This is a genomic window from Geobacillus thermocatenulatus, assembly GCF_002217655.1.
GTDB classification, from domain to species: domain Bacteria; phylum Bacillota; class Bacilli; order Bacillales; family Anoxybacillaceae; genus Geobacillus; species Geobacillus thermocatenulatus.
Genome location: NZ_NEWK01000001.1, coordinates 1,555,761 through 1,722,151 on the forward strand (window position 1 = coordinate 1,555,761; position 166,391 = coordinate 1,722,151).

Here is a 166,391-nt window from a genome sequence, read left to right on the forward strand (position 1 = left end):
CACGAAAGCCATACTTCCCTTGGTGAAAAAACGCGGAAGCTGAGCCCCAGCAAACCGATGCCCACCGCAACAAGCGCCCAGAGAATCCATTGTTCCATGATCGCCCCCTGGATGCGAATGATGTCGATTTTTCTTAGTATGGGATGAGGGAGGGGGGAGTATGTGAATTTTTTCGTGTTTTCATTTTACGACAGCGCAATAGGCCTTAGAAATGATGGTCTCCTGTATGTTCTGTCCTATGAAAAAAAAGCGGAATCTTGTAAAATAGTAGTATAGTTTTGTAAATGGAGGAATGAACATGCCAATATACAACAAACTCGTCCGCGACCGCATCCCCACCATTATTGAACAATCAGGAAAAACGTTCACCGCCCGCATACTTGACGATAAAGAGTACCGAAAAGAACTGCAGAAAAAAGCGTTTGAGGAGCTGGAGGAATACGTCCAAGCAGAAACGGACGGGGCGGCTCTTGAAGAGCTCGCAGATGTGTTGGAAATTATTCATGTTTTGGCTGAATGCCATGGCGCTTCGATCGGACAGGTGGAACAAATCCGCGCCAAAAAGGCAGAGAAGCGCGGCGGTTTTCGGGAGAAAATTTTCTTAATTGAGGTTCACGATGAGTAAGGTGAAATTGATTTCCAACCGCCTCCTTGACAAGCTGCAGGAACAGATGAGCCGCTCGTCGACGATATACATACTGACATCGTTTGCCATGAAGTCCGGCGTTCACCTGTTGAAGGACAGTTTGCGGGCAGCTGCAGAGCGGGGGGCGGATATCAAAATTTGCGTTGGTGATTACTTGTTTGTCACCCAGCCAGAGGCGCTGCGTGGGCTCATATCTGTTCATCCAGACATTGAAGTTCGCTTGTATCGGAGCAAGGGCATATCCTTTCATCCGAAAGCGTACCTGTTTGAAGATGCAGAAGGCGGCTACTTCATTGTCGGTTCTTCCAACTTGTCCCGTTCAGCGCTCACTGACGGTGTCGAGTGGAACCTTGGATTGGATAAGAGCGTTGATGAGGATGTATTTGCCGAAGCGATGGAGCAGTTTTTAAAGCTGTTTTACGCCCCGGAAACCGTGCCGATCAATCGAGAAACGGTTGCTGACTATGAAAACGAGTATCAAAGCTGCCATCAGCGGCACCCCAATTTGGCCCGCATATGGGCGGAGACTGAGGAAATTGAGCTGATGCTTCCGACGGAAACGGAGAAGAAGCAAGAGAAGGAGATGACGGACAAGACCGATGTTGTCCATGAAGCGGCGGCGCCATACGGAATGATCCAGCCGCGCTTTGCCCAAGTTGAGGCGTTGGAGCGGCTGGAAGCAGCCTATGAAGAAGGATATGACAAAGCGATGGTGGTCATGGCGACCGGGCTCGGGAAAACATACTTGGCCGCCTTTTTTGCCCGCCGCTTTTCGCGGGTGCTGTTTATCGCCCATCGTGAGGAAATTCTCCGTCAAGCGAAGCGCTCGTTTGAACGCGTGATTCCTGATCGGACAGCAGGACTGTACGATGGCAACCAAAAAGACAGAGATGCCGACATGGTATTTGCCTCGATCTTTACGCTGAGCATGAAAAAACATTTGCATTCGTTTCGTCCCGATGCATTTGACTTGATCATTGTCGACGAGTTCCATCATGCGGCGGCCCGCTCGTACGACCGCGTTCTTCGATATTTTCAGCCGAAATTTCTTCTTGGCATCACCGCTACCCCGGATCGGAGCGACAACAAAGACGTATACGCCCTTTGCGACGGCAATGTCGCGTATCGCATCGATTTTATCCAAGCGGTGCAGCGTGGGTGGCTGGCCCCCTTTCATTATTATGGGGTTTACGACGATACCGACTATTCGCAAGTCAAATGGCTCGGCAACCGGTACGATGAAGAAGAATTGCTTCAAGCGCAGCTTCGCGAGGAGATGGCAGAGAAGATTTTGCGAGCGTGGGAGAAGTATAAGAAAACAAGGGCGCTTGTTTTTTGTTCATCGATCAGGCAAGCTGATTTCCTGTCCGAATATTTCCAACGCCGCGGATACCGGACGGCCAGCCTTCATTCAAAGCAGACGGCCATTTCGCGCCAGCAGGCCATTGCCATGTTGGAGCGCCGTGAATTGGACGCTATTTTCACCGTGGACTTGTTCAATGAAGGAGTGGACATTCCTTCCGTTGATACGCTCTTATTTGTAAGGCCGACGGAATCCTTAACTGTCTTTACCCAGCAAGTCGGGCGCGGGCTACGGCTGTATGAAGGGAAAGACTACTGCGTCATTATCGACTTAATCGGAAACTACCGCAATGCGGATGTCAAACTGCGTCTGTTTGATACGCGGCGAGAGGAAACAAAGAAAACGGCGCGGGAACCCGTTGTGCCAACCGTTCCAGAAACGTGCGAACTGCATCTCGATATACAAGCCATCCATCTTCTCGAGGAGATGCAGAAAAAACGCCAGCCGCGCAAAGAACGGTTGCTTGCTGATTATCGGGAGCTGAAACAGGAGCTTGGCAGACGGCCGACGTATTTGGAGTTGCATCTTCATGGCCGAAGTGAAGCAGCGGAGTACAAACAAGAGTTCGGATCTTATGTCGGCTTTTTATATTGGGCGGGGGAGTTGTCAGAGCTGGAAAAGGAAGTGTTCCTAAAATACGAACCGTGGCTTGTTGAAGTGGAGCGCACGGTGATGTCGAAAAGCTACAAAATGGTGGTCCTAAAAGCTATGCTGGAGCGCGGGTCATCGGGCTGGCATGAGCCAATTACCCCGCAACAAGCGGCGGCGTTCTTTCACCGGTACTTAACGGAAAAAGAATATCGGAAGCGCATTGATTTTTCCGATGGGGAAACAGAACGCCTTTGGCAGTACGACGAGGAAAAGGTGAGCAAACTGATCGCCCGCATGCCAATGACGAAATGGAGCGGCAGTTCAAGGGGGCTGATTTCCTTTGAAAACAACGTGTTTGCGCTCCAGTTTTCCATTGCGCGCGAACACGAAGAAATATTGTACAACTGGACAAAAGAGATTTGCGAGTATCGGTTGCATGTGTATTTTGAGAAAAAGGAAGGCTTGATGAACTAGGAGGTCGGTGATTTAGTACAAAATACTGCCAGCTCCACATGTTTCTCAATTAGAGAAAAACGGTGGAATCAGCCTTCTTTTTTGGCGAAATACCGTTGATTTGCTCGTGACAGCAGGTTTGTCACCGTCCTTCTAGAAGTGCTGCAATTCCTTAATCCAAAAACTCTGAGGCGGTTAGAAATACTTTGATCGATCGTTTCACATCAAATAAATTTAGAAGTCGGAAGAGAAGAAACAAATTTATTTTTCCAAAAGACAAATTCCGACAACATTTTTAGTCAAAATACGGTAATATGTAAGTCAAAAGGAGGTGCGTCATGAGGCTTACTTGTTCATTCAAAGTGGAAAGAATGCCTGTTTCATACCGCATGATGTTGGTGTCGGTGATAAAAGAAGCATTACGAGTGTCGGATGAGCAATATTATGAGCGTTTATACAACAGTTCTTCAATGAAACCATTTTCATTTTCTACATATTTAAGAAATTTTCGATTTGCCGGCCAAGAGGTTTATTTAGATGGAATAACAATGACTGTTAGTTCACCTGATCATGAGTTTCTCTTGCACTTATACAACGGTTTGCAACAAAAGCAAGTATTTTCATACAAGCACTATCAGCTTGTGAAAGAAAAAATCCGCATGCTACCGGAGAAAACGATCACAGATTCTATCGTGGTGTTTCGCACCCTTTCTCCGATGTTGATTGAAGATAAAAACCAGAAGCCGGTCAGTCCAGATGCTCCTGATTATGAGGAGCACGTGAATTATTTAGCAGATCTGATTTTGCGGCAGTATCGGGGAAATGGGCTATTGTCGCCCTTGATTGTGCGGCCGTTGCGATGGCGCAAGGTGGTTGTGAAGGAGACGAATCATGAATTTGAGGCAACGCATGGGGGCGGCGACGTTTTATATTTTACAGCCTACCAAACTCTCTTTTCGCTAACTGGTCATCCAACCGATTTGCAACTGCTGTATCAGCTCGGGTTGTCGAAACGGCGCAATCAAGGATTTGGCTTGCTTGAGGTAGAGGAGGTGCGGGGATGAAGCTCGAACTCCGCATGGGCGAGTGGATGGTGACAATGGGGCTTGTCGGGCTGTACCGTGTTTTCGAATACGGGCTGGAAAATCGTTTGATTGATCAGCAGTACAAAAACAGCATCCGAATCGTTCCACAGGGGCTTGAGTTGGAGACAGGCGTACTTCCACTATTACCGCGAGCATATTTTCATTATTTGCTCGACGAATACAGTACGGCAAAGCGAACTAGAGAGAGATTGCTTTCCTACCTTGGACAGGCCAAAAAGGAAAATTTGTTTTCAACGGCTCTGGCCAATATAAAAAAGACGATTACGGATACGGGGAAGAAAATTCAACAGTATTTCCCCAATGAGCAGGTCGATCCATTGCTTGAAACAATCAAGTCGATCAAAAAACCGGAACAAATCGAGCAATTGGAGCAATGTATTGCGGAATTCCAACAACTACTTTCCAAAGCAGACATTAATGAGAAGCTGACATTAAATTATTTTAAAGCGGCTGTTCTCAAATCTTTCTTTGGACAAGTATCGTTCTTAAATGTTTCGAAAAATCATTTGGATTTGGAAGGGCATATCGAACAATTTCAAGCCGATTATATTGTTCCGGTGCAACGCGATCTTCAATTGGAACAAATCTTGCGCTCTGCTTCTGCAGAGAAAGACGTTCTTCATTTTTTGGATGAGCATGTTGAATATGAGCCGTTTAAAGCGTTGAAGAGAGCGTGGAAAAAGAAGCCTTTGCCACAAATACAAGAAGAACTGAAATCCGTGTATGAATGTATGCTTTTCCCTGGCCGCATTGCTTTTTATAATTTCGAAGAAATGATTTTTTCCCCGATTGGGATAACAAGTAAGGCTTTTAATTTCAATTGGGACTTGCAGGACAAGCAACCGAAACCGATTTCATCTTTGGCGAAACTTGTGTTGTTTTTTGCGCCTGCTGGTGCGGCCATTTACTTGAAGAAAGAAGGACTTCAAGACCAAACCGAGTATCGCATGTACGCAGGCTTTGTCCAATCCGATGCGCCATTCCCGGAGATTTTACAGAAAAACAACCATCTGAAGCAGATGAAGCAGCAAAAAGATCCGTTTGACCGCATCGTCAGCAAGCTCGTCCAAAGTGTAACGAAAGAAGCAAGCTATGTGATCGACCATCTATTTTTCTTAGAATTTTCTTCTGACTATGACAGCAAAAAAACGCATTTGCACTATTACCATCTTCCATTGTATTTAGCCCGTTATTTTGTCGAATATCCAGGAAAGTTGGATTACGTCCACTATGACTATCGTGAACAATTCATCCAAGACGTGTTGCGTGGAGCGGATCCTGCTCGAGTCATTTATCAATATTTGCGTGATTGTATTGAAAATGGACGTTCCCACATCGGCCCTTACATCGCTATTCGCGAACGCAGCCGAATTATGCAGTTGAAAAGGGGAGGAAAAGAGATGGAAAAAACAGACAAAAGGGTATATGCCCTATATCGGTGCGGCCAAGAGATTCGAAAGGCATTGGAACAGGCTGGAAGCCCAAAAACGACCGACCGTTATTCTGCGAGCCCGAGTAAAAAAATTAGCGCCATTGCCTATCGGTTGTTAAACGCAGCGAAAGCGGGGGATCGGAAAAGCTTCTTGGATACGTTGTTCCGGCTTCATATGTCAGCGGATCAGCCCATTTCTCCGCTTTTCTTAAATGCGCTGCATGAGCGGGATTTGGATTTCCCCGCTGTAGCCAACGCCTTTATTGCTGGGTTGCTGTCTCAAGAAGGACAAGGAGAACAAGAGGAGCATTCCCGTTAGGAGCTTTTCCGGGGACTTGATCAAAAAAAGCCCTCTTGGTATGATGCAGGGGTGTCAAACAACACCTACCATCATGCCAAGGAGGACTTCAGATGAATTGTACACAAAACCTCATAAGGAATGATGAGCGATGGTAAAAAAAGGATTGCCATCGCTTGTTGTGTTGGCTCAAAAAATATTTTAAAAAAATGAATAAAAAATCCTTTGTTTCTGCACTGCTGGGGTGCGAAATGTGAGGTTTAATCTGAACGGAGAGGGATTTAAATGACGATATTTTAGCTGAGATGCTCGGCTGGGAAGTCGTTTAATCTGAACGGAGAGGGATTTAAATGCTATCGAAAAGCACCGAAAAAATGAGCAACGCCCAAAAGTTTAATCTGAACGGAGAGGGATTTAAATTAAACACAACTATTGTCTATCCTACACAAACATGATCGTTTAATCTGAACGGAGAGGGATTTAAATCATGTCTGTCTTGGAAGAAAACAGCGCTGCGTTCGTTTAATCTGAACGGAGAGGGATTTAAATATGAAGAAACAAAAGAACTTATACAAGCAGGAAATTATAGTTTAATCTGAACGGAGAGGGATTTAAATATGAAGAAACAAAAGAACTTATACAAGCAGGAAATTATAGTTTAATCTGAACGGAGAGGGATTTAAATTTCAGCTTTTTGGAATGAGTTTAATTCGTTGAATGTGTTTAATCTGAACGGAGAGGGATTTAAATGTCACTAGCGTAAACGGAAAAACAGGCGCTATCACAGTTTAATCTGAACGGAGAGGGATTTAAATTTCTCATAACGATCGCAATATCGATTCCTTTTTCCTTCGTTTAATCTGAACGGAGAGGGATTTAAATCCATCCTGACGACATCACAGAGGTTGTCGTCGATAGTTTAATCTGAACGGAGAGGGATTTAAATCAAGATATAGTTTAGATGGGCGCCCGTACGAATTTTCGTTTAATCTGAACGGAGAGGGATTTAAATCTTCAGATGGCGTTGGTGCAGTTGAATAGAAATGCAGAGTTTAATCTGAACGGAGAGGGATTTAAATTGTATTGTGACGCCTATGCTAACTATGTTAAGTGCGTTTAATCTGAACGGAGAGGGATTTAAATATCCAGAAGGGATTGAAAATATTCGCGCCAAGCTCAGTTTAATCTGAACGGAGAGGGATTTAAATGACCGTTTCTTCAGCCAGCTTTTGAAGAAAACAAAGGTTTAATCTGAACGGAGAGGGATTTAAATGGACGTCGCGAAATCGGGATCACTTCAGCAGTATTGTTTAATCTGAACGGAGAGGGATTTAAATTTCTCCTTTGCGTCTCGATGGCACCGTTGTTCCTCCGTTTAATCTGAACGGAGAGGGATTTAAATAGAAGGGCGAGCGTCCCTCGAGGATGATGCCGACAAGGTTTAATCTGAACGGAGAGGGATTTAAATTGTAATACCACTCCTTCACAACAATGCTCGTAATTCGTTTAATCTGAACGGAGAGGGATTTAAATATTAAGCTGCTTATAGGTACATTTAGCGCAGATGCGTTTAATCTGAACGGAGAGGGATTTAAATATTCATAAAGTCGGTTTGTAACTATTACGAAGAGAAAAGTTTAATCTGAACGGAGAGGGATTTAAATTTCGCAAAGCTCTATGACTTTCTCTAGCTTCTCGTTTGTTTAATCTGAACGGAGAGGGATTTAAATTGACAAACGCGTGAACGTTCTTTCTCTTCTCCTCTAAGTTTAATCTGAACGGAGAGGGATTTAAATGATGAAACCGCCAAAAACGTTTTTAAAGGACACTTTTGTTTAATCTGAACGGAGAGGGATTTAAATTGAACTAGACCGGCTTTCATAATCGAAAGGCAGTCATTGTTTAATCTGAACGGAGAGGGATTTAAACATGGGACATCGTACATATGACACATTATCCGATCTGTTTAATCTGAACGGAGAGGGATTTAAACAGTTCATTCGCTATGAAACAAAGACTTTTAACATGCGCGTTTAATCTGAACGGAGAGGGATTTAAACACAATTTGATTGCCTTGTACAATAACACCTTTAGCGTTTAATCTGAACGGAGAGGGATTTAAACAGCGACACGGCCAATGACATTTGAGGAGCATATGGGTTTAATCTGAACGGAGAGGGATTTAAACGGACATGCAATACACGTTCAAGTATGCGGCGCCGATTGGTTTAATCTGAACGGAGAGGGATTTAAACACATGATTCTCGCAAAACCGGGTTTGGTGGGAATAGTTTAATCTGAACGGAGAGGGATTTAAACAGACTTCGCACGCTCTACCGTTGCATCCGGCGCGAGTTTAATCTGAACGGAGAGGGATTTAAACTGGGTTGCCTCTCGCTATGACACAATGAGGATCTTGTTTAATCTGAACGGAGAGGGATTTAAACTTGTTACGAAACGAGGTATTCCGTATTTTTGCGACTAGTTTAATCTGAACGGAGAGGGATTTAAACTGGTCGCGATCAACTAAACGATAACCGGGCGGAATCGTTTAATCTGAACGGAGAGGGATTTAAACTGCTCTCTAAATGGGGTATCCTCTCGATCGAAATGCAAGTTTAATCTGAACGGAGAGGGATTTAAACAGGCTGTTGCGGTCAAGAACAGATGGCCGGGAGTAGTTTAATCTGAACGGAGAGGGATTTAAACATAAAAACTAACTCTCTTTCAGTTCTTAACATTTACGTTTAATCTGAACGGAGAGGGATTTAAACAAAGAAGCACATCATCTAACGTAATGACACGATTGGGTTTAATCTGAACGGAGAGGGATTTAAACAATGCTCATATGGCTATTCTAGCGTACACCGGATCAGTTTAATCTGAACGGAGAGGGATTTAAACACAGATAGTGATGCGAATGAATTCGCGAAAGCAAAGTTTAATCTGAACGGAGAGGGATTTAAACTCGAATGGGTTACGAGGGATTTTTTCGAGTTTTACCGTTTAATCTGAACGGAGAGGGATTTAAACTCATGCATCCAATCCCGAGAATTAAACATAATACCGTTTAATCTGAACGGAGAGGGATTTAAACAGTCCTCCCAACTTGCGTTCATATCGATTTCTTGCGTTTAATCTGAACGGAGAGGGATTTAAATCATATACTGTAGATGAGCAAATTCGCTAACATAAATTGACAATCAAACAAAAAAGGAGACATGAACCGGACTCCTTGGTTAGAATAGATGTGCTACCAACTACCCACAAGGAGGTTCATGTCCCATGAATAGATTAGCACATCACCAAGGAATCGACAAGTTTTTCTTCACTTTGGGGTTGACGCTGCAACTTTCCAAACCGGTCTTGAAGCATCTCGTTCACATTGTCGATGCCTTGACCACCAAGGGATTTTCGGGAACGTTGACCGATGTCCATCACTGCAAAACCACAAGTATCCGGCATGCATGGGGAGGATCTCATACAACTCCCGCTCGGAGTGATCAAACAAATACGAGAGCAGCATCAGGCGAAGCAGCCGTTCCGGATCCGCCGCCGGGCGACCCGTTTTTTTCCGTGTACAGGGGAGCCACCCAATCGTGAATGACGGAAACGTCAACCGTTTCGTTGATTTGGCGCAAGATATGATGTGGGGGAACTAGGTCCTCCATGTCGATGACTTAAAACAGACGAGGCTGAGTCGAAGGGTTTTTGGGGCTTTCATGATCCGCTCACACTCCATTCCAACCATTTTTCTTCCTTTTTCGACATAAGCCCCCTAAATCCCTGCCTCAGGGTGTACTTTTTTCACCGGCCTTCTAGAACTTTGGCAATGCCTCTACTGCATCTGCCAAATCACTATAACTGTCCTTTAAGTACCGTGATGTGGTGGTGATATGACTGTGTCCAGCCAGACGTCGCACTTTTTCGATGTCGTTGTTAGTTGCCTTCAACATCCACTTACAAAACGTATGACGAAACATGTGCGGCGTCAGCTTCTTACCCGAAGGGCTGTAGCTCTCAACCATCCGCTGAATGCCGCGCACGGAAAATTTCGGCGAGCGCTGGCTATAAAAGACGTATGGTGATTCGGCCACATGCGGTTTCTTTTTCGCCATTTCCGCGCGAAACTTAAGCCAATCCTCGAGTTCTGCCAACAAGATATTCGAGATCGGCACCGTTCTTACCTTCATCCCTTTTCCCACAATTCGAATTCGTTTCATCTCTAAATCTAAGTCCGTTAATTTTAAATTGGATAACTCTTCCACTCGCAATCCCGCATAGGTAAGCAAATACACCACCGCACGATCCCGGCGATATTTCTCCTCAGGATCGACTCCTCGGCTTTGAACTGGTTTTTTCCGCATCCGATGCAATAAGTCCTCGAATTCTTCTTCCGTCAGCCACATGATTTTTTCGTTATCTTCATCGGCTGATTTTAAATCCTGGATATCTTTCATTGGGTTCTGTTCAATCTTATGGTGTTCCACCGCCCACGCATAGAAGCTTCGCAACGAATTCAGACGGCGATTGATCGTGGACGCACCCTAGGTCTGTAAGATATCCACAAAACTGAAAAAGGATGTAAGGGATTTTGTCGAAAAATATTTTTTGGACACCCCTGAGAGGCCGAAAAGCCTTGATAGATCAACATTTCTAGAGGGAGGTTGTATCATGACGAAAACGGTCACGATGACGATTGTCTTTCAAGCGGGATCGCTAAACTATGGAGAGGGCATTGCGAATATTTCCGAATTGAAAAAGTTTCATCGCGGCAATGGAGAGGCGTACACATACGCATCGCGGCAAAGTTTGCGCTACGATATCGTGCGTTTAGGAAATGAACTGTTTGGCTGGAACTTAAATACCGTTGATAAAGCGAGCGGGGTTGTTCAGTTCAAAAAAGATGTCACCATCGAAGATTCCGTTGAAATGGATTTATTCGGGTACTTAAAAACGGATAAAAGCTCGCAAAAACGCGCTGCTGTCGTGCGTTTAAGCCATGCTGTTTCCCTTGAACCGTATAAAAGCGATTTGGAATTTTTGAATAACATGGGGCTAGCCAGCCGAATTGGGGCTGATCCGAATTTGGCTCAGATCGAGCAGCACCAAAGCTTCTATTGTTACACCATCACGATAGACTTGCATCGCATTGGCGTCGATGGGGAGGTCGAGCTGTCCAATCAGGAAAAAGCGAAACGCGTCCAGCAATTGCTTGATATTGTGAAATTGCTGAATCGGAATATTCGTGGCCGTCGCGAAAACTTGTCCCCGCTATTTGTCATCGGCGGAGTATACGATGTAGCGAATCCGTTTTTCCTTGGGAAAATTCGCCTAGCTTCTTCGCCGCGAGGGTGGGAAATTGATCTTGCCCCGATCGAGGACACCATGGCGCAAACATTCGCAGGCAAGCCAGTTGCAGACGGGACGCGCATCGGGTTAGTAAGCGGCATATTTGCGAATGAAGATGAATTTGCACAACGATTTGCAGAGAAGACTGGATCAGTGGAGCAGTTTTTCCGCCATATTGCTGAACAAGTTCAAACATATTATGGTGAATGATAATGAAGGCGTTGCGTTTAAAACTATTTCAAGAGACAGCGTGCTATAAAAAGCCGTTCGCTTCAAAGGTGGCGGAAACATATCCGCTTCCGCCTTATTCTACGGTTAAAGGAATGATTCACGCGTTGCTTCGCGCGGATCGTTTCATCCCCATGCGCCTAAGCGTCCAAGGGGAGTATGAGGCGAAACTGCTCGACTATCAGCGGCATTACTTTTTTAAAAAACGAGATGTCGCTGCTTTTCCGCTGATCCTTGACGGGATTCAGGATGAGTTGTTTTCGTACGATGCCAAAGAAATCACGACAATGCCCATTTATACACATTTGTTGTACCGAGTTGATTTGCTGATTCACGTTGAGGCAGAAAAAGAAGTTCTTGAACGGATAATTCAAGCCATCGAAACTGGCGAAAACCATTATAGTTTAGGCAGATGGGAAGATTTGGTCCGAATTGATGAATATAAAATCGTTCAGGTAGATGAATTGGATGAAGAGAAAGATTTGCGCTATTACGCTTACATTCCTCATCATTTGCTCGATATAGACATAAAGCATATCCCATATGAGCTCCCTTGGAAATACGAAGTCGTGAATGGAGTGAGAAAATGGGAGAAAGTCAGCGTGGGATACGTTCGAAAAGGGACGACAGCTCCAGAGGGAGCATGTATTGATGAAGATGGGGAGCTTGTATTTTTCCATTTGTAGAAATAGGAGGAAATCAAACGGTCATGTTTTATGCAAAGTCCGAAACGAGAGAGACGATCCGTGAACATACGGATCGTCTTCTTGATAATTGGCGATTGCTAAAGGACAGTTATGGAGACCGATTGATTCGTGTCAATGAACGAATGTGGGAATTGCTTCGATTAGCGATCGAGTATCATGACATCGGGAAAGCGAACACGGTGTTTCAAAACAAAATCCGCCGGGCCATTCACGAAGAACTGTTGGAAACTGATTGCGACGCCAATGTACCGCATAACTATCTGTCTGTCGGACTTGTTCCATTTGAGCAATTGAATTTGACGAAAGAAGAAATGCGGCTGTTAACTCATGCCATCGGCTACCATCATGAGCGGGATAAACGGCCTGATAAAGAAGCGATCCGTGATATTTTAGAAAATGATCTACAAAAGCAAAGAGAGGATATTGCCCATCATATGCGACTGCCTTTGGCTGAAAAGGTATCGTTTCGATTTGTGGATCGGTTGCTAAAACGGTATACCATTCATGACGGGGAGTCATTTTGGGATTATGTATTGTTAAAGGGTCTCTTGCAACGGATTGACCATGCGGCCTCAGCGCACCTTCCCGTCGAATCGGACGTTCATCAAGATGTTGGCGTCTATGTGCGACGGTATATGGAGAATAAGTTGTTTCATCTCAACGATTTACAGCGTTTTACAGAAGGTCACACCCATAAAAATGTGATTGTGATAGCACAAACAGGCATGGGAAAAACAGAATCTGCCTTATTGTGGATCGATCGGGATAAGGCATTCTTCACCTTGCCTCTTCGCGTCAGCATCAACGCTATTTATGAACGAGTTCGCCGCCAAATGGGGTACGATGCCGCAGGTCTTTTGCATTCTACAAGCGCTTTCTATTTGGTGGAACGGGGGGAAGAAAACTGGGAGGCGATTAAGCAACAATCGCAGCAATTGTCTATGAAGCTGCTTTTCACAACCGTTGACCAAATTTTAAAGTTTCCTTTTTATTATCGAGGATTTGAAAAAGAATTGGCAAGCATGGCAAACGCCAAAGTGGTGATCGATGAAATCCAAGCGTATGATCCAAAAATTGCTGCGATGTTGATTAAGTCATTAGAAATGATTAAAAAAGTAGGCGGTCGATTCATGATTATGACAGCCACATTGCCAACTTTATATTTGGATGAACTCAAGCGCCGAAGTATTATCGATGAAGAAGACACCGTTTTCGGCGAATTTATTGACAGCCAAAATCACCGTCACCGTATTCAGCTCCATGATGAAGAAATAACAGAAGGAATAGAGGACTTTGTCAAAATGGCGCGTTCATCCCAAGTGTTAGTCATTGTGAATACGGTTCGTCGGGCGATGGAATTGTACGAACGATTATCCGAAATGGGCAGCGATGTACCTGTTCATTTGCTGCATTCACAATTTACGCAAGAAGATCGTCAATGGCTCGAGCGGCAAATTCAAGAGTTCAATGAAGCAAAGGTGAATGGGATATGGGTTACAACCCAGCTTGTCGAAGCAAGCATTGATATTGATTTCGACTATTTATTCACAGAAATGTCTCCACTGGATAGTCTGTTTCAACGTCTTGGGCGCTGTTATCGAAGAAGAGTGGTTGAAGGGGAACAATGCAACATCCATATTTTTACACAAAACGTTTCTGGGGTTCCATCCGTATATGATGGACATCTCGTGTGTGAAAGCACGGAGTTGTTGAGGCCTTTTGACAGACAAATTCTCGATGAAAGAACAAAAATTGAGTTGGTTGGCAAGTTGTATGAACGTGAGAGATTGAAAGGAACTTCGTTTTTGCAGGAGTTCGAAGATGCGTTAGCTATGTTTGACCATTTAGATCCGTATGAAATGAGCAAGAAAGAGGCGCAGCGGAAACTGCGTGACATTCAGACCGTTCCCATCATTCCACGGCGAATTTACGACGAAATCGCCGATGTCATCGATGAATGCCGTCGTTGCCGAGACTGGCAAAAGCGGATTCGTTTGCGCATGGAGATCGAAAAGAAGACGATCAGCGTCCACCGTTTTCTTGCGGAGAAATTTGTCTCAGAACGATTGCCCAAACCGTTTGACCATATATACATTGCCGATGTTGAGTACGATTTTGATCGCGAAGTGGGGAGAGGGATTCAGTTTGATACACCACTGTCAGCATTTTACTAAGGAGAGTGCAGTGAATGGCGAGCGGTGTTCAAATCCATTATTACAAAGTGTGCAAGCGGAAATTATGGTTGTTTTCCAAAGGAATTGGAATGGAAGAAGAGCACGAACGAGTGATCGAAGGAAAGATTCTGCACGAACGGGCGTATCCACGCTTGGATGAGAGAGAAATTTTGATTGATGACACGTTTAAGCTGGATGCATTAGAGGAAGAGTACGTTCGTGAGATCAAAATCTCTAGCAAAATGGCCGAAGCGGACCGTTTTCAAATGTTGTACTATCTTTACGAACTGAAAAAACGAGGCATTCATAAAAAAGGATTGATCAGCTATACGAAGGAAAGAAAGACGGAGGAAGTGATATTAACAGAAGAAGACGAGCGAAAGGTGGAAAAGGCTTTAAAAGACATCTATCAAATTTTGCAACTTCCCTCTCCCCCACCTCTTGAAAAACTATCATATTGCTCGAAGTGTGCATATTACGAATTTTGTTATGCACTGGAAGGTGACGAATGATGTTGAAAGATCATTATATCTTTTCGAACGGGCGACTCAAGCGAAAGGACAATACGATTTATTTTTTAGATGAAAAAGAAAACAAGAGATCGCTTCCTGTACATCAAATCGAAAATTTATATGTATTTGGGGAAGTGGACTTCAACTCCGCTTTGCTTAATTTGTTAAGCCAGCATGAGGTCCATTTGCATATTTTCAACTATTATGGGTTTTATGCAGGAACGTTCTGTCCACGAAACAGGAAAGTGTCTGGTTTTACTGTTGTGCAACAGAGTGCCCATTATCTCGATAAAGGAAAACGGCTGTATATAGCAAAAATGTTTTTGGAAAGCGCTGTGCATCATATGTTGCGGAATATTCGCAGACATAAAGAAAAGACCGAAGTCTATATCCATCAAATCGAAGAAGAGGCAAAAAAATTGGACACCGTGAGTACCGTTCAAGAGTTAATGGGAATTGAAGGACGGATTCGCCAACATTATTATCAATCCTTTAACGAGATTTTGAAGCAAGACTTTACGTTTGAAAAGCGGACAAAGCAACCTCCGCGCGACCCACTGAATGCCTTGATATCATTCGGGAATTCCTTATGTTATACAACTGTTTTGGGGGAAATTTACAAGACGCCGCTTGATCCCACGGTTAGTTTTTTGCATGAACCGTCGACAAGACGATTTTCGTTAAGTTTGGATTTAGCTGAAATCTTTAAGCCATTGATCGTCGATCCGGTTATTATCGCCTCCATTAACAATCGGATCATTACCAACAAACATTTTGATGATATCGATGGAATGGTGTTTTTAAATGAGGAAGGAAAGAAAAAGTTTATTATGGAGTGGGAGAATAAATTGGCCACATCCATTCAACATCGGAAGCTGAAAAGAAAAGTGAGTTATCGGCATTTTATACGATTGGAATGCTATAAGTTGATTAAACATTTGATCGGGGATGAACGATATAAACCGTTGAAAGCGTGGTGGTGAACCATGTTTGTTATCATTACGTATGACGTAGCGGAGAAGCGGGTCAACAAAGTTTGCAAAAAATTAAAGGAATATCTCACTTGGACGCAAAATAGCGTATTTGAAGGGGAGATTTCGAAAAGTCTGCTGATGAAGTGCATGTATGAATTAGAGATGATCATCGATAAACAAGAAGACTCCATTTACTTATACGAAGTAGAAAACCCGAAGAATATAAAAAAGCGGGTATTTGGTCAGGAAAAGAATTTTGATGAGTTGTTCCTCTAAGCTTTAAGAATTTGCAGTGAACCGCATTTTAGAGGATGAATGGGAGAAATCTTGATTTATCAAGGGCAGTGCTTCATTATTTGCGTAACATTAAAAACACGATTATCACTTTACTGCAAAATACGGTATAATTGATGCGTAGGCATTAGCGTGAATTGCTTGCTACATCAATAAATATTATTTTGTAACTGATAGGGTTTAATCTGAACGGAGAGGGATTTAAATTACTGCTTCAGTTGTCACTGAATCGCGTTTTACCAGTCGGTTTAATCTGAACGGAGAGGGATTTAAATGCAAACAGGTTGATGTTGATTTTTGGCAGCGCACGTTTAATCTGAACGGAGAGGGATTTAAATATCGACCACCACACCCACTATTGACCGCCCCCTAAGTTTAATCTGAACGGAGAGGGATTTAAATGGATACCGTCTTGAGGCTTTATCTCGTGGTGTCACTTAGTTTAATCTGAACGGAGAGGGATTTAAATGGCGGTGAGCCGTTGAACAATCCTGATGATTTGTTGTTTAATCTGAACGGAGAGGGATTTAAATTGGAAATAAAGTATTTTGACACTGATGCCTTTTTCGTTTAATCTGAACGGAGAGGGATTTAAATAGGTTGCCGCGAGTTTGAGCAGTACACGAAAAAGGAGTTTAATCTGAACGGAGAGGGATTTAAATGATATGCAAGACGTATCAGCAACCCAACAATATCAGCGTTTAATCTGAACGGAGAGGGATTTAAATCAAGTTCGGTTTCGACTTTATTTTTGTCGCTCAGTCGTTTAATCTGAACGGAGAGGGATTTAAATTGTCATCATTGACGAGGCTGGCATCATGTTTAATAGTCGTTTAATCTGAACGGAGAGGGATTTAAATAGCGATGAGCGATCACAAAGATGCCGGCTGGATCAAGTTTAATCTGAACGGAGAGGGATTTAAATATTCAACCCCAACTCAAGCGCATGATACGACTTACCGTTTAATCTGAACGGAGAGGGATTTAAATGATAGTCCGTTTCAGACACAAGATTTCAATGAGACTCTTGTTTAATCTGAACGGAGAGGGATTTAAATACATCTTTCCGCCTCTCCCGTGAGACACTTGATATGTGTTTAATCTGAACGGAGAGGGATTTAAATCAGCCGCCTGTGCGCGGAGCTGGGCGATTTTGTTGGTTTAATCTGAACGGAGAGGGATTTAAATATTTTTTTTCCAGTTCACTTAGGGGGGATGCATCTTGGTTTAATCTGAACGGAGAGGGATTTAAATGTGTAAACTTAAGCGGAACAGTCATGCCGGCAATATGAGTTTAATCTGAACGGAGAGGGATTTAAATTTTTTTGAATTGTAATAAATTCAACGTATATGCTGTGTTTAATCTGAACGGAGAGGGATTTAAATGAAACAATCCTAACGACAGGCGCCGCAAAAGCAGGTTTAATCTGAACGGAGAGGGATTTAAATTCAGTATTATGTGTTTGAGGAGCAGTTCGCCGAAAGGTTTAATCTGAACGGAGAGGGATTTAAATTGAAAGTCGATGTTGCTGAATTGGAGAAAAAATTGGCGTTTAACTCACATTTCGCACCCTCCCGACGAAAATCGGGAGGATTTTTTCATCCCGATGTCGAATAGGTCCTTGGTACACAAGGAAAGCAAAGGAGTTTCCACACCATGGACGTTCGAATTCATGCTATTTATTTTTATGATCAAAGAGATGTATGAAAGGGGAATGAGTATTTCCGATATTGCGAGGGAATTGGGGATCGATCGGAAAACCGTCCGAAAATATATTCACTCCCCCAATCCTCCTTCCAAATCCAAGCGAAAACCAAGAAAAAGCAAGTTAGATCCATTTAAGCCGTATCTTCAAAAACGGATGTTAGAAGATGGGGTGTTTAATAGCGAAAAGTTGTTTTTTGAAATTCGACAACAGGGCTATACGGGAGGAAAGACGATTTTAAAAGACTATATGAAACCTTTCCGAGAGACGGCGAAAAAGAAATACACCGTTCGTTATGAAACGCTTCCTGGCGAACAAATGCAAGTCGATTGGAAAGAAGTTGGGGAGGTCGTGATCGAAGGGAGAAAAGTCAAGTTATCGCTATTTGTGGCTGTGTTAGGCTATTCGCGGATGAAATACGCGGTATTTACGGTCAGCCAGGATCAGGAACACTTAATGGAATGCCTGATTCAGAGTTTCAAGTACTTTGGTGGGGTTCCGAAGAAGGTGTTATTTGACAATATGAAGACCGTTACAGACGGGCGAGAACAAGGAGTGGTGAAATGGAATCAACGATTTTCCGAATTTGCGAGTTACTACGGATTTATTCCAAAAGTATGCCGGCCCTACCGAGCCCAAACAAAGGGAAAAGTCGAACGAGCCATTCAGTATATTATGGATCACTTCTATGTAGGAACATCGTTTGAAAGCATCGAAGAATTAAATTTCCTTTTACATCGTTGGCTCGATCAAGTGGCAAATCGGAAGCCAAACGCCACTACCGGTATTTCTCCGCAAGAGCGTTGGGCCGAGGAGTCACTCAAGCCTCTTCCGTTGAACGATTACGATACGAGCTATCTTTCCTATCGGAAGGTGCATTGGGATGGCAGTTTCTCCTACAAAGGGGAACAATGGCTCTTATCGGCGGAGTATGCGGGCAAAGAAATTCTGGTGAAGGAGCGATTAAATGGAGATATTCAATTGTACTTTCGAGGGGAGGAGATTTCTCACGTGGACCAACAGAAAAAAGTGATTTCATTCGCCGAAAAAATAAAAAAGAAACAGACAGAAAGGGCAGCCGCCATTTCGCCTGTTTCGGTGGAAGTGGATACTCGTCCATTGTCCGTTTATGACGCATTCCTGCGAGGGGAAAGCTCATGAAAGAACGAATACACGAGTATTGCCACCAACTCCATTTGCCTGTCATGGCGGAGCGATGGTCCGCCATGACAGAATACGCCTCTACTCATAATATATCATATTCAGAGTTTTTATTCCGCTTATTAGAGGCAGAAATCGTCGAAAAACAGGCACGATCGATCCAAACGCTCATCAAGCTGTCCAAACTGCCGTATCGCAAGACGATCGATACGTTTGATTTTACCGCGCAGCCTTCGGTGGATGAGCGCCGGATTCGAGAGCTGCTGACCTTGTCGTTTATTGATCGAAAGGAGAATATTCTTTTTCTCGGTCCGCCGGGGATTGGGAAGACACATCTGGCCATTTCGATTGGAATGGAGGCGATCGCAAGAGGATATAAAACGTATTTTATTACCGCTCACGATTTGGTCAATCAGTTAAGAAGAGCCGACCAGGAAGGAAAGTTGGAGAAAAAGCTTCGTGTCTTTGTGAAGCCAACCGTTCTCATTATTGATGAAATGGGGTATCTAAAACTGGACCCAAACAGCGCTCATTACTTATTTCAAGTGATCGCTCGTCGGTACGAGCATGCCCCGATTATCCTCACCTCCAACAAAAGCTTCGGGGAATGGGGAGAAATCGTGGGAGACTCGGTGTTGGCGACAGCGATGTTAGATCGATGACTGCATCATTCCATCATTTTCAACCTAAAGGGGGAAAGCTATCGATTACGGGAAAAGAGGCTCCAACAAGAAAAACAGAAGGATCAGTGAAAGGTCCTTCTGGGGAATTTTAAACCGGCGATTTTGGGGAAAAAATAATCGGCCTTGACACTCACATTCGTCTCTTACGTTCGGCCACGATGCATGAGTCCGGATCTCTACGATCCGAACTAACAAGAGGGCCAGCCAACTGAGCAGCACATGCGCCCGGATGCGGTCTTCCAAACGATGATACATGGGACGCAGCTCAAGTGTCGATTTCAACGTCCGAAAGGCCTGCTCGATATCCACCAGCTGCTGATACCCGATGGCGACATCTTCCGCAGACAAGGTATCGTCGGATGTTCGAATGAGATATTTGCCGTCATACTTTTCCGCTTCACGAACCGCCTGCTTGTCGATGCGAATCGTTCCATCCTTCAATTGACGCAAGTATTTTCCGTAGGACGGATGGGAACGCAGCCGGCAGGTGGCCTTATGATGAGCTTCATTAGGGAGTTGGCGAAGCCCCTCCAACTCCTCTTTCAGCGATTCGAGCAGCGTTTCCCGTTCCTTGCGTTGGCGTTCGGCTTCGCTGGGATTGTACACGAGAACATAGCGTTGACGGGCTTCTCCGTCGCCGACGATGATTTCTTTGATATGCAAGTTCTCGCGAACTTGTTGGTAGCGCCCACGGCGGCTCAACGCCTCTTCGACGGCGGCTTTGCCAGATCGCATTTTTTCGCCGACAATGTAGTGTCCCCCGGCCTGTTGCAAGATTCGCAAATTCTCTTCAGAGGAAAAGCCGCGGTCCATGACGCTGATCACACGTCCAAGCTTCCAGCCAATCAAGTCTTGTTTCACCTGTTTGATGACCGTCATGTCCATGGTATTGCCAGGCCATACCCAAGCGCGAATCGGGATTCCTTCCCGGGTGACAGCCAGTCCAATGACGATTTGAACCAAATCAGGACGCTTATCTTTGGAAAAACCCTGCTTTCGAAGCGATTCTCCTTCCGGTGTTTCCGAGGGATCCACTTCGAAGTACGACGAAGTCGTATCAAAGTAAATCAAATCGACTTCCAGGTTCAATAAATCGGCCACGGCATGGAACACTTGGCGTTCCAATTCCGGCTGCACAGCCAACAGCTCATCCATCGCCCGGTATAACTGGTGGCTGGCGACTTGGGGAAGATGAGGGATATGCACGTCTTTCTCCACCCAATCCTCCATCGCCAACTTGCTTGACGGATGAAGGGCACGATTCGCCACCATGGCAAAAATGAGCCGTTCCAACGGAATCTGATGATGTCGGGAGGCAAACAAGGAGTGGAGAATCTCTCCCAATCCCAGTTGTCTCCAGAGCTGATCCAAAAGCCAAGCGCCTCGACTGCGGAACGCTCTCTCCGCGATCCAGCCGTCCTCTTCCCCCGGTCTAGAACCTTAAGTCTTGAGCTGGCAAGCCTATGTATTTTTTCTTGCACTTCTCTGCATTTTTTGCTTGCAAAAAACATACGTTTAATCTGAACGGAGAGGGATTTAAATTGATCAAGTGTTTTATATCATTGATCGGGCGGTGATGGTTTAATCTGAACGGAGAGGGATTTAAATTGCTGTCGCGGCTTGTGTCGTACTAGTGCTTGTAACGTTTAATCTGAACGGAGAGGGATTTAAAGGGCGCTCAATGTGTTCCGTATGGAGCTGTTGGGAGCGTTTGATCTGAACGGAGAGGGATTACAAGGCCGCTTGTTTGCAGCGGCCTTAGTTGAGCACTCCAATGAGCGCATCCTTGGTATCACAGTGAGGCGCTAACTAATCGCCACTCCTGCACTCGCATATCCCGTGACGGAAGCGGCAATCGAAAGGCCGGAAGTGGTGGTGAAAAACGCCATGAGCAGCCGGTCGCCAGCATTGACAGGCACGTTTAATCCTGTGACGATGCCGCTGGCGTTTTGGGCTAGGGAGATGGGAAAGGTGATTGATGGCGTTAATGTAATGAGCGTGCCTGGAATAGGCGAAAATACGTTGCTGGACGGAGAAGTGGCGATATACAATTGGGCGCGGATCGTAGCCGTTCCTAAAAGCGCTGTGCCCGCTGTGGCGGAAAAATTCGCTGCGATAGCAGTAATGATCCCTGAACGCGGGATGGTAAAGGAAAAATTCGATATCCCGCCAAGGTTTATGGTTCCTCCCACTAAACTGATGCTTGAAGCAGCATTTCCAAATCCGATCAAACTTGCGGTGTCGGCCAGCCCAGCTATAGTGGCGGTCAAGACAACCGTTGTTCCAGAAGCGAATGGAATGATGGCTCCTGCTCCAGCCGGTCCTGTCGGTCCCGTGGGTCCTGTGGGTCCTTGAGGTCCGATGGGTCCCGTGGGTCCGGTTGGCCCAGTGGGTCCTTGAGGTCCTGTGGGTCCGGTCGGTCCTGTAGGTCCTGTAGGTCCTTGAGGTCCGATGGGTCCCGTAGGCCCAGTTGGCCCCGTGGGTCCTGTGGGTCCTTGAGGTCCGATGGGCCCCGTGGGTCCTGTGGGTCCTTGAGGTCCGATGGGTCCCGTGGGTCCAGTCGGTCCCGTGGGTCCGGTTGGCCCAGTGGGTCCTTGAGGTCCGATGGGTCCTGTAGGCCCGGTTGGCCCCGTGGGTCCTGTGGGTCCTTGAGGTCCGATGGGTCCTGTAGGCCCGGTCGGCCCCGTGGGTCCAGTCGGTCCCGTGGGTCCCGTCGGCCCCGTCGGTCCGGTATAGATTTTTACAATCGGCGGCCATGTTCCGCATAAAGGGGAAAGACATTTTACTCGAATAGGACGTCGGTCAGACAAGCGGCATAACCTCCTTTCATCACGATTCATCGGTTTGGTGGAACGTGCTTTCGGCGGCGAGAATGGATTGCAGCAAACATTCGTTGTGCAAAACCGCGGGATGATGAGGAACGTATTGTTTGGCTTTTTCGTTATGTTGGTATGCTAACTCGTACTCGCCCATGTAAAAGTAACATACACAAAGCTGCAAGTGGGGAAGCCAAGTCCAGCAAGCATGATGAACAAATCCCCAGCTGTCGGAAGGCATTGTGAGTTGAGTGGCTAAATGGTACCAAAAGGCGGCAAGACGATATTGCTTGCGCTGAAGAAAGTAATAGCCCAGCCGGCAGCAGCATTCAGCCCGAGGGGTATCGTATTCGAACGATCGGAACGCATATCGCAATGCCTGTTCTTCATCACCGAGTGCATCAAAACAGTCCGCTACCTTTCCGCAGGCGGCGATGCAATCTTCCACCCATCCTTGTTTGGTCTGCAAAAACCGTTCATAATACTGAATGGCCCGCTCGTATTGTTGATGGTCGAACAGTTCGTTGGCGAAGTAAAACAGATCTCTTGGGGAAAATTCTTTTCCTTGTGCCAACTGTTTCTCATAGATTTGCAAATTTCGATCTGAAGCGCAGCGGTTGGGTTGATGAATAATGGTAATATCGCTGTTGAGAATCGTTCCCCATACTTCTAGATATTCATGAACCACCCCATGCCATCGGAAGCCGTTGGATCGTTTGACGAGGCGGTTTCGGCGGACGCTCGAGATCGTCTTTCCATATTCATCTTGGGCAAGGCTGTAAATCATGGTGACGGAGTCGATGTCAGAAGAAAGGGTGCGCTTCAATGTGAGAAATTTGGTCTGCTCTTCTGCTGGCAGGATGTCGTCTGCGTCCAGCCAAAAAATATAGTCCATGGTGGCGTGGGAAAAGGAGAAGTTTCGCGCCGCCGAGAAATCATCGCTCCAAGGAAAGTCGATGACTCGTGCGGTGTAGGAGCGGGCGATTTCTTTCGTGCGATCCGTTGATCCTGTATCTACAATCACGATTTCGTCTACGAGATGTCGGATGCTGTCCAAACAGCGGACAAGGACGTCTTCTTCATTTTTGACGATCATGCAAAGACTGATGGTGATCAATTTCCTTGCACCTTCCTTTCGACCATGTTGCTGTTTCACTATATGCATCATGCGGGAACGTGCTTATGCCAATGCCGCATGGCGCTGTGAAAATCGAGGAAAAAGGGCGGAGTGAAGGAAATCCCTTCATCCCCGGAATCAATGGGGGATGAAGGGGGTTATTTGCTTCGCGGTTGACCTTAGTTGTGAATGAGCGCCCTGCTGTAAGGCGGTGCTCCCGCAATCCTCTCGCTTTGAAACGCCAGCCTCAATCGGGAGGGGTTACACCGCTTCAACAGGAATAAATTCCCATTTATTTACATCAAATAATCCTTGGTCGGTCAGCTTGAGCTCTGGGATGACCGGCAAGGCGAGGAAGGACAATGTGATGAATGGGTTGAACGAGCCATTGGCGCCGATGGCTTTAAGGGCTTTGTCAATCTGCTTCAATCCGCTCAGCACCTCGGTATAGTCTTTTCTTGTCATTAAACCGCCGATCTCAAGCGGCAGGCTGGCAAGCACCGCTCCGTCTTTGATGACCGCCAAGCCGCCGTGCTGCCGGCGGAGCTGTTCGATGGCGGCGGCGAGGTCGCGATCGTTTGTTCCGGCGGCGATGATATGGTGTGAGTCGTGCGCGATCGAAGAAGCGATGGCGCCTGCCTTGAATCCGAAGCCGCGGACGATGCCAAGGCCGATGCCGAGGCCGCGATGGCGTTCGACGACAATAAGCTTCAGCAAATCCCGCTCGATCGAGGGGCAGAAAGCTCCTTCCTGGACATCAACGTCCGTGATGAGGTGGTTCGTATGCAAATGGTTCGGGATGATCTCGATGACATGGGCTTTCGTTCCTCTTTTCATCGGGATGCGAAGATCGGTTTCGTCCACTGCTTGGCAACGGATGGAGTGAAGCAATGGCTGTTCAAGGCTTTCTGCCGATCGTTCGGCTGGAAACACCGTCTGTCCATGTTGGGCCACCAGTCTTCCCGCTTTGAAGACGTGGGTGATGTTCAATGTTTCCAAATCGTCAACGAACAAAAAGTCGGCGTCATATCCTGGAGCGACAGCGCCTTTTGTCGGCAAACGGTAGCACTCTGCGGCGTTCAGCGTGGCCATTTGGATGGCCAGGAGCGGGTCGAGGCCGGCCTGAATGGCGAGCCGCACGTTATGATCGACGCTGCCTTCAAACCATAAGTCATCAAGATGTTTGTCATCCGTGCAAAAGAGAAAGCGGCGCGCGTTGTGCTCATGGATGGCGGGGAGAAGTTTTTTGAGGTCTTTGGCGACTGAGCCTTGGCGAATGAGCACGTACATGCCGCGGCGAACGCGTTCCAGCGCTTCGTCGGGAGTGACGCATTCATGGTCCGTATGGATGCGGGCGCTTCGGTAGACGTTGACGGCATCAGCGTCAAGCCCCGCCAAATGGCCGTCGATCAGGCGGTTGGCGTTGGCAGCGAGCGCCAGTTTGTCAAGCATCGATGGATGTTGTTCCCGTAATGATGGATAGTCCATCACTTCCGCCAATCCGAGCACTCGCTCATCGTTGAAAAACGGTGCCAGTTCCGCGGCGGATAAGACGGCTCCGGCATGTTCAAACGAGGCGGCCGGCACGCACGACGGCAGCATCATATACACATCGAGTGGCGTCCGTTTTGCCTCATCGAGCATAAACTGGATGCCGCACACACCGGCGACATTGGCGATTTCATGCGGATCGGCGATGACGGTCGTCACGCCGTGCGGAAGAACGACGCGGGCGAATTCGCTCGGAGGAACCATGGATGATTCAATATGCACGTGTCCGTCGATCAGTCCCGGACAAATGTAGCGGCCCTCGGCGTCGATCGTTTTCTCTCCTTCATAGCGCCCGATGCCGACGATCATTCCTTCCGCAATGGCGAGGTCTCCTTCGATGATTTCGCGCGTGAACACGTTGACGATTTTCCCATTTTGGATGACGAGATCGGCTTTTGTTTGTTTGGCGGCGGCGGCGATTTGGTTGTGCAATGTCGAATGCATGCAGTGATTCTCCTCTCTTTATGATGTGAATCGAGATGCCAGTGGAAATTGGCTTTATTGTAATGGGCTTGACGGAAGATGTCAATCGCTTTGGTGCTGATTTTGACACACCCCCTTTACAACGTAACAGTGTTATGTTACATTTATGATTGTGAGGGGGTGATGCCACGATGGAACCAGAACTCATCTCAAAAAAAGAACTGCTCGAGCTGACCGGCATTTCGTACGGCCAGCTGTACCGCTGGAAGCGGAAAAAGCTCATTCCGGAAGAATGGTTTATTCGCAAATCGACATTCACTGGGCAAGAGACGTTTTTTCCGAAAGAGAAAATCTTGGCGCGCATTGAGAAAATCAAAGAGCTGAAAGATGAGCTGTCGCTCGATGAACTCGCGGGTGTGTTTGCGCCGAATCCGGCGGCGGTCGTTTTGACGAGAGAGGAAATTGTAAAACGTCACATTGTTTCGGATTTGGTGCTGCAATGGTTGGATGATGAATGGGGAGGCCGCCAAGATGTGTCCTTTGCCGAGCTCCTGTCCCTTTACATCGTTGACCGGCTTCTTCGTTCCGGTGAGATCAGCATAGAAGAAGGAAAAAACATATGGAGGATGTTTGGGAGCCATTATCCAAAATTGCAAGGGAAGTCATGCGAGCTTGTCGTTTTGCGCAAAATGGGGGTCACGGTTTCCTTTCTTGTGGAAGGGACAGCAGCTTTGCATGTGGAAGAAGGGGCGAAGCTCATTGCGCGGCTGCACGTGCCAACGTATATTGAAGAGTTGAAACTGGCCATTTCGGAGGGATAAAAGGATGGAGCGTCGAGATTTGGTCATTGCCGGGACGGGTCATGCGTCCGGCGGGCTGTACAATTTGGTGAAATTGTCGGGAAATGGGAAGCTGTACGGCGACATCGACTGCCTCGAGCTGCAGGTGCAAGGAAACGCGGCCGTGGAAGGAAGCGTGAAAGCCAACACGGTCCATATTGCCGGGAAAGGAAACGTAGCAGGCGGGGTGGAGTGTGAGTGGATGAAAGTGAGCGGGAGTATAAGAATTGAAGAAAATGTGCAATGCCAAGAGGCGACCGTTCGCGGCCGCGGGGAGGCGAAAGGCTCATGGGCCGCGGAGGTGGTTCGCGTCCATGGCGAGCTCAATATCGGCGGTGATTGTTCGGCTGAGCGGATGGAGGTGGAAGGGCATTTTGCGGTCGGCGGGCTGCTGAACGCGGACTATCTCGAAGTGAAGCTGTTGGGCCCGAGCCGCGTAAAGGAGATCGGCGGGGAGACGATCGTCGTCAAGCGGCAAGGAAGTTCGCTGTTCAAAAAATGGTTTTTTCCAGCGGAGTTGACCGCCGATGTCATTGAAGGGGATTCCGTCCATCTCGAACATACGAGCGCGAAAATGGTGCGCGGCAATCGCGTCGTGATCGGGCCAGGGTGCGAGATCGAGCGAGTCGAATACCGAGAAAAGTTGGAATGCGATGAAGAGGCGAAAATCGGCACGATCGAGAAAGGGTGAAAACGATGGCGGAGAGAAACTTGACGATTCATGGATCGGCGCTTTCTGGAGGCGGTGTGTTCCATTACGTCACGATTCGCGGCGATGCGATGATTCGGGGCGACATCGAGTGCGACCGCTTGAAAGTGTTTGGCGCAGCGGACATGAAAGGAGCAGTTGCGGCCCGCACGTTTCGCCTATTTGGCCAAGCGAACGTGGACGGTCCCGTACAGGCGGAGAAAATGGGGGTGTTCGGGGAAGTGGACATCCGCGGACACGCCCGCCTTGGGCATCTTCAGCTGCGCGGGATGGCGCAAGTCGAGGGGGGCCTCGAAGCCGATGCCATCCGCGGTTACGGCGAGCTGTCGGTGTCGGGAAGCTGCGAAGCAGAGAGCGTTGCGTTGACCGGAGTCGTGCACATTGGACAGACGTTGAATGCGGAGCAGGTGGAACTGTCGCTCTGTTTTGCCGACAGCTCGGTCAAGGAAATCGGGGGGCGGACGATTCGCATTAAACAGGGAAAAACATGGAAGGCTGTTCATTGGTTGACGCGTCTTTCTCCATTGACCGCTGTGTTAGTGGCGGACACGATTGAAGGGGATGACATTTATTTGGAACATACAAAAGCCGCGGTCGTCAGGGGGGATCGGGTGACAATCGGTCCGGGCTGCGAGATTGGGCTTGTGGAATATCGGATGGCGTTTGCCCAAGATGAGCAGGCTGCGGTAAAAGAAAAAAGACAAAGGTAGAAGGAGACGGGACGATGGGGAACAAAGAAACGAAAACAGGGTTAGTGGTCATTGCATTGTTGCTCGGCATTTTTGTCGCTTCCATGGACAATACGATTGTGGCGACCGCCATGGCGACGATCGTCGCGGATCTAGGCGGGCTCAAGCAGTTTGTTTGGGTGACGTCAGCGTATATGGTGGCCGAGATGGCCGGGATGCCGATTTTTGGGAAACTGTCCGATATGTACGGGAGGAAGCGATTTTTCTTATTTGGCATCATAGTGTTTTTGCTTGGTTCGATTTTATGCGGCATGGCGCAAACGATCGTCCAGCTCAGCATCTTCCGTGCCATTCAAGGCATCGGCGGCGGGGCGCTTGTGCCGATTGCGTTTACGATTATGTTTGATATTTTTCCACCCGAGAAGCGCGGGAAGATGGGCGGACTGTTTGGAGCGGTGTTTGGCCTGTCCAGCATTTTCGGTCCGTTGCTTGGGGCGTACATCACCGATTATTTAAACTGGCGCTGGGTGTTTTACATTAACATTCCGCTCGGGATTGTCGCGTTTTTGTTGCTGTGGATGTATTATCGCGAATCGCCAAGGCATGCGAAACAAAGCATTGACTGGCTCGGCGTCATGACGCTCGTGCCGGCGATCGTCTGCCTCATGTTTGCGTTGGAGCTTGGCGGCCAGAAGTATGACTGGGACTCGGCCGTGATCATTGGGCTGTTTTCCGCGTTCGCGTTGTTGTTTCTCGCGTTTTTGTATGTGGAAACGAAGGCGCAAGAGCCGATCGTGTCATACCGTATGTTCCGCGAGCGACTGTTTGCGTCAACGACCTTGGTCGCCTTTTTCTCCGGCGCAACGTTTGTTGTCGCCACTGTGTACATCCCAATTTTCATCCAAGGGGTGACGGGCGGTTCGGCGACGAATTCCGGGCTCATCTTGTTGCCGATGATGCTTTCGACGACGGTATCGGCCCAGCTCGGCGGCTTTTTGGCTGGGAAAACGAGCTACCGCAACGTGATGTTCGGGTTTATGCTCTTGTTTGCGGCCGGGATCGGGCTGCTTGGCACGATTGATGAACAGACCACGCGGCTTGTCGTGACGTTGTACATGATCATTGTCGGATTAGGGGTGGGCGCTTCGTTTTCCGTCCTCGGCATGGCGGCGATCCATCATTTTTCCGAAGCGGAGCGGGGCGCGGCCAGCTCGACGAATTCGTTTGTCCGGTCGCTTGGCATGACCGTCGGCATTACGGTGTTTGGCATCATTCAGCGCAACTTGTTTACGGATCAATTGGCTGAGCAGTTTCACGGCATGGCGCAAGGCGCGTTTGGAAGCAGTGTTCACGACCCGCGTGCGATGTTGTCGCCAGAAACGCGGGCGCACATCCCGGCTCCGGTGCTCGATCGGTTGACGGAAGCGCTGGCTTCTTCGATCGCCGATACGTTTTTATGGGCGCTCATTCCCGCGGCGCTCACGATCGTTTGCGTGCTTTTGATGTCCAATGATCGGCTCGCCTCGTGGACGGGTGCGCGGGAACGAGCAAGTGAGAAATAAAAGGGGCATGATTGGAAGAAAAATAGAGTCCATGCAGCGGACGGGTGCTCATCATGCGGTTAGGGTGAGCCGTCCGCTTGTGGTTTATGCCGGGCTTTTGGCGAGATGTTGCCATTTCAGTTCTAATTGCTTAAACAGCGTTATTACATCTGCTGGACGTTGAAAGTGATAACGAATCGGGCGCCTCGCCAATAGCGGCAAGGTGTTTTTTGTGTGAAGATTGACAATGAATCAGCTGAGGGCTAATATACCTGTATGGGTAGTCAGATCGCATTGGTTTCGATCATTCTAAGCATGAAAATCCGCTATTGGTTGTCAGTGTTGTTGCATCGGTGGATGTGATCGAAAAAATAGTGGAACCGATGAGTGATGATTGGATCATCGATCATAAAAGAGACGATCCGGCAAGTTCGTGAAAAGGGGGAAAAGGTGGATGAAGGAAGAAAGACCAAAACAGACAGAGGACTCCAAATATATTCAGCAGCACTTAGCCAATGAACGGACGTTTCTCGCTTGGATTCGCACCTCGATTGCCATTATTGGAATTGCGTTTTTAATGATCAATTTGCATGAAAAATCAACAAGCAACGCATTGTCCACGGCTATTGTCCAATTGATCGGAGCATTGGCGGTGGTCATCTCCCTCTGCACGATTGTGTTTTCCACTATTAGTTATGTCATGAAGACGAAACAAATTAATGAACAAACGTTCCGGCCATCGCGTTCGCTCATTTGGTTTTTGGCTTCTTTGCTGTTGCTGATTACCGGGTTGTTTGGCTATTATTTCTTCACTTTGCTTTAATCGACTCGATCGGTCGCCCGGATTTGGCTGGGAAAGCGCAAGACTGGGGCGATGATCTGCGGGAGACGCTTTACCGACGTTACAAACAGCTTGCAGATGATTTGATTGTATTGCCGGCGCACTATATGGGGCCGAAGGAAATGAATGAGGGCGGCAGTGTCGCCGAACGGCTCGGTGTGCTTTATAAACGGAACCACGGTTTGAATATCTCAGATGATGAGGAGTTTCGCCGCACTGTCACCGAAAACTTACCGCCGCAGCCGAATGCTTACAAGGAAATTCGGCAGACCAACATGGGGAAATTGCATCCGACGGAAGAGGAACAACGGGAGATGGAAATCGGTCCAAACCGTTGCGCCGTTCGGTAGGGAAGAGGAGCCGGCGTTTTCCAATGCCAGCTTTTTTCCTCTCTTTACGAGTATAATGAAATTGAAGTGAGGAATAGGAGGGAAAAGGATGACAGGGCATCGTTTTCATTACGAACATGCTGAACGATTATTGGATCTGAAGCGCAAGGAATGGATCGACCCGCAACGGGTCATTTCGGTGTTGTCTGTGAAACCGGATGACACGGTCGTCGATTTCGGCTCGGGGAATGGTTATTTCACGATTCCTCTCGCGCAGGCGACAAACGGAAAAGTGTATGCGGTCGATGTGCAGCCGGAGATGATCCAGTTATTAAAAAAACGGGCGCAGCAGTTTGCGATCACCAACATTGAATATCAGGTGGCGGATGTCGCCTCGACCGCCTTGCCTTCTCATTCAGTGGACAAAGGAATCATGGCGTTCGTCTTTCATGAAGTGGAACGAAAAGAAGCCGCCCTTGACGAAATTCGCCGCGTGATGAAGCCAAACGGGCAGTTTCTGTTGATCGAATGGGAAGCGATGGAAAGCGAAATGGGGCCGCCGCTCCATGAGCGGATTCCGTCGGATGAGCTGTTTTCCTATGTGAAGCAAAAGGCGGGCAACGTGGAATGGGTCCATTTTCATCCAGCTGTCTATGGTCTGTTGATTCGGTCTGTTGATTCGCTGGGAATAACGAACGGGTGGGGAAAATCTTTTTTGTTGCTATTATACCATATAGGGTATATAATGATCGTGCATATGGCGAATGGAGGGGGGTGAACCGTTGATTGTCATCAGTTTGGTATTCCTTCTTATTCTTTTGGGTGCGGCGTTGTATCTACGCTACTATCCTATCAAACATATCCCATGCGTTCCGGTAGAAGAGATGCCGGACGGCTTGCTTCTTGTCGACTTGCGCGATTATAATGAAAGCAACGGCTCCATATTTGGCCAAGCGTTGCATATTCCGGTGGCGTATTTGAAACGGCATGCGCGGGATATTCCGCGAAAGCCGCTTCATATCATTGCCCAGGATGCCATCGAAAAAAACGTCGGCATCCGGCTGTTGCGCCGCTATGGCTATGAGGTGAAAAGCTATTCGATCACGGCTTGTGATTGTCAAGAAAGGGGGCGAACGAGCCGATGGAATATAACAAAGAGATCAAAAACCGCTTAAAACGGATTGAAGGACAAATTAAAGGCGTCCTTGGCATGATGGAACAAGGAAAAGACTGCAAGAGCGTCGTTTCCCAGCTGTCGGCGGCGCGCAATGCCATTGACCGCGCCATTGCGGTGATCGTCAGCACCAATTTGGAACATTGTCTTCGTGAAAGCATGGAAAAAGGGGAAAGCACAGACCATTTTGTCAAAGAAGCAGTGGAACTGCTTGTGAAAAGCCGTTAATGCGTTGCTCAACAAAAAGGTGTTGACAACGTTCTTTTTCTTGTAGTAATATACCCATAGGGGTAATGGTAATAAAACATATGATGTCAAGGAGGTTATCAAAATGAACGCAACGAAAGTATTGGATGCAAAAGGATTGGCTTGCCCGATGCCGGTGGTGAGAGCGAAAAAAGCGATGGACGAATTGCAATCAGGTCAAGTGCTCGAGGTGCACACGACCGATAAAGGGGCGAAAAACGATTTGCCGGCATGGGCGAAAGCAAGCGGCCATACGATGCTTGATATAAAAGAAGACAATGGTGTATTGATGTTCTGGATCCAAAAAGGATAATGTGTGCACATTTTTATACCCATATAGGTATAAAAGAAAGGAGGCAGCCAGATGACACAGTCGAAGAAAAAGACGACGATCATCTTGTTCAGCGGCGACTATGACAAGGCGATGGCGGCTTACATCATCGCCAACGGCGCCGCTGCCTACGACCATGACGTGACGATCTTTCATACGTTCTGGGGGCTGAACGCTTTGCGGAAAGAGGCGCCGGTTCCGGTGCAAAAAGGGTTTCTTGAAAAGATGTTCGCGAAAATGATGCCGCGCGGCGCGGACCGCATGGGGCTGTCGCGCATGAATTTTGCCGGCATCGGCCCGAAGTTGATCAAAAAGGTGATCAAAAAGCATAACGCCATGCCGCTTCCGCAGTTGATCGAGATGGCGAAGGAGCAAGGCGTGAAACTCGTCGCTTGCCAAATGACAGTCGATTTGCTTGGGCTGAAGCCGGAGGAATTGATCGACGGCGTTGAGTTTGCTGGTGTCGCTGCGTATTTGGCTGATGCGTCGGAAGGGAACGTAAACTTATTTATTTAACGAGGGAATCATATGTCGCAAACCATCATCAACATCATCCTGTTTGTTTTGCTTGTTTGGTTTTTTGCCAGCCGCTTCATCCCGCCGAAAGGGGTGCGGATGATCACAACAGCGGAATTGAAACGCCGGTTGAAAGAGCCTGGAGTGCAATATATTGATGTGCGCACCCCGATGGAGTTTCGTTCTTACCATCTGCCAGGGTTTCGGAACATTCCGCTTCACGAATTGACAGCACGCGTTCACGAACTATCGAAAGAAAAAGAAGTGATTGTCATTTGCCAAAGCGGGATGCGAAGCCAAAAAGCGAGCAAACTATTAAAGAAAATGGGATTTGAACATGTCACGAATGTCCGAGGAGGCCTAAACGCTTGGCAGTAGAGGAGGATGAGGATGAAAACAATCACACCGAAAGAGGTAGAAGAACGGCTTCGCGCTGGAGAATCGCTTCATATCATCGATGTGCGCGAGCCGGAGGAAGTCGCTGCAGGCAAAATTCCCGGAGCGGTCAATATTCCGCTCGGTTTGATCGAGTTTCGCATGCATGAATTGGACAAAAACGAGGAATATATTCTCGTCTGCCGTTCCGGCGGGCGGAGCGGCCGTGCGGCGGAGTTTCTTGACAGCCGCGGTTACCGCGTCCTCAACATGACAGGGGGCATGCTGGCCTGGGAAGGGCCGATCGAATAAACCATCAAGGAGGGAATCTGCCAATGATTAAAGTCGATATGACTGTAGACGCGAAAGGATTGTCCTGCCCGATGCCGATCGTTCGAACGAAAAAGGCGATCAATGAATTGCAACCGGGTCAAGTGCTGGAAGTGCAGGCGACGGATAAGGGATCCAAAGCCGATATCAAAGCATGGGCGGAAAGCACAGGGCATCAATATTTAGGAACGATTGAAGAAAATGGGGTTTTGAAACATTATATCCGCAAGTCAGCGGAAAATGAAACACGCAAAGAAACGACATTCCCTCATGTCGTATCGAATGAAGAATTGCAAGAAAAACTTCACGATCCTGATTCGTTTGTCTTGGATGTCCGCGAACCGGCGGAGTATGCGTTCGGCCATATCCCGGGCGCCGTTTCGATTCCGCTTGGGGAGCTTGAAAATCGGATGGCCGAGCTTCCGAAAGACAAAACGATTTACGTCGTGTGCCGCACAGGGACGCGGAGCGATTTGGCCGCGCAAAAGCTGGCCGAAAAAGGATTTGACCGTGTGCGCAACGTCATTCCAGGCATGTCGCAATGGAACGGGCCGCTTGATTCCGCTCAATCGTAATGAGCGGCCTTTTTCAACAATCAAATATACATTAGGGGGTATGTTGATATGGTGAAAGAAATGACCGTGCAACAAATGACGGAAAAGGTGTTCAACAAAGAATCGTTGTTCATCTTGGACGTCCGCAACGAAAGCGATTTTCGCGATTGGAAAATCGAAGGGGAAAACTTTGACTATTTGAACGTGCCGTATTTTGAATTGATTGATGGGGTTGACTCGATTGTCGACCGTCTTCCGAAAGACAAAGACATCGTCGTGGTGTGCGCGAAGGGCGGATCGGCGGCGTTTGTCGCCGAACAGCTGACGGAAGCCGGGTTTGACAACGTTTATATGCTCGCTGGCGGGATGCAGGCGTGGAGTGAGCATCTCCATCAAGCCAACGTATACGAAGATGATCTGTTGAAAATTTACCAATTCATCCGCGTCGGCAAAGGATGCCTGTCGTATATGGTCATCTCCGGAAGCGAAGCGCTTGTCGTCGATCCGTTGCGGTTTATCGATGTGTACGAACAAGTGGCCCAACAAGAAGGGGTGAAGATCACACATATCGTGGACTCGCACTTGCATGCCGACCATCTTTCCGGCGGCAAGGCGCTGGCCGAGCGGACCGGCGCGGCGTACTACTTGATGAAAAGCGAGGGAGCGGTGTTTGATTTTAAGCCGCTTGAGCAACATGACACGATCGACTTCGAAAACGTTCATTTGGAAGTGTTGGCCGTGAAAACGCCAGGCCATACGCCAGGCAGCGTCTCGTTCTTTGTCAACGGCAAATGGCTGTTCTCGGGTGACACGATTTTTGTCGGCGGTCTCGGGCGGCCGGACCTTGGCGGCAAAGTGGCCGAATGGGCCGTAGATTTGTATGACACCGTGTACGAAAAAGTCGCGGCCATGGCGGATGATGTGATCGTCTTGCCGGCTCACTACGCGAACTTAGATGAAGAAATCAATGCGGAGGGGTATGTCGGCGATACGTTAGGCCGCATCCGCGCCCGCAATGAGATGATGCAAAACAAACCGAAAGACGAATTCATCGACCTCGTCATCCAAAGCGCCAAGACGGAAACCCCGCCGAACTTTGAAGACATTGTCGCCATCAACCGCGGGCTCAAAACCGTTGATATCGAAACACAACGGGAGCTTGAGATCGGCCCGAACCGCTGCGCGCTGCATCATGCCCATGTCTAAAAAAAGCGGCACAGATTGACAGGGGGCGGGGGCGTGCCTCGTCCCTTTTGAAACGAAAAGGGAGGAATGATCGATGGATGTTTCGCTCGCGTTTCTCATTGTCATCTTTTTCATCGGTTTTGTCGGTTCGTTTATTTCTGGGATGGTGGGGATCGGCGGGTCGATTATTAAATATCCGATGCTGCTGTATCTTCCGCCGTTGTTTGGGCTGGCGGCGTTCAGCGCCCATGAAGTGTCGGGGATCAGTGCGGTGCAAGTGTTTTTCGCCACGATCGGCGGCGTGTGGGCGTATCGAAAAAGCGGTTACTTGAATAAATCGCTCATTTTGTATATGGGGATAAGCATTTTGGTCGGCAGTTTTGTCGGCGGTTACGGCTCGAAGCTGATGAGTGAGGGAACGATTAACGTCGTTTACGGCATCTTGGCGGCATTGGCGGCGATCATGATGTTTGTGCCGAAAAAAGGGATCGATGACATTCCGCTTGACCAAGTGACGTTCAACAAAGGGGTGGCGGCTGCGTTGGCGCTCCTCATCGGCGTCGGGTCCGGCATCGTCGGGGCGGCGGGGGCGTTTTTGCTTGTGCCGGTCATGCTCGTTGTCCTGAAAATCCCGACGCGAATGACGATCGCCACGTCTTTGGCCATTACGTTCATTTCCTCCATTGGCTCTACGTTCGGGAAAATCGCCACCGGCCAAGTCGATTACATCCCGGCGCTCATCATGGTCGTCGCGAGCTTGCTTGCCTCTCCGCTAGGGGCGAAAGCGGGGCAAAAACTAAACACGAAAGTGCTGCAAGTCATCCTTGCCGTGTTGATTTTGGCGACGGCGGTGAAAATTTGGGTGGATATTTTATGAGTGGATCGATGGAAAGACGATGAACGACGGAAAACGATATGTGTGAAGGCGAAAACGGATCATGTTTCGCCTTTTGTTTTCTACAGATCCATTTGGACATGATAAACAGTGAGAAAATCTTCACGAAGGGAAGAATGAGCAATGTTCCATTACACGGTTGACGTGCCAACAGGCATGGACGAAACGATCGAGCGTTTGGAAGAGAACTTGAAACAAGAAGGGTTTGGCGTGCTCTGGCGGTTCAGCGTGACCGAGAAGCTGCAAGAAAAGGGGCTTGATTTTTCCACGCCGATGGTCATTTTCGAAGTGTGCAACCCGCAAGAAGCGGCGCGGGTGTTAAATGAAAACTTGTTGGTCGGTTACTTTTTGCCGTGCAAACTCGTTGTCTATCAAGAGAACGGCACAACGAAAATCGGCATGCCGAAGCCGACAATGCTTGTTGGCATGGTGAACGAGCCGGCGTTGAAGGAAATCGCGGAAGATATTGAGAAAAGGTTGGTCGCTTGCATTGACCAATGCCGTCAGTGAAAAGGAAAAAGGTGTCCCACATGACGGGGCACCTTTTGGTTGTGCACATATACACGGAAACGCAGGTTTGCCGAAAGAAAAGCGCTCTTTTCCCCTCTTCGCCGCTATTTGATCCACATAGGAGGCGGACGGCCGCAAAGCCAATCCTTTCTACAAATTCTCTTGCCCTGCCGCTTTTTTTGCTTTTGCCCGTTTTTTGGCTGCGCGCGGCTGTTTTTCCGTTTCCAGCTCGCGATGCACAATCCGGTCGGGGTTGAGCCCGTTGCCGAGCGTGCCGTACACATGGCCTTGCTTCGGCTCGATGAGCTCGTTCAGCTCGTAATAGACGCGCGGCGTTTTCCAAAGGGCGGCCAACGCTTTTCCCATCGGCATTTCGTGGTAGCGGTCCGGCCACATTCGTTTAATGTGTGTTTTGACGAGCGGATAGTACTTCGAGCTCATCGCCGGAAAGAGATGGTGCTCGGTGTGGTAGGAGAAGTTGAAGTGGAGCACATCGATCCACTTCGGCACCGTGACGGACAAGCTGTTGGCCAACGGATCGTTGACCGACACTAACGGATTGAGACGGTGGTTGGTTGAGATATAGCTCATGACGATCGTGTTGGCGACAAGCAGCGGAAGCAAAAAGGCGAACAGCCATTTTTCCCAGCCGACCAGCCATAACAGCCCGAGCCATGACGCCCAAGGCAGGAAAAACTGAAACAGGACGATCGCGCGGTTCTTCCGGCGAAAGTCGTGGAAAAAGTAAAACAGCATCCGCACCGAATGAAGGGTAAACATCACGGACAAGGAACTAAACGCGAAAAACGCGCGAATCGGAAACGGGATGCGGTATACCCAAGAAAGCAGGCGGCTTTTCGCTAATTTCTCCATGCTTGGCCACGCGTCCGGATCTTTTTCTTCGTGCTGGGTATGCACATGGTGGCTGGCGTTATGCCATTTTCTCCACAACTTCGGACCGGTGCAGAGCGGCCAAAACGCGATTGCGCCGAGAAGATCGCGGAGCCAAGGTGTACGGACGACGGTGCCGTGCAAAATTTCATGTCCTAAAAATCCTAGTGCGGCAAAGCTGAAACCAAGCACAACCGAGATAAGGAGGTTCCATACAGGATGGAGATGAAAAAGGGACACGGCGAGGATGCCGGCAATGACGAGCCCTACATAAGCCAGACCTCCAAACAAGCGGGACTTCACAGGTTGAAACGCTTTTTTCGGCAAATGCGGGGCTATTTTCGCCGCATACCAGCCGAACGGGTGAAAATCATTCATTTAGTGATCTCCTTTCCAATCACTCTCCGTTTGACAAGCAGCGGCGAAGCTATTCACACACTCTTGGTCGCAACGAAGACCTTATTTCATGAGGTGATCCCAAAAGCTGTCCTCTATGCCGAAATGATGTGGAAGGGCGAGAAAAGCTCTAGGTCCTATAAAAGTCATCATAACATCTTTTGGATCGTCCTGTCTATAGGCTTGATGGAAAACTGCCAAAATTGAGTATGGCGGCAATGTTTCGAGAAGAACAGGCTAGACGCTTGAGACGGCGGCTGGCTAAAACATCATGATCAATGTCCCGATGGTAATGAGCAGCACCCCGATCACCACTTTCGCGGACAGCGGTTCGCCGAGAAACATCGCCGCAAACAAAATCGTCAGCACCAAGCTTGATTTGTCAATGGCGGTGACGCGCGAGACATCGCCGATTTGGATTGCTTTGTAGAAACAAAGCCACGACAATCCGGTTGCTGCTCCTGAGAGGCAGAGAAACACCCAGCTTTTCGTTGAGATCGCTTTGACGCCTTGATGAGCCCCTGTCATCCAGACGATCATCCATGCGAGCACGAGCACGACAGCGGTGCGAATGGCGGTCGCGACATGGGAATTGACGTTTTCAATGCCAATTTTGGCCAGAACCGATGTCAGCGCCGCAAACACTGCCGCCAGCAAAGCATACACGATCCACATATCGATCCCTTCGCTTTCGTTGAGAATGTTTCTCATCTATTATACTACGAGAAAGGAGAATATTTCACCATTTTTCCATTCGTTTGTTATAATGGAGGACAAGCAGACAGGAGAGGAAGTGGAGAATGATCTATCAGTTGAAAGTGCAGTTGAAACATACGAGGCCGCCGGTTTGGCGTCGGTTGCTTGTGCCGGGGGAGATGACGTTCGCCGAGCTGCATCGCGTGTTGCAAGCCGCGTTCGGCTGGATGGACCAACATTTGCATACGTTTTACATGACAAAGGTCGGCGGAACGGCGCGGCTGCGCATTGAAATCGGCAACGAAGCAGCCGGGTGGGACGGCGCCGATTATGATGAGCGGGAGGAAACGATCGGGCAATGGTTTGTCGAAGAAGGTGACCGCGCCCAATACGTGTATGATTTTGGTGATATGTGGGAGCATGAGATCGTCTTGGAAAAAATCGTCGATCCGCTTCCTGGCGCGTTGTATCCGTGCTGCATCAAGGCCGTGCGAGCGGGTTTGAAAGAGGATAGCTGGGGAGAAGTGCAAGCCATAGAGGAAGAGATGAGCACAGCGGAGCTGACGGCGAACGTGAATGTGGCGCTCGCCCCGTTTCAACGAAAAGTAGTGAAGGAAGAAGGTGAGGCGAAAAAAACGAAACGAGCCGCAAGCAAAGGCAGAGTCGAAGAAGTGGAACAGGATGTATGGAAAACGCTGTTCGATCAAGCACTCGCCTACAGGGACTTGGCCCCGTGGACATGGATGGACGATGATCAAATTTTTGCCGTGGTGACTCCTGATGGGGAATCGTTGTATTGTACGGTGATCGGAGCGCTTGGCCAGGAGTACGGCCTTGTCATTTACATCGGTGAGGAAGGGTATGCATGCTTGCAAGATATTTTATCTGGAACGTTGCATCCAAAAGACGCTGTGTTTAAAGAGCGCGCATTGCTCGTGTCGTTTGCGCCCCGAAACGACTTGGAAAGAGACGATAAAGCGATGTTGCGGAAGTATCACATTCCTGTGAGTGGAAAACAGCTGTTGCCGATGTTCCGCAGTTTTGCCCCTGGATATTATCCATGGTTTCTTTCGGAACAGGAAGCGGCATGGGCGGCTATGGCATTGGAACAAGCGGTCGTTGTCGCCGAGAGGCTGCGCGGTGGCGAGTTGTCCCTAGCTTTGTCCGCTCGCGGCAACCGATTGTTTGCCCGGATTGCCGAACGGAGAGAAGACGGGCTTCATTGGCGCGACGGCTGGGTGTCGCGCCCGAAGGCAAAGAAAAAGGAAACACCGGTGCTTGAAATCGGAACGGACGAGTTGGAAAAGGTCAAGGCGCTCGATCGCGCCCCGCTGTTTGCGGAGTTTTCGATCGCTTATGTGAACAAGCCGATTCAGGAGCGACGCTGGGAGCGCCCGTATTTTCCGCTGCTGGTGCTGGCTGCCGATGCAGCGAGCGGAGTCATTTTGCATCACCAAGTGTTTCGCGGCCAGCTGGAGGCGAAGACGCTGCAACAAAGTTTTCTCGCATTTGCCCGCGCGCTCGGGCGTGTACCGAGCCATGTGCGCGTCACGAAGGAACAAGGTCCGTTGCTGGCCCCGCTTTTGCGCGAGTTGGGTGTGAATATGAGCACAGGTCCAACCCCTCGTTCCGATGAAGTGAGGGAATTGTTTGAACAGTTTGCAATCTAACAGTTTGGTGATTTAGTAGAAAACACTGTTAGTTCCGATTGTTTCTCAATTAGGAAACCTTGCGAAATCAGTCTTCTTTTTTGGTGAAATGCGGCTGATTTGCTCGTGGACACTGTTTTTCACCGGCCTTCTAAGAAAGAAGCCGACAGTGATGCCGAACAGGAGAAAGAGATGCAGAACCAAAACAGATGGAGGCAGGCGCTGACGTGCGGAGAGAAGAGTGCGGGAATTTCCAGCTTTCCACTAGCCCCTGCTTCTGCCAGGATTCCGTTTTTCTAAGAGCGCTTTGCACGACGCAGAAAGAGGGATGAACATGTTGATTGCACTTGATATGGACGGAACGCTATTAAACGGGGAAGGAAAAATCAGTGAACGCAACCGGGCGGCCATCACCGCGGCGCAGGCGCAAGGCCACATCGTCGCCGTCGTGACAGGGAGGGCGCGCAAAGACGCGCTCGCCCCGCTTCGTGAGGCGGGGATTGTCTGTCCGATCGCCAGCTTAAACGGCGCGGTCGTTTCGCTCGAAGACGGCACGGTCATCAGCGAGGCGCCGCTCGAGCGGGAAATCGTCCGTCCGGCGCTTGAGTGGGTGCGCGAACAGTCGGATTTGTATTGCGAGACGTACACGGGCGATGCGGTGTATGTCGGGCTCCACAACCGCGCCCAATGGGAAGCGCTCGCTTCCGAGATGGCCAATGCGGCGCCAGAGGTGAAGTGGCTCGTGAACAAGCAGTTCCAGCAGGCGCGGGTGACGTATGTCGACGACATCCGCACAGTGTGGGACGACCCGCAGCTTACGTTATACAAACTGCTCATTTTTGCCCTTGATCGCAAGCGTCTTCGCGATGCGGCCTCCCTTTTTGCGGCGCTCCGTGACGTCACGGTCACCTCGTCGCACCCGCACAATATTGAGATGAACAACGAACGGGCGACGAAAGGAGAGGCGCTCAGACAGCTCGCCGCCCATTACGGCATCGATCTGCGCGACACAGTCGCCTTTGGCGACAGCCATAACGATTTGTCGATGTTTAAGGTCGCAGGCTATCGCGTGGCGATGGACAATGCCGAGCCGGAGCTGAAAGCCAACTGCGACATGGTGACGTCCTCCCACGAAGAAGATGGGGTGGCGGCGGGGCTTGAGCGGGTGCTTGCGAAACGGGTGTAGCGGCACCCGTTTTTTTTCGATTGGACGTTCACGGCATCGCTTTGGATGTAGAGAGGCTCAGGCTTCCGGTGCTTGCCCCGTCTGCTGAAACGTGAATGCGTGACGTGCTGTCGGCGGGTAGGTGAATCGTTTTCACAGCTTCTTGATCTGTTGTTTGCTGACAAAGCGTAATATCATAATCTCATAGTATGACAACGAAAGGGGAGAACAATGACGGGCGATCGCATTCAAGACTGGATTGGAATGTGTCGGGTGCCGGTGTACACAGCGACGGTGGTGCTGTATGTTGTCGCGCGGTTTGTCGAGACGGCCCCCGTTCACTATGCTATGGGAGCTGCAGCGCTGTCGGCGTTTATTGTGTCCGCGTTTTTCGCCCGCGGGGTGTACCAGGTGTCGGGAGCTCTGTTTTTTGCATTTGGTGTTGGATTGTTTTTGTTCTATGGCGATGCATGGCCGACGTTTGTCCTGCATTTTGAACGGGTGTTGGGGCTGTTGGCGCTGTTTTTTGTGTTGCCGTTTATGAATACGCTCATTCGCGTCGGGCGGTATGACCAAAGTTTAAGCGAATGGCTGAAGCGGAACGTCGGGGGCGTTTCGTCGTTGTACCGCCGCAGTTTCAGCGTTTGTCATTTGCTTGGGTTGTTTTTGAACATTGCCACGATTCCGCTTCTTGTTCGTTCGCTGCGCACCGCGCTGCGAAATGTAGGAGGACGGAAGGCCGAGTCGTTTTATGTTCGGAATTTGCTGCGGGCGTATGCGCTTTGTTTGACGTGGAGCCCGATGGAGGTGATGGTCAGCACGACGATTGATTTCACCGGTGTGCACTATTATGAAGTGGTGCTGTTTTTGTTGCTTCTGGCTTTTACGATGGCGATGATCGATTGGAGAACGGCTGCTGTTGCGTACCGTGGCATTCCGTTGGAAACCGGTGCAGAAACGAATGGGAACATGGCGGTTTCGGTCGGACAAAAAGCCGCCCAGCTGCTGCTGGTGCTCGTCGTGTTTACGGTGCTCGTGTCGCTCGTTCAGCGTTGGCTCGGCAAAGGATTTTTGTTTTCGATCGTCTTATTGCTTGTCCCGTTTTGCTTCGGGTGGGCGTTGCTTGTGCGCCGGGTGAAGCGGTATGCGACGGTGGCGCTCTGCCATTGGAAAGAGCGGACAGAGGGATTGGGAAACTACTTTTTCATGTTTTTAGGAGCCGGGTTGTTTGTTGAGATGCTGTCCCGGTCTCCGCTGCTCGCTGGGCTTGGGAACTGGTTTCGCGTCGGGGCGGATCATTCCGTCTGGCTGTATGCGATGATTGCTGCTTATTTTTTCATGACGTCGCTTGTCGGGTTTCATCCGCTGGTGAGCTTGACGTTGCTCATGCCGCTGCTTGAGCCGGTGCGGCTGCTTGTTCCGGCGGTGCCGTTGTCGATCGTGCTCATTTGCTGCAGTTTGGCGACGGTCATGTACAGCCCGTACAATATTTCTGTTTCCTTGCTGGCGGAGGAGCTGGGTGACAATCCATATCGGATCGGCAGGAGGAATGTTCCGTTTGCGCTCGGTTATATGGCCGTGGGAATCGGCATTGCGCTGTTGGCGGAGCGGCTGTTTTTCGGCTGATATCTATGGCGTTGTGGGGTCGTTTCCTTCTTTTTTTCAAAGAAAGAAGATTTTTAGGTTGACAGCGTTTTCATTGGAACGATATAATGAGGTTGAATCGATTGAATTGTTTGTCATTTCTATTTTTTAGATCGATCTAATAAATAGGCGGTGCCCAGTTGGTGCGCTCGGGATCGTCCGCTTAAATGGAAACAAAGAAGATTTGTTCTGCAGATTTTTAGATCGATCTCATTTTCATTCTTTTGTTTTAGATCGATCTACTAAAATTCCATTCTTTTAGATCGATCTACAAAGAGCGGCAAAGGGGGATCGACTCGGATGAAACAGCGAAGTGCGCTCGATATGTACGCCGATGGAGGGGCGTGGTGGGAGACGTCGATCAGCGACGTCCGCAAAAACGAAATTCTCATCCGCGGTTATCCGATTGAAGAACTGATTGGCAACGTCTCGTATACGCAAATGCTTTACCTTTTATTATGCGGGGAGATATTGAGCGAGAAAAAGGCGAAGTTATGGGAAAGCGTTCTTGTCGCCGGGGCGGATCACGGCCCGCGCGCGCCGTCGATTGCAGCGGCCCGCATGGCGGCGACATGCGGCATTTCGTTCAACTCGTGCGTGGCGACAGGCATCAACGTGCTTGGCGATGTGCATGGAGGAGCGGTGGAGAAGGCGATGGCGCTGTTTTATGAGACAAACGAGCAAATCGAAGCGCGCGGCGGGGAAGGCGCGATGGCCGATGTGATCGGCGAGCGGTTTGAACAGTTTCGCCGTGAAGGGCGGAAGCTGCCGGGATTTGGCCATCAGCTTCATGATGACGACCCGCGCGTCAGACGGCTGTATGCATTGGCGGGCGAGCTTGTGGAAGAAGGGGAGATCAGCGGGCGGTATTTAGCGATTGCCGAAGCGTATCGCTCCCATTTGGAGAAGGCGAAAGGGAAGCGGATGACGATGAACATCGACGGGGTGGCGGCGGCGATCCAGTGCGAGCTCGGCGTGCCGGCAGCAGCGGCGAAAGGCGTGTTCGCCCTGTCGCGCGGGATGGGCATTGTCGCCCATGCGTTTGAAGAATGGCAAAACGGTGTGCTGATCAAAGGACCGTGCCCGAACCGCGATGATTTAGTCCGCTATACCGGACCAGCCAAACGTCATTTGGAAAAGTAGGTGATCAAGATGAGAAAAGCACAGCTGTATATTAACGGGACATGGATCGAAGAACCGCGTGCGGCGGAGCTGGTGAAAAACCCGTATACCGGGGAAGTGATCGGCGAACAGCAGCTGGCAACGCCGGAAGATGTGGACAGGGCGCTCGCCTGTGCGTTTGACGCAAAAAAAGAGATCGCGAGAATTCCGGCCTATGAGCGGGCGCGCATCTTAAAAAGGGCGTCGATGCTGCTGGAGGAGCGGAAAGAAACGTTTGCCCGCTGGATTTCGGAAGAGCTTGGAAAGCCGTTGAAAAACACGTTGGATGAAGTGTCCCGCTCCATTGAAACGCTTGAGCAGTCAGCTGAAGAAGCGAAACGGCTGTTTGGGGAAACGATCCCGGGCGACGCCTCGGCGCGCGGGACGAAAGCGGTGGCAGTGACGTTTCGCGTGCCGGTCGGCGTCGTGGCGGCGATTACGCCGTTCAACGCCCCGCTGAACTTGATTTGCCATAAGGTCGGACCGGCGTTTGCGGCGGGCAACGCCGTTGTGTTGAAACCGGCGCCGCAGACGCCGCTGATTGCGGCAGAGCTGTTGAAGCTGCTGCTGGAGGCCGGTCTTCCGCCGCGCGCCATCAACATGGTGCTTGGCGGCGCCGAGGTCGGGCAGCAAATCGTCAAAGACGACCGCGTCAACGTCATTTCATTTACCGGCGGCGTCGTGGCAAGCCGCAACATCTGCGCCCTGGCCGGCATGAAAAAAGTGCTGCTGGAGCTTGGCGGCAATGCGGCGACGATCGTCCATGAAGACGCCGATTTAAAACGGGCGGCCGCGCTGTGCGCGAAAACCGGCTACAGCAACTCCGGGCAAAGCTGCATTTCCGTTCAGCGCATTTACGTGCATGAGTCGGTCGTTGGACCGTTCACCGAGTTGCTCAAACAGGAAGTGGAAGCGTTGAAAGTCGGCGACCCGTTGCTGGCGGATACAGATGTCGGATGCATGGTCGATGAGCGAGCGGCGGATCGGGTGATGAGCTGGATTGATGAAGCCATCGCTTCTGGCGCGACGCTGGTGTGCGGCGGAAAACGGCGCGGGGCGACGGTGGAGCCGACGGTGCTCTTCAACCCGCCGAAGCGAAGCAAAGTCGTTTGTGAAGAAGTGTTCGGCCCGGTCGTCAGTGTCATCCCGTACCGGACGATTGACGAAGCGATCGCAGAGACGAATGATTCTGCCTTTGGCCTGCAGGCTGGGCTGTTTACGAACCGGATGGACATCGTCTATCAAGTGGTTGAGGCGCTTGATGTCGGCGGGGTCGTTGTGAACGGCACATCCAACTTCCGGTTGGATCACTGGCCGTATGGCGGTGTGAAAAACAGCGGCATCGGCCGCGAAGGCCCGCGGTATGCGATTGAGGAAATGACGGAAATGAAGATGATCGTATGGCAGTTTCCACAGTGATGATAGGTGGTGGCAACATGTTAGCGCTTTATGTGGCAAAGCCGAATGAATTAGAACTGCGGCGCCTCGATGCCGTCCGTTCCCCTGAGGGGGATGAGGTGAAAATCAAACTCGTCTATGGAGGCATTTGCGGTTCGGATCTCGGGGTGTTGAAAGGAAAACTTCCGCACGCGAACTATCCCGTTCGCGCCGGGCATGAGTTAGTCGGCGTCATTGTCGAAAAGGGCGAACAAGCCGCCTACGACATCGGGACACGGGTCGTTGTGCTGCCGAACACGTATTGCGGCGCGTGCGACTTGTGCCAAAAAGGGTTGACGAACATCTGCCGGCATAAACAATCGCTTGGCATCAACACGGACGGCGGGTTTTCGCATGAATTCGTCATCTCGTCCAAGTACGTGCTTCCTGTTCCGGATGACCTTTCCGATGAAAAAGCGGTGCTCGTCGAACCGTTCGCCGTTGTCGTGCATGCCTTGAGCAAAGCGCGGATCGAACCCACCATGCGCGTAGCGGTCATCGGCTGCGGAAATGAAGGGATGATGGCGGCCGTCCTCGCCCGCCATTTCGGAGCGGACGTGACGGCGGTCGATGTGAATCCGTTGAAGCTTGAGACGGTGAAAGCGATGGCCGACATCCGTACGCTTGCGCCCGCTGCACTGTCGGGGGAAACGTTCGATGTCGTGATCGAGGCGGCAGGAACGCGTGAGGCAGTGGAGCAGGCGGTCGAGCTTGTCGCCCCAGGCGGCCATCTTATCTTGATTGGATTAGCGAACGAAGCGACGTTCCCAGTGGTACGTCTCGTCCGCAATGAAGTAACCGTACATGGCTCGATCATTTACCGTTTTCCGGATGATTATTTGCAGGCCATTCATTATTTGCGGACAATGCCGCATCCGATTGAACGGGTCATTTCCCGCATTTTCCCCGTCTGCGACTATGAGCAGGCGTATGAATTGGCGTCATCCGGCAATGCGGGCAAAGTCGTGCTAAGCTTTCGAGAGGGGGAAGAACAATGAAAAAACAAGTGGCTGAACAACTCGTGCGGTATTTAGAAGACCGCGGCGTCACGCATATTTTTGGGCTTTGCGGCCATACGAACATTGCGGTGTTGGCAGCGCTTGAGCATAGCTCGATCAAGTTCGTCAACGTCCGCCACGAACAAATCGCCGCGCATATGGCTGACGGCTATGCGCGGGCGAAAAAGGAAACGGCTGTCGTTCTCTGCCACGTTGGTCCGGGGCTGACGAACGCGGCGACAGGCGTCGCCAATGCGGCGCTCGACTCCATTCCGATGGTCGTCATCGCCGGCGATGTGCCGAGCCATTATTATGGAAAGCATCCGCATCAAGAGATCAACTTGCACGCCGATGCGTCGCAGTATGAAATTTATCGTCCGTTTGTGAAGCGGGCATGGCGAGTTGATCGGCCGGACTTGTTCCCAGAGATTTTAGAAAAAGCATTCCAGCTGGCGGAGAGCGGTCGCCCAGGGCCGGTGCTTGTCTCTGTGCCGATGGACATTTTCTCCAAAGAAGTGGATGTAGCGCTGTTTGAAAAGCAAAAGCGGCATACGAAAACGTTGCACAAGCCGTCGATTGACGATGAAACGGCGAAACGGATCATTGAGAAGCTGATGCAGGCGGAACGTCCGCTTGTGTACGTCGGCGGCGGGATTATGCTGGCGGATGCAGCGGAAGAATTGAAAACGTTTGTCGAACATTTCGACCTCCCTGTTGCGCACACGCTGATGGGAAAAGGGGCGTTGCCGGATGATCATCCGCTGGTGCTTGGGATGAGCGGATTCTGGGGGACGAAATTTGTCAATGACATGTGCCGCAGCGCCGATGTCATTTTGGCGTTGGGAACGAGATTTTCCGAAGCCGATTGCAGTTCGTGGGAGCCGGAGTACACGTTCAACATTCCGGAAACGAAGCTCATTCATATTGATATCGATCCGAATGAAATCGGGCGCAACTACCCGACGGAACTCGGCGTCGTCGCTGACGTCAAGCAGGCGCTGACCGTGTTGAACCGTGTGGCGAAACAAACCGTGCCGCAAGGGCGGACAGACGAGGCGCTGAAAGAACGGATTGCGCATTATAAAGAGGAATTCCGGCAACAAAACGCACAGCATATTCACGATGACAGCTATCCAATGCGTCCGGAACGCATTTTGCATGAAGTGCGGGAAGTGCTGCCGAAAGATGCGATCATCACGACCGATGTCGGCTGGAACAAAAACGGGGTCGGCCAACAGTTTCCCGCGTATGGCGCAGGGACGATTTTGACGCCGGGCGGCTATGCGACGATGGGCTTTGGCGCTCCGGCCGCGCTCGGGGCGAAAATCGCCTGCCCGAACCGCGTCGTCGTGTCGCTCGTCGGCGATGGCGGATTCGGCCAAAACCCGGCGGTGCTGGCGACCGCCGCCGAGGAAAACATCGCCGTTGTGTGGGTCATCATGAACAACTACGCTTTTGGCACGATCGCCGGGCTCGAGAAAGCGCATTTTGGCACGACGCACGGGACGGTGTTCCAAAAGGACGGCAAGCCATATTCGCCAGATTATGCGGCCATTGCCCGGGCCTACGGAGTAGAAGGGGTGAAAATCCGCTCGGCGGAGGAGTTTAAACCAACGCTCGAACGGGCCATTCAAGCGAACAAACCGTTTGTCATCGATGTGGAAATGATCAACGTTCCGACGCCGACGTCCGGACACTGGAATATTATGGACATCTATTCCCCGGGCAAACGCGTTCACCATGTTGCGGTGGAAAGGTAAGGGGAGTTTAAGATCGGGAGGGGAGACAGGACATGGCGAGAACGTTTTCCTTGGCCCATTTGACGGTGCTCGGCTGCCCGCCGCCGGAGATGGCGCGCATCGCTGCCCGGACAGGGTATGATTACGTCAGTTTCCGGATCATCTACATGGGGCTTCCGGGCGAGCCGAACTATGCGTTGGCGGAAAATCCGCAGCTGTTGCGGGAGACGAAAGCGGCGCTGCGGGACACCGGCGTCAAGCTGCTCGACATCGAACTGGCCCGCATTGATGCCGATACGGATCCCAAACGGTATGAACCCGCTTTGGAAGTGGCGGCTGAGCTCGGCGGCCGCCACGTCTTAAGCAGCGTTTGGACGACCGACCGCAGCGCTTACATCGAGCGGTTTGCCGAGCTGTGCGAACTGGCGAAACCATACGGATTGACAGTCGATTTGGAGTATGTGCCGATTGCGGCAGTGACGAATTTGGCTGGGGTCATCGATGTGTTAAAGACGGTAAAGAAAGACAATGCTGGCGTTATGATTGATTTGCACCATTTCCACCGCGCCGGCGATTCGCCGGAAGCGTTGGAGGCCGTGCCGCGGGAGTGGTTCCATTTTCTCCATCTTTGCGACGCGCCGGGTGAAATTCCGGCGTCAAAAGAAGAGATGACAAGAATTCTCCGCGAAGAGCGGCTGTATGTCGGCGAAGGCGGGATTGATATTGCCGGCATTGTCCGCCGCATTCCAGAAGTTCCATGTTCGATTGAGCTGCCGAACATCAAGCGTGTCAAGGAGCTCGGCTACGAAGAACATGCGCGCCGCTGCCTGCAGTCGGCCAAAGACTATTTTGCCCGTCATATTGCAACGCAAAGCGATCGATCGGCGTGACTAGTCAACAGAGAAATATGGCAGCGCTTCCGATACGGGAGGCTGCCATACAGATATTCTTAATTATCGGAAAATTTTATATATTAATTCCGTTGTTAGAAAGAAATGGCTTGCTCATTTGGTTGTTTCCCGCATGACCGGACGTTGTCGCGAGAGAACAGAATGGCGTGCGGCCAAACGGGAATGCGGGTTCAACATACAACACGATGCCAGCCGGTTGATCCGTTCGGCTGCATCAATTATTGCACTATGGAGGAAAGAAGGGGGAAAACGGAATGAAAAAGATGTTGGTGTTGTTGTTTGCCTGCCTGTTAGTGCTTGCGGGGTGCTCATCGAAATCCGAGCCGCAAGGGGGCGGCGCGGCGAAGAAAACCGAACCGAAAGTAATGAAAATGGCCGTTGCGACATCGAAGGATCGTTCGCTGACGAAAGGATTGTACAAATTTGCGGAAATTGTGGAAAAAGAAACAAACGGCTCGATCAAAGTGGAAGTGTATCCGGATGGACAGCTCGGGGGAGACGTGGCCGTGTTTGAAGCGCTGAAGATGGGTACGATTCAAGGATCGACGATGTCGACCGGTCCGATCGCTTCATTCGCTCCACGCATCGGGGTGCTAGATTTGCCGTTTTTATTCAAAGATCGAGAAACCGCTTACAAAGTGCTGGATGGGAAAATCGGTCAAGACTTGCTCAACGATTTGCCGTCTGTCGGCGTGATCGGCTTGAACTATTGGGAAAACGGCTTCCGCCATTTGACGAACAATAAGCGGGAAGTCAAAAGCGTCGACGACATTAAAGGGTTGAAAATTCGCACGTTGGAAAACGATCTTCATATTGATTTGTGGAAAGAGTTGGGCGCCACACCGGTGCCGATGGCATTCACGGAGTTGTTCACCGCTTTAGAGCAGCACGTGGTCGACGGCCAAGAAAACCCGGTCGGGAATGTGGCGATCAATAAGTTTTACGAAGTGCAAAAATATTTGACGAAAACCGGCCACGTCTACAACGCAAGTCCGTTGCTCATCAGCAAAAAGTTTTGGGACACGTTGACGGACAAGGAAAAAGACATCATCAAAAAAGCCGCGGAAGAAGCGAGAGACTATCAGCGCAAGCTCAACCAAGAAGAAGATGAGAAAATGTTCGACTATTTGAAACAGCAAGGCATGGTCATTACCGAACTCTCTCCGGAGGAGAAGCAAAAATTTGTCGAAAAAGTGCAGCCCATCTATCAAAAATACGCGCCGAAATTCGGCCAAGATCTCGTGAACGAATTGGTTAACGCAGGAAAATAACCGAATGGCAAAGCCGGCTCTTAAGGGGAGTCCACCCCTTAAGAGTTCTTCCATTCTTGCAGACTTGGAGGGGACAGCGATGAAAAGGATCGGAGCCGTTCTGGAGAAGGCGCTGAACGCCTTAATGGCGTTCTGTCTCGCGTTTATGTCCATTCTTGTATTCGGCAACGTCGTGCTCCGCTATGCATTTAACTCCGGCATCACGTGGTCGGAAGAAATGTCGCGCTTTCTGTTCATTTGGATGTCGTTTTTAGGCGCGGTCGGTGCTTTGAAAGACCATGACCATCTAGGCGTCGATACATTGGTGCGGAAGCTGCCGACCGGCGCCAAGCGCGTCGTGTTTGTCATCAGCAATGCGATCGTGCTGTATGTTCTCTATTTGCTTTTGGATGGAAGCTGGAAGATGACGATGAGCGGCTTGGAAAGCAAAGCCCCGGCCACCGGGCTGCCGATGGCGTTCATCTACGGAACCGGGCTTGTCGTGAGCATCGGGATGGGCCTCATCATTTTGTGCCATTTGTATCAGGCGCTGTTTCGCCCCGGGGCGATTGAGGAGCTGACGAGAATGAAAGAATCGGAAGAAGAAATCATGACGGCCGCTCCCGTCGAGCACGAAGCGGCAGAATGGGCGCACGGGCGAACGCAAGGCGCCGCTGGAGGTGAGCGGTAAATGGCGTTGGTCGTTTTTATCGGGTCGCTGTTAGGGGTCATGGCGCTCGGATAAATAGCATGAATTCGAACGTCCATGGTGTGGAAACTCCTTTGCTTTCCTTGTGTACCAAGGACCTATTCGACATCGGGATGAAAAAATCCTCCCGATTTTCGTCGGGAGGGTGCGAAATGTGAGATATATCGTCTTTTTAGAAAGGAAAAGCTGTTAAAAGGAACATTCCAAAAGACTGCTGGCAAGAAGGATATTACGTATGACCTAAAGAATGAGTACAAAATAAAGTGGAAAGAAATAAAGGGAACTGAAGAATATTTTATAGCCAAAGTTGAGCGGAGCTAATATATTCTGTTTGTTCTTTCTCCCTCGGGCAGTTTATAAAGGATTTAGGTGTAAAAAACGTGTCATTGGTAAGCGATGATAATAGAGAGAACCTTCAACAAAAAAGAGCCAGCTCTTTTATTTTTTCACGAAAGACAAGGGTTTTCGATGTTGTCGTTTTTGTTGTACATAAGCTTTGACTTCATCCGAAAGTGTGGCATTCAGATGGAGTTCTTTTGCAATGACATGTAGCATCTTCGCCACATCTTCTACCCGATGACGGTCAAGATCAGGGAGTAAACGAGAAACGGTTTGTTTGGCAACCTCTGATTCCAAAAGTGGAACAACGCTCCCGACTTTACGAGCCACTTCTAACGAAAGCTCTGCCGTTTTTTGACGATAACTCGTTCCTCCGTTTAGATGAAATTCCCATTCTTTTTGCAACTCATGAAGGAAGTCTGCGAAAGATACTACATGTTCTTTTCCCATTACTTCATCCATTCTAAATGCCTCCTTTCCTTCAGATTGTTCATCTTTATCTTATTATATACCCTTTTCTTTAGGCTCTAACATAACTACGGATAACTTTTACTGTTATTTCATTCGTCGATGTACCAATTTGTTTTGGCGTGGTTGTCTGTTAAATGTTGATTTTTGATGAATATTGTTGGGAAGTGCGTGATGTTATATGGTATTGATAAATATTGCGGAAAAGAGAAAAAAATGCAATAGAGCTTAATCCATAGCGATTAAAAGAAATGTTTAACCACTATAGTGGTTAGAAGAAATGTTTAAGCAGTAATTTGCTAAATCAGGCTACCATTTTCTATGGTATTATTTTCTAAAAAGAAAGATGGAGGGGTTGAGGATGAGAGAAGCAGAGTTTAGAAATTTCTTAATTAACGACAGTAATATTAAAAGCAAAGTGAAAGCTGTTAATTCAAGAGTGGCAAAAGCTCTTAAGGTGGAAAGAGAGTTCAACATCAATTTAGACGATGTTGTAAAAAATGATGAAGCTATGTACAATTTGTTGCTTCAAATTCAAGAGAAGCTCAATGATAAGCAATGCCATAACGCTTATCAAAATGCGGTACGAAAATATTATTTGTTTGTTAATGGGAAAGAATTTCCTAGATTAAATCAATGTTAAAAGACAAGAAATATTTATTTACAAACATGTTAAATAGAATTCTTAAATATAAAGTCTTATTGTGCAGTTATCCCCATAACGATAAGGCAAAACAAAAACCTCTCCGTTATGGGGAGGTTAAGATCTTTTTTTATCACTTATTTTTACGTTGAATTTTGATCAACCAGAATAACCACACGAAGTCAAAGGTGAACAAAAAAGAGCTTCATTATGAAGCCCTCTTGAGTTATTCCATTCATCGTTCAAGAAATCTCTCCATTTCTTTTTCACTGAGTTCCTGGGGGATAACTCTTTTTTGTTTACAGTAGTCATATAATGCTCGGACTTTCACTTTTGGTTCTTTTGAAGAACGTGGAACAGCGTACACACCGTCTGGAAATGCATCATCAAGTTGTTTTATGTCATTTATCAACATTTTTTCACTCACCTTTTTTAACATTATAACCTTTTTCTGTAGGAAGTGAAACATCTATTCAATTTTTAGACTAACATCAGTAGTATGCAATAATTGTTCATTCGAAAAATTCTGTACCTGTTCTCTTGAAGAAGAACTTGAAGAAGAAAAAGGATCAAAGGGGACATGGGCAATATGACTTTGGAAATGTGTGGAGTTTTACATCAGATATCCTTTTTATTGAGCGAAGGGGCTAGATAATGCCACCATACTTAGGTTGCGGCATTAGGAGGTAAGGCATGAACACTATTTGGATGATCTTCATCGTAGATCACGACAGAGATTTTCCGAATTTCTTTCCTATCGCTGCTTATTCATCACAAGAAAAAGCACTCAATAAGTTGGAATCACTACCGAAAAATCATAATTATCAGTTGTTCAGGATTCCAATCGATGATTTTTTTGGGGTGATTACTAACAATAGGGAAATATGTAGTGGAATGGGCAATCTTTATCATGAACATTTCCACTATCTTGATGGCGATAGTTAAAAATATCCATGTAAAAAACTATTCGGATTAATAATACAGGAGGAAATCGTATGGAGAAAAGCTATTTTGGAGTTCATGACGTAGATGATAAGGGAAATAAAATTATAATCACATGTGAAGGTGTAGATGATCAACAGTTAGCACATTTTGGTGGTTTAGATTTGCATGTGAAAGCGGTCAAGACGCTAATTCGTAATACCAACGGAACAGACTTTGCTCGTAAAGCAGGAGATTTCTTTATCGAAGACAAGGTAATCGCTTTGTACTTGAATGAAATTGGTCGACTCATTAGAAACTTTTCTGATGAAAGAGAATGGTTAAAAGACTACTCCAATATGGAATTGGTTCAAAATTTTTTGGAACATTGGCAAGATAATAGCGAGATTGTAGAACTTGTGAATGCAGACAATCAAGCAATGGAAAATGCGAGCAAGGAATTCAAGAGAGAAGAAGATGAAATTTGGGAGAATATAATAAGCGAGCTGCGTTCCGAGAAAAAATAGAGTAAATAGGGAATAGGATTTAGCTTCTCCCTATTCCTTACGAAAAAAGCTGGTAAAGGTATTGGGGAGGGTGCAAAGGAAGGATAAAGGTTACTAAGGATCAATTTTTTCAATTGTTTTTTGCTATTTTATTATTTTTTTGCACTAGTCTTAGAAAAAAGAAAATTAACTATTGACATATTCTAGTTCTTATGTTATTTTATAACTGGATTTTGAATTTTATATATTTTAATGTTTTGTTTTAGTATTTTTGGTTTTTGCTATTTTGGATTATTTTCCTTTGTAGTAAATTCAGCATACAAGAATAGGGCTGAATTACTCAGAGGTGCATGTTTACTTAGGTCTGTTTAGTTTACTTAGTAGTTTCACCAAGGGGGGAGTATACCCTTTTGGTGGTATGGACCTATAGCATGCACCTCGTCGAGTAGTTCAGCCCTTTTGTTTTGTATTGTTCCTTGAAAACTAAATAACTCTCCCTTTTGTTTCATCGTACTTACTTCTGTTTACATAGGGAGTGGCAAGATGACTTTTGCATTGGTTGTCTTGTCTAATCTCCTAAAACACATTTTTGAAATGGAGGGAAACAAAATGAATCAAGGACAATTATCTAAGAAAATAAGTAATTTTAAATGTTATAACTCACATTTCGCAACCTCCCGAGCAGAATCGGGAGGATTTTTTGAGGGGGATGCCGAATAAATCCTTGATACACCGAGAAAGCAAAGGAGTTTCGGCATCATGACCATTCGGATTCAGGCGATTTATCTCACATTTCGCAACCTCCCGAGCAGAATCGGGAGGATTTTTTGAGGGGGATGCCGAATAAATCCTTGATACACCGAGAAAGCAAAGGAGTTTCGGCATCATGACCATTCGGATTCAGGCGATTTATGAAAGTTCTTATCTTCATATAATCAGTGCCATCACCAAACAGCTCGGCCTCCATCAGCTGATTGACCGGATGGTTCCGGTCGATCCCCAATGCCAAACCCGGCCGAGCGATATCGTCCTCCTGTTGTTGCTGGATATTTTTAGCGGCCGGCAAGCTCTGGTTCATCTGGAAGGGTGGGCGCATGAAATGGATCTCCCGAAGTTGATTCGTGAAGGCGTTCAGCCTTCGCAGTTCAACGATGATGCGATAGCCCGCCATTTGGATCGCCTCTATGATGCGGGGATCCATTCCATTGTGTCGGAGTGCTTGCTTCAAATTTACCAAAAAGAACGCATCCCTCTTCGGGTGTTCCATGCGGATACGACCAGCTTTTCTCTTTACGGGGCGTATGAATCCGCCTCTTCGAAGACATTGAACATTACCTACGGCTACAGTCGGGATGGCCGCTCTACCGAGAAACAAATCCAATTCGGACTGGTCGGCAATGAAGAGGGGCTCCCCCTCTACGCCGATGTGCATGATGGCAACTTGTCCGATAAAACATGGAATCCATCGGTTCTTTCCCGCGTTCATGAACAACTCCAGCGAGCGAAGATCGAGGGGGAGTGGGTGTATGTTGCGGATTCCGCCGCGATGACGGCCGATACCCTGCGCGAGGCCAAGGCCGCCCAGGCGTTGGTGATTACACGGGGGCCGAATTCGCTCCGAATGGTGAAGGAAGCGCTGGCCCAGGCCGACTCCGATCAGGCTGTCTGGAGCGAGCCCTTCTCCTTGGCCGAAAAGAAAGGGACGTCTTACCGGGTGTGGGAGACTTCCGCCTCTTATCACGGTGACCCGGTTCGTTTGATCGTCGTCGAATCGGAGGCCTTAGACCAACGAAAAGAACGCACCTTCCAAAAGAAACGGATGAAAGAAGCGGAGCTTCTTCAAAACGAACAAGAACGCTGGTCCCGCCATCCGTTTTCCTGCCGGGAGGATGCTGAAAAGGCCTTGTCCTCTTTCCAGAAGTCCCTGCGTTTGGAGTTTCATCGGGTTCAAGCCGTCATCGAAGAAACGGTTCGTCCGAAAAAACGCCGTGGACGCCCGAAAAAAGGTGTCGAGCCGGAGACAGAAACGCTTTACACGATCCGTCTAGACGCGGGATTCGATCAAGAGGCATGGGAAAAGGCCCGGCGAAGAGCCTCCCGTTTCGTCCTCGTCACCACGGTGCCGACGGAATGGAACGGCCGGCTCATGGACGGAAAAGAAATCTTGGCGCTGTACAAAGGACAAATTTCGGTGGAAATGAATTTCTCTTTCTTAAAAGATCCATTCTTTACGGATGAAATTGATGTGAAAAAGCCGGAACGCGTGGCAGTACTCGGCTATCTGTTTCTTCTCGCGTTGGCCATTTACCGCATCTTTCAACGGCGGGTTCGCCAGTTCGTTACTCCTGAGCGTCCATTAAAGGGCGCTGGGGGGCGCAAACTGACTCGTCCGACCGGCCAGGCGATCTTCCAGTTGTTTGCGTACGTCAAAGTGGTGGTACTGGAGCTGCCTGATGGGCAACAGCAGCGATCATTGGGTAAACCACTGACGTACGAACAGCGAAGGATCCTGCAGGGACTCGGGATGGACGAAGGGATTTACGTCTAAACGCGATAAGGAACGACGAGCGATGGTAAAAAAAGGATTGCCATCGCTTATCGTGTTGGGCCGGAAATTATTTTTGAAAAGTAAATAAAAAATCCTTTATCTTGGGATGGTCTGGATGCGAAATGTGAGCAAACAAGCGCAACTCTTTACGGCTCTAGGGCTGGAGCCTCCTCCGAAGATCCTAGGCATCCATCCTCGCGCCTAGATACACGCCCGAAGTGTGCCCAAATGTCTCTCGTCCCTTTTGCATCAAGGGCGAGAGGCATTTTGTTTGCCTAGTGACTGTCGAACTCGGGTGCCTCAGGTCGAGTGTTTGCCTCCAGCTTCCTTCAGATTCCACCTCGCGGTGGACACCCTTGCCTTCAGCTAACGGTAGGCGCTCGCCAGCCCCCGTTCGGGACTTTCACCCTATAGCATCGCACCCATGCCGGGCGTACAAACAAAAAATTCTCTGCCACTCGGCAGGGATTTTTTTGTTTTTAATGCAAAAAAGCCCTCTCATTCGAGAGGGGTTCAGTTTGTCGACAAAGCCGACAAGCTGAACCTTCTATGATATTTTGTTGTATTACACCCTTTCTTCATATTTTGAAATTAGATATTCATCGTTTCCAACTAGTCCTAGCTTAAACGCTTTATTGACAATTTCAGCTATCTCTGTTGAGAAAAAGACATTTGTACCGTACTTCAATTTGTCTTCAAGTATTTGTTTATGGTATTTTGAAGTTTCTCTAGATAAATTTTTGTTAACAACTTTATCCTCTTCAAGCGCTTTTTGAAACTCTATGAAATCCATAGATTTATTTTGGCCTTCTCTCCCTCCAAAGGGCTCACCGTTTCGAATATGATTTCTAAACTTAGCTCCTAAAGTTAATTGTGTATAAGCGGCAAATGCAGCTTTATTGATATTCATAATCCTCCTCCTCCTCTGCTTTTACTCTACATTTATATAAAGATTATCGTAAAAAGTATTATTAGGTGGATAATAGTCTCTTGCAGATACAGTAAATTGTCCACTTTCTACTTTATCTAGTGGTATTTCATAATATTTAATCCATCCAATAACCATTCCGCTTGAATCTGTTACTGGTTCTCTCATATCAATAATTTCTTTTGCAATACTTGTTATGTCTTGTCCCTTATTAATTATATACTGTAGATGAGCAAATTCGCTAACATAAATTGACAATCAAACAAAAAAGGAGACATGAACCGGACTCCTTGGTTAGAATAGATGTGCTACCAACTACCCACAAGGAGGTTCATGTCCCATGACGCACCCTAGGTCTGTAAGATATCCACAAAACTGAAAAAGGATGTAAGGGATTTTGTCGAAAAATATTTTTTGGACACCCCTGAGAGGCCGAAAAGCCTTGATAGATCAACATTTCTAGAGGGAGGTAGGTAGTGGTTATGTCATCCATTGACAAGCAACAAATCGCTGCCAGCGTTCCCCAGCGCGGCTTTTTCGGCCATCCGAAAGGGTTGTTTACGCTCTTTTTCACGGAATTTTGGGAACGCTTTTCGTATTACGGCATGCGCGCCATTTTAGTGTATTACATGTATTATGAAGTATCGAAAGGCGGGCTCGGGCTTGATGAGCATCTGGCGCTCGCGATTATGTCGATTTATGGGGCGCTGGTGTACATGTCCGGAATCATTGGCGGTTGGCTTGCTGACCGGGTGTTTGGCACGTCGCGCGCGGTCTTTTACGGCGGCCTTCTCATTATGGCCGGCCATATCGCCTTGGCGATTCCAGGCGGGGTGGCGGCGCTGTTTGTGTCCATGGCGCTCATTGTCTTGGGAACTGGGTTGTTAAAACCGAACGTTTCGAGCATTGTCGGCGATATGTACAAGCCTGGCGATGACCGCCGCGACGCCGGATTCAGCATTTTTTACATGGGCATTAACCTCGGCGCCTTTTTAGCTCCGCTTGTTGTCGGCACCGCAGGGATGAAGTATAACTTCCACCTCGGCTTCGGGCTTGCGGCCGTCGGGATGTTTCTCGGGCTTGTCGTATTTGTGGCGACAAGAAAGAAAAATTTGGGGTTGGCCGGTACGTATGTGCCGAATCCATTGACGCCAGCGGAAAAGAAGAAAGCGATTTCGATCATGGTTGCAGGAGCGGTCGTGATGGCCGTGCTGCTAGCCATCTTGATTCCGAACGGTTGGTTCACTGTGGAAACGTTTATTTCCCTTGTCGGCATCTTAGGAATCATCATCCCAATCATCTATTTTGTCGTCATGTACCGCAGCCCGAAAACAACGGCTGAAGAGCGGTCGCGCGTGATCGCTTACATTCCGTTGTTCGTCGCTTCAGCGATGTTTTGGGCCATTCAAGAACAAGGGTCGACCATTTTGGCAAACTATGCGGACAAGCGGACACAGTTGGATGTCGCCGGCATTCACCTTTCACCGGCTTGGTTCCAATCGCTGAACCCGCTGTTTATCATCCTCTTAGCGCCGGTGTTCGCCTGGATGTGGGTGAAGCTCGGCAAACGGCAGCCGACGATCCCGCAAAAATTCGCGCTCGGCTTGTTGTTCGCCGGCCTGTCGTTCATCGTCATCCTCGTTCCGGGTCATTTGAGCGACGGAGGGCTTGTCCATCCGATTTGGCTCGTGTTGAGCTACTTCATCGTCGTGCTTGGCGAGCTTTGTCTGTCGCCGGTCGGCCTGTCAGCGACGACGAAACTTGCGCCTGCGGCCTTCTCGGCGCAAACGATGAGCCTCTGGTTTCTATCGAACGCCGCCGCGCAAGCGATCAACGCCCAGCTTGTGCGCTTCTATACGCCGGAAAACGAAACGGCCTATTTCGGCACGATCGGCGGGGCGGCGATTGTGTTAAGCGTCATCTTGTTTTCGCTCGCGCCGAGCATTCAGCGGCTGATGAAGGGCGTTCGTTAATATCGCGCTGACTTTTGTATCAACAGAGAAAACAGATGATCAAAAAGGTTGTAAACTTGTGATAGGATGCTCTGCATTGGCAGGGCGTCTTTTTTTTATTCAAAAAATATTTACATAAATCAAAAAATAAGTTCAGATGGTGTTTACAAAAATGGATTACGATGGAATAGACAAGAGGAAAGGGGGAGAGAAGCGGATGGCGTTTCTTGAGCTGGTCGAGGTGACGAAATCGTATGGTGGGAAAAAGAGCGCGGTCGAGAATGTGAATGCCGCGATTGAATCAGGAGAATTTTTTGTTCTTGTCGGCCCATCGGGATGCGGCAAAAGCACAATTTTGCGGCTGATCGCTGGCCTTGAGCCGCTGACGTCAGGATATGTGTTGATCGACGGGCAAGTGGCGAATGATTGGCCTCCTCATGCCCGCCGGTTATCGATGGTCTTTCAAAACTACGCGCTATATCCGCATTTAACGGTGGAGCAAAATATGCGGATTGCCTTGCAGGCGCAAAAGATCCCGAAAGAAGAACAAGTGAAACGTTGCATGGAAGCAGCGGAACTGCTCGGGCTGACCGATGTATTGCATAGGAAGCCGCGGGAATTGTCAGGGGGGCAGCGTCAGCGCGTCGCCTTAGGACGGGCGATCGTCGCACAAACCCCGCTTTGTCTAATGGATGAGCCGCTCTCCAATTTAGATGCCAAACTGCGGGCAAAAATGAGGAGCGAGCTTCGCCGTTTGCAGCGTCAGCTCGGCATGACCGTTATTTATGTCACGCACGATCAGACGGAAGCGATGACCATGGCTGACCGGATGATGATTTTGCATGACGGCCGTCCGCAACAAATCGGCAGTCCGCTTGATGTATACAATAGCCCAGATAACACGTTTGTCGCTTCATTTATTGGAACACCGCCGATGAATTTGGCGGAAGCGCATGTGCTGGACCATTCCCTCTTATTGCAAAACGAACGGCCCATCCGCCTCATGCGCCGTTCTTTGCCGAAGGCTGAACGGGTGATCGTCGGATTACGGCCGGAACATATTGAGCCGGCGGAATTAGGAGGAGAATCTATGGCTGTCAAAGTCAGCCATATCGAGTGGCTTGGCAATGAAACATTGGTGACGTTTGAGTTGGCGAAAAATCTTTATTGGACGGCACGATGGAACGGACAATGGCGTATCCGTTTGGGAGAAGTGGTGCCGTTGGCGTTTGATGAGCAGGCTCTTCTTTTTTTCGATGAGCGTGGAAAGCGGATCGGGACGCCGTCCATCAAGCGGGAGGAGGTGCGAATTCGCCAATGAATGAGCGCATTTCACCATTTTCCCCTCCAACGCCATGGTCGGTCCGAACGAAGCGGACGGCGCGGCAGGCTGCAATGAAATCGTGGCTGGAAGGGATGGTGTATCTTGTTCCTTCGCTCCTGCTGTTTGGTGTGTTTCTCTTTTACCCGTTGGGGAGGACGATGTATTTAAGCGTGTTTCACACCGATTATCAAGGGCAGCCGACGGAATTTGCGGGTTTGGCGCATTTTGTTGCCCTGCTTCAAGATGCATCGTTTTGGCATAGTTTGAAGGCGACGATTCTGTTTGCGGTGCTCACTGTTCCGACAACGGTCGTCATTTCGTTCGGTTTAGCGTTGCTCGTTCATGAAAGACGAAAAGGAATGGGGATCTTTCGGACGATTTTTGCTTCTACGATGGGGATGAGCGTGGGAGTCGCTTCGGTGATTTGGATGTTTATGTACAATCCGGCAATCGGGATCATCAATCGGTTGTTGTCTGCGATCGGCGGGAGTCCTGTTTCATGGCTTCTTGATCCAGACACAGCATTGTATGCCGTGGCGGCGGCGACGATCTGGATGAATATCGGGCTGACCTTTTTATTGTTGCTAGCCGGCCTGCAAAACATCGATCCATCCTTGTACGAAAGCGCACGCATCACTGGAATGAGCTATTGGCGGCAGCTGTGGACAGTGACTGTGCCGTTGTTGTCGCCGACGTTGTTTTTTGTCACGACGGTCTCGCTTATTCAAGCGCTGCAGACGTTCGGACAAATTGACTTTTTAACGAAAGGCGGGCCGGTGGAGGCCACGAATGTGTTCGTTTACGCAATTTACCGGGAAGCGTTCGTCAACTATCAGTTTGGTTCCGCGAGCGCACAAGCCATTGTCCTTTTTCTCATCATCGCCCTCGTCACGTTTTTGCAGTTTCGGTTTGCCGAGAGGAAGGTGCATTACCAATGAGAACAGCGCGGGCAACGGCTCACTATGTGTTGTTATGCCTATGCTCGGTTGTCATCTTGTTTCCAGTGGCTTATGCTCTTCTGATGAGTTTGATGGATGGAGCCGCTATTTTGTCAGGACGCCTATGGCCTGAGAATTGGACATTGGTCAATTATGAGGCAGCGTTTCAACAGGCGCCGCTTGGGAGATATTTATGGAACAGCTTTTTTGTGGCTTTCATGATTACATTGGGGCGCCTCATCGTGTCAAGTCTCGCCGCTTTCGCTTTTGTGTTTCTCCGCTTTCCGGGTCGGGATCGGTGGTTTTACATTTGCATTGCCACCATGCTCGTTCCATGGGAAGCGACTGTGATCCCAAACTTTTTGACAATCCAAGCGCTTGGCTGGACAAACCGTTACGTAGGGCTCATCGTGCCGTTTTGGGCCATGGCGTTTGGCATCTTTTTATTGCGGCAGCAGTTTAAGCAAATTCCGCACGAGCTGTATGAGGAGGCGCAGTTGTCCGGCATCGGGAATTTCCGCTTTTTTTGCCGCGTCGTGTTGCCGCTTTCAAAAACGAGTTTGGTGACACTGGCTGTTTACAGCTTTTTGGACGCTTGGAATATGTATTTATGGCCGCTGCTCGTTACAAACGATGATCGCGTCCGCACCGTGCAGATCGGGCTCAAGCAGCTGCAGACGCAAGAGATCGCCAGCAGCTGGGGCGTCGTCATGGCAGCGGCGGTTATCGCGATGCTTCCGACTTTGTTGCTGTTGTTTGCCGGACAGAAGCAATTGCGCAAAGGGCTTATGCAAGGAGCGATTCAATAGTGGGGAGGAGAAACAAGATGAGAAAGGTTTTGGCCAGTTTCTTAACCTTGATGTTTATTGGGCTTGCCGCGGGATGCTCAAATGAAGATGCGAGCAAAGCGGCGGGAGGCAAAACAGAAGTAGTGTTTTGGCATTCGATGAGCGGGGATTTGGAGCCGGTACTGAATGACATTGTCGCTGATTTTAACCAAACCCATCCAGAGATTGAGGTGAAGCCGGTGTTTCAAGGCACCTATGAAGAGGCGCTGACGAAATGGAATGCGGTAGCCGGGACAAAAGACGCGCCGACGATCATGCAGACGTTTGAAGTCGGGACAAAGCATATGATCGACAGCGGAAAGGTCGTCCCGGTGCAGACATGGATCGATAAAGACAAGTATGATGTTTCGCAATGGGAGAAAAATATTGTCAATTATTATACCGTGAACGGGCGGATTTACTCGATGCCATTTAACTCATCCACCCCTGTGCTCATTTATAATAAAGATGCGTTCCGCGAAGCCGGGCTTGATCCGGAAAAACCGCCTCTCACCTATAGCGAGTTGAAGGAAGCGGCGAAAAAGCTGACAAAGAAAAAAGGAAAAGAAACCGAACGGTACGGATTCTCGATTTTGAACTACGGCTGGTTTTTCGAAGAAATGGTGGCCGTGCAAGGCGGGTTATACGTGAACAATAACAATGGCCGGAGCGGTGATGCGACAAAAGCGGTATTCAATGGAGATGAGGGGAAACGTGTATTTGAGCTGATCCGCGACATGTACCGAGACGGCACGTTTTACAACGTCGGTCAAAATTGGGATGACATGCGCGCCGCCTTCCAAGCAGGAAAAATCGCCATGTATTTGGATTCGTCCGCTGGCGTAAAAACATTGATTGACAACTCGCCGTTTGAGGTCGGCGTTTCGTATTTGCCTGTCCCGGATGGCGTGGAACGCCAAGGCGTCATTATCGGCGGCGCTTCGCTCTGGATGGTGAAAGGAAGCAGTGAAGAGGAACAAAAAGCGGCATGGGAGTTCATGAAATACTTGACGACCGCTCCCGTCCAAGCCAAGTGGCATGTCCGCACAGGATATTTTGCCATCAATCCAGCTGCGTACGATGAGCCGCTCGTCAAAGATGAATGGGCGAAATACCCGCAATTAAAAGTGACGGTGGACCAGCTGCATGAAACAAAATCAACCCCTGCCACCCAAGGGGCGCTCATCACCGTCTTCCCTGAATCTCGGCAACATGTCGTGAAAGCGATGGAACGGTTGTATGAAGGAATCGACCCGCAAGAAGCGCTCGATCAGGCGGCCGAAGAAACGAACCGGGCGTTGCAGGGGGCCGGAAACTGACCCTACTGACCGGACAAGCGTCCTGGTGGAGCTGCCGAATGGGCAAATCCAATGATCGTTCGGTACACCGCTCACCCTCCTGATCAGCGAAGGGTTCTGCAGGGATCGGGCATAGATGGGAGCATTTACGTGTAATGTCATACGGAACGATTAGCGATGGCAAAAAAAAGATTGCCATCGCTAATCGTGTTGATCGGAAAGTTATTCTAATTTTTTAAACTGTAGGGTGCGAAATGTGAGTTGTATCGATTTTATTTTTTAAATACTGTAGTTGAGCAATTTTTGTTACAATAATTACTACTTAAAAAAGACCAACATGGTATCCCTTATGCCACATGAAGCTTTGGCAAATCGTATCATCAATCGAAAGGAAAAGGGGCTGCTTCTTCCGTTTGGTTAGGCGTTCGACCCGACAAAGGATCCACGCTTGAAGCTTCTCAAGCAGCCTTTCCTCGTTCCAAGGGCTTTTCGTGAAAAAGTGACGGAACGTCGTTCGATGATCCGGATGAAAGCTCCAGTGATGAATGTCAGTCAATGTTCCTGAGAATCCCTTGGTGGTCAAGGCATCGCCGATAGGAATGGAGATGCTTGATGACCGGTTTGGAAAGCTGCAACGTCAACCCCAACGTGGAGAAAAACTTGTGGATTCCTTGGTGATGTGCGAATTGATTCATGAGACATGAACCTCCTTGTGGGTAGTTGGTAGCTCATCTATTTTACTCAAGGAATCCGGTTCATGTCTCCTTGATGAAAAGTCGCTAACGTCGTTTTCTTTTATCGTGTCAACGGTTTGCGGCTATTTTAAAGATGTTTTGTCACAGATTTAGGGAATATATTGAAGAATATCAAAGCGCCAAAATCATCGGGTTTTTTGTGATACATCGGTGACTATGTTGTTGACAATGGTGTTGTTATTTTTTGTCGTTGCTCCGTTTGCCGGAAAATCGTTTATCGAGAAAGAGTTAAGCGGTGGTGTCAATTGTTGCAGGGGGCAGACGAGTGGCAGTGATGGGGGCGTTTGCTAACGGCATTTTGATTTCCTTCCTGCCGTCATTGTTGCTTCCGGTACTTGGTTTGCTTGGGTTTGAAGGAATGACAATGACGTTTGGGGATTAAAATCTTGGAATCGTGAGGGATCTTGTTGGAATATTTGATGAAGTGGTTTTTCTAATGGAAATAGAGTGTTTAGAACCGGGCATGGAGATAGAGTATATTTTAAAAAATATTGACAAATAAATTTATTATGAATATACTGATTATTAGAAATTTGTTTTGGTCTATGCTTACATGTTCATAAGTGGTAAGGCAAAGGTGCCTACATATGCAGAGAATATCCTCTGTATATAGGCACCTTTTTTGTTTCGGGGAGGTGGAAATATTGTGATTGGAGAACCAATTAGGGCGAAAGTGTTAGCTAGTCGAATCATCTCAAATGTTGATCCTGGTTTAGCAATTAAATTAAATTTAGCAACCCATATTCGAAGTCTTGCTTTAGTTACATTAACAATTGATGATGTTGGATATACGGCCTTAGATGAAGCTACCAAAAAAGCAGCGGTCGAAGTAGTATATGCCAAATCCTTCTATGCTGGCTCTGCTCATGCATCGGGGCCTCTCTCTGGAGAGTTTATCGGGATTTTGGGGGCGGAAAATCCTTCTGACGTAAAGAGTGGATTGGAAGCAGTGTTTGAGGTGATTGAAAATGGCCCTTGCTTTTATTCATTAAATGAGGAAGGCAACCATGCATATTATGCTTGTACAATATCGAGAACAGGCAGTTACTTATCAAAGATTGCTGGGATTCAACAAGGTGAGCCGTTAGCTTATTTAATAGCGCCCCCCCTTGAAGCAATGTACGGATTAGATGCGGCACTAAAGGCCTCTGATGTGAAAATTTGTGAACTGTATGCCCCTCCGACTGAAACAAATTTTGGAGGAGGATTATTAACTGGAAGTCAATCTGCATGTACAGCAGCAGCTCGTGCTTTTGCGGAAGCAGTACAGGATATTGCACGGCACCCTCATAAATCTTTTTAGAAAAAGGGATGATGACGGGGCATGACGATGAAAAAATATGCACTTGGTATGATTGAAACAATAGGGTTGACTTCGTTAATTGCAGCGGCTGATGAAGCTGCAAAAGCAGCTGATATCCAGATAATTACATATCATAAACCCGATGCAGGAATTGTGACAGTTTATTTTATTGGGGATGTAGCATCTGTGAGAGAAGCTGTTTCAGCAGGAGTCAAGAAGGCGAAACAGATTGGAGAGTATCGTACCTCTCATGTCATTCCACGCCCTAGTAGTAATGTAATTAATGAACTGGTTAATAAGGGGAGAAAAAAGAGCGAAACAAGGAAAAAAAGTCGAGCTAGAGATAGTAAAAGTATTGATGTAGCACAAGTAGCTAATATGTATACTGCTCAGGGAGGTGAGACACTCAATGATGATGGCAGACTTTGATTTATTATCGGTTCAGGAAGCAAGGAATCTTCTCTATAAAGCTAGGGAAGCACAGAAAAAATTGACAGAATCGTCTCAGGAACAGATTGATCGAATTGTGGAACGTATGGCTTTAGAAGCAGAAAAACAGGCGGGTTTTTTAGCCCGAATGGCCGCGGAAGAAACCGGATTCGGCAATGAAACAGATAAAACGATAAAAAATATTTTTGCGGCAAAAGAGGTTTATGTTGCTATTAAAGATATGAAAACGGTCGGAATTATCAGTACTGATAAAAATAAACAAGTTTGGGAAATAGCAGAGCCTGTTGGTGTGATCGCAGGAGTGATTCCTTCGACGAATCCGACATCCACCATCATCTTTAAATCTCTTATTGCGGTAAAATCACGAAATGCGATTGTTTTCAGTCCTCATCCTTCAGCGCTCAAGTGTTCGCTAGAAGCTGCAAAGATTATGGCAAAAGCTGCAAAAGAGGCTGGAGCACCGGAAAATATTATTCAGTGTATGGAATATCCATCTTTACCGGGAACGAGGGAACTAATGTCGCATAAATTGACGGATGTCATCCTTGCAACCGGCGGTCCCGCGATGGTGAAAGCAGCTTATAGTTCTGGCAAGCCTGCCTATGGGGTAGGGCCAGGAAATGTTCCTGTGTACGTTCACACAAGCGCCGATTTGGATCAGGCGGCGCGGCATATCATTGAAAGCAAATCGTTTGATTATGGCACCATTTGTGCTTCAGAACAAGCTGTTGTTGTAGAAAGAGAAATCAAACAGGATTTTATCGATAAGCTCAAAAAATATGGTGCGTATCTATTGTCAGAAATAGAAAAAGAAAGAATCGAATCAATCCTCCTCACTGGCGGAACCTTAAACCCGAAAATTGTAGGAAAATCACCTCAAGCAATCGGTAAGATGGCAGGGTTATTTTTTCCTGCAGAGATCAAAGTGCTAATAGGGGAAGAAAAAGAGATTGGAAAACATATTCCTTTTTCGATTGAAAAACTTTCTCCGATTTTAGCCTTGTATACAGTAGATGGTTGGGAGGAAGGATGCGATGTTTGCATTAAATTATTAGAGGCAGGAGGATTAGGACATACATTTGGGATCCATTGTCAAGATCAAGCAGTAATCAAAGCATTTGCTTTAAAGCAACCAGCTTCAAGAATTGTGGTGAACTCTGGAACGGCATTTGGAGGGATAGGAGCAACAACAGGAATTTTTCCATCTTTGACACTTGGATGTGGCTCTTATGGAAACAATATTACATCTGATAACATCGGACCACAGCACTTGATAAATATAAAACGAGTAGCATTTGGCATAAAGGGGATGATGATCAAGACTACCAAGAGTGGAACTTTGCAGCCAGCCAAAACGGCGGATGCTTCTGAAACGGAAAAAAACATTTCCGTAGATCGAGGCGGGAATGTAACAGTCAGCAGAGAAGAGATTGCAGAGATTGTTAAGAGAATACTGTCGGAAATGAAAATCTAACATCATAAAACTTTGGGGAGGTTATTCAACATGGCGAGAGAATATTCGGCGCTTGGGATGATTGAAACAAAAGGGTTAGTTGGAGCCATTGAAGCGGCAGATGCAATGGTGAAGGCTGCAGATGTAAAGTTAATTGGGAAAGTGCAAGTGGGCGGCGGATTGGTAACAGTTTTAGTAAGAGGAGATGTTGGTGCGGTAAAGGCAGCAACAGACGCGGGTGCTGCAGCGGCAGAAAAGGTTGGAGAATTGATCTCTGTTCATGTGATTCCGCGTCCCCATGCAGATATCGAACTTCTTCTTCCAAAAGCGGGAGAGTAGGTTAGAAGTCAATGGCGGTAATTACGGAAACGTATTTAAGATCGGAAATGTTAAAAGGAACGTTATCAAATCCTTATTTCATTTCGCATCAACATCGACTAACGCCCGCTGCCCAAGACTTTTTGCGTGATCGAGGAATAAAAATTGAGGTAATGGGCAGCAACTCCATTCGAACTATCGCTAAATCAAAGGAATTGAGGATTCCAGTAGGAGTTTCTAATCGACATGTTCATCTCTCGCACCATGAGGTGGAAGTCTTATTTGGAAAAGGATACGAATTAACGCCGTACCGTTCACTCTCACAGCCAGGACAGTTTGCTGCGGAGGAAACCGTGACTCTTGTTGGGCCTAAAGGCGTTCTGTCGAAAGTGAGGATCTTAGGTCCTGCTCGAGAACTGACTCAAGTAGAGATTTCGCGCACTGATGGATTTACTCTTGGAATCCATCCACCCGTCCGTCTGTCTGGCTCGATTGAAGGGACGCCTGGTATTACACTTGTTGGAAAAGCTGGTTCTATAACAATTTCACAAGGTGTTATTGTTGCAAAAAGTCATGTTCATATGTCTCCAAACGATGCAAAGGAGTTCAATGTGAAAGACGGCGATCGACTTATTGTTCAAGCCATATCAGATCGATCGATTATTTTTCCAGAAGTCGTTGTTCGAGTAAACGAGAGATTTACCCTTGATTTCCATATTGATACCGATGAGGCAAATGCGGCGAACTTAAAGACAGGGGATTTTGTAAAAGTAATCGGGAGAAATGGCGAACCTTTTAGCGTAAATGCTTAGAGGTGATGAAATGGAGCATAATACGAATTTAGAGTTGAAAGTATTAGTCGAAACAATTGTGCGTGACCTTTTGGAAAAAGCTAATAGTGCTCAAAAGGTGCACAAAAAGGTATTATTCATCTTTTGTGATAGTTCAGCCCACGAATTATTTACAGATCAGCTAATCCAACTTGATAATACAGAAATTGGATACGATCTTTTATTCTTAGATGGGGAGACGTCCGCATGGCTTGGCCTTCATCAAATTGAGTCGACAGGGTCCACGAAGGTGATTGCGGCGGACGAATTGGCTCCTGCTCCTTTAGAACTTCCGAAAGAATATGAGGCAGTAGTAATTCCGGAAATTGACTTAGATAATGCAGCAAGGATAGCGCTTGGGCTCAAAGGCTCGGTTAAAGCGGAGATTGTGTTTTCTGCATTAACTTTGGGGAAGCCAGTCATCATTGGTGAGGATGTGCCGGGGATTAAGCGTGCTGATCGAAGAACATTAAAAAAATTATCCTTGCCGCCCGCTTACCAAAAACTTTTCATTCAATATAAAGAAGATTTAAAAAACATGGGAGTGATCCTTACAAAACAAGAACGAATATACGAAGCAATTTTAGAAAAGTTGAGCGGTTCTCCAACACATTCATCAGAGAGTGAGGACAAAGGAAAAAGATTTGAAGGAAACGTAGTAACAGCAGACTGGGTACATTACTATTTAGAGGAAAATGATTCATTGATAGTCAATAAGAAAGTATTAATTACACCGCAAGCAAAAGACCTATTAAATGAAAAGAGGATTGATGTCAAATTTGTATAGGAGTGATCCTCTTGTTTCTTGGGAAAGTGGTGGGGAGTGTTTGGGCAACGCAAAAAGAGGTCGGAATGGAACATTTAAAACTTTTGTTAGTTCAGCCCATCCACGCCGATGGAACGGATGCAGGCACACAAGTTATATGTGCTGATCGTATAGGTGCGGGACAAGGTGAGACGGTCATTGTTTCAAGGGGAAGCTCTGCTCGAATATTAATCAGTAAGGACTCTCCTGTTGATGCAGTTGTTGTAGGAATTGTCGATTCTTTCGAATACTGCAAAGAATAAGGAGAAAGATATGGAGAGAAAAGAGCGGATTATTCAAGAGTATGTGCCTGGAAAACAATTGAATCTAGCTCATATTATTGCCAATCCTGATGAATCGTTATATACACGCCTTGGCATAAATGAGGCGGGAGCTATTGGAATTTTAACGGTGACTCCAACCGAGACCGCCATTATTGCTGCGGATATCGCGACAAAATCGGCCGATGTAGAGATCGGTTATTTAGATCGTTTTACAGGTTCAGTCGTTATTACCGGCAATGTTTCTGATGTGGAAACAGCGATACAAAACATAAAGGAGTTTTTTGTTAAAACTTTAAAATTCTCAACTGCGGAGATTACAAGGTCATGAACAAAGGAAAAGTACTTGTTATTGGTCCGGTGGGATCTGGAAAGTCTACGCTGACGAAAAGACTTCTTGGCATGGAAGATGTTCCAGTCAAGAAGACACAATCGTTGGAATATACAAACTGGATTATCGACTCCCCTGGGGAATATAGTCAAAATCCAATGTATTATCGTACATTAATGGCGACAGCGTTGGAGGCAAAAGTTTTATTAATTGTTCAAGATGCTACACGAAGGGATTGTGCTTTACCCCCGAACTTTGCATCTGGATTTCCTCTTAATCCTATTGGAGTCATAACAAAAATAGATCATCCTAACGCAGATATCGAGACAGCTACCCGATTTTTAAGAACTGTACTGCCTGTAGGAGATATTTATTTGACTTCTTCTGTTACTCTTGTGGGAATAAAGGAATTAAAAGATCGAATTTTGTCGTACCTTTAGTAAATGTTGTCTAGAAAGTTTTGTTTACCAATTGTTAAAAAAATGAAAAAATAAAGATAACTAAACAGAAGAGAAGGGGAGTTGTAGAAACTTGATTCTCGAGGTATCTGCGTTGGCTTCTTTTTTAAGAAAAGAGGATATCAAAATTATAGAAGAGCTGTCCAAGTATTTGCAGTTATTTTCTGATCTATCACAATCAGATGTGTTTATTGATTGCTTGTTACCGGGGGGAGAAGAAGCGATCGTTGTCGCTGAAGCTCATCCAATGACAGGTAAATCACTCTATAGAGAACCAGTTGTTGGGAAAATTGCTTATAAGGAAAACGAGCCTGGGGTATTCTTTTGCTTTAAAACCGGCAGACCTGTTATCGGATCAAGAGGGGTTTCTCAGGAAAATGTAAACATGCAGCAAAATGTAATGCCCATCGTAAATGAATTTGGAAAGATAATAGGTGTATTAATCATGGAGCAAGACATTACTGAAAAAATACAACAGGAGAAAAATGTAGAGTTGTTAATGGAAACAACAGAGCAATTAAGTGAAACGCTTTATCACATAGCAATGTCAGAAGTTGCAATTCCAGACTTGATGCATGAAGGGTTGCTATTATTTGATTGCGATTATCAAATTATGTTTGCCAATGATCGAGCAAAAGAGATGTTTGAAGCAAATGGACACTTATTAGTTGGCAAGAAAGTGGATTCACTACCTTTTGGTTCCATGATTAAAGAAGGGCTTAATATACAAAAAGGAATGTTTTTTCATGAATTCGAACTAGGAGAGCATTTTCTTCAATTAAAAGCTGTTTCGATTCAACGAAATAACCGAACAGTAGGAGGGGTGCTTCTTTTGAGGGATTTATCAGAATTGAAAGAAAAAGAAAAGCAATTAATGATTAAATCAGCTGTTATTAGAGAAATTCACCACCGTGTTAAAAACAATTTGCAAACGATTGCCAGTTTGTTGCGATTACAAATGAGGCGAATAGACTCCCAGGAAGTTGAAAAAGTTTTTCGAGAAATCATCAATCGAATTACGAGCATCTCAATTATTCATGAAGTTCTTTCATTGGAAGGAACGGATATGATTGAATGCAAAGAAGTGATTGAATTGGTGTCGAATGCCATTATTTCATCTATGAAACAATCAGAACAAAAGATTACAATTCAAGTAGAAGGATGTTCTCTTTATTTACCTTCTCAAAAGGCTAGTTCTTTAGCTCTTGTCATTAATGAATTGGTACAAAACGCCATTAACCATGCGTTTATCAATCTTGATGAGGGAGTTATCCGAATTGAGTTGAAAAAACAAAATCAAATTGTAAGCCTTGCAGTAACAGATGACGGTGTAGGGGTTGATGTTGAAAAAGTACAGCAAAAAGGACGGCTAGGGCTTCAAATATGTCAAACGCTCATTTCGGAAGATTTAGGAGGAATTTTAGAGTTTGAAAATAATCACCCTGGGACCAAAGTGACCGTTACTTTTCCGCTTCCCAAGGAGGGCCTAGTGACATGAGTACATTGAAACTTATTGTTGTAGATGATGATCCAATCACTCGCATGGATATCAAGGAAATGCTCATGCAGGCGGGATATGAGGTGGTGGGGGAAGGGAGAAATGGAGAGGAGGCCATTGATTTAGTATATCAGTTCAAACCGGATATTGTTATTATGGATATTAAAATGCCAAAAATGGATGGGATAAAGGCAACTAGAATAATCAGAAAATTCAATCTATGTGCTATTGTTTTACTAACTGCTTATAGTCAACGTGAGCTTGTAAATGATGCAAAAGAGGCAGGAGTAACCGGTTATTTAGTAAAGCCTGTTTCAGAAGAGGATTTAATTCCAGCCATTGAGATTGCGAAAAGCCAACAGGAGCAGTTCCGCTTGTTAGAAAGAGATATCCAACTATTAAAAAGGTCAATAGAGGAACGAAAAATAATCGAGAAGGCAAAAGGCAAGCTAATGAAACGATTTTCTTGTTCAGAAGAAAAAGCATATGAATGGATGAGAAAAAAGAGCATGGAACACCGTATTTCCATGTTTAAATTGGCAGAAAAAATTCTCGAAAAATATGAGAATTCGATGACGAATAAATGATATGTAATCATTTCCTGAGGTGTGATTATAGTGGAAGGTAAAACAATTATTAGTGTAGGGATTGATATCGGAACAAGTACGACAAAATTTGTTGTCAGTCATTTAAAATATGCAAAAGTATCCAACCATTTTTCGTTGCCTCGTTATGAAATTGTTGAAAGAAACGTTGTGTATGAGAGTCCGATGTACTCAACACCGCTAAAAGGAAAACGGGATGAAATTGATTTGGAAACCCTTGTAGGATGGCTTGAAGATCAATATCAAAAAGCAGGGGTCGACATACGTGATGTAAAATCTGGAGCTGTTATTATAACAGGCGAAACGGCGACGAAAAAAAATGCGGAGAGCATCTTGCATTATTTGGCTGAAAAATCGGGGGATTTTGTAGTTGCCATAGCTGGCGCCAGTTTGGAAGCACTACTTGCAGGCAAAGGATCGGGTGCTTTTTCGAGATCTAAAGAAGTAAAAGGAATCATTGCTAACCTTGATATAGGGGGAGGAACAGCGAATGTTGTTCTTTTTCAGAGAGGGAAAGTATTAGGTACTATTACCTATCATGTTGGTGGGAGACTAATCGAATTAAGTCAGAATGGAGAAATTACATTTATATCTCCATCTATTCAATCTTGGTTGGATTCAAAAAATTATCGACTGTATATAAACCAAAAAATTAGTTTTACAGAAATCCAGCAAATTGTCCAGCAAATGTGCAATGATATGTTAGATTCGTTAACTGGTCAGCAACCGATTCGATCGGATGATTCACTAATTCACAGTACGAGCTTTCAAGTGATTCCGCCTATCGATGAAGTGATGATTTCGGGAGGGATCGGTCGGTTGCTTGAGGAAGAAGCACCTAAAACAATCTATGATACAGCTATCTATGGAGATGTTGGTCCGCTTCTTGCTCATGAAGTAGTAAAAGCAATTGAAAAGTGTTCATTAAAACTAATCAAAGCAACGCAAACATCTCGTGCAACCGTAATCGGAGCCGGGATGCAAAGTACAGAAATTAGCGGGGCTACTATACATGTTGCTTCATCGCGTCTCCCTATTCGTAATTTACCCATTATGATGATTGAGCTAGATCATCACCAGATAAACAATAGAGATTATGTGTATAAGCAAATCAAACAAGCCATGATGGATTGGAAGCAATACATCCAAGAAGATCAAGAACTTCCTTTTGCGATTTGTATGAAGGGAATTTTTCATTGCTCTTATTCTGTATTAAAAGAAATAGCCAAGATATTGTTTTTACTTTATGAAAAGAATTTCCCCAATCATTCGATTATAGTTGTCATTTGTGAAGACGATATTGCGAAAGCGTTTGGACAATTGCTAGTACTTCAATCGAAAAATAAAGTAGATATTATTTCAATTGATCAAGTTATAGTTGAACAAGGTGATTACATTGACATAGGGGAAACAATCAATCAAAGTATGGTCCCTGTAGTAGTCAAAACATTAGCTTTTACGAAGAGTTAGGAGGTGATTCTATTTGAAAACAACGATCACTCTAATGGGGAAAACGTATCAATTTAAAGGTTTAAAGGAAATTATGGCAAAAGCAAATGAAGAAAAATCTGGCGACCAGCTGGCAGGCATTCATGCCCAAGATGCACAAGAACGCATTGCAGCGAGACATGTTTTATCAGACCTAACCCTTGCTGATATTCGAAACAACCCTCTTTTGCCGCCCGAGGAAGATGAAGTGTCGCGTGTCATCGAGGAAGGAGTTAATGAAAAAATTTATGCATCCATTCGAAATTGGACAGTTGCGGAACTTCGTGAGTACCTTTTGTCCCCGAACGTCACGAACAATGAAATCTCTCATATCCGTAGAGGGTTAACAAGCGAAATGATCGCGGCTGTAACAAAGATTATGACAAACTTAGATTTGATACAAGCTGCATCAAAAATTACGGTAGAAACGCGTTGCAACACAACAATCGGCCAAAAGGGGCGATTGGCGGGAAGAGCGCAGCCCAATCACCCGAATGATCATTTACAAGGAATCAAGGCAGCCATTTTCGAAGCTTTGAGTTATGGTGTTGGAGATGCTGTTATTGGAATTAATCCTGTAATCGATACAGCAGATAGTGTAAAAGCCATTTTAAATATGACAAAAGAATTGATGGAGAAATGGGGTATTCCTACACAAAACTGTGTTTTAGCGCATGTCACGACGCAGATGCGAGCAATCAAACAAGGAGGAACAGCAGATTTATTGTTCCAAAGCTTGGCCGGTACAGAACTGGGAAACAAAGCATTTGGCATTAGTGTGGAATTGCTAGATGAAGCAAATGAATTAATCTTAAAAGAGGGGACGGCCGCTGGTCCAAATGTATGGTATTTCGAAACAGGACAGGGGTCAGAACTATCCGCAGATGCCCACCATGGTATAGATCAATTAACATTAGAAGCTAGGTGCTATGGGCTGGCGAAACGATATAATCCGTTTATGGTAAATACGGTAGTGGGCTTTATTGGTCCGGAGTATTTATACAACAGTAAGCAAGTTATTCGCGCGGGACTTGAGGATCACTTTATGGGGAAACTTCATGGTTTGCCGATGGGAGTAGATGTTTGTTACACCAATCATATGAAAGCAGACCAAAATGACATGGAAAACTTAGCCGTTCTGCTCGTTGCAGCAGGTGTGAACTTTTTGATTGGGGTGGCGATGGCAGATGACTGTATGCTAAATTATCAATCTCTTAGTTTCCATGATATTGCTACATTAAGGGAGTTGCTCCATATGCGGCCCGCTCCGGAGTTCGAGCGATGGTTAGAAAAAATGGGAATTATGGAGAACGGAAAGTTAACATCAATGGCTGGTGATCCCACTTTATTTTTATAAAGTTCTGAAGGCGGGTGATTTGCGAAAATGAATCAAGTGGATATTCAACGAATTGTTGAGAAAGTGATGGTGGAATTAGAGACTAGAGTATCTCGACAATTAAAAGAAAACATTGATGAAAAAGAATGTGAAAAAAAGTTTCATTATACGACGTTTGATTGGTTAACCTCCGTTCCAAATCCGAAATTTCCTGAAGGAATTGACGAATTGCGAAAAGTCACGCCCGCGCGTATAGGGGTATGGAGAACAGGAACACGCCCGTTGACTAAAACGATTTTAAAATTACAACTTGATCATGCCGCTGCCGTTGACGCTGTGAGTGGAGAAGTTCTTGATAGTTTACTTGAAGAATTTGGTTTATTTACGGTCGAGACTTGTTATGAAAACAAAGAAGTTTATTTAAAGAGACCAGACAAAGGACGCGTTCTTACGGAAGAAGCAGTCAAAACCATTCAAGAAAAATGTGTGAAAAAACCTCAAGTACAAATTGTTGTTTCTGATGGATTAAGTGCAAGTGCGATTGAAGCAAATCTTAGAGATATTTATCCAGCATTGTTGGATTCATTAAAGGTAAACGGGTTAACACAAGGAACTCCTTTTTTTGTTAAAGGTGGAAGAGTAGCATGTATGGATCATATCGGTGAAATTTTGCAACCAGAAGTACTCGTTCTTTTGATTGGAGAGAGACCGGGCCTTGTTTCTGCCAATTCCATGAGTGCGTATATGTGCTATAGACCGAGAAAAGGAACAGTAGAGTCAGACAGAACTGTGGTTTCCAATATTCATTCAGGAGGCACACCTCCCGTTGAAGCCGGTGCCTATATTGGTACGGTTTTAAGAAAAATGATTGAGCAAAAAGCTAGTGGGGTGCGTCTAGAGCTATAGTAATCATTTGAAGGGGGAAGGATAGCATGGCCAACAATACGAATAACCATTTGCATAAAGAGTTAAAACCCATTCATTTATGGGGTATTGCAGTCGGAATGGTGATTTCAGGTCAGTATTTCGGGTGGAATTACGGATTTGAGCAAGGTGGAACGATAGGATTAGCGATTGCTGCGATTATTGTGACTGTTTTTTATACGACTTTTATATTTAGCTATTCAGAGCTTTCTACATCTATTCCCCATGCTGGAGGGCCATCGGCCTATGCAAGAAAAGCAATGGGCCCTTATATGGGGTTTATGACGGGGTTAGCATGTTTACTTGAATTTGTTTTTGCTCCACCGGCCATTGCTGTAGCAACAGGAGCCTATATTAACTTTTTATTTCCAAGTATTAATGCTGTGTATGCTACAGTAGCCGTTTTTTTATTCTTTATTTTCATTAATCTTATAGGAGTAAAAGGGGCTGCGATCATTGAACTGGTAGCTACGGTTTTAGCCTTGATTGGCTTAGGCGTTTACTATGTTGCTGGACTGCCTCATGTAAATGGCTCAGCCATATTTAGCAACATGTCAGCTTTTAAAGGTTGGACAGGAATATTTGCCTCTATTCCTTTTGCTATTTGGTTTTTCCTTGCTATTGAGGGGGGAGCGATGGCAGCAGAAGAGGTGCGTAATCCCAAAAAGGATATACCAAAAGGATTTATTTCGGGAATCTTGACATTAGCAGTTGCAACCGTTCTTACGTTGCTTGTAACAGCCGGGCTTGGTGGAGGAGAAGGAAAACCTGCTGATTATCCGCTTCCTCAAGCTCTAGCCAGTGTTTATGGTGAAGAACATATTTTGCCTAAAACAGTCGCTATCATTGGTTTGTTTGGATTGATTGCAAGCTTACATGGCATAATTATTGGCTACTCTAGACAAACGTTTGCATTAGCCAGAGCAGGGTACCTCCCTGGATTTTTAGCTAGCTTATCGAAAAGAGGGGTTCCACATTGGGGATTAATTGTACCTGGCATCATAGGAGTAGCTAGTGCCGGTTCTGCCAGCTTTGCCAATGCATTGATCATTTTATCTGTATTTGGTGCGATTACGATGTATTGTTTGAGTCTCATATCGCTCTTTATATTAAGAAAAAAGGAACCGCATATGGAGCGACCGTTCAAGGTGAGTTACCCAGTTGTTCCAGGAATCGCACTCTTTTTAGGGATTGTTTCGTTCTTTTGCGTACTGAAGTACAGTGTGTTAACTACTAATTTGCCGTTTTTTGGAATCGAAATCCCATTAATCGCTATCATTTTGTTCGTATTTGGCCTGGGCAGCGCTTATTACTTTTTAATAGGTTCGAAGAAAATTCGCCCAATATCCGAAGAATTTGTATCGATCGAAGATATCGCTTCTAGCCAAAAAAATGCATCGTTGTAATTTATTGCGGGAGGGAAGATGAATGGTGGTTCGACTAGAGCGAAAAGGAAGATTTTGTACGATTATTCTTAGTCGGCCGGAAGTGAGGAACGCGGTTGACCGCGAAACAGCTGAGCAGTTGGCACATGCTTTCCGAACCTTCGAGCAAGATGATGATTTATATGTTGCGGTGCTATGGGGGGAAGGAGGGAATTTTTGTGCAGGAGCCGATTTGAAAGCGCTTTCTGAGGGAGATGAACAAAGAGTTAACCGTTTAAACATAGACATGAGCCAAGATGGCCCAATGGGGCCGACAAGAATGAGATTAGGAAAACCAGTTATTGCTGCAGTAGCGGGATAAGCGGTGGCAGGAGGCCTAGAGCTTGCCTGTTGGTGTGATTTACGTGTTGTCGAGGAAGATGCGGTGTTTGGAGTTTTTTGCCGGCGTTTCGGCGTCCCTCTCATCGATGGGGGCACTCAGCGCCTTTCACGCCTAATCGGTATGAGCAGAGCTTTAGACTTAATTTTAACGGGACGCCCGGTAGGGGCAGAAGAAGCGTTAATGATTGGTTTAGCGAATCGTGTTGTCCCTACTGGCCAAGCAAGAATAGAAGCGGAGAAGTTGGCAGAACAAATAGCGAGTTTTCCGCAAATTTGTTTACGCAGTGATCGGCAAGCTGTTTACGAAGGAATAGGTTTGGACTTGCAAAAGGCAATGGAGTTGGAATTCCAATTGGGCATGAAAGTGATCCAAAGTGGTGAAACGAGACAAGGCGCCCAGCGTTTTTGTGAGGGAGAAGGAAGACACGGGCGATTCTAATTGTTTTTGCCAGACAAAATAACGATGAAAAAAGGGGTTTATGATATGCATGCACGCGAATTAATTCAAAGAGGCGCAAAATATTATGCGAATCATATAGTTACCCGTGGTGCTAGTTGAACGCTAGCGCTCAAATGGCAGCCTATTGCTTTTGAAACTTGGACCGACCTGCAGGAACATGAAAGTGCTCTTGCATGGGGATTCTCCTTTCCAATGTTTGATTGTACTTTCATTTTAAGGGGATTCTCATGCAAGGGCTATTTTTATGCTTGTTTGAGTTTATCTAGCGCCACGGGTTTTACACATTTTGGAGTTCGGGTATTTTCAGGATGCAAACAATTTGAAACGTTAATGTTTACGCTCTGTTATGGAACTAGCTGGTATTTTACCGACTGTTGGGTGATTGAGCAACATCACTTCCGGACTTATCCGTGGATTCAGGAAGTGGTTGGTTGTTCGGTCTTCTGTTACGCCTTGGCTTGCCTCCGGCAGTTAGGAAAAGTGGACAACACGCTTTAGGATCAACAATATGTTAAACCTTCCAGTTGCATTTATATATAGAAGGTTAAACGTTGTATCGGCCGTGTTACTCCACCTTCTTCAGCAAATACATCTCCTCCTCCACTTTCGCGATGCGGCCAAGTTGATAATCAAGCCGTTGATGAATGAGGGAGATGTCTTTTTTTGTCGCCATTTGCTCGCGGAGTCGGGAAAGATCGTCTTTTGTGGCCATCTGCTCGCGAATGGCGGCCATGTCTCCGCGGAGGTTGGCGATTTCATGGCGCATGCCGTCTTGGATGCTGCGCTGTTCGAGTTGATTGTCGCGGATCGCTTTGATCATGTCCGTGTTTTCTTTCATCTGCTCCTTCAGCCAGCGCAGCTCTTCTTCCTGCTTGTCCATCCGTTGCTCCAGTTTGTCCATCCGCTGTTCAAACGTATCCATCCGTTGTTCCAGTTTGTCCATTCGTTGTTCCAGTTGACCCAATTTTTGCTTCACCGTTTGCATGTCTTGCTTCAGGACGGACATGTCATCGACAAGTCCTTGAACAAGTGTGGTTAACTGCCGCAACAGCTCTTCCATGAAGAAACCTCCTTATCGAGAGGGGATTTTGCTTGGGGCGTTTCAATCATGAAACGTGAGGAGTCCGAGATGTGGAAATAGAGGGGGCGCCTGCAAGCTCATTATATCATGGCTTGGCTAGGCCATCACTCCTAAATTGAGGGGGAAGGAAAGGGATAAATAGGGTGTGTGTTGAATATGTGTTTAGCAGAAGTTTTGGCAGTTTGAAGAAAATAGATGGATAGGAGAGGGAGCATGAACGGATGGATGAAGGGGAAAAATGCGGCGCTTCTGTGTATGGCGTCCGTCTTTTTATTTTCCTGCAACAATGCGGCTGATCGCGGCGCCGAGGAAGTGCTGGCGGCGCCAAATGAACCGGCGGGGCAAACCATCGAGCATCCACCGCTGCCGGGTCCTGTCGACAAAGCGGCGCTGGCGCTCGCTGCAACGAAACAAGCGGCGCCGAAACCGAGCGAGGTGCGCATCGTCGTGAGCGCGGCAGGAGATGTGACGCTCGGGCGCGATGAAAATTATGGCTATGCGTATTCGTTTGATGAAGAAGCAAAGAAGCACGGCTTGCGCTATTTTACGAAATACATTGAGCCGATCTTCAAAAAGGACGATTTTACGACCGTCAATTTGGAAACGACGCTGACAACCTCGACGCGCAAGGCAAGCAAGACATTTCGTTTCCGCGGCCACCCGAGCTATGCGAAAATTTTGACCTACGCCGGCATTGATGCGGTGAATCTGGCCAATAATCATACATACGATTATTTGCAAAAAGGGTATAACGATACGATCGCCAATCTAAAAAAAGAAAAGATCGGTTATTTCGGCCGGACGCTTCGGCTGATGAAAACTGTCAAGGGCATTCAAATTGGAACGCTCGGCTATGAAGGCTGGAGCAATACAAGCACATTGCGCAAACAAATTGCTGGTGACATTCGCGCCTTGCGGAACCAAGGAGCCGATCTCGTCCTCGTTCATTTTCATTGGGGAGTCGAACGAAGCTATGTGCCAAACAGCACCCAAAAGGCGTTCGGGCGCTTTGCGATTGACAGCGGCGCTGATTTGGTCGTCGGCCATCATCCGCACGTCATTCAAGGGATTGAGGAGTATAAAGGGAAGTTCATCGTCTACAGCCTCGGCAATTTTATGTTCGGCGGAAACAAAAACCCGAGCGACAAAGATACGTTTGTTTTCCAGCAGGTGTTTTCTTTTCAAAACGGCAAGCGGACGGCCAAAAAAGAAATCCGCGTCATCCCATTTCGCATTTCATCGGTGACGACAAGGAACAATTATCAGCCGATGCCGTTAGCCGGAGGGGAAGCAGCCCGAGTGAAACGGAAAATTGTCTCGCTGTCGGCGAAAATCAAAAAGCCGACTTGGACCGCGTACGAGGTCAAATGAAAAAGGGAGGGTGTCTCGAAAGGGCGGGACACCTTTTCTTATTGATGACACTATGTTGTATTTGTCGAAAAAGGCTGGCGGTTTGATGAAAAAGCAACCCAAAACCGGCTTTTCTGCTAGCAAACGCCCTGTTTCAACGAAACCAATCATTTTTCGCCGCTCTTCTAAGGAAAACACCTTTTTGGGCTATCCCTTCGCCTGTTTTAGGCTTTACGGAACGATGGATGCGCATGCTCTTCTGCTTTTATCTTTTTGGCAGCAAGCCTTCGTGCGTTAACGTTTTCCATGTATGACTTCCCCTTAACAACGTATATTAACCGTTGAAACGGAAGCCGTTAGGCGAAGGAGGTGTGTGTTGAATGAATCGTCTGTTTCAATGGTTTCGCATCCAGCGCAACCACCGTTTCTGGAATTCATGGTTGGCGCTTACCGGACGGCGGAGAAACAATGGCGCCATCTGGACGTTTGTCAGCTTAGGGGTAGGTGCGGCGGCCGCCGCGATGGTTGGCGCTAGAAGGAGATCGGGCATAGGGTGGATGACGGCAGGACCGATGCAAAATATGATCCGCGGCCTAAACCGCTGGATGGGGCGGCGAATGGGCACGACGCGTGTTGCTCCGGCGGAGTTTGCCGAAGAAATGGCTCCTTGGCGGCGAGACGGCCAAGGGAATCAGTAACGGTTTTTATTCTTTTTGCGGGCTGGCAGTGCGGCGCTTAACAGCTTGTTCCTTGCCGCATGCGGCCCGCCTTGTGTTTTGATCATGCGTCATTGCTTTTGGAAAAAGCAAAGGGGTAAGCGCCAGTTTGTAAACTGCGTGGTAAAAAGAAGGGGAAGGGCGGCCGGCGCTCTGTTTTTTTTGCGGCAGTCATTGGCATTTTCTCTTGAAAAACAAGGAAATTTGCACCATAATAAAAGAAAATTCGAAATATAAAGATATTGGAGTCTGTTGGCGAGCAGCTTGAACGGTAGTCGTCGATTGAGGGAAAGAATCAAGGGAGAGGGGAAAGAGATGGCGCATGTCAACATTGAAGCGGTGGGGGATGGGGTATATCGTGTTCCGATTCCTGTCCCCTTCCCAATGAAATATGTGTATTGTTATGTATGCCGTGAAGCGGATGGTTGGAGTATAGTGGATGTTGGGTTCCGCTATATTGACGCGATTTCTGCTTGGGAAGCTGTCTTCCAACGACTAGGAATCAAGCCGCGGCACGTTCGCGCCATTTACATCACGCATTTTCATCCTGACCATTTTGGCTTGGCCGGTTGGATGCAACAGCAGACGGGGGCGCCTGTCTGGATCAGTGAGCCCGATTATGCGATGGCGGAACGGGTTTGGGGAGAAGAGAGTGTCCAGACAGGAGAGGTGGCGGCTCTGTTTCGCCGCCATGGCGTCCCAGACGGCCTTGTGGCGGACATCGAAGAGAGTATGGAGAAGTTGTCGCTCCGCGTTAGTCCGTTTCCTGTGTTAACGGTACTGGCTGACGATGAAATTGTGCTCGGCCAACGGCGGTGGACCGTCATTCCGGTTCCGGGGCATAGCGATGGGCTGGTCAGTTTTTATCAGCCAGAGTCACGCCAGCTGCTTGTCTCTGATCATGTGCTTGACCGCATTACCCCAAACATCGGGGTATGGCCGGGCGCCCATCCGAATCCGCTCGAGCAATATTTTGTTTCGCTGCGCAATGTGGAGGCTCTCCATGTGGAGGTGGCTTTGCCTGCTCATGGCGCTGTCATCCGTCAATTTCGCGAGCGGATCCGTGATATTTTCCGCCATCACGAGCACCGGTTGAAAAAAATGAAAGCGTTGACAGAAAAGGGGCGCACCGCTTATGACATCGCTGATCTTGTGTTCGGCCATAAGCCGTTGACGGCGCATCAATGGCGGTTTGCGGTGGCGGAAACGTTGGCGCATTTGGAGTATTTAGTATCCATTGGCCAAGTACAAAAAGATGAGCGGAACGGCGTGTTCGTATATGAATCATGATTGTCCTCTGCTATACGCGGAAAAGTCTCATGGGCAACGTTTTGCCCTTCACCCGGCCATGAAAATGACTGCTCAAGGCGCATGCATTTTCACGGAAAACAGCTGAAATTTTTGCATGTTGAGACAATTCGGTTTTGTGCTTCTCTTTGCACGGCCACGGTGTATAATAGAAAAAGGTAGGACCAGGAAATGCGAACGCGCCCTTGAAGGCTCGATGTGGAGATGAAACCGATGTGGCAAACGATCAATCACATGCTGGAAAAGGTGCTGCCGGTGCTTACGCCGGCGAGCGTGGCGGTCGGCGTATGGCTGTCGGATGAATTGCGCGGTTATGCGGTGCTTGTTCCGTGGCTGTTTGCGTTTATGACGTTCAGCGGCAGTTTGCGGCTGCGGTTGGCTGATTTGAAAGAGGTGCTTATTCACCCCGGTCCGATCGCGACGGCGCTATGTTTGCTTCACCTCGTCATTCCGCTTTGGGCGTTTGGGCTTGGGCATCTATTTTTTGGCGGCGACCGGTTGACGGTGATCGGCTTTGTGCTGGCCGCAGCCATTCCGACCGGAGTGACGAGCTTCATCTGGGTGTCGATCGGACGGGGAAACTTGGCGTTGGCGCTGTCCGTCATTTTGATTGATACGTTTTTGTCGCCGGCTGTTGTGCCGCTGACGTTGCTGCTGTTTGCGGGAAGCGCGGTTGAGATCGATGTTTGGCAGATGATGCTCGGGTTGTTTTTTATGATCATTTTGCCGTCGCTAGGCGGCATGTTCGTGAGCGAACGGCTGTCCAATCAGGTAAATGAACGGCTTGCCATGGTATTGTCGCCGTTTTCCAAATTGGCGCTTGTCCTTGTTGTCATGATCAATAGCGCGGTTGTCGCTCCGTATTTTGGTCATGCTGACGCCCGCTTGGTTTTCATGGCGTTTCTCGTCTTCGTAATTGCGGGCTCCGGTTATTTCCTTTCTTGGATGGCGGCCCGCTGGCTGAAATTTGCCCCGCCGGACATCATTGCGTTGACGTTTACCGGCGGCATGCGCAACATCAGCGCCGGCGCGGTGCTGGCGATCACTTACTTTCCGCCGCCGGTGAGCGTGCCGGTTGTGCTTGGCATGCTGTTTCAGCAAGTGCTCGCGTCTATGTACCATCGCCTGCTGGACAAAACATATCATTTGTCGTCGGGCAGTCAGGCGCCGTTTGCCGGCAGCGCTCGATAGACAGCGGGAGGCGGGCAGCGGCGTCCGGCGAGGGAGCGGAGGGCCAAGGCGAAGGAGCGAAGAGCCAAAAAGATTGCTCATCCGGGATCGGACGGGCATGGGCAACAAGCCAAAGAAAGGCGTGGCCGGCGCCATCATTTCGCGGATGGGCGATGGATCTGCTGCGGTGGAGGGACGGGGCTGAGCCGGGTTAGCGGCTTGGCGCATGTTCCCGTTCCGGTGAACGGATGAGGTGGCGGCGAAGAGGAAGGTTGAGTTCGACAATTCCTTCCACGACGAGCCGGGCGATTTCCTTCGCCCCTCGCTGGTGAAAGTGGGTGTTGTCGCTGATGCCGTCCGGGTAATTGGGGTGTTCGCCCGGTGCGAGCCATAAAAACCACCGTTTCGTCCGCTCCGGACCGAGCTGTTCAAACCGCTGTTTGCTTTTCGCCGTCAAATCGATAACCGGCACATGTTCTTGTTTCGCCAGCGCTTTCATGGCGGCAGGATAAAGTCCGTGGGAATCGAGCGCCTGCCCGTCGGCGGAAAAGCGCCGCCGCTCGACCGGGGTGATGAGGACAGGAGTCGCCCCTTTGGCGCGGGCGCCGTCAATATACTGTTTCAAATATGTCTGATAGGTGGTGAACGGATCGGTGTGGCGCTCCGGGTCGTTCACCTTTTCATCGTTATGGCCAAACTGGATGAACAAGTAATCCCCTTTTTTCATCTCATGCAACAGGCGGGCCAACCGCCCCTCCTCGACAAAACTTTTCGCGCTGCGGCCGGAAGCGGCCATATTTTTCACCATGACGTTGTCATCAAACCAATCGTCGAGCATTTCACCCCATCCGGCCCGAGGAGCGCGGGAGCGGGGGGCGGCGGCAACGGTCGAATCGCCTGCCAAGTAGATCGTCATGACGGCCCGTCCGCCCGTTTTGGATGCTTTCCCGTCCGTGTCCGGTTGGGCGATGAGGGCAGCGCTGGCGGCGATGACAGCCAAGCAAAGGAATGCGGCTTTTTTTCTTCTCAATCGGATTCCTCCTATCCGACAGCTGCTCGTCTTTTCGGTTTGTTCCCCGTTATCGTTGCTCGCCGCCATTGCCTTTATGCGCCATTCGTGCTAGTCAACCGTTTGGAATCGGCGGTAGAATTCCCATATTATTGAAAGAAAAAGACCGTAACCGGCAACTGAATACCAATGGCTCCATTCAGCCGTGTGGGTGAACAAACCGTACGTCTCGGCTGTGGCCTCCAATGCGGCCGCCAATGCCGCCAATGCAGCGATGAGCCCAATGCGCCCAAGGCGGCTAAGCCGCTCCATGAGGGCAAGAAAGAAGACGGCGCCGAGCGGAAGAACGACGGCCGTAAAGAAAATATCGATCGAAAAGACAGAAGGAAAGGGCCGTTTCGGGAACGCATACAGCCCTTTTCCCGCCAAATACAAATCCAAATACGTCCCCGTCCAAGACGCAAGCAGCGCTGAAGCCACGTAGGCGCGACGGCGGCTAGCGCGCATGAAAGAAGGCGTGTTTGGCGATGATCGCCAGCTCCATTTTTTCGAGCGTTTCACAATAGGCATCCACAATCTCTCCATTCGTCGGTCGTTCCGGTTTTACAAGATAGCCGACAACGTGCGGGTCGGTAAACCAATCGCCGGGTTCGGCTGCTTCATGGACGACGTTTTTCCACGCGTGACGAAGCTGTGGGCTGTACAGGCGCGGGGCGCCGGGAACGATTCGGCAATCGCGGATGCGGCGGCGGTACGGCTCCCGTGGGAACGATTCGCATACGTCGTTAAACAGCTGCGGCCAATAGTCTTTGCGCGAGCCGGTGTGCGGATGGCGCACCGCCCAGCGCACAGCGTTTTCCAATGTTTCTTCATCGTCAAACAAAATCGAGTACAACCGTTTGCCAAGCAAAATGCGTTCATGGAGCGACTCAAACTCGTGGAGTGTTTGGCCGATCAAGGCGGTGCCGCCCTGGCCATCGCCATGCGGAAATAAAATATGGTTGAAGTGAAGCAACTCTTGCAATTTAAATTCGAGGGTCCGAAAGACGGTTTGCCGGAACACAGGATGTTGGATGACCCGCTGTTCTAAGTAGCTTTGTTCATTAATAACCAAGGCGATCGCCAGTGTATACGGATCGCCGCGGTTCCAAAAATGGCGCCATACCGTTTCCATAAACGTTGAGACGCCAAGCCACGGCAATAAATAAAATAACGGCTCCCCCCGCTTTTTGCTTTCCTCATACAACAAAAACTGTGGATAAATGTCTTGAAAAATGAGCCAATTGCCGCGCTCCAAAAAGGCGAAAAACGACTGCCGCTCGCCTTCCGAGAGCAGCCTCATGAGCAGTTCCCCTTTTAAGTCGGTCATATTCCAGCCGCCGTTGCGCGACACCATATGCCCTAAAAACGCCCAGTGGATTTCGCGATGGCGCAAGTAAAACGCAAGGTAAGCCGCTGTCCGGGTGACATTGTTTTCGTTTTGTTCCGCCGTCATCGCCTGGATGCGGCGGATGAGCTGCTGCTCTTTGGCCGTCAGATCGCGTTCTGATATCGTTGTTGCTTCTTTCTTTCTCTTTTTCTTCAGCTCCCGATAAAGATCAACGAGAGAAAGGGGAAGAGACGAGGTTTTTGATTTTCGGCAACGCATGATGAATCCCCCTCTTGGCGCATCGCGGGTTTGCGAATCGAATAAATATGGAAAGAAGCAGATTTTCGAAAAAGAAAGGCGATGAATAGTGGCGGATGAACGAAGCGCGCTCATCGATGTGCTCAAACGGTCGCAAAGCGCCGACGGATCGTGGCGGTTTCCGTTTGAAACCGGCATTTCGACAGACGCCTATATGATCATTTTATTGCGGACGCTCGGAATACATGATGAACCGTTGATTCAAGCGCTCGTCGAGCGGATCGAAAGCCGACAGGAAGCGAACGGGGCGTGGAAGTTGTTTGCCGATGAAGGCGATGGCAACGTGACGGCGACAGTTGAGGCGTATTATGCCTTGCTTTACTCTGGATATCGAAAAAAAACCGACTCGCACATGCAAAAGGCAAAAATGCGCATTTTGGAAATGGGCGGTTTAGAACGCGTCCACTTGTTTACGAAAGTGATGCTCGCATTGACCGGACAGTACCCGTGGCCAAGACGGTTTCCGTTGCCGCTTGCCTTTTTCCTTCTCCCCCCGTCGTTTCCGCTCAATATGTATGACCTTTCCGTGTACGGAAGAGCGAACATCGTTCCGCTTCTCGTCGCCGCGGAGCGACGGTACAGCCGGAGGACGGCGAAAAGCCCAGACTTGTCCGATTTGGTTGTTCCCCGCAACGACTGGCGGCTGCCTGAAAGCCGATCGCTATGGTCGTACATCAAGCGATCTCTCATCGGACTTCCGAACCAGCTGCATCATGCCGCCGAACAGCGCGCCGTCCGTTATATGTTTGATCATATTGAGCCGGACGGAACGTTGTACAGCTATTTCAGCTCGACGTTTTTGCTGATTTTTGCGCTGCTGGCGCTCGGCTATCCGGCAGACGATCTGCATATCGTCCGGGCTGTTCGCGGTTTGCGCTCACTGCGGACCGAAATTGATGGGCATACGCATATGCAATATACCACCGCTTCCGTTTGGAACACGGCGTTGGCGAGCTATGCACTGCAAGAAGCAGGCGTGCCCTTGATGGACCGGACGATTGAAAAAGCGAACCGCTATTTGTTGTCGCGCCAGCACATTCGCTACGGCGACTGGTCGGTGCACAATCCGCACAGCCTGCCGGGCGGCTGGGGATTTTCTGATGTGAATACGATGAATCCGGACGTCGACGATACGACGGCCGCGTTGCGCGCCATCCGCCGGACGGCAGCGAAAGAGACGGCGTTTCGCCATGCATGGGATCGGGCGAACCAATGGCTGTTTTCGATGCAAAACGATGACGGCGGGTTTGCGGCGTTTGAAAAGAATGTCGGCAAACGGTTTTGGCGGTATTTGCCGATCGAAGGGGCGGAATTTTTGTTGATGGATCCATCCACCGCCGATTTGACCGGACGGACGCTTGAATATTTCGGAACGTTCGTTGGATTAACAAAAGACCACCCCGCCGTCGCCCGCGCCGTCGACTGGCTGCTTGACCATCAGGAAGCCGACGGTTCGTGGTATGGGCGCTGGGGGATTTACTATGTATACGGCACATGGGCGGCGGTGACGGGGCTTTCGGCTGTCGGCGTCCCGGCCGATCACCCGGCGATGCAAAAAGCTGTTCATTGGCTTTTAAGCATCCAAAATGCTGATGGCGGCTGGGGTGAATCGTGCAAAAGCGACGGAGCCAAGACGTATGTGACGCTTGGCGCCAGCACGCCGGTCCATACCGCCTGGGCGCTTGATGCACTGATCGCTGCCGCCGAACGACCAACCGCGGAAATGAAAGCCGGCTTTCGCACCTTATTCCGCTTGCTTCATCATCCGAACTGGACGGCTTCCTATCCAGTCGGGCAAGGAATGGCCGGCGCCTTTTACATCCATTACCATGGCTACCGCTACATTTTTCCGCTGTTGGCGCTCGCCCATTACGAGCAAAAGTTCGGGCCGTTTGTGGATTAGCCAACCATCCGTACGAGGCCGTGATGGAACGCTGCCATGCCAGAGTGCAGCCACTTTCCATTGTCGGCGGGAAACGAAATGCGTCGGCACAAACATGCGCTTTTCTCTTTCTCTCACAGAAAAACCCGACAATTGCCGGGATTGAATCAGTTGGTTGATATATATAGAATATTCAGGTAATTATGAACAAAAAGACTCCGTTTATGTGAGGGGAGGAGAAGGATAGGATGATGAAAGGCTGCCGGGTGATGGTTGTGTTGCTTGGATTATGGTTTGTGTTCGGCCTGTCGGTCCCGGGAGGGCGGACGGAAGCGGCATCCCCACGCGCCAATGATGCACCCATCGTGCTTCTCCATGGGTTTACAGGATGGGGGCGAGAGGAAATGCTTGGATTCAAATATTGGGGCGGCGTGCGTGGCGATATCGAACAATGGCTGAACGACAACGGATATCGTACGTATACGCTGGCGGTCGGACCGCTCTCGAGCAACTGGGACCGGGCGTGTGAAGCGTACGCCCAGCTTGTCGGCGGAACGGTCGATTATGGCGCGGCCCATGCGGCGAAGCACGGCCATGCGCGGTTTGGCCGCACGTATCCGGGCTTGCTGCCGGAATTGAAAAGAGGCGGCCGCGTCCATATCATCGCTCATAGCCAAGGAGGACAGACGGCCCGCATGCTTGTGTCTCTCCTAGAGAACGGAAGCCAAGAAGAGCGGGAGTACGCCAAGGCGCATAACGTGTCGTTGTCGCCGTTGTTTGAAGGCGGACATCATTTTGTGTTGAGTGTGACAACCATTGCCACTCCTCATGACGGGACGACACTTGTCAATATGGTCGATTTCACTGATCGCTTCTTTGACCTGCAAAAAGCGGTGTTGAAAGCGGCGGCTGTCGCCAGCAATGTGCCGTACACGAGTCAAGTATACGATTTTAAGCTCGACCAATGGGGGCTGCGCCGCCAGCCGGGTGAATCGTTCGACCATTATTTTGAACGGCTCAAACGATCCCCTGTTTGGACGTCGACGGATACTGCCCGCTACGATTTATCCATTCCCGGAGCTGAGAAGTTGAATCAATGGGTGCAAGCCAGCCCGAATACGTATTATTTGAGCTTTTCCACCGAACGGACGCACCGCGGAGCGCTCACCGGCAACTATTATCCCGAACTCGGAATGAATGCATTCAGCGCGGTCGTATGCGCCCCGTTTCTCGGCTCGTACCGCAATGAGGCGCTCGGCATTGACGACCGCTGGCTGGAGAACGATGGCATCGTCAACACGGTTTCGATGAACGGTCCAAAGCGTGGATCAAGCGATCGGATCGTGCCGTATGACGGGACGTTGAAAAAAGGAGTTTGGAATGATATGGGGACGTACAACGTCGACCATTTGGAAGTGATCGGCGTTGACCCGAATCCGTCATTTGATATCCGCGCCTTTTATTTGCGACTTGCCGAGCAGTTGGCGAGTTTGCGGCCTTAATGAAGGGATGATCAGCCAAACGGGCAAAAAGCCATCTCTGTCAGATGGCTCTTTTTTTGTGGAGCAAGCACCTGAGTTGTATGACGGCCGCGGATGTCCGATGGTATAATAAGGGTAAAGCAAGCGGATGGGGGAATGGACGTGAAGCCAACCGAGCGGCAAAAGGAACGGTATACGTATCAAGATTATGTCAAGTGGGATGGACGGTGGGAGCTGATCAACGGCGTACCTTACAACATGGCACCGGCCCCTTCATTTGTCCACCAGTCGATTGTCGGTGAATTGTATGTCGCTTTGCGAGCGTTTTTTCGCGAAAAAGGATGTGCGGTTGTCATGGCACCGTTTGATGTGCGGTTCGATGAACAGGCCGACTATGAACAAGCCAAGCATGTCGTGCAGCCAGACATCTCGGTCATTTGCGATCAAAGCAAAATCGGCAGCCGAGGCTGCGATGGTCCGCCTGACTTGGTGGTGGAAGTGCTTTCGCCGAGCACTGCGCTGAAAGATCGGAACGAAAAATATAAGCTGTACGAACAGTTTGACGTCAAGGAATATTGGATCGTCGACCCGCTGCATCGGACGGTGGAAGTGTACGGCCGCGGTGAGAAAGGGTATGAGAAGCGGAGCGTCTTTGGCGAAGGCGATGTGCTCGTCTCGTTTTTGTTCGCTGATTGGACGGTTTCGCTGGCTGGCATATTTCAAAATATAGAGGGTGAGGGATAACGATGCGGTTAGCGGAAGAGGAAGTGCAAGCGATGCTTGAAAAAGCGGACGGCTGGAAGCTGACGGATGAACGATGGATTGCGAAAAAATACCGCTTTCAAGACTACTTGCAGGGAATTGAGTTTGTTCGGCGAATCGCCGCGATTTCGGAAGACGCCAACCACCACCCGTTCATTTCGATCGACTACAAGCTGATTACGGTGAAACTGTCCTCATGGCGGGCGAAAGGGCTGACGAAGCTCGATTTTGACTTGGCGAAGCAGTATGATGAGGTGTACGAACAGATGAAGCAGGGGGGAGGGGAATGATGGAACATCGCACAGCACTCATCACCGGCGCAGCGCGTGGAATCGGCTATGAAGTGGCGAAAACGCTGGCGGAACATGGCGCAAACGTGGTGCTCGTTGATTTGCGTCAGGAAGAAGTCGAGCAAGCTGCTCGTTCGCTTTGGGAGTTGGGCTATGAAGCGGTTGGCGTGAAATGTGATGTGACGGTTGAACAAGAGGTGAAGCAAGCGATCAACGAGGCCGTCAACCGTTGGGGGCGCCTTGATGTTGTCGTGAACAACGCCGGATTGCAACATGTGGCGAACATCGAGGATTTCCCGACGGAAAAGTTTGAGCAGCTCATCCGCGTCATGCTTGTCGGCCCGTTTTTGGCCATCAAACATGCGTTTCCCGTTATGAAACAACAGCGCTACGGCCGCATCATCAACATGGCGTCGATCAACGGGCTCGTTGGGTTTGCCGGCAAAGCGGCGTACAACAGCGCGAAGCACGGGGTGATTGGCTTAACGAAAGTGGCAGCGTTAGAAGGGGCGCCATACGGCATTACGGTGAACGCCCTTTGCCCGGGCTATGTCGATACCGAACTTGTCCGCGGCCAGCTCGCCGATTTGGCAGCGACCCGCAACGTGCCGCTTGAGAAGGTGCTTGAGGAAGTGATTTACCCGCTTGTGCCGCAACGGCGGCTGCTGTCAGTGGAAGAAGTCGCCCATTATGTCCTCTTTTTGGCGGGCGAACAAGCCAAAGGCATCACCGGCCAGGCGGTCGTGATCGATGGCGGGTATACGGCGCAGTAAACTCCCTCCCTTCGCCTTGCTTGAAGCGGGAGCCTTCCTTTCGGGATGATGATCAAACGCCCCCGGCATTTTTAGCGACGGGGGCGTTTCGCTTCGAACGCTCAGCTCAAGGCAAATTCAAAGCTCGCGAGGATTTTGACTTCTTTCCCGACGAGGAATCCGCCGGTTTCGAGCGCGACGTTCCATACCAATCCGTAGTCTTCGCGGTTGATTGTTCCTTCGACGTCAAAGCCGACCGAGATGCCGCCGGTGAGCGGGTTTTTCACTTGGCCGTTGTATTCGACTTTGAACGTTTCCGTTCTCGTCACGCCGCGGATCGTCAGCTTCCCGGTCACTTCATATTCCGTGTCGGACAGCTTGCGCACGGATTCACTGACAAACGTAATGGTTGGATAGTTCTCGACATCGAAAAAGTCGGCCGAGCGGAGATGGTTGTCGCGGTCGGCGTTTTTCGTGTCGATCGAGGCGGCATCGATCGTCGCTTTCACGTTCAGCGACTCGAGTTCGTTGATGTCGCCTTCGACCTCAACGTCAAAGTTGGTGAATTCCCCTTTCGCTTTGGAGATCATCATATGTCTTACTTGGAAGGCGACAGAGCTGTGCGCTTTGTCGAGTTGGAATGTTGTCATCGCTTTTCCTCCTCTTTGCGATTCATATTCACACCATTATCATAACAAATACATATCTTGAATTCAAATATTTTATGTTAAAGATTTTTTGGTGTGGAGAATAGGGAACTGTCCATGATAAGATGAAAGAAAAATGGTGCGCGGAAAGGGAGAAACAAGATGAATGAACTCGGCCTTTTAGCTAAAATCAAACAGCAAATGGAACGGTTTTCACCGGCGGAAAAAAAGGTAGCCGCCTACATTCTCGACCATGCCGAACTCGTGCCGAATATGACGACGAAGGATTTGGCCCAGGCGGCTGACACAAGCGAAGCGAGTGTCGTTCGTTTTTGCAAGGCGGCCGTCCGTTTTGCCTCATTCGTTGCTACTGAAGAGAAGAGCAGTTGGCCTGACGACGGAAAACATTTGACCTGTTTCTCAAGGGGACATCATCATAATTTAGAAGGCTGGCGATTGAACAAGAAGCGGAGCGTCGTCCCTCGTTTCGAGTTGAGAACCTTTTATAAAACCTTGCTCTTCTTCGCATTCGCGCAACCGCCGGCTTATATATTATATAAAGAAGCAGCTATTTTATGGCCTTTTAGACCCGCTTCAGCTCAAAGAAGAAAGCCGTTAAAAACTTCCGCACATTCATGCGGCATTCCGTCTCCATTTGGCCGCGTTCGAGTTCGTTCATCCGCCGGCGGATGTCGCCGAAATCAAACAGCCTCGGTGCGAAATGCTCGAACGTCGGGTTCGTGTAGTCGGTCAGGCCGAGGGAAGCGAGGTGGGTGAACGCCTGCAGGACGAGGCGGCGGATGCGCTGTTCCATCGCCCGCGCTTCCTTGGCAGTTTCGCCAGGGGGGAGGCCGTATTCCCGCTCGACGAGTTCGGCGTACAGCTCTTTCAGCGGCGGCAGTTCGCGCACAGGCTGGCCTTTTGCTTCCTGTTCTGCCAACCAGCGCACCACGAGAAGCACGTCCGCGCTGCCCGCTTCTCCAGCGACCCCGAGAAGAAGGAGAAGCTGTTCGGCCTGCTGTTCCATGACGGACGGCTTGGAAACGGCGGTGTCGGCCGTTTGCGGCTCAAGCCCTTTGAGCACTTGACGGATCGACTCAAGCGAGCGGACGGCGGAGAGATGATCGGCGACGCGCTTGAGTACAGACAGCACTTCATAACGGTTGATCGGTTTTTGAATGTATGTGTCAATGCCGTGCAAATAGGCTTGGCCGATCATTTCTTTGTTTTCCACTTGCGAGATCATGATGAATGTCCCCCGAAATCCTTCTTGCCGCAGCGCTTTCATCGTTTGAATTCCATCACGCCCCGGCATTAACAAGTCAATGAGCACCACATCCACGTGAAGCAAGTCGGCCGCGCGGACGTTCAGCCCGTCTTCCGCACAGCCGACCACCTCGCCGAGCCCGGATTCATGAATCAATTTTTCAAGCATCTTTCTGACAACAGGGTCATCTTCGATTAGAAAAAAACGAAGCGCCATCTTCCTGTTCTCTCCCTTCCTTGACTTGCCTATATGACGGCATTCCCTTGCCGGTCGGCCTCGCGATCGGAGGGTATTTCGGCGCCGGACAGTGTGTCTTGCAGGAGGCGGGCTGTCGGCACGGCAAGGCGAAACACCGTATGACCCGGCTCGCTTTTGACGAGCTGGAGATGTCCGCCAAGTGTTTGAGCAATATCGCGCGCATGGGTGAGACCGATGCCAGTCGACGGGTTGCCGCGCCGATCGTATTTCGTTGTAAATCCAGGTTGGAAAATCCAGGCGATGTCATCGGCCGCAATGCCGGGGCCGGTGTCTTCCACTTCGATGATCAGTTCGCTTCCGTGAAGACGCGCATGCAAGGTGACAGCCCCCATTTTCTCAATCGCCTCGACGGCGTTCGATACCAAGTTGTTCAACACGGAAAGAAGTGGATACAATTGGTCGGTCATGAGATCGATATGGCCGTTGTACGAAAAGGCAATCGTCTTTCCGGACAAGCTGGCGTACTTCTCATTGGCGCGAATGACCATGGCGCACAGCTCGGCAATCGGCACGCGTCCGCGCACGGATTGGCGCCCGATAAGCTTGGAAAGGCCGGCGAAAATGCGCTGCATATCCTTTTTCGTCTCATGAATATGTTCGGCAAGCTCTAGGGCGACGCGCGGTTCAACGTGCTTTCGTTCGATCAACTGCGAGTAAAGGTCATAGCTTTGGCGCGTCATGTCTTCCATGAGAGCCATTGATTTTTGCAAGTAAAACATTTCTTCATATAATCCGCTGCTCACCATCATGAGCCGCTCGAGTTCTTGCTTTCTCGCTTCGGCGAGCGAGCGGACATGTTTTGTCACCCACATGTTGTAAACGCCGATGACGCAGAAACTGCGCAAAATGGCGAACAACCATAAGACGATGATCGTTTGGCCGCTGAAGGAAAACGGTTCGCCCATCCCATATCGGATCCCTAGTTCACAGGCGTTCGCCAAAAAATCAAGCGCTGCTCCAACCGCTCCAGCGCGAATCGGTGCGGCCATTCGCTGGCGAAAACGAACGGCAGCCGCCATCATGGAAAAGCTGATATAATACCCGGCTGCCGGAAGGTGGGTCAGCACACTTTCTGAAGCGGACATTTCGCCCGTCAATGAGTCAAGAAAGACGCGAAATCCAACGACTGCTGCTCCCGTGCTGGCGCCGATGACAAACGGCGAAAGGGAGCGAAAGGCGACAAGCCCGAGAAAAAAGACAGCGCTGCCGAGCGAGACGCGAAACGGGCTGTCAAACGGGTTCATTTTCATTTCGCCTAGAAACGCGGCAGCCGAAAGCAAAAGCAACAAGAGCCAAAGCGGTTCTTTTTTTGCTGGTGTCAGTGGACGTCACCGCCTTTGTGAAAGTCGTGAACGAATCTCCAATTCTATTATATAACAGGAAAGTGAAAACAACGGGTGATTTTCGTGAAAAATATTCATTCCCCTTTTGACGCCTCAACGAGCGATGGAAATGGACGCTCAGGGAGCCAGCGGTGCAGCGAATGGCAAGAAAAAACCGTATGCCCCAGCTGAAAAAAGGGGATACGGTTTCCTTATCGCTGGCGGTATTCCAACCGGCGCGAAACGAGCGACAGTGAATAGTTGACGATAAAGTACATGAACGCCACCAGGATGAAAATCGGGATGACAAAATTGACGTTGCGGCCGTTAATGATTTGTGCATGGTTCATCAATTCCGGCAAGGAAATGACAATGGCGAGCGACGTATCTTTCAATAAGGAAATAAACTGGCTGACGATCGGCGGCACCATGCGCCGCAACGCTTGCGGCAAAATGATGTACCATAGCGTCTGCCCATACGTAAGCCCCGATGAGCGCGCCGCTTCGATTTGTCCTTTATCGATTGACTGCAGGCCGCTGCGGACGATTTCCGACAACATGGCCGATTCAAAAATGACCAAGGCCGAAATGGCGGCATATAGTTTATCCAGCTTTAATCCGACTTCCGGAAGGGCGAAATACGTAAAGAAAATGATCAAGAGCAGCGGCAAGTTCCGGATTGTTTCGACCAGCACAGCCAGCAGTTGGGAAAGCACCGGGATTTTCGTATAGCGAATGACCCCGATGACAATGCCGAAGATAAAACTCAAAACAATGGAAATGAACGCCACTTCCAACGTGACGAGAAACCCTTGAAGCAAAAACTTCAAATGGGCGGGCGCATAGGCACCGGCAAAATCCATCATTTGGCCTCCTTTCCTACCGCGCCTTGAGCAGCCGGCGTTCTAAGTAGCCGACGCCAAGGCTGAGCGGGATCGTTAAGACGAGGTAAAACAAGGCGACGAAAATGTAAACGTCAAAGGTGACGAACGTTTTCGAGGAAATCAAGTCGCCGTAATACATTAAATCCAACCCGGCAATGACGCCAAGCACCGAAGAGTTTTTCACCAAGTTGATGAACTGGTTGCCAAGCGGTGGAATGACGATTTTCACCGCCTGCGGCAAGATGACGTAACGCATCGCCTGCAAGTAAGTCAACCCGGATGAGCGCGCCGCCTCCATTTGTCCTTTCGGAACGGCTTGAATGCCCGAGCGGATCGCTTCGGCGATAAAGGCGGCGGTATATACCATCAACCCGAGCGTTCCAGCGGTAAACGAGTCAAAACGAATGCCGACGGCGGGCAAGCCCATAAAAAAAACGAACACGATCAAGACAAGCGGGATGTTGCGGATGAATTCCACGTACGCCGTTCCGATCCAATTGAGCGGGCGAATCGGGGCGATGCGGAAAATGGCGATGATGGTCCCTAAAGCCAAGCTGCCGATGAGGGCCAGCACGCTGGCCTTGATCGTATGGCCAAACCCTTGCATATACAAATCCCAATGTTCAACCAAAATGGAAAAGCGCAACAAAACAAAGCGCCTCCTTTCTTTGCGGAATCATAGCCTTTCCTTTGGGCAAACAGGTGGGCGGATGTGTTCCGCCCACCGTTTCACCTGTTATTGTTGCGGCTTTTTGCCGATCCATTTTTCGTAGATCTTGTCGTATTCGCCGTTTTCTTTGATTTCTTTTAAGTATTCGTTGATGACTTGCAGCAATTCTTTGTCTCCTTTGCGGACGGCGATGCCGTACGGCTCTTCCGTGAACGTTTCATCAAGGACGCGGTAGTTCGGATCTTGTTTCGCCATGCCCCAAAGCAGCGCGTTGTCGGTCGTGAGCGCATCGCCTTGGCCCGCTTTCAATGCAGTAAACGCTTCCGCGTAGTTTTCAAATTCAAGCACGTTGACTTGCGGGGCCGCTTTGCGGATGTTTTCCGCCGATGTCGAGCCTTTCGCCGTCAAGACCGTCATGCCTTTTTTCAAGTCTTTCACGCTGTTGATCGGGCTGTCTTTTTTCACAAGCAGCGATTGGCCTGCCATAAAGTACACATCCGAGAAATCGACTTCTTTTTTCCGTTCCTCGGTGATCGTCATCGTCGCGATGATCGCATCAATTTCCCCGTTGTTCAACATCGGGATGCGCGTTTTGGACGTCACTTCTTTCAATTCAATTTTGTTTTCATCGCCGAGAATTTTTTTCGCCAGCCCTTTGGCAATATCAATGTCAAATCCTTCGACTTTGCCCGTTTCCGGGTTTTTCAATCCGAATAAGTTCAGATCGTATTTGACGCCAACAACAAGCTTGCCGCGTTGTTTAATTTTTTCAAGCGTATTGGTCGCTTCCGTTTTTTCTGACGATGTCCCGCCTTCCCCTTTGTCCGTCGTGCTGCAGCCCGTCAACGCGACAGCGCTCAATAAGGCCGTCAAGGCGACGGCAATCCACCATTTCCATGCTTTCTTTCTCATGAGAAAAAACCCCCTTTGATTGACCGGAATTAATGGTTCAAAATGCGGCTTAAAAAGACGCGCGCCCGTTCTTCTTTCGGCGCCGCGAAAAACTCCTCAGGCGGCGCTTCTTCTAAAATGCGGCCTTGGTCCATAAAGACGATGCGGTCGGCCACCTCGCGGGCAAATCCCATTTCATGGGTGACGACAACCATCGTCATCCCTTCTTTCGCCAGCTGCTTCATGACATCGAGCACCTCGCCGATTGTTTCTGGGTCCAGCGCCGATGTCGGCTCATCAAACAGCATGATTTTCGGTTTCATCGCCAACCCGCGGGCGATGGCGACGCGCTGCTGCTGGCCGCCGGACAGCGCGGACGGATAGGCGTTCGCTTTGTCTGGGATTCCGACTTTTTCCAAGTAATACATGGCGATCTCGTTCGCTTCTTTTTCGGACATGCCGAGCACTTTGCGCGGCGCCAACGTGATGTTTTGCAAAACAGTCATGTGCGGGTATAGGTTGAAATGTTGGAACACCATGCCGATATTGCGTCGCAGCTCGTTGATGTTGACGCCTTTGTCGTTCACTTTGACGCCGTCCACGATCAATTCGCCGCTTGAAATCGTCTCAAGCCGGTTGATGCAACGCACAAGCGTGCTCTTGCCCGATCCTGATGGCCCGATGATGACGACGACTTCCCCTTGGTTGATCGTCAAGTTAATGTCTTTCAACACATGAAAATCCCCGTAGTATTTGTTGACTTGGTGGAAATAAATCAATAGCCCCCCTCCTTTGTGACAAATTTGTGAATGTTTTTCGAATTCATTGTAAATACACACCTACGAAAATCTACGGAAATCTACAAAAATTTTGTGAACCGGAGAAAAATCGATGATGGAGGCAAAGAGACGGAAGCCGTTTTTTGAATAGTAAGGCAAATGTCTTTGCAAATCCGCAGTCGAGGATTATAATGGGACATGAAGAATTTGGCATTGATGGCCGCTGAAAGGAGAGGAAAACGCAAATGAAGTATCGAAAACTCGGCCGCACGGGGCTGAAAGTCAGTGAGATTAGTTTAGGCAGCTGGCTTACATATGGAAATTCGGTAGAAAAAGAAACCGCGATCCGCGTCATTGACAAGGCGTACGAACTTGGCATCAACTCGTTTGACACGGCGAACGTCTACGCGCGCGGGGAAGCGGAAAAGATCGTCGGCGAGGCGCTGCGCAAATATCCGCGCGAATCGTATGTCATCGCGACGAAAGTGTTTTGGCCGATGGGCGACGGACCGAACGACCGCGGCCTGTCGCGCAAGCATGTGTTTGAACAGCTCCATGCGAGCTTAAAGCGGCTGCAACTGGATTATGTCGATATCTACTATTGCCACCGCTATGACAAAGAAACGCCGGTCGATGAGACGTTGCGTACGATCGACGACCTCGTCCGCCAAGGAAAAGTGCTGTATGTCGGCGTGAGCGAATGGACGGCCCAGCAAATTCAAGAGGCGCTCGGCGTGGCCGACCGCTACCTGCTCGACCGGATCGTCGTCAATCAGCCGCAATACAACATGTTCCACCGCTATATTGAAAAGGAAGTCATCCCGGTGTGCGAACAAAACGGCATCAGTCAAATCGTCTTCTCGCCGCTCGCGCAAGGGGTGCTGACCGGCAAATACAAGCGCGGCCAACAACCGCCAGCGGACAGCCGCGCCGCCGACCCGAAGGCGAACGCCTTTATTCAGCGGCTGCTGAATGATGACGTGTTGGCGAAAGTCGAACAGCTCGAAAAAGTCGCCGCTGAGCTTGGCATTACGTTGTCCCAGCTCGCCCTCGCCTGGGTGCTGCGCCAGCCGAACGTCGCCAGCGCCTTAATTGGCGCCAGCCGCCCGGAACAAGTCGAAGAAAACGTCAAGGCGGTCGATGTCGTGCTCAGTGATGAGGTGCTGGAGAAGATTGAGGGGGTTTTGGCGTAACAGGCCAACGAGCCGTTCTCCCGAAGATAAGGTTTGCGTCGGGAGGATGGCATTTTTTATGGCTGTTGATTGTGTTTAGGAGGACTTTTATTTGCCTTTGTTGAAATAAACAGCGCCATTGTACAGAAATAAGGGCAAATTTCATTATTTTATATTGACTGTTCGGAAAATTTTGATTAACATAAAAATATCAGGCCTGATTAACTACATTAATAAACATTGTTTTATAATATAAAACAAATTCGATTGGATGTTTTTAATTTTTTACTGTTTTTCAAAACTAAGTTCTACTATATCAAACCACACAATGTTAGTTTTTTAAACAGGCATCTTCCAACGTTTAGAAGCGAGTTCAGAAGCTTGTCTTTTGAAAGTGCTTTCTGAAAGCGCTTAATATCCATCTTAGTAGTAGTAGTTAACCCTCCATTTTCTCTGATATAAGAACAGTGTTGCAAAAGGAGTTGATAGTATCATGAGACGAATGGCAGTTTTTGCTGCTGTCTTATCCCTGTTGCTTCTGTTACTTTCCGGTTGTGGGAGTTCCGGATCCAAATCAACGGTCGGAGGAAAAGCGGGTGGAACTAGGGTAATCAAGGTGGCCAATTATTTTGCCGAAAGTCACCCACAAAATGTTGCGTTGCGTGAAAAGTTTAAAAAGATTGTTGAGGAGAAATCCGGCGGCAGTCTTAAGGTCGAGATTTATCCTAATAGTGCTTTAGGTGCAGAGCAGGAGTTTTACAACGGTGTTCGCAATGGCACGATTGAGATGGGGATTCCGGGGTTGATTATGCAAAATGACATCCCCAAAATGGGAGTTCCTGAATGGCCGTTCTTATTCAAAGATTTTGAACATGTTAAAAAAGTGTTGAATGGTCCGATCGGGAAAGAAATTACTGCAGAGCTTGAGGCGAAACATGGTGTTGTTCCGCTGGCGTGGAGTGCAAATGGGTTCCGGATGTTTTCTTCAAATAGAACGATCGACTCAATCGACGATTTTAAAGGATTGCGCCTGCGGATGCCTAATATCCCGAACTATATTACGATTGGAAAATTGTTGGGAGCTAACGTGACCCCATTGCCGATTTCGGAAGTGTTCACTGCTTTAGAGCAAAAAGTGGTAGACGGGCAAGACAACCCAATTGCGACATTGCGGGCTTCCGGGTGGTACGAAGTTCAAACAGATGTATTGGAGTCAAAGCATATGTTTAGCCCGAATGTGTATGTGGTCAATAAAAAGTTTTGGGACAGCTTGACGGACGAACAACGGAAAATTATTCAAGAAGCAGCTAAAGAGGCAGCCAACTATGAATTTGAGCTGATGGAAAAAAGTTACGAAGAAGACAAGAATTTTTTGCAAGAGCATGGGATTAAATTCACCACTCCTAGCGATGAGTTTGTGAAGCAGATGGAAAAAGCTGTACAGCCGCTGTATGACGAGCTGTTCAAAAAATATGACTGGGCTGAAGACTTGTATAAGAGAATCAAAGCAGAGGCGGAATAAATAAGATAAGCCAAAAGTCAAAAGGGTGATGGAATTGTTCAAAAAGGCAGGGAAATTTTTGGATGGCGCTCTGAATGTATTGATGGCCGCGACGCTTGCTTTCATGTGCATTTTGGTATTCGGCAACGTCGTGCTCCGCTATGGGTTTAACTCCGGTATCACCTGGTCGGAAGAAATGTCGCGCTTTCTCTTCATTTGGATGTCGTTTCTTGGAGCCATTGGTGCTTTGAAGGACAATGACCATCTAGGCGTCGACACATTGGTAAGAAAACTGCCGACCGGTGCTAAGCGCATCGTATTTGTTATCAGCAATGTCATCGTGCTGTATGTGCTTTATTTACTGTTGGACGGAAGCTGGAAAATTACGCTCAGCAGCGTCGGAAGCCGAGCCCCGGCCACCGGTCTGCCGATGGCGTTCATTTACGGGACCGGGCTTGTCGTCAGCATCGGCATGGGCCTCATCATTTTGTACCATTTGTATCAGGCGCTGTTTCGCCCCGGGGCAATTGAGGAGCTGACGAAAATGAAAGAATCGGAAGAAGAAATCATGGCGGCCGCTCCCGTCGAGCACGAAGCGGCAGAATGGGCGCACGGGCGAACGCAAGGCGCCGCTGGAGGTGAGCGGTAAATGGCGTTGGTCGTTTTTATCGGGTCGCTGTTAGGGGTCATGGCGCTCGGTGGCGAAAATCAACATGGAAGACATCATGAAAGGAGTTTGGCCGTTTTTGCTGGTGGAGACGCTTCTGTTGCTTTTGTTGATTTTCTTTCCGTCTCTTGTGACTGTGCCGCTTGGGTGGTTTACGGGCAGTTGATGAATATTCCTATTAAATATTAAGGGGGTTGCGAGGGCTATGAAAAAAAGAAATGTGATCCGAAAGATAATGACCGGCTGCATAGCTATGGGCTTGCTTTTCCTGACCGCGTGCAGTTCAGGAACGACTCAAGGAGGGGATGCTGGCAAGAACGAATCGAAAGGAATTCAATCACGAGTGATTAAAGCCGGAATTGGCCTGAACGAAGACCATCCTCAAGGACAAGGTTTGCTTAAGTTCAAGGAAATCGTCGAGCAAAAAAGCGGCGGCAAACTCAAAGTTCAAACATACTTCAGTGCTACTTTGGGTGACGACTTGAAAATGACCGAGGCACTTCAAGGCGGGACTCAGGAAATTACAATTCCATCGACTTCGCCGCTTGTTGGAATGATTAAGGAGTTTGGCATTTTCGATTTTCCGTTCCTTTTTAATACACCTGAAGAAACCGATGCTATTTTAGATGGGCCGATTGGAAAAAAACTGTTGGAAAAGTTGCCAGAGCACGGGTTGATTGGGCTTGGTTACTGGGAAAACGGATTTCGGAACGTAACAAACAGCAAACACGCCATCAAGACAGCCGGCGATTTTAAAGGATTGAAGTTGCGGACGATGCAAAACGAAGTGCATATTGATGCGTTTAAAGCGCTTGGCGCCAATCCGACACCGATGCCTTTTTCAGAAGTGTTCACAGCACTGGAAAGCAACACTATTGATGGTCAAGAAAATCCATTGGCAACGATTAAGTCAAATAAATTTTACGAAGTGCAAAAATATTTGAGCTTAACCAAGCACGTTTACACTCCATTCGTATTCCTCGTCAGCAAGAAGTTTTGGGATCAGTTATCGCCGGAAGAACAAAAGATTTTACAAGAGGCTGCAATCGAAGCTGGAAAATATCAACGTCAACTGAGTCGGGAAGAAGATCAAAAGGCATTAGAAGAGTTGAAAAAGACAGGTATAAACATCAATGAAGTCAGCGATCAGGAACGTGAAAAAATGGCTGAAATCATTAAACCTGTCGTTGAGAAATACGCGAAAGAATTTGGCGAAGACCTTGTCAATGAACTGTACAGCGAATTAGATAAAGTGCGGCAGTGAAAACAATATGCCGACAGTTGAAAGAAGGGGGCAATGAGCGTTTGCCCTCTTCCTTCCGAAATGCATTGAGGATTAAGCGATCAATTAGAGATCGAGGGAAGATACAGATGAAAATCATTCATGATATGCTCAAAAATATTCCTATTCCTAAAATGATAAAGGTAAGGCAAAATTTTTACGCTCCTGAAATTGCTGATGTCCCTAAAGCAGTTCATCAAAGCATCAATCAGGCAGGTGTTTTGAAACGGATTTCTCCAGGCGATCAAGTCGCTATTGCCGTTGGAAGCCGAGGCATTGCCGATATCCCGATAATTGTCCGGGAAGTCGTAAATGCCGTAAAACAAGCGGGAGGCATCCCGTTTATCGTGCCGGCGATGGGGAGCCACGGGGGAGCGACGGCGGAAGGACAGAAAGAGGTGCTCGTTCATTTAGGGGTGAAAGAAGAATTTGTTGGGGCGCCGATTCGCTCGAATATGGATGTTGTTGAAGTTGGAAGGCTGGGTAACGGGTTGCCGGTCTACATAGACAAACACGCTTATGAGGCAGACAAAATTATTGTTATCAATCGAGTTAAGCCTCATACAGCGTTTCGAGGCCCGGTAGAAAGTGGATTAATGAAAATGATCACGATCGGGCTTGGTAAGCAAAAAGGGGCTGAAGCGGCCCATCAATATAGCTTCAAATACATGGCTCGACACGTAATAGATATGGCGAAGATTGTCATTCAACAGGCGCCGATTATTTTTGGTGTCGCTGTGTTGGAAAATGCGTACGACCGTCCGGCTAAAATCGTGGCGATTCCGGCCGAGCAGTTTGAAACGGTGGAACCAGAATTATTGGTTGAAGCAAAATCGCTCATGCCGAGAATCATGTTTAATCCAATCGATGTGCTTGTCGTCGATGAAATCGGGAAAGATATTTCCGGCGACGGGATGGATCCAAACATTACAGGAAGGTATGCGACCCCTTATGCAAGCGGCGGCCCGGATGTCACACGAATTGTTGTACTGGGGTTGTCAGAAAAAACAGATGGCAATGCTAATGGAATTGGCTTAGCCGATATCACAACTAAGAAAGTGAAAGAACAGATCATTTGGGAAAAAGGGTTTGCAAACGCCTTGACAAGCACTGTCGTTTCTGTTGTCAAGTTGCCGATGTTTTTGGAAACAGAAGAGCTGGCAGTCAAAGCGGCAATTAAAACGTGCAATGCGTTTGATCTAAAAAAAGTGAGAATGGTCAGAATCGAAAATACATTGGCGCTTCGGGAAATTTGGATTTCCGAAAGTCTTTTAGATGAAGCGCTCCAAACGGAAGGGATTGAGATTTTGTCATCGCCGATGGAAATGGATTTTTCGAGCGAACAAACATGGGGATAAGGGGAGATTTATAATGCCAGCGGTTGCTTATCCGCGAATTGAGAGTCAGGTTAACCCATATCGCGACAATGTTCAAGGAAAGGCCAATGAGCCGATATGTGTTGCTGGTTTGTTGGACCGTTCAAAACAAATTTTAGCTTCTGAGTTAAAAGGAGTGCAGCCAGACTGGACATTAGAGGAAATCTACGATCGGCTGCACCATAACGCCCCTCGGATTGCGATTATAGGGGGATCGCCGGATCATCCTGCGCATATCATGGATTTTCAAACGATTGCCCGGGCAGCCATTCGCATTTGGCAAAATGGCGGTGTGCCGTTTCAATTTTCGACACCGGTGATGTGCGACGGGACGGCGCAAAGCAACCAAGGAATGAGCTATTCGCTGCAAAGCCGCAACGCCGTGGCGCAAATGATTGTAAACCAACTGGAAGCGCACAGCTACCACGGGGCGTTTGTCATTCAAGGGTGTGACAAGCAGCCGCTTGGCGTAGTCAGCGCGTTGGCCCATCTTGACCGCGTCCGTCGGGAGCGGGGAGAGCCGCCGTTCTTCGCGACATTTGCGCCAGCCCATGTATTAAAAGGCGGGACGATTCCGCCTAAGTTGTATGCCGAGCTGGAAGAAGTCGCCCGACGGGCGGAACTTGCCGGGGAAGAAGACATTGCCCATGACTTGCGGGATGCGCTCGCGTATATTTTGCAGTGCTCTTCCAACACGGCGTTTCAAGGGGTGCTCGAACGGGCGAGAGGAAAAGGGCTCATCACGAAAGAGCAGCACGAAGACTATGAAAAACGGTTGGCGGTAGCGACCTGCGACAGCCAAGGAGGCGTTTGCGCCTTTAACGGAACCGGCAACAGCTCCCGGCATTTGATCGCCGGATTGGGATTGATTCATCCCGCCTTGGAATTGCTCGCCGCCCCGCCGACGCAGGAACAAATAAATATGGCGTTGGACAGCCTCGCCCATTTAATGAATGATCCGGTGTATGGAGTGGCCAATATTATGGCGGCCAACATCAAAAACGCGATTCGCATCCACAGCGCCACCGGCGGATCGACGAACATTATGATGCATATTGTGGCGGCTATGCTTTATGGGGGCTATCAGTTCGACCTGTGGGAGTATGATCGCATCCACCATGAAGTGCCGGTGCCGGATTTATTTGACTATAGTTTAACGGAAGGAAGAGACATTTTCGCACTGGCTGTTCAGTGTTGCAGCGGGAAGATCCGGGGAATGGAAACAGTATTCCATGAACTGATGAACAATGGGGTGCCGATGGATGTGGATGCTCCGACGGTAACCGGAACGACATGGCGGGAACGACTGTCTGTCAACCAAGCGCAGCTGTCGGCGCAAAACGTCGAGCACAATCCGGTCATCTTATCCAAACCGAGACGTCCGTTTAGCGGGGTCGACGTGTTGTCAGGCAACTTCTTTGAAAGTGCAGTGGTGAAAATCAGCGGCATGGCGACAAGGCAAATTGACGAGTTTGACAAGAAAGTCGCCTTTGTCCTGTATTACGAGAACGAAGACGATGCCAACGAGGGGCTGCTTGATGTTCATTTATTGGAAAAAATCAAACAAAACCGCTGTTTTCACCATCAAAGCTTGCTCGCTGCCTTGAAACATAACGCGCCGCATTTGTTTGAGCCATTGAAAGATCATGAATATGACGACCTGTTTGATGCGATGGCAAGGGAAGGGGCGCTGAAAATCGCGGTTGTGATCTCCGGCCAGGGGCCAGAGGCGTTCGGAATGCCGGAAATGTTTACTCCGATGCAACATATTAACGCAAATCGGCAATTGAAACGAATCGCGACTTTAATTAGCGATGGACGATATTCGGGTGTCACGTATGGAGCGGCCATCGGACATATGACGCCGGAAGCCATCCGCGGCGGAGGCATTTTGTATTTAAAAACGGGGGATCTTCTCTACATTGGCCTTCGTGAGCGGAGAATCGAATTTGTCAATGAATTGGCGTTCCGAAATGGAACTCTACGGTTCGAGTTTGAATCGATCAAGCAGGAAAGAACGGAAATTGCCAACCAACGCGTGGCGGCGATGCGCAAGCGCCAACGGCGGATTGCGGCGAGCAACCGATTGATTGGGCATACCGATGCCGCCCATGGAGTTGTTCCGCTGCCGATTGCCGAAGAGGCCGTGTATGACTACAAAAAGGATGTTGTCCTTCCTACAGTCAAACGATCATAACGGGAGGATTGAAGTGATTTATGCCTTTCACCCTCCTGTATTATAATAAAGTTAAGACGAATTTCTCAGTTGTCCAGGTCATAAGAATTCTAGCAAAGAGGGTGAAAGCATTGCCATTAATTCAAGCAGTTGATCGTGCTCTCCGTATTCTAGACTTATTTGATGAATACGAAACAGAGCTAAAAATCACTGATATCAGCGAGCGGATGCAGCTTCATAAAAGCACGGTGCATTCACTGTTGAAAACGCTGCAGCACCATCATTATATTGAGCAGAACCCAGAGAATGGGAAATATCGATTAGGAATGAAGCTGTTTGAGCGGGGAAACCTCGTCATTCGTCATCTTGACATCCGCTCTATTTCCAAAAAGCATTTAATTGATCTTTCCATTAAAACGGGGAACACAGTTCATTTAGTAATTCTTGATGGAAAAGAAGGGATTTATATTGACAAAGTTGAAGGGACATCAGGAACAGTGTTGTATTCTAGGATTGGACGCAGGGTCCCGATTCACAGCAGTGCAGTCGGGAAGGTGCTTGTTGCTTTCAAAAACGAGAAAGAGCTGAAGGAACTTTTGCAAGGATATGTGTATAAACGGCACACCGCCAATACTATTGCAAGCGAGGAGGAATTCCTTCAGGAGCTCGAGTGGGTGCGGAACAACGGTTATGCTTTAGATAGAGAGGAAAATGAGCCTGGCATTACGTGCGCCGCTGTTCCTGTCCATGACCATTCGGGGAATGTCATTGCAGCGATCAGTATATCTCAGCCTTCCGCGAAAGTGGACGATGTTGTCCTTAATGAGGAAATTCGCTTGCTTCAAAACGCTGCCGAACAAATTTCACGAGAAATGGGGTACGTTCAGCATAGGCATCTTTCTGTTTAAACTGTGTGATTTCTTTTTTTGGCAGGATTATAAAACCATGTTTTTTAATATAAAACAATAGAGGGAGAGGACTTATGAGAATTATCCGGTATATTGAAGATTCGCGTACCGTATTGGCTGCCTTAACAGACGATCATACTATATACCCATTGCCGTTTGCAGATTTAATGGATGTCGTACACGAAGCCAAAAAGAATCAACTGTCCGTTTTTCGCTACATTCAAACTGTAATCAGCGGGAAACAGGGGATGAAAAAAGAATTAGCCGAATTGCATCTTCTCGTTCCCATCGTCGCTCCTGAAGTATGGGCTTCTGGGGTCACATATGAGAAGAGCCGGGATGCGAGGAACTACGAAACATCTGAAAAAATAGATGGTCAAGAGACGTGCTATGATCGGGTGTACGATGCAGAAAGGCCGGAAATCTTCTTTAAATCCACTGCTGCTCGTACAGTGGGCCCCAATGCTCCCATTTACTTGCGCAGTGATTCCAATTGGCAAATTCCTGAACCGGAATTGGGACTGGTGATTACAGGAGAAGGTGAAATCATTGGTTATACGATCGGAAACGACATGAGTTGCCGGGATATCGAGGGGGAAAACCCGCTGTATTTACCGCAAGCAAAAATATGGAAGCACTCATGTGTAATCGGCCCTGCCATCCGCTTAGCGGAGACGGTGGATGATCCGTATAACTTGCAAATTATTTGCCGCATTTACCGCAACGACCAACTTGTTGTTGAGGAAAGTGCCAATACAAGACAGTTGAGAAGAAGATACGATGAGCTAGTATCTTTTTTGCTCCGAGACAATGAGGTGTTTGATGGTACGGTATTATTGACAGGAACATGCATTGTTCCGCCGAATCAGTTTACCCTTGAAGATGGGGATCGAATTGAAATTGAGGTTCCTGGGATCGGGGTGTTATCTAATCCAGTAAAATCGTTGGTAAAACAAACTGTTACTAAATAGAAGAGGGAGTGGGAGAAAAGATGGCTGTGCAAACAGAAATTAAAACGTATTTAAACTACATTAATGGCACTTGGGTTGCCCCAGTCGGAGAAAAATTTGAGCCAAGCGTCAATCCAGCTAATCGAAACGACATTGTCGGGTATGTTCCTCGTTCGATGTTGGAAGATTTAAACGCGGCTGTAGCTGCGGCCAAACAGGCGCAAAAATTGTGGTGGAAACGATCTGGAGTCGAGAGAGGAGAGTATTTGTATAAAGCGGCCCATATTTTGGAACAACGTCTTCAAGATATTGCTGAAACGATGACAAGGGAAATGGGAAAAACTTTGGCCGAGTCCAAAGCGGAGACGATGAGAGGCGTTCATATATTGCGTTACTATGCAGGAGAAGGGGCACGAAAAATCGGTGATGTGATACCCTCGAGCGACAGTGAGGGTCTTCTGTTTACGACCCGTGTTCCTCTTGGGGTCGTTGGGGTCATTTCGCCGTGGAATTTTCCGGTGGCGATTCCGATCTGGAAAATGGCGCCGGCGCTTGTGTATGGAAATACAGTCGTGCTCAAACCAGCAAGCGAAACAGCGGTGACAGCGGCGAAAGTGATCGAATGTTTCCACGAAGCGGGCTTCCCGAAAGGAGTCGTCAATATGGTGTGCGGTTCTGGATCCGTTATTGGTCAAGGGATCGCGAACCATCCAGATATTGATGGCGTCACCTTTACCGGTTCCAACACAGTTGGAAAACAAGTCGGGAGAGCGGCATTTGAGCGCGGAGCCAAATATCAGCTCGAGATGGGTGGCAAAAACCCGGTCATTGTGGCCAAAGATGCCGATTTGGATCTCGCAGTTGAAGGGACGATCAGCGGTGGATTGCGTTCAACGGGGCAAAAATGTACAGCTACAAGCCGTGTTTTTATTGAGCGAGAAGTGTATGAACTGTTTAAAGAAAAACTTCTTGAACGGGTAAAACAGCTAAAGATCGGGAATGGCATAGATGCTGACACGTGGATGGGGCCATGCGCCAGTGAATCGCAACTTAATACGGTTTTATCCTATATTGAAAAGGGAAAAGCTGAAGGCGCCAAATTGATTTATGGGGGGAATAGATGTACGGAAGGCGAACTGGCCAACGGTTTTTATGTCGAGCCAACAATTTTTGAAGACGTAGAACTCCATATGACGATTGCCCGTGAAGAAATTTTTGGACCTGTGTTGGCGTTGATTCAAGTAGAAAGCGTCGAAGAGGCAATTGAACTAGCCAACGATACAGAATACGGGTTGAGCGCTTCGATCTATACGAAAAATATCGGGAATATTCTTGAGTTCATTAAAGATATCGAGGCGGGATTGGTCAAGGTCAACGCAGAAACAGCAGGGGTTGAATATCAAGCACCATTTGGAGGTATGAAGCAATCAAGCTCACATTCTCGGGAACAGGGACAGGCAGCCATTGAATTTTTCACAACGATCAAAACTGTATTCGTGAAAGCCTAATTAAGGACTTGATCTTTAAAGAACAGAATATAGGTGCCCCTTGATAATGGGGCACCTTCTTGACAGATAGTGTTATGGACAATCACGACGGAAAAGGGGAGATTGGGTTGGCGGAATATCTAGTGCAGAAGAGAAAACGACTTATCCATATTATTGAAGAAATGGGAAATTTGTTGGTGGCTTTTTCCGGAGGAGTAGACAGTACATTTTTATTGGCAATGGCGAAAGAGGTTCTAGGTGATCAGGTGCTTGCCGTGACCGCTGTTTCGGAAACATTTCCAGCCCGTGAAGTGCAACATGCAACTAAGCTGGCGAAGCAAATAGGGGTTAAACATATAAAAATCCAAATTAATGAACTTCAGAATGAGGACTTTGTTAAAAATGACGTCTATCGCTGTTTCCACTGCAAAAACAATTTATACACCCACTTAGGGGAATTAGCTCGAAAATATGGTGCGAATTACACTGTTGTTGATGGTTCCAACATGGATGATCTAGGAGAATATCGTCCAGGGCTTCAGGCGGCCAGACAACTTGGAGTTCGGAGTCCTCTTCAAGAAGCGGAGCTATACAAAAAAGAGATTCGAATTTTATCGAAAGAAATGGGCCTAGAAACATGGGATAAACCGTCGTTTGCTTGTTTATCTTCTCGCATTCCTTATGGACAAAAAATTACAAAAGAGAAAATCGAGCAGCTTGATCAGTCTGAGGAATTCCTTTTCAATCTCGGCTTTCGTCAGATTCGTGTTCGTCACCATGGAGAAATAGCGAGAATCGAGGTGTTGCCTGAAGAAATGGAAATGGTGATTAGGCATCGTCAAACGATTTATAACAAGTTGAAAGAGTTTGGTTTTTTATATGTGACCCTTGACCTTAGAGGATATAAATCCGGAAGTATGAACGAGATGTTAGAAAAAGGAATGGTAAAATGAGTGAGATTATAAAAGAAACGCTGAACAAGTTAAAAGAAGGGAGCATTTCGGTAGAGGAAGCGTATCGAACTCTTGCTCCCTATGATCATCTTGGGTATGCCACATTAGACATTCAACGGGAACGAAGAAAGGGATTTCCAGAGATCATTTTTGGAGATGGAAAATCAAAAGAACATTTACTTGGTATTTTTGAGCGGTTAATGAGATTTCATAAAAAGGTGGTTGCTACACGCGTTAATCAAGAGAAAGCTTCTTACCTGATAGCTAGTCTCAAAGAACGTTATCCAACGGAACATTTTGAGTATCGAAGTGATTGTAATATGTTTTATTGGATTTCTCATGATTATGTCGAAATAAAAAAAACTGGTTATGTAGCAGTTGTGAGTGCGGGAACATCGGATTTTTCCGTCGCTGAAGAGGCAGCGGTAACGGCGGAGCTGCTAGGATGTGAGGTAAAGCGGATATATGATGTAGGTGTTGCGGGTATTCATCGATTACTCGACAAAATCGAGATAATTGAACGTTCCCGTGTCGTCATTGTAGTTGCTGGTATGGAAGGAGCACTGGCGAGTGTGGTCGGTGGACTTGTTTCAAAGCCAGTCATCGCTGTTCCTACAAGTGTTGGATATGGTGCAAACTTTCGAGGGCTCTCAGCTTTGCTTACTATGTTGAATTCATGTGCAAGCGGTGTTTCCGTCGTGAATATTGATAACGGGTTTGGTGCGGGGTATTATGCTGCCACAGTTATGGCTGTTATTGAGCAGGCTGTTGCTGAGGCCAAAGTGTTAGGGAGAGAAGAAAAATGAAGATTTTGTACTTGGATTGTTTTTCGGGAATCAGCGGCGATATGATGGTGGGTGCTCTTGTGGATGCGGGCGTGCCGTCGGAGAAAATCGAGACAGAACTGAAAAAACTCCCCCTGTCCGGTTATGAACTGCAATGGGGGAAGGTAGTGAAAAAAGGAATTTCCGCTACGAAATTCGACGTCATTATTCAAGATAACATGGGGGATGACCACCATCATAAAAGCCATCATGCCCATAGGCATTATTCAGATATTATCAATATGATCCATCGTTCGGAACTAAGTGAGGAAGTTAAACAACGGGTCGAACAAATTTTTCATTGTATTGCTATCGCAGAGGCGAAAATCCATGGCATTCCCATTGAAAAAGTTCATTTTCATGAGGTTGGAGCTGTTGATTCAATTGTCGACATTGTCGCTACAGCGATTGCACTCACGGAACTTCATATTGATTATGTTGTCTCTTCCCCTGTCCCGTTAGGATGCGGGTCGATTCGTTGTGCACATGGTGTATATCCTGTTCCAGCCCCGGCAACGTTAGAAATTCTTCAAGGCGTACCAGTTGTTTCTAACCATTTGCCGTTTGAGTTGACGACTCCGACCGGAGCCGGGATTATCAAAAGTCAAGTGAATTCATACGGACCAATTCCATCAATGAAAATATCAGCAGTTGGATATGGTGCTGGAACACGTGACTTGCCTGATCAACCAAATGTGTTGCGGGTGGTAATTGGGGAGGAAGTCCGTATTACGACGGGAGGTCCACAGTTATTCCATTCCAAAGAAGAGACGGTTTATATTCTAGAGTGTCAGTTGGACGATATGCCAGGCGAAGCACTTGGATATGTGATGGACGGACTCTTTGAAAAAGGTGCGCTTGATGTATTTTATACTCCTGTTTTTATGAAAAAAAACCGCCCTGGCGTTCTTTTGACAGTTTTGACATCGGAAACTCATGTAGAGCAGTGCGCCCAATTTGTGCTAAAAGAAACAACGACTCTCGGTATTCGAAAAGATACATGTGTGAGAGAAGTTTTAGAAAGGGACGTTGTGACCGTTTCTACATCATATGGAAATATTCGCGTCAAACAGGCTATACACAAGGGAAAGGTAATCAGGCAAATGCCGGAGTATGAGGATGTGAAGGAAGCTGCGCGCACTCATCAAGCAGCCTTCTTAGATGTTTATGCAGAAGCTGCAGAAGAGGCTAGACGAAGAGTAAAGGGAGAATGATCAAATGGAGCTGGGGATCGTTTCAACGTTAATAGCAGGTCTGCTGTTAGGGATAAAGCACTCTTTCGAGCCAGATCATGTAATAGCCGTTTCAATCATTGCAAGCAAAAGCAAAAGTTTGTTTCGTTCTTTATTAGCGGGTGTATGTTGGGGATTAGGTCATAGTTTCGTTTTGCTTATGGTTGGTTTGTTGGCTATTGTGCTCAAATTTCAAATTCCTCCGAAAATCGAATCAGGTTTTGAAATCGCGGTTGGGATAATGCTTGTTTATTTAGGGGGAAGCTCGTTGTTTGCCATGAATAGACGAAGCGGTTATCTTTCTTTGGATAAAGTGAATAACATGATCTACGCCAAATCGATCGCAATTGGCGGAATACATGGCCTAGCAGGAAGTGCAGCTTTAACCATTCTTGTCTTGTCAACAGTAGACGACGCTGCCGTTGGAGCTTTATACATTTTGGTTTTTGGTGCAGGAACCATTATTGGAATGGCTTGTTTTACTACTGCTTTAGCGCTTCCTATTGTGCTGGGCAGGACGCGTCTCAATATAGGGAAAGCGCTAGAGTTTACAACAGCATTAGTCAGTCTTTGTTTTGGAGGATATTATTTATACTGCCATGTATGAGAGGGGGAACAAAAATGTCTTATGACTTGAAAGGTATTATTCCTCCAGTTGTCACTTTATTCAATGAGAAGGGCGAGTTTGATTGGGAAGCAAATTATCTTCTCGCCGACTACTTGATTGAGCGAGGCGTTCACGGATTGCTTTACATGGGAAGCACAGGAGAGTTCTCCACGTTGACGACTGAAGAAAGGAAAAACTTTACGGAACGGATAATACGGTACATAGATGGACGTGTCCCAGTTCTCATTGGGACAGGGTCGACATCGCTAAAGGAGACAATTTTATTATCGCAACATGCTGAATCAATCGGGGCTAGTGGTGTGCTCGTCGTTAATCCATTTTATTGGAAATATACAGAACGACAGCTGTATGACTACTATATAAGCATAGCTCAAAGCATTCGTATTCCTATGTTGATTTACAATATCCCGTTGCTGACTGGACAGGATCTGTCTCCGGATCTTGTGCTGAGGCTCGCACTGAATCAGGAAAATATCGTTGGAATTAAAGATACAACAGAGAAATTAGGGCATATTCGTCAGTTAATCCGCATTAAGGAACAGAGAAAGGATTTTGCTGTGTTTGCCGCTTTTGATGATCTTCTTTTACCATCCTTACAAATGGGGGCTGCAGGTGCTATCAATGGTACAGCTGTGTTTTGTCCCGAGCTGTCCGTTAGGCTGTTTGAGAGCTTTCAAGCCCAGCGATACGAAGAGATGTTCAGGTCGAATGAATTGATTTTGCAGCTTATGGAGATTTACGAGCTTTCTCGACCGCTGTTTCTTGCCATTAAAGAGGCCGTTCATCAGGTGGTTTTGGGGCGGCAGACAGCACTGAGGCCGCCTTTAAAAGAGTGCGTAGATTTGAAGGAACGTGTCCATATGTTTCTGAATAAACACAATTTTTATATAAGTAAAGTGAGAAAATAGAAAAGAGCGTTTTCAGAATAGCCACATAGGAAATGAAAGGGTGGTCAACATGTTTATGAAGGAAACACGAGAGTTTCTTGAATCGCTAGGTTATCCAGGTGGTGACGGTTACGATCTTCCTACTTCCGCCAAACGATTCCCCGATGGAGCGCAATACCGGGTGGAAATTCCAAGCGTCGAGGGCCCGCGGGCGCTCGAGGCCGTCCTTGAAGAGGCGGACCGCCTAGGGGTCATCGTTCACCGGGTGTCGCAGGGGAGCGGCATTATGCTGTTGACGGATGAAGAAATTAGTGACATGTGTGACATGTGTGCGAGCCGTGGAATTGAGCTCAGCCTTTTTGTCGGCCCAAGAGGCACATGGGATATTAGCGCGTTGCCATTGACGCCTTCCGGAAAAGCGTCCGGGCTGAGACATGAAGGGATGGACCAGCTCGTTTATGCCATTGAAGACTTAAAAAGGGCGGCCCGCCTAGGAGTAAGAGGGGCGCTGGTTGCGGACGAAGGGCTGCTGCTGTTGACGAAGGAAATGAAAAAAAGCGGGCTGCTGCCGCAAAATTTTGTCGTCAAAGTATCGGTACAAATGATGGCATCCAATCCGGTTTCGATCAAGCTAATGCAGGAGCTAGGGGCGGATACGTATAATGTCCCGACTGCGTTGACATTGCCGAAGTTAGCAGCAATCCGCCAAGTTGTTGACATTCCTCTTGACATGTATGTTGAAGTGCCTGACGGTTTCGGCGGTTTTATCCGGCATTATGAAATTCCAGAGATCATTCGCATTTTATCGCCGGTTTATATTAAATTCGGTTTGCGCAACCATCCAGATGTTTATCCGTCAGGGAAACATTTGGAATCGGTCAACATTGAACTGTGCCGGGAACGGGTGCGGCGGGCTGCACTCGGCATGCGGATCGTTGAACAGTATTATCCGGAAGCCATTACATCGAAACTAGGGGCTGAAGGATTGGGTGTTCCAGTAGCCGGGGCGTTGAAACAGAGCGAGGTATGAGTTCGGGGGAAGGGAAGGAGCGATACGATGCCCTCTTATCGTTTTGTCATCCTGAATGCGAAAGATAATGTGGCCACTGCACTAGACGATATTCCGGCCGGAAGTGTCGTGAGCATCACCCGCCACGGTCGTGAGTATGAAATCACCATCAATCAAAAAATTGAATTTGGGCATAAGTTTGCGATTGCGCCGATCAAACAAGGAGAGGATGTCATAAAATACGGGGAAGTCATCGGGGTCGCCTCGAGCGATATCGTCGAAGGGGAGCATGTGCACATCCACAATGTTGAAGGAAAAAGGGGAAGGGGAGATAAGAAAAATGGAAACCGCTCAATTTTGGGGGTATAGACGCCCTGATGGACGGGTAGGGGTTCGGAATCATGTGCTTATTTTGCCCACTATTGTATGCGCCACCCAGGCGGCAAGGCAAGTGACGGAGCTTGTCCATGGCACGGTGTCTTTCATCCATCAGCACGGATGTGCCCAAGTTGGGGTGGATTATGAACAGACGTTTCGCACGTATGTCGGCATGGGAACGAATCCAAATGTATACGGCGTCGTGGTGATGGGGCTTGGCTGTGAAACCCATCAAGGGAGAAGTGTGGCCCAAGAAATTGCGAAAAGCGGCAAACCGGTTGAGCTTGTATCCATTCAAGACCATGGAGGAACATTGGGTGCCATTGCCGAGGCGGCGAGAATCGCCGCAAAAATGGTGCAAGACGCTTCCGCGTTAGTGCGTGAGCCGTTCGATATCAGTGAATTGATCGTCGGAACAGAGTGCGGCGGGTCGGATGCGTGTTCCGGACTTTCAGCTAATCCTGCCGTCGGGTATGTCAGTGACATGATTGTTGACCGCGGGGGAACTGTCATTTTAGCGGAAACAACTGAACTGATCGGGGCTGAACACCTTTTGGCTAACCGGGCTGTCGATGACCGGGTGGCGAAAAGAGTATACGAGGTAATTGAAGCCATGGAAAAGCGCGCTCTGATGATGGGAGTTGATATACGCACTGGGAACCCAAGCCCTGGAAACCGAAAAGGAGGGCTGACCACGCTGGAAGAAAAGTCTCTCGGCGCTGCAGCAAAAGCCGGGACACGGCCGTTGCAAGAGCTGATCAACTATGCTGAGCGGCCAACGAAAAAAGGACTCGTTTGGATGGACACTCCTGGACATGATATTGAGCAACTGACGGGAATGGTTGCTGGTGGAGCGCAAGTCGTTTTGTTTACAAGCGGCCGCGGTACACCAACAGGTTCGCCGATTGCGCCGGTGATCAAAATCGCGACAAACACCCCGATGTTTGAGCGAATGAGAGAAAATATGGATGTCAACGCCGGTACGATCATTGAGGGGAAAGAATCGCTCGAATCGGTGGGACGGAGAATTTTCGAGGAATTGTTTCTGACGGCTTCAGGGAAGCTGACTAAATCCGAAATCTTAAAACAGCATGATTTCGGCATTTGGAGAATTGGGCCGACATTTTAAACTATGTTCGGGGCTGTTGTGATGAAAGCGAATATGTGGAGGGCTCATCATGAAGATGCTTGATGTCGTCACGTTTGGAGAAACGATGGTTTTATTTGCATCTGAAGCCATGACCCCAATTGAGTATAGCAACAATTTTTCTAAGCAAATTGGGGGAGCGGAATCGAATGTTGCCATTGGATTGCAAAGACTCGGCCATTCTGTCGGGTGGTTCAGCAAACTTGGGAATGACCCGTTTGGAAGATACATCCACAAATTTATCAGAGGTGAAGGAGTCGATACGTCCCGATGCATTTATACAGATGAAGCTCCAACCGGGATTTTCTTTAAGGAAAACCGCTCGCCAAACAATATAAAAGTCTACTATTACCGCCAACACTCGGCGGCGAGTTTACTGTCCCCAGGCGATCTTGATGAGGAATATATCGCTGGCGCTAAATTTCTTCATGTGACAGGGATAACCCCGGCCCTTAGTCCATCATGCCGGGAAGCGGTTTTTAAGGCGATCGATATTGCCAAACGGCATAAGGTGAAAGTCGTTTTTGACCCGAACATCCGACTGAAACTTTGGACGATGGAGGAAGCAAGGCCTGTGTTGCTTGAGATGGCCGCTGAGGCGGATGTTATTTTGCCGGGGTTTGATGAGGGGAAATGGCTGTCCGGACGGAACACGCCTGAAGAAATCGCCAGCTTCTTCGGAAATGAAAAGCTCGTCATTATCAAGCTAGGGGAGCAAGGGGCGTATTATCGGTTCGGAAACGAACACGGATATGTCAAAGGTTTTGTCGTGCCGCAGGTTGTGGACCCGGTCGGGGCGGGCGACGGGTTCGCGGCCGGAGTGATCAGCGGACTGTTGCGGAATGAGCCGATTCCCGAGGCGGTGAGGCGCGGGAATGCCGTCGGAGCCATTGTCGTCGGAACGAACGGGGATGTGGAAGGGCTGCCGAGCAAGGAAGAATTGGAAGAATTTTTGCAAGGTGTTCGCTATGCGGATGTAAGGCGGTAGGGGGGAAAGAGATGAATAAGATTGATCATCTTAGCCGGTTGAAAAATTCAAAATTAGTGGCGGTGATTCGAAAGCCGAAAAGGGCGCAAATTTTCCAAATCGCCGAGGCGCTTGTCGCCGGAGGAGTTGAGGTGCTCGAGGTGACGGTCGACACTCCCGGCGGTTTCGAAATGATTGCCGAACTAAAGGAAACGTTCGGCGCAAAAGCGATTGTCGGAGCCGGGACTGTATTGGATGCCGAAACGGCTAAGCGGGCGATTGAAGCTGGTGCGGACTTTATTTTTTCTCCCATTTTTGATGGGGAGACGATCTCGGTGACAAACCGGTACGGGAAAATTTCCATCCCAGGCGTGATGACGCCGACGGAAATCGTCAAGGCCTATCAAATGGGGGCTGATTTGTTAAAAGTATTTCCGGCTGGCTCCTTAGGACCTCAATACTTTAAAGAGCTGAGCGGGCCGTTAGGTCATATTCCACTCATGCCAACCGGCGGCGTTACATTGGAAAATGCAGGGGCGTTTATCCGAAACGGTGCAGCGGCTGTGGGAGTCGGCAGTGCTCTATTAAATAAACAGGTTATTGAGGAGGGGCGGTTTGATCTTCTCAGGGAAACAGCGAAGAAGTTTGTAGAGACGGTGAGAAACGCAGCGGAAAGAGAGGGGAAATAAGAGAATGAAAATTACAAAGCTCGAGACGTTTCTTGTCCCGCCGCGCTGGCTGTTTTTAAAAATCAGTACAGATGAAGGGATTGCCGGATGGGGTGAACCGATTGTCGAGGGAAGGGCGAACACTGTGCGCACAGCGGTGGAAGAGCTGAGCGACTATTTAATTGGAAAGGATCCGATGGCGATTGAAGAACATTGGACCGTTCTTTATCGGGGAGGGTTTTACCGCGGGGGGCCTATTTTGATGAGCGCCATTTCCGGAATTGATCAGGCGCTTTGGGATATTAAAGGAAAATACTTCAATGTCCCGGTTCATCAACTGCTTGGCGGTCCGGTTCGCGATCGTATTCGGGTTTACAGTTGGATCGGCGGCGACCGACCAAGCGACGTTGCCGAAGCGGCTAAAAAAGCAAAAGAAGCAGGGTTTACAGCGGTAAAAATGAATGCTACAGAGGAATTGCAATACATCGATTCGTACAAAAAGATTGAGGAAGCAGTCGAACGGGTGGCTGCCGTGCGCCAAGTGGCCGGCAAGGAGTTCGGAATCGGCATCGATTTCCACGGCCGTGTTCACAAGCCGATGGCAAAAATGTTGGCCAAAGAGCTTGAACCATACCATCCGATGTTTATCGAAGAACCGGTACTGCCAGAACATAATGAAGCATTGAGGGAAATCGCTAGGCACTCAAATATCCCGATTGCGACCGGAGAACGAATGTTTTCGCGATGGGACTTCAAAACCGTTTTATCAGAAGGGTATGTCGATATCATTCAGCCGGACCTTTCCCACGCGGGCGGGATTACAGAAGTGAGGAAAATTGCAGCAATGGCTGAGGCGTATGATGTCGCGTTGGCGCCGCATTGCCCGTTAGGCCCCATCGCGTTGGCCGCCTCTTTGCAAGTGGATGCGGTGGCGTATAACGCTTTTATCCAGGAACAAAGCCTTGGCATCCACTATAATCAAGGGAACGATCTCCTTGATTATTTAGTCGATCCTTCTGTATTTGAGTATCAAAACGGGTATGTCAAAATTCCGCAAGGGCCCGGACTAGGAATTGAGATTAATGAAGAGTATGTGAGAGAAATGGCAGCTATAGGGCACAACTGGAAAAATCCTGTTTGGCGTCATGCCGATGGTTCGGTGGCCGAATGGTAGGAACAGCGCAATGACAAGTAGATGACTTTTACATTTTTTAAAAGAGCGGGGGAGGAACGATATGGAAAAATTCAAAGTTGTGGTGACAGACTATGAATTTCAAACATTAGCGCCCGAGCAAGAGGTGCTTTCGCCTCTTAACGTGGAGTTTATCGCCGCCCAGTGCCGCACCGAGGAAGAAGTCATTGCCGCCTGCAAGGATGCTGATGCCATCATTAACCAATATGCGCCAATATCGGCAAACGTGATCGCTCAGCTGGAGAAATGCAAAGTCATTTCCCGGTATGGGGTCGGCGTCAATACCGTTGACGTGGATGCCGCCACCGAAAAGGGGATTATTGTAGCCAATGTAACAGACTATTCGGTGGACGAGGTGTCGGACCATGCGTTGGCGCTCTTGCTTTCGTTAGCCCGCAAAATTGTAAAGTTAAACCACGAAGTGAAAAACGGGGTATGGGATTTTAATGTGGGCAAGCCGGTTTACCGGCTTCGAGGGAGAACGCTCGGTCTTGTAGGGTTGGGAAGAATTCCGCAGGCGTTGGCGAAAAAAGCTCAATCTTTCGGTTTGTATGTCATTGCCTATGACCCGTACGTTCCAGCGGAAGTGGCAAACGAGCTGAATGTTCAGCTTGTTGGGCTAAACGACTTGTTCCGGCAATCGGACTATATTTCCGTCCATGCGCCGTTAACGAAAGAAACAAAAGGAATGATCAGCGACGAGCAGTTCAACCTGGCGAAAAAGGAATTGATCATCGTCAATACGGCCCGCGGTCCGGTCATCGATGAACCGGCTCTCATCCGGGCTCTGCAAGACGGAAAAATTGCCGGCGCCGGGCTTGATGTGACCGAATGCGAGCCGATTCAGCCGGACAACCCTCTGCTTCGGCTGGAGAATGTTGTGATTACGCCGCACGTCGCTTGGTATTCCGAAGAATCCGAACGGGAGTTGAAACGGAAAACCGCCCAAAACGTCGCCGATGTACTGTCAGGGCATTATCCGAACTATTTCGTCAACCCTCGTGTAAAAGAAAAAGTCCAGTTGAAAGAAAAGCAATTCGTATAAGGACATCATTCCCTAGGACAGTCGATCTGAAAACCGGTACTTCGATTCAAGGGTGTGCTGAATGAGGGAGATTGGAACCGCGGCCGAACAGCCGAAAACAGCGACCGCTGAACTTTGCACGATCTTGTTGCGGCAAGCGCCTGTTTCCCGGCGTTATGAGCTGAGCGTCGCCGGCGGCCTCGATTGCACAGGTCGTTCGAAGCGGGACGGAGAAGTCGCAGAGATGGCGGATGTCACTTAAAAAATTGGAACAAGAGGAGGGTGTCTCAGAAGCGATGGGACACCCTTTTCTTCTTATTCGGAATGAGCTTATTATTGTGTATTTTGTGCTGCAAGGGAAAATCACTATATTCTGGAAAAGCTCCCCTTTAGGCCGGCTCATTTTGATACGACCGTTTTTCCTCCATGATTTTCAAGAAAAAGAAAAGAAGGATTTTGGGTGCAAACGGCGAACGGTACGTGAAGAGAGAATAGCGGAAGGGGATGGCGATGACGGTTGGTCAAGGTACAACGATAGTACTTTACTCCCATCAAACATTGCGGGAAGCGATGGAGCTGCTCTTGGCGCATACGATGGACGCTGTTGACATCATCGACGAGCACGGCCGAACGATCGGGCGGTGCACACAGCGGATGCTGCTATGGGCAGCAGCGCGTGAGATGGACCGCACGACGCCGATCAGGAATGTATTGGCGGCGTTTTCATCGGAAGCAGGACGTGAAGACAGCGGCGCAGAGACAATGTGCATGGAAGTCGACTCCGCCGCGGCTGCCGAGTTGGAACGATTGCGGCATGAACTGGAGGAAGCGCACCGTCTGGCGGAGACGATGAAAACCGTATTGGATGCGGCGTATGAAGGCGTAGTCGTTGTTGACGGGAACGGTGTGATTCGCGAAATCAACCGGGCGTATTGCCAGTTTCTCGGCATCCGCCGCGAAGAAGCGGTCGGGAAGCACGTGACGGACGTGATCGAAAACACCCGTTTGCACATTTGCGTTCAATCCGGCATTCCTGAACGCGGATACATCCAAAAGATTTACGGCCAGCCGATGGTGGTGCACCGCATTCCGATTTGGCGCGACGGCAAGGTGATCGGGGCGATCGGGATGCTTATTTTCCAAGGGGTATCGGAAGTATATGAAATTTTCCGCCGCCTGCAGGAGCTGTCGCGCGAGGCAAGCCGGAAGGAGAAGCAAGAGACGGAAGCGAAACCACAGGAGACGGCCGCTTCCGCCCCGAAAGGAATCGAGCGCATCATTGGCCGCCACCCAGCGATCGCAGCGGTGAAGCAGATGATCCGCCGGGCGGCGCGCGTGCCGTCGACGGTGCTGATCACCGGTGAAAGCGGGACAGGGAAAGAAGTGGTGGCGCGGGCGATCCACGAAGCGGGCCCGCATGCGGATGGACCGTTCGTCAGCGTGAATTGCGCCGCCATCCCGGAGTCGTTGTTGGAAGCGGAGCTGTTCGGCTATGAGGACGGGGCGTTCACCGGCGCGAAAAAAGGGGGCAAGCCCGGCAAGTTTCAACTCGCCCATCGGGGGACGCTGTTTTTGGATGAAATCGGCGATATGCCGCTTGCCATGCAGGCGAAAATTTTGCGCGCCCTCGAAGAAAAGAAGGTGGAGAAAGTCGGCGGACTATACGAAACCGAGGTGGACGTGCGCATTATTGCTGCGACGAACAAGCCGCTCGAGGAGATGGTGCGGAATGGAACGTTCCGGGAAGATTTGTTTTACCGCTTGAACATCATTCGCATTCATCTCCCACCGCTGCGCGAGCGGAAAACGGATATTCCGGCGCTGTTGGCTTACCATATGGAACGGATGTGCCGGCAGTTTGGCGTCGCGTTGAAGTCGTTTACCAAAGAGGCCATGGAAGTGCTTGTCCACTATTCATGGCCGGGGAACGTCCGCGAGCTGGTCAACGTCGTCGAATGGCTGATCAGCATGGTTGAAGGAGATGTGATCGAACGAGAACACTTGCCAGCGTATTTGTCGACCGTTCAACCGGCCGTCTCCGCTTTGCCAGATCAGGGTGTGAGAATAGCGGACCTATGGAAAGAAATGGTTTACCAATCCGAGCGGGAACGAATCGCTGCGGCGCTGGTGGCGGCGGGCGGCAACAAGACGGAAGCGGCAAGGAGGCTCGGTATTCACCGCTCGACGTTATACGAGAAACTGAAAAAGTACGGATTGTAGCCAACGGCAGTGGTGCTGTTGGTTCTTTTTTCATGGTTGGTTGCCAAGGAGCGGGAGAATGCGGCGAACCTTTTGGATTGCACCGACACGTTGGGAGCCCCAGGCGGGTGAGGATAAAAGTGTCGGGGAAATGTCTGAAATGTGTGGGTGGTGTCGGGAGAGTGTCTGTTAACGTTCGGGAATAGACAACGGTTTTTTGTGCTGTTTGTGCTTTTTTTCGTTGGCACGAAACTTGCTTGTAGATGATCGTGAAACCGCTGCCAAAAAAGTCCTGCGGTAATATGTCAAGGTGAAAAATCATCGAAATTGGAAATTCGATTGTCCGATGATCCGAAAAAAGGCAATACTTAAGAAGCCCAGTCTTGCCTGATGTCATTAACTGGGTTTTGATACAAAATCAGTTAGATCGATACCCCTATCGATCTTCCCCCTTTCTTGGCGTGTAGATTTGACCGTTGCGTAGCAGCGCATCGATCACACGCACGAGTTTTCGCGGCCGCTCCCGTCGAGCACGAAGCGGCAGAATGGGCGCACGGGCGAACGCAAGGCGCCGCTGGAGGTGAGCGGTAAATGGCGTTGGTCGTTTTTATCGGGTCGCTGTTAGGGGTCATGGCGCTCGGGATGCCGATCGCGTTTGCGCTCTTGGTCAGCGGCGTCGCCTTGATGTTTTATTTGGACATTTTTGATACGCAAATCATCGCGCAAAACTTGATCAGCGGCGCAGACAGCTTTCCGCTGATGGCGATTCCGTTCTTTATGCTCGCCGGGGAGCTCATGAACGCCGGCGGCATTTCGAAGCGGATCATCCGCTTTGCGATGGCGCTTGTCGGCCATATCCGCGGCGGGCTCGGGTATGTGGCGATCATCGCGAGCGTGCTGTTCGCCGGGTTGTCGGGGTCGGCGGTAGCTGATACAGCGGCGCTTGGGGCCATTCTCATCCCGATGATGGTCAAAGCTGGGTACAACCGCAACCGGTCAGCCGGCCTTATCGCTGCCGGCGGCATCATCGCCCCGATCATCCCACCGAGCATCCCGATGATCATTTTTGGGGTGACAAGCGGCGTGTCGATCACGAAGCTGTTTATGGCCGGCATTGTTCCCGGGATTTTGCTTGGCATTTCATTGGCCATCTGCTGGTGGTGGGTGACCCGAAGAGATCAAGTGGAAGTGCTTCCACGTCAATCGGCGAAAGAGATTTGGCGGGCGACCCGCGAGGCGTTTTGGGCGCTGCTGCTGCCGGTGATCATTGTCGGCGGGCTGCGCGGAGGGGTGTTTACGCCGACCGAGGCGGCGGTCGTGGCTGCGTTTTACGCGCTGTTGGTCGGCTTGTGCATTTACCGCGAGCTGAAAGTGAAAGACTTGTTCCACGTGCTCGTGGCCGCGGCGAAAACGACGAGCGTCGTCATGTTTTTGGTGGCCGCCGCCATGGTGTCGGCCTGGCTCATTACAGTCGCCAACATTCCGTCGATCGTGACAGATGTGCTCGCACCGTTTATCGACCACCCACTGGCGCTGCTTTTGGCCATTAACGCCTTGGTGCTGTTGGTCGGAACGGCGATGGACTTGACGCCGACAGTGCTCATTTTGACGCCGGTGCTGATGCCGATTATTGAAAAAGCGGGAATCGATCCGGTATACTTCGGGGTATTGTTTATTTTAAACAACTGCATCGGGCTGCTCACGCCGCCGGTTGGCACGGTGCTGAACGTCGCCTGCGGGGTGGCGAAAATCAACATGGAAGACATCATGAAAGGAGTTTGGCCGTTTTTGCTGGTGGAGACGCTTCTGTTGCTTTTGTTGATTTTCTTTCCGTCTCTTGTGACTGTGCCGCTTGGGTGGTTTACGGGGCATTAAACGGATGGATGTTGCGTTGAGGCGGCGTGCAGCTTGATTCACCGCAAAGCCACAGCATGGAAAGACGCCTTCGCCGCGTTGGACGAAGGCGCTTCTTTTTCGCTATCGCACTTTTATATGTCCGATGCTTGCGTTTTGCGTTGTTTCCGGCCGAGCCATCGGCTCAATCGGCTCTAAATCCGTCAGCAGGAACAAATAGCTGAAAATGCCGGCGAGCAAAATGAGCGCCGCGACGAGAAACGCATACATGAACGAGCCGGTCGCTTGAACGATGAACCCCGTCACGATCGGGGCGACAATCGCCATCGAGTTGTTGCCGAACGTCAACAAGCCGGTCAACGTCCCGACCGTGCCTGGCGGCGCAATAAATGTCGGAATGCTGTAGGCAATCGAGGACGTGATGACTAGGCCGCCAAGGGCAATTGAAATGCAAAGGATCGCGATGTTTGGGTTTGTCGTGAAAGCGGCGCCGATGACGGACAGCCCAAGCAGCATGCCGATGACCAAAAACGTTTTTCGCACGCGCGTTGAATGGCCTCCTTTGTTGATAAGCCGATCGACGAGCCATCCGCCGATCGTGATCTCCGAAATCGTACCGACGATCCACGGAATCGAGGCGTACCAGCCCGATTTCAGCACCGACATGTGCATTTCCGTCGCCAAATAGCCGGGAAGCCACGTGAGAAACAAAAACCACGAGTAGCCGTAGGCGGCAAACCCGATCAATGTCGCCCACACTTTTTTCTTCGTCAGCAAATACCGAATTGTCTCCCAAACGTTTCCCGATGTTTCGTCTGATTTTTGCGCTCCGCCTTGGACGATGTAGTTGTACTCTTCTTTCGACAACCGTTTGTCTTCATGCGGGTCGCGGTATGTCGCCCAGAACAGGATGGCGTAAATGAAGCTGAGCACTGCGGTCGTATAGAACCCAGCCCGCCATCCCCACTCGGTGATGATCCACGCGATGATCGGAGTGCCGATGGCGTTTGACAGCTTCGACTGGGCGTCGTAAAGGGCAATCGCGGTCGCCCGCTCATGGCGCGGGAACCATTGCCCGACTGCTTTGGCGGCTGATGGGAAATATGGCGCCTCCCCGATGCCCAACAAGACGCGTGATAACATGACAAGGCCTTGGCCGCTGGCGACGGCGGTCAAGAAACACGCCACCGTCCAAATGATCGTCCCGATGCGCGTCACCCATTTGACGCCGATTTTATCCAAGATGACGCCGGCTGGGATTTGCAAAATGGCATAAGACCAGGCAAACGCAGACAACAAAATGCCGAGCTGTCCGGGCGTGAGGCCGAATTCTTCGGAAAGCGGCTGGATGCCGACGGACATGTTGATGCGGTCGAAATAGTTGATGATGACGCCTAACGCGATCAAAAACGCCATCGCCCAACGTCGTTTGTGCTTCATCTTTGTTCACCATCCTTGTTTTGATGCGAGAAAACGGATACAGTGTTAGAGCGAAAAAATAGCGAGATCCCTTTCATTGGACATCGCGTTTTGGTGTTTCCCATCATTCCGTGAAGTGATCGATTCTCAAATGTTCGCTGATCATCTCTCCTTCCTTTGTTCCATTATGTGTAACTGATTTTCTATAAATGGAATTCCTGATTGGATTATAACAAAGTTCGTTTTCGTTTGTCCATAATTTGCTGAAAAATTTGAACTGTTTATGCAATCCGTTCAGACAATGGACGGGCAGGAAGACAGGCCTAACGCAGCATATGTCCCTTCACACAGACGTTTGAATGAAAAAAGGCTTCGCCGCCTTTTCCCTTGTTGAAACCGAAAAGGAAGGAAACGCGAAAAAAAGCTTGAACGGCGGTCAACGAAGATGCTAAAATGGGAGTAAGGTTCCACTGAAAGAAATAAAATTCCGTTGAACGGAACATAAGGAAGGGGGGACAAACAGGTGAAGGAAGAAAAAAAGCACGAAGCCGGCTTGCGCACGGTGCAGCGGGCCATTGACATCTTGTATTGTTTTACCCTCGAGGAACAAGAGCTATCACTCACGGAAATTGCGAAAAAGATTTCGCTCGCCAAATCGACGACGACGCGCCTGCTCGCCACGCTGGAGCAAAACCGCCTTATCGTCAAAGATCCGGAGACGTTAAAGTATCGTCTTGGACAAGGGTTGTACTATTTAGGATACATTGCCGGCAAATCGATGGAAGTGCGGGAAATCGCGCGGCCGGTGATGGAGCGGCTGCGCGACGAGACGCGGGAGACGGTGAATTTGTATGTGCTCGAACAAGACGCCCGCGTTTGCATCGAACAGTGCGAAGGGCTTCAAGCGCTGCGCCATATGGTGAGAATCGGCGAGCGGCTGCCGCTTTGGGCGGGGGCGGGGGGAAAAGTATTGTTGGCCTATCAATCGCCCGAAGTTCAAGAGCGGATTTTTGCGCAAGTGCCGACAAAGGAACGATTGGATCGTCTGACGGCGGAGCTTGAGGCGATTCGCGAGCGCGGTGTGGCATCCAGCGTCGATGAGCGGGAAGTCGGCTCTGCAGCCGTTGCGGCGCCCATTTTCGACATCCGCGGGGAAGTGGGCGCCTGCTTGTCCGTTTCCGGGCCGGCGCATCGGTTTACACGGGAAGTGATGGAACAATTCGAGAGGCTCGTAAAAGAAGGAGCACAAGCCATTTCCGAAAAACTAGGTTATCGACCATAAGGGGGAGAGCATATGGCGATTGCAAAGCGCGCTGTCCGTGTGCGCAGCATATTGATCGGGGGAGACGAACCGTGCATTTGCGCCCCGGTCGTCGGAGCGGACGCGAAGCAAGTGTTGGAGGAAACAAGGCAAATCACGGAGAAAAAGCCGCATCTCATTGAATGGAGGGCGGACTTTTTCGAGGCGATTCGGGACGAACAGGAAGTGGCGGCCACATCGAGAAAGATGCGGGCGATTGCTGGAGACATCCCGATTTTGTTTACGGTTCGTTCCGAACAGGAAGGCGGGCAGCCGATTTCGTTGACGGAAGAGGAAAAGATTCGGCTGTTTGAAACCGTCTGTGAAAGCGGGGCGATCGATTTGCTTGATTACGAGCTTGCCCATGGGCCGCGCATCCCGATCGTCCGGGAGCTGACGCGCCGCTATGGAGTGCGCCTCGTGTTGTCTTACCACAATTTTGATCATACGCCATCGAAGGAAGAGCTTGTCGCGAAAATGCGCCAAGCGGAACAATGCGGCGCCGACATCGCGAAAGCAGCTGTGATGCCGAAAACGCGGGGGGATGTGCTCACGCTGCTGCAGGCGACGGAAGAAGCGCGAAAAGAGGTGGACATCCCGCTGATCACGATGTCGATGGGGGCATTGGGCGCCATCACCCGCCTGGCAGGCGGATTGTTCGGCTCTGCCGTCACCTTTGCAGTCGGACGGCAAAGCTCGGCGCCGGGGCAAATTCCGATTGAAGACGTCCGGACCGCGTTGTCGGTCATCATGACATACGGACAATAAATCGAAATGGGGGAGGAGAGTGTCATGGCGCGTTTGCCGCTGGAAGGCGTCAAAGTGCTCGATGTGTCGACAATGATCGCGGCGCCGTTTGGCGCGGTTTTGCTCGGTGATTTTGGCGCCGATGTCATCAAGGTGGAATTGCCAGGAAAAGGGGATACGCTCCGCCATGTCGGGCCGTTCAAGGATGGGGAGCCGCTTCGCTGGCCGGGGCTGGCGCGCAATAAACGGTCGCTCACGTTGGATTTGCGCAAAGAAGAAGGAATGAACATTTTCAAACGGCTCGTCCGCCACGTCGATATTGTCATTGAAAATTTCCGTCCCGGCACGCTCGAAAAATGGGGAGGCGGATATGAAGAGCTGAAGCGGATCAATCCGAGGTTGGTGATGATTCGCGTCTCGGGCTACGGGCAAACGGGTCCGTTTCGCGAGAAAGCCGGATTCGGCACACCGGCGACGGCGTTCAGTGGGTTTACGTATTTGCAAGGGTATCCGGATCGTCCGCCGGTCAGCCCATCGTTTTCGTTGACGGATTACATTACCGGCATTTATGTGGCGTTTGCGGCGGTGACGGCCATTTACCACCGCGATGTCCATCCGAATGGCGAAGGGCAGATGGTCGATATCGGTCTTTACGAATCGGTGTTCCGCATGATGGAGTTTTTGGTGGCGGAATATGACCAATTGGGCAAAGTGCGCGAGCGGTCGCCGGGATTGTCCGGCCATTCGAGCCCGGCGGGCACGTTTATGACGAAAGACGGGCATTGGGTTGTGCTCGTCACAAGCACCGATTCGACGTTCGAGCGGCTGGCGAAAGCGATGGGGCGGGAAGATCTGTTGACGGATGAGAAATTTTGCACAAACGAACGGCGGCTCGCCCATCATGAAGAGACAAACGGCATCGTCGCCGACTGGATCCGCACGAAGGCGCGCGATGAATTGCTCCGCATTTTGGATGAGCATGGCGTGCCGGTCAGCCCGATTTTGAGCATTAAAGATATTTTTGAACACCCGCATTACCAAGCGAGGGAAAATATCATCGAAGTCGCCCATCCACGCCTTGGCAAAATTAAAATGCCCGGCATTGTGCCGAAATTCGAAAAAACGCCAGGCGCCATCCGTTGCACTGCTCCGGATTTAGGCGAGCATACCGAAGAGATTTTGCAAACGATGCTTGGCATGTCCAAGGAAGACATTGAGCGGCTGCGAGAAAACGAGATCATATGAATGAACGAACGGCGGCGGCTTGCCGCCTTCCCGGCTCCTTGCCTTGTGCGAGGCTGCCGGGTTTTTTTGTTTCGAAGTTTGTTTTCCCGGCAGCCCACGCCTTGCATTGACACTGCTTGCCGCCAGCCTTTATACTTTTGATAGGTGAAAGCGACGGTAAAGCAGGTGATTCGAACGGTGTCAGATAAAAAGCGTTCCCGCGTGACGCTCGAACAAGTCGCCAAACACGCCGGCGTGTCGCGGGCGACCGCCTCTCTTGTCGTCCGCGGGAGTCCGAATATTTCGAAAGAAACGCGAAAAAAAGTGCTCCAAGCGATGAAAGAGCTTGGTTATGTCTATGACCGCGTGGCGGCCAATTTGCGTTCGCAGCGTTCGTCGACAGTTGGTCTTATTATCACCGAACTTGACAACCCGTTTTTTTCCGAATTGCTCGTTGGCGTCCATGAGGCGCTCGATCAGGAAGGATATACGGTCATTTTAGGCACGACGTTTGACCGGCCGGAAAAGCAAGACGCCTTGTTGTCGACGATGTTGGAGCATCGGGTTGGCGGTGTGATCATGAGCCCGGTTCCAGGATGTTCAACCGAGATGCTCGAGCGGCTTCGGCAATGGGACATCCCCGTCGTATTGTTCGCCCGCGAAGAGCTTCCGCCCGGGTTGTTTGATTATATTGGGATTGACAATGTGGCCGGCGGGCGGATGGCAGTCGAGCATTTGCTCGAACGCGGCCATCGGCGCATCGCCTTTATCGGCGGCTCTCCGCAGTCGTCCGTATGGAAGGCGCGCCGGGCAGGATACGGCGACGCCTTGCGCACAGCAGGCATTGAAGTGGATGACACGCTGCTTGTGCCATCCGCAACGACAAGGCAAGGCGGGCGAATGGCGGCCAAACGCGTGCTGCAGCAACCAAACCCGCCGACAGCGCTCTTTTGTTACAACGATGTCGTCGCGTTCGGCGCAATGCTTGGCTTAAAAGAGGAAGGGATCGTTCCGGGGCGTGACATTGCGGTCGTCGGCTTTGACAACATTCAAGAATCCGGGCTGTTTCAACCGCCGCTAACGACGGTGGCTGCATTCCCAGAAAAGATCGGTGCGTGCGCAGCGCGGCGATTGCACGAACGCATGAAAGGGGATGACGGCGAGCCGAAACGGACGATTTTGCATCCGGAGCTCGTTATCCGCCAGTCTTCCGGAAAGAGAGAGTAAAAAGAGGTGAAGCAACGTGGAGAGGCAAACCGCCATCCCGCTCCGCGAGCGGAACATCATTTTGATCGGCTTTATGGGAGCGGGGAAAACAACGATCGGGCAGCTCGTGGCAAAGAAGCTATACCGCGACTTTATCGATGTCGATGCGGAAATCGAGCGGCGGCACGGGATGTCGATTCCGGAGATGTTCGCGCAAAAAGGGGAAGCGTATTTTCGACAGATCGAGCGGGAACTGATCGTCGATTTATGCACGAATACGAGGTTGAAAATCCTTTCGCTCGGCGGCGGCGCGTATTTGCAGGAAGACGTGCGGCGCGTCTGTCTGGCCCACGGCATCGTCTTTTTCCTTGACTTGTCGTGGGAGCATTGGAAGGAAGAGCGGCTGCCGCTCATTGTCGACAGCCGCCCAGTGTTGAAAAACAAAACGTTGGAAGAAGTCGAACAGCTCTTTTTCCAACGTCAATCGGCCTATGCGCTTCATCATTCCCGCGTTGTGATCAACGAATTGGAAGCGGAACAGGCGGCGAAACAAATCGTCGATTCCATCAAATGGACGTGGGACGTGTATGAGCCGAATCGCTAAGGAGGCATGTTGGCGGGCGGGCAAGCTCCTGGCAAGGGGCTTGCTTTTTTTGCTATGATTTGAAGGGCGATGAATCGCAAAGGGAAATTTACTGCCATGCCCGCTCGTTCTTGCTGGACAATCTTTCCTTCTGTTATAAGGGAAATAAGGAGGGAACGGGGGGAGTGGGGAGATGGAGAAACGGGCATTCCGTTGGCTTTATGTATATCTTGTCCTTGTCGTGTTGCTTCTTTCCGCGCCGTATTGGCTTTGGTGGCTGAAACCAGAAGCGAAGCTCGATTTGCTTATTGTCGACAAAACGGTGCCGGACCGGTCGTACCGCGAGCACCAGGGGCTCGTTTGGCTTTTGAATCAACAAAAATATGTCCATTATAACGGAGAGCGATACGAAGCTGCACGCGATTACGCCGGGTTTGCGCCGAAAAAGGATGGAGCGTATGAGGTGCGGCCGCTGCCAAAGGAGATGGCGAGGTACGATGCGGTCTATATCGCCGACACATACGGGGTATATGAGGAAGAGTTCGTCCGCAAGCAAACAGACGGCGCGCGGTCGGCGAAAGTGTACGGCGGGCTTGAGCGGCAGGAGATGGAGTCGCTTTGGCGGTTTGCCCGCCAAGGCGGGAAAACGTTGATCGCTGAGTTCAATTCGATGGCCCATCCGACAGAAAACGAAGTGCGCGCCTCGTTTGCCCAGCTGTTCGGCCTTGAGTGGACCGGCTGGATCGGCCGTTATTTTTCTGACTTGAGAAGCCGGGAAGTGCCGGTGTGGGTGAAAGAAAACTATAAAGCGCAATACGGAAAGCCGTTTTCGTTCCGCGGGCCGGGTATGGTGTTGGTCGATGAGTCGGATCGGCTTCTTGTCCTCGATCGGCGCGACCTTGGCGGCGGTGGCGTCATGTTTTCCTCCACAAAAGCGGGGGAAGCCCGTTGGGGCGGCAAGATGCGCACATCGTATTCGTATTGGTTTGACATCGTCAAGCCGCTTGATGAGCGCATGGTGCTCGCAACGTACACGCTGTCGCTGTCTGAGCGCGGGAAAGAGAAGCTGCGGGCGATCGGGCTGCCGTTTTCCTTTCCGGCCGTTGTCCGCTATGAGACAAAGACGTATCAGTCGTATTACTTTTGCGGCGATTACGCTGATCAAGGGGAACCGCCGGCTGTTTCCCGGACCGTTGGATTTGACGTGTGGCGCAAATGGACGTCGGATCACCGACCAGACAACGGCGCGGCCTTTTACTGGAAGGCGTACGTTCCGATGATGAAAGTGATTTTGCGCGAAATAGAGGGATACAAAAAGAAAGGAAAGCTGCAAGTCCAAGTTCAAACAGCCAAGCAGGAAGGGGTCCGCTTGGCGGGAACGGTCGGGCGCGACTATCTTCAAGTATATCGCAATGGACGGTGGGAGCGGCTGCTGATCAAAGGCGTCAACCTCGGCATCAGCAAACCCGGCGCGTTTCCGGGAGAGGCGAAGATTACGAAGGAAGAATATTTCCGCTGGCTGCAGTACATCGGGGCGATGGGCGCAAACGCTATCCGCGTCTATACGATCCATCCGCCGGCGTTTTATGAGGCGCTGTATGAGTACAATCAGACTGCCGAGCAGCCGCTCTATTTGTTCCATGGCGTCTGGATCGATGAAGGGGCGATGCTGCGGACGAAGGATGTGTGGGCGCCCGAAGTGAACGAAGCGTTTCGCACCGACATCCGCCGCACGATTGACCTCGTTCATGGCAAGGCCCGCATTCCAAAACGGCCAGGTCATGCCGGCGGGGTGTACCGATACGACCTTTCCCCGTATGTTCTCGGCTGGATTTTCGGCGTCGAGTGGGATCCGGAAGTCGTGGCGGCGACGAACGAAAAACACCCGAAGCAGGGCGACTACCGCGGCAAATACGTGTACACGAAAGGGGTGAGCCCGTTTGAGGCATGGCTGGCCCGCGTGATCGACGAAGCGGTGGCGTATGAAACGGAGACATACGGCTGGCAGCGGCCGGTCAGTTTTACGAATTGGGTGACGACCGATCTCCTCCGCCATCCGGCCGAACCATTTGTGAAAGAAGATTTTGTTTCCGTCAACCCCAATGTCATGTACGCCACTCACGAGCTGCAGGCCGGGTTGTTTGCATCATATCACATTTATCCGTATTATCCGGATTTTTTCAACCGTGAGGAAAAATACGTCAGCTATGTTGACCAACGCGGCGAGCGCAACAGCTATGCCGCCTACTTGCATGACATGAAGGCGGCGCACCGGATGCCGATTTTGGTCGCTGAATTTGGCGTTCCTTCTTCGCGCGGCATGGCGCATCGAAATGTGCACGGGAAAAATCAGGGGTTTTTGTCGGAACAGGAGCAAGGAACGATCGACCGGGAGCTGTTTGAGGACATCGTCCATGAGCGGATGGCGGGAGGGCTGTTGTTTTCCTGGCAGGATGAATGGTTCAAGCGGACGTGGAACACGATGGAGTACGACAACCCGAACCGGCGTCCGTTTTGGCTGAATGCGCAGACGAACGAACAACATTTTGGGCTGCTTCGGTTTGAGCCACGTTCAAGCGCGGCCGCGATGATCAAGGTCGACGGGCGGAAAGACGATTGGACGTTCAATGGAATCCGGCCGGTTTGGACAGAGGGCAAGCGGGCGCTGTACGTCACAAGCGATGAAGGGTATTTGTACGTGCGGCTTGACAGCGGGTGCATCACCGATCGGACGACGGTCTACATGGCGTTTGATACGATTCCGAATCAAGGGCAATCGCGCCTGCCAGGCCTTTCTGGCGTCCGGACAGCGGGAATCGACTTTGCCTTAGTCATTCATGGAAAACAGAGCGCCCGTCTGCTTGTCGACAGCTACTACGACACGTTTTCCTTTCATTACGGAAAAGAGCTGCATATGATGCCGGCGGCGCCGTACGCCAATCGGAAAGATAACGGCGTCTACCACCCGATTCGCCTGACGTTGAACAAAAAATTGGAAGAAGCCCGCGGCAAGGCTGTGCCGTTCGACTCATATGAAACCGGGGTGTTGCGGTTTGGCACGGCCAACCCCGACGATGCGGCGTACAATTCGCTCACCGATATTAGTGTAAGCCGCGATGGCGATATGTATGAAATCCGCCTGCCATGGGCGCTTTTGAACGTGACCGATCCGAGCCGGCGCGAGGTGATGGGCGACATGTGGTCGAAAGGCGGGCTCAACAGCCGTGTCATGATTGAAGGCATTCGCCTTGGTTTGTACGTCGAGGATGGAGACGATTCGTTTTCTTTCCCGGCGATGAACGGGGCCGTGCTGCCAGCAGAGCAGTTTTATGAGTATGCGTGGCCGGTGTGGGAAGCGCCGCGCTACCACGAGCGGCTGAAGCAGTCGTATGAGGTGATGAAAGAGGCGTTTTCACGCGTGGACATCGCAACACAGCAGAGGGCGGAATAAAAAGAAAAGCGCTTGCTTCCTCTCGACATCGCGATCATTCATCCAAGCAGGCGCCTGTTCAAACAACAGAAGATAGAAGCCAAACCAACCGTCAAGCAGGAAAGCGCGGGCGGCCGGTTTGGCTTTTTTCGTTTTTAGGAGATTTCGTTTTGTCCAGCCCGGGAACGGAGTTTTCGTTCATGTTGGAGGGTTTTGCGGGCGAGGAAGTCGACGGTTTCCTGTGTTTCCGACCATTCAAGGCGCCAATAGTTCATTTTCGTTTCCAAGCGCTCAAACCGAGCGTCGGTGCGTTTTTCTAGATCCGAGAGTTTTTGGTGCAACCGGTCTTCCGTCTCGCGAATTTGGGCATACAGCCGATTTTCTGTATCTTGGATTTCAGCGCGCAGTCGGTTTTCCGTGTCTTGAATTTCAGCGCGCAGTCGGTTTTCCGTGTCTTGAATTTCAGCACGCAGTCGGTTTTCCGTGTCTTGAATTTCAGCACGCAGTCGGCTTTCTGTATCTTGGATTTCGGTGCGCAGCCGATCTTCCATTTCCTTCATTTGTTGTTGAATTTTTCCGCAATGCAAGTCGAGCGCCTTTAAAATTTGTTGCACGATGGTGGCTCCTTCCACAAGATTCACCTCCCTTCGCCTTTTATCATAGCACACGTCTGCGGTCAGCGAAATGAAAACCTTGTCCATTCGCTCGATTTTTTCACCAAACTTTCACCAACACGGGGTAACGTAACGGTAGGAGACGAAGAACATGACGGAAAGGGAGAGTCGATGAAGAAAATACAATGGAAATGGGATGGATGGATTGCTGCGATCATGGCTTGGTCAGCTTTTTTGCACTTCTATCAAATTGGAAACAGCGGTTCCAATGTGTATTATACGGCGGCGGCGAAAAGCATGGCCGCAAGTTGGAAGGCGTTTTTCTTCGCCGCGCTTGATCCGGAGGGATTCATTACCGTTGATAAGCCTCCGGCCGCGCTTTGGCTGCAGGCGTTGAGTGTGAAAGTGTTCGGAGTGAGCGATTTTAGCGTGCTTCTTCCGGAAGCGTTGGCGGGGGTTGCCTCGACGTGGATGATGTACGTGATCGTCAAGCCGTGGGCGGGGCGGATAGCGGCGCGCTGGGCAAGCTTCGTGTTTTCCTGCACGCCGGTGTTTGTGGCCGTGGCGCGTACGAACAACATTGACGCCGTATTGGTGTTTACACTGCTTGTCGCGGTTTGGATGTTGATGAAGGCCGTCATGACCAAGCGGCTCGCATGGCTGATCGGCAGCTTTGCGGTTGTTGGGGTGGGGTTTAATATGAAAATGCTGCAGGCGTACATGGTGCTGCCGGCGTTTTATTTGTTCTATTGGATGGCGGCGAAAACATCGTGGAAAAAACGGACGGGCCATTTGACGATGGCCACAGTCGTGCTGCTTGCCGTTTCCCTTTCGTATGCCGCCGCTGTCGCTTTGATTCCGGCCGATAAACGCCCGTACATTGGCGGCAGCAAAACCAATTCGGTGTTGGAGCTGGCCCTTGGCTACAACGGCATTGAACGGCTGACGGGGGAGGCCGGACCGGGCGGCAGGATGGGGGCGGATTTGAATGGGAGAGAGAGGTCGACGGAAACGAGCGGCATCACTGCACTGCCAAACGGTGGAGACAATGGCGCATTTCTTTCAGAAGGAGCGCCGCCTTCGATGTTCGGAGCGCCAGGCGCCCCTCTTTCTGCTTCGGGAGGCGGCATGGGCGGCATCGGCCGCGGCGAGATTGGCGATCCGGGCGTTTTGCGGCTGTTCCAGCTTCCTTTAGCCGGACAAGCGAGTTGGCTGCTGCCGTTTGTGATGGTGGTCGCTGTCGGATGGGTGGCTGATGTATGGCGCCGCCGCCCAATGACATCGTTTCATCGTTTCTTGCTCTTTTGGCTCGCTTGGCTTGGGCCGATGATGGTGTTTTTCAGCATCGCCGGTTTTTACCATCGTTACTATTTAAGCATGCTGGCTCCGGCGATTGCGGTGTTGGTGGGAGCTGGAGGAACGATGCTCGCTTCGTTTGGAACCGGTGAAGGTCGAATGACATGGCTGTTTCCGACGGCTCTTTTGGCTACTTATGCGTTTGACACATGGATGGCTTGGCAATATCACGAGTCATTGCCAGCTGTGTGGCCGATGGCGGTCGGATTTTACGGACTGGCGGTCGTTTGCCTCTGGTTGGCGATGGAAGGGCGCGAGCGTTGGCGGCGGATCATCTATGCGGCTGGGTTGTTTGGCTTGCTTGTGCTGCCGGCGTATTGGTCACTGACGCCTGTGTTGTACGGAACAAACAGCACGATTCCATATGCAGGGCCCGATTTGCGTCGGGAAGGAGGGGCCATGCCGACCGCAGGGATGCCGGCGGGGCAGGACGGGCGCTGGCGGCAAGGGCAAAGGGATGTGCGCTCGGATGAAGGGACTGAGCTTGGAGGCCGCCATTCATTGGTCGCTTTAGTGGCTTATTTAGAGCAACACGCTGGAAAAACCAAATACTTGGCTGCGACCATTCGAGCCACTGAGGCGGCGCAGTTGATGCTTCATACCGACCGCGCGGTGATGGCGATGGGGGGATTTGGGGGAACCGATCCAGTGTTGACCCCCGCGAAGCTGGAGAAGATGGTCCAAAACGGCGAAGTGAAGTATTTCCTTCTCTCTGGAGAGGGACGGGGCGACAATGAGCTGGTGCAATGGATCAAAACGCATTGTCAAGAAGTACCGTCGTCACAATGGGGCGGGGGGCAAAGCGAGACCTTTGGCGGCATGGGCCGCGGAGGAATGACGCTGTACGTGTACAACGGCTAGCCATCCGGTGCTCGAGTATGTTGGCGAATGCACGTTATCGCGTTTTTCCACTTGTCACGGGAGCGCCATGCGGTTTTTCGCGAAATCATGGGACGCCGCACGCGAAAAGTGGCGCGTTGAGCACGATGGTGCAAAACGATGTGGTTTGCATCGCTCTCTTTTTTCGGGGTGTCAGGATAGAGGCATGTGTGAGCTGTCCTTTTGCAGAACAATGCAAGAAGCGAACGAAGGAGGGGACATGAATGGTGACGTATTCTGTTATTATCCCTGTATATAATGAGGCGCTGGTCATCCGCGAGACGTACCGACGGCTGAAAACGGTGATGGAGCAAACGTACGAACCGTATGAATTGTTGTTCATTAACGACGGCAGCACGGATGAGACGCTGGAGATCTTAAGGGAATTGGCTGTAAAGGATGACACCGTGAAGTACATTGACTTTTCCCGCAATTTCGGCCACCAAATCGCTATTACTGCGGGGATGGACTATGCCTCGGGTCAAGCCATCATCGTGATCGATGCCGATTTGCAAGATCCTCCTGAGCTCATGTTAGAGATGATCGAGCGCTGGAAGGAAGGGTATGAAGTGGTGTATGCCCGGCGCGTCAAGCGGAAGGGCGAGACGGTGTTCAAAAGATGGACGGCTTACGTGTTTTACCGATTGCTGCGGGCGGCGACCGAAATCGACATTCCGGTCGATACAGGCGATTTTCGCCTTATTGACCGGAAGGTGTGTGATCAGTTACGCTATATGAGAGAGCGGAGCCGGTTTGTTCGGGGGCTGGTAAGTTGGATCGGCTTCCGGCAGACGGCGGTTGAATACGAACGGGAGCCGCGTTTCGCCGGCGAGACGAAATACCCGCTCAAAAAGATGATTCGGTTTTCGCTTGATGGCATCACCTCGTTTTCATACAAGCCGCTGAAGCTGGCCAGTTGGCTTGGATTTTTGTTGTCGGCGGCCAGTGTGGTGGGGATGTTCGTTGTCCTTTATCTTAAATGGTTTGCTCATTCAACGGTCGCTGGCTGGGCGTCATTGTTGATGGTCATGCTGCTTGGCAACGGGGTGACACTGCTCATGCTCGGCGCGATTGGCGAATATATCGGCCGGATTTACGATGAAGTGAAAGAGCGTCCGCTCTATATTGTCAACGAAACGTGGGGAGTCGGAACGAAACATGAACGAAAGCCTTCGTATATTCCGTAAAGAAAAACAAGCCGTATGGCGGTTTGGCCTCGTTGGGGTGAGCAATACCGCGGTGGACTTCGCCGTCTTTTTTTTGTTGACTGCTGCAGGCGCTAAGGCGGCGGTTGCCCAAGCCGTTGCCTACGGCGCCGGGATGGCGAACAGCTACATTTGGAATCGGCGTTGGACGTTTCAAGTCAAACGGAAAGCCAATATAAAGGAAGTTTTGCGCTTTCTTGTCGTCAACGGGCTGTCGTTCGGTGCATCGCTTGCCGTTTTGCTGGCCGCGGAACGGTTTGCATCGCTCTGGCTGGCGAAACTGGCGGCGACAATCGCCGGGATGGCGGTGAACTTTATCGGCAGCCGCTATTGGGTGTTTGTGGAAATGGAAAAATAAGAAAACGATCCGGAAGCCATGCGTTGGGTCCGGATCGTTTTATGCTTTAGAAACTTAGTGAAAAAGGAAGCCGTCTTCGTTGCAGCCATCGTTATGACTCCCGAATTTGCCCCGTCCCGTACACGAGCGATTTCGTTGTCGTAATGGCGACAAGCCCCATCGGACCGCGGGCGTGCAGCTTTTGCGTGCTGATGCCGATTTCCGCTCCGTAGCCGAACTGTTCGCCGTCCGTGAAGCGGGTGGAGGCGTTATGGTACAAGACCGCCGCGTCGACCGCCTGGAAAAAGCGGCGGACGTTCGCTTCGTTTTCGGTGATGATCGCTTCCGAGTGCTTCGTCCCGTAGCGGCGGATATGGGCAATCGCCTCATCGACATCAGCGACGAGCTTAACCGCTAAAATCGGCGCCAAATATTCCGCGTGCCAGTCGTCTTCTGTCGCCGGTTTGATGAACGGGTGCGATGACGCGAGGCGGTCGTCGCCGCGCAGCTCAACGCCGCGGGCGTGCAGCGCCTCAAGCAAGTCGTCGGCATATGGCCAACGCTCATGAATGAGCACCGTTTCGATGGCGTTGCAGACGGACGGACGCTGCAATTTGGCGTTTAGGACGATGTTGATCGCCATTTGCCGCTCGGCTGATTCGTCGATGAACATATGGCAGTTGCCGACGCCGGTTTCAAGCACGGGCACGGTGGCGTTTTCGACGACCGAGCGGATGAGCCCGGCGCCGCCGCGCGGGATGAGAACGTCCAAATACTCGTTCAGGCGAAACATGTGCTGGGCCGTTTCCCTGCTTGTGTCTTCGAGCAGTTCAATCGCCGTTTCCGGAACGGTCGTCGTGCGGAGCGCCTCTTTCATGACGCGAACGAGCGCTTTGTTCGAATGAAGCGCTGATGTGCTGCCGCGAAGCAGGACGGCGTTGCCCGTTTTCAAGCAAAGACTCGCCGCATCGACCGTGACGTTCGGGCGCGCTTCGTACACCATGCCAATGACCCCAAGCGGCACGCGCACCGTTTGGATGCGAAGCCCGTTCGGCCGCGTCCACTCTGCGATGATTTCTCCGACCGGGTCAGGAAGCGAGGCGACTTGGCGGACGCCGTCGATGATTTGGTCCAGGCGTTCATTTGTGAGTTGGAGCCGGTCAAGCAAAGCCGGTGACAGCCCTTGTTTGCACCCTTGGGCCATATCTTTCTCGTTTTCTTGCAAAATGAAGGCGCGTTCGCGGTCAAGGGTTTGGGCGATCTGTTCCAACGCTGCATTTTTTTCCTCCACTGACAGCATGGCGAGCGTTTGTGAGGCGGTTTTCAACCGTTCGGCTTTTTTGAGCAGTTCACTCATTTCGATACACTCTCCTTTCGCAACGTGACCCAATTGTCGCGGTGAATGACTTCCGGGCGGTGAAGGTAGGAATATTGCCGAGCTTCCTCGCTCGGAAGTCCTTTCACTTTCTCTAAATCGGCAGCGGCATAATACACTTGGCCGCGTCCGATCGTGATTCCTTTTTCATTGACGACATCCACGACATCCATGGCGTGAAAATCGCCGGAAACAGCTGTGACGCCGGCGGGAAGCAAACTTTTCCCACGCATAAGCAACGCTTCCTCAGCCCCGCTGTCGACCGTGATCGTGCCGGCGACAGGAGCATGATAAGCAATCCATTGTTTGCGCATTTGCATTTGTTTCGGCAACGGAGCGCCGATGTACGTGCCGTCTCCTTTCCCAGCTAAAATATCAGCCAGTTTTTCTTTGCCGCTCCCTGCGCCGATGAACACGCTGACGCCAAACGAGAGTGCTTTTCGAGCCGCGAGAAGCTTCGAGCGCATCCCGCCGGTGCCAACGGCTGAACCGATGCCGCCGGCGGCTTCGATCATCTCATCGGTGATTTCCGGCAAAAAGGCATATTTTTTCGCCTGTGGATTCGTTTTCGGGTTGGCGTCATACAGCCCGTTAATGTCGGTAAGCAAAATGAGCGCATCGGCGTGCAAAAAGCCGGCGACAAGCGCCGAAAGCATGTCATTGTCGCCAAATGTCAATTCCTCGATGGAAACGGAGTCGTTTTCATTAATGATCGGCACGGCGCCGTTCTCAAGCAGTGTGGTGATCGTGGCGAACAAGTTGCGAAACCGTTCGCGGCTGTAAAAGTCGCTGCGCGTCAACAACAATTGGGCGGTCGTGAAGCCAAAGCGGGCGAATGCCGAGCTGTACGCCTGCATGAGCAAGCTTTGCCCGACGGCAGCTGCGGCCTGTTTGCCGGCGATCGTCGTCGGCCGCGCCGGGTAGCCGAGCGGCCCGAACCCGGCGGCGACCGCCCCGGACGTGATGAGAATGACGTCATGGCCGAGCTGTTTGAGATAAGCGATCGCCTCAACGTGATCGAACAGCTTGTCATGGCAAAGGCCGCCTTTCGGATCGGTGAGCGAGCTGCTGCCGATTTTGACCACCACGCGCTGCCGTTTCATCGCGTTCTTCCCTCCTTTGCGGGTTGAATGGCATGAGTTGGATTGCCTAGCCGTCCTGCGAAGCGGCAGGCCAATAAAAAACGCTTTTCCTCCTTTTTTGCAAAAGGACGGAAAAGCGTTCCGCGGTACCACCTTTTTTGGCGCCTAAAGCGCCCCCTCGAGCCTGTAACGCAGGCGTGCGGCTTATGTTTGCATAAGCGGCCGTCTAGGGCAGGTTCAACCGGCTTCCCGCGAGGAACCTTCCAGCCTGTGGGTTCCACTCTCTGGCGCGTTCCCTCGGTTTACTAGTCCCGTGCCGTTCTCATTGTTTCATTGTCAAGGATAGACTTGCGATTTATAATTTGTAAGAAATTATGACGCCAAATGCTCCGGTTGTCAAGAGGAGCGGCTGATTTTTCTGACTCGTTTTCGCAGAGCAGATCATGAAAACGCATTCAGAATAAAGGTAATTGTCTTTCTATTAGAAAAAGTGGTACAATACTAGCAATCAATCAAACCGCATGATGGAGGGACCGATGATGAAAAAACGGCGCAGCGACATGATCAAAAAAGGATTCGACCGCGCTCCGCACCGAAGCTTGTTGCGGGCGGCGGGCGTAAAAGAAGAAGACTTTGACAAACCGTTTATTGCGGTCGTCAACTCCTACATTGACATTATTCCCGGGCACGTCCATTTGCAAGAGTTTGGGAAAATCGTCAAGGAAGCGATTCGCGAAGCGGGCGGCGTGCCGTTTGAAATGAACACGATCGGCGTTGACGACGGTATTGCGATGGGCCATATCGGGATGCGCTATTCGCTGCCGAGCCGGGAAATCATCGCCGATTCGATCGAAACGGTTATCTCGGCGCATTGGTTTGACGGCATGGTGTGCATTCCGAACTGCGACAAAATTACGCCAGGGATGATGATGGCGGCGATGCGGCTCAACATTCCGACGATTTTCGTCAGCGGGGGGCCGATGAAAGCCGGCGTAACGAAGGATGGGCGGAAAATTTCACTGTCATCTGTATTTGAAGGCGTCGGGGCGTATTTAGGCGGAACGCTCGATGAGAAAGGGCTTGAAGAACTCGAACGGTACGGCTGTCCGACGTGCGGATCGTGCTCGGGCATGTTTACGGCCAACTCCATGAACTGTCTCGCTGAAGCGCTCGGGCTCGCTTTGCCAGGCAACGGCACCATTTTGGCGGTTGACCCAGCGCGCAAAGAGCTTGTCCGCCAGTCGGCGAAACAGCTCATGTATTTGATTGAACATGACATCAAACCGCGCGATATCGTGACGGAAAAAGCGATCGACAACGCGTTCGCGCTCGATATGGCGCTTGGCGGCTCGACGAATACGGTGCTGCATACGCTTGCGATCGCCAACGAAGCCGGCATCGACTACTCGCTTGAGCGCATCAACGAAGTGGCATCGCGCGTGCCGCATTTGGCGAAACTCGCGCCCGCGTCCGACATTCATTACATCGAAGACTTGCATGAAGCGGGCGGCGTCTCGGCCGTGTTGAACGAGCTGGCGAAAAAAGAAGGCACGCTGCATCTTGACACGCTCACCGTCACGGGCAAAACGCTCGGGGAAAATATCGCCGGCTGCGAAGTGAAAAACTATGAGGTCATCCGGCCGATTGACAACCCGTATTCGGAAACGGGCGGGCTCGCCATTTTGTTCGGCAACCTGGCGCCGGACGGCGCCGTCATTAAAACCGGGGCGGTCCAAGGCGGCATCACGCGCCATGAAGGGCCCGCGATCGTCTTTGACTCCCAGGAGGAAGCGCTCGAGGGCATCGCCAGCGGCAAAATCAAGCCGGGACATGTTGTCGTCATCCGCTACGAAGGGCCAAAAGGCGGCCCAGGGATGCCGGAAATGCTGGCGCCGACGTCGCAAATCGTCGGCATGGGGCTCGGCACCAAAGTGGCGCTTGTCACCGACGGCCGCTTCTCCGGCGCCTCGCGCGGCCTATCCGTCGGCCACGTTTCACCGGAAGCGGCCGAAGGCGGACCGATCGCGTTCATCCAAGACGGCGACATCATCGAAATCGATACAGTGAAACGGACAATTAACGTCAAATTGCCCGATGAAGAGCTCGAACGCCGGAAAGCGAACTGGAATGGCTTTGAACCGAAAGTGAAAACCGGCTATCTCGCCCGCTACTCGAAACACGTCACCTCGGCGAGCACGGGGGGGATTATGAAAATTTAGGCGAAATAGGATCAAGGAAGGCGGTGCTCCATCAGCATGAGAGCTGCCTTCTTTTTTATTTTCCAAACTTTCCTATAATAAGAAACCATCTAAAAGCCCAAACTGCCATCCGCCCTCTTCTTGGCCCTCAAAAAAGAGTATTGACATTTTAAAATATTTCACCTATTTTAAAATTAAATATAATAGTTTAAATATATAACGTTTATATAACGTTATATATTTAACATTATTTGAAAGCGTTTTAATAGAGGGGGCGGAAACGATGATTTTGCATGATATCGAAACGGCTGCGCGCAGCGAGCTTGAGGCTCTCCAGCTTGAGCGGCTGCGGGCGACGGCGGCGCGCGTGTATGAGCAGGTGCCGTTTTATCGGCAACGGTTCGATGAATGCGGAGTGAAGCCGGACGATATTCGCACGCTTGAGGATGTGCGCAAACTCCCGTTTACGACAAAGCGGGATTTGCGGGATCATTATCCGTTTGGCTTGCTTGCGGTGGATCTTTCCCAATGCGTCCGTGTGCATGCATCAAGCGGCACAAGCGGGAAGCCGACGGTCGTCGCCTATACAAAGAGAGACATTGACCATTGGGCTGACATTGTGGCGCGGGCGATTGTCATCGCTGGCGGAAAACCGGGGGATGTCATTCACAACGCCTACGGATACGGGCTGTTTACCGGCGGCCTTGGATTGCATTATGGCAGCGAGCGGCTCGGGGCGGTGACCGTGCCGGTATCCGGGGGCAACACCGACCGACAAGTGATGATCATTGAAGATTTTCAGCCGACCGTCATTTGCGCCACACCGTCTTATGTGTTAAACATCGCCGAGCGGATGAAAGAACTGGGCAAAGATCCCCGGCAAACGTCGTTGAAATATGGAATCTTCGGTGCGGAGCCGTGGTCCGAGGAAATGCGGCGCACGCTCGAAGAGACATTTGATATGAAGGCATGCGACATTTACGGACTAAGTGAAGTGATCGGCCCAGGGGTGGCGATGGAGTGTCATGAAGCGCAAAACGGGCTCCATATCGCCGAGGATCACTTCTTGGTGGAGGTCATCAATCCGAAAACGCTTGAACCGGTGGCCGAAGGGGAAGAAGGAGAGCTTGTGTTTACGAGCTTGACGAAAGAAGCGTTTCCAGTCATCCGCTACCGAACAGGGGATATCGCTTCTGTGACGAGGGAACGGTGTATTTGCGGGCGGACGACGGCGCGCATGTCGCGGGTCAAAGGGCGGGTTGACGACATGATCATCATCCGCGGCGTCAATGTGTTTCCATCGGAAATTGAGCATCATCTGCTTCGCGTCTCGGAACTGGCTCCGCACTATCAGCTGCATCGTCTCCGCCACGGTCATTTGGAAGCGCTCGAGCTGCATGCGGAAGTGACCGATCGTTTTTACAGCGAGGTCGGCGGAGATTTGCAAAGCGAGCAGGCTGCTCTGCTTGCCCGGCGCATTCAGTCATTGTTGAAAACGCACTGTCTCATTTCGATTGACGTCCGTCTCCATTCGCCGAAAACGCTCCCGCGCTCAGAAGGGAAAGCGGTCCGCATCGTTGACCGCCGCCATCTTGAAGCGCCGCAATCCATCTGACTAGAGAAAGAAAAAAACGATTGCAAAATATATAACATTTAAATATAATAACGTTAAACAAACGTTATATATTTTAATCGAGAGGTGTATGGGGGATGGCCGCTATGATGACGTTCACCCGCCTGTCAGATGAGGAGAAATACGAACGGTTTATGCAGCGCATCGAGGCGGGGGAAAAGATCGAAGCCGATGACTGGATGCCGGATGAGTATCGGGTGACGCTGATCAAGCTCATTGCGATGCATGCGGTGAGTGAAATTATGGGAGCGCTTCCGGAAAAAGAATGGGTGCCGAAAGCGCCGTCGCTGCGCCGGAAGCTTGGCATCATGGCGAAAGTGCAGGATGAAATGGGGCACGGCCAGCTGCTGCTTCGGGTGGCGGAAGATTTGATGGCGCCGCTTGGCAAAACGCGGGAAGATATTATCGAAGATTTATTGAACGAACGGTTGAAGTTTCATAACGTGTTTCATATGCCAGCGCCGACGTGGGCGGACGCCGGGTTGATCGGCTGGCTCGTCGACGGAGCGGCGATTATGACGCAGACGAACATGCTGGATGCCTCATACGGACCGTACGCCCGGGCGCTGAAGCGCATTTGCGCCGAGGAAGTGTTTCACGCCCAGCACGGCGAGTCGATCATTTTGGCGCTCGCCGAAGGGACGAAGGAGCAGAAAGAGATGCTGCAAGAGGCGCTCAACCGTTGGTGGGAGGCGTTGCTCATGTTTTTTGGCCCTCCGACGGCCGATACGACGGGAACTTCGAAGCAAGACATCACGATCAAATACCGCATCCGCACGAAAACGAACGAGCAGCTGCGCCAAGACTTCTTTACGAAATATGTGCCGCGCATTTGGGCGCTCGGACTGGAGATTCCTGATGAGACCATGCATTTTGACAAAGAGAAGGGCCAATGGATTTACCGGCAGCCGGATTGGGAGCGGTTTAAAGAAATCATCCGCAACAACGGGCCGAAGTCGCAGGAGCGGCTTGAGCTTCGGCGGACGGCATACAAGCAGAACGCGTGGGTGCGCGCGGCGCTTAGCGCCGTACGGACGGCCGGATGAGGAGGGATGGCCATGGCGGGGAAAGAACAAGGATTTTATCAAGTGTTTGAAGTGTTCAGCCGCAAAGCGCCCGATGCGCCGATGCAGCATCAATTCAGCCTGCTTGCCCCCAATGAGGAGATTGCGCTCGTGATGGCGCAGGAGAACTTTATGCGCCGCGAGCCGGTCGCGGATCTTTGGGTTGTGAAGCGGGACTATATCCGGCGAATGAGTGAGGAGGAAAAAGCAGCGCTCAAGCGGCTTGACAACAAAGATTACCGGTTGACGCGAGGATATGGGGATTTAAAGAAACGATGGCGCAAATATGAGCAAAACGTGCTTGATGAGAAGGAAATTTTGTCATGGAAAGGCGAGATTCGGCGATGAGCGAAAAACCGATTCACTTCCATCCAGACGGTCAAGAGGCGCTTGTCGAGCTATTGTTTCAGCTCGCGGATGATGATTTTTTGCTTGCCTACCGCGGCTCGGAATGGCTTGGGTTGGCGCCGCATATCGAGGAGGATATTGCGTTTTCTTCCATCAGCCAAGATACGATGGGGCATGCGGCCATGTATTATCAGCTGCTTGAAGATCTTGGCTGTGGATCAGCCGACGAACTGGCGCACGCCCGCCCAGCTTCGGCGCGGCGCAATGCGGTTTTGCTCGAACGGGTAAACGGCCCGGGGCATTATTTGCGTGAGCCTCGCTATGATTGGGCGTTCACTGTTGTTCGCCACTATTTTTATACGCAGGCGAAGCGCGTTCGTCTCGAGTCGCTGACCAAAAGCAGCTATGCCCCGCTCGCGGAAGTGGCGGCGAAAATTCAAGTGGAGCTGCATTATCATTTGCTTCATTGGCATACGTGGTTTGTCCAGCTGACGAATGCCCATTTGGAAGCGCGGACGCGAATGACGAAAGCCATCCAAGACGTAGCGGCCGATTTTGCCGGCGTGTTGACGCTTGGGGCGAAGGGAGCGGACATGGTGCGATGGGGATTGATTGACGACGAAAAGGTGCTGACAGAACGGACGATCGCCGCGCTGGCGCCGGCGTTTGCCGAAGTGGGGCTTGATTGGCCGATGCCGTTTGGCATGAAACATGGCAACGGCCGCAACGGCGAACATACGCCGGATTTGGACGAAGCGCTGGCGACGTTGTCAGAAGTATACCGCGCCGTCCCGCATGCGATATGGTAATGTCCATGATTCCGTCCATCAAAGGGCGGTGTTGGGCAGATGGCGGCAAAGCGCTTGTTCGAGAGGCAAAGCGGCGCCGCCCGACGGCCAAAGCGGGAAAATGAGAGGGATCACGATGACAAACGAAGAGGTTTGGAAAGCGTTAGAAACGGTGAAAGACCCAGAAATTCATTCGATTAGCATTGTCGATCTTGGGATGGTGGAACAGATTGACGTTCGGGATGGAGCGGTCTCGGTCTCTTTGCTGCCGACGTTTCTCGGGTGTCCGGCGCTTGACATCATCCGCGCCAGGGTGGAGGAAGCGGTGAAGCAGGCAGGGGCTTCGGCGGTGACGGTGGAGTTTCTCCGCCATCCGCCGTGGACGTCCGATCGGATCAGCGAAGCCGGGCGGGAGCGGCTGAAGCAGTTTGGCATCGCCCCGCCGCCGCGGCAAATGCCGTCAGGGGCATGGCAAGTGGCGTGTCCATATTGCGGGGCGGAGCGGACCGTTATGGAAAATTTGTTTGGCCCGACCGCCTGCCGCAGCATTTTCTATTGCCAACAATGCAAAAATCCGTTTGAAGCGATGAAGCCTGTATTGGTTTCACGATAAGAAAAGGGAGAGGAGATGTTCGCTATGTTTAAAATGATCGCTTTGTACAAACAGCCGAAAGATAAGGAACAGTTTGACGCCCATTACTACGGAACGCATGTGCCGCTGACGGAAAAAATTCCGGGCCTGCGCAAAATCACAGTGACGAAAATTACAGGCACACCGATGGGGACGGAAAGCGAGTATTATTTGTTGTGTGAAATGTATTACGACAGCCAAGAGGCGTTTCAAGAAGCGATGAAAACGAAAGAAGCCAAAGCGTCGGCCAAAGATGTCATGTCGTTTGCCGGCGATCTCGTCACCTTTATGGTTGGTGAGGAAGTAGAGCATGAGTGAATGGAATTCCATTGCGGTGCGGCAAGAAGGAGCGGTCGGGATCATCGAACTCGCCCGTCCGCATGTGTTGAACGCGTTGAGCCGTCAAATGGTGGCGGAAATCGTGGCGGCGGTGGAAGCGTTTGACCGGGATGAAACGGTGCGTGTCATTGTGCTCACTGGGCGTGGGCGGGCGTTTGCGGCAGGGGCGGATATTCAAGAGATGGCGGATGATGACCCGATTCGCCTTGAGTGGCTGAACCAGTTTGCCGATTGGGATCGCCTGTCCATCGTGAAAACGCCGATGATCGCCGCGGTGAACGGATTGGCGCTCGGCGGAGGTTTTGAGCTGGCGCTTTCGTGCGACTTGATTGTCGCGTCCGCCACGGCCGAATTCGGCTTTCCGGAAGTGAACCTTGGCGTCATGCCAGGTGCGGGAGGCACGCAGAGATTAACGAAACTCATTGGACCGAAGCGGGCGCTTGAGTGGCTATGGACTGGAGAGCGCTTGTCGGCGAAGGAGGCCCACAAACTGGGCATCGTTACGCGCGTCGTCAGCCCGGAACTGCTAATGGAAGAAACGATGCGGCTGGCGCAGCGCCTCGCCCAACAGCCGCCGTTGGCTCTCCGGCTGATCAAAGAAGCGGTGCAAAAAGCGGTCGACTATCCGCTTTATGAAGGCATGCAATTTGAGCGGAAAAACTTTTATCTGTTGTTCGCCTCGGAAGACCAAAAAGAAGGAATGGCGGCCTTCCTCGAAAAACGAAAGCCGCGCTTCCAAGGAAAATAAGGGGGGCGCTTTATGTACGAAACGATCCGGTATGAAGTAAAGGGGCAAGTGGCCTGGCTGACGCTCAACCGTCCGGATCAGCTCAATGCGTTTACGGAACAAATGAATGCGGAAGTGACCAAAGCGTTCAAACAAGCAGGGGCGGATCCAAACGTCCGCTGCATGGTGATCACAGGCGCGGGGCGGGCGTTTTGCGCCGGGGAAGATTTGAGCGGCGTGACGGAAGAAATGGACCATGGCGACGTGCTGCGCTCTCGATACGCGCCGATGATGAAAACGCTTCATCTTCTTGAAAAACCGGTTGTCGCGGCGGTGAACGGGGCGGCGGCCGGCGCGGGCATGAGCTTGGCGCTGGCGTGTGATTTCCGGCTCCTTTCGGAAAAAGCGAGTTTCGCTCCCGCGTTTATTCACGTCGGTCTTGTGCCGGATGCGGGCCATCTGTACTATTTGCCGCGTCTTGTCGGGCGGGCGAAGGCGCTTGAGCTGGCGGTGCTCGGGGACAAAATCTCCGCTGAACAGGCCGCCTCGCTCGGGCTGGCGACAAAGGTGATTCCTCTCTCTGATTGGGAGGAGGGAGTCAAGCAGTTTGCCGAGCGGCTCGCTGCCATGCCGACGAAGGCGATTGGACTCATCAAACGGCTGCTTCGCGAAGGCGAGGAAACAACGTTTGACCGCTACTTGGAACGGGAAGCGGAATGCCAACGCATTGCTGGCATGACGGCAGATCACCGCGAAGGCGTCAAGGCGTTCTTTGAAAAACGAAAACCATTATTCCAAGGAAACTAAGCAAGGGGGATGAAACGATGGCGACTGTGAAACAAAAGAAAATGGAACCGATGCCGACCAAACGCGATTTCTATCATTTGATTGTGAACGGGGAGCGGGTGGAAAGCGCCTCGGGCGAAACGTTTGTGGTCACCAATCCGGCCACTGGCGAACCGGTCGCCCGCGTCGCCAAAGGGACGCGCGAGGACGCTGAACGGGCGGTGCAGGCGGCAAGGCAAGCGTTTGACCGTGGGAAATGGCGTCATTTTCCGGTGCAAAAGCGGGCGCGCATCTTGTATCAAATTGCATCCATCATGCGCGAACGTTTCAATGAATTGGTGGAATTGGAAATTTTGAATACCGGCAAAGCGCTGTCAGCTGCCCAAGGACAAGTGATGCAGGCGATTGAAGACTTTGAGTTTTTCGCTGGGGCGATCATTGGGCACCGCGGGGCGGTCAACCCGATGCCGGGGGCGTTTCACAACTATACGGAAAAAGAGCCGGTCGGTGTGTGCGCCCAAATCATTCCGTGGAACTACCCGCTCATGATGGCGGCTTGGAAAATCGCGCCCGCCATTGCCGCGGGATGCTCGGTTGTCGTCAAACCGGCGTCGCTGACGCCGCTCACCTGCCTGGTGCTGGCGGAAATTTGCCACGAGGCCGGGGTGCCGGAAGGGGTCGTCAATGTGGTGACCGGAGCTGGGTCGGAAGTCGGGGACTATTTGGTGGAGCATCCGCTCGTCGACAAAGTCGCGTTTACCGGATCGACGCCGGTCGGGAAGGAAATTATGGAGAAAGCGTCGAAAACATTAAAACGGGTGACGCTCGAGTTAGGCGGCAAATCGCCAAGCCTTGTGTTTGCGGACGCCGATTTAGAAGCGGCTGTCGCCGGCTCATTGTTCGGCATTTTCTACAACAGCGGCCAATCGTGCGAGGCGCGCTCCCGCTTGTATGTGCATGAAAGCATCTATGACGCGTTTATGGAAGCGTTCGTGGCCAAAACGAAGCAGCTGAAACTCGGCGATCCGTTCGATGCCGGCACGCATGTCGGGGCGATCATCAGCCGCGGGCAGCTGGAAGTGATTGACGAATATGTGCAATCGGCTGTCGCGGATGGAGCGACGATCGCCGCTGGAGGGAAAGAGGCGGTTGTCGCTGGGTTTGAAAACGGTTACTGGTATGAGCCGACGATTTTGACGAACGTGAACCATCAAATGAAAGCGGTTCGTGAAGAAATCTTCGGACCGGTTGTCGTTGTGATGAAATTCCGCGATGAAGCCGAAGCCATTGAATTGGCGAACGACAGCGACTATGGACTGGCCGCCGCGATTTGGACGAAAGATCATGGCCGCGCCGTTCGCGTAGCGAAGCAGCTGCGCTCCGGCATTGTCATGGTCAACAGCCCATTCTCCGCTTTCCCGGGCACGCCGTTTGGCGGCTACAAACAGTCGGGATTTGGACGCGAGTTGTCTGTCGAGGCGCTCGATTTGTACACAGAAACGAAAAGCGTGCTGTCGTATTACGGGCCGCGTCCGCTTAATCCGTTTGGCGTCTAAGGGCTTTTGCCGTTTGGCGTTTGCCAACATACGAGAGCGGATCGCGTCCTTGGACGCAACGTTCAAGTTGCCGCCCTTGAAGGCAAGAGCGAATTCGGGCAAGCGTGAAGAGACGCGCCCGCTCGTTTGCCAAGCACCCCGTCGCGCGTGATGGGGTGCCCATTCATTTGACGGCGTCCGCCGCTTGGCGAAAGGCACGCCGGCTTGATGCATCAGCCGTCATATGCGAAAACACGAGGGGGGGAAGACGATGATCGAACGTCTTGTTGTCGTCGGCAGCGGCGTGATGGGGAGAGGCATCGCGTATGTCGGCGCTGTCGGCGGGTTTCAGACGACCTTAGTGGACATTAAGCAAGAACAATTGGAGAGCGCCCAGAAGGAGATTGCTTCGATTTTTGAACAAGCGGTCGTTCGGGGGAAATTGACAACGGGCGAGCGGCAAGAAGCTGAGGCGCGTCTGTCGTATTCGCTTGATTTGGCAGCCGCTGTGCGCGATGCCGATTTGGTGATCGAGGCCGTGCCGGAAAAACTTGAATGGAAAAAGCAAGTGTTCGAGACAATTGACGCCCATGCGCCAGCGTCGTGCTATTTCGCCACGAACACGTCCACGATGAGCCCGACCGAAATCGGTTCGTTCACCAAACGGCCAGAGCGGGTGATCGCCATGCACTTTTTCAATCCGGTCCATAAAATGAAGCTTGTGGAAATCATTCGTGGCCTTGAGACGAGCGACGAAACGGCGCAAGTGGCGAAGGAAGTCGCCGCGCGGATGGGGAAAGAAACCGTTATCGTCAATGAATTTCCGGGATTCGTCACGAGCCGGATCAGCGCTCTTGTCGGCAATGAAGCGTTTTATATGCTGCAAGAAGGCGTGGGGACGCCGGAAGAGATCGACAAAGCGATCAAGCTCGGCCTCAATTTCCCGATGGGTCCGTTTGAGCTCGCGGATTTAGTCGGGCTCGATACGAGATTGAACAACTTAAAATATTTGCACGAAAAACTCGGAGAAAAATACCGCCCGGCGCCGCTGTTGGAGCAATACGTCAAAGCGGGGCGGCTCGGCCGCAAAACAGGCCGCGGCGTCTATGACTATACGAATCGGGAAAACGGCTGATCTGCCGAAAAGGATGGGGGAGAACATGAACAGAGAAGTTGTGATTGTCGATGCGGTGCGCACGCCGATTGGCCGCTACAAGGGAGCATTGAAAGACGTCAGACCGGATGATTTGGCGGCTGTTGTCATTCGGGCGCTCATCGAGCGAAATCCGGGTTTGCCGGTCGAACAAATTGATGATGTCGTTTTTGGCAACGCCAACCAAGCCGGCGAGGACAACCGCAACGTTGCCCGCATGGCGGCGTTGTTGGCCGGGCTGCCGATTGAAGTTGCAGGGGTGACGGTCAATCGGCTGTGCGGTTCAGGGCTTGATGCGGTCAATTATGCGGCGCGGGCGATTTTGGCTGGTGAAGCGGACATCATGATTGCGGGCGGCGTGGAAAGCATGACGCGCGCCCCGTTTGTCATGCCGAAACCGTCAAGCGATTTCCCGCGCGGCAACATCGAGATGTATGACACAACGATCGGTTGGCGCTTTATCAATCCGAAAATGCACGAAATGTACGGCACCGACAGCATGCCGCAGACGGCGGAAAACGTAGCGAAACGGTTCGGCGTAACGCGCGAGGCGCAAGATGAGTTTGCCTACGAAAGCCAAATGAAAGCGAAACAAGCGATCGAAACGAATCGGTTTGCGGATGAACTCGTGCCGGTTGTGTACCACGATCGAAAAGGCAACCGCGTCGTTGTCGACAAAGACGAGCATCCTCGTCCGGATACGACGTTGGAGAAGCTGGCGAAGCTGCCGCCGTTGTTTGAAAACGGCACGGTCACAGCCGGCAACTCGTCCGGCGTCAATGACGGGGCAGCGGCGCTGCTCGTCATGAGCGTGGAGAAGGCGAAGGAACTCGGCCTCAAGCCGCTGGCTTCGTATGTCACCTCCGCCGTCGCCGGCGTCGAACCGGCCGTCATGGGAATCGGCCCGGTTTTTGCGACGCGCAAAGCGTTGCGCCGCGCCGGGCTGTCGCTTGACGACATTGGGCTTGTCGAGCTGAACGAAGCGTTCGCCTCACAGGCGCTAGAGTGCATTCGCCAGCTAGAGCTCGACCGGTCGAAAGTAAACGTCAACGGGGGAGCGATCGCCCTCGGCCATCCGCTTGGGGCGAGCGGCGCCCGCATTTTGACGACATTGATTTACGAAATGCGAAAACGCGGCGTCGCCTATGGCTTGGCGACGATGTGCATCGGCGTCGGCCAAGGAATCGCCACCATTGTGAAAAACGCAGACGAACGGTGAGAGCATTTCGCCAGGTTGGCCTTGTCGCGGCGGCTTGGCGAAATGACGCCGGATCGGGCTGCGGCCGCCCGTTGGCGCGCCGCCGAGAGCCGCCTGCTTTTTAGCGGTGCGGCTCTTTTTTATTCCGTTTGTTTTTCGTCCGTCTTGCCAGCGTGAGAAAAGTTTGTTACGATTATAGTTCGAAAACAAGATAAAGGGAGTTTCATTGGATGAATACGCGCTCACTCATTTTTACCATTTACGGCGACTACATCCGCCGCTACGGCGGTGAAATTTGGATCGGGAGCCTCATCCGCCTCCTTCGCGAATTCGGCCATAACGACCAAGCGGTGCGGGCGGCGGTGTCGCGCATGAGCAAGCAAGGATGGATTCAGGCAGAAAAACGCGGCAATAAAAGCTACTATTCCCTTACGGCGCGCGGCGTCAAGCGGATGGAAGAGGCGGCGCGGCGCATTTACAAAACGCGTCCCGAGCATTGGGACGGGAAATGGCGGATCCTGATTTATACGATTCCTGAGGAGAAGCGGCATTTGCGCGACGAACTGCGAAAAGAGCTTGTTTGGAGCGGGTTTGGCACGATGTCCAACAGCTGCTGGATGTCCCCGAACAATTTGGAGCAGCAAGTGTACGACTTGATCGACAAGTACGACATCCGCCCGTATGTCGACTTCTTTTTGGCCGAATACGACGGTCCGCATACGAACAAGCAGCTTGTGGAAAAGTGCTGGAACTTGGATGAGATCAACCAAAAATACGAGCAGTTTATTGCCGTCTACAGCCAAAAATATGTCATTGACAAACATAAAATCGAGCGCGGCGAAATGTCGGATGCGGACTGTTTTGTCGAGCGAACGAAGCTCGTCCATGAGTACCGGAAGTTTTTGTTCATCGACCCCGGCTTGCCAGAAGAGCTGCTGCCGAACGAGTGGATGGGAAGCCATGCCGCCGCCTTGTTCAACGACTATTACCAACAGCTCGCCGCGCCGGCCAGCCGTTTCTTTGAAGCGGTGTTTCAAGAAGGGGTAGAGCTTGACAAAAAAGAAGAGGAAGAGACCTCCGTGGAATGAACCGGGATGCACGGCGCAACAGCAGCTGGGCATCCCGGTTGCCGTTTATGGAACGTTTGGTGCGGCGTCGTGGAAGAAGTATGTTGCCGTCCAAATGATCATCATTGGTGTGGGTGCCTCCTCATCATTGTTGAGTGTTCACCACTGTGGGGGACTGGGGCAGCCTCACTGACGAAAAACAGGCTTCAAAGGGAATTCATACGGTTGAATTGGTGTTCGTTTTTTTCTACGTTATAGAAATCAGCCATTCTCATCTTCGAAAAAATATGGTATCGTTTATATATAACGTATTTTTTACGGCGTGTGAATGTAATGAATGATATTTGCCGTTTGCTCAATCTTCGTTATCCAATCATCCAAGGGGGGATGGGCAACATCAGCAACGCCGAGCTGGCTAGTTCGGTATCAAAGGCGTGAATGCACTTGGGATCATCAATGTTCATTAGTGTGTTATTCTGTCCTGAAAGGGAAATTTGTTCATAACGATGGACCGGGAAACGAAATTGCTGGGGGGGATGGTATGAGGAGATATATCTTGGTGAGTATTATTTTGTGTTCCATAGCATTATTATTCTTCTTTAGTGAATATAGCGCGAATCGCTCTCCTAATCAAGCAACTGTTTCGGAAGGTTTTATTATTATGAAAGAAGGGGAAGTCTATTTAGTTGAAGATCAAGATTTTATTCAAGACGACGCCAATAAATTATCCATACAGGAATTAAGAAGAAAATACCATATGAGTAAGTTATGGATTACGGGAGCTGGTGCTTTGGGAGGAATAAAAAACGGGCAAAAGGTCAGAGTGTGGTATTCAGAGATTCTAGAATCGTATCCTAGCAAAATTAAAGTTACGAAAATTGAGTCTATTAAATAATAATTGAAATAAAAAGGGGGGGGCTTTATGAAAAAAATTGTGCTTATCATTTTTGTCATGATTGTGGTTATCATGTCGTCTATAATGAATACCCGGGCAACCGTTCTTGCTCAAAAAAACAGTCATAATGCTTATGACATGATCAATTCAAAAGGCGAAATCATTAAGTATGAAGATTACATGAAAAAGTTAAAGAATTCAAGAGTTTTCGTCACAGAGGGATCGGAAGGCACCGGTGAAGTTCTTCCAAAGGCAGAGATCAATATAGATTTCAAAAAAAGCAAGCCTTACAAATATAATTTAAACCCTGAAACAACATATATCGGTGATAAATCTCCGAATGAATATTTTCCTCAGGTTGTGATTGGTGCTGATGGTCGTACAAAGGTCTCCAATACTTCAGTTCCCCCTTACAGACAAATTGCGTACATTGAATTGGAATTTAGAGATGGTTGGTATGCTTGCACTGGAACTATTATTGGGAAAGATAAAGTTCTTACAAATGCACATTGTGTGATGGATGTTATGAATCAGTCCGGCGCGATAAATGGTTATGTATATCCCGCCATGAATAATAATATATATTCATACGGTGTATATCAAATAGTAGATTATTATATTACGAGCAACTATGTTCAAACAGGAGACCCAACCCAAGACTTTGCGGTGCTTAAGCTTAGCACATATTTAGGGAAAAATATTGGTGATGTAGTCGGGTACCTTCCGTTAAGACAAGTATCTAATATTCAAGGTACGTCAGTAAAGATTTATGGATATCCAGGGGATAAAATCGAACAGTATCAAAGAAATATCTCAATGGGGAATGACTGGCTCTGTTTCCAAAGAAACCAATGAACTTGCATTTTATCAAATTGATACTTATAATGGGCAATCCGGTTCTTCTTTACTAAACTCATCAAACGAAATCGTTGCTGTTCATAGAGGGAGCTTTAGCATCAATAGTACTACTTACAATGGGGGGCCGAAAATGATTAAACCGGTATATGATTTTATTCGAGCAGCAATGCAAAATTAACTATAGGAGTGTTTGGAAGTTGAATTAATGGATCGTATGCTTTCCCGATTTTAAAAACATGGACTTACTATTTCTAAAAGGTGTGAACAGATCATGAATGATATTTGCCGTTTGCTCAATCTTCGTTATCCGATCATTCAAGGGGGGATGGGCAACATCAGCAACGCCGAGCTGGCGAGCGCCGTGTCGGAAGCAGGGGGGCTCGGAACGATCGGCGCGGGGACGATGCCGCCTGATGAGGTGGAGGCGCTGATCGTTGAAACGAAGCGGCGCACGAATCGCCCGTTTGCGGTGAACATTCCGCTTCAAGTGACGCCGCACGCCGCGGAGATCGCCGAACTCGTCATCCGCCATCAAGTGCCGGTCGTTTCGCTTTCCGCCGGCAATCCGGCGCCGTGGATTCCGCGTTTTGCGGAACATGGCATCAAGGTGCTTGTCGTCGTCGCCTCGGTCAACCAAGCGCAAAAAGCGGAGGCGGCCGGGGCGGATGTCGTCGTCGCCGAGGGGTATGAGGCGGCAGGCATCAACTCGCCGCTTGAGTTGACGACGATGACGCTCATTCCGCAAGTCGCCAGCGCCGTCCGCATCCCCGTCGTCGCCGCGGGCGGCATCGGCGATGGGCGCGGGCTGCTCGCCGCCTTCGCGCTCGGCGCCCAAGGGGTGCAGCTTGGCACAAGGCTGGTGGCCACGAAGGAAGCGCCGTTTCATGACGCGTATAAACGGCGGCTTGTCGAGGCGAAAGAAAATGAAACGGTCATCGTCGGCCGCTCGGTCGGGCGCATCCGCCGCATCATGCGCACGCCGTATGCCGAGAAGCTGCTTGAGTATGAACAGCAAGGCATGCCGCTTGACGAGTTTCAACAATATACATCGGAGGATCGTCATCGCCGCGGCGCCCTTCTTGGCGATTTCCATGAAGGATTTATCAATGCGGGGCAAATCGCCGGCCTCATCGATAACGTGCCAACGGTGGCTGAACTGTTTGAACAAATGATGACGGAAGCGAAAACGCAGTGGCAATCATTATCCGAACTGTTTCGCTGATGTACGAAAGACGCCTGTCAAACGGCGTCTTTTTTTGGCGATGAAAAATGGGTTGGCAGAGGGTTGACACGGGTAACCAACATCGTTACTATAAAAATAGTATAACGTTATTATAACGTAATAATATTTTTTGTTATATTAACTTGAAAACGCTTTCAAGCAGTAAAGCAAAGGAGAGGGGACGCGATGAAGGTCATGCTATCGCCAAACATGTCGCAAAACTTCGATTTGTTTTTCCACATGCGCGAACACGAACAGGTTGTGTTTTGCCACGATGAAGCGACTGGCCTAAGGGCGATCATTGCCATTCACAGCACCGCGCTTGGGCCGGCGCTCGGCGGCTGCCGGATGCATCCGTATGCCACGACGGAAGAGGCGCTTGCCGATGCGCTGCGGCTGTCGAAAGGGATGACGTATAAATGTTTGGCCGCAGATGTCGATTTTGGCGGCGGCAAAGCGGTGATCATTGGCGACCCGCGCAAAGACAAATCGCCGGAACTGTTTCGCGCGTTTGGCCAGTTTGTCGAGTCATTAGGCGGCCGGTTTTACACAGGCACCGATATGGGGACGACGCCGGATGATTTCGTGCACGCCATGAAAGAGACGAATTGCATCGTCGGTGTTCCGGAAGCGTATGGCGGAAGCGGCGACTCATCCGTGCCGACGGCGGAGGGCGTCGTGTACGGCATTCAAGCGACAAACCAGGTGGTGTTTGGCAGCCGGCATTTGCAAGGCAAAACGTATGCCATCCAAGGGCTCGGAAAAGTCGGAAAAAAAGTGGCGTTTCGCTTGCTTGAGGAAGGGGCGGACCTGTACGTGTGCGATGTAAACGAATCGGCAGTCGAAGAGGTTGTTGCGTACGGCAAACGAATCGGAGCGTCCGTGAAACCGGTGGATGGAACCGACATTTACCGGGTGGAAGCCGATGTGTTCATCCCGTGCGCATTCGGCGGCGTCATCAACGATGACACGATCGCCGTCCTGCGGGTGAGGGCGGTCGTCGGCTCGGCGAACAATCAGCTGGCTGACAAACGCCACGCCCGAATGTTGAAGGAAAAAGGCATCGTATACGCCCCTGATTATATCGTCAACGCTGGCGGGCTCATTCAAGTGGCCGATGAACTGTACGGGGCGAACAAAGAGCGGGTGTTGGCGAAAACGAAAGCGATTTACGATACATTGCTCGCCATTTATGCACGGGCTGAATCAGAAGGAATGACGACGGTTGAGGCAGCTGACCAATTTTGCGAAGAGCGGCTCGAGCAGCGCAAACGCCGCAACCATTTCTTCACTCATCAAAAACGGCCGAAGTGGGATGTTCGCCATTAACGTGCATTCATGTGAAACGATTTATCTGAAAATAAATAATCGCATTATCTTTCAAAATAAAAAGCGGAAGAAGTCGTGGGGGGAGAAGGATCATGAACCAGATCGTGTCACGATTGGCCATTCCCGTCTTGTTCGGAGCACTCATGCTCTCTGGCTGCGGGGGAGGGGAAAAGACGGCGACCAATGGCGGAAAAGAAGAAGCGGCGGAGAACAAAACGGTTACGATCGGCGTCACGCAAATCATTCAACATCCATCGCTCGATGCGGCCTTCAATGGGTTTAAAAAGGCGCTTGAAGATGAGGGTTTTCAGGAAGGGAAAAACGTTCGGTACAATGTTCAAAACGCCCAAGGGGACATGAACAACAGCCAAACGATCGCCAACAACTTTGTGTCAGATGGGGTTGATCTCATTTTTGCCAACTCAACGCCAAGCGCGCAAAGTGCGCTCAACGCCACGAAAGACATTCCGATTGTGTTTACATCCGTCACCGATCCGGTCGGCGCTGGTTTGGTTCCGTCGATGGACAAGGCGGGCGAAAACATCACCGGGACAACGGACAGCCATCCCGATGCCATTCGCAAGATGATTCAATTCATCGATGAGCAGACAGATGCCAAAACCGTGGGTCTTATTTATAACGCTGGCGAACAAAACTCGGTGGCGCAAATTCAAAAAGTGAAGGAGGCGGCGAAGAAGACGGATTTGAAATTTGTAGAAGCGTCAGTGGCAACAACAGCAGAGGTGAAGCAGGCAGCAGAATCGCTAGTGGGCAAAGCGGATGTGTTTTACATCGTGACCGACAACACCGTTGTATCCGCCATTGAATCGGTTGTCAGCGTTGCCAACGAGAAAAAAATCCCTGTTTTCACGGGAGAGCTCGATTCGTTAAAACGAGGCTGTTTTGCGGCGTATGGGTTTGACTACTACGACATCGGCTACCAGGCAGGGCAAATGGCGGCCGCCATTTTAAAGGGGGAAGCCAAGCCGTCTGAGATCAAACCGGAATATCCGAAAAAGCTGAAGCTCGTCATCAATAAACAAGCGGCCGAAAAGCAAGGAATCAAACTGAAGCCGGAGTGGGACCAAATGGCGGAATACATGGAATGAAAGGATGAGTGCTGTTGTTGACATCCATCACAGGAGCAGTGGAATCGGGACTGATTTACGCCATTATGGCGCTGGGAGTGTATTTGTCGTTTCGTGTGTTGGATTTCCCGGATTTAACCGTGGACGGCAGCTTTGTGACCGGAGCCGCGGTGGCGGCGACGTTGATCGTCCATGGCGTCAATCCGTTTGCCGCGACGTGTCTGGCGCTTTTCGTTGGATTCGCCGCCGGGTGTATGACCGGGCTTCTTCATACAGCCGGGAAGATCAACCCGCTTTTGTCAGGCATTTTAATGATGATCGCCTTGTATTCGATCAATCTTCGCATCATGGGACGTTCGAACGTGCCGCTTTTGAATGAGAAGACGGTGTTTACAATCATTCAAGAATGGGGGACGAACATCGGACTTGACGCAGCCGCAGCCAAAACATGGGGAATTCTCCTGTCGATGACATTGCTTGCTCTTTTGTTGAAATGGTTCACCGACTGGTTTTTGCAGACGGAAATCGGGCTTGCGATTCGGGCGACGGGCGATAATCCGCGCATGATTCGCAGCCTGTCGGCCAACACGAGTTCGCTCATTGTGTTGGGGCTCGGGCTGTCCAACGCCATGGTCGCGTTTTCAGGGGCGCTTGTCGCCCAGTACGGGGCGTTCGCCGATGTCGGGATGGGAATCGGCATGATCATTATCGGCCTTGCTTCGGTCATTATCGGTGAAGCGGTATTGGGAACGAAAACGATCGCGCGAACCACGCTCGCCGTGATCGGCGGGGCGATTCTATACCGCATTGTCGTGAGTCTTGCCTTGCGCGTCCAATTTCTTGAGACAGGGGATGTGAAGCTGATTACAGCATGCATGGTCGTTTTGGCCCTTGTGGTTCCACAGCTTGTCCGCCAACAGCAAGAGAAAAAACGAAAAGAAGCAAAAAGACGAATCCAAGCCGAGGCGGCAGCGGCGGCCGCTGTTGGAAAGGGTGGGGCGGATGTTGCAATTAAACGGGATTTATAAAGTGTTTCATGAGGGGACGCCTGACGAAAAGATCGCGCTCCAAAACGTGCATCTGTCGCTGCAAAAAGGCGATTTTGTCACCGTGATCGGCAGCAATGGCGCGGGCAAATCGACGTTGATGAATGTGATTTCAGGAGTAATGCTCCCTGATGAAGGAGCGATTCAGATCGACGGTCAAGATGTCACGATGATGCCGGAATACGTCCGCTCCCGCTATATCGGAAGAGTGTTTCAAGATCCAATGGCGGGAACGGCGCCAAACATGACGATTGAGGAAAATTTGGCGATGGCGTACGCCCGCAATCAAACGCGCACGCTCCGCCGCGGGGTGACGAAAAAACGGCGCGATGAGTTTCGTGAGCTGCTCGCGACCCTTCATCTCGGGTTGGAGGATCGCCTCCAGGCGAAAGTCGGCTTGCTCTCGGGCGGGGAGCGGCAGGCGTTGTCGTTGCTGATGGCGACCTTCACCGAACCGTCCATTTTGCTTCTCGATGAACATACAGCGGCGCTCGACCCAGCGAGAGCGGAATTGATCACCAACTTAACCAAAGAGATTGTCGAGCGTTACCGCCTGACGACCTTGATGGTCACCCATAATATGCAGCAAGCCATCGAGTTAGGAAACCGCCTCATCATGATGGATAAAGGGCAGATTATTTTGGAAGTGGATGAAGCGGAAAAGAAGCGCTTGACGGTGGAGAAGCTGTTGGCGGAATTTCGGCGCATTCGTGGGGAACAGCTTGCAAGCGACCGCGCGGTATTGAGTTGATATTGTCAGGATGAGGGGGAATGGTATGGAACTCAACTTCCCGATCGTGCAAGTATTGAATGAAGACGGAACGGTCGTGCAGCCTGAGTATCGTGAACGAATCACAAAACCGTTAACGATGACGATGTACCGTCATCTTATTCGAACGCGGACGTTTGACCGAAAATGTGTCAGTCTCCAACGGCAAGGCCGCATCGGGACGTATGTGCCGTACGAAGGGCAAGAGGCGTGTCAAGTTGGAAGTGCGCTCGCGCTCAACGATGGGGATTGGATGTTTCCGACCTACCGCGACCATGGAGCGATGATGACGTTCGGCCGGCCGTTGACGACAACCCTTTTGTACTGGAAAGGGCGGACGGAAGGATGCGTTCCTCCTGAAGGGAAAAAGATTGTGCCGCCAAGCGTCCCGATTGCCACCCAGCTTCCTCAAGCAGCGGGGGCGGCATGTGCGGAAAAGTGGAAGGGAACGAACAACGCAGTCCTTGTGTACTTCGGCGACGGCGCGACATCGGAAGGAGATTTTCATGAAGGGTTGAACTTTGCGAGCGTTTTTGACGCACCTGTCGTCTTTTTCAACCAAAACAATCAATATGCGATTTCCGTTCCGATCACCCGGCAGATGAAGACGAAAACGATTGCCCAAAAGGCGCTGGCGTATGACATTCCCGGCATCCGCATCGATGGGAATGACGTGTTTGCCGTCTATTTCCACACGGCTGAGGCGCTTGAACGGGCGAGAAACGGAGGGGGGCCGACGTTGATTGAAGCGGTGACATGGCGTTACGGCGCCCATACGACATCCGATGATCCGTCCAGATACCGCGACCAGGAAGAGAGCAAGAAACGGCGTGAAACGACCGATCCGATCAAACGGGTCGAGCGTTTGATGCAGCGGGAAGGATGGTGGGATGAAGAATGGGCGAAGCAAGTGCAAGCGGAAGTGGACGCGGAAATCGAGCAGGCAGTGACGGAAATGGAACGTTATCCAAAGGCGGATGCGACGGATATGTTTGACTTTGTGTTCGCACAGCCGACATGGACGATCGCCGAACAAAAAGAAGCGTATCTGCAGTGGAAGCGGGGGATGGCAACATGATCACCGAGGTGGGGACGAAATCGCTTACCCTTGTGCAAGCGGTCAATGATGCGCTTCGCATTATGCTGAAAGAGCGTGAAGATGTCATCGTGCTCGGAGAAGACGTCGGGAAAAACGGTGGGGTGTTTCGCGCCACAGACGGATTGCTAGAGGAATTTGGCGAACAGAGGGTGATCGACACCCCGTTAAGCGAAGCAGGATTTACGGGAGCGGCAATCGGAATGGCGCTTGGCGGATTTCGGCCTGTCGTCGAAATTCAGTTTTTAGGGTTCATCTACCCGGCGTATGAACAAATTATGACCCACGCGGCGCGCATGCGGTCACGGACGAGAGGACATTTTGCTGTGCCGTTGGTCATTCGCGCGCCGTATGGCGCAGGGGTGCGGGCCCCGGAAATTCATTCGGACAGCACGGAAGCGCTGTTTACCCATATGCCGGGGATCAAAGTCGTCTGCCCCGCGTCGCCGTACGACGCCAAAGGGATGCTGATTGCCGCCATTGAAGATCCGGACCCGGTTTTGTTCCTCGAGCCGATGCGAAGCTACCGCGCGTTCCGCGAAGATGTTCCGGAAGGGAAATATGCGATTGAAATTGGCAAAGGGAAAAAACTTCGTGAAGGGGACGACGTGACCGTCATCGCCTGGGGCGCTATGGTGCCGGTCGCCATGAAGGCTGCGGAAGAGGCGGCGAAAAAAGGGATTGATGCCGATGTCATCGACTTGCGCACCCTTTACCCGCTCGATAAAGATATGATTGCCGAGTCGGTGCAAAAGACAGGAAGAGCCGTCATTGTCCAAGAAGCGCATGCGACCGGCGGGTTAGCCAATGACATTCTTGCCGTCATCAATGACACATCGTTTTTCTATCAACATGCACCGGTCGAACGGGTGACGGGATTTGACGTTCCGGTTCCGTTTTTCGCCTATGAAGACGACTATTTGCCAACGCCGTCGCGCGTGTTGCACGCGATGGAAAAAGTGATGCGTTTCTAGTTGCATCCGACATGATCGGAAGCGCAAAGAAAGAGCCATGCCTTTTCGGCTGGCTCTTTTTCTTGCTTTGATAAGCCGTACGAACTGACGGCTGCGTCTATCGTTTTTTGCGCAGCCATCTCGTTGATGGGGTGGTGCTGGTGTCACTCCCGATGATCGGCCAGCTGTTTTCGATACTCTTTTCCTTTTTGCACGTATGTATCAATCGACAGCTGGATGAGCGCAAGGTCTTTGTCCGTCAGTTCACGCACCACTTTTCCAGGCGAACCGACAACGAGCGAACGGGGCGGAATCTTTTTGCCGGACGGAATCAACGTGTTGGCGCCGACGATGCACTCTTCGCCGATTTCGGCTCCATCCAAAATCGTCGACCCCATGCCGATGATCGAGCGCCGGCGGATCGTGCAGCCGTGAAGGATCACATTATGCCCGACCGTCACCTCATCTTCAACGACAAGCGGCGACCCTTCGTACAAATGGCAGGTCGTATTGTCTTGAATGCTCGTTCGGGCGCCGATTGTAATCGGTCCTTCATCCCCACGCAGGACCGCGTTGAACCAAATCGTCGATTCCGGACCGACAGTGACGTCGCCGATCAAATAGGCTCCCGGGGCAATGAATGCGGTTTCATGAACATTCGGACGTTTTCCGTTATACGGGTATAGCATTCCCCACATCCCCTTTCATTTGGTGAACTGTTTCATGATCAGTATAACACATTTTGTACGGGAGCGGAAATAAGCGGAATGCACGATATCTTTTCCGCTGCCAAGAACCATCCATTCATGTACCAATGCCTTACGGGGCGAGCAAAAGCGGCAATGAGGCGGTCGTCAGCCTTTGATGGCAAATGATCAACGAAAAGCGGAAAAAGGTTTTTTCTGTACGATGAAAAGACGTATTTTTGTTTTTTATTCGAATAATATTATTTTTCTTAATGTTTCTTTTTATAACATGAAATTATGAATCATGCAAAATTTTTTTGACAATATAAACATAATGAATTATTATATTAAAAGAATTTAAAGGAGCATTCCCGTTAGGAGCTTTTCCGGGGACTTGATCAAAAAAAGCCCTCTTGGTATGATGCAGGGGTGTCAAACAACACCTACCATCATGCCAAGGAGGACTTCAGATGAATTGTACACAAAAC

The 166,391-nt window shown here is 49.9% G+C and carries 151 protein-coding genes, 14 pseudogenes and 2 CRISPR repeat arrays (1 of these 167 only partly in view); of the genes and pseudogenes, 135 read left to right on the plus strand and 30 right to left on the minus strand.

The features are described from left to right. A protein-coding gene (locus B9L19_RS07990; RefSeq protein ID WP_241771974.1) for a CBO0543 family protein crosses the window boundary here: on the minus strand, nucleotides 1-98 show its 5' end (the start). It extends 217 nt beyond the left edge of the window; 98 of the gene's 315 nt are visible here — the first part of the coding sequence; the start codon lies at nucleotides 96-98; the stop codon falls past the left edge of the window. A 200-nt stretch (nucleotides 99-298) separates the two neighbouring features. On the opposite strand from B9L19_RS07990, the gene B9L19_RS07995 reads away from it, so the two are divergent. The 5 genes and pseudogenes from B9L19_RS07995 to B9L19_RS18640 all read left to right on the plus strand — a co-directional run. Next, a complete protein-coding gene (locus B9L19_RS07995) occupies nucleotides 299-625 on the plus strand; it encodes a nucleoside triphosphate pyrophosphohydrolase (protein WP_047752925.1) in 327 nt (108 codons plus the stop codon). Further along, the gene (locus B9L19_RS08000; protein WP_047752926.1) at nucleotides 618-3,074 is read left to right on the plus strand and encodes a DEAD/DEAH box helicase family protein; all 2,457 of its coding nucleotides are present in this window, start codon (nucleotides 618-620) and stop codon (nucleotides 3,072-3,074) included. Before B9L19_RS07995 ends, B9L19_RS08000 begins: the two co-directional genes overlap by 8 nt. 317 nt (nucleotides 3,075-3,391) lie before the next feature. Next, a complete protein-coding gene (gene cas6, locus B9L19_RS08005; protein WP_025948829.1) occupies nucleotides 3,392-4,117 on the plus strand; it encodes a CRISPR-associated endoribonuclease Cas6 in 726 nt (241 codons plus the stop codon). Further along, entirely contained in the window at nucleotides 4,114-5,910 is a 1,797-nt protein-coding gene (locus B9L19_RS08010) for a type I-B CRISPR-associated protein Cas8b1/Cst1 (RefSeq protein WP_089113894.1), read from the plus strand. The genes cas6 and B9L19_RS08010 overlap by 4 nt, the downstream gene beginning before the upstream one ends. A gap of 237 nt (nucleotides 5,911-6,147) precedes the next feature. Beyond that, nucleotides 6,148-9,050: direct repeats of the CRISPR family, unit length 29 nt; unit sequence GTTTAATCTGAACGGAGAGGGATTTAAAT. Between the two features lie 124 nt (nucleotides 9,051-9,174). Further along, nucleotides 9,175-9,330 (plus strand): annotated as a pseudogene (locus B9L19_RS18640) (IS701 family transposase); the annotation flags it as partial. On the opposite strand, the pseudogene B9L19_RS08015 reads toward B9L19_RS18640, so the two are convergent. Together B9L19_RS08015 and B9L19_RS08020 are read right to left on the minus strand one after the other, a co-directional pair. Beyond that, nucleotides 9,305-9,631, minus strand: a pseudogene (locus B9L19_RS08015) (transposase); the annotation flags it as partial. The pseudogenes B9L19_RS18640 and B9L19_RS08015 overlap by 26 nt on opposite strands. A 76-nt stretch (nucleotides 9,632-9,707) precedes the next feature. Continuing rightward, a pseudogene (locus B9L19_RS08020) lies at nucleotides 9,708-10,430 on the minus strand (tyrosine-type recombinase/integrase); the annotation flags it as partial. Between the two features lie 133 nt (nucleotides 10,431-10,563). Here B9L19_RS08020 and cas7i point away from each other — a divergent pair. The 8 genes and pseudogenes from cas7i (at nucleotide 10,564) to istB (ending at nucleotide 19,749) form a co-directional block, all read left to right on the plus strand. Then, complete coding sequence (cas7i, locus tag B9L19_RS08025; RefSeq protein ID WP_025948827.1) at nucleotides 10,564-11,451, plus strand: type I-B CRISPR-associated protein Cas7/Cst2/DevR; 888 nt, start codon at nucleotides 10,564-10,566, stop codon at nucleotides 11,449-11,451. 2 nt (nucleotides 11,452-11,453) lie between these two features. Beyond that, entirely contained in the window at nucleotides 11,454-12,155 is a 702-nt protein-coding gene (gene cas5b, locus B9L19_RS08030; protein WP_025948826.1) for a type I-B CRISPR-associated protein Cas5b, read from the plus strand. Nucleotides 12,156-12,178: 23 nt separating this feature from the next. Next, nucleotides 12,179-14,350 carry a CRISPR-associated helicase/endonuclease Cas3 gene (locus B9L19_RS08035; RefSeq protein ID WP_047752928.1) on the plus strand — a complete coding sequence of 724 codons (2,172 nt, stop codon included), beginning with the start codon at nucleotides 12,179-12,181 and terminating at the stop codon, nucleotides 14,348-14,350. Between the two features lie 14 nt (nucleotides 14,351-14,364). Next, entirely contained in the window at nucleotides 14,365-14,862 is a 498-nt protein-coding gene (cas4, locus tag B9L19_RS08040; protein WP_025948824.1) for a CRISPR-associated protein Cas4, read from the plus strand. Then, nucleotides 14,862-15,845: a type I-B CRISPR-associated endonuclease Cas1b gene (cas1b, locus tag B9L19_RS08045; protein ID WP_025948823.1), complete on the plus strand. Its 984-nt coding sequence runs from the start codon at nucleotides 14,862-14,864 to the stop codon at nucleotides 15,843-15,845. The genes cas4 and cas1b overlap by 1 nt, the downstream gene beginning before the upstream one ends. A 3-nt stretch (nucleotides 15,846-15,848) precedes the next feature. After that, nucleotides 15,849-16,112, plus strand: coding sequence for a CRISPR-associated endonuclease Cas2 (cas2, locus tag B9L19_RS08050; protein ID WP_025948822.1), 264 nt, complete (start codon nucleotides 15,849-15,851; stop codon nucleotides 16,110-16,112). A 196-nt stretch (nucleotides 16,113-16,308) separates the two neighbouring features. Then, nucleotides 16,309-17,644: a CRISPR direct-repeat array (repeat unit 29 nt; unit sequence GTTTAATCTGAACGGAGAGGGATTTAAAT). Nucleotides 17,645-17,803: 159 nt separating this feature from the next. Then, on the plus strand, nucleotides 17,804-18,997 hold the full coding sequence (istA, locus tag B9L19_RS08055) for an IS21 family transposase (protein ID WP_089113895.1): 1,194 nt from the start codon (nucleotides 17,804-17,806) through the stop codon (nucleotides 18,995-18,997). Beyond that, a pseudogene (gene istB, locus B9L19_RS08060) lies at nucleotides 18,994-19,749 on the plus strand (IS21-like element IS5376 family helper ATPase IstB). Before istA ends, istB begins: the two are co-directional and overlap by 4 nt. Nucleotides 19,750-19,809: 60 nt before the next feature. Here istB and B9L19_RS08065 read toward each other — a convergent pair. Then, nucleotides 19,810-21,066 (minus strand): annotated as a pseudogene (locus B9L19_RS08065) (IS1634 family transposase); the annotation flags it as partial. A gap of 419 nt (nucleotides 21,067-21,485) precedes the next feature. Continuing rightward, complete coding sequence (locus B9L19_RS19660) at nucleotides 21,486-21,950, minus strand: exosporium glycoprotein BclB-related protein (RefSeq protein ID WP_244182606.1); 465 nt, start codon at nucleotides 21,948-21,950, stop codon at nucleotides 21,486-21,488. Nucleotides 21,951-22,221: 271 nt separating this feature from the next. Between B9L19_RS19660 and B9L19_RS19795 the strand changes: the two are divergent. Beyond that, nucleotides 22,222-22,416, plus strand: a pseudogene (locus B9L19_RS19795) (hypothetical protein). A 93-nt stretch (nucleotides 22,417-22,509) separates the two neighbouring features. Here the strand turns inward: B9L19_RS19795 and B9L19_RS08075 are convergent. Then, nucleotides 22,510-23,664 (minus strand): glycosyltransferase, encoded by a 1,155-nt coding sequence (locus B9L19_RS08075; protein ID WP_081804140.1) that lies wholly within the window; start codon nucleotides 23,662-23,664, stop codon nucleotides 22,510-22,512. A gap of 210 nt (nucleotides 23,665-23,874) precedes the next feature. Beyond that, on the minus strand, nucleotides 23,875-25,608 hold the full coding sequence (gene ade / locus B9L19_RS08080; protein WP_047752932.1) for an adenine deaminase: 1,734 nt from the start codon (nucleotides 25,606-25,608) through the stop codon (nucleotides 23,875-23,877). Nucleotides 25,609-25,778: 170 nt separating this feature from the next. On the opposite strand from ade, the gene B9L19_RS08085 reads away from it, so the two are divergent. From B9L19_RS08085 to B9L19_RS08170, 17 genes and pseudogenes are all read left to right on the plus strand, one after another. Beyond that, nucleotides 25,779-26,408, plus strand: coding sequence for a YhbD family protein (locus B9L19_RS08085; protein ID WP_047752933.1), 630 nt, complete (start codon nucleotides 25,779-25,781; stop codon nucleotides 26,406-26,408). Nucleotides 26,409-26,412: 4 nt separating this feature from the next. Further along, nucleotides 26,413-27,117, plus strand: a complete 705-nt coding sequence (locus B9L19_RS08090) for a polymer-forming cytoskeletal protein (RefSeq protein WP_020278569.1) — start codon at nucleotides 26,413-26,415, stop codon at nucleotides 27,115-27,117. Between the two features lie 5 nt (nucleotides 27,118-27,122). Continuing rightward, complete coding sequence (locus B9L19_RS19020) at nucleotides 27,123-27,845, plus strand: polymer-forming cytoskeletal protein (protein ID WP_047752934.1); 723 nt, start codon at nucleotides 27,123-27,125, stop codon at nucleotides 27,843-27,845. 14 nt (nucleotides 27,846-27,859) lie between these two features. Continuing rightward, a complete protein-coding gene (locus B9L19_RS08105) occupies nucleotides 27,860-29,386 on the plus strand; it encodes an MDR family MFS transporter (RefSeq protein WP_025950540.1) in 1,527 nt (508 codons plus the stop codon). Nucleotides 29,387-29,819: 433 nt separating this feature from the next. Next, complete coding sequence (locus B9L19_RS08110) at nucleotides 29,820-30,188, plus strand: YidH family protein (RefSeq protein ID WP_047752935.1); 369 nt, start codon at nucleotides 29,820-29,822, stop codon at nucleotides 30,186-30,188. Further along, nucleotides 30,188-30,556 (plus strand): annotated as a pseudogene (locus B9L19_RS08115) (MBL fold metallo-hydrolase); the annotation flags it as partial. The gene B9L19_RS08110 and the pseudogene B9L19_RS08115, both read left to right, overlap by 1 nt. Nucleotides 30,557-30,644: 88 nt before the next feature. Beyond that, a pseudogene (locus B9L19_RS08120) lies at nucleotides 30,645-31,205 on the plus strand (class I SAM-dependent methyltransferase); the annotation flags it as partial. A 112-nt stretch (nucleotides 31,206-31,317) separates the two neighbouring features. Further along, nucleotides 31,318-31,710: a rhodanese-like domain-containing protein gene (locus B9L19_RS08125; RefSeq protein ID WP_025950536.1), complete on the plus strand. Its 393-nt coding sequence runs from the start codon at nucleotides 31,318-31,320 to the stop codon at nucleotides 31,708-31,710. Beyond that, nucleotides 31,677-31,937 (plus strand): metal-sensitive transcriptional regulator, encoded by a 261-nt coding sequence (locus B9L19_RS08130; RefSeq protein WP_025950535.1) that lies wholly within the window; start codon nucleotides 31,677-31,679, stop codon nucleotides 31,935-31,937. The genes B9L19_RS08125 and B9L19_RS08130 overlap by 34 nt, the downstream gene beginning before the upstream one ends. A 103-nt stretch (nucleotides 31,938-32,040) precedes the next feature. Continuing rightward, the gene (locus tag B9L19_RS08135) at nucleotides 32,041-32,268 is read left to right on the plus strand and encodes a sulfurtransferase TusA family protein (protein ID WP_047752936.1); all 228 of its coding nucleotides are present in this window, start codon (nucleotides 32,041-32,043) and stop codon (nucleotides 32,266-32,268) included. Nucleotides 32,269-32,319: 51 nt separating this feature from the next. Next, the gene (locus B9L19_RS08140; RefSeq protein ID WP_047752937.1) at nucleotides 32,320-32,802 is read left to right on the plus strand and encodes a DsrE/DsrF/DrsH-like family protein; all 483 of its coding nucleotides are present in this window, start codon (nucleotides 32,320-32,322) and stop codon (nucleotides 32,800-32,802) included. Between the two features lie 12 nt (nucleotides 32,803-32,814). After that, the gene (locus B9L19_RS08145; RefSeq protein ID WP_047752938.1) at nucleotides 32,815-33,180 is read left to right on the plus strand and encodes a rhodanese-like domain-containing protein; all 366 of its coding nucleotides are present in this window, start codon (nucleotides 32,815-32,817) and stop codon (nucleotides 33,178-33,180) included. A 12-nt stretch (nucleotides 33,181-33,192) separates the two neighbouring features. After that, entirely contained in the window at nucleotides 33,193-33,489 is a 297-nt protein-coding gene (locus B9L19_RS08150; protein WP_047752939.1) for a rhodanese-like domain-containing protein, read from the plus strand. A 23-nt stretch (nucleotides 33,490-33,512) separates the two neighbouring features. Further along, nucleotides 33,513-34,082, plus strand: a complete 570-nt coding sequence (locus B9L19_RS08155; protein ID WP_013145020.1) for a sulfurtransferase TusA family protein — start codon at nucleotides 33,513-33,515, stop codon at nucleotides 34,080-34,082. Between the two features lie 48 nt (nucleotides 34,083-34,130). Next, complete coding sequence (locus B9L19_RS08160) at nucleotides 34,131-35,267, plus strand: MBL fold metallo-hydrolase (RefSeq protein WP_047752940.1); 1,137 nt, start codon at nucleotides 34,131-34,133, stop codon at nucleotides 35,265-35,267. A 73-nt stretch (nucleotides 35,268-35,340) separates the two neighbouring features. Further along, complete coding sequence (locus B9L19_RS08165) at nucleotides 35,341-36,123, plus strand: sulfite exporter TauE/SafE family protein (protein WP_047752941.1); 783 nt, start codon at nucleotides 35,341-35,343, stop codon at nucleotides 36,121-36,123. A 141-nt stretch (nucleotides 36,124-36,264) separates the two neighbouring features. Next, entirely contained in the window at nucleotides 36,265-36,651 is a 387-nt protein-coding gene (locus B9L19_RS08170) for a DUF302 domain-containing protein (RefSeq protein WP_021321731.1), read from the plus strand. Between the two features lie 150 nt (nucleotides 36,652-36,801). On the opposite strand, the gene desB is transcribed toward B9L19_RS08170, so the two are convergent. Further along, nucleotides 36,802-37,920: a Delta(10) desaturase DesB gene (gene desB / locus B9L19_RS08175; RefSeq protein WP_047752942.1), complete on the minus strand. Its 1,119-nt coding sequence runs from the start codon at nucleotides 37,918-37,920 to the stop codon at nucleotides 36,802-36,804. Between the two features lie 279 nt (nucleotides 37,921-38,199). Further along, nucleotides 38,200-38,613, minus strand: a complete 414-nt coding sequence (locus B9L19_RS08180; RefSeq protein ID WP_025950528.1) for an EamA family transporter — start codon at nucleotides 38,611-38,613, stop codon at nucleotides 38,200-38,202. Between the two features lie 125 nt (nucleotides 38,614-38,738). On the opposite strand from B9L19_RS08180, the gene B9L19_RS08185 reads away from it, so the two are divergent. From B9L19_RS08185 to B9L19_RS08230, 10 genes are all read left to right on the plus strand, one after another. Beyond that, nucleotides 38,739-40,304 carry a plasmid pRiA4b ORF-3 family protein gene (locus B9L19_RS08185; protein WP_025950527.1) on the plus strand — a complete coding sequence of 522 codons (1,566 nt, stop codon included), beginning with the start codon at nucleotides 38,739-38,741 and terminating at the stop codon, nucleotides 40,302-40,304. A gap of 313 nt (nucleotides 40,305-40,617) precedes the next feature. After that, nucleotides 40,618-41,469: a Cof-type HAD-IIB family hydrolase gene (locus B9L19_RS08190; protein WP_047752943.1), complete on the plus strand. Its 852-nt coding sequence runs from the start codon at nucleotides 40,618-40,620 to the stop codon at nucleotides 41,467-41,469. A 210-nt stretch (nucleotides 41,470-41,679) separates the two neighbouring features. Beyond that, the gene (locus B9L19_RS08195; RefSeq protein ID WP_053004388.1) at nucleotides 41,680-43,074 is read left to right on the plus strand and encodes a hypothetical protein; all 1,395 of its coding nucleotides are present in this window, start codon (nucleotides 41,680-41,682) and stop codon (nucleotides 43,072-43,074) included. A 318-nt stretch (nucleotides 43,075-43,392) separates the two neighbouring features. Then, the gene (locus tag B9L19_RS08200) at nucleotides 43,393-44,235 is read left to right on the plus strand and encodes a citryl-CoA lyase (RefSeq protein WP_025950524.1); all 843 of its coding nucleotides are present in this window, start codon (nucleotides 43,393-43,395) and stop codon (nucleotides 44,233-44,235) included. 9 nt (nucleotides 44,236-44,244) lie between these two features. Further along, nucleotides 44,245-45,672, plus strand: coding sequence for an aldehyde dehydrogenase family protein (locus B9L19_RS08205; protein WP_033024292.1), 1,428 nt, complete (start codon nucleotides 44,245-44,247; stop codon nucleotides 45,670-45,672). Between the two features lie 17 nt (nucleotides 45,673-45,689). After that, complete coding sequence (locus tag B9L19_RS08210) at nucleotides 45,690-46,688, plus strand: zinc-dependent alcohol dehydrogenase (RefSeq protein WP_025950522.1); 999 nt, start codon at nucleotides 45,690-45,692, stop codon at nucleotides 46,686-46,688. After that, the gene (locus B9L19_RS08215; protein ID WP_025950521.1) at nucleotides 46,685-48,448 is read left to right on the plus strand and encodes a thiamine pyrophosphate-binding protein; all 1,764 of its coding nucleotides are present in this window, start codon (nucleotides 46,685-46,687) and stop codon (nucleotides 48,446-48,448) included. The genes B9L19_RS08210 and B9L19_RS08215 overlap by 4 nt, the downstream gene beginning before the upstream one ends. 32 nt (nucleotides 48,449-48,480) lie before the next feature. Next, nucleotides 48,481-49,317, plus strand: coding sequence for a sugar phosphate isomerase/epimerase family protein (locus B9L19_RS08220; protein ID WP_047752944.1), 837 nt, complete (start codon nucleotides 48,481-48,483; stop codon nucleotides 49,315-49,317). A 275-nt stretch (nucleotides 49,318-49,592) separates the two neighbouring features. Continuing rightward, nucleotides 49,593-50,609, plus strand: coding sequence for a TRAP transporter substrate-binding protein (locus B9L19_RS08225; protein WP_047752945.1), 1,017 nt, complete (start codon nucleotides 49,593-49,595; stop codon nucleotides 50,607-50,609). A gap of 79 nt (nucleotides 50,610-50,688) precedes the next feature. Continuing rightward, complete coding sequence (locus tag B9L19_RS08230; RefSeq protein WP_047752946.1) at nucleotides 50,689-51,279, plus strand: TRAP transporter small permease; 591 nt, start codon at nucleotides 50,689-50,691, stop codon at nucleotides 51,277-51,279. A gap of 456 nt (nucleotides 51,280-51,735) precedes the next feature. Here B9L19_RS08230 and B9L19_RS08235 read toward each other — a convergent pair whose 3' ends face one another. Next, nucleotides 51,736-52,098, minus strand: a complete 363-nt coding sequence (locus tag B9L19_RS08235; protein WP_047752600.1) for a hypothetical protein — start codon at nucleotides 52,096-52,098, stop codon at nucleotides 51,736-51,738. Nucleotides 52,099-52,465: 367 nt separating this feature from the next. On the opposite strand from B9L19_RS08235, the gene B9L19_RS08240 reads away from it, so the two are divergent. After that, nucleotides 52,466-52,747 carry a hypothetical protein gene (locus B9L19_RS08240; protein ID WP_033027894.1) on the plus strand — a complete coding sequence of 94 codons (282 nt, stop codon included), beginning with the start codon at nucleotides 52,466-52,468 and terminating at the stop codon, nucleotides 52,745-52,747. 235 nt (nucleotides 52,748-52,982) lie between these two features. Here B9L19_RS08240 and B9L19_RS08245 read toward each other — a convergent pair whose 3' ends face one another. Then, complete coding sequence (locus tag B9L19_RS08245) at nucleotides 52,983-53,186, minus strand: hypothetical protein (RefSeq protein WP_241771950.1); 204 nt, start codon at nucleotides 53,184-53,186, stop codon at nucleotides 52,983-52,985. A gap of 254 nt (nucleotides 53,187-53,440) precedes the next feature. Between B9L19_RS08245 and B9L19_RS08250 the strand changes: the two genes are divergently transcribed. The 3 genes from B9L19_RS08250 (at nucleotide 53,441) to B9L19_RS08260 (ending at nucleotide 56,722) form a co-directional block, all read left to right on the plus strand. Next, nucleotides 53,441-53,692, plus strand: coding sequence for a hypothetical protein (locus B9L19_RS08250; protein ID WP_047752603.1), 252 nt, complete (start codon nucleotides 53,441-53,443; stop codon nucleotides 53,690-53,692). A 50-nt stretch (nucleotides 53,693-53,742) separates the two neighbouring features. Then, a complete protein-coding gene (locus B9L19_RS08255; RefSeq protein ID WP_047752604.1) occupies nucleotides 53,743-54,195 on the plus strand; it encodes a hypothetical protein in 453 nt (150 codons plus the stop codon). An 865-nt stretch (nucleotides 54,196-55,060) separates the two neighbouring features. Continuing rightward, on the plus strand, nucleotides 55,061-56,722 hold the full coding sequence (locus B9L19_RS08260) for an IS1634 family transposase (protein ID WP_025950783.1): 1,662 nt from the start codon (nucleotides 55,061-55,063) through the stop codon (nucleotides 56,720-56,722). 565 nt (nucleotides 56,723-57,287) lie between these two features. Here B9L19_RS08260 and B9L19_RS08265 read toward each other — a convergent pair. Next, complete coding sequence (locus tag B9L19_RS08265) at nucleotides 57,288-57,632, minus strand: hypothetical protein (protein WP_025948783.1); 345 nt, start codon at nucleotides 57,630-57,632, stop codon at nucleotides 57,288-57,290. A gap of 21 nt (nucleotides 57,633-57,653) precedes the next feature. After that, on the minus strand, nucleotides 57,654-57,818 hold the full coding sequence (locus tag B9L19_RS18650) for a DUF4879 domain-containing protein (RefSeq protein WP_128733418.1): 165 nt from the start codon (nucleotides 57,816-57,818) through the stop codon (nucleotides 57,654-57,656). A gap of 314 nt (nucleotides 57,819-58,132) precedes the next feature. On the opposite strand from B9L19_RS18650, the gene B9L19_RS08275 reads away from it, so the two are divergent. From B9L19_RS08275 to B9L19_RS08295, 5 genes are all read left to right on the plus strand, one after another. Further along, entirely contained in the window at nucleotides 58,133-59,623 is a 1,491-nt protein-coding gene (locus tag B9L19_RS08275) for a peptide MFS transporter (protein WP_047752967.1), read from the plus strand. Nucleotides 59,624-59,819: 196 nt separating this feature from the next. Further along, nucleotides 59,820-60,923, plus strand: a complete 1,104-nt coding sequence (locus B9L19_RS08280; RefSeq protein ID WP_047752968.1) for an ABC transporter ATP-binding protein — start codon at nucleotides 59,820-59,822, stop codon at nucleotides 60,921-60,923. Next, nucleotides 60,920-61,864, plus strand: coding sequence for a carbohydrate ABC transporter permease (locus B9L19_RS08285; RefSeq protein ID WP_025950481.1), 945 nt, complete (start codon nucleotides 60,920-60,922; stop codon nucleotides 61,862-61,864). Before B9L19_RS08280 ends, B9L19_RS08285 begins: the two co-directional genes overlap by 4 nt. Continuing rightward, nucleotides 61,861-62,673: a carbohydrate ABC transporter permease gene (locus tag B9L19_RS08290; RefSeq protein WP_047752969.1), complete on the plus strand. Its 813-nt coding sequence runs from the start codon at nucleotides 61,861-61,863 to the stop codon at nucleotides 62,671-62,673. Before B9L19_RS08285 ends, B9L19_RS08290 begins: the two co-directional genes overlap by 4 nt. Before the next feature lie 17 nt (nucleotides 62,674-62,690). Continuing rightward, nucleotides 62,691-64,010 (plus strand): ABC transporter substrate-binding protein, encoded by a 1,320-nt coding sequence (locus B9L19_RS08295; RefSeq protein ID WP_047752970.1) that lies wholly within the window; start codon nucleotides 62,691-62,693, stop codon nucleotides 64,008-64,010. 343 nt (nucleotides 64,011-64,353) lie between these two features. Here B9L19_RS08295 and B9L19_RS08300 read toward each other — a convergent pair. Then, a pseudogene (locus B9L19_RS08300) lies at nucleotides 64,354-64,684 on the minus strand (IS701 family transposase); the annotation flags it as partial. Nucleotides 64,685-64,848: 164 nt separating this feature from the next. Here B9L19_RS08300 and B9L19_RS08305 point away from each other — a divergent pair. From B9L19_RS08305 to B9L19_RS19340, 17 genes and pseudogenes are all read left to right on the plus strand, one after another. After that, nucleotides 64,849-65,126, plus strand: a pseudogene (locus B9L19_RS08305) (PTS transporter subunit IIC); the annotation flags it as partial. Nucleotides 65,127-65,393: 267 nt separating this feature from the next. Further along, nucleotides 65,394-66,047 carry an ethanolamine utilization microcompartment protein EutL gene (gene eutL / locus B9L19_RS08310; RefSeq protein ID WP_047752986.1) on the plus strand — a complete coding sequence of 218 codons (654 nt, stop codon included), beginning with the start codon at nucleotides 65,394-65,396 and terminating at the stop codon, nucleotides 66,045-66,047. Between the two features lie 27 nt (nucleotides 66,048-66,074). Next, nucleotides 66,075-66,476: a BMC domain-containing protein gene (locus tag B9L19_RS08315; protein ID WP_241771976.1), complete on the plus strand. Its 402-nt coding sequence runs from the start codon at nucleotides 66,075-66,077 to the stop codon at nucleotides 66,474-66,476. Continuing rightward, on the plus strand, nucleotides 66,460-67,971 hold the full coding sequence (locus tag B9L19_RS08320) for an acetaldehyde dehydrogenase (acetylating) (protein WP_082131186.1): 1,512 nt from the start codon (nucleotides 66,460-66,462) through the stop codon (nucleotides 67,969-67,971). Before B9L19_RS08315 ends, B9L19_RS08320 begins: the two co-directional genes overlap by 17 nt. A 30-nt stretch (nucleotides 67,972-68,001) precedes the next feature. Next, complete coding sequence (locus tag B9L19_RS08325; RefSeq protein WP_017435945.1) at nucleotides 68,002-68,289, plus strand: BMC domain-containing protein; 288 nt, start codon at nucleotides 68,002-68,004, stop codon at nucleotides 68,287-68,289. A gap of 11 nt (nucleotides 68,290-68,300) precedes the next feature. Further along, on the plus strand, nucleotides 68,301-69,080 hold the full coding sequence (gene pduL, locus B9L19_RS08330) for a phosphate propanoyltransferase (protein WP_047752973.1): 780 nt from the start codon (nucleotides 68,301-68,303) through the stop codon (nucleotides 69,078-69,080). 10 nt (nucleotides 69,081-69,090) lie between these two features. Continuing rightward, entirely contained in the window at nucleotides 69,091-69,885 is a 795-nt protein-coding gene (locus B9L19_RS08335; protein WP_047752974.1) for a hypothetical protein, read from the plus strand. Between the two features lie 11 nt (nucleotides 69,886-69,896). Then, nucleotides 69,897-70,166: a EutN/CcmL family microcompartment protein gene (locus B9L19_RS08340; protein ID WP_023633558.1), complete on the plus strand. Its 270-nt coding sequence runs from the start codon at nucleotides 69,897-69,899 to the stop codon at nucleotides 70,164-70,166. 10 nt (nucleotides 70,167-70,176) lie between these two features. Beyond that, nucleotides 70,177-70,515 (plus strand): ethanolamine utilization microcompartment protein EutS, encoded by a 339-nt coding sequence (gene eutS / locus B9L19_RS08345; RefSeq protein WP_023633559.1) that lies wholly within the window; start codon nucleotides 70,177-70,179, stop codon nucleotides 70,513-70,515. Beyond that, a complete protein-coding gene (locus B9L19_RS08350) occupies nucleotides 70,512-70,955 on the plus strand; it encodes a EutP/PduV family microcompartment system protein (protein ID WP_047752975.1) in 444 nt (147 codons plus the stop codon). Before eutS ends, B9L19_RS08350 begins: the two co-directional genes overlap by 4 nt. 91 nt (nucleotides 70,956-71,046) lie before the next feature. Continuing rightward, the gene (locus tag B9L19_RS08355; protein WP_047752976.1) at nucleotides 71,047-72,471 is read left to right on the plus strand and encodes a sensor histidine kinase; all 1,425 of its coding nucleotides are present in this window, start codon (nucleotides 71,047-71,049) and stop codon (nucleotides 72,469-72,471) included. Beyond that, entirely contained in the window at nucleotides 72,468-73,058 is a 591-nt protein-coding gene (locus tag B9L19_RS08360; protein ID WP_047752977.1) for an ANTAR domain-containing response regulator, read from the plus strand. The genes B9L19_RS08355 and B9L19_RS08360 overlap by 4 nt, the downstream gene beginning before the upstream one ends. A gap of 30 nt (nucleotides 73,059-73,088) precedes the next feature. Beyond that, on the plus strand, nucleotides 73,089-74,546 hold the full coding sequence (locus B9L19_RS08365) for an ethanolamine ammonia-lyase reactivating factor EutA (RefSeq protein WP_047752978.1): 1,458 nt from the start codon (nucleotides 73,089-73,091) through the stop codon (nucleotides 74,544-74,546). A 13-nt stretch (nucleotides 74,547-74,559) separates the two neighbouring features. Further along, nucleotides 74,560-75,921 (plus strand): ethanolamine ammonia-lyase subunit EutB, encoded by a 1,362-nt coding sequence (locus B9L19_RS08370; RefSeq protein WP_047752979.1) that lies wholly within the window; start codon nucleotides 74,560-74,562, stop codon nucleotides 75,919-75,921. Nucleotides 75,922-75,948: 27 nt separating this feature from the next. Further along, the gene (gene eutC, locus B9L19_RS08375; RefSeq protein WP_047752980.1) at nucleotides 75,949-76,806 is read left to right on the plus strand and encodes an ethanolamine ammonia-lyase subunit EutC; all 858 of its coding nucleotides are present in this window, start codon (nucleotides 75,949-75,951) and stop codon (nucleotides 76,804-76,806) included. 26 nt (nucleotides 76,807-76,832) lie between these two features. Next, complete coding sequence (gene eat, locus B9L19_RS08380; RefSeq protein WP_047752981.1) at nucleotides 76,833-78,230, plus strand: ethanolamine permease; 1,398 nt, start codon at nucleotides 76,833-76,835, stop codon at nucleotides 78,228-78,230. A gap of 22 nt (nucleotides 78,231-78,252) precedes the next feature. Beyond that, nucleotides 78,253-79,029: pseudogene (locus B9L19_RS19340) on the plus strand (crotonase/enoyl-CoA hydratase family protein). A gap of 586 nt (nucleotides 79,030-79,615) precedes the next feature. Here the strand turns inward: B9L19_RS19340 and B9L19_RS08395 are convergent. Next, nucleotides 79,616-80,110 (minus strand): hypothetical protein, encoded by a 495-nt coding sequence (locus B9L19_RS08395; RefSeq protein WP_047752982.1) that lies wholly within the window; start codon nucleotides 80,108-80,110, stop codon nucleotides 79,616-79,618. A gap of 234 nt (nucleotides 80,111-80,344) precedes the next feature. On the opposite strand from B9L19_RS08395, the gene B9L19_RS08400 reads away from it, so the two are divergent. From B9L19_RS08400 to B9L19_RS08420, 5 genes are all read left to right on the plus strand, one after another. Continuing rightward, nucleotides 80,345-81,502 carry a CapA family protein gene (locus B9L19_RS08400; protein WP_047752983.1) on the plus strand — a complete coding sequence of 386 codons (1,158 nt, stop codon included), beginning with the start codon at nucleotides 80,345-80,347 and terminating at the stop codon, nucleotides 81,500-81,502. A gap of 10 nt (nucleotides 81,503-81,512) precedes the next feature. Beyond that, nucleotides 81,513-81,779, plus strand: a complete 267-nt coding sequence (locus B9L19_RS08405) for a hypothetical protein (RefSeq protein ID WP_141104717.1) — start codon at nucleotides 81,513-81,515, stop codon at nucleotides 81,777-81,779. Between the two features lie 82 nt (nucleotides 81,780-81,861). Beyond that, nucleotides 81,862-82,179, plus strand: a complete 318-nt coding sequence (locus B9L19_RS08410) for a hypothetical protein (RefSeq protein ID WP_047752984.1) — start codon at nucleotides 81,862-81,864, stop codon at nucleotides 82,177-82,179. A gap of 333 nt (nucleotides 82,180-82,512) precedes the next feature. Beyond that, nucleotides 82,513-83,487, plus strand: a complete 975-nt coding sequence (locus B9L19_RS08415) for an MBL fold metallo-hydrolase (RefSeq protein ID WP_025950820.1) — start codon at nucleotides 82,513-82,515, stop codon at nucleotides 83,485-83,487. Between the two features lie 231 nt (nucleotides 83,488-83,718). Next, complete coding sequence (locus B9L19_RS08420) at nucleotides 83,719-84,696, plus strand: bile acid:sodium symporter family protein (RefSeq protein ID WP_025950821.1); 978 nt, start codon at nucleotides 83,719-83,721, stop codon at nucleotides 84,694-84,696. A gap of 190 nt (nucleotides 84,697-84,886) precedes the next feature. Here B9L19_RS08420 and B9L19_RS08425 read toward each other — a convergent pair whose 3' ends face one another. The 3 genes from B9L19_RS08425 to B9L19_RS08435 all read right to left on the minus strand — a co-directional run bounded on the left by B9L19_RS08425 (nucleotide 84,887) and on the right by B9L19_RS08435 (nucleotide 87,332). Then, nucleotides 84,887-85,705: a rhamnogalacturonan acetylesterase gene (locus tag B9L19_RS08425; protein WP_025950822.1), complete on the minus strand. Its 819-nt coding sequence runs from the start codon at nucleotides 85,703-85,705 to the stop codon at nucleotides 84,887-84,889. Nucleotides 85,706-85,795: 90 nt separating this feature from the next. After that, the gene (locus B9L19_RS08430) at nucleotides 85,796-86,191 is read right to left on the minus strand and encodes a CBO0543 family protein (protein WP_025950823.1); all 396 of its coding nucleotides are present in this window, start codon (nucleotides 86,189-86,191) and stop codon (nucleotides 85,796-85,798) included. Then, nucleotides 86,181-87,332 (minus strand): DUF2515 domain-containing protein, encoded by a 1,152-nt coding sequence (locus B9L19_RS08435; RefSeq protein WP_047752989.1) that lies wholly within the window; start codon nucleotides 87,330-87,332, stop codon nucleotides 86,181-86,183. The genes B9L19_RS08430 and B9L19_RS08435 overlap by 11 nt, the downstream gene beginning before the upstream one ends. Nucleotides 87,333-87,417: 85 nt before the next feature. Between B9L19_RS08435 and shc the strand changes: the two genes are divergently transcribed. From shc to B9L19_RS08460, 5 genes are all read left to right on the plus strand, one after another. Next, on the plus strand, nucleotides 87,418-89,274 hold the full coding sequence (shc, locus tag B9L19_RS08440; protein WP_208615371.1) for a squalene--hopene cyclase: 1,857 nt from the start codon (nucleotides 87,418-87,420) through the stop codon (nucleotides 89,272-89,274). Nucleotides 89,275-89,504: 230 nt separating this feature from the next. Next, on the plus strand, nucleotides 89,505-90,755 hold the full coding sequence (locus tag B9L19_RS08445) for an esterase/lipase family protein (RefSeq protein WP_047752994.1): 1,251 nt from the start codon (nucleotides 89,505-89,507) through the stop codon (nucleotides 90,753-90,755). Between the two features lie 135 nt (nucleotides 90,756-90,890). Beyond that, nucleotides 90,891-91,478 (plus strand): Uma2 family endonuclease, encoded by a 588-nt coding sequence (locus B9L19_RS08450; RefSeq protein WP_047752991.1) that lies wholly within the window; start codon nucleotides 90,891-90,893, stop codon nucleotides 91,476-91,478. Between the two features lie 2 nt (nucleotides 91,479-91,480). Next, nucleotides 91,481-91,786 (plus strand): 4a-hydroxytetrahydrobiopterin dehydratase, encoded by a 306-nt coding sequence (locus B9L19_RS08455; protein WP_047752992.1) that lies wholly within the window; start codon nucleotides 91,481-91,483, stop codon nucleotides 91,784-91,786. After that, nucleotides 91,783-92,559 carry a 3-hydroxybutyrate dehydrogenase gene (locus B9L19_RS08460; protein ID WP_047752993.1) on the plus strand — a complete coding sequence of 259 codons (777 nt, stop codon included), beginning with the start codon at nucleotides 91,783-91,785 and terminating at the stop codon, nucleotides 92,557-92,559. Before B9L19_RS08455 ends, B9L19_RS08460 begins: the two co-directional genes overlap by 4 nt. A 101-nt stretch (nucleotides 92,560-92,660) precedes the next feature. Here B9L19_RS08460 and B9L19_RS08465 read toward each other — a convergent pair whose 3' ends face one another. After that, nucleotides 92,661-93,188 (minus strand): YceI family protein, encoded by a 528-nt coding sequence (locus B9L19_RS08465; RefSeq protein WP_025950830.1) that lies wholly within the window; start codon nucleotides 93,186-93,188, stop codon nucleotides 92,661-92,663. A gap of 159 nt (nucleotides 93,189-93,347) precedes the next feature. On the opposite strand from B9L19_RS08465, the pseudogene B9L19_RS08470 reads away from it, so the two are divergent. Next, nucleotides 93,348-93,554, plus strand: a pseudogene (locus B9L19_RS08470) (MurR/RpiR family transcriptional regulator); the annotation flags it as partial. Nucleotides 93,555-93,768: 214 nt separating this feature from the next. On the opposite strand, the gene B9L19_RS08475 reads toward B9L19_RS08470, so the two are convergent. The 6 genes from B9L19_RS08475 to B9L19_RS08500 form a co-directional block, all read right to left on the minus strand. Further along, entirely contained in the window at nucleotides 93,769-94,668 is a 900-nt protein-coding gene (locus B9L19_RS08475; RefSeq protein ID WP_025950835.1) for a response regulator, read from the minus strand. A 29-nt stretch (nucleotides 94,669-94,697) separates the two neighbouring features. Further along, entirely contained in the window at nucleotides 94,698-95,954 is a 1,257-nt protein-coding gene (locus B9L19_RS08480; RefSeq protein WP_241771978.1) for a sensor histidine kinase, read from the minus strand. A 290-nt stretch (nucleotides 95,955-96,244) separates the two neighbouring features. Then, entirely contained in the window at nucleotides 96,245-96,895 is a 651-nt protein-coding gene (locus B9L19_RS08485; RefSeq protein ID WP_015375051.1) for an amino acid ABC transporter permease, read from the minus strand. Nucleotides 96,896-96,911: 16 nt separating this feature from the next. Next, nucleotides 96,912-97,565: an amino acid ABC transporter permease gene (locus B9L19_RS08490; protein ID WP_025950838.1), complete on the minus strand. Its 654-nt coding sequence runs from the start codon at nucleotides 97,563-97,565 to the stop codon at nucleotides 96,912-96,914. Nucleotides 97,566-97,652: 87 nt separating this feature from the next. Further along, nucleotides 97,653-98,498: a glutamate ABC transporter substrate-binding protein gene (locus tag B9L19_RS08495; protein ID WP_025950839.1), complete on the minus strand. Its 846-nt coding sequence runs from the start codon at nucleotides 98,496-98,498 to the stop codon at nucleotides 97,653-97,655. Nucleotides 98,499-98,527: 29 nt separating this feature from the next. Next, complete coding sequence (locus tag B9L19_RS08500; protein WP_015375048.1) at nucleotides 98,528-99,256, minus strand: amino acid ABC transporter ATP-binding protein; 729 nt, start codon at nucleotides 99,254-99,256, stop codon at nucleotides 98,528-98,530. Nucleotides 99,257-99,501: 245 nt separating this feature from the next. Here B9L19_RS08500 and B9L19_RS08505 point away from each other — a divergent pair, with 245 nt between their 5' ends. The 25 genes and pseudogenes from B9L19_RS08505 (at nucleotide 99,502) to B9L19_RS08625 (ending at nucleotide 125,758) form a co-directional block, all read left to right on the plus strand. Further along, nucleotides 99,502-100,449 (plus strand): aldo/keto reductase family protein, encoded by a 948-nt coding sequence (locus B9L19_RS08505; protein WP_025950840.1) that lies wholly within the window; start codon nucleotides 99,502-99,504, stop codon nucleotides 100,447-100,449. A gap of 472 nt (nucleotides 100,450-100,921) precedes the next feature. Continuing rightward, nucleotides 100,922-101,950, plus strand: coding sequence for a TRAP transporter substrate-binding protein (locus B9L19_RS08510; protein ID WP_047752996.1), 1,029 nt, complete (start codon nucleotides 100,922-100,924; stop codon nucleotides 101,948-101,950). A 28-nt stretch (nucleotides 101,951-101,978) separates the two neighbouring features. After that, a complete protein-coding gene (locus B9L19_RS08515) occupies nucleotides 101,979-102,578 on the plus strand; it encodes a TRAP transporter small permease (protein ID WP_047752997.1) in 600 nt (199 codons plus the stop codon). Between the two features lie 49 nt (nucleotides 102,579-102,627). Further along, nucleotides 102,628-102,762, plus strand: a pseudogene (locus B9L19_RS19555) (L-dehydroascorbate transporter large permease subunit); the annotation flags it as partial. Nucleotides 102,763-102,801: 39 nt separating this feature from the next. After that, entirely contained in the window at nucleotides 102,802-103,860 is a 1,059-nt protein-coding gene (locus B9L19_RS08525) for a TRAP transporter substrate-binding protein (RefSeq protein WP_047752999.1), read from the plus strand. A gap of 107 nt (nucleotides 103,861-103,967) precedes the next feature. Next, nucleotides 103,968-105,236, plus strand: coding sequence for a nickel pincer cofactor-dependent isomerase, group 22 (locus B9L19_RS08530; protein ID WP_047753000.1), 1,269 nt, complete (start codon nucleotides 103,968-103,970; stop codon nucleotides 105,234-105,236). 13 nt (nucleotides 105,237-105,249) lie between these two features. Then, nucleotides 105,250-107,451, plus strand: coding sequence for a dihydroxy-acid dehydratase domain-containing protein (locus B9L19_RS08535; protein ID WP_047753001.1), 2,202 nt, complete (start codon nucleotides 105,250-105,252; stop codon nucleotides 107,449-107,451). Between the two features lie 110 nt (nucleotides 107,452-107,561). Continuing rightward, nucleotides 107,562-108,338: an IclR family transcriptional regulator gene (locus B9L19_RS08540; RefSeq protein WP_047753016.1), complete on the plus strand. Its 777-nt coding sequence runs from the start codon at nucleotides 107,562-107,564 to the stop codon at nucleotides 108,336-108,338. A 74-nt stretch (nucleotides 108,339-108,412) separates the two neighbouring features. Then, nucleotides 108,413-109,309 carry a fumarylacetoacetate hydrolase family protein gene (locus B9L19_RS08545; RefSeq protein WP_047753002.1) on the plus strand — a complete coding sequence of 299 codons (897 nt, stop codon included), beginning with the start codon at nucleotides 108,413-108,415 and terminating at the stop codon, nucleotides 109,307-109,309. Nucleotides 109,310-109,329: 20 nt separating this feature from the next. After that, nucleotides 109,330-110,796 carry an alpha-ketoglutaric semialdehyde dehydrogenase GucD gene (gene gucD, locus B9L19_RS08550; RefSeq protein ID WP_047753003.1) on the plus strand — a complete coding sequence of 489 codons (1,467 nt, stop codon included), beginning with the start codon at nucleotides 109,330-109,332 and terminating at the stop codon, nucleotides 110,794-110,796. Between the two features lie 74 nt (nucleotides 110,797-110,870). Beyond that, nucleotides 110,871-111,728, plus strand: coding sequence for an ATP-dependent sacrificial sulfur transferase LarE (gene larE / locus B9L19_RS08555; RefSeq protein ID WP_425268996.1), 858 nt, complete (start codon nucleotides 110,871-110,873; stop codon nucleotides 111,726-111,728). Beyond that, nucleotides 111,725-112,534 (plus strand): nickel pincer cofactor biosynthesis protein LarB, encoded by an 810-nt coding sequence (gene larB, locus B9L19_RS08560; protein WP_047753004.1) that lies wholly within the window; start codon nucleotides 111,725-111,727, stop codon nucleotides 112,532-112,534. Before larE ends, larB begins: the two co-directional genes overlap by 4 nt. After that, nucleotides 112,531-113,766, plus strand: coding sequence for a nickel pincer cofactor biosynthesis protein LarC (larC, locus tag B9L19_RS08565; protein ID WP_089113899.1), 1,236 nt, complete (start codon nucleotides 112,531-112,533; stop codon nucleotides 113,764-113,766). Before larB ends, larC begins: the two co-directional genes overlap by 4 nt. Before the next feature lie 4 nt (nucleotides 113,767-113,770). After that, entirely contained in the window at nucleotides 113,771-114,391 is a 621-nt protein-coding gene (locus B9L19_RS08570) for an urease accessory protein (protein WP_047753005.1), read from the plus strand. Nucleotides 114,392-114,405: 14 nt separating this feature from the next. Next, entirely contained in the window at nucleotides 114,406-115,320 is a 915-nt protein-coding gene (locus B9L19_RS08575) for a dihydrodipicolinate synthase family protein (protein WP_047753006.1), read from the plus strand. Nucleotides 115,321-115,369: 49 nt separating this feature from the next. Beyond that, a complete protein-coding gene (locus B9L19_RS08580) occupies nucleotides 115,370-116,329 on the plus strand; it encodes a U32 family peptidase (RefSeq protein ID WP_047753018.1) in 960 nt (319 codons plus the stop codon). A gap of 27 nt (nucleotides 116,330-116,356) precedes the next feature. Continuing rightward, nucleotides 116,357-116,677, plus strand: a complete 321-nt coding sequence (locus B9L19_RS08585; RefSeq protein WP_047753007.1) for a UxaA family hydrolase — start codon at nucleotides 116,357-116,359, stop codon at nucleotides 116,675-116,677. After that, nucleotides 116,649-117,815, plus strand: coding sequence for a UxaA family hydrolase (locus B9L19_RS08590; protein WP_047753008.1), 1,167 nt, complete (start codon nucleotides 116,649-116,651; stop codon nucleotides 117,813-117,815). The genes B9L19_RS08585 and B9L19_RS08590 overlap by 29 nt, the downstream gene beginning before the upstream one ends. Nucleotides 117,816-117,864: 49 nt before the next feature. Continuing rightward, nucleotides 117,865-118,821: a sugar kinase gene (locus tag B9L19_RS08595; protein ID WP_047753009.1), complete on the plus strand. Its 957-nt coding sequence runs from the start codon at nucleotides 117,865-117,867 to the stop codon at nucleotides 118,819-118,821. An 11-nt stretch (nucleotides 118,822-118,832) separates the two neighbouring features. Then, a complete protein-coding gene (locus B9L19_RS08600) occupies nucleotides 118,833-119,489 on the plus strand; it encodes a bifunctional 4-hydroxy-2-oxoglutarate aldolase/2-dehydro-3-deoxy-phosphogluconate aldolase (RefSeq protein WP_047753010.1) in 657 nt (218 codons plus the stop codon). A 4-nt stretch (nucleotides 119,490-119,493) separates the two neighbouring features. After that, on the plus strand, nucleotides 119,494-120,642 hold the full coding sequence (gene dgoD, locus B9L19_RS08605) for a galactonate dehydratase (RefSeq protein ID WP_047753011.1): 1,149 nt from the start codon (nucleotides 119,494-119,496) through the stop codon (nucleotides 120,640-120,642). A gap of 61 nt (nucleotides 120,643-120,703) precedes the next feature. Further along, nucleotides 120,704-121,705 (plus strand): C-terminal binding protein, encoded by a 1,002-nt coding sequence (locus B9L19_RS08610; protein WP_047753012.1) that lies wholly within the window; start codon nucleotides 120,704-120,706, stop codon nucleotides 121,703-121,705. Nucleotides 121,706-121,766: 61 nt separating this feature from the next. Beyond that, on the plus strand, nucleotides 121,767-121,946 hold the full coding sequence (locus B9L19_RS08615) for a hypothetical protein (RefSeq protein WP_047753013.1): 180 nt from the start codon (nucleotides 121,767-121,769) through the stop codon (nucleotides 121,944-121,946). 248 nt (nucleotides 121,947-122,194) lie between these two features. After that, nucleotides 122,195-123,904, plus strand: a complete 1,710-nt coding sequence (locus B9L19_RS08620; RefSeq protein ID WP_047753014.1) for a sigma-54-dependent Fis family transcriptional regulator — start codon at nucleotides 122,195-122,197, stop codon at nucleotides 123,902-123,904. A 570-nt stretch (nucleotides 123,905-124,474) separates the two neighbouring features. Beyond that, nucleotides 124,475-125,758 carry a TRAP transporter large permease subunit gene (locus B9L19_RS08625; RefSeq protein WP_089113900.1) on the plus strand — a complete coding sequence of 428 codons (1,284 nt, stop codon included), beginning with the start codon at nucleotides 124,475-124,477 and terminating at the stop codon, nucleotides 125,756-125,758. A gap of 102 nt (nucleotides 125,759-125,860) precedes the next feature. Here B9L19_RS08625 and B9L19_RS08630 read toward each other — a convergent pair whose 3' ends face one another. Then, nucleotides 125,861-127,177, minus strand: coding sequence for an MFS transporter (locus B9L19_RS08630; protein ID WP_047752948.1), 1,317 nt, complete (start codon nucleotides 127,175-127,177; stop codon nucleotides 125,861-125,863). Between the two features lie 502 nt (nucleotides 127,178-127,679). Here B9L19_RS08630 and B9L19_RS08635 point away from each other — a divergent pair. The 6 genes from B9L19_RS08635 (at nucleotide 127,680) to B9L19_RS08660 (ending at nucleotide 135,667) form a co-directional block, all read left to right on the plus strand. After that, the gene (locus B9L19_RS08635; RefSeq protein ID WP_025950516.1) at nucleotides 127,680-128,438 is read left to right on the plus strand and encodes an IclR family transcriptional regulator; all 759 of its coding nucleotides are present in this window, start codon (nucleotides 127,680-127,682) and stop codon (nucleotides 128,436-128,438) included. A 12-nt stretch (nucleotides 128,439-128,450) separates the two neighbouring features. After that, a complete protein-coding gene (aroD, locus tag B9L19_RS08640; RefSeq protein WP_047752953.1) occupies nucleotides 128,451-129,224 on the plus strand; it encodes a type I 3-dehydroquinate dehydratase in 774 nt (257 codons plus the stop codon). 24 nt (nucleotides 129,225-129,248) lie between these two features. Further along, nucleotides 129,249-130,448 carry a CaiB/BaiF CoA transferase family protein gene (locus B9L19_RS08645; protein ID WP_047752954.1) on the plus strand — a complete coding sequence of 400 codons (1,200 nt, stop codon included), beginning with the start codon at nucleotides 129,249-129,251 and terminating at the stop codon, nucleotides 130,446-130,448. Nucleotides 130,449-130,625: 177 nt separating this feature from the next. Then, nucleotides 130,626-131,654, plus strand: coding sequence for a LacI family DNA-binding transcriptional regulator (locus B9L19_RS08650; protein WP_025950513.1), 1,029 nt, complete (start codon nucleotides 130,626-130,628; stop codon nucleotides 131,652-131,654). Nucleotides 131,655-131,670: 16 nt separating this feature from the next. Next, nucleotides 131,671-132,237, plus strand: a complete 567-nt coding sequence (locus B9L19_RS08655; protein WP_025950512.1) for a shikimate kinase — start codon at nucleotides 131,671-131,673, stop codon at nucleotides 132,235-132,237. Nucleotides 132,238-132,409: 172 nt separating this feature from the next. After that, nucleotides 132,410-135,667, plus strand: coding sequence for a hypothetical protein (locus B9L19_RS08660; protein WP_047752956.1), 3,258 nt, complete (start codon nucleotides 132,410-132,412; stop codon nucleotides 135,665-135,667). A gap of 134 nt (nucleotides 135,668-135,801) precedes the next feature. Here the strand turns inward: B9L19_RS08660 and B9L19_RS08665 are convergent, their stop codons facing one another. Next, a complete protein-coding gene (locus tag B9L19_RS08665; RefSeq protein ID WP_047752957.1) occupies nucleotides 135,802-136,278 on the minus strand; it encodes a hypothetical protein in 477 nt (158 codons plus the stop codon). 153 nt (nucleotides 136,279-136,431) lie between these two features. Between B9L19_RS08665 and B9L19_RS08670 the strand changes: the two genes are divergently transcribed. The 3 genes from B9L19_RS08670 (at nucleotide 136,432) to B9L19_RS08680 (ending at nucleotide 140,058) form a co-directional block, all read left to right on the plus strand. Continuing rightward, nucleotides 136,432-138,477 (plus strand): glycosyltransferase family 39 protein, encoded by a 2,046-nt coding sequence (locus B9L19_RS08670; RefSeq protein ID WP_025950509.1) that lies wholly within the window; start codon nucleotides 136,432-136,434, stop codon nucleotides 138,475-138,477. A gap of 242 nt (nucleotides 138,478-138,719) precedes the next feature. Then, nucleotides 138,720-139,682 (plus strand): glycosyltransferase family 2 protein, encoded by a 963-nt coding sequence (locus B9L19_RS08675; protein WP_025950508.1) that lies wholly within the window; start codon nucleotides 138,720-138,722, stop codon nucleotides 139,680-139,682. Continuing rightward, the gene (locus B9L19_RS08680) at nucleotides 139,654-140,058 is read left to right on the plus strand and encodes a GtrA family protein (protein WP_014196089.1); all 405 of its coding nucleotides are present in this window, start codon (nucleotides 139,654-139,656) and stop codon (nucleotides 140,056-140,058) included. Before B9L19_RS08675 ends, B9L19_RS08680 begins: the two co-directional genes overlap by 29 nt. A gap of 91 nt (nucleotides 140,059-140,149) precedes the next feature. Here B9L19_RS08680 and B9L19_RS08685 read toward each other — a convergent pair whose 3' ends face one another. Next, complete coding sequence (locus B9L19_RS08685) at nucleotides 140,150-141,394, minus strand: glutamate-5-semialdehyde dehydrogenase (protein ID WP_047752958.1); 1,245 nt, start codon at nucleotides 141,392-141,394, stop codon at nucleotides 140,150-140,152. Then, entirely contained in the window at nucleotides 141,391-142,515 is a 1,125-nt protein-coding gene (gene proB, locus B9L19_RS08690; RefSeq protein ID WP_025950505.1) for a glutamate 5-kinase, read from the minus strand. The genes B9L19_RS08685 and proB overlap by 4 nt, the downstream gene beginning before the upstream one ends. Nucleotides 142,516-143,033: 518 nt before the next feature. Between proB and ilvD the strand changes: the two genes are divergently transcribed. The 23 genes and pseudogenes from ilvD to B9L19_RS08810 all read left to right on the plus strand — a co-directional run bounded on the left by ilvD (nucleotide 143,034) and on the right by B9L19_RS08810 (nucleotide 165,238). Continuing rightward, nucleotides 143,034-144,713, plus strand: a complete 1,680-nt coding sequence (gene ilvD, locus B9L19_RS08700; RefSeq protein ID WP_025950504.1) for a dihydroxy-acid dehydratase — start codon at nucleotides 143,034-143,036, stop codon at nucleotides 144,711-144,713. Between the two features lie 262 nt (nucleotides 144,714-144,975). Continuing rightward, nucleotides 144,976-146,307, plus strand: a complete 1,332-nt coding sequence (gene paaK, locus B9L19_RS08705) for a phenylacetate--CoA ligase PaaK (protein WP_047752959.1) — start codon at nucleotides 144,976-144,978, stop codon at nucleotides 146,305-146,307. A gap of 95 nt (nucleotides 146,308-146,402) precedes the next feature. Then, entirely contained in the window at nucleotides 146,403-147,371 is a 969-nt protein-coding gene (paaA, locus tag B9L19_RS08710) for a 1,2-phenylacetyl-CoA epoxidase subunit PaaA (protein ID WP_047752960.1), read from the plus strand. Nucleotides 147,372-147,383: 12 nt separating this feature from the next. Then, complete coding sequence (gene paaB, locus B9L19_RS08715) at nucleotides 147,384-147,737, plus strand: 1,2-phenylacetyl-CoA epoxidase subunit PaaB (protein WP_011231529.1); 354 nt, start codon at nucleotides 147,384-147,386, stop codon at nucleotides 147,735-147,737. After that, on the plus strand, nucleotides 147,713-148,546 hold the full coding sequence (gene paaC / locus B9L19_RS08720) for a 1,2-phenylacetyl-CoA epoxidase subunit PaaC (protein ID WP_047752961.1): 834 nt from the start codon (nucleotides 147,713-147,715) through the stop codon (nucleotides 148,544-148,546). The genes paaB and paaC overlap by 25 nt, the downstream gene beginning before the upstream one ends. 115 nt (nucleotides 148,547-148,661) lie before the next feature. Beyond that, the gene (gene paaD / locus B9L19_RS08725; RefSeq protein ID WP_025950500.1) at nucleotides 148,662-149,138 is read left to right on the plus strand and encodes a 1,2-phenylacetyl-CoA epoxidase subunit PaaD; all 477 of its coding nucleotides are present in this window, start codon (nucleotides 148,662-148,664) and stop codon (nucleotides 149,136-149,138) included. Between the two features lie 24 nt (nucleotides 149,139-149,162). Next, on the plus strand, nucleotides 149,163-149,474 hold the full coding sequence (locus tag B9L19_RS08730; RefSeq protein WP_025950499.1) for an EthD family reductase: 312 nt from the start codon (nucleotides 149,163-149,165) through the stop codon (nucleotides 149,472-149,474). Then, entirely contained in the window at nucleotides 149,467-150,243 is a 777-nt protein-coding gene (locus tag B9L19_RS08735) for an enoyl-CoA hydratase/isomerase family protein (protein WP_025950498.1), read from the plus strand. Before B9L19_RS08730 ends, B9L19_RS08735 begins: the two co-directional genes overlap by 8 nt. A gap of 12 nt (nucleotides 150,244-150,255) precedes the next feature. Then, nucleotides 150,256-151,029, plus strand: coding sequence for an enoyl-CoA hydratase-related protein (locus tag B9L19_RS08740; RefSeq protein ID WP_025950497.1), 774 nt, complete (start codon nucleotides 150,256-150,258; stop codon nucleotides 151,027-151,029). A 17-nt stretch (nucleotides 151,030-151,046) separates the two neighbouring features. Continuing rightward, nucleotides 151,047-152,564 (plus strand): aldehyde dehydrogenase family protein, encoded by a 1,518-nt coding sequence (locus tag B9L19_RS08745; RefSeq protein ID WP_025950496.1) that lies wholly within the window; start codon nucleotides 151,047-151,049, stop codon nucleotides 152,562-152,564. A 250-nt stretch (nucleotides 152,565-152,814) separates the two neighbouring features. Further along, nucleotides 152,815-153,678 (plus strand): 3-hydroxyacyl-CoA dehydrogenase, encoded by an 864-nt coding sequence (locus B9L19_RS08750; RefSeq protein WP_047752964.1) that lies wholly within the window; start codon nucleotides 152,815-152,817, stop codon nucleotides 153,676-153,678. 25 nt (nucleotides 153,679-153,703) lie between these two features. Then, nucleotides 153,704-154,915, plus strand: coding sequence for a thiolase family protein (locus B9L19_RS08755; RefSeq protein ID WP_025950494.1), 1,212 nt, complete (start codon nucleotides 153,704-153,706; stop codon nucleotides 154,913-154,915). A gap of 209 nt (nucleotides 154,916-155,124) precedes the next feature. After that, entirely contained in the window at nucleotides 155,125-155,982 is an 858-nt protein-coding gene (gene paaX, locus B9L19_RS08760) for a phenylacetic acid degradation operon negative regulatory protein PaaX (protein WP_025950493.1), read from the plus strand. Between the two features lie 312 nt (nucleotides 155,983-156,294). Then, a pseudogene (locus B9L19_RS19345) lies at nucleotides 156,295-156,396 on the plus strand (NAD(P)H-dependent flavin oxidoreductase); the annotation flags it as partial. A 106-nt stretch (nucleotides 156,397-156,502) separates the two neighbouring features. Continuing rightward, nucleotides 156,503-156,856, plus strand: coding sequence for a DUF3221 domain-containing protein (locus B9L19_RS08770; RefSeq protein WP_025950492.1), 354 nt, complete (start codon nucleotides 156,503-156,505; stop codon nucleotides 156,854-156,856). Between the two features lie 27 nt (nucleotides 156,857-156,883). Continuing rightward, complete coding sequence (locus B9L19_RS08775) at nucleotides 156,884-157,711, plus strand: trypsin-like serine peptidase (protein ID WP_053004390.1); 828 nt, start codon at nucleotides 156,884-156,886, stop codon at nucleotides 157,709-157,711. 274 nt (nucleotides 157,712-157,985) lie between these two features. Next, on the plus strand, nucleotides 157,986-158,936 hold the full coding sequence (locus B9L19_RS08780; protein ID WP_025950491.1) for an NAD(P)H-dependent flavin oxidoreductase: 951 nt from the start codon (nucleotides 157,986-157,988) through the stop codon (nucleotides 158,934-158,936). Nucleotides 158,937-159,122: 186 nt separating this feature from the next. Then, nucleotides 159,123-160,265 carry a Glu/Leu/Phe/Val dehydrogenase dimerization domain-containing protein gene (locus B9L19_RS08785; RefSeq protein WP_089113901.1) on the plus strand — a complete coding sequence of 381 codons (1,143 nt, stop codon included), beginning with the start codon at nucleotides 159,123-159,125 and terminating at the stop codon, nucleotides 160,263-160,265. 92 nt (nucleotides 160,266-160,357) lie between these two features. Beyond that, nucleotides 160,358-161,374, plus strand: coding sequence for an ABC transporter substrate-binding protein (locus B9L19_RS08790; RefSeq protein ID WP_025950489.1), 1,017 nt, complete (start codon nucleotides 160,358-160,360; stop codon nucleotides 161,372-161,374). Nucleotides 161,375-161,388: 14 nt separating this feature from the next. After that, nucleotides 161,389-162,381: an ABC transporter permease gene (locus B9L19_RS08795; RefSeq protein WP_025950488.1), complete on the plus strand. Its 993-nt coding sequence runs from the start codon at nucleotides 161,389-161,391 to the stop codon at nucleotides 162,379-162,381. Then, nucleotides 162,356-163,150 carry an ABC transporter ATP-binding protein gene (locus tag B9L19_RS08800; RefSeq protein WP_047752985.1) on the plus strand — a complete coding sequence of 265 codons (795 nt, stop codon included), beginning with the start codon at nucleotides 162,356-162,358 and terminating at the stop codon, nucleotides 163,148-163,150. The genes B9L19_RS08795 and B9L19_RS08800 overlap by 26 nt, the downstream gene beginning before the upstream one ends. A gap of 25 nt (nucleotides 163,151-163,175) precedes the next feature. Further along, a complete protein-coding gene (gene pdhA / locus B9L19_RS08805; RefSeq protein ID WP_025950486.1) occupies nucleotides 163,176-164,246 on the plus strand; it encodes a pyruvate dehydrogenase (acetyl-transferring) E1 component subunit alpha in 1,071 nt (356 codons plus the stop codon). Next, a complete protein-coding gene (locus tag B9L19_RS08810; protein WP_047752965.1) occupies nucleotides 164,243-165,238 on the plus strand; it encodes an alpha-ketoacid dehydrogenase subunit beta in 996 nt (331 codons plus the stop codon). Before pdhA ends, B9L19_RS08810 begins: the two co-directional genes overlap by 4 nt. 143 nt (nucleotides 165,239-165,381) lie before the next feature. Here the strand turns inward: B9L19_RS08810 and B9L19_RS08815 are convergent, their stop codons facing one another. Continuing rightward, nucleotides 165,382-165,906: a gamma carbonic anhydrase family protein gene (locus B9L19_RS08815; RefSeq protein ID WP_047752966.1), complete on the minus strand. Its 525-nt coding sequence runs from the start codon at nucleotides 165,904-165,906 to the stop codon at nucleotides 165,382-165,384. Between the last annotated feature and the right edge of the window lie 485 nt (nucleotides 165,907-166,391).

Excerpts from the sequence above, each read along its gene's own strand:
- cas6 (WP_025948829.1), top strand. The coding sequence starts at position 3,392 with ATGAGGCTTACTTGTTCATTCAAAGTGGAAAGAATGCCTGTTTCATAC.
- B9L19_RS08210 (WP_025950522.1), top strand. The coding sequence starts at position 45,690 with ATGTTAGCGCTTTATGTGGCAAAGCCGAATGAATTAGAACTGCGGCGC.
- cas2 (WP_025948822.1), top strand. The coding sequence starts at position 15,849 with ATGTTTGTTATCATTACGTATGACGTAGCGGAGAAGCGGGTCAACAAA.
- B9L19_RS08190 (WP_047752943.1), top strand. The coding sequence starts at position 40,618 with ATGTTGATTGCACTTGATATGGACGGAACGCTATTAAACGGGGAAGGA.
- B9L19_RS08740 (WP_025950497.1), top strand. The coding sequence starts at position 150,256 with ATGTACGAAACGATCCGGTATGAAGTAAAGGGGCAAGTGGCCTGGCTG.
- B9L19_RS08645 (WP_047752954.1), top strand. The coding sequence starts at position 129,249 with ATGGCGCGTTTGCCGCTGGAAGGCGTCAAAGTGCTCGATGTGTCGACA.
- B9L19_RS08400 (WP_047752983.1), top strand. The coding sequence starts at position 80,345 with ATGAACGGATGGATGAAGGGGAAAAATGCGGCGCTTCTGTGTATGGCG.
- cas1b (WP_025948823.1), top strand. The coding sequence starts at position 14,862 with ATGTTGAAAGATCATTATATCTTTTCGAACGGGCGACTCAAGCGAAAG.
- B9L19_RS08630 (WP_047752948.1), bottom strand. The coding sequence starts at position 127,177 with ATGAAGCACAAACGACGTTGGGCGATGGCGTTTTTGATCGCGTTAGGC.
- B9L19_RS08160 (WP_047752940.1), top strand. The coding sequence starts at position 34,131 with ATGGTGAAAGAAATGACCGTGCAACAAATGACGGAAAAGGTGTTCAAC.
- B9L19_RS08525 (WP_047752999.1), top strand. The coding sequence starts at position 102,802 with ATGAAAAAAAGAAATGTGATCCGAAAGATAATGACCGGCTGCATAGCT.
- B9L19_RS08035 (WP_047752928.1), top strand. The coding sequence starts at position 12,179 with ATGTTTTATGCAAAGTCCGAAACGAGAGAGACGATCCGTGAACATACG.
- B9L19_RS08170 (WP_021321731.1), top strand. The coding sequence starts at position 36,265 with ATGTTCCATTACACGGTTGACGTGCCAACAGGCATGGACGAAACGATC.
- B9L19_RS08140 (WP_047752937.1), top strand. The coding sequence starts at position 32,320 with ATGACACAGTCGAAGAAAAAGACGACGATCATCTTGTTCAGCGGCGAC.
- paaA (WP_047752960.1), top strand. The coding sequence starts at position 146,403 with ATGGCCGCTATGATGACGTTCACCCGCCTGTCAGATGAGGAGAAATAC.
- B9L19_RS08465 (WP_025950830.1), bottom strand. The coding sequence starts at position 93,188 with ATGACAACATTCCAACTCGACAAAGCGCACAGCTCTGTCGCCTTCCAA.
- B9L19_RS08785 (WP_089113901.1), top strand. The coding sequence starts at position 159,123 with ATGAAGGTCATGCTATCGCCAAACATGTCGCAAAACTTCGATTTGTTT.
- B9L19_RS08615 (WP_047753013.1), top strand. The coding sequence starts at position 121,767 with ATGAGGGAGATTGGAACCGCGGCCGAACAGCCGAAAACAGCGACCGCT.
- B9L19_RS08075 (WP_081804140.1), bottom strand. The coding sequence starts at position 23,664 with ATGATGCATATAGTGAAACAGCAACATGGTCGAAAGGAAGGTGCAAGG.
- B9L19_RS08575 (WP_047753006.1), top strand. The coding sequence starts at position 114,406 with ATGTCTTATGACTTGAAAGGTATTATTCCTCCAGTTGTCACTTTATTC.
- B9L19_RS08245 (WP_241771950.1), bottom strand. The coding sequence starts at position 53,186 with ATGTTAAAAAAGGTGAGTGAAAAAATGTTGATAAATGACATAAAACAA.
- B9L19_RS08285 (WP_025950481.1), top strand. The coding sequence starts at position 60,920 with ATGAATGAGCGCATTTCACCATTTTCCCCTCCAACGCCATGGTCGGTC.
- B9L19_RS08090 (WP_020278569.1), top strand. The coding sequence starts at position 26,413 with ATGGAGCGTCGAGATTTGGTCATTGCCGGGACGGGTCATGCGTCCGGC.
- B9L19_RS08295 (WP_047752970.1), top strand. The coding sequence starts at position 62,691 with ATGAGAAAGGTTTTGGCCAGTTTCTTAACCTTGATGTTTATTGGGCTT.
- B9L19_RS08435 (WP_047752989.1), bottom strand. The coding sequence starts at position 87,332 with ATGCGTTGCCGAAAATCAAAAACCTCGTCTCTTCCCCTTTCTCTCGTT.
- B9L19_RS08735 (WP_025950498.1), top strand. The coding sequence starts at position 149,467 with ATGAGTGAATGGAATTCCATTGCGGTGCGGCAAGAAGGAGCGGTCGGG.
- B9L19_RS08225 (WP_047752945.1), top strand. The coding sequence starts at position 49,593 with ATGAAAAAGATGTTGGTGTTGTTGTTTGCCTGCCTGTTAGTGCTTGCG.
- B9L19_RS08430 (WP_025950823.1), bottom strand. The coding sequence starts at position 86,191 with ATGCGCGCTAGCCGCCGTCGCGCCTACGTGGCTTCAGCGCTGCTTGCG.
- B9L19_RS08810 (WP_047752965.1), top strand. The coding sequence starts at position 164,243 with ATGATCACCGAGGTGGGGACGAAATCGCTTACCCTTGTGCAAGCGGTC.
- B9L19_RS08335 (WP_047752974.1), top strand. The coding sequence starts at position 69,091 with ATGGAGCATAATACGAATTTAGAGTTGAAAGTATTAGTCGAAACAATT.
- B9L19_RS08530 (WP_047753000.1), top strand. The coding sequence starts at position 103,968 with ATGAAAATCATTCATGATATGCTCAAAAATATTCCTATTCCTAAAATG.
- B9L19_RS08475 (WP_025950835.1), bottom strand. The coding sequence starts at position 94,668 with ATGGCGCTTCGTTTTTTTCTAATCGAAGATGACCCTGTTGTCAGAAAG.
- desB (WP_047752942.1), bottom strand. The coding sequence starts at position 37,920 with ATGAATGATTTTCACCCGTTCGGCTGGTATGCGGCGAAAATAGCCCCG.
- B9L19_RS08415 (WP_025950820.1), top strand. The coding sequence starts at position 82,513 with ATGGCGCATGTCAACATTGAAGCGGTGGGGGATGGGGTATATCGTGTT.
- B9L19_RS08265 (WP_025948783.1), bottom strand. The coding sequence starts at position 57,632 with ATGAATATCAATAAAGCTGCATTTGCCGCTTATACACAATTAACTTTA.
- B9L19_RS08315 (WP_241771976.1), top strand. The coding sequence starts at position 66,075 with ATGAAAAAATATGCACTTGGTATGATTGAAACAATAGGGTTGACTTCG.
- B9L19_RS08625 (WP_089113900.1), top strand. The coding sequence starts at position 124,475 with ATGGCGTTGGTCGTTTTTATCGGGTCGCTGTTAGGGGTCATGGCGCTC.
- B9L19_RS18650 (WP_128733418.1), bottom strand. The coding sequence starts at position 57,818 with ATGAGAGAACCAGTAACAGATTCAAGCGGAATGGTTATTGGATGGATT.
- B9L19_RS08215 (WP_025950521.1), top strand. The coding sequence starts at position 46,685 with ATGAAAAAACAAGTGGCTGAACAACTCGTGCGGTATTTAGAAGACCGC.
- B9L19_RS08610 (WP_047753012.1), top strand. The coding sequence starts at position 120,704 with ATGGAAAAATTCAAAGTTGTGGTGACAGACTATGAATTTCAAACATTA.
- B9L19_RS08505 (WP_025950840.1), top strand. The coding sequence starts at position 99,502 with ATGAAGTATCGAAAACTCGGCCGCACGGGGCTGAAAGTCAGTGAGATT.
- B9L19_RS08455 (WP_047752992.1), top strand. The coding sequence starts at position 91,481 with ATGCGGTTAGCGGAAGAGGAAGTGCAAGCGATGCTTGAAAAAGCGGAC.
- paaK (WP_047752959.1), top strand. The coding sequence starts at position 144,976 with ATGATTTTGCATGATATCGAAACGGCTGCGCGCAGCGAGCTTGAGGCT.
- pdhA (WP_025950486.1), top strand. The coding sequence starts at position 163,176 with ATGGAACTCAACTTCCCGATCGTGCAAGTATTGAATGAAGACGGAACG.
- paaC (WP_047752961.1), top strand. The coding sequence starts at position 147,713 with ATGGAAAGGCGAGATTCGGCGATGAGCGAAAAACCGATTCACTTCCAT.
- B9L19_RS08135 (WP_047752936.1), top strand. The coding sequence starts at position 32,041 with ATGAACGCAACGAAAGTATTGGATGCAAAAGGATTGGCTTGCCCGATG.
- paaX (WP_025950493.1), top strand. The coding sequence starts at position 155,125 with ATGAATACGCGCTCACTCATTTTTACCATTTACGGCGACTACATCCGC.
- B9L19_RS08450 (WP_047752991.1), top strand. The coding sequence starts at position 90,891 with ATGGACGTGAAGCCAACCGAGCGGCAAAAGGAACGGTATACGTATCAA.
- B9L19_RS08755 (WP_025950494.1), top strand. The coding sequence starts at position 153,704 with ATGAACAGAGAAGTTGTGATTGTCGATGCGGTGCGCACGCCGATTGGC.
- B9L19_RS08495 (WP_025950839.1), bottom strand. The coding sequence starts at position 98,498 with ATGAGAAAGAAAGCATGGAAATGGTGGATTGCCGTCGCCTTGACGGCC.
- B9L19_RS08480 (WP_241771978.1), bottom strand. The coding sequence starts at position 95,954 with ATGAACCCGTTTGACAGCCCGTTTCGCGTCTCGCTCGGCAGCGCTGTC.
- B9L19_RS08220 (WP_047752944.1), top strand. The coding sequence starts at position 48,481 with ATGGCGAGAACGTTTTCCTTGGCCCATTTGACGGTGCTCGGCTGCCCG.
- cas7i (WP_025948827.1), top strand. The coding sequence starts at position 10,564 with ATGACGAAAACGGTCACGATGACGATTGTCTTTCAAGCGGGATCGCTA.
- larB (WP_047753004.1), top strand. The coding sequence starts at position 111,725 with ATGAGTGAGATTATAAAAGAAACGCTGAACAAGTTAAAAGAAGGGAGC.
- B9L19_RS08350 (WP_047752975.1), top strand. The coding sequence starts at position 70,512 with ATGAACAAAGGAAAAGTACTTGTTATTGGTCCGGTGGGATCTGGAAAG.
- B9L19_RS08010 (WP_089113894.1), top strand. The coding sequence starts at position 4,114 with ATGAAGCTCGAACTCCGCATGGGCGAGTGGATGGTGACAATGGGGCTT.
- cas4 (WP_025948824.1), top strand. The coding sequence starts at position 14,365 with ATGGCGAGCGGTGTTCAAATCCATTATTACAAAGTGTGCAAGCGGAAA.
- B9L19_RS08670 (WP_025950509.1), top strand. The coding sequence starts at position 136,432 with ATGAAGAAAATACAATGGAAATGGGATGGATGGATTGCTGCGATCATG.
- B9L19_RS08230 (WP_047752946.1), top strand. The coding sequence starts at position 50,689 with ATGAAAAGGATCGGAGCCGTTCTGGAGAAGGCGCTGAACGCCTTAATG.
- B9L19_RS08590 (WP_047753008.1), top strand. The coding sequence starts at position 116,649 with ATGGAAACCGCTCAATTTTGGGGGTATAGACGCCCTGATGGACGGGTA.
- B9L19_RS08790 (WP_025950489.1), top strand. The coding sequence starts at position 160,358 with ATGAACCAGATCGTGTCACGATTGGCCATTCCCGTCTTGTTCGGAGCA.
- B9L19_RS08185 (WP_025950527.1), top strand. The coding sequence starts at position 38,739 with ATGATCTATCAGTTGAAAGTGCAGTTGAAACATACGAGGCCGCCGGTT.
- B9L19_RS08085 (WP_047752933.1), top strand. The coding sequence starts at position 25,779 with ATGGAACCAGAACTCATCTCAAAAAAAGAACTGCTCGAGCTGACCGGC.
- B9L19_RS08775 (WP_053004390.1), top strand. The coding sequence starts at position 156,884 with ATGAAAAAAATTGTGCTTATCATTTTTGTCATGATTGTGGTTATCATG.
- B9L19_RS08325 (WP_017435945.1), top strand. The coding sequence starts at position 68,002 with ATGGCGAGAGAATATTCGGCGCTTGGGATGATTGAAACAAAAGGGTTA.
- ilvD (WP_025950504.1), top strand. The coding sequence starts at position 143,034 with ATGAAAAAACGGCGCAGCGACATGATCAAAAAAGGATTCGACCGCGCT.
- aroD (WP_047752953.1), top strand. The coding sequence starts at position 128,451 with ATGGCGATTGCAAAGCGCGCTGTCCGTGTGCGCAGCATATTGATCGGG.
- B9L19_RS08000 (WP_047752926.1), top strand. The coding sequence starts at position 618 with ATGAGTAAGGTGAAATTGATTTCCAACCGCCTCCTTGACAAGCTGCAG.
- B9L19_RS08105 (WP_025950540.1), top strand. The coding sequence starts at position 27,860 with ATGGGGAACAAAGAAACGAAAACAGGGTTAGTGGTCATTGCATTGTTG.
- B9L19_RS08180 (WP_025950528.1), bottom strand. The coding sequence starts at position 38,613 with ATGTGGATCGTGTATGCTTTGCTGGCGGCAGTGTTTGCGGCGCTGACA.
- B9L19_RS08275 (WP_047752967.1), top strand. The coding sequence starts at position 58,133 with ATGTCATCCATTGACAAGCAACAAATCGCTGCCAGCGTTCCCCAGCGC.
- dgoD (WP_047753011.1), top strand. The coding sequence starts at position 119,494 with ATGAAAATTACAAAGCTCGAGACGTTTCTTGTCCCGCCGCGCTGGCTG.
- B9L19_RS08280 (WP_047752968.1), top strand. The coding sequence starts at position 59,820 with ATGGCGTTTCTTGAGCTGGTCGAGGTGACGAAATCGTATGGTGGGAAA.
- paaB (WP_011231529.1), top strand. The coding sequence starts at position 147,384 with ATGGCGGGGAAAGAACAAGGATTTTATCAAGTGTTTGAAGTGTTCAGC.
- B9L19_RS08205 (WP_033024292.1), top strand. The coding sequence starts at position 44,245 with ATGAGAAAAGCACAGCTGTATATTAACGGGACATGGATCGAAGAACCG.
- B9L19_RS08200 (WP_025950524.1), top strand. The coding sequence starts at position 43,393 with ATGAAACAGCGAAGTGCGCTCGATATGTACGCCGATGGAGGGGCGTGG.
- B9L19_RS08235 (WP_047752600.1), bottom strand. The coding sequence starts at position 52,098 with ATGGATGAAGTAATGGGAAAAGAACATGTAGTATCTTTCGCAGACTTC.
- B9L19_RS08770 (WP_025950492.1), top strand. The coding sequence starts at position 156,503 with ATGAGGAGATATATCTTGGTGAGTATTATTTTGTGTTCCATAGCATTA.
- B9L19_RS08745 (WP_025950496.1), top strand. The coding sequence starts at position 151,047 with ATGGCGACTGTGAAACAAAAGAAAATGGAACCGATGCCGACCAAACGC.
- B9L19_RS08195 (WP_053004388.1), top strand. The coding sequence starts at position 41,680 with ATGACGGGCGATCGCATTCAAGACTGGATTGGAATGTGTCGGGTGCCG.
- B9L19_RS08515 (WP_047752997.1), top strand. The coding sequence starts at position 101,979 with ATGGAATTGTTCAAAAAGGCAGGGAAATTTTTGGATGGCGCTCTGAAT.
- gucD (WP_047753003.1), top strand. The coding sequence starts at position 109,330 with ATGGCTGTGCAAACAGAAATTAAAACGTATTTAAACTACATTAATGGC.
- B9L19_RS08685 (WP_047752958.1), bottom strand. The coding sequence starts at position 141,394 with ATGAGTGAACTGCTCAAAAAAGCCGAACGGTTGAAAACCGCCTCACAA.
- eutC (WP_047752980.1), top strand. The coding sequence starts at position 75,949 with ATGAATCAAGTGGATATTCAACGAATTGTTGAGAAAGTGATGGTGGAA.
- B9L19_RS08510 (WP_047752996.1), top strand. The coding sequence starts at position 100,922 with ATGAGACGAATGGCAGTTTTTGCTGCTGTCTTATCCCTGTTGCTTCTG.
- B9L19_RS08535 (WP_047753001.1), top strand. The coding sequence starts at position 105,250 with ATGCCAGCGGTTGCTTATCCGCGAATTGAGAGTCAGGTTAACCCATAT.
- eat (WP_047752981.1), top strand. The coding sequence starts at position 76,833 with ATGGCCAACAATACGAATAACCATTTGCATAAAGAGTTAAAACCCATT.
- B9L19_RS08660 (WP_047752956.1), top strand. The coding sequence starts at position 132,410 with ATGGAGAAACGGGCATTCCGTTGGCTTTATGTATATCTTGTCCTTGTC.
- proB (WP_025950505.1), bottom strand. The coding sequence starts at position 142,515 with ATGAAACGGCAGCGCGTGGTGGTCAAAATCGGCAGCAGCTCGCTCACC.
- B9L19_RS08110 (WP_047752935.1), top strand. The coding sequence starts at position 29,820 with ATGAAGGAAGAAAGACCAAAACAGACAGAGGACTCCAAATATATTCAG.
- B9L19_RS08815 (WP_047752966.1), bottom strand. The coding sequence starts at position 165,906 with ATGCTATACCCGTATAACGGAAAACGTCCGAATGTTCATGAAACCGCA.
- B9L19_RS08800 (WP_047752985.1), top strand. The coding sequence starts at position 162,356 with ATGTTGCAATTAAACGGGATTTATAAAGTGTTTCATGAGGGGACGCCT.
- istA (WP_089113895.1), top strand. The coding sequence starts at position 17,804 with ATGCTATTTATTTTTATGATCAAAGAGATGTATGAAAGGGGAATGAGT.
- B9L19_RS08675 (WP_025950508.1), top strand. The coding sequence starts at position 138,720 with ATGGTGACGTATTCTGTTATTATCCCTGTATATAATGAGGCGCTGGTC.
- B9L19_RS08240 (WP_033027894.1), top strand. The coding sequence starts at position 52,466 with ATGAGAGAAGCAGAGTTTAGAAATTTCTTAATTAACGACAGTAATATT.
- B9L19_RS08595 (WP_047753009.1), top strand. The coding sequence starts at position 117,865 with ATGAAGATGCTTGATGTCGTCACGTTTGGAGAAACGATGGTTTTATTT.
- B9L19_RS08730 (WP_025950499.1), top strand. The coding sequence starts at position 149,163 with ATGTTTAAAATGATCGCTTTGTACAAACAGCCGAAAGATAAGGAACAG.
- B9L19_RS08260 (WP_025950783.1), top strand. The coding sequence starts at position 55,061 with ATGACCATTCGGATTCAGGCGATTTATGAAAGTTCTTATCTTCATATA.
- larE (WP_425268996.1), top strand. The coding sequence starts at position 110,871 with ATGGACAATCACGACGGAAAAGGGGAGATTGGGTTGGCGGAATATCTA.
- B9L19_RS08145 (WP_047752938.1), top strand. The coding sequence starts at position 32,815 with ATGTCGCAAACCATCATCAACATCATCCTGTTTGTTTTGCTTGTTTGG.
- B9L19_RS08570 (WP_047753005.1), top strand. The coding sequence starts at position 113,771 with ATGGAGCTGGGGATCGTTTCAACGTTAATAGCAGGTCTGCTGTTAGGG.
- B9L19_RS08130 (WP_025950535.1), top strand. The coding sequence starts at position 31,677 with ATGGAATATAACAAAGAGATCAAAAACCGCTTAAAACGGATTGAAGGA.
- B9L19_RS08360 (WP_047752977.1), top strand. The coding sequence starts at position 72,468 with ATGAGTACATTGAAACTTATTGTTGTAGATGATGATCCAATCACTCGC.
- B9L19_RS08445 (WP_047752994.1), top strand. The coding sequence starts at position 89,505 with ATGAAAGGCTGCCGGGTGATGGTTGTGTTGCTTGGATTATGGTTTGTG.
- B9L19_RS08545 (WP_047753002.1), top strand. The coding sequence starts at position 108,413 with ATGAGAATTATCCGGTATATTGAAGATTCGCGTACCGTATTGGCTGCC.
- B9L19_RS08485 (WP_015375051.1), bottom strand. The coding sequence starts at position 96,895 with ATGGATTTTGCCGGTGCCTATGCGCCCGCCCATTTGAAGTTTTTGCTT.
- B9L19_RS08580 (WP_047753018.1), top strand. The coding sequence starts at position 115,370 with ATGTTTATGAAGGAAACACGAGAGTTTCTTGAATCGCTAGGTTATCCA.
- pduL (WP_047752973.1), top strand. The coding sequence starts at position 68,301 with ATGGCGGTAATTACGGAAACGTATTTAAGATCGGAAATGTTAAAAGGA.
- B9L19_RS19020 (WP_047752934.1), top strand. The coding sequence starts at position 27,123 with ATGGCGGAGAGAAACTTGACGATTCATGGATCGGCGCTTTCTGGAGGC.
- B9L19_RS08250 (WP_047752603.1), top strand. The coding sequence starts at position 53,441 with ATGAACACTATTTGGATGATCTTCATCGTAGATCACGACAGAGATTTT.
- B9L19_RS08750 (WP_047752964.1), top strand. The coding sequence starts at position 152,815 with ATGATCGAACGTCTTGTTGTCGTCGGCAGCGGCGTGATGGGGAGAGGC.
- B9L19_RS08780 (WP_025950491.1), top strand. The coding sequence starts at position 157,986 with ATGAATGATATTTGCCGTTTGCTCAATCTTCGTTATCCGATCATTCAA.
- B9L19_RS08165 (WP_047752941.1), top strand. The coding sequence starts at position 35,341 with ATGGATGTTTCGCTCGCGTTTCTCATTGTCATCTTTTTCATCGGTTTT.
- larC (WP_089113899.1), top strand. The coding sequence starts at position 112,531 with ATGAAGATTTTGTACTTGGATTGTTTTTCGGGAATCAGCGGCGATATG.
- B9L19_RS08320 (WP_082131186.1), top strand. The coding sequence starts at position 66,460 with ATGATGGCAGACTTTGATTTATTATCGGTTCAGGAAGCAAGGAATCTT.
- B9L19_RS08395 (WP_047752982.1), bottom strand. The coding sequence starts at position 80,110 with ATGGAAGAGCTGTTGCGGCAGTTAACCACACTTGTTCAAGGACTTGTC.
- B9L19_RS08150 (WP_047752939.1), top strand. The coding sequence starts at position 33,193 with ATGAAAACAATCACACCGAAAGAGGTAGAAGAACGGCTTCGCGCTGGA.
- B9L19_RS08410 (WP_047752984.1), top strand. The coding sequence starts at position 81,862 with ATGAATCGTCTGTTTCAATGGTTTCGCATCCAGCGCAACCACCGTTTC.
- B9L19_RS08460 (WP_047752993.1), top strand. The coding sequence starts at position 91,783 with ATGATGGAACATCGCACAGCACTCATCACCGGCGCAGCGCGTGGAATC.
- B9L19_RS08585 (WP_047753007.1), top strand. The coding sequence starts at position 116,357 with ATGCCCTCTTATCGTTTTGTCATCCTGAATGCGAAAGATAATGTGGCC.
- B9L19_RS07995 (WP_047752925.1), top strand. The coding sequence starts at position 299 with ATGCCAATATACAACAAACTCGTCCGCGACCGCATCCCCACCATTATT.
- B9L19_RS08255 (WP_047752604.1), top strand. The coding sequence starts at position 53,743 with ATGGAGAAAAGCTATTTTGGAGTTCATGACGTAGATGATAAGGGAAAT.
- cas5b (WP_025948826.1), top strand. The coding sequence starts at position 11,454 with ATGAAGGCGTTGCGTTTAAAACTATTTCAAGAGACAGCGTGCTATAAA.
- B9L19_RS08420 (WP_025950821.1), top strand. The coding sequence starts at position 83,719 with ATGTGGCAAACGATCAATCACATGCTGGAAAAGGTGCTGCCGGTGCTT.
- B9L19_RS08680 (WP_014196089.1), top strand. The coding sequence starts at position 139,654 with ATGAACGAAAGCCTTCGTATATTCCGTAAAGAAAAACAAGCCGTATGG.
- B9L19_RS08620 (WP_047753014.1), top strand. The coding sequence starts at position 122,195 with ATGACGGTTGGTCAAGGTACAACGATAGTACTTTACTCCCATCAAACA.
- B9L19_RS08290 (WP_047752969.1), top strand. The coding sequence starts at position 61,861 with ATGAGAACAGCGCGGGCAACGGCTCACTATGTGTTGTTATGCCTATGC.
- eutS (WP_023633559.1), top strand. The coding sequence starts at position 70,177 with ATGGAGAGAAAAGAGCGGATTATTCAAGAGTATGTGCCTGGAAAACAA.
- B9L19_RS08155 (WP_013145020.1), top strand. The coding sequence starts at position 33,513 with ATGATTAAAGTCGATATGACTGTAGACGCGAAAGGATTGTCCTGCCCG.
- paaD (WP_025950500.1), top strand. The coding sequence starts at position 148,662 with ATGACAAACGAAGAGGTTTGGAAAGCGTTAGAAACGGTGAAAGACCCA.
- B9L19_RS08600 (WP_047753010.1), top strand. The coding sequence starts at position 118,833 with ATGAATAAGATTGATCATCTTAGCCGGTTGAAAAATTCAAAATTAGTG.
- ade (WP_047752932.1), bottom strand. The coding sequence starts at position 25,608 with ATGCATTCGACATTGCACAACCAAATCGCCGCCGCCGCCAAACAAACA.